The 215942-nt window shown below is 23.6% G+C and carries 193 protein-coding genes, 20 tRNA genes, 2 rRNA genes, 1 other RNA gene and 5 pseudogenes (1 of these 221 running past the window's edge); 98 read left to right on the top strand and 123 right to left on the bottom strand.

Annotated elements, in window-relative coordinates; translation table 11 throughout:
• Positions 1 to 344, bottom strand: partial view of a transcription-repair coupling factor gene (gene mfd, locus BUCIPSTX3056_RS00965; protein WP_075474678.1) — the start only. The gene continues 1768 nt to the left of window position 1, outside the view; 344 of the gene's 2112 nt are visible here — the first part of the coding sequence; it begins with the start codon at positions 342 to 344; its stop codon lies off the left edge, out of view.
• A gap of 671 nt (positions 345 to 1015) precedes the next feature.
• Here mfd and gap point away from each other — a divergent pair.
• Complete coding sequence (gene gap, locus BUCIPSTX3056_RS00970) at positions 1016 to 2014, top strand: type I glyceraldehyde-3-phosphate dehydrogenase (protein ID WP_075474681.1); 999 nt, start codon at positions 1016 to 1018, stop codon at positions 2012 to 2014.
• 208 nt (positions 2015 to 2222) lie between these two features.
• On the opposite strand, the gene BUCIPSTX3056_RS00975 is transcribed toward gap, so the two are convergent.
• On the bottom strand, positions 2223 to 2744 hold the full coding sequence (locus tag BUCIPSTX3056_RS00975) for a flavodoxin (protein ID WP_075474684.1): 522 nt from the start codon (positions 2742 to 2744) through the stop codon (positions 2223 to 2225).
• Between the two features lie 1462 nt (positions 2745 to 4206).
• Here BUCIPSTX3056_RS00975 and BUCIPSTX3056_RS00980 point away from each other — a divergent pair.
• From BUCIPSTX3056_RS00980 to BUCIPSTX3056_RS01000, 5 genes are all read left to right on the top strand, one after another.
• Positions 4207 to 4956, top strand: coding sequence for a Nif3-like dinuclear metal center hexameric protein (locus tag BUCIPSTX3056_RS00980; protein ID WP_075474686.1), 750 nt, complete (start codon positions 4207 to 4209; stop codon positions 4954 to 4956).
• Between the two features lie 64 nt (positions 4957 to 5020).
• Entirely contained in the window at positions 5021 to 7861 is a 2841-nt protein-coding gene (locus BUCIPSTX3056_RS00985) for a 2-oxoglutarate dehydrogenase E1 component (RefSeq protein WP_075474688.1), read from the top strand.
• Between the two features lie 6 nt (positions 7862 to 7867).
• Positions 7868 to 9079: a dihydrolipoyllysine-residue succinyltransferase gene (gene sucB, locus BUCIPSTX3056_RS00990; protein WP_075474690.1), complete on the top strand. Its 1212-nt coding sequence runs from the start codon at positions 7868 to 7870 to the stop codon at positions 9077 to 9079.
• A 401-nt stretch (positions 9080 to 9480) separates the two neighbouring features.
• A complete protein-coding gene (gene gpmA / locus BUCIPSTX3056_RS00995) occupies positions 9481 to 10173 on the top strand; it encodes a 2,3-diphosphoglycerate-dependent phosphoglycerate mutase (protein ID WP_075474692.1) in 693 nt (230 codons plus the stop codon).
• A gap of 215 nt (positions 10174 to 10388) precedes the next feature.
• Positions 10389 to 11354 (top strand): ATP-dependent 6-phosphofructokinase, encoded by a 966-nt coding sequence (locus BUCIPSTX3056_RS01000; RefSeq protein ID WP_075474694.1) that lies wholly within the window; start codon positions 10389 to 10391, stop codon positions 11352 to 11354.
• A gap of 261 nt (positions 11355 to 11615) precedes the next feature.
• Here BUCIPSTX3056_RS01000 and tpiA read toward each other — a convergent pair whose 3' ends face one another.
• From tpiA to serS, 5 genes are all read right to left on the bottom strand, one after another.
• The gene (gene tpiA / locus BUCIPSTX3056_RS01005; RefSeq protein ID WP_075474696.1) at positions 11616 to 12380 is read right to left on the bottom strand and encodes a triose-phosphate isomerase; all 765 of its coding nucleotides are present in this window, start codon (positions 12378 to 12380) and stop codon (positions 11616 to 11618) included.
• A 441-nt stretch (positions 12381 to 12821) separates the two neighbouring features.
• Positions 12822 to 14492 (bottom strand): 30S ribosomal protein S1, encoded by a 1671-nt coding sequence (gene rpsA / locus BUCIPSTX3056_RS01010; protein ID WP_075474698.1) that lies wholly within the window; start codon positions 14490 to 14492, stop codon positions 12822 to 12824.
• 379 nt (positions 14493 to 14871) lie between these two features.
• A complete protein-coding gene (aroA, locus tag BUCIPSTX3056_RS01015) occupies positions 14872 to 16158 on the bottom strand; it encodes a 3-phosphoshikimate 1-carboxyvinyltransferase (protein WP_075474700.1) in 1287 nt (428 codons plus the stop codon).
• A 57-nt stretch (positions 16159 to 16215) separates the two neighbouring features.
• The gene (gene serC, locus BUCIPSTX3056_RS01020) at positions 16216 to 17304 is read right to left on the bottom strand and encodes a 3-phosphoserine/phosphohydroxythreonine transaminase (protein ID WP_075474702.1); all 1089 of its coding nucleotides are present in this window, start codon (positions 17302 to 17304) and stop codon (positions 16216 to 16218) included.
• A 104-nt stretch (positions 17305 to 17408) separates the two neighbouring features.
• Entirely contained in the window at positions 17409 to 18713 is a 1305-nt protein-coding gene (serS, locus tag BUCIPSTX3056_RS01025) for a serine--tRNA ligase (RefSeq protein WP_075474704.1), read from the bottom strand.
• Positions 18714 to 19043: 330 nt separating this feature from the next.
• On the opposite strand from serS, the gene trxB reads away from it, so the two are divergent.
• From trxB to BUCIPSTX3056_RS01045, 4 genes are all read left to right on the top strand, one after another.
• The gene (gene trxB / locus BUCIPSTX3056_RS01030) at positions 19044 to 20015 is read left to right on the top strand and encodes a thioredoxin-disulfide reductase (protein ID WP_075474706.1); all 972 of its coding nucleotides are present in this window, start codon (positions 19044 to 19046) and stop codon (positions 20013 to 20015) included.
• Between the two features lie 31 nt (positions 20016 to 20046).
• Positions 20047 to 20262 carry a translation initiation factor IF-1 gene (gene infA / locus BUCIPSTX3056_RS01035; protein WP_075474709.1) on the top strand — a complete coding sequence of 72 codons (216 nt, stop codon included), beginning with the start codon at positions 20047 to 20049 and terminating at the stop codon, positions 20260 to 20262.
• A 135-nt stretch (positions 20263 to 20397) separates the two neighbouring features.
• The gene (gene aspS / locus BUCIPSTX3056_RS01040; protein ID WP_075474711.1) at positions 20398 to 22113 is read left to right on the top strand and encodes an aspartate--tRNA ligase; all 1716 of its coding nucleotides are present in this window, start codon (positions 20398 to 20400) and stop codon (positions 22111 to 22113) included.
• A gap of 110 nt (positions 22114 to 22223) precedes the next feature.
• Entirely contained in the window at positions 22224 to 22946 is a 723-nt protein-coding gene (locus BUCIPSTX3056_RS01045; protein ID WP_075474713.1) for a YebC/PmpR family DNA-binding transcriptional regulator, read from the top strand.
• A gap of 429 nt (positions 22947 to 23375) precedes the next feature.
• On the opposite strand, the gene pyk is transcribed toward BUCIPSTX3056_RS01045, so the two are convergent.
• On the bottom strand, positions 23376 to 24818 hold the full coding sequence (gene pyk / locus BUCIPSTX3056_RS01050) for a pyruvate kinase (RefSeq protein ID WP_075474715.1): 1443 nt from the start codon (positions 24816 to 24818) through the stop codon (positions 23376 to 23378).
• 410 nt (positions 24819 to 25228) lie between these two features.
• Between pyk and zwf the strand changes: the two genes are divergently transcribed.
• The 3 genes from zwf (at position 25229) to tsaB (ending at position 30235) form a co-directional block, all read left to right on the top strand.
• Positions 25229 to 26692, top strand: coding sequence for a glucose-6-phosphate dehydrogenase (gene zwf, locus BUCIPSTX3056_RS01055; protein ID WP_075474717.1), 1464 nt, complete (start codon positions 25229 to 25231; stop codon positions 26690 to 26692).
• 1226 nt (positions 26693 to 27918) lie between these two features.
• Positions 27919 to 29487, top strand: coding sequence for a TerC family protein (locus BUCIPSTX3056_RS01060; RefSeq protein ID WP_075474719.1), 1569 nt, complete (start codon positions 27919 to 27921; stop codon positions 29485 to 29487).
• A gap of 73 nt (positions 29488 to 29560) precedes the next feature.
• Positions 29561 to 30235 carry a tRNA (adenosine(37)-N6)-threonylcarbamoyltransferase complex dimerization subunit type 1 TsaB gene (gene tsaB / locus BUCIPSTX3056_RS01065; RefSeq protein ID WP_075474721.1) on the top strand — a complete coding sequence of 225 codons (675 nt, stop codon included), beginning with the start codon at positions 29561 to 29563 and terminating at the stop codon, positions 30233 to 30235.
• 26 nt (positions 30236 to 30261) lie between these two features.
• Here the strand turns inward: tsaB and minE are convergent, their stop codons facing one another.
• From minE to minC, 3 genes are read right to left on the bottom strand one after another with little or no spacing between them, the layout of a single operon-like run.
• A complete protein-coding gene (gene minE, locus BUCIPSTX3056_RS01070) occupies positions 30262 to 30507 on the bottom strand; it encodes a cell division topological specificity factor MinE (RefSeq protein ID WP_075474724.1) in 246 nt (81 codons plus the stop codon).
• Between the two features lie 2 nt (positions 30508 to 30509).
• Positions 30510 to 31322 carry a septum site-determining protein MinD gene (gene minD, locus BUCIPSTX3056_RS01075; RefSeq protein WP_075474726.1) on the bottom strand — a complete coding sequence of 271 codons (813 nt, stop codon included), beginning with the start codon at positions 31320 to 31322 and terminating at the stop codon, positions 30510 to 30512.
• 38 nt (positions 31323 to 31360) lie between these two features.
• A complete protein-coding gene (gene minC, locus BUCIPSTX3056_RS01080) occupies positions 31361 to 32086 on the bottom strand; it encodes a septum site-determining protein MinC (protein WP_075474728.1) in 726 nt (241 codons plus the stop codon).
• A gap of 250 nt (positions 32087 to 32336) precedes the next feature.
• On the opposite strand from minC, the gene BUCIPSTX3056_RS01085 reads away from it, so the two are divergent.
• Positions 32337 to 33383 (top strand): methyltransferase, encoded by a 1047-nt coding sequence (locus BUCIPSTX3056_RS01085; RefSeq protein ID WP_075474730.1) that lies wholly within the window; start codon positions 32337 to 32339, stop codon positions 33381 to 33383.
• Between the two features lie 5 nt (positions 33384 to 33388).
• Here BUCIPSTX3056_RS01085 and BUCIPSTX3056_RS01090 read toward each other — a convergent pair.
• From BUCIPSTX3056_RS01090 to BUCIPSTX3056_RS01105, 4 genes are all read right to left on the bottom strand, one after another.
• Positions 33389 to 33473 (bottom strand) — tRNA-Leu (locus BUCIPSTX3056_RS01090).
• A gap of 31 nt (positions 33474 to 33504) precedes the next feature.
• Positions 33505 to 33575: transfer RNA gene (locus BUCIPSTX3056_RS01095), tRNA-Cys, on the bottom strand.
• A gap of 42 nt (positions 33576 to 33617) precedes the next feature.
• Positions 33618 to 33702, bottom strand: a tRNA-Ser gene (locus BUCIPSTX3056_RS01100).
• 182 nt (positions 33703 to 33884) lie between these two features.
• Complete coding sequence (locus BUCIPSTX3056_RS01105) at positions 33885 to 34943, bottom strand: hypothetical protein (protein WP_075474732.1); 1059 nt, start codon at positions 34941 to 34943, stop codon at positions 33885 to 33887.
• 2286 nt (positions 34944 to 37229) lie between these two features.
• Here BUCIPSTX3056_RS01105 and BUCIPSTX3056_RS01110 point away from each other — a divergent pair.
• The 11 genes and pseudogenes from BUCIPSTX3056_RS01110 (at position 37230) to BUCIPSTX3056_RS01160 (ending at position 45452) form a co-directional block, all read left to right on the top strand.
• The gene (locus tag BUCIPSTX3056_RS01110) at positions 37230 to 37946 is read left to right on the top strand and encodes a hypothetical protein (protein ID WP_075474735.1); all 717 of its coding nucleotides are present in this window, start codon (positions 37230 to 37232) and stop codon (positions 37944 to 37946) included.
• Positions 37947 to 38271: 325 nt separating this feature from the next.
• Positions 38272 to 38892, top strand: a complete 621-nt coding sequence (locus BUCIPSTX3056_RS01115) for a flagellar basal body L-ring protein FlgH (protein ID WP_172598449.1) — start codon at positions 38272 to 38274, stop codon at positions 38890 to 38892.
• A gap of 54 nt (positions 38893 to 38946) precedes the next feature.
• On the top strand, positions 38947 to 39720 hold the full coding sequence (locus BUCIPSTX3056_RS01120) for a flagellar basal body P-ring protein FlgI (RefSeq protein WP_075474740.1): 774 nt from the start codon (positions 38947 to 38949) through the stop codon (positions 39718 to 39720).
• Positions 39721 to 40083: 363 nt separating this feature from the next.
• On the top strand, positions 40084 to 40329 hold the full coding sequence (locus tag BUCIPSTX3056_RS02095) for a S4 domain-containing protein (RefSeq protein ID WP_231938280.1): 246 nt from the start codon (positions 40084 to 40086) through the stop codon (positions 40327 to 40329).
• 80 nt (positions 40330 to 40409) lie between these two features.
• A complete protein-coding gene (locus BUCIPSTX3056_RS01125) occupies positions 40410 to 41039 on the top strand; it encodes an RluA family pseudouridine synthase (protein ID WP_231938288.1) in 630 nt (209 codons plus the stop codon).
• Between the two features lie 108 nt (positions 41040 to 41147).
• Entirely contained in the window at positions 41148 to 41345 is a 198-nt protein-coding gene (gene rpmF, locus BUCIPSTX3056_RS01130) for a 50S ribosomal protein L32 (protein WP_075474742.1), read from the top strand.
• A gap of 278 nt (positions 41346 to 41623) precedes the next feature.
• Entirely contained in the window at positions 41624 to 42562 is a 939-nt protein-coding gene (locus BUCIPSTX3056_RS01135) for an ACP S-malonyltransferase (protein WP_075474745.1), read from the top strand.
• The gene (gene fabG, locus BUCIPSTX3056_RS01140) at positions 42559 to 43296 is read left to right on the top strand and encodes a 3-oxoacyl-ACP reductase FabG (RefSeq protein WP_075474748.1); all 738 of its coding nucleotides are present in this window, start codon (positions 42559 to 42561) and stop codon (positions 43294 to 43296) included. Before BUCIPSTX3056_RS01135 ends, fabG begins: the two co-directional genes overlap by 4 nt.
• Positions 43297 to 43372: 76 nt before the next feature.
• Entirely contained in the window at positions 43373 to 43618 is a 246-nt protein-coding gene (gene acpP, locus BUCIPSTX3056_RS01145; RefSeq protein WP_075474750.1) for an acyl carrier protein, read from the top strand.
• Positions 43619 to 43629: 11 nt separating this feature from the next.
• Positions 43630 to 44613 (top strand): DNA polymerase III subunit delta' C-terminal domain-containing protein, encoded by a 984-nt coding sequence (locus BUCIPSTX3056_RS01150; protein WP_075474752.1) that lies wholly within the window; start codon positions 43630 to 43632, stop codon positions 44611 to 44613.
• Between the two features lie 33 nt (positions 44614 to 44646).
• Positions 44647 to 45452 (top strand): annotated as a pseudogene (locus tag BUCIPSTX3056_RS01160) (TatD family hydrolase).
• Between the two features lie 530 nt (positions 45453 to 45982).
• Here BUCIPSTX3056_RS01160 and asnS read toward each other — a convergent pair.
• The 3 genes from asnS to BUCIPSTX3056_RS01175 all read right to left on the bottom strand — a co-directional run bounded on the left by asnS (position 45983) and on the right by BUCIPSTX3056_RS01175 (position 51935).
• Entirely contained in the window at positions 45983 to 47380 is a 1398-nt protein-coding gene (gene asnS, locus BUCIPSTX3056_RS01165) for an asparagine--tRNA ligase (RefSeq protein ID WP_075474754.1), read from the bottom strand.
• A gap of 636 nt (positions 47381 to 48016) precedes the next feature.
• A complete protein-coding gene (locus BUCIPSTX3056_RS01170) occupies positions 48017 to 48970 on the bottom strand; it encodes a rhodanese-related sulfurtransferase (RefSeq protein ID WP_082253727.1) in 954 nt (317 codons plus the stop codon).
• A gap of 97 nt (positions 48971 to 49067) precedes the next feature.
• Positions 49068 to 51935 (bottom strand): valine--tRNA ligase, encoded by a 2868-nt coding sequence (locus tag BUCIPSTX3056_RS01175; RefSeq protein WP_075474756.1) that lies wholly within the window; start codon positions 51933 to 51935, stop codon positions 49068 to 49070.
• Positions 51936 to 52902: 967 nt separating this feature from the next.
• On the opposite strand from BUCIPSTX3056_RS01175, the gene argF reads away from it, so the two are divergent.
• Both argF and BUCIPSTX3056_RS01185 read left to right on the top strand, forming a co-directional pair.
• On the top strand, positions 52903 to 53928 hold the full coding sequence (gene argF, locus BUCIPSTX3056_RS01180) for an ornithine carbamoyltransferase (protein ID WP_075474758.1): 1026 nt from the start codon (positions 52903 to 52905) through the stop codon (positions 53926 to 53928).
• Between the two features lie 82 nt (positions 53929 to 54010).
• Entirely contained in the window at positions 54011 to 54391 is a 381-nt protein-coding gene (locus BUCIPSTX3056_RS01185) for a RidA family protein (RefSeq protein WP_075474760.1), read from the top strand.
• Positions 54392 to 54468: 77 nt separating this feature from the next.
• Here BUCIPSTX3056_RS01185 and BUCIPSTX3056_RS01190 read toward each other — a convergent pair whose 3' ends face one another.
• The 12 genes and pseudogenes from BUCIPSTX3056_RS01190 to greA form a co-directional block, all read right to left on the bottom strand.
• The gene (locus BUCIPSTX3056_RS01190) at positions 54469 to 56214 is read right to left on the bottom strand and encodes a DEAD/DEAH box helicase (RefSeq protein ID WP_075474762.1); all 1746 of its coding nucleotides are present in this window, start codon (positions 56212 to 56214) and stop codon (positions 54469 to 54471) included.
• Positions 56215 to 56481: 267 nt separating this feature from the next.
• Complete coding sequence (gene pnp / locus BUCIPSTX3056_RS01195; RefSeq protein ID WP_075474764.1) at positions 56482 to 58584, bottom strand: polyribonucleotide nucleotidyltransferase; 2103 nt, start codon at positions 58582 to 58584, stop codon at positions 56482 to 56484.
• A 203-nt stretch (positions 58585 to 58787) separates the two neighbouring features.
• Complete coding sequence (gene rpsO, locus BUCIPSTX3056_RS01200; RefSeq protein ID WP_075474766.1) at positions 58788 to 59057, bottom strand: 30S ribosomal protein S15; 270 nt, start codon at positions 59055 to 59057, stop codon at positions 58788 to 58790.
• A 71-nt stretch (positions 59058 to 59128) separates the two neighbouring features.
• On the bottom strand, positions 59129 to 60064 hold the full coding sequence (gene truB / locus BUCIPSTX3056_RS01205) for a tRNA pseudouridine(55) synthase TruB (protein ID WP_075474768.1): 936 nt from the start codon (positions 60062 to 60064) through the stop codon (positions 59129 to 59131).
• A gap of 41 nt (positions 60065 to 60105) precedes the next feature.
• Positions 60106 to 60465, bottom strand: a complete 360-nt coding sequence (gene rbfA / locus BUCIPSTX3056_RS01210) for a 30S ribosome-binding factor RbfA (protein ID WP_075474770.1) — start codon at positions 60463 to 60465, stop codon at positions 60106 to 60108.
• A gap of 77 nt (positions 60466 to 60542) precedes the next feature.
• On the bottom strand, positions 60543 to 62753 hold the full coding sequence (infB, locus tag BUCIPSTX3056_RS01215; protein ID WP_075474772.1) for a translation initiation factor IF-2: 2211 nt from the start codon (positions 62751 to 62753) through the stop codon (positions 60543 to 60545).
• 332 nt (positions 62754 to 63085) lie between these two features.
• Positions 63086 to 64573: a transcription termination factor NusA gene (nusA, locus tag BUCIPSTX3056_RS01220; protein WP_075474774.1), complete on the bottom strand. Its 1488-nt coding sequence runs from the start codon at positions 64571 to 64573 to the stop codon at positions 63086 to 63088.
• A gap of 286 nt (positions 64574 to 64859) precedes the next feature.
• Positions 64860 to 64949: transfer RNA gene (locus tag BUCIPSTX3056_RS01225), tRNA-Leu, on the bottom strand.
• Between the two features lie 151 nt (positions 64950 to 65100).
• Positions 65101 to 65349: a preprotein translocase subunit SecG gene (gene secG, locus BUCIPSTX3056_RS01230; RefSeq protein WP_075474776.1), complete on the bottom strand. Its 249-nt coding sequence runs from the start codon at positions 65347 to 65349 to the stop codon at positions 65101 to 65103.
• Positions 65350 to 66294: 945 nt separating this feature from the next.
• A pseudogene (ftsH, locus tag BUCIPSTX3056_RS01235) lies at positions 66295 to 68018 on the bottom strand (ATP-dependent zinc metalloprotease FtsH); the annotation flags it as partial.
• Positions 68019 to 68165: 147 nt separating this feature from the next.
• Complete coding sequence (locus BUCIPSTX3056_RS01240; RefSeq protein ID WP_075474781.1) at positions 68166 to 68795, bottom strand: RlmE family RNA methyltransferase; 630 nt, start codon at positions 68793 to 68795, stop codon at positions 68166 to 68168.
• Positions 68796 to 69083: 288 nt separating this feature from the next.
• A complete protein-coding gene (greA, locus tag BUCIPSTX3056_RS01245) occupies positions 69084 to 69563 on the bottom strand; it encodes a transcription elongation factor GreA (protein ID WP_154021617.1) in 480 nt (159 codons plus the stop codon).
• Positions 69564 to 70031: 468 nt separating this feature from the next.
• Here greA and BUCIPSTX3056_RS01250 point away from each other — a divergent pair, with 468 nt between their 5' ends.
• From BUCIPSTX3056_RS01250 to cgtA, 4 genes are all read left to right on the top strand, one after another.
• A complete protein-coding gene (locus tag BUCIPSTX3056_RS01250; RefSeq protein ID WP_075474785.1) occupies positions 70032 to 70283 on the top strand; it encodes a BolA/IbaG family iron-sulfur metabolism protein in 252 nt (83 codons plus the stop codon).
• A gap of 636 nt (positions 70284 to 70919) precedes the next feature.
• Complete coding sequence (rplU, locus tag BUCIPSTX3056_RS01255; protein WP_075474787.1) at positions 70920 to 71246, top strand: 50S ribosomal protein L21; 327 nt, start codon at positions 70920 to 70922, stop codon at positions 71244 to 71246.
• Between the two features lie 9 nt (positions 71247 to 71255).
• The gene (gene rpmA / locus BUCIPSTX3056_RS01260) at positions 71256 to 71513 is read left to right on the top strand and encodes a 50S ribosomal protein L27 (RefSeq protein ID WP_075474789.1); all 258 of its coding nucleotides are present in this window, start codon (positions 71256 to 71258) and stop codon (positions 71511 to 71513) included.
• Positions 71514 to 71589: 76 nt separating this feature from the next.
• Positions 71590 to 72600, top strand: coding sequence for an Obg family GTPase CgtA (gene cgtA / locus BUCIPSTX3056_RS01265; RefSeq protein ID WP_075474791.1), 1011 nt, complete (start codon positions 71590 to 71592; stop codon positions 72598 to 72600).
• 151 nt (positions 72601 to 72751) lie between these two features.
• Here cgtA and rpsI read toward each other — a convergent pair whose 3' ends face one another.
• Together rpsI and rplM are read right to left on the bottom strand one after the other, a co-directional pair.
• A complete protein-coding gene (gene rpsI / locus BUCIPSTX3056_RS01270; protein ID WP_075474794.1) occupies positions 72752 to 73144 on the bottom strand; it encodes a 30S ribosomal protein S9 in 393 nt (130 codons plus the stop codon).
• 27 nt (positions 73145 to 73171) lie between these two features.
• The gene (gene rplM, locus BUCIPSTX3056_RS01275; protein ID WP_075474796.1) at positions 73172 to 73600 is read right to left on the bottom strand and encodes a 50S ribosomal protein L13; all 429 of its coding nucleotides are present in this window, start codon (positions 73598 to 73600) and stop codon (positions 73172 to 73174) included.
• A gap of 154 nt (positions 73601 to 73754) precedes the next feature.
• Between rplM and BUCIPSTX3056_RS01280 the strand changes: the two genes are divergently transcribed.
• The 6 genes from BUCIPSTX3056_RS01280 (at position 73755) to rplS (ending at position 78324) form a co-directional block, all read left to right on the top strand.
• On the top strand, positions 73755 to 74897 hold the full coding sequence (locus BUCIPSTX3056_RS01280; protein WP_075474798.1) for a prephenate dehydratase domain-containing protein: 1143 nt from the start codon (positions 73755 to 73757) through the stop codon (positions 74895 to 74897).
• 100 nt (positions 74898 to 74997) lie between these two features.
• Positions 74998 to 76344, top strand: a complete 1347-nt coding sequence (locus BUCIPSTX3056_RS01285; protein ID WP_075474800.1) for a signal recognition particle protein — start codon at positions 74998 to 75000, stop codon at positions 76342 to 76344.
• 76 nt (positions 76345 to 76420) lie between these two features.
• Positions 76421 to 76678 carry a 30S ribosomal protein S16 gene (rpsP, locus tag BUCIPSTX3056_RS01290; protein ID WP_075474802.1) on the top strand — a complete coding sequence of 86 codons (258 nt, stop codon included), beginning with the start codon at positions 76421 to 76423 and terminating at the stop codon, positions 76676 to 76678.
• A 14-nt stretch (positions 76679 to 76692) separates the two neighbouring features.
• Positions 76693 to 77196: a ribosome maturation factor RimM gene (gene rimM / locus BUCIPSTX3056_RS01295; protein ID WP_075474804.1), complete on the top strand. Its 504-nt coding sequence runs from the start codon at positions 76693 to 76695 to the stop codon at positions 77194 to 77196.
• A gap of 26 nt (positions 77197 to 77222) precedes the next feature.
• Positions 77223 to 77906 (top strand): tRNA (guanosine(37)-N1)-methyltransferase TrmD, encoded by a 684-nt coding sequence (gene trmD, locus BUCIPSTX3056_RS01300; RefSeq protein WP_075474806.1) that lies wholly within the window; start codon positions 77223 to 77225, stop codon positions 77904 to 77906.
• A 70-nt stretch (positions 77907 to 77976) separates the two neighbouring features.
• Positions 77977 to 78324, top strand: a complete 348-nt coding sequence (gene rplS, locus BUCIPSTX3056_RS01305) for a 50S ribosomal protein L19 (RefSeq protein ID WP_075474808.1) — start codon at positions 77977 to 77979, stop codon at positions 78322 to 78324.
• 120 nt (positions 78325 to 78444) lie between these two features.
• Here the strand turns inward: rplS and tldD are convergent, their stop codons facing one another.
• On the bottom strand, positions 78445 to 79881 hold the full coding sequence (gene tldD / locus BUCIPSTX3056_RS01310) for a metalloprotease TldD (protein ID WP_075474810.1): 1437 nt from the start codon (positions 79879 to 79881) through the stop codon (positions 78445 to 78447).
• 210 nt (positions 79882 to 80091) lie between these two features.
• On the opposite strand from tldD, the gene aroQ reads away from it, so the two are divergent.
• Positions 80092 to 80577, top strand: a complete 486-nt coding sequence (gene aroQ / locus BUCIPSTX3056_RS01315; RefSeq protein ID WP_075474812.1) for a type II 3-dehydroquinate dehydratase — start codon at positions 80092 to 80094, stop codon at positions 80575 to 80577.
• 14 nt (positions 80578 to 80591) lie between these two features.
• Here the strand turns inward: aroQ and BUCIPSTX3056_RS01320 are convergent, their stop codons facing one another.
• From BUCIPSTX3056_RS01320 to BUCIPSTX3056_RS02100, 3 genes are all read right to left on the bottom strand, one after another.
• Entirely contained in the window at positions 80592 to 80900 is a 309-nt protein-coding gene (locus BUCIPSTX3056_RS01320) for a helix-turn-helix domain-containing protein (RefSeq protein WP_075474814.1), read from the bottom strand.
• A 161-nt stretch (positions 80901 to 81061) separates the two neighbouring features.
• Positions 81062 to 81826, bottom strand: a complete 765-nt coding sequence (locus BUCIPSTX3056_RS01325; RefSeq protein WP_231938281.1) for an RluA family pseudouridine synthase — start codon at positions 81824 to 81826, stop codon at positions 81062 to 81064.
• Positions 81827 to 81831: 5 nt separating this feature from the next.
• The gene (locus tag BUCIPSTX3056_RS02100) at positions 81832 to 82026 is read right to left on the bottom strand and encodes a S4 domain-containing protein (RefSeq protein ID WP_231938282.1); all 195 of its coding nucleotides are present in this window, start codon (positions 82024 to 82026) and stop codon (positions 81832 to 81834) included.
• A gap of 274 nt (positions 82027 to 82300) precedes the next feature.
• Between BUCIPSTX3056_RS02100 and alaS the strand changes: the two genes are divergently transcribed.
• The 5 genes from alaS (at position 82301) to BUCIPSTX3056_RS01350 (ending at position 86462) form a co-directional block, all read left to right on the top strand.
• Entirely contained in the window at positions 82301 to 84946 is a 2646-nt protein-coding gene (alaS, locus tag BUCIPSTX3056_RS01330; protein ID WP_075474816.1) for an alanine--tRNA ligase, read from the top strand.
• A 112-nt stretch (positions 84947 to 85058) separates the two neighbouring features.
• Positions 85059 to 85244 carry a carbon storage regulator CsrA gene (csrA, locus tag BUCIPSTX3056_RS01335; protein ID WP_075475019.1) on the top strand — a complete coding sequence of 62 codons (186 nt, stop codon included), beginning with the start codon at positions 85059 to 85061 and terminating at the stop codon, positions 85242 to 85244.
• 241 nt (positions 85245 to 85485) lie between these two features.
• A tRNA-Ser gene (locus BUCIPSTX3056_RS01340) sits at positions 85486 to 85572 on the top strand.
• Between the two features lie 16 nt (positions 85573 to 85588).
• A tRNA-Arg gene (locus tag BUCIPSTX3056_RS01345) sits at positions 85589 to 85662 on the top strand.
• A gap of 83 nt (positions 85663 to 85745) precedes the next feature.
• A complete protein-coding gene (locus tag BUCIPSTX3056_RS01350) occupies positions 85746 to 86462 on the top strand; it encodes a 16S rRNA (uracil(1498)-N(3))-methyltransferase (RefSeq protein ID WP_075474817.1) in 717 nt (238 codons plus the stop codon).
• Positions 86463 to 86514: 52 nt separating this feature from the next.
• On the opposite strand, the gene zapA is transcribed toward BUCIPSTX3056_RS01350, so the two are convergent.
• The 5 genes from zapA to BUCIPSTX3056_RS01375 form a co-directional block, all read right to left on the bottom strand.
• Positions 86515 to 86808 (bottom strand): cell division protein ZapA, encoded by a 294-nt coding sequence (gene zapA, locus BUCIPSTX3056_RS01355; protein WP_075474818.1) that lies wholly within the window; start codon positions 86806 to 86808, stop codon positions 86515 to 86517.
• Positions 86809 to 86904: 96 nt separating this feature from the next.
• Positions 86905 to 87561, bottom strand: coding sequence for a ribose-5-phosphate isomerase RpiA (rpiA, locus tag BUCIPSTX3056_RS01360; RefSeq protein WP_075474819.1), 657 nt, complete (start codon positions 87559 to 87561; stop codon positions 86905 to 86907).
• A gap of 203 nt (positions 87562 to 87764) precedes the next feature.
• A tRNA-Gln gene (locus BUCIPSTX3056_RS01365) sits at positions 87765 to 87836 on the bottom strand.
• A gap of 42 nt (positions 87837 to 87878) precedes the next feature.
• Positions 87879 to 87960: transfer RNA gene (locus BUCIPSTX3056_RS01370), tRNA-Leu, on the bottom strand.
• 20 nt (positions 87961 to 87980) lie between these two features.
• Positions 87981 to 88054: transfer RNA gene (locus BUCIPSTX3056_RS01375), tRNA-Met, on the bottom strand.
• A 192-nt stretch (positions 88055 to 88246) separates the two neighbouring features.
• On the opposite strand from BUCIPSTX3056_RS01375, the gene BUCIPSTX3056_RS01380 reads away from it, so the two are divergent.
• The 3 genes from BUCIPSTX3056_RS01380 to polA all read left to right on the top strand — a co-directional run bounded on the left by BUCIPSTX3056_RS01380 (position 88247) and on the right by polA (position 94646).
• The gene (locus tag BUCIPSTX3056_RS01380) at positions 88247 to 89908 is read left to right on the top strand and encodes a glutamine--tRNA ligase/YqeY domain fusion protein (RefSeq protein ID WP_075474820.1); all 1662 of its coding nucleotides are present in this window, start codon (positions 88247 to 88249) and stop codon (positions 89906 to 89908) included.
• 329 nt (positions 89909 to 90237) lie between these two features.
• Positions 90238 to 91545 (top strand): phosphopyruvate hydratase, encoded by a 1308-nt coding sequence (gene eno / locus BUCIPSTX3056_RS01385; RefSeq protein ID WP_075474821.1) that lies wholly within the window; start codon positions 90238 to 90240, stop codon positions 91543 to 91545.
• A gap of 410 nt (positions 91546 to 91955) precedes the next feature.
• Entirely contained in the window at positions 91956 to 94646 is a 2691-nt protein-coding gene (gene polA / locus BUCIPSTX3056_RS01390; protein WP_075474823.1) for a DNA polymerase I, read from the top strand.
• Here polA and yihA read toward each other — a convergent pair.
• Positions 94629 to 95240 carry a ribosome biogenesis GTP-binding protein YihA/YsxC gene (gene yihA / locus BUCIPSTX3056_RS01395; protein WP_075474824.1) on the bottom strand — a complete coding sequence of 204 codons (612 nt, stop codon included), beginning with the start codon at positions 95238 to 95240 and terminating at the stop codon, positions 94629 to 94631. The two genes, polA and yihA, sit on opposite strands and share 18 nt — an antisense overlap.
• A gap of 354 nt (positions 95241 to 95594) precedes the next feature.
• Here yihA and typA point away from each other — a divergent pair, with 354 nt between their 5' ends.
• Complete coding sequence (typA, locus tag BUCIPSTX3056_RS01400; RefSeq protein ID WP_075474825.1) at positions 95595 to 97406, top strand: translational GTPase TypA; 1812 nt, start codon at positions 95595 to 95597, stop codon at positions 97404 to 97406.
• 358 nt (positions 97407 to 97764) lie between these two features.
• Here typA and BUCIPSTX3056_RS01405 read toward each other — a convergent pair whose 3' ends face one another.
• Positions 97765 to 98730, bottom strand: coding sequence for a hypothetical protein (locus tag BUCIPSTX3056_RS01405; RefSeq protein WP_075474826.1), 966 nt, complete (start codon positions 98728 to 98730; stop codon positions 97765 to 97767).
• A 208-nt stretch (positions 98731 to 98938) separates the two neighbouring features.
• On the opposite strand from BUCIPSTX3056_RS01405, the gene prfB reads away from it, so the two are divergent.
• From prfB to tusA, 8 genes and pseudogenes are all read left to right on the top strand, one after another.
• A protein-coding gene (gene prfB / locus BUCIPSTX3056_RS01410) for a peptide chain release factor 2 (protein ID WP_231938283.1) occupies positions 98939 to 100046 on the top strand; the annotation gives its coding sequence in 2 pieces (ribosomal slippage) (positions 98939 to 99022 and positions 99024 to 100046; 1107 coding nt in all).
• Between the two features lie 9 nt (positions 100047 to 100055).
• Positions 100056 to 101573, top strand: coding sequence for a lysine--tRNA ligase (gene lysS / locus BUCIPSTX3056_RS01415; RefSeq protein ID WP_075474828.1), 1518 nt, complete (start codon positions 100056 to 100058; stop codon positions 101571 to 101573).
• A 157-nt stretch (positions 101574 to 101730) separates the two neighbouring features.
• Entirely contained in the window at positions 101731 to 102984 is a 1254-nt protein-coding gene (gene lysA, locus BUCIPSTX3056_RS01420) for a diaminopimelate decarboxylase (protein WP_075474829.1), read from the top strand.
• 139 nt (positions 102985 to 103123) lie between these two features.
• Positions 103124 to 104470 carry a tRNA (N6-isopentenyl adenosine(37)-C2)-methylthiotransferase MiaB gene (gene miaB / locus BUCIPSTX3056_RS01425; RefSeq protein ID WP_075474830.1) on the top strand — a complete coding sequence of 449 codons (1347 nt, stop codon included), beginning with the start codon at positions 103124 to 103126 and terminating at the stop codon, positions 104468 to 104470.
• Between the two features lie 124 nt (positions 104471 to 104594).
• Positions 104595 to 104987 (top strand): annotated as a pseudogene (gene ybeY, locus BUCIPSTX3056_RS01430) (rRNA maturation RNase YbeY); the annotation flags it as partial.
• 287 nt (positions 104988 to 105274) lie between these two features.
• On the top strand, positions 105275 to 107845 hold the full coding sequence (gene leuS / locus BUCIPSTX3056_RS01435) for a leucine--tRNA ligase (protein ID WP_075474831.1): 2571 nt from the start codon (positions 105275 to 105277) through the stop codon (positions 107843 to 107845).
• A gap of 4 nt (positions 107846 to 107849) precedes the next feature.
• The gene (locus BUCIPSTX3056_RS01440) at positions 107850 to 108845 is read left to right on the top strand and encodes a hypothetical protein (RefSeq protein WP_154021613.1); all 996 of its coding nucleotides are present in this window, start codon (positions 107850 to 107852) and stop codon (positions 108843 to 108845) included.
• A 131-nt stretch (positions 108846 to 108976) separates the two neighbouring features.
• Entirely contained in the window at positions 108977 to 109204 is a 228-nt protein-coding gene (gene tusA / locus BUCIPSTX3056_RS01445) for a sulfurtransferase TusA (RefSeq protein WP_075474833.1), read from the top strand.
• Between the two features lie 33 nt (positions 109205 to 109237).
• Here the strand turns inward: tusA and asd are convergent, their stop codons facing one another.
• Entirely contained in the window at positions 109238 to 110353 is a 1116-nt protein-coding gene (gene asd, locus BUCIPSTX3056_RS01450) for an aspartate-semialdehyde dehydrogenase (protein WP_075474834.1), read from the bottom strand.
• A gap of 768 nt (positions 110354 to 111121) precedes the next feature.
• Here asd and BUCIPSTX3056_RS01455 point away from each other — a divergent pair.
• The 7 genes and pseudogenes from BUCIPSTX3056_RS01455 to recD all read left to right on the top strand — a co-directional run bounded on the left by BUCIPSTX3056_RS01455 (position 111122) and on the right by recD (position 123098).
• Positions 111122 to 112270 (top strand): phosphoglycerate kinase, encoded by a 1149-nt coding sequence (locus tag BUCIPSTX3056_RS01455; protein WP_075474835.1) that lies wholly within the window; start codon positions 111122 to 111124, stop codon positions 112268 to 112270.
• A gap of 67 nt (positions 112271 to 112337) precedes the next feature.
• Entirely contained in the window at positions 112338 to 113417 is a 1080-nt protein-coding gene (gene fbaA / locus BUCIPSTX3056_RS01460; protein ID WP_075474836.1) for a class II fructose-bisphosphate aldolase, read from the top strand.
• Between the two features lie 252 nt (positions 113418 to 113669).
• A complete protein-coding gene (mscS, locus tag BUCIPSTX3056_RS01465; RefSeq protein ID WP_082253745.1) occupies positions 113670 to 114581 on the top strand; it encodes a small-conductance mechanosensitive channel MscS in 912 nt (303 codons plus the stop codon).
• Positions 114582 to 114743: 162 nt separating this feature from the next.
• Positions 114744 to 115406 (top strand): annotated as a pseudogene (locus BUCIPSTX3056_RS02115) (exodeoxyribonuclease V subunit gamma); the annotation flags it as partial.
• 1179 nt (positions 115407 to 116585) lie between these two features.
• On the top strand, positions 116586 to 117770 hold the full coding sequence (locus tag BUCIPSTX3056_RS02105) for a hypothetical protein (protein WP_331712099.1): 1185 nt from the start codon (positions 116586 to 116588) through the stop codon (positions 117768 to 117770).
• 37 nt (positions 117771 to 117807) lie between these two features.
• On the top strand, positions 117808 to 121296 hold the full coding sequence (gene recB, locus BUCIPSTX3056_RS01475) for an exodeoxyribonuclease V subunit beta (RefSeq protein ID WP_075474839.1): 3489 nt from the start codon (positions 117808 to 117810) through the stop codon (positions 121294 to 121296).
• Positions 121293 to 123098, top strand: coding sequence for an exodeoxyribonuclease V subunit alpha (gene recD / locus BUCIPSTX3056_RS01480; RefSeq protein ID WP_075474840.1), 1806 nt, complete (start codon positions 121293 to 121295; stop codon positions 123096 to 123098). The genes recB and recD overlap by 4 nt, the downstream gene beginning before the upstream one ends.
• 38 nt (positions 123099 to 123136) lie before the next feature.
• On the opposite strand, the gene BUCIPSTX3056_RS01485 is transcribed toward recD, so the two are convergent.
• Positions 123137 to 123213: transfer RNA gene (locus BUCIPSTX3056_RS01485), tRNA-Met, on the bottom strand.
• Positions 123214 to 123404: 191 nt separating this feature from the next.
• Here BUCIPSTX3056_RS01485 and nusB point away from each other — a divergent pair.
• Both nusB and BUCIPSTX3056_RS01495 read left to right on the top strand, forming a co-directional pair.
• A complete protein-coding gene (gene nusB / locus BUCIPSTX3056_RS01490; RefSeq protein ID WP_075474841.1) occupies positions 123405 to 123830 on the top strand; it encodes a transcription antitermination factor NusB in 426 nt (141 codons plus the stop codon).
• 272 nt (positions 123831 to 124102) lie between these two features.
• The gene (locus tag BUCIPSTX3056_RS01495) at positions 124103 to 124369 is read left to right on the top strand and encodes a TusE/DsrC/DsvC family sulfur relay protein (protein ID WP_075474842.1); all 267 of its coding nucleotides are present in this window, start codon (positions 124103 to 124105) and stop codon (positions 124367 to 124369) included.
• On the opposite strand, the gene BUCIPSTX3056_RS01500 is transcribed toward BUCIPSTX3056_RS01495, so the two are convergent.
• The 5 genes from BUCIPSTX3056_RS01500 to cyoA form a co-directional block, all read right to left on the bottom strand.
• Entirely contained in the window at positions 124343 to 125299 is a 957-nt protein-coding gene (locus tag BUCIPSTX3056_RS01500; RefSeq protein ID WP_075474843.1) for a protoheme IX farnesyltransferase, read from the bottom strand. The genes BUCIPSTX3056_RS01495 and BUCIPSTX3056_RS01500 overlap by 27 nt on opposite strands.
• On the bottom strand, positions 125272 to 125595 hold the full coding sequence (locus tag BUCIPSTX3056_RS01505; RefSeq protein WP_075474844.1) for a hypothetical protein: 324 nt from the start codon (positions 125593 to 125595) through the stop codon (positions 125272 to 125274). Before BUCIPSTX3056_RS01505 ends, BUCIPSTX3056_RS01500 begins: the two co-directional genes overlap by 28 nt.
• A gap of 37 nt (positions 125596 to 125632) precedes the next feature.
• Positions 125633 to 126217, bottom strand: a complete 585-nt coding sequence (locus BUCIPSTX3056_RS01510) for a cytochrome c oxidase subunit 3 (RefSeq protein WP_082253734.1) — start codon at positions 126215 to 126217, stop codon at positions 125633 to 125635.
• Positions 126218 to 126274: 57 nt separating this feature from the next.
• Complete coding sequence (cyoB, locus tag BUCIPSTX3056_RS01515; protein ID WP_075474845.1) at positions 126275 to 128230, bottom strand: cytochrome o ubiquinol oxidase subunit I; 1956 nt, start codon at positions 128228 to 128230, stop codon at positions 126275 to 126277.
• A gap of 70 nt (positions 128231 to 128300) precedes the next feature.
• Positions 128301 to 129176, bottom strand: coding sequence for a ubiquinol oxidase subunit II (gene cyoA / locus BUCIPSTX3056_RS01520; protein WP_075474846.1), 876 nt, complete (start codon positions 129174 to 129176; stop codon positions 128301 to 128303).
• A gap of 451 nt (positions 129177 to 129627) precedes the next feature.
• On the opposite strand from cyoA, the gene BUCIPSTX3056_RS01525 reads away from it, so the two are divergent.
• The 7 genes from BUCIPSTX3056_RS01525 (at position 129628) to BUCIPSTX3056_RS01555 (ending at position 140433) form a co-directional block, all read left to right on the top strand.
• Positions 129628 to 129939 (top strand): BolA/IbaG family iron-sulfur metabolism protein, encoded by a 312-nt coding sequence (locus BUCIPSTX3056_RS01525; protein ID WP_075474847.1) that lies wholly within the window; start codon positions 129628 to 129630, stop codon positions 129937 to 129939.
• 445 nt (positions 129940 to 130384) lie between these two features.
• Complete coding sequence (locus BUCIPSTX3056_RS01530) at positions 130385 to 131008, top strand: ATP-dependent Clp protease proteolytic subunit (RefSeq protein ID WP_075474848.1); 624 nt, start codon at positions 130385 to 130387, stop codon at positions 131006 to 131008.
• Positions 131009 to 131050: 42 nt separating this feature from the next.
• A complete protein-coding gene (gene clpX / locus BUCIPSTX3056_RS01535) occupies positions 131051 to 132307 on the top strand; it encodes an ATP-dependent Clp protease ATP-binding subunit ClpX (RefSeq protein ID WP_075474849.1) in 1257 nt (418 codons plus the stop codon).
• 128 nt (positions 132308 to 132435) lie between these two features.
• A complete protein-coding gene (lon, locus tag BUCIPSTX3056_RS01540; RefSeq protein ID WP_075474850.1) occupies positions 132436 to 134775 on the top strand; it encodes an endopeptidase La in 2340 nt (779 codons plus the stop codon).
• A gap of 137 nt (positions 134776 to 134912) precedes the next feature.
• Positions 134913 to 136763: a SurA N-terminal domain-containing protein gene (locus BUCIPSTX3056_RS01545; protein ID WP_075474851.1), complete on the top strand. Its 1851-nt coding sequence runs from the start codon at positions 134913 to 134915 to the stop codon at positions 136761 to 136763.
• 137 nt (positions 136764 to 136900) lie between these two features.
• Positions 136901 to 138637: an ABC transporter transmembrane domain-containing protein gene (locus BUCIPSTX3056_RS01550; protein ID WP_075474852.1), complete on the top strand. Its 1737-nt coding sequence runs from the start codon at positions 136901 to 136903 to the stop codon at positions 138635 to 138637.
• A 44-nt stretch (positions 138638 to 138681) separates the two neighbouring features.
• The gene (locus tag BUCIPSTX3056_RS01555; RefSeq protein WP_075474854.1) at positions 138682 to 140433 is read left to right on the top strand and encodes an ABC transporter transmembrane domain-containing protein; all 1752 of its coding nucleotides are present in this window, start codon (positions 138682 to 138684) and stop codon (positions 140431 to 140433) included.
• A 36-nt stretch (positions 140434 to 140469) separates the two neighbouring features.
• On the opposite strand, the gene ffs is transcribed toward BUCIPSTX3056_RS01555, so the two are convergent.
• Positions 140470 to 140553: signal recognition particle sRNA small type (ffs, locus tag BUCIPSTX3056_RS01560), an RNA gene on the bottom strand.
• A 140-nt stretch (positions 140554 to 140693) separates the two neighbouring features.
• Between ffs and dnaX the strand changes: the two genes are divergently transcribed.
• From dnaX to BUCIPSTX3056_RS01580, 4 genes are all read left to right on the top strand, one after another.
• Positions 140694 to 141809: a DNA polymerase III subunit gamma/tau gene (gene dnaX / locus BUCIPSTX3056_RS01565; protein WP_075475023.1), complete on the top strand. Its 1116-nt coding sequence runs from the start codon at positions 140694 to 140696 to the stop codon at positions 141807 to 141809.
• Positions 141810 to 141921: 112 nt separating this feature from the next.
• Positions 141922 to 142248, top strand: coding sequence for a YbaB/EbfC family nucleoid-associated protein (locus BUCIPSTX3056_RS01570; RefSeq protein WP_075474855.1), 327 nt, complete (start codon positions 141922 to 141924; stop codon positions 142246 to 142248).
• A 90-nt stretch (positions 142249 to 142338) separates the two neighbouring features.
• The gene (gene htpG, locus BUCIPSTX3056_RS01575) at positions 142339 to 144219 is read left to right on the top strand and encodes a molecular chaperone HtpG (RefSeq protein WP_075474856.1); all 1881 of its coding nucleotides are present in this window, start codon (positions 142339 to 142341) and stop codon (positions 144217 to 144219) included.
• 72 nt (positions 144220 to 144291) lie between these two features.
• A complete protein-coding gene (locus BUCIPSTX3056_RS01580) occupies positions 144292 to 144948 on the top strand; it encodes an adenylate kinase family protein (RefSeq protein WP_075474857.1) in 657 nt (218 codons plus the stop codon).
• Positions 144949 to 144957: 9 nt separating this feature from the next.
• Here the strand turns inward: BUCIPSTX3056_RS01580 and BUCIPSTX3056_RS01585 are convergent.
• Both BUCIPSTX3056_RS01585 and cysS read right to left on the bottom strand, forming a co-directional pair.
• Positions 144958 to 145032: transfer RNA gene (locus BUCIPSTX3056_RS01585), tRNA-Arg, on the bottom strand.
• A 332-nt stretch (positions 145033 to 145364) separates the two neighbouring features.
• A complete protein-coding gene (cysS, locus tag BUCIPSTX3056_RS01590) occupies positions 145365 to 146783 on the bottom strand; it encodes a cysteine--tRNA ligase (protein ID WP_075474858.1) in 1419 nt (472 codons plus the stop codon).
• 196 nt (positions 146784 to 146979) lie between these two features.
• Here cysS and ybeD point away from each other — a divergent pair, with 196 nt between their 5' ends.
• Complete coding sequence (gene ybeD, locus BUCIPSTX3056_RS01595) at positions 146980 to 147243, top strand: DUF493 family protein YbeD (protein ID WP_075474859.1); 264 nt, start codon at positions 146980 to 146982, stop codon at positions 147241 to 147243.
• 88 nt (positions 147244 to 147331) lie between these two features.
• Here ybeD and cspE read toward each other — a convergent pair whose 3' ends face one another.
• The 5 genes from cspE to aroE all read right to left on the bottom strand — a co-directional run bounded on the left by cspE (position 147332) and on the right by aroE (position 152057).
• Positions 147332 to 147541, bottom strand: a complete 210-nt coding sequence (cspE, locus tag BUCIPSTX3056_RS01600) for a transcription antiterminator/RNA stability regulator CspE (protein WP_025369112.1) — start codon at positions 147539 to 147541, stop codon at positions 147332 to 147334.
• Positions 147542 to 147765: 224 nt separating this feature from the next.
• Positions 147766 to 147881: ribosomal RNA gene (gene rrf, locus BUCIPSTX3056_RS01605) — 5S ribosomal RNA — on the bottom strand.
• Between the two features lie 33 nt (positions 147882 to 147914).
• Positions 147915 to 150839 (bottom strand): 23S ribosomal RNA (locus tag BUCIPSTX3056_RS01610).
• A 133-nt stretch (positions 150840 to 150972) separates the two neighbouring features.
• Positions 150973 to 151044, bottom strand: a tRNA-Glu gene (locus BUCIPSTX3056_RS01615).
• 164 nt (positions 151045 to 151208) lie between these two features.
• Positions 151209 to 152057, bottom strand: a complete 849-nt coding sequence (gene aroE, locus BUCIPSTX3056_RS01620) for a shikimate dehydrogenase (protein WP_075474860.1) — start codon at positions 152055 to 152057, stop codon at positions 151209 to 151211.
• 84 nt (positions 152058 to 152141) lie between these two features.
• Here aroE and def point away from each other — a divergent pair, with 84 nt between their 5' ends.
• Positions 152142 to 152591, top strand: coding sequence for a peptide deformylase (def, locus tag BUCIPSTX3056_RS01625; protein ID WP_075475025.1), 450 nt, complete (start codon positions 152142 to 152144; stop codon positions 152589 to 152591).
• A 41-nt stretch (positions 152592 to 152632) separates the two neighbouring features.
• On the top strand, positions 152633 to 153589 hold the full coding sequence (gene fmt, locus BUCIPSTX3056_RS01630) for a methionyl-tRNA formyltransferase (RefSeq protein WP_075475027.1): 957 nt from the start codon (positions 152633 to 152635) through the stop codon (positions 153587 to 153589).
• A 106-nt stretch (positions 153590 to 153695) separates the two neighbouring features.
• Here the strand turns inward: fmt and rplQ are convergent, their stop codons facing one another.
• The 39 genes from rplQ to aroK form a co-directional block, all read right to left on the bottom strand.
• Positions 153696 to 154058 (bottom strand): 50S ribosomal protein L17, encoded by a 363-nt coding sequence (rplQ, locus tag BUCIPSTX3056_RS01635; protein ID WP_075474862.1) that lies wholly within the window; start codon positions 154056 to 154058, stop codon positions 153696 to 153698.
• A 75-nt stretch (positions 154059 to 154133) separates the two neighbouring features.
• Positions 154134 to 155126 (bottom strand): DNA-directed RNA polymerase subunit alpha, encoded by a 993-nt coding sequence (locus tag BUCIPSTX3056_RS01640; RefSeq protein WP_075474863.1) that lies wholly within the window; start codon positions 155124 to 155126, stop codon positions 154134 to 154136.
• A gap of 30 nt (positions 155127 to 155156) precedes the next feature.
• Entirely contained in the window at positions 155157 to 155777 is a 621-nt protein-coding gene (rpsD, locus tag BUCIPSTX3056_RS01645) for a 30S ribosomal protein S4 (protein ID WP_075474864.1), read from the bottom strand.
• 36 nt (positions 155778 to 155813) lie between these two features.
• Complete coding sequence (gene rpsK / locus BUCIPSTX3056_RS01650; RefSeq protein ID WP_075474865.1) at positions 155814 to 156206, bottom strand: 30S ribosomal protein S11; 393 nt, start codon at positions 156204 to 156206, stop codon at positions 155814 to 155816.
• Positions 156207 to 156225: 19 nt separating this feature from the next.
• The gene (rpsM, locus tag BUCIPSTX3056_RS01655; RefSeq protein WP_075474866.1) at positions 156226 to 156585 is read right to left on the bottom strand and encodes a 30S ribosomal protein S13; all 360 of its coding nucleotides are present in this window, start codon (positions 156583 to 156585) and stop codon (positions 156226 to 156228) included.
• A 110-nt stretch (positions 156586 to 156695) separates the two neighbouring features.
• Positions 156696 to 156812, bottom strand: coding sequence for a 50S ribosomal protein L36 (gene rpmJ, locus BUCIPSTX3056_RS01660; RefSeq protein ID WP_075474868.1), 117 nt, complete (start codon positions 156810 to 156812; stop codon positions 156696 to 156698).
• A gap of 35 nt (positions 156813 to 156847) precedes the next feature.
• Positions 156848 to 158143: a preprotein translocase subunit SecY gene (gene secY, locus BUCIPSTX3056_RS01665; RefSeq protein WP_075474870.1), complete on the bottom strand. Its 1296-nt coding sequence runs from the start codon at positions 158141 to 158143 to the stop codon at positions 156848 to 156850.
• A gap of 44 nt (positions 158144 to 158187) precedes the next feature.
• On the bottom strand, positions 158188 to 158625 hold the full coding sequence (rplO, locus tag BUCIPSTX3056_RS01670) for a 50S ribosomal protein L15 (protein ID WP_075474872.1): 438 nt from the start codon (positions 158623 to 158625) through the stop codon (positions 158188 to 158190).
• Entirely contained in the window at positions 158616 to 158810 is a 195-nt protein-coding gene (gene rpmD / locus BUCIPSTX3056_RS01675; protein ID WP_075474874.1) for a 50S ribosomal protein L30, read from the bottom strand. Before rpmD ends, rplO begins: the two co-directional genes overlap by 10 nt.
• A gap of 21 nt (positions 158811 to 158831) precedes the next feature.
• Entirely contained in the window at positions 158832 to 159326 is a 495-nt protein-coding gene (gene rpsE / locus BUCIPSTX3056_RS01680) for a 30S ribosomal protein S5 (RefSeq protein WP_075474876.1), read from the bottom strand.
• A 22-nt stretch (positions 159327 to 159348) separates the two neighbouring features.
• Positions 159349 to 159717, bottom strand: a complete 369-nt coding sequence (gene rplR / locus BUCIPSTX3056_RS01685; protein ID WP_154021614.1) for a 50S ribosomal protein L18 — start codon at positions 159715 to 159717, stop codon at positions 159349 to 159351.
• 1 nt (position 159718) lies between these two features.
• Entirely contained in the window at positions 159719 to 160258 is a 540-nt protein-coding gene (gene rplF, locus BUCIPSTX3056_RS01690) for a 50S ribosomal protein L6 (protein WP_075474878.1), read from the bottom strand.
• A gap of 35 nt (positions 160259 to 160293) precedes the next feature.
• The gene (gene rpsH / locus BUCIPSTX3056_RS01695; RefSeq protein WP_075474880.1) at positions 160294 to 160686 is read right to left on the bottom strand and encodes a 30S ribosomal protein S8; all 393 of its coding nucleotides are present in this window, start codon (positions 160684 to 160686) and stop codon (positions 160294 to 160296) included.
• A gap of 51 nt (positions 160687 to 160737) precedes the next feature.
• Complete coding sequence (rpsN, locus tag BUCIPSTX3056_RS01700) at positions 160738 to 161043, bottom strand: 30S ribosomal protein S14 (RefSeq protein WP_075474882.1); 306 nt, start codon at positions 161041 to 161043, stop codon at positions 160738 to 160740.
• Positions 161044 to 161062: 19 nt separating this feature from the next.
• Entirely contained in the window at positions 161063 to 161602 is a 540-nt protein-coding gene (rplE, locus tag BUCIPSTX3056_RS01705; protein WP_075474884.1) for a 50S ribosomal protein L5, read from the bottom strand.
• A gap of 17 nt (positions 161603 to 161619) precedes the next feature.
• On the bottom strand, positions 161620 to 161937 hold the full coding sequence (gene rplX, locus BUCIPSTX3056_RS01710) for a 50S ribosomal protein L24 (protein WP_075474886.1): 318 nt from the start codon (positions 161935 to 161937) through the stop codon (positions 161620 to 161622).
• Between the two features lie 15 nt (positions 161938 to 161952).
• Positions 161953 to 162324 carry a 50S ribosomal protein L14 gene (rplN, locus tag BUCIPSTX3056_RS01715; RefSeq protein ID WP_075474889.1) on the bottom strand — a complete coding sequence of 124 codons (372 nt, stop codon included), beginning with the start codon at positions 162322 to 162324 and terminating at the stop codon, positions 161953 to 161955.
• A gap of 131 nt (positions 162325 to 162455) precedes the next feature.
• Positions 162456 to 162710: a 30S ribosomal protein S17 gene (gene rpsQ, locus BUCIPSTX3056_RS01720; protein ID WP_075474891.1), complete on the bottom strand. Its 255-nt coding sequence runs from the start codon at positions 162708 to 162710 to the stop codon at positions 162456 to 162458.
• A complete protein-coding gene (rpmC, locus tag BUCIPSTX3056_RS01725) occupies positions 162707 to 162904 on the bottom strand; it encodes a 50S ribosomal protein L29 (RefSeq protein WP_075474893.1) in 198 nt (65 codons plus the stop codon). The genes rpsQ and rpmC overlap by 4 nt, the downstream gene beginning before the upstream one ends.
• A gap of 2 nt (positions 162905 to 162906) precedes the next feature.
• Complete coding sequence (rplP, locus tag BUCIPSTX3056_RS01730) at positions 162907 to 163317, bottom strand: 50S ribosomal protein L16 (RefSeq protein ID WP_075474894.1); 411 nt, start codon at positions 163315 to 163317, stop codon at positions 162907 to 162909.
• Between the two features lie 18 nt (positions 163318 to 163335).
• A complete protein-coding gene (gene rpsC, locus BUCIPSTX3056_RS01735; RefSeq protein ID WP_075474897.1) occupies positions 163336 to 164040 on the bottom strand; it encodes a 30S ribosomal protein S3 in 705 nt (234 codons plus the stop codon).
• Complete coding sequence (gene rplV, locus BUCIPSTX3056_RS01740) at positions 164040 to 164390, bottom strand: 50S ribosomal protein L22 (RefSeq protein ID WP_075474899.1); 351 nt, start codon at positions 164388 to 164390, stop codon at positions 164040 to 164042. Before rplV ends, rpsC begins: the two co-directional genes overlap by 1 nt.
• A 12-nt stretch (positions 164391 to 164402) precedes the next feature.
• A complete protein-coding gene (rpsS, locus tag BUCIPSTX3056_RS01745; RefSeq protein ID WP_075474901.1) occupies positions 164403 to 164687 on the bottom strand; it encodes a 30S ribosomal protein S19 in 285 nt (94 codons plus the stop codon).
• 18 nt (positions 164688 to 164705) lie between these two features.
• Positions 164706 to 165527: a 50S ribosomal protein L2 gene (gene rplB, locus BUCIPSTX3056_RS01750; protein ID WP_075474903.1), complete on the bottom strand. Its 822-nt coding sequence runs from the start codon at positions 165525 to 165527 to the stop codon at positions 164706 to 164708.
• Positions 165528 to 165545: 18 nt separating this feature from the next.
• Positions 165546 to 165848 (bottom strand): 50S ribosomal protein L23, encoded by a 303-nt coding sequence (gene rplW, locus BUCIPSTX3056_RS01755; RefSeq protein WP_075474905.1) that lies wholly within the window; start codon positions 165846 to 165848, stop codon positions 165546 to 165548.
• Positions 165845 to 166450 (bottom strand): 50S ribosomal protein L4, encoded by a 606-nt coding sequence (gene rplD, locus BUCIPSTX3056_RS01760; protein WP_075474907.1) that lies wholly within the window; start codon positions 166448 to 166450, stop codon positions 165845 to 165847. The genes rplW and rplD overlap by 4 nt, the downstream gene beginning before the upstream one ends.
• 13 nt (positions 166451 to 166463) lie before the next feature.
• Positions 166464 to 167096 carry a 50S ribosomal protein L3 gene (gene rplC, locus BUCIPSTX3056_RS01765; RefSeq protein WP_075474909.1) on the bottom strand — a complete coding sequence of 211 codons (633 nt, stop codon included), beginning with the start codon at positions 167094 to 167096 and terminating at the stop codon, positions 166464 to 166466.
• Between the two features lie 52 nt (positions 167097 to 167148).
• Positions 167149 to 167460, bottom strand: a complete 312-nt coding sequence (gene rpsJ, locus BUCIPSTX3056_RS01770; protein ID WP_075474911.1) for a 30S ribosomal protein S10 — start codon at positions 167458 to 167460, stop codon at positions 167149 to 167151.
• Between the two features lie 247 nt (positions 167461 to 167707).
• Positions 167708 to 168892, bottom strand: coding sequence for an elongation factor Tu (gene tuf, locus BUCIPSTX3056_RS01775; protein WP_075474913.1), 1185 nt, complete (start codon positions 168890 to 168892; stop codon positions 167708 to 167710).
• Between the two features lie 78 nt (positions 168893 to 168970).
• Positions 168971 to 171079, bottom strand: a complete 2109-nt coding sequence (fusA, locus tag BUCIPSTX3056_RS01780) for an elongation factor G (protein WP_075474915.1) — start codon at positions 171077 to 171079, stop codon at positions 168971 to 168973.
• Between the two features lie 80 nt (positions 171080 to 171159).
• Positions 171160 to 171630: a 30S ribosomal protein S7 gene (gene rpsG / locus BUCIPSTX3056_RS01785; RefSeq protein WP_075474917.1), complete on the bottom strand. Its 471-nt coding sequence runs from the start codon at positions 171628 to 171630 to the stop codon at positions 171160 to 171162.
• 21 nt (positions 171631 to 171651) lie between these two features.
• Positions 171652 to 172026 carry a 30S ribosomal protein S12 gene (gene rpsL, locus BUCIPSTX3056_RS01790; RefSeq protein ID WP_075474919.1) on the bottom strand — a complete coding sequence of 125 codons (375 nt, stop codon included), beginning with the start codon at positions 172024 to 172026 and terminating at the stop codon, positions 171652 to 171654.
• Positions 172027 to 172144: 118 nt separating this feature from the next.
• The gene (tusB, locus tag BUCIPSTX3056_RS01795; RefSeq protein WP_075474921.1) at positions 172145 to 172435 is read right to left on the bottom strand and encodes a sulfurtransferase complex subunit TusB; all 291 of its coding nucleotides are present in this window, start codon (positions 172433 to 172435) and stop codon (positions 172145 to 172147) included.
• A gap of 12 nt (positions 172436 to 172447) precedes the next feature.
• A complete protein-coding gene (gene tusC, locus BUCIPSTX3056_RS01800; RefSeq protein WP_075475031.1) occupies positions 172448 to 172807 on the bottom strand; it encodes a sulfurtransferase complex subunit TusC in 360 nt (119 codons plus the stop codon).
• A gap of 22 nt (positions 172808 to 172829) precedes the next feature.
• Entirely contained in the window at positions 172830 to 173216 is a 387-nt protein-coding gene (gene tusD, locus BUCIPSTX3056_RS01805) for a sulfurtransferase complex subunit TusD (protein WP_075474923.1), read from the bottom strand.
• A gap of 260 nt (positions 173217 to 173476) precedes the next feature.
• Complete coding sequence (gene trpS / locus BUCIPSTX3056_RS01810) at positions 173477 to 174511, bottom strand: tryptophan--tRNA ligase (RefSeq protein WP_075474925.1); 1035 nt, start codon at positions 174509 to 174511, stop codon at positions 173477 to 173479.
• Positions 174512 to 174572: 61 nt separating this feature from the next.
• A complete protein-coding gene (rpe, locus tag BUCIPSTX3056_RS01815; RefSeq protein ID WP_075474927.1) occupies positions 174573 to 175241 on the bottom strand; it encodes a ribulose-phosphate 3-epimerase in 669 nt (222 codons plus the stop codon).
• Positions 175242 to 175365: 124 nt separating this feature from the next.
• The gene (gene aroB, locus BUCIPSTX3056_RS01820; protein WP_154021615.1) at positions 175366 to 176463 is read right to left on the bottom strand and encodes a 3-dehydroquinate synthase; all 1098 of its coding nucleotides are present in this window, start codon (positions 176461 to 176463) and stop codon (positions 175366 to 175368) included.
• Positions 176464 to 176504: 41 nt separating this feature from the next.
• Positions 176505 to 177047: a shikimate kinase AroK gene (aroK, locus tag BUCIPSTX3056_RS01825; protein WP_075474932.1), complete on the bottom strand. Its 543-nt coding sequence runs from the start codon at positions 177045 to 177047 to the stop codon at positions 176505 to 176507.
• A 218-nt stretch (positions 177048 to 177265) separates the two neighbouring features.
• Between aroK and BUCIPSTX3056_RS01830 the strand changes: the two genes are divergently transcribed.
• Positions 177266 to 177352, top strand: a tRNA-Ser gene (locus BUCIPSTX3056_RS01830).
• A gap of 61 nt (positions 177353 to 177413) precedes the next feature.
• Here the strand turns inward: BUCIPSTX3056_RS01830 and BUCIPSTX3056_RS01835 are convergent.
• A complete protein-coding gene (locus BUCIPSTX3056_RS01835) occupies positions 177414 to 177995 on the bottom strand; it encodes an NfuA family Fe-S biogenesis protein (protein WP_075474934.1) in 582 nt (193 codons plus the stop codon).
• A gap of 141 nt (positions 177996 to 178136) precedes the next feature.
• Here BUCIPSTX3056_RS01835 and BUCIPSTX3056_RS01840 point away from each other — a divergent pair, with 141 nt between their 5' ends.
• Positions 178137 to 178925: an alpha/beta fold hydrolase gene (locus BUCIPSTX3056_RS01840; protein ID WP_082253736.1), complete on the top strand. Its 789-nt coding sequence runs from the start codon at positions 178137 to 178139 to the stop codon at positions 178923 to 178925.
• 59 nt (positions 178926 to 178984) lie between these two features.
• On the opposite strand, the gene ssb is transcribed toward BUCIPSTX3056_RS01840, so the two are convergent.
• A complete protein-coding gene (gene ssb, locus BUCIPSTX3056_RS01845) occupies positions 178985 to 179515 on the bottom strand; it encodes a single-stranded DNA-binding protein (protein ID WP_075474936.1) in 531 nt (176 codons plus the stop codon).
• Between the two features lie 274 nt (positions 179516 to 179789).
• Between ssb and dusA the strand changes: the two genes are divergently transcribed.
• The 4 genes from dusA to hemW all read left to right on the top strand — a co-directional run bounded on the left by dusA (position 179790) and on the right by hemW (position 184434).
• Positions 179790 to 180788 carry a tRNA dihydrouridine(20/20a) synthase DusA gene (gene dusA, locus BUCIPSTX3056_RS01850; RefSeq protein WP_075474938.1) on the top strand — a complete coding sequence of 333 codons (999 nt, stop codon included), beginning with the start codon at positions 179790 to 179792 and terminating at the stop codon, positions 180786 to 180788.
• 243 nt (positions 180789 to 181031) lie between these two features.
• The gene (gene dnaB, locus BUCIPSTX3056_RS01855; RefSeq protein WP_075474940.1) at positions 181032 to 182405 is read left to right on the top strand and encodes a replicative DNA helicase; all 1374 of its coding nucleotides are present in this window, start codon (positions 181032 to 181034) and stop codon (positions 182403 to 182405) included.
• 390 nt (positions 182406 to 182795) lie between these two features.
• Positions 182796 to 183191, top strand: coding sequence for a Holliday junction resolvase RuvX (ruvX, locus tag BUCIPSTX3056_RS01860; RefSeq protein WP_075474942.1), 396 nt, complete (start codon positions 182796 to 182798; stop codon positions 183189 to 183191).
• 91 nt (positions 183192 to 183282) lie between these two features.
• Positions 183283 to 184434 (top strand): radical SAM family heme chaperone HemW, encoded by a 1152-nt coding sequence (gene hemW / locus BUCIPSTX3056_RS01865; RefSeq protein ID WP_075474945.1) that lies wholly within the window; start codon positions 183283 to 183285, stop codon positions 184432 to 184434.
• Between the two features lie 22 nt (positions 184435 to 184456).
• On the opposite strand, the gene trmB is transcribed toward hemW, so the two are convergent.
• Positions 184457 to 185200 carry a tRNA (guanosine(46)-N7)-methyltransferase TrmB gene (gene trmB / locus BUCIPSTX3056_RS01870; protein ID WP_082253737.1) on the bottom strand — a complete coding sequence of 248 codons (744 nt, stop codon included), beginning with the start codon at positions 185198 to 185200 and terminating at the stop codon, positions 184457 to 184459.
• A 136-nt stretch (positions 185201 to 185336) separates the two neighbouring features.
• On the opposite strand from trmB, the gene BUCIPSTX3056_RS01875 reads away from it, so the two are divergent.
• Positions 185337 to 186611 (top strand): oxidative damage protection protein, encoded by a 1275-nt coding sequence (locus tag BUCIPSTX3056_RS01875; RefSeq protein WP_075474947.1) that lies wholly within the window; start codon positions 185337 to 185339, stop codon positions 186609 to 186611.
• A 57-nt stretch (positions 186612 to 186668) separates the two neighbouring features.
• Here the strand turns inward: BUCIPSTX3056_RS01875 and sbcB are convergent, their stop codons facing one another.
• Complete coding sequence (gene sbcB, locus BUCIPSTX3056_RS01880; RefSeq protein WP_075474949.1) at positions 186669 to 188111, bottom strand: exodeoxyribonuclease I; 1443 nt, start codon at positions 188109 to 188111, stop codon at positions 186669 to 186671.
• Between the two features lie 92 nt (positions 188112 to 188203).
• Positions 188204 to 188276 (bottom strand) — tRNA-Asn (locus BUCIPSTX3056_RS01885).
• A gap of 182 nt (positions 188277 to 188458) precedes the next feature.
• Between BUCIPSTX3056_RS01885 and BUCIPSTX3056_RS01890 the strand changes: the two genes are divergently transcribed.
• A tRNA-Ile gene (locus BUCIPSTX3056_RS01890) sits at positions 188459 to 188531 on the top strand.
• A gap of 73 nt (positions 188532 to 188604) precedes the next feature.
• Here BUCIPSTX3056_RS01890 and BUCIPSTX3056_RS01895 read toward each other — a convergent pair.
• The 6 genes from BUCIPSTX3056_RS01895 to pgi all read right to left on the bottom strand — a co-directional run bounded on the left by BUCIPSTX3056_RS01895 (position 188605) and on the right by pgi (position 193447).
• Positions 188605 to 188988 (bottom strand): dUTP diphosphatase, encoded by a 384-nt coding sequence (locus BUCIPSTX3056_RS01895; RefSeq protein ID WP_172598450.1) that lies wholly within the window; start codon positions 188986 to 188988, stop codon positions 188605 to 188607.
• Between the two features lie 52 nt (positions 188989 to 189040).
• On the bottom strand, positions 189041 to 189490 hold the full coding sequence (gene rplI, locus BUCIPSTX3056_RS01900) for a 50S ribosomal protein L9 (RefSeq protein WP_075474955.1): 450 nt from the start codon (positions 189488 to 189490) through the stop codon (positions 189041 to 189043).
• 62 nt (positions 189491 to 189552) lie between these two features.
• Positions 189553 to 189780, bottom strand: coding sequence for a 30S ribosomal protein S18 (gene rpsR / locus BUCIPSTX3056_RS01905; protein WP_075474957.1), 228 nt, complete (start codon positions 189778 to 189780; stop codon positions 189553 to 189555).
• A gap of 69 nt (positions 189781 to 189849) precedes the next feature.
• The gene (gene rpsF, locus BUCIPSTX3056_RS01910; RefSeq protein WP_075474960.1) at positions 189850 to 190242 is read right to left on the bottom strand and encodes a 30S ribosomal protein S6; all 393 of its coding nucleotides are present in this window, start codon (positions 190240 to 190242) and stop codon (positions 189850 to 189852) included.
• Between the two features lie 456 nt (positions 190243 to 190698).
• On the bottom strand, positions 190699 to 191613 hold the full coding sequence (miaA, locus tag BUCIPSTX3056_RS01915; RefSeq protein ID WP_331712101.1) for a tRNA (adenosine(37)-N6)-dimethylallyltransferase MiaA: 915 nt from the start codon (positions 191611 to 191613) through the stop codon (positions 190699 to 190701).
• Positions 191614 to 191812: 199 nt separating this feature from the next.
• Positions 191813 to 193447 (bottom strand): glucose-6-phosphate isomerase, encoded by a 1635-nt coding sequence (gene pgi / locus BUCIPSTX3056_RS01920; protein ID WP_075474962.1) that lies wholly within the window; start codon positions 193445 to 193447, stop codon positions 191813 to 191815.
• A gap of 162 nt (positions 193448 to 193609) precedes the next feature.
• Between pgi and orn the strand changes: the two genes are divergently transcribed.
• Both orn and BUCIPSTX3056_RS01930 read left to right on the top strand, forming a co-directional pair.
• Positions 193610 to 194161: an oligoribonuclease gene (orn, locus tag BUCIPSTX3056_RS01925; protein ID WP_075474964.1), complete on the top strand. Its 552-nt coding sequence runs from the start codon at positions 193610 to 193612 to the stop codon at positions 194159 to 194161.
• A 96-nt stretch (positions 194162 to 194257) separates the two neighbouring features.
• A tRNA-Gly gene (locus BUCIPSTX3056_RS01930) sits at positions 194258 to 194330 on the top strand.
• A 175-nt stretch (positions 194331 to 194505) separates the two neighbouring features.
• Here BUCIPSTX3056_RS01930 and rpmE read toward each other — a convergent pair.
• Positions 194506 to 194715, bottom strand: a complete 210-nt coding sequence (gene rpmE / locus BUCIPSTX3056_RS01935) for a 50S ribosomal protein L31 (protein ID WP_075474966.1) — start codon at positions 194713 to 194715, stop codon at positions 194506 to 194508.
• Positions 194716 to 194951: 236 nt separating this feature from the next.
• Here rpmE and hslV point away from each other — a divergent pair, with 236 nt between their 5' ends.
• Together hslV and hslU are read left to right on the top strand one after the other, a co-directional pair.
• The gene (gene hslV / locus BUCIPSTX3056_RS01940; RefSeq protein ID WP_075475039.1) at positions 194952 to 195482 is read left to right on the top strand and encodes an ATP-dependent protease subunit HslV; all 531 of its coding nucleotides are present in this window, start codon (positions 194952 to 194954) and stop codon (positions 195480 to 195482) included.
• 13 nt (positions 195483 to 195495) lie between these two features.
• Positions 195496 to 196833: an HslU--HslV peptidase ATPase subunit gene (gene hslU / locus BUCIPSTX3056_RS01945; protein WP_075474968.1), complete on the top strand. Its 1338-nt coding sequence runs from the start codon at positions 195496 to 195498 to the stop codon at positions 196831 to 196833.
• A 178-nt stretch (positions 196834 to 197011) separates the two neighbouring features.
• Here the strand turns inward: hslU and zapB are convergent, their stop codons facing one another.
• Positions 197012 to 197254, bottom strand: coding sequence for a cell division protein ZapB (gene zapB, locus BUCIPSTX3056_RS01950; protein WP_075474969.1), 243 nt, complete (start codon positions 197252 to 197254; stop codon positions 197012 to 197014).
• Between the two features lie 345 nt (positions 197255 to 197599).
• Here zapB and BUCIPSTX3056_RS01955 point away from each other — a divergent pair, with 345 nt between their 5' ends.
• Positions 197600 to 198346: a ferredoxin--NADP(+) reductase gene (locus BUCIPSTX3056_RS01955; protein WP_075474970.1), complete on the top strand. Its 747-nt coding sequence runs from the start codon at positions 197600 to 197602 to the stop codon at positions 198344 to 198346.
• 140 nt (positions 198347 to 198486) lie between these two features.
• Here BUCIPSTX3056_RS01955 and BUCIPSTX3056_RS01960 read toward each other — a convergent pair whose 3' ends face one another.
• A complete protein-coding gene (locus BUCIPSTX3056_RS01960) occupies positions 198487 to 199386 on the bottom strand; it encodes a hypothetical protein (RefSeq protein WP_075474972.1) in 900 nt (299 codons plus the stop codon).
• A gap of 431 nt (positions 199387 to 199817) precedes the next feature.
• Positions 199818 to 200674: pseudogene (gene dapF, locus BUCIPSTX3056_RS01965) on the bottom strand (diaminopimelate epimerase).
• Between the two features lie 75 nt (positions 200675 to 200749).
• Here dapF and cyaY point away from each other — a divergent pair.
• Positions 200750 to 201085, top strand: coding sequence for an iron donor protein CyaY (gene cyaY / locus BUCIPSTX3056_RS01970; protein ID WP_075474974.1), 336 nt, complete (start codon positions 200750 to 200752; stop codon positions 201083 to 201085).
• Positions 201086 to 201105: 20 nt separating this feature from the next.
• Here the strand turns inward: cyaY and BUCIPSTX3056_RS01975 are convergent.
• The 9 genes from BUCIPSTX3056_RS01975 to BUCIPSTX3056_RS02015 all read right to left on the bottom strand — a co-directional run bounded on the left by BUCIPSTX3056_RS01975 (position 201106) and on the right by BUCIPSTX3056_RS02015 (position 209404).
• A tRNA-Pro gene (locus BUCIPSTX3056_RS01975) sits at positions 201106 to 201179 on the bottom strand.
• Between the two features lie 82 nt (positions 201180 to 201261).
• Positions 201262 to 201337, bottom strand: a tRNA-His gene (locus tag BUCIPSTX3056_RS01980).
• Positions 201338 to 201374: 37 nt separating this feature from the next.
• A tRNA-Arg gene (locus tag BUCIPSTX3056_RS01985) sits at positions 201375 to 201449 on the bottom strand.
• A gap of 208 nt (positions 201450 to 201657) precedes the next feature.
• The gene (gene rho / locus BUCIPSTX3056_RS01990) at positions 201658 to 202920 is read right to left on the bottom strand and encodes a transcription termination factor Rho (RefSeq protein ID WP_075474976.1); all 1263 of its coding nucleotides are present in this window, start codon (positions 202918 to 202920) and stop codon (positions 201658 to 201660) included.
• 197 nt (positions 202921 to 203117) lie between these two features.
• On the bottom strand, positions 203118 to 203453 hold the full coding sequence (trxA, locus tag BUCIPSTX3056_RS01995) for a thioredoxin (protein ID WP_075474978.1): 336 nt from the start codon (positions 203451 to 203453) through the stop codon (positions 203118 to 203120).
• A gap of 105 nt (positions 203454 to 203558) precedes the next feature.
• A complete protein-coding gene (locus BUCIPSTX3056_RS02000) occupies positions 203559 to 205541 on the bottom strand; it encodes a UvrD-helicase domain-containing protein (RefSeq protein ID WP_231938284.1) in 1983 nt (660 codons plus the stop codon).
• A 114-nt stretch (positions 205542 to 205655) separates the two neighbouring features.
• On the bottom strand, positions 205656 to 207131 hold the full coding sequence (ilvC, locus tag BUCIPSTX3056_RS02005) for a ketol-acid reductoisomerase (RefSeq protein ID WP_075474982.1): 1476 nt from the start codon (positions 207129 to 207131) through the stop codon (positions 205656 to 205658).
• A 123-nt stretch (positions 207132 to 207254) separates the two neighbouring features.
• The gene (gene ilvD, locus BUCIPSTX3056_RS02010; RefSeq protein ID WP_075474984.1) at positions 207255 to 209102 is read right to left on the bottom strand and encodes a dihydroxy-acid dehydratase; all 1848 of its coding nucleotides are present in this window, start codon (positions 209100 to 209102) and stop codon (positions 207255 to 207257) included.
• A 228-nt stretch (positions 209103 to 209330) separates the two neighbouring features.
• A tRNA-Trp gene (locus BUCIPSTX3056_RS02015) sits at positions 209331 to 209404 on the bottom strand.
• A 262-nt stretch (positions 209405 to 209666) separates the two neighbouring features.
• Between BUCIPSTX3056_RS02015 and BUCIPSTX3056_RS02020 the strand changes: the two genes are divergently transcribed.
• From BUCIPSTX3056_RS02020 to fdx, 6 genes are all read left to right on the top strand, one after another.
• Positions 209667 to 210875, top strand: coding sequence for an IscS subfamily cysteine desulfurase (locus BUCIPSTX3056_RS02020; protein ID WP_075474986.1), 1209 nt, complete (start codon positions 209667 to 209669; stop codon positions 210873 to 210875).
• 27 nt (positions 210876 to 210902) lie between these two features.
• Positions 210903 to 211298: a Fe-S cluster assembly scaffold IscU gene (iscU, locus tag BUCIPSTX3056_RS02025; RefSeq protein ID WP_075474988.1), complete on the top strand. Its 396-nt coding sequence runs from the start codon at positions 210903 to 210905 to the stop codon at positions 211296 to 211298.
• 137 nt (positions 211299 to 211435) lie between these two features.
• Positions 211436 to 211969 (top strand): Fe-S protein assembly co-chaperone HscB, encoded by a 534-nt coding sequence (hscB, locus tag BUCIPSTX3056_RS02030; protein WP_075474990.1) that lies wholly within the window; start codon positions 211436 to 211438, stop codon positions 211967 to 211969.
• Positions 211966 to 212226, top strand: a complete 261-nt coding sequence (locus tag BUCIPSTX3056_RS02110; protein WP_269456656.1) for an Hsp70 family protein — start codon at positions 211966 to 211968, stop codon at positions 212224 to 212226. The genes hscB and BUCIPSTX3056_RS02110 overlap by 4 nt, the downstream gene beginning before the upstream one ends.
• Positions 212227 to 212240: 14 nt before the next feature.
• The gene (locus BUCIPSTX3056_RS02035; RefSeq protein WP_269456659.1) at positions 212241 to 213464 is read left to right on the top strand and encodes an Hsp70 family protein; all 1224 of its coding nucleotides are present in this window, start codon (positions 212241 to 212243) and stop codon (positions 213462 to 213464) included.
• Between the two features lie 105 nt (positions 213465 to 213569).
• Positions 213570 to 213902 carry an ISC system 2Fe-2S type ferredoxin gene (gene fdx / locus BUCIPSTX3056_RS02040; protein WP_075474992.1) on the top strand — a complete coding sequence of 111 codons (333 nt, stop codon included), beginning with the start codon at positions 213570 to 213572 and terminating at the stop codon, positions 213900 to 213902.
• A 7-nt stretch (positions 213903 to 213909) separates the two neighbouring features.
• On the opposite strand, the gene der is transcribed toward fdx, so the two are convergent.
• Together der and BUCIPSTX3056_RS02050 are read right to left on the bottom strand one after the other, a co-directional pair.
• The gene (der, locus tag BUCIPSTX3056_RS02045; RefSeq protein WP_082253738.1) at positions 213910 to 215349 is read right to left on the bottom strand and encodes a ribosome biogenesis GTPase Der; all 1440 of its coding nucleotides are present in this window, start codon (positions 215347 to 215349) and stop codon (positions 213910 to 213912) included.
• Entirely contained in the window at positions 215289 to 215783 is a 495-nt protein-coding gene (locus BUCIPSTX3056_RS02050; protein ID WP_075474995.1) for a tetratricopeptide repeat protein, read from the bottom strand. Before BUCIPSTX3056_RS02050 ends, der begins: the two co-directional genes overlap by 61 nt.
• Between the last annotated feature and the right edge of the window lie 159 nt (positions 215784 to 215942).

The raw sequence follows: 215942 nt of genomic DNA on the forward strand, positions 1-215942 counted from the left end.
AATTGAATAGCTACATCGAAGATTTTTTTTTTTATTTTTTTACAGTCCAAGGACCATTTTTTATTCCCTAAAGTATGTAAGGGTATTTCCGAAAATGTTGTAAAACCATATGATTTAATTAATTCAATAGAGGTTATTGGAACATATAATTTAGCTTGATTTGCATACATAATAACACAATATTCTGCTACTATACCTTTAGTATTTAAAGTACATAGACCAATATATCGACCAATACCATATTTAACGTGAACAACTAACTGATCTTTTTTAAATGGTTGTTTTTTTAAAATAAATTCAGAAAAATTTTTTTTTATTATTTTTGTTTTTACATTTTGTGTCATATAATAAAAATATTCCAATATAAGATTAATAAAAAAAAACAATAACATTTTTTATATATGATTTTTATTAAAAAAATATATAAATATATTTTTATAATAAATTTTTATATTCATATTATATCAATATAGATATTGTTATATAGTAATATAATATTGTTAAAAGTAAAAATTTTAAAACATGTATATTAACATTTTTAAAATATTATATACATATTGTGTATAATTTTTTAATTATATCAAATAATATTCATAGATACTATTAATCATATTTTTTAATAATGTTAATATATAAATTTTATTAGTATTAAATATGTATATAAAAATTATATCAAATATTTATACTTTTAAAAATCGAATGATATAGAAAACAATATTCGATCATATTAAAGTGATATTTGAAAAATTAAGTATTCTATGTCATGATATTGAAAATAATCAATAAATCATTTAAAATATATTTAAATTTATTTAAATATAAATAATTCATATATTATGTTATTTTTATCATAAATATTGTAATTGTATACATTATTACTAAAATATTTTTATTTAGGTAAAATTTAATTATTTTAAAAAATAAAAATTTTTATTACACTCACGCTAAATATGTATTGCTTATAAAAAAAAATTAATATTTAACATACATATTTAATTTATTGGTATCTATTTAAATGAATATTAAAATTGCTATAAATGGATTCGGTCGAATTGGACGCATGATATTTCGATTAGCTCAAACAAGACCAAATATAGAAGTAGTTGCAATCAATGATTTATTAAATCCAAAATATATTGCGTATATGTTAAAATATGATTCAACACATGGTTTGTTTAAAGGATCGATTCAAGAAAAAAATAATTATTTACTTATAAATAATAAAAAAGTACATATTTTTTCTGAAAAAAAACCTAAAAATATTGATTGGAAATCTCTTGATATTGATATTGTTATGGAATCTACTGGAATTTTTTTAACTACTGAATCTGCTTCACAACATATACAGGCAGGAGCAAAAAAAGTTATTTTAACAGGACCATCAAAAGATGATACTCCTATGTTTGTAAAAGGTGTTAACTTTAGTAATTATAATAATCAAAAAATTGTTTCTAATGCATCTTGTACAACAAACTGTTTAGCTCCATTAGCAAAAGTAATAAATGATGAATTTGAAATCATTGAAGGTTTAATGACTACAGTACATGCAACGACAGCTACTCAGAAAACAGTAGATGGGGTTTCTTTCAAAGATTGGAGAGGCGGAAGAAGTGCATTACAAAATATAATACCTGCTTCTACTGGAGCTGCACAAGCTGTAGGAAAAATTCTTCCAGAATTAAACAAAAAAATCACTGGTATTGCATTTAGAGTGCCTGTAGCTAATGTATCAGTAGTAGATTTTACAGTTCGATTAAATAAAAAAACCAGTTATTTAAACATTTGTTCTGCAATAAAATTAGCATCAAAAACATATATGAAAGGTGTTATTGGGTATACAAATGAAGAATTAGTGTCAAGTGATTTTAATGGATCACATTTAACATCAATTTTTGATGAAAAAGCTGGTTTGGCATTAAATGAAAATTTTATAAAATTAATATCATGGTATGATAATGAAATTGGTTATTCCAGTAAAGCACTAGACCTAGCTGAGTGGATTGCATTAAAATAATTTTATATATTTAATAAATATACAAATATTATATTTATATATATTCTGACAGTATTCAGTAAAATTAATTTTAATACTGTCAAATATATATTTTTGACATAAAAAACAATTTTAAAACTTTTCAATAAGTATTGATTTATATAAAAATTTTAATTTGTAATAATTATTGTATATATCATATAATTTAAAAAATTGTAATACTTAAAAATTAATTATGTAAATTATTAATTTCTAAATGAATTAATTGTAACCAGTCGGTAACACGTTTACTAGTTAAGTGTGATTGATTATCTTCATCAATTGGTAGCCCAAAAAAATGTGTTTTATTTTTTTGCGCACGAGAAGCTTCAAAAAAATAATTTTTAATTGGCCAAGAACCTACAAATCTAACATTTTTTTTTTTTAAAAAATGATACATTATTCCAATTGAATCACAGAAATATTCTGAATAATCTTCTTGATCACCACATCCAAATAATGCTACTATTTTTTTATTTAAATTCATTTTTTTTAAAACATGCAAGGATTCTTCCCAATCACATTGTAATTCTCCGTAATACCATGTGGAAATACCTAAAAACAAAATATCAAAATTTTCCATTTTTTTTAATGGAGAAACAGCAATATCAAATATTGCAGATTTGTTAATATTTAAATTTTTTTGTATCATATAAGAAATTTTTTCTGTATTTCCAGTATCACTACCATAAAAAATACCTGTTTTTTTCATTTTTTATCCATATAAAAAATATTAACACATATTAATATTATCAATACATAAAATATACACTATGATTAGTAATCGTATAATTTTGTTATTTTTAATAAAATCATTAAACAAGAACTATTATTTATATATGTAAATAACATATATATATCAGTATGATATATAAAATTTTAAAATAGTTGTATAAATATTTTATTTATATATTATATAATGTAGTATATTATTTATAATAGTATATTTAAATACTTATTAAAAAAATGAATATTAAAATATATTAAAAAAAATATTAACATGCAATATATTTACTTTAAAATAATGTATAAATTTTTATAAAAATTAAACAAATTAAATTATATTTGTATGCGTGAAATTTTTGAAAAAAAATTCAAACACGAAAAATACTATAGTGTAGTCCACATAAAAAAATATAAAAATATCCATTCTTTCTATTTTTATATTAATATCTTTTAAATGGAAATATAATAATTCATTATCTCAATAAAATTTTTACATATAAAAATTTCACTGTTTATAAAATTAATCAAACTAAATTTATTTATTTATATAAAAATAAATTATATTTTTAATTTAATTTTTAAAATTATATTAAAATCATAAATATCATTTCTATTAAAAAAAAGAAAAATTCATTAACAATATTTTTATAAAATTGATATTACTATTAGTAAATTGTATAACTACAAATAAACATTATTAATATATCAATAATAATTACAAAAATATTTATAAAAATTTGATTATTTTTAAAAATCATCAAAAAATATATTTAAATAAATTACTTGTTATATAATAAAAAGCTAAATTTTCAAAAAAAAAAAAAATATAATTTTTATATTTATATACATTAAAATTCAATTTATTAATTTTTTTATAATAAAAAATAAAATTGATATTCCGAGCAAAAAGTTATATAAATTATATATTCTACTAAATATAGTTATAAAATAAATAATTTCATTAAAATTATCAATTTTAATTATCTATTATAAATATAAAAACTACATTAATGTAATTATATTCATTAAATATATTAAAAAAATTAGTCTAAATTATTAATTAAAAATTATAAATGAAAACATCTGTAATAAAAATTTTTAATTTACGTATAAAAAAAATTCTATGTTTCAAACTAAATAAAGCAAAAAAATTAATGAAATTATTAATAGTAAATTTTTTTAATTAAAAATAAAAATAGTATCTTACTAAAAAGTACTGAATGCTGTTTTTTTTATCTAAAATAAAAAATTATTTTTATATCTTTATAAAATAAATGAACTAAAAATTAATAATATTTTAAAAATCTATTACTTCTCGCAATTCATAAAAAATATTCAAATATAAATAAAAATCTATTTTTAAAAATTAAAATATATAAATTTTATTTATAATTTACTAAAAAATTTTTTAAAATATATAAATATATACAACAATAGAGTTCTCTGACATGAATAATTTTATTCTCGAAAAAATCATCAATAAAAAATTAAATAGCCATAAATACCCAAAAGATTACGCACCTAATGGTTTACAGGTAGAAGGAAAAAATAAAATAAAAAAAGTAATTACAGGAGTAACCGCTTGTCAAAATCTTTTAAAAATTGCTTTGCAAAAAAATGCAGATGCAATTATTGTTCATCATGGTTATTTTTGGAAAAACCAAGAAAAAAAAATTTTGGGTATGCAAAGACATCGTTTAAAAATATTATTATCAAATAATATCAATTTATATAGTTGGCATTTACCACTAGATTTACACCCTGAATTCGGTAATAATATTCAATTAGGAAAATTATTAAACATTACTACCTATGGTTATGCTTTTCCGTACGTCCTTACAGGAAAATTCAAAAAAAAACACACTGTAACATCATTAATTCATACCATATCAAAAAAATTAGATAGAGTTCCATTTCACTATGGCCGAACAGGACCTAAATATATTAAATATGTCGCTTGGTGTACTGGAAAAGGACAAAATTTTTTTAATAAGTCTATAAACTTAAAAATTGATGCATATTTAACCGGAGAAGTTTCAGAAGAAACGATTCATATAGCTGAAGAAAACAAGGTTCATTTTTTTTCTTTAGGACATCATGCTACAGAAAAATCAGGAATTTTTTTGTTGGGAAAATGGTTATCTCAAAAAGATAAAAATTTAAATGTTACCTTTATTGATATACATAATCCAATTTAATAAAATATACCATTTATTAAATTTTTAATTCATAATTAACTATGATTACTATATAAAAATATACATGAAAAATAAAAAAAAAACATTTTCATTACGAGATATAGGGTGGTTATACTCAAATAATCAGTTATTTTTAGAAAATATTTATAAAAAATTTTTATCTAATTCTAAAAAAATAGATTCATCTTGGAAAAAAATATTTAAAAAAATATCTTATAATAAATGTATAACAAGTAACAATAATATTTTTACTACAATTAAATCTCAAGCACAAGAACATAAATCTCATTCTTGTTTTAATATTGCATCGAAAAATTTAATAAACGAGTATAGTCATGAATTATTAAAAGAAAAATTTTTAAATTTAATAAATTCTTATCGAATATACGGACATTACATATCAAACTTAAATCCGTTAGCACGCTTAAAAAAGATAAAAAATGTTCCTGAATTATCTTGTCTGTTTCATCGTATTACCCCAAAGGAACTTAACAATAAAATAAATTTTAATTTTTTATGTTTTAAAAAAAATGTTAATTCTTTTAATGAAATATATTTATTTTTCAAGAAAAAATATTGTAGTTATATTGGATTTGAATATATGCATTTAAATGATATCAAACAAAAAAAATGGTTGCAAAATTATATTGAAACTAAAAACATTAAACATTCACTGTCTAGTAGTGAAAAAAAAGAAGTACTAAAAGATTTAATTCAATCCACTACTTTTGAAAAATTTATTCATACTAAATTTCCAGGAAACAAACGTTTTTCTTTAGAGGGATGTGATATTTTAATTCCAGTATTAAAAAAAATTATAATGTTTTGTATTAAAAAAAAAACCAAGAAAATATTTTTGGGTATGGCTCACAGAGGTCGACTAAACGTAATGTATAATGTTTTACATCACAATGTATTAAAAATGTTTAATAATAAAACTCGTTCCTATAAAAACAGGAATGGTACGGGAGATGTAAAATACCATATAGGATTAAAAAAAATTATTCAAAAAAATAACAAAAACATTGAAATCAATTTATTAGATAACCCTTCACATTTAGAAATTATAACTCCTATTGTTATTGGTTGCTGTAAATTTTTTGTAGAACAAAAATCTTCTCAATATAATCCTTTACCTATTATTATACACGGAGATGCTGCATTTATTGGGCAAGGTGTAATACAAGAAACTTTAAATATGTCTCAAGTTCCTGCATATAATGTTTTAGGTAGTGTACACATTATTATTAACAATCAAATTGCTTTTACTACATCTAAAAAAAAATATTTAAGAACTAGTTTTTATTGTACAGATATCGCAAAGATGATTAATGCACCTATTTTTCATGTTAATGCCGATCAACCCGAATCCGTTATGTTTATAATTAAACTGGCTTTAAAATTTAGATATTTATTTAAAAAAGATGTTTTTATTGAATTAGTATGTTATCGAAGATTAGGACATAATGAAGTTGACGATCCTTATATAACCCAACCAAAAATGTATAATATAATAAAAAATCATAAAAGAATTTGTGTCTTATATTCTAAAAAAATAAAAAATACGTTAAAGGAAACAGATACTTCATACAAAAAACTGTATATACATTTTATGCAACAATTATACAAAAAAATACAAGAACACAATTTAAAAACAAATAATCTAAAAAAATCGTATCGCCATAAACATTCTAAAAAATATTTAATTAAACAAATTTATAATAATGTAGATGTTTTAAATAAAATCGCAACTGAGTTGTTTACTTTACCTAAACATCTAACTATACATAATCAAGTAAAAAAAATTTTTTTTAATCGTATAAAAATGGTGAATAATAAACTTCCATTGGATTGGGGAGCTGCAGAAAATTTAGTTTACGCTGTCTTAATGTACTACGGAATTACATGTAGATTAACTGGAGAAGATGTAAGAAGAGGAACTTTTTGTCACAGACACGCGTCTATTATTTGTCAAAAAAAAAATACTACGTATATTCCATTACAAAATCTATCTTTTACGAGTGGATTATTTTATATTTGGGACTCAGTTTTATCAGAAGAATCTACTTTAGCTTTTGAATATGGTTATTCAAAAGTATCTCATGCTACTTTAAATGTATGGGAAGCCCAATTCGGTGATTTTTCTAATGGAGCTCAAGTTGTTATAGATCAATTTATAACATCTAGTCTGCAAAAATGGGGGTATTCTTCACCTCTAGTAATCCTACTTCCGCATGGTTATGAAGGTCAAGGTCCAGAACATTCATCTGGTCGATTAGAACGATATTTACAACTATGCGCGCAAAATAATATTAAAATTTACATACCTACTACAGTATCTCAAATGTATCATATTTTATTAAAACAAGGATGTAGTACATCTAAAATTCCTATAATTATATTTACTCCTAAATCATTATTGAGAAATCCAGAAACATTTATATTCATGAAAGAATTATTAATAGAAAAATTTCATACAATTTTATTAACACAATCAAGCTGTACATATAATTTAATATCTTGTATTATTTTTTGTTCAGGAAAAATTTATTATGAATTACTTGATTTTTATCAAAAAAATAACATTATTGATACCGTAATAATACGTATTGAACAACTATATCCTTTTCCATATTCAAAAATAAATAAAACTATTAGTAAATTTAGTCAAGTAAAAAATTTTATATGGTGTCAAGAAGAACCGATAAATCAAGGTAGTTGGAAATACATATATTTTTATTTTAAAAAATATATTTTAATAAATTATAAATTAATATCTTTAAAATACGTTGGTCGACCAAAGTTTTCTTCTACAGCAGAAGGGAATTTCATAAGTCATAATATACAACAAAAAAAAATCATTAAATCAGCATTTTCTATGTCAATAAAAATAAAAAACAAGTGAAAAAAAATGAATAAAAAAATTAAGATTTTAGCTCCTGATTTACCTGAATCAATTAATAGCGCAATACTATTAAAGTGGCATAAAAAAATAGGAGATGTTGTTCGAGAAGATGAATTAATAGTTGAAATTGAAACAGATAAAATTGTATTAGAAGTATCATCTCCTGTTTCTGGTATTTTATATACACAAAACATATCTGTAGGTCAGGATTTACAATCAAAATCTATATTAGGATATATTAAACCCGTTAAAAAAAAATCAAATATGTTTAGTATAGAACACAGTTCAAGAAAAAAAAATAATGAAAGAGATTTTTTTACACCAAAAATACGTAGATTAATTACAAATAATGAAATTAATAAAGTAACTATTAAGGGAATAAAAATAAATAAAAAAATTACTAAAGATAATTTTATTTTTAAAAAATCATGTATGTTAAATAAAAAAAAAAAAAATGAAAAAAAAAATATATACATCTTGCCAGAAAAAATTGTAAATGATAATACACAATCTAAAACAAGATCTGTTAATCAAGTTGCAATGAATCCATTGAGAAAAAAAATCTCAGAAAGATTATTGTCAACGATTCAAAACACAGCTATGTTAACTACTTTTAACGAAGTTAACATGAAACCAATTATGTTATTAAGAAATAAGTATGATAAATGTTTTCAAGAAAAATATAATATGAAATTAGGATATATGTCTTTTTATGTAAAAGCAGTAATACATGCATTGAAAAAATTTCCAGATATGAACGCTTCTATAGAAGATACTAATATTGTATATCATGATTATTATGATATAAATATCGCTGTATCTACTCCTCGAGGATTAATAACTCCTATTTTAAAAAATGCTAATCATTTATCTATGTTCGAAATTGAAAAAAAAATAAAATCTTTTTCTATTTTAGGTCAATCTGGAAAACTACAGTTAAAAGATTTAGAATCCGGTACTTTTACTATTACTAACGGAGGAGTTTTTGGTTCACTATTTTCTACTCCAATTATTAACCCTCCGCAAGTAGCTATCTTAGGTATGCACCATATTAAAAATAGACCAGTAGTTATACGTGATAAAATATCAATACTACCTATGATGTATTTAGCTATATCTTACGATCATCAATTAATTGATGGAAAACAAGCAATACAATTTTTAAATTGCATAAAAGATGCTATAGAAGATTTTTCTAGAATTATAATAGATATATAATATTAAAATATCTTATACATCAGATTTGGTAATAATTATTACAATCTAATAAACTAAACTTGTAATTTAGTGTTCTTTTAATACCATATTATATAATAATTGTTTATTTTATCATAATCCATTTATTAAATACAAATCAATTATATAAAATGTTAAATTTATACGTTTAGTTTAAAAATTGATTAATTATTTATTCTAATACACTAAGTATAGTATGTATATACTACATTGGTTTATTTCAAGAAAATAAAAAGTACATTTTTAATGTAATTAATTTTTAACATAAAAACTAATTAATTTACATATTTTAACAAAAATAATACAATATTTATTGTTGTAAAAAAATATACGTATCAAGTATATATTATGCGACATATGTAAAAAAAAATTCTAGGTGAATAATGAAAAATAAAAGAATAGTACTCATGCGACACGGAGAAAGTCAATGGAACCAGCTAAATAAATTTACTGGATGGAAAGATATTTCGTTGTCTGGAAAAGGAAAACAAGAAGCTCAGTACGCTGCTGAAGCGTTAAAAAAAAATAAATTTATATTTGATATTGCATATACATCAGTACTTAAAAGAGCCATCCATACTTTATGGATAATATTAAAAAAATTAGATTATGCATGGATACCCGTATATAAATCATGGAAACTAAATGAAAGAAATTATGGATCTTTAGAAGGTTTAAATAAAGATGAAGTCGTTAGTATGTATGGATACAAACAAGTTCAGTTATGGAGAAGAAGTTTTCTTGGTTTACCTCCAAAAAATAATGATTCAAACATTATCGACTTAAGGAATGATAAAAAATATAAACATCTAAAAAAGAAAAATATTCCTAGTTCTGAAAATTTAAAAATGACATACAATCGAGTAATTCATTTTTGGAAATCTAATATTTTACCTCAAATAAAAAACAACAAAAACATAATTATAGTAGCACATGGCAATTCTTTACGTGCATTAATAAAATACTTAAGTAACATTGATGATATTGAAATTGAAAAATTAGATATTTCTACTGGTTCTCCTATTATATATGAATTTTCTCATGATATTAAACCCTTAAGATATTATTATTTATAATATATCTTTTATTGAAATTAAATTTTAAATAGCTTAATAAAAATATTATTGTGAATTATTAAGTTACAAATATTTATTAATTTCAGTCTTCAATAAAAAATATTCTATTTAGATAATCTTAACTTTTCAAATTAATGCATTATTTTTATCAAAATTATATTAAAAGATTTTATATTATTTAAATAAATATTAAACATTAAGGTTACATCATTATAATGATTAAAAAAATAGGAGTTTTAACGAGCGGTGGCGATGCTCCAGGAATGAACGCAATTATACAATCTATAGTATATACAGCTAGTAATAATAATTTAGAAGTAATTGGTATTAAAAATGGTTTTTTAGGCTTATACAATGATACAACTATTCCCTTATATCGCGATAGTGTATCTAATTTGATGAATATAGGCGGAACATTTTTAGGATCTTCTAGGTTTTTAGAATTTAAATTACTGGAAATACGAAAAACTGCTGTTAGCAACATATTAAAAAGAAAGATTGATGCTTTAATTATAATTGGTGGTGATGGATCATACATAGGAGCTAAATGTTTAACTGATATGGGTATTCCATGTATAGGAATTCCTGGTACAATTGATAATGATGTTTCTGGAACCGACTACAGTGTAGGGTATTTTACCGCCCTAGAAACAATAGTTAACGCTATTGATAAATTAAGAGATACTATTTCTTCACATCAAAGAATCTCTATTATTGAAATTATGGGTCGTTATTGTGGAGATTTAACACTATCAGCAGCTATTGCTGGAGGATGTGAATTTATTGTTATTCCGGAAGTAATTTATAAAAAAGAATTATTGTTACTAGAAATACAAAAAAGTATTAAAAAAGGTACTAGTCATGCTATTGTAGCTGTTACTGAACATATATGTGATATTAATAAATTAGCTAAATATATTCAACAAAAAACTAATAAAGAAACACGAGCTACTATATTAGGACACATTCAAAGAGGTGGAATTCCAGTAGCATATGATAGAATATTAGCATCTCGTATGGGTATATATGCTATACAGTTACTTATAAATGGACAAAGAGGAAAATGTGTTGGTGTAATTAATAATCAAATAGTTCATCATAATATTGATTATGCGTTAAAAAACATGAAACAATTATTTAAAAAAGATCTATTACATGTAATAAAACATCGTATTTTTTAAATAAATATTTTAATTTTTTAAACTACCTTTTGTAATATAATAAGTGCCGGTAATCCGGCGCTTAAATATAAGTTGTTATTTTAAAATTAAAAACATGTTTTTTATAAACATATATAAAATTAAATTTTATAATAAAAATTTATATTATGTCATTTTGAATAAATATGTAATAAGAATTATTTGTATAAAAAAATTATCTGTGTTTTTACAAAAATTTATATTATATAAATATAAAATAGTACATGATATATAAAATATAAATTAAATATTTATTAATTCTAGAATTTTGATAAATTCTGTTATCTTCAAAGAAGCTTTACCGATTAGAAAACCATCAATATCTTTTTGAGACATTAATTCTAATATATTATTCTTTGTTACTGAACCACCGTACTGAATAAAAAAATTTTTTATTTTATAGTTTAATTTACTATTTATATATTGACGGATAAATTGAGCAACAAATTGTGCTTTTAAAGGATTAGCAGAGTTATGTGATCCAATTGCCCAAATAGGTTCATAGGCAATAATAGAATTATCAAATGCGTGTATTCCACACATATTAAATATAGTATCTATTTGTTTAACACAAATTTCTTTGATTTTATTATCTTTTTTTTCTTGTTCTGTTTCTCCAATACATAAAATCGGAATTAAATTTTCTTTTTTTAATAAACGAAATTTATTTGCAACTATATAATTAGTTTCTTGATGATTAAATCGTCTTTCAGAGTGACCAATAATTACATATTTAATCATCATATCATATAACATATTAGGAGAAATTTCTCCAGTAAAAGATCCTAAAGTATGATTATCAACATTTTGAGCACTCAAAAAAATCTTTTTTTTTTTAAAAATTGATAAATTTTTAATTATATAACTGTATATAACAGGTAAGGAAATTGCAATGGTTCCTTTGAAATTATGTTGTGTTAAAAATAAACTTAACAATTTTGAAAATTTTTTGATTCTTTTCTTAGTACCATTTAATTTCCAATTTCCTACAATTATGGGTTTAATCATTTTATAATACCTATGGAAGCAATTATGAGAGTGTAGTAGCATACTCAAATAATTGCTAAATTATAAAAAAATCATTTACTGAAAAAATATTAAAGTTTAATTTTTAAGATTAAGTAATAAATTTAACTATTCTTGTATATATAATTTATATAATTTTTTAGTTTTTTTAACTTAAAATAAGATATTTTTTTTAAAAAAAATATTTTTCAATTATTCTAAAAGTTTTACTTATCTTAATGTATCAAAATATAAAAAATCACTAAAATCTTCTTATTTTAATTTATTATTATTCTCTTAAAAATATCATATATTCTAAAATATTTTTTACTAAAAATTTAACAATTTTTTTAGAATATAAATTTTTAATAACCAGTTAAACAATTTTAATTTTATCATATATTTTTCGAATACAGATATCAAAAAATATTTTTTTTAATTATATTAATTTTTTGCATCTTCAAATGCTTGTGTCATAGTATTATCATTTTTTTTAAAATCAACTAAATTTTCTTCTAATGACATATTTTGTACATTCTTTAGATGTAATTCTTCTGTAATTGATACATATACAATTCTGTTTTTTTTATCAAATCCTTGAATTTGAACTGATAAAGTATTTTTAATAGATAGATTAGATATATATTTTTGACGATATGTAGGTGGTATATTTGCTAACTTTAAACATCCCGAAATACCTGTATCTATGTTTAATAGTATAGCTTTTTCTTCAATTGATGTAACTGTACCAAAAATAACTGTATTTTTTTGATTATTTAAAATATATTTATAAAATGGATCTTCTTGTAATTGTTTAATTCCTAAAGAAATCCGTTCTCTTAAAGGATCTACCTGTAGGACAATTGCTTCTATATTTTGACCTTTTTTGTATTTTTTTACTTCTTTATCTCCTGAAACAAACCAAGATAAATCAGATAAATGAACTAAACCATCAATACCACCATCTAAACCTATAAAGATTCCAAAATCAGTAATAGATTTAATCTTACCACATACCTTAGATCCTTTTTTGTTTTTTTCAGCAAACACATTCCACGGATTAATTTTACATTGTTTTATTCCTAATGAAATACGTCTTCTAGATTCATCGATGTTCAAAATAGATACATTAATTTTTTCTCTAGATTTTACAACTTTAGAGGGATGAATATTTTTATTAGTCCAATCCATTTCTGAAACATGAACTAATCCTTCTACACCTTCTTCAATTTCTACGAAACAACCATAATCAGTTAAATTAGTAACATATCCCGTGTGCTTACTACCCTCCGGATAACGTCGTACAAGATTAGTCCAAGGATCCACTCCTAACTGTTTTAAACCTAATGATACTCGTGTTTTTTGTTCATCAAATTTTAATACTTTAACTTGAATTGTATCACCGATTTTAACTATTTCACTAGGGTGCTGGACTCTTTTCCAGGCCATATCAGTAATATGTAACAACCCATCTACTCCTCCTAAATCAATAAAAGCGCCATAATCTGTTAAGTTTTTAACTATTCCATTAACGATAGAACCTTCTTGTAAGTTTTTTAATAATTGATCACGCTCAGCATTATTTTCTAATTCAATAACCGCTTTACGCGAAACAACAACATTATTTCTCTTTTGATCCAATTTAATAACTTTAAAGTCTAGATTTTTTCCTTCTAAATGTAGAGTATCTCGAATAGGGCGAATATCTACTAAAGATCCGGGTAAAAAAGCTCGTATGTCGTTTAATTCAACAGTAAAACCACCTTTTACTTTCCCGTTAATTATACCGCTGACATTACGTGATTCTTTATGAGCTTTTTCTAAATTAATCCAAGATTCATGTCGTTTAGCTTTTTCTCTCGATAAAATGGTTTCACCAAAACCATCTTCCATTGCATCTAAAGAAACGTCAATCGTATCTCCTATTTTTACTTCTAAATTACCGTTTGAATTTTTAAATTGTTCTATTGGAATAAAGGATTCTGATTTTAATCCTGCATCCACTATAACCATATCATTATCTATTGATACTATTGAACCTTTAATAATGGATCCTGGACGGGTTTCTATTTTTTTTAGCGACTTTTCGAATAGTTTTGCAAAAGATGTTGTCATATAAAATATTTTATTTGTATGATGTTATGAAAGTTTAAAAATTTTAAAAATAAATTAAACTACCATAAAAAGTTAGTCAAAAACCATTTATTTTTCAAATGGAATGTAATAAAAAAAAATATATAAATATTGATGCTTCTATCACCTAAAAAAAAACAATTAATATTTAATTGTTATGATACTAATAAAAAAATAATAATTTTATAATTATAACATTGTAAATTATTAAAGTTATAATCTCAATATTTTCAAACATTAACTTTTTCAATAAAATTATTATATATTAAATAATATTTTTCTATTTAAAAAATAATTTAATAAAAATTAATTGATTAATATTTATTTTATATTCTAAATAAATTTACTATGTATAATTTTCTTAAAAATGACAAATAGAATAAAATTTTTCAAAAAAAGATGGAAATGTTTTGTTAACACACTTTGGATTCAATAACGTTACTGATGTTCCAGATAAAGCAATTAAAGAAAAACACATTGCTATACGATGATCATTGTATGTATTAATAGTAGCATGTAAAAATTTTTTTACCGGATAAACAATAATAAAATCACGTCCTTCTTGCACTCGAGCGCCAATTTTTTTTAATTCAGTTGTCATAGCGTATAAACGATCTGTTTCTTTAACTCTCCAATTGTATATATTTTTAATGTAAACAAAATCATCTGCAAATAAACCTAACATAGCAATTGTCATAGCTGCATCTGGAATATGATTACAGTCAATAGTAATACCAGATAAATTATTTTTAATACAAATTAATGAATTTTTTTTCCAAAAAATAGATACTCCCATTTTTTTTAATACATCAACAAATTTTATATCTCCTTGTATACTATTTTTTTTTATTCCATTGATTTTTATAGATTTTCCTTTTATAGCTGCAGCTGCTAAAAAATAGGTAGCAGAAGACATATCGCTTTCTACTAAATATTTTTTAGGAGAAATGTACATTTGATTTCCTTCAACATAAAAATACTTATAATTATCTATAATATTTACTGAAATACCAAATGTTTTCATTAAATTAATAGTTAAATCAATATATGGTTTAGATACTAATACACCTTTAACAACAATTGTTGTGTCTAATTTTGCTAAAGGAGCAATCATTAATAAAGAACTTAAAAACTGACTTGATATTGTGCCATCAACAAAAATTTTTCCACCTGTAAATCCTCCTCGTACATATATAGGAGGATATTCCAAGTTATTTAAATAAATAATATCAGCTCCTCCTATTCGTAATGATTCTACTAGGTGGTGAATCGGTCTTTCTTGCATTCTTTCGTCACCTGTTAAAAGTACTTTATTGTTTCCAATAGATAATGCTGCTAGTAGTGGACGCATAGCAGTCCCCGCGTTACCTAAATATAAAGTAATTTTTTTTTCTATGCAAAAAGAACCGGAAAGCCCTTCAATTATACATTCTGATTTATTAGAATCCCAATAACAGGATACGCCTAATTGAGATAATGCTTTTAACATATATTTAACATCATCACTATATAATAAATTTTTTATAACTGTATTACCTTTAGATATAGCTGATAACAATAATACTCGATTTGAAATACTTTTTGATCCTGGTAAATTTAATTCACCTTCAATATATTTAATAGGTGATAAAGTCAAACTTTTTTGCATAATAAATAAATTCCTGTAAATAAATAGTAGTAATTATAAAAATGTTTGTGTATTATTTTAACGGAATTTTTCTTCAAAATATTTCATAAAATTAATTAAACAATAAATTCCTTTAATAGGCATAGCATTATAAATAGAAGCTCGAATTCCTCCTACTAAAGAGTGTCCTTTTAATCCTAATAATTTATATTTTTCGGCAGTATCAACAAATAAATTTGTTAATTCATTTTTTGTTAAATGAAATGTAACATTCATACGTGATTGATGAGAAGATATAACATAATTTTTATAAAAATCAGTGGAACTTAAATATTGATACAACAATTTTGCTTTTTTTTTATTATTTTTTTCTATAACCGATAAACCACCTAAATTTTTAATCCATTTAAAAACTAATCCAGCTACGTACCATGAAAATACACTTGGAGTATTGAACATAGAATTTGATTTCATTAATAATTGATAATTTAATATAGAAGGAGACTGTATATTTGGTTGCATTAATAAATCATCACGAACAATTACTACTGTAATACCTGCTGGGCCAATATTTTTTTGAGAACATGCATAAATAATACCATATTTTTCTACATTAATTTTTCGTGATAAAATAGTAGAAGAAAAATCACCAACTATAATTTTATTATCAAATATAGGTTCTTCAAAAATTTCTATTCCTTCAATGGTTTCATTTGGACAATAATGTAAATATGTATAGTTAGTAGATATATTCCATTTTTTTACTGGCTCAATAAATATTGTTTTATCTTGTAATACTTTTCGTACCGACACATACGTAGGAACACAGTATTTTTTTGCCTCTTGAAAAGCACATAATGACCAATACCCACTATGAATATAGTCTGGTTGTGTAAACTTACGCTTTAAATTTAACGGAATAGCAGAAAATTGACCTCTTGCTCCACCATGACAAAATAAAACATGATAATTTTTCGGTATATTTAATATAGAACGTAAATCTTGTTCAACTTGAAAAGTATATTCTATAAACTTTTGACTACGGTGACTTATCTCAAGAATTGAAGATTGAGAATTATTCCAATTAAAAAAATTTTTTTTTATTTCAGATAAAACTACTTTAGGAAGAATAGATGGACCAGGATTAAAATTATACACGATAGCCATATTTATCACCAATATCATTGTTATATTTTAGGCGCTCTAGGACAGAGAAGTTGATTTTTTTTTTTTTTTTTTATTTAAAATACACACCAAAATTTTTTATTAAATTAAATTAAAAATTTCATACCGTTCATGTAAGGCTGTTGTAATACTTTTGGAATAGAAATTTTTCCATTAGAACACTGAAAATTTTCTAAAATAGCAGCTAAAGTTCTTCCGACAGCTAACCCTGAACCATTTAGAGTGTGTAAAAAAAAATTTTTTTTATTATCGTTATCTTTATAACGAGCATTAATCCTTCTAGCTTGAAAATCACCAATCATTGAACATGAAGATACTTCTCGATATGTTTTTTGAGCAGGAAACCATACTTCTAAATCATATGTTTTTTGAGATGAAAAACCTAGTTCGCCTGTACATAACAATATTTTTCTATATGGTAATCGTAATAATTGCAATATTTTTTCTGCATGCTGTGTTAAGATTTCAAGCGTATTTTCAGATTTTTGCGGATGTACAATTTGTATAATTTCAACTTTATCGAACTGACGATTCCTAATTAATCCCTTAACATTCTTTCCATAAGTATTTTTTTCAGCACGAAAACAAGAACTAAGAGCAACAAATTTTAATGGTAATTCTTTAGATAAAATAATTTTATTTTGAACCAAATTAACCAAAGGCACTTCAGATGTTGGTATTAAAAATAATTTATCATATTCATTCTTTTGGCAATTACCATGCAATGTGTATGTATGAAATAAATCTGATTTAAATTTTGGTAATTGACCTGTACCAAACATACAAGAATCTTTCACGATATAAGGTATATATACTTCTTTATATCCATGTATTTGAGTATGTATATCTAGCATGAATTGTCCTAATGCACGATGTAGTCGCGCAATTGAACCTTTCATGATTACATAACCAGAACCAGAAATAACAGAAGATGTCTTCCAATCGAATCCTTGTAATTTATTTCCAATTTCTATATGATCCATGATAGAAAAATTGTATTTATTTTTTTTTCCCCATGAATAAATTTTCTTATTTTTTTTCTCTCCAATACCTATTGGTACATCATGATGCGGTGTATTAGGAATAACAATAAGCATGTCATGTATTTTTTTTTTTATTTTTTCTAATTTTTTTTTTAGACTGTTAATAATCAAACGAGAGGTAATAATTTTATTTTTAAAAATGTCACATTCATGAAAAAATTTTTTTCTATAAACTAAATGTTTTGACATTCGCTTGTGTTCTGATATTTTCTTTTCACTGCAAATCTGTAGTTTTTTACGTTTTTTTTCTAATTTTTCAAATTTATTTATATTTAGAACATAATTTTTTTTCTTTAATTGATCTTGATAAAAAGAATAATTATTTTTAATTGTATTAAAATTTAACATAGTATTTATAATTTTCCAGTATACAAATTTTTAATAAATCTATAATATGTATAAAATATATAATTTATTATATACATAATGCTTAATAAAATTAATTCATAAATACTGCATATTTCTTATATTATTAAAATTTTTTATAATTTTATTATTACAATCTATACTTTATATAAATAAATATTTTAATTATCAAAAGAATATAAAAAATGAACAAAATTATATTAAAAAAATAATAATTCTATTATTATACACAAAATCTTACTTTTATTATATTAACTATTTTTTTTATTTGAAAATTTCAAAATAAAAATTATTTTAATAAGGAACATTAATATGGCTGAAATAAAAAAACAATACGCGCAATTAATCATTATTGGATCAGGACCAGCGGGATATACGGCAGCAATTTATTCTGCTCGATCTAACATTGATACTATATTAATAACTGGATCTCAGCCAGGTGGACAGTTAGTGCAAACAAATGAAATAGAAAACTGGCCAGGAGACTATAATCATATTAGCGGAATGACATTAATGGATCGTATGTTATGCCATGTAAAAAAATTTTCTGTTAATGTTATTCGTGATGTAATTAAATCTGTAAACTTTAAAAAAAATCCTTTTAATTTAATTGGGGAAGAACGTACATACTCCAGTCAAGCAATTATTATAGCAACCGGATCCTATGCAAAATTGTTAAATATTACTTCAGAAAATTTATATATGGGAAAAGGAATATCTACCTGCGCTGTTTGTGATGGATTTTTTTATAAAAATCAAATTGTAGCTGTAGTAGGAGGAGGAAACTCTGCTTTAGAAGAAGTTATATACTTATCTAATATAGCTAAAACAGTATACTTGATTCATCGCCGCGATCAATTCCGAGCAGATAAACTATTAATTGATCGATTATATGAAAAAATAAAAATAAAAAATAATATCATTATTTACTTTAATTCTATTATTATAGATATATTGGGAAATAAAAAATCAGTAAATAAAATTAAAGTTTTTTCTAACGTAGATAATACAATTAAGTATTTAAATGTATCAGGATTATTTATTGCAATCGGACATATTCCAAATTCTCAAATATTTTCTAAATATATTGACATTCACAATAATTATGTAAAAATTAATAATAATAAAAATTATATGAAAACACAAACTAATATACCAGGAATATTTGCTGCAGGAGATGTATCTGATTCAGTCTATAAACAAGCTATAACAGCTGCAGCGAGCGGGTGCATGGCTGCTATAGACGCTGAAAAGTATTTAAATAGTAGTTTTAAATTAAAATAAAAACTACATAAAACTATTAAGGATTTATTTTATGAAAGAGAAAAGTATAGAAATGCAAGGTATAGTAATAGATACTCTTCCAAACACCATGTTTAAAGTGGAATTAGAAAATAAACATATAATCATAGCTCATATATCTGGAAAAATGAGAAAAAATTATATAAGAATTTTAACAGGAGATAAAGTTACGTTAGAATTAACACCTTATGATCTTAGCAAAGGAAGAATTATTTTTAGAAGTAGATAAATTTTTTAATAACTATTGTATTTATAACAAATAAATTAACTATCTTACAAAAAGTTATAATTATACAATAAAATTTATAATAATCAATATTATCTATTTTATGGTTTTTATAAAATTAAAAGTATTAGGATAAATATGCGTACAAGATATTGCGGAGAAATTACACTAATTGATATCAATACAATAATTACTATATGTGGTTGGATAAATAAAATACGAATTTTAAAAAAAATAATTTTTATTGAAGTACAAGACACTACAGGAACTATACAAGTTTTTTTTAATAAAGAAAACAATACATATCTTTCTTCAATACTACATTTACGTCATGGTTTTTGTGTACAAATACAAGGTTTAGTTACTATAAAAAAATCATGTAATTTACTAAAAAATACTTCAAAAAAAAAAATAATAGAAATTATAGGGTTTTCATGTTTTATATTCAATAAAACACTACCCATTCCGTTAGATTATACAAAAAAAAATAAAGAAGATATTAGATTTAAATTTCGTTATTTAGATTTACGTCGTAATATAATGTTTCAAAATATTAAAAAACGCAGTGAAATAACTACTATAATTAGACAGTTCTTTATAAAAAACAAATTCCTAGAGATTGAAACTCCTATTTTAACTAAATCTACTCCAGAAGGAGCATCAGATTATTTAGTTAATAGTCGATTATATCCAGGTAAATATTATGCATTACCTCAATCTCCGCAATTATTTAAACAACTATTAATGATTTCTGGAATAGATAGATATTATCAAATTGCTAAATGTTTTAGAGATGAAGACTTACGATCTGATCGACAACCAGAATTTACACAAATAGATATAGAAATAGCTTTTTTAAGAAAACATCATATACAAAAATTAATAAATAATTTAATACAAAAATTATGGTTATCCATTAAAAAAACAAAATTGAAAAAAATAAAAAAAATGAGTTATTGTGATAGTTTATCAATATATGGAACAGATAAACCGGATTTAAGAAATCCTATTAAATTTATTAGTTTAGATTATTTTTTTAAAGATAATTTAAAATACTTTTTTCCTTGGTTATTAAAAAATAATTCTAATCGTATAATTTCCATTAGAGTTCCCAACGGGACAAACCTCATTTCAGAAAAAAAAATAAAAATTTATAAGAAATTTTTTAAAAAAAAAAAATTACATCAATTTATGTATACAAAAATTATTAATAAAGAAAGTTATAATATACATATGGATTCATATTTAAAAAAAAAAATCAGTAATACACAAATATATAATATATTTTCTCAAAATATTATCCATAACGGAGATATATTTTTTATAGTAGCAGAAGAAACAAATTTAGCTAATAAAATATTAAGTGAATTAAGATTAAAAATTGGAATTGATTTCAAAATAACAGATTTAAAAAAAGTATGTCCTATCTGGATTACAAATTTTCCCTTATTTAAAAAAGATAAAAATGAAAATTTAAAATCTATGCATCATCCATTTACTTCTCCAAAAAATGATGCGCGAAATATAACTTTTACTGACCCATGTAAAATCTTATCCAGTGCATTTGATTTAGTAATAAATGGTTGTGAAATAGGGGGGGGATCTCGGAGAATTCATAGTTACGAACTGCAAACAAAAATTTTTGACATACTCCAAATTGATAAAATTAAACAAAAAAAAGAGTTTGGTTTTTTTTTAAATGCTTTACAATATGGTGCACCTCCTCATGTAGGGTTAGCATTAGGTTTAGATCGCTTAGCTATGCTATTAACAGATAGTAAGACTATTTCTGACGTAATTGCGTTTCCAAAAACTACTTCGGCAACTTGTTTAATGACAGGAGCTCCATGTTAATAACTAGTCTTATAATTCATATTATATAATTTTATTTATATTAAAATAAATGATAACAAATTATATCATAAATATTTTAAAAAAATATTTCGTAATATAAACGAGGAACTATGGCGGGACACAGCAAGTGGGCAAACACAAAACATAGGAAAAATGCTCAAGATATAAAACGTAGTAAAATATTTACAAAAATAATTAAAGAAATTTCTACTTCTAGCGCAAAGTATGGTTCAGACATAAGTCAAAACTTTCAATTGAGAAATCTTTTAGAAAAAGCTCATACACATAATTTAAAAAAAACATCAATCAACAAAGCAATACAGCGCAGTACTCAAAATAACAAACAAGATATTTTTAATGCTATGAAATATGCAGGATACAGTTCATCTGGAGTTGCTATTGTTATTTATTGTAATACTGATAATAGTAATAGAACTGTATCTAGTATAAGAAGTATTTTTTCTAAGTTCAATGCTCGTTTGATAAAATTTAATAATGTTAAATATTTATTTGATTGTTTTTATACAATACATATTAATCTTAAAGATTATGATGAAAAAAACCTATTAAATATAGTTAATAACAGCCCTTTAATTATCACAAAAAAAATAAATAAAAATTTTTTAAAAATTAAAATTTTTGCAAAATATTTCAAAATAGTAAAAAAACATTTTTTATTTTATTCTGTTTTTTTTACAAACGTTACTATAAAAATTATTCCTAAAATTATACAAAATATAAATATAGATGATTACAATAAATTAAAAAATATGATTTTTTTATTAGAAAAATTAAAAGAAACAACATACATTATCCATAACGGAAAAAATTAAATTAACTAAAATAGTAATATTTAAATATCATTATAATCAATACAATTCAAAAAAATTATTATATGAAATATAATACGTATATTATATTTAATACTTAAGTTATAAAAATTATATATTTTTTATGTTAAATAATATACGTGTATTTATGCTACTGTAAAAACACATTAATTTTCTGAATTGACTATATATGATAAACAATTAAACATTATACTTATATATACATAATAATTACGCATTATTTTTTAAAATGATATTTTAGAAAAAATAACTATTTATAATAAATCATATTATTGAAATACAATAAAAATTTTTAAAAATTTATTTGTATATAATTACATATATTTTTATATATAATATATTCTATATGTTTACTCATATTAGTCAAGACAGAGTATTTCTGTTTATAAACAACAATTTAAAAAAATACTTCTACAGTACGGGTACAATCTGTACCGTATTAACAATACTTGTGTTATTTGTTTTACAAGACTTTACTAACACTACATTTGTATTTATAGACAGTGAATATTTTTTTTTTAACAACGAAAGAACTGAATTAATAGAATTGCTATCAGTAAAACTATTCTTTGAATACACTGGAACAACACCCTTATATAAAGAACATATTCTAAGTTTTTTAACATAATTAGATACATAAAAAATTGGTAATCCAGATGTAATTCTTGATGTTAATAAAGCAATTTTATTAGACGTAAACATAATGACGATTGCAGAAACATTTTTTAAATGATTGGCAGCATACATAGCAGACATCGAAATTGTTTCAGAAATACTATTAAATTTTTCATTAATTCTATGTTTAGAAATATTTGCTCTAGGTAATTTTTCTGCACCTAAACATATTTTTGACATAGTCTGTACAGTAATATTAGGAAAATGCCCAGAAGCAGTTTCTGCTGACAACATCACTGCATCTGTTCCGTCCAGAACAGAATTAGCAACATCCATAACTTCTGCTCGTGTAGGAAAAGGATTTATAATCATAGATTCCATCATTTGCGTAGCAGTAATCACTACTCGATTCAGTTGTCTTGCAATTTTTATTAATCTTTTTTGTATTCCTATTAGTTTATAATCACCAATTTCAACACCTAAATCTCCTCTAGCAATCATAATTACATCTGATGCCAATACAATTTCTTTTATTATTTTTTCGGATGATATAGCTTCTGCTCGTTCAATTTTAGCAATAATTTTTGCTTTACTACCAGATTTTTGCATTAACAACCGAGCTTTTTGTAAGTCTTTTGGGGATCTAGGAAAGGATACTGCTAGGTAGTCTACGTCAATTGAAGCTGCTAACTTTATATCATTTTCATCCTTTTGGGTTAAAGCGGATGCAGATAAACCTCCTCCTAATTTATTTAAACCTTTATTGTCTGATAAATGTCCACCGACAATCACTTTAGTAAAAATTTTTGTGTGATTTTTTTTTATAACTTGTAATTGTATTTTTCCATCATCTAAGAGAAGTATGTCGTTACAAGATACTTCATTCGGTAAATTGGTATAATTAATTCCTACAGAATGTATATTTCCTTCATGTTCTAAAACTTCTAAATCTAATATAAAATTATCTCCTTTTTTTAAAAAAATATTATTTTTTTTAAAACTAGAAATACGTATTTTTGGTCCTTGCAAATCACCAATCAAAGCTACAAAACAATTTAACTCTTTTTCTATTGATCTAATTTTTTTAACTCGATTAATATGATCCTTTGCTGTACCATGAGAAAAATTTAATCTTAATACATTAGCTCCTGATTGTATTATTTTTTTTAAAATTTTTTTATCATCTGTTGCCGGTCCTAATGTAGAAACAATTTTTGTTCTTCTTAGAGAATTTTTCATACAATAATTCCTTGAATATACATTTAAATATATAAAATAGTTAACCATAAAAAATAATTTTTCATTCAAAATATTAATCTATACTATTTAATTTATTAAACTTTTAACTACATTAGTATAATATTTATAAATAATTTATCTTGTATAAAAATATAATCATTAATATTTTTATATATACTAAATACTATATTATACATATTGTTGTATAACATTCATTACATATATAAACAATTTTTAATTTTAAAATTGATTATTAATTAATAATAGACAAAAATTTAAATATATTTCTATACTTTAAAAAATTAATGTTTATTATTAAATAATATTAGTCATTATCATTATTTTAAACAAGATAAGTGATAATATCTATTATCATAAATATTAATAATATTAATTAATAAGGTATAATAATGTTACTTAAAAAAAATTATGATTTAATTATTTTTGGAACCACAGGTGATTTAGCTCAAAGAAAATTATTTCCAGCTTTATATCAATTAGAAAAACAAAAATATCTTGTAAGCGATATGAAAATTATCGGAATAAGCAGAACTATTTATACCAAAGAAGAATATCTTCAAATTATTTATAATTCTTTAAAAAAATTTTTAAATGAAAATATAAAACTGTCCGTATGGAAATCATTTAAAAAACGTTTTACGTCTGTTACTATGGATATCAATAAAATTCAAGATTTTATAAAATTAACACCTTATTTTAAAAAAAAAAATTCAACTTTAATTAATTATTTAGCTGTATCGTCAGATATGTTCGAAAAAATTTTTAAAGGATTATCGTCAATTAAATTTAATAAATCAAATTCTAAAATTGTAGTCGAAAAACCAATTGGTAAATCTTTAAGTACATTTTTAATTATTGAGAAATCTATTAAAAAATATTTTTCTAAAAAAAAAATATTTCGCATTGATCACTACTTAGGAAAAAAAACAATACTTAATTTAATTGAACTAAAATTCTTTAACCCTATATTCAATAGCTACCTAAATAAACACTATATTGATCATGTACAAATTACATTATCTGAAAGTATTGGGATAGAAAATAGATGGGACTACTTTGATAATACCGGACAAATAATAGACATGGTTCAAAACCATATGCTACAAATTATTTCGATTTTTGCTATGAAAACACCAGAATCATTTAATCAAAAAAACATTTGTGATGAAAAAATCAAAATTTTAAAATCATTACGAAAAATCAATAAAAACAATATCCATAATTACGTATCACTTGGACAATATTCTTCAAATAACATTAATAATCATATTGTAAAAGCGTATATCAACGAAAAAAAAGCAAAAAAAAACAGTTCTACTGAAACATTTGTAGCTATGAAATTATATATAGATACTAAACAATGGAGAAATGTTCCTTTTTATATTCGAACAGGAAAAAGATTATTTAAAAAATCTTCTAAAATTGTTGTCTTTTTTAAAAAAAAACACAACATTTTATTTAAAAATAAATATATACATTCTACATTAAACCGCATGACAATTAATTTACAACCTATATTTAAGAAAAATCCCAAAAAAAAAATTAAAATATCACAATTTAATTCAAATAAAACTTTTAAAAAAAATAAATTCTATAGTAATGAAAAACTATTTTTTTTAAAAAATAAAATTTTAGAAGAGTATGAAAGATTATTTATAGAAATAATACAAGACCGTCAATTCTTATTTGTTCAACAAAAAGAAATTATTTATGCATGGAAGTGGATTGATCCAATAATACAAGCATATAAAAGTCATCCTATGTTATTACAATACTATAATTCTGGTACATGGGGTCCTCAATCAGCTTTTAATTTGATACAAAAAGATAAAAAAAAATGGGATAACAACTAGCCTCTGTGCTGATGTAACATGCAAAAAAACCATTACTAAAAGAACTTATAAAAATTTTTAAAATAAATTATTTTTATTAAATATAAAATAAAAATATATTCAAAATATTAAATTACCAGATATTATTAATATCTTTACAAATATTTAATCTAAACAAGTTATCGTTTTATTTGTAGAAATAATAAGAAAAATTAAAAATAAATACAGAATATTTATATATAAACACAAACAAAATAATTATAAACATTTAACAAAAGATAATTCCAGAAAATTAATTACAAAATATTTATAAACATTTATATAATAAAAAATCTTTAAAGTATTATTAGTTTTTAAACTAAAAAATTAATATCTTTTAATTATTATTTTGATTTTTCAAAGAAAAATAATGTATATTATATATAATTATACTATTGATAATTATATATTAAATATATTTTAATTTAAAATACAATTAAGCGTGTAATGATATTATTACATTATATAAATTCTTTAATGTTTTAAAAACTTTGCATATACAAAATATATGTATATTACATCTTTATATATATTAAATGTATAGTATCTAAAAAATCTAATTCTGTTTAAGAAGAATTCATAAAAATATTTTACTAAAAGTAATATTCAATAACAAAAATTTTCTATAGATTTTTATCTACATAAAAAATAATAATATTAAAAAATTAATATATATTTTTTAAAAATAAATAAAATAAATAATTAAGTAATGAATAATACTTAACGATAGATACTTATTATAATGTAATATACAATCATTTTAATTTTGATATACTAGTATCTTATATATATTAATAATAATTACATCACATATAAACAAATTAATATGTGTATTTACATATAGAAAATATATTTATATGATAAATATTAAAATAAGATATATATTTAAATATATAGTTAAGTAATGTAAAAATAAATTTATTTATATAAAATCTATTTTTTTATATTTAATATATTGAAATATTATTTATTACTATAATCTAAAAAATTTATTTACTAAATATCATAGTTATAAAATTTTCTATTATAATAATATATTCTACAAAAATATTATTATATAGAAATGCATACTTAATATGGTTTTAAACCATATAATGTAAAAATTTACATTATAAATAAAATAATTATCAAAAAAAATATCTAGCATTAAGTACGATATTCTTTTAATTCATTTAAAATCAAATATTTTTATTAGGAGTAATTTTTTTATGCATGCTTTTTTAGATCCATCTGCCTGGGCGGGTCTCTTTATATTAATATTTTTAGAAACAATTTTAAGTATTGACAATATAATATTTATTGCTATTTTATCTAAACAATTACCATATCATCAACGTAACCGAGCAAGATATACCGGTTTAATATTAGCCTTATTAATGCGTTTTGGGTTATTAGTTATTGCTTCTAGTTTAGTAAATCTAACTAAACCTATTATAATAAATAAATTTTTTATTTTTTCTACAAAAGAAATCATATTGTTAATTGGAGGATTGTTTTTATTTTTTAAAACAACATTTGAATTATATAACCATATAATAAATATCACTCATCAATCTCAAAAAAAAAATAAACAATCAAGTTTTTGGTATGTAGTAATTCAAATTGTAATATTAGATGCAATATTTTCACTTGATTCTATTATGACTGCTATAGGAACAGTACAAAATATAGTAATCACAATATCTGCAGTAACAATATCAACCATTATTATGATATTTATATCTAAAGTGTTCATTGACTTTATTAATTCACAAAAAACAACAATAATTTTATGTTTAAGTTTATTGTTAATGATTAGCATAAATCTAATTATAGAATCACTAGGTTTTTGTTTTCCAAAAGAATATTTATATATATCTATTGGATTTGCTTTATTTGTTGAGATTATGAATCAAATCAGAATAAGAAACATAATTTCAAAAAAATCTATACAACCATTTAGAACTATGATTCTTTGTTCTGTAAAAAAAATAGTCAAAAAGGCTGTGGAAGACAGAGCAAACAGCGTTGGAAAGACAGAAAGATCGTGTTTAATTCATGACTCTAATTACAATTATTTAATTAATAATATTTCTTCCGAAACAATACAACAAAAAGAAATTAATATTATCAATAATGCATTAAAAATAGGTGATAAATCTATTAATGATATTATGGTTCATAAAGATAAAATTATGTGGATTGATATTACTAATAATTATAAAACAATTGAAAAAATAATATTAAACACTGAATATAATGTATTACCGGTATGTTATAAAAATTTAAATGAAATAATTGGCGTAGTACCTAAACATAAACTTCTTCGTATAATAAATAAAAATAAAGATATTTATAATTTAGCAATACAATATCCGCCCATTATAATTCCTAATACAATCAATACAATTAACACATTACATTTTTTACGTTATTCAAAAAATAATATAATTATGATCAGTGATAATTTAGGTTCAATTCAAGGCATGATAAAATCTTCTAATGTATTTAACATATTTGTAGGAAAATTTTTAAATTCAAAAAAAATGCCTAAAATAATAATTAATAATGATAACTGGATTGTACAAGGATCAGTATCTTTAAATAATCTAAAAAAATTATTAAATATAAAAATTATCAAATCCAATAATAATTGTTATTCAATTTCTGATTTTTTACTTAGTAAATACAAAAAAATCCCTGGGGTAGGAAGAATCCTTTCTGTTGGACCCTACTCTTTTTCTGTATTACAGTCTAGCTTATATAAAATACATTTAGTTAAAATTATCAAAAATTAAAAAAATAAATTTCATAAATAAAGTCTGTAATAAAATTAATATACATAGTATATGCAAAGGAATAATTTTACACATGACAGTTATAAAAACTATTTTAGCTTTAGATACAACGTTGTTTTCTTGTTCTGTATCTTTGTTGTATAAAGGTATAATATATAGTCTATTTAAACAATGCTCTAAAACACATGAAAAAAATATTCTTTCTATGATTAATAAACTTTTAAATCATGTAAATATTACTTTTACAGATATTGATTTAATTGCCTGTACTATAGGACCCGGGAGTTTCACGGGAATTAGAATATCTATAGGAGTATCACGTACTATTTCAGTAGTCTACAGAATTCCTGTTATTGGTTTTTCTACATTACAAATTTTATCAGAACAGAGCTGGAATATTAATAAAATTAATCGTGTATTACTCACTATTCAAATATCAAAAAATCAAATTTTATGGGCGAAATATATAAAAAAAAAAACGGGTTTATGGATAGGAAACCATACAGAAAAATTCTTTCAAAATATCCATAAAATAAAAAAAATAACAAAAAATTACTCAGGAAAATGGTCTACAGTAGGATTAAATATGCGTATGAGTAATTTTAAAAAATCCATTAAATTATTTTATACACACATTACTACTCCACATTCTAAATATATTATTATGTGTACTATTACATACTTAAAATATAATTTAAAATATAACACAACACAACTACATCCAAGATATTTACACACAATCCATTAATAATTAACTCATGAATTATTTTTAAACTACACCGGAATATTAAATTCCAGCTTAAAAACATTATTTTTATTTCTTTCTATTTGAATAAATATTTCATTCGGTGAAACATTTATATATTTCGCAATTACTAATAATAAATCATTTTTTAATTGCGGAAAATAATCTAGATTATAGATATTTTTTTTTTTTTTTTTAATAATAATTTGTAATCTTTTTTTAGCTAAATTAGCGGTATAATTTTTTTTTGATAAAAACAAATCTAATAAAATCATACTTATCTCCTAAGCAACCACTGTAAAAAACTTTTTTTTTCTTCTAATAAAAATCGTAATGGTTTATTATTTCCAAGCAACCGCTGCGCTGTATCAGAATACGCTTGTCCAGCAATAGATACAGTATCTAATACAACTGGTATTCCTTGGTTTGAGGACTTCAAAACGGAAGAGTCTTCTGGAATCACGCCAATTAAAGAAATTTGAAGTATATCTATTACATCTTCTACACTTAACATATCTCCTAATTGTACTTTTCCGGGATTATATCGTGTTAAAAGTAAATGCTCTTTAATTGGTATATCATTATTTTCGGCTCTTCTCGATTTAGATGATATAATCCCTAAAATTCGATCAGAATCTCGAATAGATGCAATTTCTGGATTTGTTACTACAATTACTTCATCAGAAAAATAAAAAGAAAGAATTGCTCCGTTTTCTATTCCTGCTGGAGAATCACAAATGATAAAATCAAAATCCATTTTTAAAAGAATTTGTAAAATTTTTTCTACACCCGGTTTTGTTAAAGAATCTTTGTCTCTAGTTTGAGAAGCAGGCAATAAAAATAAATTTTTTATACGTCTATCACGTATAAGAGCTTGATTAATAGTAGCTTCTTGGTTAATGACATTTATAAAATCATAGACGACTCTACGTTCACAACCCATGATTAAATCTAAATTTCTTAATCCTATATCAAAATCAATAACCACAGTTTTTTTTCCATATAAAGCTAAACCAGTAGCAATAGAAGCGCTAGAAGTTGTTTTTCCAACACCCCCTTTACCAGAAGTAATGGTTATAATTCGAGACATACATTGATACCTTTCGTGTTATTTTATATACAAAAAAATTATTTTAAATATTTTATATATAAAATTCGATTTATCAAACTAATTTCTACACTTTTACCTAAAAATTTAACAGGTATTTGTTCAATAGTTAAATATTCCCCGGCAATTGATATTAATTCTGCAAATAAATATGTACAAAAAATTTTTCTAGTAATGTCTCCATTCATACCAGCTAAAACTCTGCCTCGCATATTTCCATATATATGTATATTACCTCCTGAAATTAGTTCAGCTCCAGAACTAACATTATTAGTAATAATCAAATCATTATATGGAGAATAAATTCTTTGACCGGAACGTATTAAACTATCAATAATATTACTTTTATAACTTGTAGAAGAAGACAAATATGATTTTGTAAGTATTTTATTATTATGATAACAATTAATATTATTATTATATTCCTTTAATATAGTAGAATATTGATTAGATAAAATTGGTAAACCCGAATGTAAAATTTTTTTTTTTAAATACTTGTCTTTACAATCCATGATTCCAATTAAAAACAAACCAACTGATAAAATAAATTTTTTAATGTTAATCCAATCAAATTTATGTGATATATTTTCTACATTTAATACAATTAATTTATTTTTAAAAAAGGAAGGAGATTCTTGAATTTTTTTACGCAAAAAACTTTCAAAATAATCAGGTTGTGTATTTTTTAAATAAATAACTAAGATAGTAAAATTTTTATTTTTAAAAGTCACAAATTGATTTTTCATATATATTAACCTAATATACTATAATTATTATAATTATAACAATTATTATATATAAAATAAATTTTATATATAAAATAAAACCTAATATTTTAAACGAAATAAAATATTTTTCAAAAAAAAAGAAAAAATAAATACTTATTTAAAATAAATTATTTTATAATATTTTTATTTAAAATAAATAATTTAAATAAAATTATTATAAATATAATTTTAAATATAACTAATATTTTTATCATGATATGTTTAAAAAATGAATAATAAATATACCAGATTGTCAAAAATATCTAAAGAATATCAAATATTGAAAAAAAATTTTCAAATATTTATAAAAAAAAACACTATTTTATCAGGAATTATACCAGAAGATTTATGTTATAAAAATTTTTTTGAAAAATCTATTATGTATATTCAATATTATAATTTGTACAAAATAGCCTCTAAAAAAAAAAATAATAACACTATTATTTTTAATCATTTTTATGCTCCACATCAATTTTATTTATCCAAACAATTGATTTATTTTTGTACCAAAAATAAAAAAGAAGTACAATTACAATTGACATATTTACTATCGTGTGTATTAAAAAATTGTATTATTTATATTATTGGAAAAAAAAATAGTGGTATTAACAGTATAATCAACATATTTAGTAAATATATTTTATTTAATAAAATAGATTATGCAAGAAATTGTTGTTTATATAAAGGATGTATACAAAAAAAACCAGTATTTTATTTTCAAAATTTTATAAAAACATATGTATGGAATAATACCATTATTGATAGTTTACCTGGAGTATTCGGGTATAATAAAATAGATCCAGGAAGTAAATTACTGATATCGACTTTTACAAAAAATATAACAGGAAAAGTATTAGATTTAGGTTCTGGAACAGGAATCGTAGGTATTTCTATAGCAAAAAAAAATCCTTCAATCAATTTAACACTGACAGATATTTATGATTCAGCAATTTGGTGTAGCGCAAATAATTTAAAAAAAAATAGTATTATTGGAAAAGTATTATTTAGTAATATTTATTCTAAAATAAAAGAAAAGTACGATTTAATTGTCTCAAATCCTCCCTTTCATAATAATTTACACATTGAATCAAATTTAATATATAAAATCATAATAAATTCAAATAAATATCTAAATAAAAAAGGAGAATTAAGAATCATTCTTAGTTCTTTTATATCCTACAAAAAAATCTTTAAAAATAAAAACATCAATTATAGTATTGTTTTAAAAACAAATCGTTATATAGTATTTAGAATAATTAAATCATTACATACATAATTATATACCCGGAGCGGGACTTGAACCCGCAAAGCCATAACAGCCGAGGGATTTTAAGTCCCTTGTGTCTACCGATTTCACCATCCGGGCATGAAATTTCTTAATTTTTAATAAATTATTAAGGCGCGTCCTGGAATTGAACCAGGTTGCACGGATTTGCAATCCGCTACATTACCAATCTGCCAACGCGCCGCGTAATAATATATATGGACCTATGATACGTCTAATAAAAATTGGAGGAAGAGGGATTCGAACTCTCGGATAATTTCTCATCGACGGTTTTCAAGACCGCTGCCTTAAACCACTCAGCCATTCCTCCTAATATAGATATATTAAATCTATTATAATAAAAAACAAAACAAAAGTAAAGTACTTCAAAAAAAACGCTTTTAACCATTAAATATATGTAATTTATAAATAAAATATATTTTTATGAAAAAACATCAAAATTGATTAAATAATTATTATTTATTAAAAATAAATTTTACTTAAGTAAAATTTCTATGCTACATGTTTAAAAAAATCTTTTAATGAAAAAAACTTTTTATTTAAAAAATCGTAAATATGATTATTTTTTTTCAAAATAGTAGAATTAATTACTTGAACAAAAGCATTTTTTTTCAATAAACCATTTTTAACAAAAAAATTAGACACCTCTAATGAACGTTTAAGAGGAATTTTTGAATTTTTATTATTAATTTCTATAAAATCTTTACAACTAGAAACGACCAAAAAAACATTTTTTTTACCTATATGCAATATTCTATTTTTTAAATTATTTAAGATACCATATGCTGAAGGAGTTAATTTAGAACTATTACAAAAAAAAGAAACATTTTTATGTGCATATATAACATTTTTAATATATTTGGCATTCATCTCATTTTGTAAAAATAAATTTCCTTTGATTTTTTTAAAAATATCATATTTTAAATTAATTTTAGGATACATATTACAATGTATTCCTATATGCACGATATTTAATAGACTGAGTAAATTGTTTAAATTTATTTGATAAAACGATTTGTTTAAATCAATATTCATATTACAATTTAAGTATTGACTTAACAAATATTCTAATCCAATAGAAAAAACAGGTTTGATTTGTTTTTTTTTTTGTAATATTAAAGTATCATCAAATTTATCATTATTAATGGCAGCGGTTAATGTTGTGCCCAATTTAGTGTAAAAATTGATATTTTTTTTGATTGAATAATTAACACGAGCAGCGTATTCTACGGTAGATAAGTATGTGCTGAATGCATTATTTTTAATATCTTTAGTTATATGTTCCAATATATTAGATTTTACTTCTAAATGAAAACGAGAATTAAATTGATATTTTGAGAAAATACCTGGATGTAATGCAAAAATACCTCTTATTATATCATGATAATTTCCATAATATAGGCTCTTATATTGTTTAAATATTTTCATTGGATGTAAAGTATTACTTTGAATTCCAAAATTCCACTTTCTTATGTGAGATGTAGATTTCGCATGTGCTGTTGGAAAAAAACTAGATACAAATAAAATACACATAATAGTAATTTGGTTCATATACATTCCATTTATTAACGTTTAGAACATGAAAATGTTATCTTATTTAAGAATTTTTTTAAAAATTATCAAATAAAAATCGTATATTTTAAATAAAAAAAAATATTTTTCACTGAAATTATTTTTAATTTATTGTAAAATATATCAAGATATATAACAAGATTTAATAAAAATTACATTAATACTATATTTAATAAAAAATTATATATTAATGTTTTATCATAATAAATATTATTAATTTTTAAATACATATTGTTTAAATTTATTATTTAATTTTCAAATTAACTTGTTTTACAAAATTAAGATTAACAAATTAATGATACAATTTGTTCAATATAATATCAAGTCACTATATTAATTTTATATTAATAAAAAATCTTTAAAATACACTTTTTCATACAAAAAAAATTTTTATATAAAATAATATAACAATATTATTTTGTGTACAAACACCAAGAAAAAAATTTTATGCAGTTATTAATTAAAAATTAATATCAAGGATAACAATAAAGAAAATCAAATAATAAAAATATTAATATTTTTTAAAAAATACTTAATCAAGTGGATAAACAATATTTTATTTTAGCAATTACTTAAAAATACATAAAATATCAAATTATTATTTTCATATATTTAAAATATTCATACTAAATTATGTTACATAAATTAATGTGCATCAATAATTTTTTTTAAAAAAATTATTTTATAAAAAAAACAAATCAAAATATAAATAAAAAAATTCTGTTCATGACAGTAAATTCTACAAATCTATATATATAAACAAACAGTGTATACAGACTATTTATCTTAATAAAAAATATGTAAATTTATACATGCGACTAACATAAAAATCTACAACATTGTTGTTATAGATAATAATAATTATTACTGTAATTTTTTATACATATCTATATAAAAAAAACATTTTTAATGTTATTAGGTTATAATTAATACTACATTTATACACATTTACTATTATTTTTATATTTTAATAATTGCATTAATAAAAAACAATTAAGGGTTATTCACACAAAGTGTTGTATGTTTCATCAAAAAATTACAATTGTATAAATTTATATAATAAATTTAATAATCATTAAATAATATATTTACATATTTTAATATAATTAAAATTTTTACAATAAAATCATAGTAAAAATTTATATAAAATATAACTAATAAAATATAAATATCTAAAATTTTAAAAAATAAATCCCTTTATGTATACATAAAATTTTATATTATTTATTTTTAAATAAATAAAAATTAACTCTTAACGTAACCAATCAAAAAAAAAGAGGTATAGTCAGCATAACTAAAAATTAAAAAATTTTTATATAATAAAATATATTTTTATGATTAATACTTCAATATTTACATAAAAAATAATATATATTAAAATATTTATTAATTTTTAATAATTCAATATATTTATATTTTAATCGTATTTATACACATATACTACAAAAATTTTAATAAATATAATTTATGTAATAATTAAATATTATATATAATTTTTTATATCAAAAAAATTGATTTATGAAATTATTAATATATTTATATATTGAGTTAACTATCAAAAATATTAAATATAAAATATAGATATATTTGTTTTATTGTTAATAAATTTTATATCTTTTATAAAGATATTATATATCAACAATATTAATATTATTTATAAATATAAAAAAAATACGAAAATATATTTTAAATAATTTAATAACATTTAAACATGTAAAATATATATTTGTATCAATAAATATATTGAATAATCATTATTACTATCTTTATTATACAAATAGGTATATACAACTATGTTTTTAATGATATAAAAATTATCTACAATAATAGCAACGTGTATAACAATATGGTCAAATTACATTATTTTATATATTAAAAATAAATTACTATTTGTAAAAAATAATTTTGTCATGTATGATATGCAAAATAAAATTTCTTAATTTTTATTATAAAATTATTCTGAAAATAGAAATTTTATATTAAAAAATTAGAATTTATAGTTATAAGACAAAAAAATTATTTTTTTATTAACAAAAATTTTTATACATGATATAATTAATTATTATATATATAGAATAGATATTGGAAAATATATTTATATTATAAATATTATATTTTCTGTAAAAAATAAAAAATTAAAATATTAATTAATGTTAATTAAAAATACTATTTTGAGTATACACATGCTAATATATTTATTTATAAATTTTTAAACTATTAAGTATAATTAAAAATTTTTAACATTTAATAAAAACGGAGACATACATGAATAACACAATATACTCAACAATTATTTTAGATGATAGAAATACAACAAACAATGATGCTATTAATAATAAAAAAATTGAAAATGTAGATACTGATTTTCAAAAAAAATATATATATAATATAAAAATTACTTCTGACAGTAGAAAAATAATAAACAAAAAAAACATAGAATCAGATGATATTCATGTAAAAATACCAGATAATTCTGATATATCTTCTAAAAACTCCAATGATACAGAAATTGGATGGTTTTCTGTTTTAGACGATAAAGGTTATGAAAGATTTATACGTGATGGGCATGTCACAATAAACGAAAAAAGGGAAGTAGCTATGGATAATTACACTGCACTAGATAACAATGATAGACCTATAGTAGTTCCTGTAGGAATAAAAATTCTAATAAAAAACGCTGGAATAATTGTAATTAAAGAAGATAATCATCAAAAAGGTCAAGCACCGATTTTTTTAGGACAATTAAAATCTACTTTATTAAATGACAACGATGTTGTAGCTCAAAAAAACAGCAAAATGTATGATTTAAACAGTTCAGGATTAGAAAAATACAAAAAAAATGATTTAAAGCTTAAATCTAAATTAATGTCAAAAGAAACAATGATGCAAAATTATGAGAAAGAAACGATAAATTTGATGAACACATTAAAATTAGTTCGATTGATTGAATCTGATATGACTGCACAACAAGAAGATCATTAATCTTAAAAAAAATCAAAAAAATACAATTTATTTAATATAAAAAAACAAAAATAAATTGTATTTTTATACAATAACAGACACTAGATTCTTACTAACTGTTAGTTATACATTCTGCATTATTATTATGCATCATATTTATAAAAAAATATAAATTTATTTTTTATATATATACAACATAAAAAAAATATCTTTAATAATATAAATTTTAAAAATATCTACTAATTTTTATAAAAATATAATACAGATACAAAACTATAGTTATTACAGGATATAATATGAAATAATGAAGTATTTTTTTTTAATTTATAAACACATATTATGTTATATGTTATTAATATGTAACATACATAATACATCAATATCGTACTATACTATTAACAATCAATCTTACATTTTACAATCATCTCCATTAGTAGTTACTTATATTACAAAAAAAAAATCAACAACAAGCAATTTATCATGGTTTACTGCATATAAAAATTATAAAATTGGTGATATTATCACTATAATATGTAACGAGAATGATACTATCAGCACTACTGTTGAAAATACCTATAATTACAAATTATATCATAAATTATATTCCTATTTATTTTTAATAAAAAAACAAATTTCATATTTCTCTGAATCAGAAAAAACCAAAAAACCATTTACTTTAAAAAAAATATATTTAAATAATATAATACATTTACGATTTTCTGTTAAAATAGTTTCTATTCTTAAAAATAAAAATTTAAATGTATTTGGAGAAAAAAAAATATTAATCAATAATCATCATCAAATAATACAATTTCACGGAGTAATTAATCCAAAAAAAATCAATTTAAGTGATTCTATCCAATCTTATAAAATATCTAATTTTGTTATAAAATATATATATAAAAATAATAAAAAAAGTATGTTATTTTATTGTAAAAAATTTTTATATAATTTTTTGAAAATTTAATAAAAATTTTTAATTAAAAATATATATTATGTATTGAATAAATAATTTAATTACATGAAAAAAATATCAATATTAAAAAATATAATAATCATGTTTGTCTTGCTAATCAATATATCAAGTGTATCAGCAAAAAAAATTCATAATTTAATAACTATTTCTGGTATCAAAAATATCCAACTTATAGGATATGGATTAGTAGCGGGATTACCTGGAACTGGAGACGATACATTACAAATTCCATTTACATGTCAATCTTTAAATAATATGTTAATAAAATTAGGAATATATAAAAAATATAACAATAATATACAGACAAAAAATGTAGCAGCTGTAATAGTAACAGCTATAATTTCTCCTTGGAATCACATTGGAAAAAAAATTGACGTTACAGTATCTTCTATTGGAAATGCTAGTAGTTTAAACGGAGGAACATTATTAATGACTCCTTTACAAGATAAAGATAAAAAAATTTATGCTGTTGCTCAAGGTAACATATCTATGAATTGGAGAAATATAAAACTAAATCATATAAAAAAAAATTCTATAGATAATCCGACTCAAAAAAAAATAATTCACGGAGCAATTATAGAAAAATCTATGTCTGATGTCCTTAGTAAACATCAAAATGGAATTATTTTTTTAAAAATAAAACATAAAAATTGGCAATTGTTGCAAAAAATTTATAATACAATTAATATGCATTATTTCGATATAGCTACTATTATAGATCGTAGTACCATAGAAATTATAGTGCCTAAAAATAGAAAATTACAAAATCAAGTTTTAATGAATATTATGAATATAAATATATCTATAAAAAATTTATAAATAAAAATTCATTAAGTATAGAAAATAAGTTATTATTTCATTATTCAATGTATATCAAAATATATATTTTAAGATATATATTAATATATATCTCAAAATATATATTAAAAATAAACTACATTAGTATATAAACATATACAATATTACATATAATTTATTATCTAAATAAAAAATTTATATAATACTAGTATTTTATTATAAATTAAAAATATGTTAACTATAATTATAAAAAATATAATTAATGTCTAAATTAATATTAAAATATAAAAATATTGATATATTGTAAAGATTGTTATATTTAAAATAACTAATACACAATAAGATACATGTCTTTAATAAACCTTAATTTTATAAAAGTAACCTATGAATACTGTTCATTCTACACCAATTTCTATTATCATTACACAACATATGTCAGAGCAAAGAATTGATAATTTTTTATTTAAAACTTTTAAAACATTACCTAAAAGGATGATATATCGTAGTATAAGAGTAGGAAAAATAAAAATTAACAAAAAAAAAGTACAGCCATATTATAAGTTAAAAATACATGATTTTCTTACCATGCACTCAATAAAAATTGAGATAAAAAAAAAAACATTCATTTAACACCATCAATAATTCATATTTTTTTAAAAAATATATTATTTGAAGATAAATATTTAATTATTTTTAATAAACCACACGGAATCGCAGTACATGGAGGAAGTGGTATAAATTATGGCGTGATAGAAGTATTTAGAAAAATTCGTCAAGAATTAGAATTTCTAGAATTAGTTCATCGGATTGATAAAGAAACATCTGGGATATTAATAATTGCAAAAAAACGTTCTATTTTAAAAAAAATGCATGAAAACCTGAGAAAAAAACTAATACATAAAGAATATTTGGCATTACTACATGGTCACTGGTCTAAAAAAAATACTGTTGTTAATCTTCCCTTACTTAAAAAAAAAAATGATCATCAAAAAAAAAAAGTATGTGTGCATAAAAACGGAAAACCGTCTACCACTCGTTTTAAAATTTTTCAATACTTCTATAATACTACCCTTATGTCTATAATTCCAGTAACAGGACGTACACATCAAATTCGAGTACACGCTTCACAATTTGGACATCCGGTTGTTTTTGACCAAAAATATGGAAACGTCAAAAAAGAAAAAAACATCATTGATAAAAAAGACAGAAGGTTGCTATTACACGCTTATAAAATTTTTTTTTATCATCCATTAAACAACGAAAAAATTTTTATAACTGCTAAATTAGATAAAAAATTTAAAAAGTTATTAAAAATATTTTCAAAAAAAAAATATATTTAATCATTTTTAAATTGATATATTTACCATGATCTTTAAAAATATTAATATATATAAAATATTTAAATTAAAAATTAATAAAATAATTTTTAATTATAGTAAGGAAAAAAAATGGCTGTACAAAAAAGTAAACCTAGTCGTTCAAAAAGAGGGATGAGACGATCTCACGACCATGTATTAGAGAGAAAAGTATCTATAGATGCTGCTTCTAAAGAAATTCATATTCGTCATCATATTACTGAAAAAGGCTATTATAAAGGAAAGAAAACATTTTTATTTCATAAAAAATCTCAAAAAATAATCAAATAAATATCAATAATTTTGTATAATTTAAAAATATACAGTAATAATAATATAATTATATCTATATAAAATATAAAATCTAATAATTCTTTTCAAAGAAATAAATTTCTATATTTTATTAAGTAATTTGATTTAATATATATTAATAATTTTACTAAAAAAAATCAACATATAATCTTTACTATCAATAATTATTGTAAATAACATTTATATCATATTTATATAACAAAATATTTTTCTATATACTATATAATAGTATATAGAACCACCAGGTACTTCAACTTATGAAGAAAATTTCATTAATTTTTCCAGGATATGGATTATCTAATATAGACTGTTTAAAATTATTTTTTAAAAAATACACTATAATTAGAAAAACATTTGAAGAAGCCTCTGATATATTACATGAAAATATATATAATAACTGTTTAAAAAATAAAAATAATTCTTTGTATTTAAGAAAAAAAATACACTTATTAATATTTATATCATCCGTTGCAATATATAAATTATTAAATCAACACACACACATGAAACCATCTATTCTTGCAGGACACAGTTTAGGTCAATATTCGGCATTAGTATGTAATAATAATATCTTATTTCAAGAAGCTTTAAAAATTATACAAATACGTCATAAAATAATGTTGTTGGCTATAAAAGATACTCGAATCTTAACATTGGTTATAATTGGATTAAATTATACTTTAATTAAAGAAATTTGTTCGTTAATCTCAAATAAAAAAAAAGTATTTGTTTCTATTATTAATTCTAATACACAAGTAGTAATAACAGGACATTATTCAGCAGTATATACGGCTGGTCAAATATTCAAAAAACAATTATATGTAAAAGTAATACAATTGCCTATACCAATTGCATCACATTGTATTCTTATGAAGAATTATACAAAAAAATTCTCTAGCTCTTTAAAAAAAATAAAAATATTTAAAGGAAAATATCCTATCATTGATACTTATCATGCTACGATTTTAACTTCTGAAGAAGATATATATGTTTCATTACTAAAACAAATATATAAAATAGTACACTGGAAACAATGTATTGCTAAAATAATTTCCATGAATATTGATATTTTTATTGAAATAGGTTTGGGTCAAGTTTTAACAAATTTAAATAAAGAATATCGTAAAGTTTCATCGTATTCGACTAATAATAACCAAAAATTATTATCTATAATCAATATATTAAAAAAATTATGAAAAAAAAAATAGCATTAGTAACAGGAGCTAATAAAGGTATTGGAAAAACAATTTCGACAGAATTAATAAATTCGGGAATATATGTAATAGGTACTTCAACAACTCTACAAGGAATAAGTACGATAAAAAAAACATTTAAAAAAAACGGAATTGGTATTTTAATAAATTTTTTAAAAATCATAGAAGCAAAAAAAAAAATTCAACAATTAATTAAAAAATTTAAAATAATCGATATATTTGTACATAACGCAGGTATCATACAAGACAGTATCCTACTTAAGATGCATGATTCCTATTGGAATGATGTAATTGATATTAATTTATCTGCAATATTTCATGCTACAAAAATAATTTTGCCTCCTATGGTTAAGCAAAGATATGGAAGAATAATAGTACTTAGTTCAGTATCAAGTTATATAGGGCAAATTGGACAAACTAATTATACGGCTTCTAAATCTGGTCTAATCGGATTTTCGAAATCCTTAGCTTTAGAAGTAGCATCAAAAGGAATCACTGTTAATACAGTTTCTCCTGGATATATATGTACGGATATGACAAAAAAAATACTATCTTCAAAAAAAGAAGAAATTTTAAAAAAAATACCTGTGGGTCGTTTTGGGAATACTCAAGATGTTGCTTACGTTGTATCTTTTTTATCGTCAAAAAAATCTTCATATATAACTGGTCAAAACATTCATGTAAATGGAGGTATGTTTATTGATTTTATTATATAAATTATCATTTACATAAATTTAAATTTTATTTAAAGAATTTGTTTTAACAATTATTAAACACACAGGAAAATATTATATGAGAAATATCTGTGATAGAATAATAAAAATTATTAAAAAACAATTCCGGATAAACAATAAAAATATTTCTTTATCTAGTGATCTTAAAAAAGATTTGCAAGCAGATTCACTAGATTTTATTGAATTAATCATGTTATTAGAAGAAGAGTTTAATATTGAATTATTTGATATGAATCCAGAAGAAATAAAATCTATACAAAATCTCGTTACATATATTAGTAATGAACTAAAAAAAAACAAATAAAATATATACACATGAATAAATATCCTTGGTTAATCGCTCAATATTTAAATTTTGTCAAAAAATATCATAAAAATTCATTACATCCAATAAATTTAATTCAAGCACCTACTGGTATAGGAATTTCAAAATTAATCTTTAATGTTTCTAAATGGATTTTATGTTTACATAAAAATAAATTTATCAATTGTAAAAAATGCACATCATGTTTTTTAATAAAAAAAAAAAATCATCCTGATTTTTATAATGTTAATCATATTTCTCAGTATAAAAATATTGGAATTAATATAATTCGAGATATAATTAAAAATTTATATCAAACATCACAACATGGTGGATGTAAAATAGTCTATTTTTCAAATATTAATTCTTGTACTCTAGAAGCTAAAAACGCTTTGTTAAAAACTTTAGAAGAACCTCCCAAAAATACTATATTTTTTTTACATACAAGAAACATTACACAAGTTATTAATACTATAAAAAGTAGATCAACTATATATTATATAAACGCACCACTAGAAAATAGTGCTATTTCATGGTTAAAAAAAAAAAATAAAAAATTTAATTTTATACAATTATTAACAGCATTGCGAATAAATAATAATACTCCTATATCTACTCAAAAATTTTTAACAAGTAACGCCTTTAAACAAAGAAACATGTTGATGCATGCAATACATAAATATATTGATAAAAAAAACGATAATGATTTATGGAACGTAGTATTAAACTATGATGAAAAAATTATTACAACTTTAATTTGTTATCTATTATTAGATACTATAAAATATAACACGTGTCATAAAAATACAATTAAAAATTTAGATCAATTTAAATTAATCAAAAAAATTGCAGATATAAATAACTTTAATGTACTAAAAAATAATTTAATATCTTGGATTAACTTCCAACAAATATTATCTACTTCCCATAAACTAGATAAAAAATTAATATTAATAGAACAAATTTTGTCATGGATGAAAATATTACATAAATAAAATTTTAATTAAAAAAATATAGGAATTTTTAAAATGTTTTTAATAGATACTCATTGTCATATTAATCGTATAGATAATACCAATAAACCTAACAAATTAAATTATATCCTAAAAAAAGCATACAAAAATAATATAAAATTATTTTTATCTGTATCTACTTCCATTGCAGATTTTTATAATTTATATAAATATACGTACACTTACAAAAATATTTTATTAGCATGCGGTTTACATCCTAATGATCAACATACGAATAATGATTTAAAAAAAATGCAGTCACTGTCCAAAAAAAAAAAGTTATTGCAATTGGAGAAACAGGATTAGATTTTTATCGATCTATAGAAAATAAAAATCAGCAAATTGAATTATTCAAATATCATTTATATATATCTAATAAAACTAAAAAACCTCTAATTATTCATAATAGATGCGCCGATCATGAAATATTTCAATCATTAAATTCAAATAAAAATCAATCATATTCTGGAATAATACATTCTTTTACAGGAACAATAGATACAGCAAGAAAATTTTTAGATGCCGGATTCTATATATCATTTTCCGGAATTATTACATTTAAAAAATCCAATGATTTAAGAAAAGTATTACAATTTATACCTTTAGATAGATTATGCATAGAAACAGATGCACCGTATTTATCTCCGGAGCCCCACAGAGGAGTAACTAATCAGCCATCCTTTTTATATTATATCGCAAAAACTATTCAAAAATATTTAAAAATTGATTTTACAAAATTTACTAATACTTTAAACAATAATTTTTTTAAATTGTTTAATATTAAAAAAAAATATATAACTAAAATTATTGATTTAATATAAAAAAAACTATAAAAAATATTATATAAAATCAACATTATTAAAGTTATTAATTACATTGACAATATTAATTTAAAAAATGATTAAATAAAAATATTTAATGTTAACTACGTATGTGCTTTATAGCGCTATATGTATTAAATCTTTTTACAAAAAGTCAGTCAAAATGTTTATTAATAAACAAAAACCTTAATTTTTATAAATATATTTATATATTTTATCTATACAATAAATATTAAATAATTACAAAACATTCAATTAAATTAAATATTTTATTTTTTATAAAAAATCAATGATTAAAAATATATTTTATAAATTTTTATTAAAAATATATATTAACATACAACTATGTTACACATATATAAACATATCATTTTTTATAAAAATATATTAAATAAAACAATGCACACAACTGTACTGATGTATATAAATACATATATTTTATTATATAGGTTTAATCATATATAAATAAAATTAATGTGCATTTACATAAAAAAAATAAAATTGTATATATATTTTATCTTTAAAAAAATTTAGAAATCCGCATGCCCCACTGTTCTAGGAAAAGGAATAACTTCTCTAATATTATTAATACCAGTAATAAATAATATTAATCTTTCTAATCCTAAACCAAAACCAGCGTGCGGAACTGTTCCGTATCTTCTTAAATCTTTATACCAATCATAATTTTTATTATTTAATCCTATTTCTTGCATTCTATTATCTAAATAATCAATTCTATCTTCTCTTTCAGAACCTCCTATAATTTCACCTACTCGCGGAATTATTATATCAAAAGCAGAAACTGTACTCTTGTCATCGTTTACTCGCATATAAAAAGCTTTTAATTTCTTTGGATAATTTCGTATTATTACTGAAGATTTAAAATAATCATTTACTAAATATTTTTCTTGACTAGAAGATAAATCTTTTCCCCAAAATATATCTTCATCAAAAATATTTTTATTTTTTAATAAAATATCAATAACATCAGTGTATTCCACTTGGATAAAATCAATTTCCAAAAATTTATTTAATCGATTAATTATGGTTTTATCAACTTTTTTTTGCAAAAAAAGCAATTCTGAAACACAATTATTTAATACATCTGCAATAGAATTTTTCAATAAACATTCAGAAAAAGCTGAAATATCATTAATATCTGAAAAAGACTTCTCCACTTCTAACATCCAAAATTCAGTTAAATGTTTTTTTGTATTAGAATTTTCTGCTCTAAAAGTAGGACCAAAAGAATATACTTTAGATAATGCACAAGCATAAGATTCTAGAGTTAACTGACCAGAAACAGTTAAAAAAACCTTTTTTTTAAAAAACTCATTTTCTTTTCTTATATAATTAATTTGATTATTAGAATTATTCTCATCTAACATAGACACTTTAAACATAGATCCAGCCCCTTCAGCATCAATACTAGTAATAATCGGAGTAGATACCCATAAATAACCAAAATTATTTAAAAACTGATTTAACGACTGAAATACTACATTTCTGATTCTAGAAATTACTCCAATTAAATTAGTTCGTGGACGTAAATGACAATAATTTCTAATATGTTCGATACTATGTTTTTTTGCAGACATAGGATACTTCTCTGGATGATCTATCCATCCCAAAACTTTTATATGACAAGCATGAATCTCATATGCTTGTAAATTTCCTTTAGACAATTTTAAATAACCAGAAATTATAACTGAACAACCAACAGTTAATTTAATAATTTCTGTAAAATAATTATATAGAATTTTTTTTACTATTACTTGTATTGTGGACGTAGAAGATCCGTCATATACAGTTAGAAAAGATATTCCGATTTTAGAATATCTATTATTACGTATCCAACCATTAATAGTAATTAATTTATTTAAATGATTATTTTGATTGTAAATGTCTAATATAGAGATTTTTTTCATAATCACTTCCTATTTTATAACATATATATTTTAATAACACGTATATAATTTTCTGTAATTATTCAACACAAATTTTTTATATGTATTAATATTAATTATACTTTGACTGATCTAATATACTTATCGCTAAGTGGTGCGGTTTTATCAAATCAACTTAATAATACTAAAAATCTATCCGTATATTTAAGGTTTAAAAAAAAATTCATACTTATATGTTACAAGTAACACTTTTTTTAATTAATATATATTTACCTAAATTATCATTAATTTAATTTATAATTTTTTTAATTTATTACTATTCATATATAACATATATAAATTATTTAATGAATAAAATGTAAATAATATCTATTATACTTGTTTTATTACATATCTTTTTTTCACTTACAAAACCAAATTAAGTGATATGTTAAAAAATTTTTAATAATTATTAAAAAACTACATTAATATTTTCTTGTATAAAAGACCTATTGTATTTATATAAATTATATATATTTACAATCGTAAATCAATCATCATATACAAAAATAACTTTTATTAATATGAGTGATATTAGTATATATTTTATGTAATAATACAAAATCATATAGATCATTGTGATTTTTAAAAATGTATTAAAAAATCACTTTCAGAATATCAAGTATCTTTATGTAATTGATTTTTACAGTCTAAACAACAACATGAGTTTAACTGAACTGAACATTGTATACATTGAATAAATAAACGATGACAAGAATTATTAAAACAATTGATATGAATACGATCAGTGTCTTGTTGACAATTTATACAAACAGAAAAAACATCATCAGTAATTTTTTTCGACAAACGTTCATCAAAAACAAAGATTTTTCCTTTAAAATAATTAGGTAAATTATATTTTTGAACTTGCTTAATATAACTTAAAATTCCTCCATATATATGATAAACATAAGAAAAGCCATGATGCCTTAATAAAGCAGTAGATTTTTCGCAACGTACACCCCCTGTACAATACATTACTATTTTTTTATTTCTATATGGCTCTAAGAACTTTGGTAATTGTTGTAATTGATCACGAAAAGTTTTTGATGGTATAGTTACTGCATTACTAAAATGCCCAATTTCATATTCATAATCATTACGCATATCAAAAAAAATACAATCCTTACTAACAAAGTATTGATTAACTAAAAATGCATTTAAATATATCCCTTTATTACCTTTAAAAAAACAAAAATTTTTAACGTTACTGGAAATAATTTGTTTTTTAATTTTTATTCTTAAATCCCAAAAAGCCATTTGTTTATTTTCAAAGGTATAATTTATATACATTTTTTTTGTTTTTGTATCAATTTTTTTAAAAAATCGTGTAATATATTTATATTTTGAAAAAGGAATACTAATCGTAGCATTTATTCCTTCTTTAGAAATATAAATTCTACCTAAAACATTTTTATCTACTAAATTTGATTTTAGAAAAAAAAACAATTTTAAAGGATTAACGATACAAAAATATTTATAAAAAGATAAAATAACACGTCTACTATCAATAGAATGTAAATAAACATTTTTCAAATTCATATTTGAAGAAATTTTTTTAATTTTGTGCACAATGACAACCAATTTGTTTTAAAAAATCTAATTAGTATTATATACGTATAAAATAAACTATTAATCCATATAATATATACATATCAAAAAAAAATATTCATGTTGATTGTTTCTGTAATAAAATTTTTTTTTGATTATTAATTTTATACAAAGAACTTTGAAGAGTCTCTAACAAGTGTTTTTTTTCTAAAATAAAAGATGTAGGTGCTTTTTTTAAAAATTTTTTATTTATTAATAAATTTTTAATCACATTAATTTTAATTTTAATAGATTTGATTTTTTTATTCAATCTATTTATCTCTACATGTATATTTAGTTTAGAATCTAATATAACAAATATCTCTACATTATCAATAATCCGTATTATAGAAGGAGGTAATTTACCAGTTACTTTAATCTCCGTTAAGCAATCTAAATAAGCAATTTTTTTTAACATAAAATTATGTTCTAATAAAAAAATTCTTTTTCTTAAAGAAACATTTTTAAAATATACTGTTAACAAAGTTGTATATTTAACTTTTGTATCTATTCGAATAAACCTTAATACAGAAATAATTTTTTTAAACCAAGACATAAATTTAATAACAGTTCTATTATTTAGTAAAATCCTATATTGAGGAATTGGATTTAAAAGAATAGATGAATCAAAAATTGTATTTATCTTGTCTAAAATATTCCAAATATATACCGTAATAAATGGCATAATAGGATGTATTAATAGAATCAAAGAACTTAAAATTTGAAATAAAGTATTTTTAATTAACTTTTTTTCATATTCTGAACCATTATATATAATAGGTTTAATCATCTCTAAATATTGATCACAAAATATACGCCATACAAATTTATATAATAATGATGATAAACGATCAAATCGAAATAATTCTAAAAAAAAATGATATTTTTTAACAACATTATTAAATTTAGCATAAATCCATTGATCTAATAATAGAGTAGAAAAATTTTTTTTTATAAATACATTATTTTTAATATTTTTAATAACAAAACGACTAGCGTTCCAAAGTTTATTGCAGAAATTTTGATAACCTTTTAATCGATTCATATCCCAATGAATGTTTCTACTTGTAGATGCTAAGGATAAAAAAGTATATCGAACAGCATCAATGCTATGCGCAGAAATACCTTGTGGAAAGTTTTTTATAGTATTTTTTTTAATAAAATCAATTGTTTTTGAATGAATTAAATTATTTGTTCTTTTTTTTATTAATTTTTTTAAACTAATTCCATCAATAATATCCAAAGGATCTAAAACATTACCGTAAGATTTAGACATTTTTCTACCATGTTCATCTCTTATTAATCCAGTTATATATACTTTTTTAAAAGGAATTTGAGATTTTCCGTACTTATCTTTGATAACATGCATAGTTAACATAATCATACGAGCAATCCAGAAAAAAATGATGTCAAAACCACAAACTAAAACGTCAGTCGGATGAAACATTTTTAATTTTTTATCATCTTTCGGCCAACCTAAACCAGCAAATGTCCACAAACTAGAGGAAAACCAAGTGTCTAGTACGTCTGGATCTTGTGTTAGCACTATATTTTTATCTAAAGAATATTTTTTTCTAACAGATTTTTCATTTTTACCTACATAAATGTTGTTTTTTGCATCATACCATACTGGAATTCTATGTCCCCACCATAACTGACGTGAAATACACCAATCTTGAATATTATTCATCCAAGATAAAAACATATTTTTATACTGTTTTGGTATAAAGATAATTTTTTTTTCTTTTACAGACCTAATAGCTTCCCGAGATAATACTTTAGTACTCAAATACCATTGATTCGTTAATCTAGGTTCTAGAATTACTTCACTTCTATCTCCATATGGTATGGTGCCTGTACATATATTAGATTTTTTCAATACATTTAATTTTTTTAATGTAAATAAAATTTTTTCTCGCGCAATAAAACGGTCTAAATTTTGCAAATTTTTAGGAATAGAATTATCAATTCTGCTAATATGTTTTCCTTTATAGTCAAAAATATTTAGTTTTTTTAATATTCTTCCATTTTTTGTAAAAATATCAATCATAGGTAACTTATTACGTATACCAATTTCATAATCATTAAAATCATGAGCAGGTGTTACTTTCATACACCCGGTACCTTTAGTCATATCGATTGAATCATCACTAATTATTGGAATAATACGATTTACTATAGGAACTATAACCTGACAACCAATGTATTTTTTATATCTTATATCTTTTGAATGAACAGCTACAGCTGTATCTCCTAATAATGTTTCTGGTCGTGTAGTTGCAATAACCAGGCTAGTTTTACTAGATGAATCCGTGTCTCTACTTTCAGATTTTAAAAAATATTTAATATACCACATTGTATTATTACTAATACGATTTTCAACTTCTAAATCAGAAACTACTGTTTTAAATTTTGGATCCCAATATACTAATTTTTTATGCTTATAAATTAATCCTTCTTTATATAAAATAACAAAAACTTTGTTAATTGCTTTTGAAAAATTTGAATCTAATGTAAAACACACGGTATTCCAATTAATTAAATAACCTAATCTTTTTATTTGGTTAAACATCATTGATTCTGATTTTTTTTTCCAAATATAAACTTTATTTATAAATTCTTCTCTAGAATATGCATTCTTGTCTTTTCCTTCTTGAACTAATAAATTCTTTTCTACTACCATTTGTGTTGCTATACCAGCGTGATCTGTTCCTAATTGTAGTAATGTATTTTTTCCAGACATATGTTGATATCGTGTTATTACATCCATAATAGTTTGCTGGAACGCATGACCCATATGTAAATAACCAGTTATATTTGGAGGAGGAACCATAATACAAAAATTTTTATCTTTTATATTATTATTAATATAATCAATAAACTGATTTTTTTTCCAGTACTTCTGTATTTTTTCTTCTACTAATTTGAAATTATAGTTTTTATCCATAGTTCTGCTATATCTATTTAGTTATTTTAAATTAAATAATATTATTGTATTAAAGTTAAATATCAAAAATACATATTCTTTAATATAAAAGTAACATGTTAAAAAAAACAATTTAATAAATATCAATAAAAAATTTTTAAAAATAATTATTTATATAACTGTATATTTATGAAAAAAAGTAAATATTATTAATATTTAAAAATTCATATTTAATAGCTATCTTACGTTAAAAAAATAATTTAATTAATATTTCATATTAAATCTAATTATAGTTATTATATAGATTTTATCTGATATTAGAAATATCAATTAATACTTAATTATAAAAATTTACATTTACAAAATGATTTAATTAAAAAATTATATTATTTATGTGAACAACATAAACAAAAGTGCTGTATAATAATTTTAAAATATGATTTTTATATTATTAAGTTATAAGGCTAATTTGTATATATAAAATTATTACATTAATAAAATATAAATCTTTATAAAAAAAGTCATAATTTCTATATATATAATTATATTTATAATACTTATTGCTACATAAAAATATATTGTAAAACATAATAATGTTATTATCAATGAAATAACAATATAGTTATATAAAAAAAATATTTAAATTTTAAAAATATTTTGAGTTATAAATGATAAAAAGAACTTATATTCATAAGAATATATCAAAAATATTTTATATACTACATATATACAAAATATGCAAATAAAAATCTTTTAAAAAACAATATTTTTACTATAGAAATAGTGTTAACACATTCTAAATTATAATCTTTTTTTTTACAAAAATATCAAAATTAATTTAAATTTTAAAAATTTTTATACACAAAAACCAACACATAAATTAAGAATTCATGTTTTCTGAATACATAAAAAACCATTATTTATAAAAAACGTAGGATGTAATCTATTCTTTTATTAATGAAAAAATTTTATATATACGAGGTCTATAATGAAAACACTGTATCAAAAAAGTTTTTTAAAATTTTCAGATTTTACATACGAAGAGATTTTATATTTAATAAAATTATCTAAACTGGTAAAACGTCAAAAACATAATAATACGGAACAAAAACACTTAAAAGGAAAAAAAATAGTATTAATTTTTGAAAAACAATCTACTAGAACTAGATGTGCTTTTGAGATCGCTGCTAATGACCAAGGAGCTTATACTACATATATTGGTCCTAATGATACCCACATTGGATACAAAGAATCTATTCAAGATTCCGCTAAAATACTAGGTCAAATGTACGACGGAATTCAGTATCGAGGTTATTATGATAATATTCTTCAAAATTTAAAAAAATATTCAAATAAACCAGTTTGGAATGGTTTAACCAATACTTTTCACCCTACTCAAATTTTAGCGGATTTGTTTACTATGATAGAAGCTTGTCCCAATAAAAAATTACAAGACATTCGATGCGCATACGTAGGAGATGCTCAAAACAATATAGCAAATACACTATTAGATGCAGCTACTTTTATGAAATTAAAAATAAATATTATATCTCCTAAGATATATCAACCTAAAAAAATTTTTTTATTAAAATCAAACAAAAAAAAAATAAATAACACTAACATATCATTTACTAATGATGTTAAAAAAGGCGTAGAAAATGTTGATTTTATTTATACCGATGTATGGGTTTCTATGGGAGAAAATAAAGATGTTTGGAAAAAAAAAATAAACGCTCTATATCCTTACCAAGTGAATCAAAACATGTTAGATATGACTAAAAATTCTAACGTTAAAGTGTTACACTGTTTACCAGCATTACACGATAAACAATCTTCTTTAGGATTAGAAATCCATAATCAATTTAATATTAATAATGGATTAGAAATTAGTAATGAAGTTTTTAATTCTCCTGTTAATATCAGTTTTCAACAATCAGAAAATCGATTACATACAATTAAAGCTTTATTAATATCATGTTTATCAAAAAAAATTTTTTTTAAAAATAAAAACTAAAAAAAACTATACTTCTATAACCTATTTATACAATATTATTATTATAATATAAATAAACAAATAAAATGAAACGGAAACATATATGCTAAAGACAAAAAATATTTTAAATACTGTATTTGGACCATATTCTTCTATAAGACAAGCGAACAATTTACTTTTTATTTCAGGTCAAATTCCAATAAATAAAAATACAAAAATTATACCTAAATGCATATCAGAACAAACTACCTTAGCATTAAAAAAAATAAATTTATTATTACTTGAAAATCAATTAAGTGTAAAAAATATCATTAAAATTACTATTTTTACAACTAAAATGGATAAATTAAAAGAAATTAATTTATCCTATCAAAATTTTTTCAATAAATATACTAACCGATATCCAGCACGATCATGTGTAGGAGTCTCCGAACTACCCGAAAAAGTATGTATAGAAATTGAAGCAATAGCATCTATCTTTTAGAATAAATAAATATGCCACTACGTGGCATAAAATTAATATACTAATTAGTTTTACATTCACTTATATCGTATAAAAAGCTAGAAAGTACGCTTTGTATTACTTTTTCGATGTCTAAAAGTTAAAGATTTTTTATTTTCCCGTAACGATGAATACGTTATAGGTTTAATATTAATAGGTTTATTTAAAATACGTGTACGTAATAAACAAGCAAGTAATCGTCTAGAATGATTTTTAGGCAATTCAATAGTAGAATAGGTTGTAAATAATCTAATAGCTCCTATTAATCGACTACTAATATCTCCTTCATTTGCAACAGCTCCAACAATATGACGTACCTCTATACCATCATTTTTACCTACTTCAATACGATACAATGTCATATTTTCAAGCTTCTTTCGTTCGTGTACAAAACGAGAATTTGGATTTATCTTTTTATTATTGAACTTACGTACATTATGTATACCTGTTGAATAATTATGATTAAAAGATAAAGGTGAATAACGTTTATCAGGAGGAATAATCAAAGGTCGTTCACCTTGAACTAATTTTAGCAATGCTGCTGATAAATTTTCAAAATTCCAACCATCTTTTAAATTTAATTTTGATACAAGTAATTTATATAATTTTAAATCTGAACTATTTAATTGCTGTTGTATTTTCTCTGAAATAATTTGTAATCTACGTTGTACAACAAGCTCAGATTTTGGTAATTCTGTTTCTTTAATAGAATGTTTAATAGTTCTTTCAATATTGTTTAATAATCTTCGTTCACGATATTCTACGAATAATAAAGCTCTTCCTGCTCTTCCTGCACGACCAGTACGACCAATACGATGAACATATGATTCGGAATCCATAGGTATATCATAGTTAATAACAAAACTAATACGATCCACATCTAAACCACGTGCAGCAACATCCGTAGCAATTAATATATCTAATTTACCCGTTTTTAATCTGTCTAACGTTTGTTCTCGTAACGATTGATTCATATCGCCATTTAATGCAGCGCTATTATATCCATGTTTTTCTAGTGCTTCTGATACTTCCAAAGTAGCATTTTTAGTTCGAACAAAAATGATAGTAGCAGAAAAATCTTCAACTTCTAAAAATCTAATTAAAGCATCAGTTTTTTTTCCACGTACAATCCAATAACTTTGTTGTATATCTGGACGTGTGATACCAGTAGACTGTATTTTAATTTCTTTTGGATTATCCATAAACCGTTTAGATATTCTACGAATTATATTAGGCATAGTAGCAGAAAATAAAGCTGTTTGATGTTTTTTTGGAATTTTTGACATAATATTTTCTACATCTTCTATAAAACCCATTCGTAACATTTCATCAGCTTCATCTAAAACTAAACTTTTTAAATGTACTAAATTTAATGTTCCGCGCTTTAAATGATCCAATAAACGACCGGGTGTACCTACAATAATTTGCGGTCCTTGTCTAAGAATTTGTAATTGAATATCATATCTTTGACCACCATACAAAGCTAATACTTTAACACCAAAAAGATATTTAGAAAAATCAGAAAAAGCTTTTGCCACCTGTATAGCAAGTTCTCTTGTAGGTACTAAGACTAATATTTGAGGATATTTTAAAGAAAAATTAATGTTATTGAGTAATGGTAGTGCAAAAGCAGCTGTTTTACCGCTACCTGTTTGAGCCATTCCAAGTACATCGTTTCCCATTAGGAGGTAAGGAATACAGGCAGATTGAATAGGTGAAGGTTTTACATATCCTAATTGTTCTAAAGATTTTAATAAATAAGAATTTAGCCCAAAAATAGAAAAAGAATGATGAATTTGAGTCATGCAGAGTATAAGCCTCTTTATGTTACAATCACGACCAGTATACTACATCACTCATGATGAAAATTATTATATATTTTCATTAAAAATGTATGAACCGGTTAAATTGAACGTATATAAATTTTTAAAAAAAATAAACATATTCAATAAAATTAAAATATAAAAATACTGAATATTTATAAATAAACTAATAAGATTCATTATACAATAAATATTAGTAATAAGATAGTCTGTCTATCTGATAAAATATGTAATACATATTACATAAATTTATATTTTATTTGATATATCAGTATTTTTCATACTTAAACGAATTCTTCCTTGTCGATCTATTTCTAAAACTCTTACTGAAACAATTTGATCTATTTTTAAATAATCAGATACTTTATCTATTCTTTTATGTGAAATCTGTGAAATATGTATTAATCCTTCTTTTCCAAAACCAACAGAAACAAATGCTCCAAAATCTAAAATACGTGTTACCTTACCTGAATAAACTTTTCCAATTATAATATCTTCCGTAATTTCTTTAATTCTACGAATAGCATGCTTAGCTTTTTCACCTACAGTAGCTGATATTTTTACTATTCCGTCATCTTTAATTTCAATAACAGTACCGGTTTCTTCAGTAAGCATTCTAATAGTGGATCCTCCTTTCCCGATAACATTTTTAATTTTTTCTGGATTAATTTTCATCGTATATATTCTGGGTGCAAATTTTGAAATATCACTTCTAGGTATTTCTAAAGTAGCTTCCATAATATCTAATATTTTTAACCTAGCAAATTTTGCTTGATATAAAGCATCTTTAATAATATCACTTGTAATACCAGAAATTTTTATATCCATCTGCAATGCAGTAATTCCGATTCTACTTCCAGCTACTTTAAAATCCATATCACCTAAGTAATCTTCATCTCCCAAAATATCTGATAAAATAACATAAGTATTTTTTTCTTTTATTAAACCCATAGCAATTCCTGCTATAGCTGATTTAATGGGAACTCCTGCATCCATTAAAGCTAAAGATGCACCACATACAGAAGCCATAGAAGATGATCCATTAGATTCTGTAATCTCAGAAACCAAACGGATTGTGTATGGAAATTCTTCAATATTTGGCATAACTGCTACAAAACTACGCTTAGCTAATTTTCCGTGACCTATTTCTCTTCTTTTCGGCGACCCTACTATTCCTATTTCTCCTACAGAGTAAGGAGGAAAATTGTAATGAAATATAAAATTATCAGTCCTATCTCCTAAAAGATCGTCTAAGTTTTGCGCGTCTCTAGACGTTCCTAGGGTTGCTGAAACCAACGCTTGTGTTTCTCCTCTGGTGAATAAAGCAGATCCATGAACGCGGGGAAGAACGCCTGTTCTGACATCAATTGGTCTAATTATATCATTCATACGACTATCAATTCTTACATTGTCTTTTAAAATACGCTGACGAACTATATTACGTTCTAGAGCATAAATATTTTCTTCAATTTTTAAATTCGTTAAAGAATTGTCTTCGCTCAATAAATCTATAATTATTTTTTGCTTAATATCATTTAATTTACTTAACCGATCTTGTTTTATAAAAACACGATATGCTGATTCAATATCTTTACTAAATTTTTTAGCTATTAAATTATACAAAGTTCTGTCAGATGCATTTTCAGTAAAATTAACGTTAGGAAATTTATTAGCTTTTTTAGAAAACGTAAAAATGTTATCGATTAACAATTTTTGTTTTTCATGACCAAATAAAATAGCTTGCAAAATATTTTCTTCAGACAATATATTAGCTTCTGCTTCAACCATTAAAATAGTTTTTTTTGTTCCCGAAACTATCAAATCTAAACAACTATTTTTAATAATTTCCACTGATGGATTTAAAATATATTCATTATCGATTAACCCAACACGAGCTGCTCCTATAGGACCTGAGAACGGTAGGCCGGATATACATAAAGCAGCAGATACTCCAATAATAGAAATTATATCTGGATTAATTTGAGGGTTTACTGAAATAACTGTTACAATAATTTGCACTTCATTTAAAAATTCTTTAGGAAACAAAGGACGAATAGGTCTGTCAATTAATCTAGAAATTAAAATTTCATTTTCACTCGGTCTTCCTTCTCGACGAAAAAATCCACCAGGAATTCTACCAGCAGCATATGTACGTTCTTGATAATTTACAATCAATGGAAAAAATTTTTGTCCAGATAAAACTGGAGTTGTACTACTTACTACAGTAATCAGAGCGGTAGTATCATCCATACTAGCTAAAACCGAAGCAGTAGCTTGTCGAGCTATCATTCCAGTTTCCAAACTAACAGAATGTTTACCGTATTTAAATGTATGTACAATTGGTTTTAACAAAATCTACATCCTTAAATAAAGATAAATTAATTTAAAAGACATTAAAAAATATAAAAATTATATTTTATGATAAAAAAACAAAATTACAGTTTTAACAACATTTATATACGTAAAGAAAAGAGCTGAAACAGCTCTTTTCTTTACGTAAATTATACTCTATTTTTAATAAATTTTAATATTATAAATAATTGTTTTATAATACGTTAATAACGTAAACCAAGATCTTTAATCAAAAAAAGATAACTGGAGTGTTTTTTTAATTTTATATAATCTAATAATTTTCTACGCAGAGAAACCATTTTTAATAAACCTCTACGACCACAATGATCTTCTTTGTGTTTAGTAAAATGTTTTTGCAAATAATTTATCTTTCTTGTTAATAAAGCAATTTGTACTGATGAATGACCACTATTATTATACAAATTACCATATTTTAAAATTAAATTTTTTATTTCTAATGTATTTTTTACCATATATAAACTCCACAAAAAAATTTATCCTAAACAACAATTAAATAAATTTTTTAATTACTCATAATAAATATCTAACTTATTAAAACACATTTTGGGATCAATATCCCTAATTTAGTTATTATACCAATCCCCAAAAATATACTATTTATTCCTGTAATTACTCGTACCAAGCCTGTCTTATACATCTTCAATAAAGGTATGCTTGTATTTTTTTGAAAATTTTTTATATCTTCATGAAACAATTTTATTACAGGATATTTTAAAAACATAGAACTTACGGGTAATAAAAATGTACGCAACATACCAGACAAATAAAAACGATATATTTGATTTATATTTTTATTTTCTACAAAATATAAATTAGATAATTCTACTAATTGAGATGAATGATAAGGCCCTACTTTTATTCGGCGCAAAAAAACAACATGTGCACCACATTTTAATCGTCTACCAATATCTTGAACTAAACTACGCACATATGTTCCCTTAGAACAAGATACCGTAAACTCCAAAAAGTTATTTATATATTTAATAAAATTTAATTTATAAATTATTACCTCTCTCTTTTTAAGAGGAAGTACTATGCCTAATCGGGCATATTTATACAACGGAACTCCATAGTATTTAATAGCTGAAAACATAGGTGGAATTTGTTCTATTGTTCCAACAAAACTTTTTAAAATAGAGCTAATATGAAGATCAGTTGTATGTACTGATCGATTCTGCAAGATGGATCCAGACAAATCTCCGGTAGTAGTCATTACTCCTAATTGTGCTATTACATGATATTTTTTTATCGAATTTGTCAAATATTTAGAAAATTTTGTTGCTGGACCAAATAAAATCGGTAAAATTCCAGTAGCTAAAGGATCCAAAGAACCTGTATATCCTACTTTTTTAGCACAAAAAATTTTTTTAACATGCTGTAGCGTACAGTTAGATGAAATACCTTTTGGTTTATCTAGCAATAATATTCCAGAATTATTTTTATTACTTTGATAATCCATATTTTTAACCTACATACATATCAAGTTAATATTTTTATAAATTAACGTATCTTACTATTTTTAATAAGCTGAGAAATCAGTGTTCCGTTAGAAAAAGAAACATCGTGAATAAAACATAAATTAGGAACAATGCGTAAATATATGTTTCTATTTATAAGCGAACGAATAAAACCTGTAGCTTTTTGCAATATACATAAAATTAACTGTATTCTATGTTTATCCTGATCATGTAAACACGTAAAAAATATTTTAGCATGACTTAAATCAGCAGATAATTTTACTTCTAGTATTGTTATTAAAGAATTTAATCGAGGATCTCTTATTTTTTTTTGAATAATTATAGCAATTTCTTTATGTAAACTACGTTCTAATCTCATAGATCGACTAAAGTCTTTTAACATATTATTTCCTATAAAAAATAAATATATTTATATAAAATTATAAATATAATATATAATTTGATATAAAAAGATATTAATTATTTTTTAACCACTTGAAAAACTTCAATAATATCACCTATACGAACATCATTATAATTTTTAACTCCTATACCACATTCAATTCCATGTCGCACCTCTAAAACATCTTCTTTAAATCGACGTAAAGATTCCAATTCCCCTTCATATATAACAATATTATTACGTAATACTCGTATAGGATTAGTTTTTTTGATGATTCCTTCTTTTACCATGCATCCAGCTATTAATCCAAATTTAGGTGCTTTAAATATACTTCTAACTTCTGCTAATCCAATTACTATTTGTTTGTTAGCAGGTACTGATAATCCTGACATAACTGCTTTAATATCATTAATTAAATCATATATTATTGAATAATATTTAACATTTAAGTTTTCTAATTCTATAATCTTTTTTGCTGAAATATCAGCTCGAACATTAAATCCTACTAAAATAGATGTTGTTGTTAAGCTTAAATATGCATCAGTTTCCGTAATTGCTCCTATTCCAGATGCAATAATATTAACTTTAACAATATTATTATTAGATATTGCTTTTAAAGAATCTAATATCGCTTCTAAAGAACCGTGAGTATCTGTTTTTAAGACAATATTTAAATCTAAATTTTTTTTTGTACTAATTCGATTAAATAAATTATCTACGTCAATTTTTTTTTGATGTAAAAACTTAATTTCTCTAGATTTTAATTTACGCCACAATGACAATTCTCTAGCTTTTTTTTCATTACGAACCACAAAAAGTGTATCTCCCGTTTTTGGTACTCCTGATAAACCAAAAATTTCTACTGGAATAGATGGTCCAGCAGACAATATAGTTCTATGAAATTCATTTTTAAGTAATTTAATTTTTCCATATTCTAAACCACAAATAACTATATCGTGTACTTTTAAAACACCTGTATGCACTAATAGTGTAGCTACTGGTCCACGTTTAGAATCTAGATAAGATTCAATGACTACTCCTTTAGCCATTCCAGAATGTACAGCTTTTAATTCTAACATTTCTGCTTGTAATAAAATCGCAGATAACAAATTATCGATACCTAGTCCAGTTTTAGCCGATACTAAAACAAATATATTATCCCCTCCTAATTCTTCGGAAATAATTGAATATTTCATTAATTCTTTTTTAATTTTATCTATATTAGATAGCGTTTTATCAATTTTATTAATAGCAACTATTATTGGTACTTGCGCAATCTTTGCGTGTTGAATAGCTTCAATTGTTTGAGGCATAACTCCATCATCTGCAGCAACTACTAGAACGACTATATCTGTAACTCTAGTACCTCTTACTCGCATAGCAGTAAAAGCAGAATGACCAGGGGTATCTAAAAATGTAATAATACCTTGAGGTGTTTTAACATGATACGCTCCAATATACTGCGTAATTCCACCTTCCTCTCCCAAAGCAATTTTAGTAGATCGAATATAATCTAGCAAAGAAGTTTTTCCATGATCTACATGCCCAATTATAGTTACTATAGGCGGACGAGTCTTTTTTTGAGTATCTCCTAGATCACGATCTCCCATTACAAAATTTTCTAAAGCATTTTCTTGGTACATGCGTACTTTATAACCCATTTCTTCTGCAATTAATTGAGCTGTATCTTGATCTAAAATTTCATTTATAGTTGATGAAATTCCTATTTTCAGCAACATTTTTATTAAAAAAGAATGTTTTACTGCCATTTTATTAGACAATTCTAATATAGAAATAGAATTTCTAATGACTATTTTTTTATTAACAACACCTAATGGTTTATTAAATTTTTGTTGTAAAATAGAGTTCTTAATTGGATATAGTTTACTTTTTTTTGAATAATTTAAAAAACGTCTTTCAGATCCTTTTAATACAGAAATATTATTTTTTTTATTATTTTTTCGAGTATTAGCAATTGGAATAAATCTTTTTTTATCAATAAAATTATTTTTTTTATGTACGTTAATTGTAAGAATAGAATCAATTTTTTTTCTTTTCAGTACATTCTTTTTATTAAAAAGATTATGGTCTGATATTTTTTTACTTGTAAATTTTTTAAATAAATTATTATTATTACTTTTTTTTCGTGATTTAGAAGAAAGATTCGACTTAACAGATTTTGAGTTTATTTTCTGTATAAGTTTTTTTTTTGAATTTATTGATAATTTTTTTTGATCTTTCTTTAATAATTTATTATCATGATTATCTCTTAATTTTTTTAATTTCACCGGTACAATTATCTCTTTATTTAAAAGTAAATTTAACTCATAATTAATATTATAAAAATTTTATTAAAACTAATATTTTAATAAACATCCATATAAAACTATACATATAAAATTATTTAATACACAAGAATTATTTTTAACAATAAAATTTTTTTAAAATTATTTTTTATAAAAAAAAATATTAGTATTTTCATATAAAATTGTTTAACTATAACAATAATTGTTGTATTTAATTACTAAAAAACATTAAATAAATGTTTTATAAAAAATAATGTTTTTTTTTAAAAATTCATAATTATATTTGCAATAATTTATATTATTTAAAATCCATATTATTTATGTTCATTAAACCAACAAATATTACGAGCTTCCATAATTAATTTTCCAGCTTGAGTAGAAGTTAATACTGCAATATCATTCAAATCATCAATACTCTGTTCAGCCAAATGTTCTAAAGTATATATTTTTTTTTCTATTAATTTTTTAATTACGCGCTTGTCAACATTTTTTAAACGTAGTAATTGTGAATTTAAAAAATCTTTTTTAAGTTTATTTGCAGATTCTTCTTGATTTTTTTTCAAGATAAATATTGCTGTTTTTTTTAGTCTTAGAATAACTTCACTCTTTATTCCTGTAATAGACAATAATACATGTGTAGAAGCATTAGCAATATCTTGTATTGAGGAAAATCCTGAACGTAATAATAGTAAAACATCATTCTTATTTAAATTTAATTGATTTTTAAAAATACGAAAAAAATCTTGTTGCTCTAATTCATTCTGTTCACGCAAATCACTAGAAGTCATTATATTTAACTCCCATCCCGTTAACTGTGAAGCTAACCGAACATTTTGTCCGTTTCTTCCTATGGCTTGTGCCAAATTACATGCTTTAACAGATACATTAATAGTATGAGTATAATCATCTAAAATAATCGATGAAACATCGGCAGGTGACATAGAATTAATAACAAATTTTTCTGGATTTTTATCCCATAAAATTATATCGATCCTTTCTCCGCATAATTCATTAGATATTGCTTGTACTCTAGCTCCTCTTATACCAACACAAGCACCTACTGGATCAATCCTATTGTCACAAGTAGCGACAGCTATCTTGGATCTTGAACCCGGATCACGAGCAATAGCTTTAATTTTTATTAATTTATCTCCAATTTCTGGAACTTCGATTTTAAATAACTCAACTAACATATCTGATTTAGATCGACTAATAAGTAAATACGTTCCCTTTAATCTATGTGAAATATCATACAATACACCACGAACTCTGTCGTTAATTCTAAAATTTTCTCTAGGTAGCATATCTTCGCGCATAACAATGCCTTCAATATTATTACCAACATCTAAAATAATATAATCTCTATTAATTTTTTTAACTACTCCTACAATGATTCGACCTTTTTTTTTATAAAACTCACTCACCAGAATTTCGCGTTCTGCTTCTCTAACTTTTTGTATGATAACTTGTTTAGCTATTTGAGTGGCGATACGATCAAAAGTTATAGAATTAATACAATCTTCAATATAATCATGTAACTGCACAGTTTGATTTCCAAGACGTGCTGCATCTAATGTAATTTCTTTAGTTGGATTAGATACTATATTTACCACTAACCATCTTCGATATGTATTATAACTACCATCGTTACGATTTATATACACTCTAATATTAATATCTTGACCATATTTTTTTTTAGTAGCAATTGCTAAAGCACTTTCTAAAGCTTCAAAAATTTTTTCTCTTGGAATAGATTTTTCGTGTGAAACAGCATCTACTACAGATAATATTTCTTTATTCATATCCTTTCCTTTATTCTTAAATTAAAGCGGATGTATTCAACCAAATAAAAATTCAAAGAAAAAGAACTTTTGTCCACTTAAATAGATAGTAGCATTTATTATGAAAATTCAATATACACTAAATATAATAAGTTTTATAATCAATAGTACTAATAAACATTTTATCATACAAAAATTGTAATAAAAAAACCCGTTTTTTCGGGGTTAAAATATTAAATAACTGTTATAATATATATATACTTATATTATAAAATTAAGAAAGAAAGAAAAAAGAAACACCAATTAATACCGAAGGTGGGAATTGAACCCACACACTTATTTAAAATTAAGTACTATCCCCTCAAGATAGCGTGTCTACCAATTTCACCACTTCGGTTAAAATATTTGATACTAGCAATACACATAAACTATATAATTAACTAACAGTAATAATTTAAAAAAAAAATTATTTTTAATATATAAATAATTACTGTTCAAAAATACTAAAATAATGTAAATTAATATAATGTGAAGAATTTATACAAAAATTATATTTTTAAATGATTAATCGTCCATATACTATATCTACACAATAATAAATTAATTATAAAAAATAGTGTCAATAAAATTAAAACTATGTATGTCATGACATAACTTTTTGAATTCTCAGTAAATAATTGAGAGGAATAATCACTTGTATTAGTAGATAAATTATTTCCAGAACCAAATTGAAACATAATAATTGAAATTAAAAAAAAAGAAACAAAAATAAATACAGTCAATAAAAAAATATGCATAGAAAATACCATGTATATGTTATTTAATAATTTTATTATTATATTTTTATTATAAAAGAATTAATTAACTTTGTCATGTATACATTTAAAAAACAAATAAATATAGTTCTTTTATTTATATATATTATACAATTATATATATAAATAAAAGAACTATATGAAATATTTTTATACATATTATCATTAAATGTAGTATGTTTTTATAAGTTAAATATGTATCTTACATAGTAATTCTTACTTTATTACTAAAATTAAAAAATATATGCTTTGTATCAACTCTTAAAACATTTTATTTAAAAATAAACCCGACAAACAAAATACCTACAGTAAATACAATGTATAAAAAAATATACATACAAATTTTAAAAACAAAATATATATATAAAATATTTTATAGACATATTTCTAAATATATTAAAAATATAATTAAAAATTATTTTTTATATAAAAAATAATTATATTGTTATTTATAAAAATATTTAAGATATAAATGAAGTTTTTATTAAAATATTTTAATTAAAAAATCTATTTTAGATAATAAATACTATAACACTTATACAAGTAATTATTAACTATTTGTAAAAATACAGTATATTAAAATACTATAAAAACACATGTTTTAATATGTATATATTTATAAAAAAAGCACCCTTGTAAAAAAAAATAATTCACTTTAATAAAATATTAATATTGATTATTTATCATTAAAGTTTTTATAATATAAAATACTACTAAACACATTTTAAAATATTTAATAAATAGTATTTATTAAATAAATATATAAAATATAGTATACATATGTATTTTTTATATAAATCATCAATGATATCTATTCAAAAAAATAGATATCATTGTATTATTATGACAATAATTACCAATACTTAAAAAATATATATATACAATAATAATTTCTATATAAATATCTAAATCAGATAAAACAAAAGTTTAACGTAAGTTCCAATCATCAGGTTCACGAACTAATTTTCTAGACATCAAATCATCAATTTGTAAAGAATTAATGGTTTCATATTTCATTAAAGCATCTTTCATAGCATGTAAAATATCTATATTTTCATGCAAAATTTTTTTTGCACGTTGATAATTATCTTTAATTAAAAATTTTATTTCTTTATCAATAATTTGAATTGTTTTATCAGAAAAACATTTTAATTTAGATGCAGAATTATTTAAAGAAGATTCCTGATCTTCTTCTGTATATAAAACAGGTCCTAATTTGTCTGAAAAACCCCATTTAGTAACCATTTTTCGCGCTAAATCAGTAGCTACTTCAATATCATTAGATGCTCCAGTAGAAATTTTATTAGATCCATAAATAATTTCTTCTGCTGCTCTTCCTCCGTATAAAGTAGATATCTTGCTTTCTAATACTTGACGGGTTACACTAAACACATCGCCTTTTGGCAAAAATATAGTTAATCCTAAAGATCTTCCTCGTGGAATAATAGTAACTTTATGTACAGGATCGTGACCGGGAACCAATCTACCTACAATAGCATGTCCAGATTCATGATATGCAGTAGATTCTTTATGACTTTCAGTCATAACCGTTGATCTTCTTTCAGAACCCATTATTATTTTATCTTTGGATTTTTCAAGATCTATCATAGAAATCATAGTCTTATTACAACGCGCTGCTAATAAGGCTGATTCATTTACTAAATTAGCTAAATCAGCTCCAGAAAAACCAGGAGTACCTCTAGCAATTACCATTGGAATAACATCATTCGCAACAGCTACTTTACGCATATGAATTTTTAAAATTTCTTCTCGACCAATCACATCAGGTAAAGGAACTGCAATTTGGCGATCAAACCTACCCGGTCTTAATAAGGCTGGGTCTAGGACGTCTTGTCTATTGGTAGCAGCAATTATAATGACTCCTATGTTACTTTTAAAACCATCCATTTCTACTAATATTTGATTTAATGTTTGATCACGTTCATCATTGCCTCCGCTAACACCCATTCCTCTTTTTCTTCCCACAGCATCAATTTCGTCTATAAAAATTATACAAGGAGAATGTTTTCTAGCATTTTTAAACATATCTCTTACTCGAGCAGCTCCTACACCAACAAACATTTCTACAAAATCAGAGCCTGAAATCGTAAAAAAAGGAACATTTGCTTCTCCGGCAACTGCTTTAGCTAACAATGTTTTTCCAGTACCTGGAGGGCCAAAAAGAAGTGTTCCTTTAGGAATTTTACCTCCTAATTTTTTAAATTTTTGAGGTTCTCTTAAGTATTCTACTAACTCCGAAATATCTTCTTTTGCTTCATTACAACCTGCTACATCTAAAAAAGTAATTTTAATAGTATTTTTAGATAACATCTTAGCTTTACTTTTACTAAAAAATAAAGAACTCATTTTACCGCTAATTTGTAAACATATTACCAAGAAAAATAATAATGTTATTAATAAAAAAAAAGGAAGCCAGGATAAAAAAATAGATACTAAAAAACTTTGTTTAACTGGAACTACATCACTAATAATAATTTCTGTTTTAAATAACGTATCTAATGGCTTGATATTATAAACCAGCATGTTTATGATATTTTGAGTCATATCTTTTCTCGTAACTACAATTTTTATTCATTAATTTGTATATTAAAGATTTTATTTGTACTTATTTCAATTAAAAAAATTAAATAACTAAATTATGTTCTGCCTATAATATATACATATAAATTTTAAAATAACGACATTCATACCACCAAAAAAAATCAAGAAAACTAAATTGTAATTTTATTAATTAAACTATAAATTGTTTCATCTTAATATTAAAAAAAAATTAAAAATTATTTTTTAAATCCACGAGCTACAATAAATACTTCTCGAGAATTAAAACGAGAAGAACGTGGTTTATAAATTTTTACTAATTTAAAAATATCAAAAATTTTTTGTATATGCATGTTAAAACCACAACCCTGAAATAACTTCATTATTAAACATCCATTTTTTAATAATGCATGCATAGAAATTTTTAAAGCAACATCATTTAATTTAAATATATTAGCATTATCTACAATAGAAAAACCACTAGTATTAGGAGACATATCAGACATAACAACATTCCAAGAATTTTTTTTTAAACTAAAAAAAATTTTTTTTTGAACATAAATATCAGTAACATCTTCACAAAAAAAAGTAACTTGTTTTAACGGACGCATTGGTAAAATATCATATGCAAAAATAATTCCTGAATTTCCAATTTTTTGAAGAGCATATTCTGACCAACCACCTGGATTAGATCCTAAATCTATAACTTTCATGCCAATATTAAAAATTTTTTCTGATTCGTTAATTTCCTTTAATTTAAACCATGATCTAGATCTTAAATTTTTTTTATTTCTTTCTCGTACATACGGATCCGCAAAATGTTTTCTCAACCAATTATTAGATTTATTTAATTTTTTTTTTGCAATCATAGTATTGATAATACCAAATAATATTAAATATATAAAAAAATTACATATAATAATTTAATTTAAAGTTTTAAAACAATCTATAAATATATTTTATACATAAATTTTATTAAAAACATCAAAATATATATTATTTATGAAAATCCTTTTACAACGCATATATATATCATATAAAACTATATTTATATGAAAAAATCATTTAAATTATTTAAATACTTTTTATTTTAAAAACAAAATATTCTACAAAATTAATAGCAATTTGTGCCTTTGAAATTGACAATCAATGATATTTTATATATATTCAATTTTTTTAATTAGATATTCTACTGAACCTGTAGGAGTATTTACCGTCACTATATCATTTTTCTTTCTTCCAATTAATGCTCGAGACATAGGTGAGTAAACAGAAATTGAACATTCTTTACAATTTGCTTCATCATCACCAACAATAGTATATATAAAAATATTATTAGTACATATTTGCAAAACCGTTACTGTAGATCCAAAAATAACGATACCCCGAAAAGGTATCTTTGTAACATCAATAATTTCTGCGCATAATAACTTATTTTCAATTTCACCAATTTTGTTTTCACAAAAACTTTGTTCTTCGCGAGCTGCATGATACTCTGCATTTTCTTTCAAATCACCTAATTGACGAGCATTAGCAATTGCTTCTACAATCGATGGTCGCGTAATATATTTTAACTTATTTAATTCAGATTTAAGTCTATTAAAACCTCGTAATGTCATTGGAACTTTTTTAAACAAGCCCATCACTCCTTTACATTAACATAAAAAATAAAATGTAATTTATATACATAATTTGTGTATTATGATGTCATTGTAAAAATAAACCATATAAAAATATTATAAATCATATCTAGTATATGATACTATGTAAATATTATATTATATATAACATAATTATATATGTTTTTTTTTTTTAAAAAAAACTATTTAATAAAAATTTTTCATAAAAAATATAAAGAAAAGTGACTGCAGGTAAATAATTTATTATTAAGTAATAAAATAAACAAGAATTTGAAATATATTATTAAAATAATTTTTTTAAAAACAAAATTACCAATAAAAATATTTTTTATAAAAATTATATAAACACAATTTATTTTATAAATATGATTAAATTTGTAATATAATTACATGCATACACAAAGATAGTAAAATCTAATAAAAATTAATTTTTATATCAACCAATATTTAATTATAGAGTAAAAAATGCAGTTAGATAAAATCCAAAATACCATTAAAAATCAATTAAATCTAAAAAAAGTATTAATATCAAACCATAACAATCATTTTTTAATTACTGCTATAGGAAATTCTTTTATAGGAATGAATTCATTAAAACGGCAAAAATCTATATACAAAATATTAATGCCATACTTTTTAACTAAAGAAATTCATGCAGTACAAATTCAAGCGTATACTGTATCTGAGTGGGATCAAAAAAAATTTAATGAAAAATAAATCACGCTTATAAATAAAATTTATAAAAAAATCAATTAAAAATGCAAAATGTGTACAGATTACAAATAATCATTCATAATAAAATTAAATATTAACATAAAATATCTTATAAAATTTTATATTATTATTTATTTAACATATAAAAAATATTTTTAATAAAATATTTTTTTTGTTCAAAAAAATTTTTATAAAAAATTATATTTATATTTTTAATACTTAAACTATACATTTTATAATTTTATTTTAAAAATAATCAATATTTTGTTATATGATGATATCAATCATATGTTTATATACATGTATATATTATATATATCTTTAAAAAAACAAATTTAAAATTTTACAAATGAATTTTTATATTAAAAAATATTAAATATAAAAATTTTACTAAAATAATTTCTGCATACAAAATAAGTTTATTTTCTTTTATACGTATACAATTAATTCTGATAATAAAAATTTTTATAAAAGTAAATATAATTTTTGTATAATTATAGTATCATTTAATTTTTAAAAAATACATTTTAATTTTTGATTTTTATAAAAAATTAAATATCAAAAATATTAAAAATTTAGATATATATCTTCACAAAAAAAATTTTATTATTAACCTATAATATTTTTAGAGAAAAAATTATGTATGTTATATTTTTAGACCGTGATACACAATATAAAGCAAAATGTGGTGACATAATTAGATTAGATAAAATTAATATAAATATTGGAAAAACAATAGTGTTTAAAAAAATAATATTATTATCCGATAATAAAAAAATATCTATTGGACAACCTATACTACATAACATTTATGTAGAGGGATTAATACATAAACACGGAAGAAATAAAAAAATAAAAATTATAAAATTTAATCGTCGTAAACATTATAAAAAAAATCAAGGACATAGACAGCATTACACAGATATTAAGATAAACAACATAAAATATAAAAATCCTACACTATAAGGTATAAACATGGCTCATAAAAAAGCAGGTGGTTCTTCTCGGAACGGCAGAGATTCTCATTCAAAAAGACTAGGTATTAAAAAATTTGGAGGTGAACGTGTATATCCAGGAAACATTCTTCTTAAACAAAGAGGAACTAAATTCCATCCAGGATATAATGTAAAATGCGGCAAAGATCACACATTATTTTCTATAATAAACGGACTAGTTAAGTTTGAAAAAAAAGGTTTTCCGAAAAAAACATACGTAAATGTAATAAAAGAATAACACGAAATATTTACTTAAATAAAATCAACAAAAGCGTTTTATATTAACACAATATTCTGTCAAAGAGAGATATAATATGAAATTTGTTGATTCAGTTATAATTCATGTATCTGCTGGAAATGGAGGGCATGGATGTACGAGCTTTAGAAGAGAAAAATTCATTCCTAAAGGAGGACCTGACGGAGGTGATGGAGGTGACGGAGGAAACGTTTGGATAATATCTGATTTAAATATGAATTCATTAACTGATTATCGCATTAAAAAAACATTTTGTGCAGAGAATGGAAAAAATGGATTTAGCACAAAAAGTTCTGGAAAAAAAGGAAAGGACACACTCATTCGCGTCCCTTTAGGGACAAGAGTTATAGATTTTGAAACTAAGGAGACAATAGTAGACATACAGAATAAAAATCAAAAAATTCTTATTGCTAAAGGTGGTTGGCACGGTTTAGGGAATACTCGTTTCAAATCATCTACTAACCAAGCTCCTAGAAAACATACAAAAGGTTCGTCAGGAGAATATAAAATTATTATACTGGAGTTGTTATTAATTGCGGATATTGGAACATTAGGTTTTCCAAATTCTGGAAAATCTACTCTAACCAGCACAATATCTAATGCTAAAACAAAAATAGATAATTATCCGTTTACAACCTTACATCCAATATTAGGAACAGTAGAAATAAAAAAAAAAAAATTTATCATTGCCGATATACCAGGTATTATACAAGGAGCATCTTCAGGAATAGGTTTAGGAATAAAATTCTTAAAACACTTATCTCGTTGTAAATTACTATTACATATTATCGATATCACTACCATTAAAAAAAATAACTTTAACAAGATTAGATACGTTATCTTACAAGAACTTAAAAATTTTAATAAATCACTATTTCAAATACCTCGATGGTTAATCTTTAATAAAATTGATATTTTAACAGAAAAAAAAATAAGTAAGATTAAAAGTCTTATAAACAAAAAAATACATCATCGTCAAAAATGTTATTTTATTTCAGCTAAAAATAATATTGGAATTAAACATCTCTCTAAAAATATTATTCGGTATTTATATAAACACAATATATAAATTTTATTTTATATTTTTAAAAAAATCTATTTCTATAAAAAAGACTGTGAAATCGGAAGTAAACAAAAAAACATATTTTATATACATTTCAATTTTAATTATAAAGAAACCCGGATTAAATATACCGGGATTTCTTTACTAGAAAAAATCACTATCTTTTAGAAAACTGAGTTTTTTTTCTAGATTTACGAAAACCATATTTTTTACGTTCCACTTGCCTTGAATCACGTGTTACAAAACCTTCTTTACGTAACACTCCTCGTAATGTATTATCGTATTGTATTAAAGCACGAGTAATACCTTGACGAATCGCTCCCGCTTGACCAGATATTCCGCCGCCTTTAACAGTAATATAAAAATCAAATATATTTAACATATTTACTAAATTTAGAGGTTGTTCAACAATCATACAAGCTGTTTTTCTACCAAAATATTCTTTCAAAGAACATTTATTAATAAAAATTTTTCCTTTTCCTTTACGTAAAAAAACGCGCGCAGAAGAAGACTTACGACGACCTGTACCATAATTTATATACTCAGACATAATATAATATCCTAATATTTATGTATATTAAATACTTAAAAAAACTGGTTTTTGTGCACTTAAATTATGTTTATGCAAAGGAAATACTTTTAATTTTTTAAACATTGATCTACCAAGAGAACCTTTTGGAAGCATTCCTTTAACAGCTCTTTCAAGTATTCTTTCAGGATGATGTAAAAGCATATATTGAAAAGTATATTTCCTTATTCCACCTACATATCCTGTGTGATGATAATAAAATTTATTAATTGATTTTTTTCCCGTAACAATTATTTTCGATGCATTTATAACTATGATATAATCACCTGTATCTATATGGGGGGTGTACTCGGGTTTATGTTTACCTCGTAAAAGTGTAGATATTTTAGTTGCAAAACGACCTAAAATTTTATTCGTTCCATCAACATAATACCAAGATTTTATAATTTTATCTGATTTAGCTGAAAAACTTTTCATAATAAATTTACCTTAATGTATGATCGGAAAATTAAAAAATCTATTTATTTAATATATAAAAATCAATATAAATATTATGTATATATGAAATTAATATTTATAAAATTTTATTTATAACTAAATCTTTTAAACCAATTAAATTAGAGTTAATACCATGAATAAAAAAAAAACATTGTCCTTGTTAAGAACAAGTATTAATAATATTGATTATAAAATAATTAAATTATTATCATCTCGAGAATCTTTATCTATAAATATTTTACAGAATAAAATATATAATAAGCTTGATATTCGAGACAAAAATCGTGAAATAGAATTATTTCATAATTTACATCAATTAAGTCAAAAAAACAAAGTAAATCCGGAATTCGTACAAAAAATATTTAAAATAATTGTTAATAACTCAATTCTCATTCAAAAAAAATACAAAAAAAAAATAAAAAAAAATCCTAAAAAACTTTTTTGTGCTTATTTGGGTCCAATTGGTTCATATTCATCAGAAGTTTTTAATAATTTCTCTAAAAATAACAAAAATTTTTTTCTTCCATATGCACATACTGATTTTAATTCCATTATCGAATCTTTAAATAATCATCGTTGTCACGCAGCACTATTACCTTTTGAAAATAGAATATCAGGAATCATTCCAGAAGTATACGAGATACTCAAAAAACAAAATGAAATATATATAATAAAAGAAATTTATGCAACAATTCAACATCATTTATTTACAATAAAAAATTGTTTTTTTTATAATATTAAAAAAGTATATAGTCATATACAACCATTTAAACAATGTAGTATATTTTTAGGAAAATTTCCAGAATGGAAAAAAAAGTACTTTAACAGCACTTCTGAAGGTATGAAAAAACTTTCTCAAGAAAACAAAAAAACCGTTGCTGTTATTGGAAGTTCTGCAGGTGGTTCTTATTACAACTTACAAAAAATAGCTATTAATATTTCTAATATAAACAATAATGTGACTAGATTTATATTAATTTCTAAAAAAAAACAAAAAATAAAAAAAACAATTCCAGTTAAAACTACCATTCTTATGACATTATATAATACTCAAGAAAATATTATTAAAATAAGAAAAACATTCAAAAAAAAAAAAATCAAGATAACCAAAACAGTTTTAGAACAAAAAACAGCTGACAAATTAACAACGACATATCTCCTAGAAATAACAGAAAACATATATTCTGATATCGTACAAGAAACTTTATACACTATAAAAAAATATACAAAAAATATAAAAATTTTAGGTTGTTACCCTATTGGAAAAAAAATATAACTAAACTAATTTGATTAATTTTAATATTTAATTTTTATAACTAAAAATTTTTATTTTATTGCATCAAGATATTACTAATACAAGGATATTTATTATAATTATGTTTAATAATCTAACAAAAAAAATAACTAATATTTTTGAAAATATTTCGCATCAAAGTCACTTAAAAGAAAAAAAAATTAAAGAAACCTTACGAAAAATAAAAACAGCTTTATTAGATGCAGATGTATCATTAAAAACTGTAAACTTATTTCTAAATAAAATAAAATCAAAAATATCAGAAGCATACATAAATAAAAATTTTAGCCCTAGTCAAAATTTAATAAAAATAGTTTTATGTGAATTAACTGAGATCATGGGAAGGAAAAGTTATTTTTTTAATTTTTTATCAAATCAATTAACTATTTGTACTATTATTGGACAACCAGGATCCGGTAAAACAACTAGTACTGCTAAATTAGCTCATTTGTTATCAAAAAAATATAAAAAAAAAATACTAGTAGTATCTATTGATATATATAGACCCGCGGCTATTTTACAATTAAAAAGATTGATACAAAAAACTAAAGCTAATTTTTTTCAATCAAACCGTAATCAAAAAATCATAAAAATAATTAAATCAGCAATTGTTATAGCAAAAAAAAAAAAATACGACGTTTTATTAATAGATACAGCTGGACAAATACATACTAATCATTCCAAAATAAAAGAAATAGAAGAAATACAAAATTATATCAAACCACATGAGACATTGTTTGTTATAGATTCTATGACTGGACAAGATTCTGTTAATGCAATTAAAAAATTTAGTAAAATATTTACATTATCAGGAATAATATTAACGAAATTAGATAGTGATACACGAGGCGGAGTAGCATTATCAGTTCGGTCTTTAACAAACATTCCAATTAAATACATTGGTATTGGAGAAAAAATTTATGATTTACAAATTTTTCATCCCGAAAGAATTGCTAAAAGAATTTTAGGTATGGGAGATGTATTATCTTTAATAGATGATATTCAAAATAAAATCAAAACTAAAGAACTAAACTTAATAAAAAAAACTACTAACAAAGGAGATACTTTTAATCTAAATGACTTCTTAATACAAATAAAACAAATTAAAAAAATAGGAAGCATTGAATCATTAATACATAAATTACCTATTAATATTATTAATAATAACTCTATGTTAAATAATATTGATGAAAAATCTTTTATACAAATTGAAGCTATGATTCAATCTATGACGGAACAAGAAAAAAAAACACCTTCCATTATAAAATATTCTAGAAAAAAAAGAATTTCTAAAGGATCTGGGATTACAATACAAGAAATTAATATTTATTTAAAAAAGTTCGAAAACATGAAAAACATCATGAAAAAAATCAAAAACAATAAAAATAACAAAATATTTGAAAAAATTAAAAATTATCTGATAAAATAATATAAATTATATTTGTTATACTATAAAAATAAATTAAATATCTAAAATAGATTTTTTTAATATAAGAGAAAATTGTATGATAAAGATTAGACTAGCAAGACACGGAGCCAAAAAAAAACCATTTTATCAAATTGTAGTATCTAATATAAGATCTTCTCGAAATGGAAAATTTATTGAGCGTATCGGATATTTTAATCCCTTTTCTAAAAAAAATGAAAAAAAAATAAATTTATCTATTGATAGAGTTGACTTTTGGATAAAAAAAGGAGCTCAAAAATCATTACGGTTTAAAAAATTATTAATAGAATATGTAAAAAATATATCTAATAAATAGAATTATTATAAATTATGATTATTATTGGAAAAATAGGAAATCCATATGGAATTTTAGGATGGATACATATCCATTCATTTACAGAAAAAAAAGAAAATATTTTTCGTTATTTGCCATGGAAATTAGAAAAATCAAATATATATGTATATGAAAAAGATATTATTAGATATAAAAAACATAAAAATAACTTTTTAGTAAAATTAGATCATTTGCATGATAGAACACAAGCTTATTTGATGGCTAAACAAAATATACTAATAAAATCTATACAGTTACCTAAACTACAAAAAAATGAATATTATTGGAATAATATTTTATTATGTAAAATCTTTAATGAAAAAAAAGAACTAATAGGTTCAGTAAAACAAATATTAGATAATAAGATTTATAATATCTTAAACATATTTAATTCTAAGAAAAATAAAAACATATATGTTCCGTTTATACAGCCTAAAATTATCAAAAAAATAGATATAAAAAAAAAAATAATTATTGTTAATTGGAGTCTGTGTAAATAGATGTAGATTTATTTAAGAAGATAAAAATGATGCAATTCAGTATTGTTACAATTTTTCCAAAAATGTTTAATAATATATTTAAATATGGAGTTATTAATCGCGCTATTACAAATAAAATAATTAACATTAACATTTTTAATCTAAGAAACTTTAGTACAAACAAAAGAAAGAAAGTAGACGATAAAATCTACGGTGGGGGTTCTGGAATGTTATTCATGTTTTTACCATTGTTTAATGCGGTTACAAAAATAAAAAAAATGTACAAAAAAAACAGTGTTGTAATTTACTTGTCTCCACAAGGAAAATTATTGAATTATAAAAATATTCAATATTTTCTTAAAGTAGAACATTTAATATTTATTTGTGGTCGTTACCGTGGTATTGATGAACGATTTATACGTACTCAAGTCGATGAAGAGTGGTCTATAGGCAATTATATCCTGACTGGGGGAGAATTACCAGCTATGATATTTATTGATTCTATTACACGATTACTGCCGGGAGTATTAAATAATAAAAATTCTTTATTAAATGAAACTTTTTCTAAAAATCTATTAGATTGTCCGCATTATACGCGGCCAAAAAAAATAAATAATATTGTTGTACCTAAAATTCTATTATCAGGAAATCACAAAAAAATAAAAAAATGGAGATTACAGCAGTCATTAAAAAATACTTTAATAAAAAAACCAAATTTTTTAGAAAAGTAAATACATTAAAATGTTAATATAATCAAAAAAATTACATTAGTACGCATTAATTATATGAGATATGTAAAATATGAACAATTATATTCATGCTTTAGAAAATAAATATAAAAAAAAAAATATTCCATCTTTTAATTCAGGTGATTCAGTTATTGTTAAACTATGGATATTAGAGGGTAACAAAAAACGCCTGCAATCTTTTGGAGGAATTGTAATTGCAAAAAGAAACAGAAATCTCAATTCTTCATTTACGGTTCGAAAAATATCTAACGGTGAAGGCGTAGAAAGAAAATTTTTAGTGCATTCACCCAATGTATATGAAATAAGTGTTATAAAAAAAGGATTAGTAAAAAAATCAAAATTATATTACTTACGATATCGAACTGGAAAATCTGCACGAATCAAAGAACGTTTAAACTAAAAAAAACAATTCTAAATGCATACACATACTACAAATTACATAAACAATAATTTATCTTTTATCAATCATGCAGTCAGAATACAAAAAATTGACTGCACAACGTATATATATACTATATATTTAACATGTTCCGCCAATTGTTAACTGATCTATTTTAATAGTTGGTTGACCAACACTTACTGGGATATTCTGTCCGTTTTTTACACAATTTCCTACTCCTTCATCCATATGTAAATTATCTCCCACCATAGATATAGATTGCATTACTTCTGTACCTAATCCAATTAATGTAGCTCCTTTAATAGGATGAACAATTTTACCCTTTTTAATTAGATATGCTTCAGAAGTAGAAAATACAAAATTTCCTGATGTAATATCTACTTGACCTCCACTAAAATTAACAGCATAAATACCATACTCAACACTATTGATAATATCAGAATGAGTATCCTTACCAGCTAATAAATATGTATTAGTCATACGAGGCATAGGTAAATGTGCATATGACTCTCTTCGACCATTACCTGTACTTTTTTTATTCATGATATGTGCGTTTAATTTATCCTGTAAAAAAGATTTTAAAATTCCGTTTTTAATTAAAATATTATATTGACCAGGAACTCCTTCATCATCAATATTAATGGAACCTCGTTTACTATATAATGTTCCATTATCTACAACTGTGCATAGAGTAGAAGCAACCTTAAGTCCCAGTTTTTTAGAAAATACAGAAGTTTTTTTACGAATAAAATCTCCTTCTAATCCATGTCCTACTGCTTCGTGAAATAAAATTCCTGGCCAACCAGGACCTAAAATTACAGGAAATGAACCAGATGGTGATAATTTTGCAAATAGAGCAACAATTGCTATACGGACTGCTTCTTTAATCCAAATATCTATTAATATCCCTTTATTAGTATTTTTTTTAAAAAATTCATCAATTTTAAATCTACCTCCTCCTCCACTTGTTCCTTTTTCTCTATTATTGTTTTGCTCTACTATTACTTGAATAGTAATGTGAATCAACGGACGAATATCACTTGATAATAATCGATTATCAGTCGATCCTACTATAATTTCTTCATATTCACAGGTTAACACAGCATAAACATCAGTGACCCGATTGTCTTGTTGTCTAGCTAATTGATCAATATAATTTAAAATATAAATTTTTTTTTCAATATAATCATTATTAATAGGATTACATTGCGGATATATATTAGTAGAATTTGAATATAATTGTTTTTTTATAACATTATTTTTAGTGTGAACAACCATATTGCAAACTGTGTCAGTAAAACTAATTAAATTTTTTAATGTAATTAAATTAGTATGAGAAAAACTAGTAGAAATATTTTTTACTGCTCGTATTCCAACACCATTATCATAAAAATAAGATCCTTGTTTAATAATTTTATTGTCTAAAACCCATACCTCTTGTTCCTTTAGTTGAAAATATATATCTCCGAAATCAACTTTATTTTCTAGCATATTATCTAACAAAAAAAAAACATTATTTTTATTAAGATTATATTTATTTAATAATCTATTTATCATTATCAGAAATCTCTTAATATTTATATCAGTTTAAATATCATAAAAATATTTTTATAACAATCTTGTAATACATTTATAAACATATTATTTATATTTTTCAAAATATGATAACAATTATTATAAATAATTACATAATATTATTATTAAATGTTATTATATTATAAATATTATTGTTATTTTTACTAAAATTTATACAAAATGAGGTTATATATGAATCAAAAATTTAAAATATTATTAATTAACGGACCTAATTTAAATTTATTAGGAACTCGAGAACCAACAATTTACGGTTCAGATACATTATCTGAGATTATAAAAAAAACAAAAAATATAGCTCAAATATTAAATGTTGAATTATACGATTTCCAATCTAACGCAGAACACAAAATAGTAGAAAAAATACATGAGAGCAAGTTACTAAAAATACAATTTATTTTAATTAATCCAGGTGCTTTTGCTCACACCAGCATATCTATTCGAGACGCTTTATTAGCAATACAAATTCCATTTTTCGAAATTCATATTTCCAATATTTTTTCTAGAGAAAATTTTCGCTCACATTCCTGGATATCAGATATATCATACGGAATTATATCGGGCTTTGGAACTGAAGGATACATATGTGCATTAAATACATCTGTAAAAATTTTATTACACAATAAAAATGTAAAAAAGAAAAAACAATTGTGCAATTAAGAAGATGGAAAGTATTATCTGTTAAATTTTTTATTTTTATAATACAAGTTAAGTTTTTTTCTTAATGTTCCACGATTAATTCCTAAAATTAAAGCAGCTTGCGTCTGATTACCTCTAGTATATTGCATTATACTGTCAAATAATGGTTTTTCTATTTCAGATAAAAACCGTTGATATAAATTATTATCATTTTTTTTAATAACTAGTGAAAAATAATTTTTTAAAGCAATTGAAATATAATTAATTAAAGGAGTATGTAATACCTCTTTGTTAATAATATTTGATACAAAAAAATAACTAGAATTTTTTTTATTATTCAACATATATTTACTTAATTACTTGTATAAAAAACATTCTTAATATAGTCAAATATTGAGAATATTAACATTAAATTGTTTAATTTATCGATAAAAATATTTTTATAGCACATAAAACGGGTTTCTATAAATTCTATTTATAGAATTATATAAAAAATATATATTAATTATACCATATCTTCACAGTATAATAATGTTAGTAAATGTACCATATCTAAAGGAGGACTAGCTGTCCAGGTTTGTAATTCATTGGTTATAGGATGTATAAAACGTAACATTCTAGAATGTAAAGATGGTCTAGAAAATTTACATAAAAATTTACGTGTTTTCTCAGAATATCCTAGTAAATTATATTTTATACCTTTAGAATATGTACTATCTCCAAATATTGGATGCGATATAGAAGAAAAATGTACTCTGATTTGATGCATTCTACCTGTTTTTATTTGTACACGAACATATGTATAATTTCTAAATCTAGTAATAACTGTATAGTTAGTAATTGCTTTTTTTCCTCCACTACCAATCATCATAATAGTTCGACGATAAATATTCCTTTTAATTGGATAATTAATACTTCCACTTTGTTTAATTCTCCCAATCACAATAACATCATACTCTTTAATAATTTCACGTTTTTTAAACAAATTAACTAGATAATTATATGTAAAAATTGTTTTGGCTACAACCAATAAACCTGAGGTATTTTTATCTAATCTGTGAACTATACCTGCTCTAGGTAAACTAGAATTATTTTTAAAATGAAAAATTAAAGCATTCAATAATGTCCCAGACATATTTCCGTATCCCAAATGAACAACAAAATTAGATGGTTTATTAATTATCAATATCTCAGAATCTTCAAAAATAATATTTAATGATATATTTTCTTTTTTTATTTCAACAAATTTAAAATTTTTATTAACACACACAAAAATTACATCATTAAAAAAAATTTTTTTTTTGGAATAGTCACAACAACATTATTTACGGATATACATCCTGATAAAATCCATTTTTTTATACATGAACGAGATACTGAAGAAATCTTTTGAACTAAAATTTTGTCCAATCTATAAGACTTTAATTTTGATAAAGTAGATATAAATTTTAATTTGAATGTTTTAGGCATAATACGCTCGCTAAATTTTGTATTTTTAAAAAATAAAAAATAACTATTATATTTTAACATAAAAATATATTAAAATTAGATATTTTTATATTCACAAAAAAATCAAAAAAATCATCTCTATATATAAAATATAATTTATTATAGTAAAAAAATTCAAATATCAGATTGAAAGAAAAAATGACGTATAAAATACATCTTTGACAATATTAAATATTTTTATTTATATAAAAAAATCATATTCTTTTCTTTAATTATATTTTTAGGTAGAAACTATATGAAAACTGATAAAATACGATCTTTATTTTTACAATTTTTTAAAGAAAAAAACCATATTATTGTTAAAAGCGGTTCTTTAATACCTAAAAATGATAATACTTTATTATTTACAAATGCTGGAATGAACCAATTCAAAGAAATATATTTAGGATACAAAAAAAACCACACCTCATCTTATACTAGCTCTCAATATTGTATTCGAACAGGAGGAAAACATAACGATTTTAATAAAGTAGGATATGAACCATATCATCATACTTTATTTGAAATGCTCGGAAATTTCAGTTTTGGAGAATATTTCAAAGAAACATCTATTGTGTATGCATGGGAATTTTTGACTCACAAAAATTGGTTAAATATGTCAAAAAAAAAAATATGGATTACGTATTACTATAATGATATTGAAACAAAAAATATTTGGTTAAATAAAATTAAAATTAAACCTAATCATTTAATTACAATATATGATAAAAATAATATAGAATATCATTCTAATAATTTTTGGAAAATGGGAAATTCAGGTCCGTGCGGTCCATGTACTGAAATTTTTTACGATACAAGAAAAAAAAACAACACAATCAAAAATCATGACGAACTAAAAAAATATTGTGTAGAAATTTGGAATTTAGTTTTTATGCAATTCAATCAAACTAAATCTAATAAACTAATTGAATTACCGATTCCTTCAGTAGATACAGGTATGGGTTTAGAACGTATATCAGCAGTTTTACAAAATGTTTCTTCAAGTTATGAAACAGATAATTTTATTAAATTAATACAATTTATTAAAAAAAATATAAAAATCAAGTCATATAACTATATTTCGTTAAGAATTATTGCAGATCATATACGAACAGCAACTTGTCTAATTTCAGAAAAAGTAATTCCTGGAAATGAAGGAAGAAGTTATGTATTAAGAAGAATTATTAGACGGGTATTAAGTCATGGATATTTTATAGGCTTACATAAACCTTTTTTTTATAAATTATCTGAATTTATAATTAATAGCATGAAACAAATGGATTTAGACTTCAATATTTCTTCCAACATTAATTTTATAAAAAAAACATTATTGTCTGAAGAACAACAATTTTATCGCATATTAAAAATAGGAATGCATAAATTAAAAAAAGAAATTATTGTTAATCAAAATAAAAAATTATGTGAAAAAAAAATATTTCATTTATACGAAACATTTGGACTACCAATAGAAATTACACAAGATATTTGTAAAGAAAAAAAAATATCTATTAATTTTCAAAAACTTAATCAAATTATAGAATCAAATAAAAAAAAGCAAAAAAAAAAAAACATAAAAAAAATCCAAAATAATTCATGTTTAATATACGTTACCAAAAAATCTATTTTTGATGGATATTACGAATATGTAAAAAAATCTAAAATCACTCAAATTATTTATAAAAATCAATCTGTTTTATGTTTATCTGAAAAATGCATAGGAACACTAGTATTAGACATAACACCTTTTTATGGTGAATCTAGCGGACAAATAGGAGATTCAGGAACAATAACCAATGAAAAAGGAAAGTTTATAGTTCATGATACACAAAAAAACGGAAATTTTATTGCACACCAAGGATATCTTGAAAAAGGTATATTACATGTAGGAAAAAATGTAGTTGCAAAAATAGATGTCAATAAAAGAAAAAAAATACAATCTAACCACACCGCTTTACACTTATTACATGCTGCATTAATTAAAAAATTTGGATTAAATGTAATTCAAAAAGGATCATATATCAATAATGAATATTTTCGATTCGATTTTATTTGTAATAATAACATTACAGAAAAAGATATTCAGAAATTAGAAATCATAATAAACAAAAAAATTCAAAAGAACATCAAAATAAATGCTATTATTACATCATTTTCTCGAGCAAAAAAATATAAAGCCGTATATTTATCATCTAAAAAATATAAAAATACCGTTCGTATGATCTGTATTAATAATTTTTCTATTGAATTATGTAGCGGTACTCATCATAAATCTACTGGAAAAATTGGATGTTTTAAAATTATTAAAAATAAAAATATTGGAAATTCAATAAAACGTATTACTGCAATTACAGGTATAAATGTAATACTTTATATTCAAAAAAAAACACAAAAAGAAAAAAAAATAAAAAAATTATTAAACAATAACTCAAATGATACATACAAATCAATAAAAAATTTAGTAAAAAAAATTCATTGCATAGAAAAGGAAAAAAAAGACCTAACAAATCAAAATATTTTGCAAATATCTAAAAATCTAATGTCAAAAGCATATATCATTAATAATATATCAATAATTGTTTCATATATATCTCATTTAAAATATACCATGCTTACAAATATATCTGATATTATTAAACAAAAAAAAGAATCCGTTATTATGATATTAATTAACAAAAATACCTCAATAACAAGATTTTTAATTAGTGTTACTAACAACATAATTCAATATATAAATGCAGTAGATATTATGAATATAATGCTGTCCTTATTATCCGGAACAGGAGGAGGAAATAAAAATATTGTCAAAGGAAAACTAAACAACAAAAACATCACACCTACAGAAATAAAAAAAATCAAAAAAAAAATCATAAAACATGTATATAAAAATAATGTATACAAATAATATTTATGTTATAAAGAACAAGTTTATAAATAATATATATATTATTTTATTTATTTTAATATACTTAAAAAAAACAAAATATATATTTTGTTTCTCGAAAGGAATGAGAAAAATGCTTATTTTAACTCGTCGAATTGGCGAAACACTAATGATCGGCGATGAAATAACTGTAACAATTTTAGGAATTAAAGGAAATCAAATTCGTGTAGGAATTAATGCTCCTAAAAAAATATCTGTACATAGAGAAGAAATATATAAAAAAATTCAGATAGAAAAAAAAATCGTGCGAAAAAAATAAAAAATAAACGTTACTGTATTTTGTAAATACTCAAAATACAGTAAAATATTTTTTTATTTTAAAAAACATTAAAATTTAATAGTATTTTTTAAATAAAAATAAGTTGCTATATGTAAGCGATATTATATGATCAAAACATCAAAAAGATGATAATTATTAAGCATACTACTAAAATTTCATTTGACTTATTTTATAAAAAAAGTAATATAGTTATATATATTTTTTATATATTTAATATATTGGTGAGATGGCCGAGCGGTTTAAGGCGCTCCCCTGCTAAAGGAGTATGTATTAATCTGCATCGAGGGTTCAAATCCCTCTCTCACCATAATAACAGTGCATATGCATCCGTAGCTTAGTTGGATAGAGCACTCGGCTACGAACCGAGAGGTTGGAGGTTCAAATCCTTCCGGATGCATAAATAATATTTTTTTATGTACATAAAAAAATCAATTAGTGTTTTAAACAACATAATTTTTATAAAAAATAGGATTTTATCTTTTGTATATTCCTAGAATATATTTCAATAAATCAATAAAAATTAATACAGTTATTAAATTAAAAAAAAATATGATACATTTTTGTATAAATGTTATTAGATTACGTATAGGTGATATAATACATGTATTTAATAATACAAATTATATATTTATATCTAAAATATTAGAAGTAAAAAAAAAAAATATTTTATTGAAAATAGTTAAAAAAAAAATAGACGATAAAGAATCTCCAATAAAAATTCATTTAGGACAATGTGTATCTAAAAGAATGAGTGTGACAATTGAAAAATCGGTAGAACTAGGCATTCATACTATTACACCGATAATATCTAAAAAAAAAAAATCTGAAAAAAAAACATTCAAAAAAATACATCATTGGAAAAAAATAATTATTTCTGCATGCACTCAATCTTTAAGAAATATTGTACCAAAATTAAATACACCCACTACAATATATCAATGGTGTGACAGTATAAATTCGACATCCACTAAAATTATTTTTGATCCAAAAGCTACAAATAAAATTTCTAATATTCCTAATAAATATAAAAACGTTTTTATATTAATAGGTTCAGAAAAAGGATTTGATGAATATGAAAAAAAATATGCACAAGAAAAAAACTTTTTAAAAGTATCTTTAGGGCCTAGAATATTACGAACAGAAACAGCTAGTATTGCTGCAATAACTGCATTACAAGTACACTTAGGAGACATATAATATATCTAAGTATTATTTATACTAGTAAATTAAATAACAACATTTAAAATATTTATTTAGAATTTAAAGCCGAATCAATCATTTCGTTTAAAACCAACATTCGCGATTTTATATGTTTAATACAATGAACAGACTTATGTTTTTCTACTTCTAGCTCATAACATATATTTAAAGCGGTGATAAAAATCAATTGTTCTATATTAGAAACTCCTGTTTTTTCTTTTAAATCTTCTAATCTTTTATTTAAAATATTTGCTAAATAATATAAATCTGAAGAATTTTTATCAGGACAATTAACACGTATGAACCGTCCAAAAACTTCTATATCAATAGATTTTGATGACATAAATGATTCTCTATGAATAATCAGTTTTAAAAAAATGTATAATATTATCTGGTAATCTATTTTGAATAGATAAAGTCAATATATCTATTATCTATCTCATAAAGATATTTTATCTACTTTATTAACGTAGCTAACTAATAATAAATCTGCCTTCCTTATACAGAATAATCCTACAGATACAACACCAGGTATGTTATTTATATGTTTTTCTAAAAAAACAGAGTTGTTAATACATAAATTATGCATATCAATAATGTAATTACCATTATCTGTAATAAAATTTTTTCTATATTCAGGTATTCCTCCTAATTTCACTACTTCCCTAGAGACACTATTAAGTGATATAGGGATAACTTCGACAGGAACAGGAAAATTATCAAATTTTTTTACATATTTTGATTGATCTACTATACATAAAAATGTTTTTGAAACAGAAGCTATAATTTTTTCTCTAGTTAGAGCGCCTCCACCACCTTTTATCATTTCCATAGAGTAATTTATTTGATCTGCACTATCAATATAAATATCAAGTGATGTAAGTGTGTTTAAATCAACAATCGGAATATTAAATTTTTTTAATAAAGCTTCCGATACAGAAGAACTAGGTACAGCTCCTTGAATAGAATGAGAAATAAATGATAGCTCTTTAATAAAAAAATTTACTGTAGAACCTGATCCAATTCCAATAATAGAATTTTTTGGTATATAATTTATAGCAGATATAGCTACAGATTTTTTTAACGTATCAAACATATATTCTCCAACAATACATTAAAAATTATTTATTACAAATAATATTTTTTCATTTTTTTTAGATAAATTAATTATAATTATACAAATTATGCAATTTAACTATCTAATTTATAATTATTAAAATAAAACAAGATATTCATATAATATACCAATAATTATTAAAAAGTATTTTTATATAAACCATAGTACACATAATGTTTTATCTGGGGTACCTGGATTCGAACCAGGGATGCCGGTATCAAAAACCGGTGCCGTAACCTCTTGGCTATACCCCAAATTTACATCAAAATAAATTTTTCAATATTATTATATAACTATGCGGAAGGCGAGATTTGAACTCGCAAACTTTTCAGCGCCAGAACCTAAATCTGGTGCGTCTACCATTTTCGCCACTTCCGCTTAACATATATGTAATTTTATGGCTATAACGAGAATCGAACTCGTGACCTCAGCGTTATGAGTGCTGTGCTCTAACCAACTGAGCTACATAGCCAAATTATCAATAAAAATACTATTTAAATATTAATTTTACACAAATAAAACATTTTTTACAATAAAAATTTTATAAATAAATTATTTTTTATTTTAAAAAATCATTTTTTAAAAAATATGATGTTTAATAAAACATTCAAGTAAAATAAAATAAACATCATTTTGCATACAATGCATTAGGGATAAATTGATAATGAAACCAAAAAATAATAATAATTTTATTAACAAAATTGTAAAACATTCAATATTGAAAAATCCTAATAGAGTAATAAAAACACGATTTCCACCAGAGCCTAATGGTTACTTACACATAGGGCATGCAAAATCTATATGTTTAAATAACAATATTGCTAATAGATACAAAGGTATATGTAATCTTAGGTTTGACGATACAAATCCTAGAAATGAAAGCACAAAATACACTCTAGCAATTAAAAAAGATATAAAATGGTTAGGTTTCAATTGGTATAAACAACCTACATATACTTCAAATTACTTTGATCAATTATATCAATATGCGATTCAGTTAATAAAAAATAAAATAGCATATGTAGATGAATTAAACGCCAATGACATAAAAAAACACAGAGGAACATTTAAAAGGCCTGGAAAAAACAGCCCTTTTCGAAACCGAACTGTTGAAGAAAACTTAGTATTATTTAAAAAAATGAAAAATGGAATATTTCCAGAAGGATCTATGTGCTTACGAGCAAAAATAGATATGGCATCACCATATATTATATTACGCGATCCTGTTTTATATAGAATTATCTATTCTAAACATCATCATACAAAAAATAAATGGTGTATTTATCCTATGTACGATTTTGCACACTGCATTGTAGATGCTTTAGAGGGAATTACACATTCTTTATGCACATTAGAATTTTTAGATAATCGTAAATTATATGAATGGATACTAAAAAAATTAAATCTTAAAAAAACACCTCCAAAACAATACGAGTTTTCTAAATTAAATTTAGAATATACAATTTTGTCTAAAAGAAAAATACAAAAATTAATAGACCATAAACTAGTGAGCGGGTGGAACGATCCAAGATTACATACATTATCCGGTTTAAGAAAAAAAGGATATACTAAAAATTCTATTAAAACATTTTGTAAGAAAATAGGAATTACAAAACAACAAAATTTAATAGAATTATCTTTATTAGAATCTTGTATACGTAAAGACCTTAACGATTCTTCTCCTAGAAGAATGGCTATCATTAACCCTATTAAGTTAATTATTACAAATATCGATCATAATTATATTGAACACTTGGATGTTCCAAATCATCCTTGCAAAAAAGATATGGGTCGCAGAAAAATTCTATTTTCTAAAGAAATATATATTGAAAGAGAAGATTTTTGTAAAAAACCTATTACCGGATATAAAGGATTAATATTAGGAAAAAAAGTTCGACTAAAATATGCTTATACTATACGAGCAAATAAAATCATAAAAAATAAAAATAATGATATTTTATGCATTTTGTGTACTTGTTACTTAAATACAAAAAAAAAAAATATACCGTTAAAAAATACATATAATATAATTCACTGGTTATCTAAAAAAAATTCTACTAAAACTCAATTCAAATTGTTTGATGTTCTGTTTACTTCTAAAAATCCAGAAAAAGAAAAAAATATTATTCAATTATATAATCCTAATTCATGTATAATTAAAATAGGATATACTGAATCTGTAGTAGCAAAAGAGGAAACTCAATATATCTATCAATTTGAAAGAGTAGGATATTTTTTAAAATTAAAAAAAAAAAATAGACATAACATCTTAGTATTTCATAGAATTGTATCGTTAAAAAACAAGCACAGAAAACCGATACAATAAATTTAATATTATTTAATATTCATTTGTTTTTTTAAAAATTTATAATGTTAATACATTAATTTTATTTAATAAAAATCATTTTATTTTTTTGATAAAATTAATAATTACAATATATATCAATATTAATAATAAATTAATTATTAATATTGATATAAAAAAACACTATGTTTGTATAATACAATATATAAAACATTATTTATCATGTAAAAAATTTTTTAAAATTAAATAATAATAATTATCTAATAATTTTATTTACATATAAATATATTAATTGAATAATAATTAATATTATGTTTTATAAAAACTTTAAGTGCACGGAATAAAACAACATGTCAAAAATTAAAAAAGTATTTGCCCGCGAAATATTAGATTCACGTGGATACCCAACTATTGAAACTGAAGTTCATTTAACTAGCGGACATATTGGATTAGCTTCTGCTCCATCCGGAGCATCTACTGGATCTAAAGAAGCTCTAGAATTAAGAGATGGAGATATCAAACGTTTTTTTGGTAAAGGAGTACAAAAAGCAGTAAACTATGTCAACGTAGAAATAGCAAAAGCTTTATTAGATAAACAAGCGGATGAACAAGAGAAAATAGATAATTATCTAATACATTTAGATGGTACCCCTAATAAATCAAAATTTGGCGCAAATGCAATTTTATCAGTATCATTAGCGCTCGCAAAATCTGTTGCTATGGAAAATAGAATTCCATTCTATTCTTATATTGCTCAGCTTAATAAATCGAGTGGTGAATTTTCTCTGCCATTACCCATGATTAACATCATTAACGGGGGAATGCATGCTGACAATAATATTGATCTTCAAGAATTTATGATACAGCCAATAGGAGCTGTCAACATCAAACAAGCTATTCGTATGGGTTCAGAAATATTTCATACATTAGGCACATTACTAAAAAACAAAGGATATACCACTTGCGTTGGAGATGAAGGAGGTTATGCTCCTAACTTACAATCTAATGAAGAAGCGTTGTCTATAATGAGTCTGGCTGTAGAACAAGCAAATTATAAATTAGGAGAAGATGTAGTTTTTGCCATAGATTGTGCTGCGTCAGAATTATTTGATAAAAAAACAAAAAAATATAAGTTAATGAACGAAAATAAAACCTTTAGTTCACAAGAATTTACACATTACCTGCAAAAATTAATCAAAAAATATCCTATTTTATCAATAGAAGATGGGTTACATGAAAGTGATTGGAAAGGATTTATATATCAAACACAAGTTTTAGGAAAAAGCATACAATTAGTAGGAGACGATTTATTTGTTACAAATAAAAAAATTTTAAATTATGGTATAAAAAATAAAGTTGCAAATGCAATTTTAATAAAATTAAATCAAATAGGAACATTAACAGAAACTTTAGAAACTATTAGTTTAGCTAAAAAAAATAAGTACTCGGTTATTATATCTCATCGATCTGGGGAAACAGAAGATACTAGTATTGCTGATTTATCTGTTGGCACATCTGCAGGACAAATAAAAACAGGTTCAATGTGTAGATCAGATAGAACAGCAAAATATAACCGATTAATTAGAATAGAAGAATCTTTGATTCTAGACAATCAACTATCAAAAATTCAGTTAAATACGTTAAATCCATATAAATAAAACTACATATAACTGAAAAATATAATAAGTATTATTGCTCGCAAAAATAGGGGAAAAAAACCCCTATTAAAAATAGCTATTAAAATGTATAAAAATACATTTAATATTTTAAAAATTATTAATTTAATACTGTTAAATGTCAAAACTATATAATATAACTAAATTTTATTTATTTTATATTTTATATATAAATAAATTATCGATTAAATTAATAAAAAAAAAATCTAAAACAAACACTTTGCAAACTCAATACTTTTTAAAAAAAAATAAAAATCGATACAAAAAATCATTACAAATTTTGTTATCTTTAATATAAAAATATAATAATCATATTTAAAAAATTCTTAATACTACATATATAAATATTCTTTATTAATAATTTGTATAACTATCAATATAGTGGAGAATACATGAAAAAAAAAAAAATAATATTAATTGATGGAAACTATTGTTTATATCAAACATATTTTTCTTATTTAAAATTAAAAAACAAAAAAGGAAATTCAACTGGAATATTATACGGATGTATTAAAATATTTAATAAATTAATAGAAAAATTTAATCCTAAAAATATTTTAATTGTTTTTGATACTCCCACACCAACATTTCGACATCAATTATATAATAAATATAAACTCAACAGAAATCCTATGCCTGGCAATTTAAAAAAACAAATAAAACCTCTAAAAAAAATCATTCAATTACTAGGAATACCAATAATTAGTATAAAAAATGTTGAAGCTGATGATGTTATTAGTAGTTTATCCAAAAAATTTATAAAAAAAAATTTTTATATATTTATATATAGTGCAGATAAAGACTTAACACAATTAGTTAATAAAAAAATTTCTATTATTCCAGGAAATTTTAATACAGACATATTAAACAAAAAAAATGTATACAAAAAATATGGAGTACATGCAAAATTTATGGCGGATTTTTTAGGATTAACCGGTGATTCTTCTGATAATATTCCAGGTGTTCCCGGAATAGGTAAAAAAACAGCTGCTATACTTTTACAAAATTTCTCATCTATTTCGGATATATATAAAAACATAAATCATGTCATTGATTTACCTATAAGAAACATAAAAAACATTACAAATAGCTTAAAAAAAAACAAAAAAACAGCTTTTTTATCGTACCAACTTACTAAATTAAATCAAAATATTTATATAGAAAATATATCATCGCATTTAAAAAAAAATAAAATAGATATACCTTTATTATTAAAAAATTTTCAAAATCATCAGTTTAATAAATATATCAAACAAATATACGCAAACCAATTTCCTATTCTTAATAAATATCATAAAAAAAAAAATAAAAATATACATATTGAAATTATAAACACTGATATTATCTCAAAAATGATAAATATAATTGTCCAAAAAAAAATATTTTCTATTGCAATAGACTTTCATACAAACAAAGAAAAAAAAGTTTTTTTTTATATCTCTATATCTGTTAAAAACTACACAACATGGTGGTATATTTATAATCAAAAAAAAAAAAAAAAAAATATAGTCACTCCAACCATTATTATAAAAAAAATAAAACCTATTTTAGAAAATGAAAAATATCATAAAATAGGTACAGATTTAAAAAAAGTTTTTCATATTTTAAAAAAATTTAATGTTACATTAACAGGTATATATTTTGATACATTAATTGCTTTATATTACTATCAATTAAGTAGCAAAAAAAAAGAATACAAAAAAAACACTCCAAAAAACTATGAGAAAAAAAATGATATTTTTAATTCAAAAAAAATAATTTCTTATATTATTCAAAAATCCTTATATCCGTTACAAAAATACTTTCAAGATATAAAATATTTAACTATTAACTCCAAAAAATCATTTAGATCCATTGACATGCCTTTAGTACAAGTACTGTCTATTATGGAAAATACAGGTGTGTTGATAAAAAAAAAAATTCTTAAAAACCAAAAAAAAAAAATCAACTGTACATTATCAAAACTTAAGAAAAAAATATATTTCATAACTCAAGAAAAATTTAATATTAATTCTCCTAAACAATTACAAAAAATTTTATTTAAAAAATATAATTTTCCATCTTTTAAAAAAACAAAAACCGGTAATATTTCTACTGATGAAACAGTTCTTACTAAATTATCTAAAATTCATAAATTACCCAAGATTATTTTGCAATATAGAATACTAAAAAAATTAAAAAATACATATTTAAAAAAATTAATTCAATCAGTAAATACAAAAAAAAATAGAATTCATACTACATACCATCAAAACGCAACATCAACTGGTCGATTATCTTCTAGCAATCCTAATTTACAAAACATTCCCATTAAAACCAAAATAGGACGAAAACTTCGAATAGCCTTTATTGCAAAAAAAAAATGGTTATTATTAACAGCAGATTATTCTCATATAGAATTAAGAATTATGGCGCATTATTCCAATGACAAAAAAATGATAGAAGACTTATCACATCCTCAAGATATACATTATAATTCTGCTAAACATATATTCAACATACATAAAAATGAAATAAAACCTTATCATAGAAATATTGCTAAAATTGTAAATTTTTCAATATTATACGGAATTAGTTCTTTTGGATTATCTCAAAAATTAAACATTTCTGTCTGTAGAGCTAAAGAGCTTATAAAAAACTATTTTTTAAATTATAAAACAATTAAAAAATATATGAAAAATACGTATAATTATGCTAAAAAAAAAAAGTATGTCAAAACATTATTTGGAAGAAAAATATATATTCCTAACATTAATTCGAAAAATCAAACATTAAAAAATAACGCAAAACGTTTTTGCATTAATGTTATTATACAAAATACTGCTTCAGACATAATTAAAACTTCCATGATAAAACTACAACACATATTTCAAAAAAAATATTCAAATGATGCAAAAATAATTATGCAAATACACGATGAACTAATATTTGAAGTAAAAGAAAAAAAAATATCTAAATTTATTCATTTAATTAAACACCATATGGAAAATAACATTAAATTAATAGTTCCGCTGTATGTATCCATTAAAACAGGAAAAAATTGGAAAGAAATGAAATCTCACATATTATCTATTCCCAAATAAATTATACCACAAAGATAAATGATGTCGAATAACTAAAACATCTAACTTACTAAATTTAGAAAAACCTAAAACAGTGATATCCATATTTAAAAAAGATATTTTTTTACAAATTTTTGAAATTTGAATCATTTTTTTTTGTTTAGAAACTTTATCAGTTTTAGTTAAAATAAATAAAATTGAAATCACTCTTTTTTGCAAAATTTTTAAAATCTTTAAATCTAATAATTTTAAAGAACAACGAACATCAGATAACATTACAACACCATGTAAACATAATCTATGTTGTAAATAAAAAAATAAACTTTTATTAAGTAATTTTTGTGTTGATAAATTTATTGTAGAATATCCATATCCTGGAAAATCTATCATTCTAAAATTTGATGTAACATTAAAAATATTTATCGTTCTTGTTCTACCGGGTAATTTACTTACTCGAGCTAATTTTTTATTATTAGTCAATAAATTTAGTAAACTGGATTTTCCAGAATTAGAATAACCCAACATTACAATTTCCATTCCGGGAAAATTTTCTAATTCACGAGTATTAATGATACTTTTTAAAAAAAATGTTTTATCGAATTTTATGTTATTCACAAAAAATATTATCCTTGTTAATATACAATAATCAAGATATAAAAATTAGTTTAAAAAAAAATAATCTATGTACTAAAAATATTGTAAAATAAAAATATAATTATACACTATAAATATTACAACTAAAAATATACCATAATATTTATTCAATACAGCATACAAAATCAGTATTTTATTAAAAATAATGTTTTATATTATATAATCTATAAATAATATTTCTATTACTATCCTAAAAAAATATAAATTATACAAATTATAATTTTAGAAAATTATATTAATAATAAAAATAATATTTTTTTACATCGAATTCTAACTTATATGTTTCTTTAAAATTAATAAAAAATTGGTATTCATATGAACAAAATGATTAGAAATATTGCTATTATTGCTCACGTCGATCATGGAAAAACAACACTATTAGATCAGTTATTACAGCAATCTGGTACATTTCAACAACACGAAGAAAAAATCGATAGAGTTATGGACTCTAATGAATTAGAAAAAGAAAGAGGTATAACAATACTATCTAAACATACGTCAGTAGCGTGGAAAAATTATCATATAAATATTATTGATACTCCAGGACATGCCGATTTTGGAGGAGAAGTAGAAAGAATATTGTCTATGGTAGATTCTGTTCTATTAGTTGTAGATGCTTTTGAGGGTCCTATGCCTCAAACACGTTATGTAACTAAAAAATCATTTTTATACAAAATAAAACCAATTGTAGTTATTAATAAAATGGATAGACCTACCATTCGACCAGATTGGGTAATTAATCAAATATTTGATTTATTTGTTAATTTATCTGCTAACGATGAGCAATTGGATTTTCCTATAATATATACTTCAGCGTTATTAGGTCAATCTGGATATGATCCTGACAATATACAAAAAAATATGGTCCCTTTATTAGATTCTATTATAAAATATACCCCAAAACCAAATATATCAAAAAAAAATTTTTTTCAAATGCAACTATCACAATTAGATTTTAATAATTATTTTGGAATGATTGGGATTGGAAAAATACAACAAGGAAAGATAAAAAATAATCAGACAGTTTCAGTATTAAGAAACAAAAAAAAAATTTATACAGGAAAAATTCAAAACATATTAAAATTCTATGGATTAAAAAAAAAAAACATAGATATAGCGTATGCTGGTGATATAGTTGCAATCACAGGACTAAATAATATTAAAATATCAGACACTATTTGTGATCCAGAATTTTTATATCCTTTACCTAATCTAAAAATTGATGAACCTACTGTAAAAATGTTATTTTGTGTCAATCAATCACCTTTTTGTGGAAGAGAAGGAAAATATATAACATCTCGTCAAATTTTAGAGCGATTAAAAAAAGAAACTATTCATAATATTTCTTTAACTGTACAGGAAACTAAAAACTCAAACATCTTTTCCGTTTCTGGAAGAGGAGAATTACATTTATCTATTTTATTAGAACAACTACGCAGAGAAAATTTTGAAATAGAAGTTTCTAGACCTACAGTGATTTTTAAAAACAAAAACAATGTAGTAACTGAACCTTTTGAAATAACATTATTAGACATTGAAAAAAAACATCAAGGACCATTAATACAAAAATTAGGTGAATTAAGAGGCGAAATACAGAATATAATAACTAATGAATATGGTAGAATTCAAATTGAATGCATATTATCTAGTAGATCTTTAATTGGATTTAGATCTGAATTCATGAATCTTACATCAGGAAGCGGTACTTTTTTTTCATCCATTAGTCATTACGGTCCGTTGCAACAAAAAAAATTTGGACAAAGAAAAAATGGAGTTCTTATTTCTAAAAAAACCGGAACCGCTGTATCTTTTTCTATTCATAATCTTCAAAATAGAGGCAAGATGTTTATTCGTCACGGGGAAGAAGTATATGAAGGACAAATTGTAGGAATACATAATCGATCTAATGATTTAACCGTAAATTGTTTAACAGGAAAAAAATTAACCAACATGCGCGCTTCTGGAACTGACGAAGCTATAAATTTAGTAAAACCAATTAATATTACATTAGAGTATGCTTTAAATTTTGTAACCGATGAAGAATTAATAGAAGTAACTCCTAAATCAATACGATTAAGAAAAATGTTGCTAAAAGAAAGTGATAGAAAACAAGCAAAAAAAAAATAATGTCTAATGTTTTTATTAATAAAAAATAACAAAATGAATTATATATAATTAATTTTTCCAAAAATTACTAAAAAGAATCTTTATATGTTGAAAGATTCTTTTTATGAAAGATACACTATAAAATATATATAAATAATTTTTAAAATTACGTAATTTTAAAAATTTTGTCAAAAAAAATTTTTTATACTTTATTTAAGTTGATTCAATATTTTTAAAATAGATATAATACAAATTTTATATAAATTTTTTTTCTAAAATTTATTATCCTAGTATGTTATATAAATTATTTAAATATCATTCTTTAACGATTTATTTAAATTTACTAATTTTTTTAAAAAACAATCATTACAAAAATTTACTATCTAGTAAATAGAGTAAACTTAACAAATGGATTTGACTGTATAAAAAAAACATTTTTTTTTTTTAAAAAATTTTTTTTTATACGAATTTGTAGTAATATTCTTTTAGAATATATATATACCCACGATAAAACTATACCAACATGGTATTTATCACCTGATTCATTATCTAAATATTCAACAGATTCACCTATATTAGGATTAAATAAAGAATCATTACTGATTAAGGAACAAACTGTAAATGTATTAATCCTTTTATTTTCATATTTACATAATACTTCTTGTCCATAATAACAACCTTTATTAAAATCAATAGCATTCCATTTTTTTAAATCCAAAGATTGTAATATAAAACGACCTGATATTTTTTTATCAATTATAGGAAAACATGCTTCAATATCTAAGGCTAACCATTGTGTACTAGTACTCAGTGCTGCAGCATATTTCATAACTGTTAAAAATTTTTTTACTTGATTTTCATGTACTATAATTAAAAATCTGTTAATAGGTTGATTAATTTTTAAAAAAATAAAATAATCTCTTTTTATTACTGAAATACATTTATTAAAACTTATAGAAAAAAAATTTTTTAATATAATGTCTAAATTTCTACCACATAAGCCAAATAAATGAAAATTGTTATCTTCAAAAATGTCTACTTTAGAAAACAAAGAATATTTTTTTAATTCATATAAATGCTTTTTACAAATTGAAGAACGTACAATATATAAATAACAATCATTATATTTAACTATAAAAAATGAAGTCCATACTTTTCCATTAATATTACAATGAGCTCCAATTTTATAGTCATGCTTATCAATTAAATTCATATCTATTGTAAATTGATTATTTAAATATTTTTTTTTGTCTAATCCTTTTACGCAAATTACGGACCAACCATGTAACCTCATATACATATTAGGTAACTTGTTACTTAAATAAATATTTGAATTATTTTGCATAAATTACTCTTTAAGAAAGCCCCCTGAATATGTTGTATAGTACATATCATATGATATGATACATTTATTAACACTTGTATAAATCATTGTATGATAAAAAATATCACATATATATGTGAATGTAATGTACTATTATAAAAAATAAAAAAAACATATATATATTAAAAATAAAATTTTATAAATAAAACTTTTAAAAAAAAACATAAAAATGAAAAAAAAATTAAATTTATCTTCTTTAATAAAAAAAATACAATTATTTAAAAAAAAAATAATATCATTAAAGAGGAATCTTTGACTGCGTTAACGAAAAAAAAAAAATTCAATCTATTGATAATAAACTAAAAAATTTAAAATTTTATAAAAATTCTAAATTAATATCACAATTATATAAAAAAAAATACATTTTATCTAAAAATAAGAAAAACGTTATGCAAATTACTAATATTCTACAAGATACAGAATATTGGATAAAAATATTTACTAAAGAACCTGATGTAACTATTGAAAAAGAAATCAATATACAGTACCAAAAACTAAAAAAAAAAATAAATAAACTAGAAATATGTACCATGTTTAATAAAGAACACGACTACAATAATTGTTATATAGATATACAATCAGGATCAGGGGGGGTGGAATCACAAGATTGGACAAAAATGTTATTAAAAATGTATTTAAAATATTCATTTAGTAAAAAATTTAAAAGTAGCATTATATCTCAATCAATAGGAGAAACCGGAGGTATAAAATCTATTACATTAAAAATCAAAGGTAAATATGCATTTGGTTGGTTTAGAACTGAAGCAGGTATACATAGATTAGTACGAAAAAGTCCTTTTGATATAAACAACAAAAGACACACTTCATTTAGTTCTGTATTTGTATATCCTGAACTAAATCATGATATTCATATTGATATTCAACCAAAAGATTTAAGAATAGATGTCTATAGATCTTCAGGAGCCGGAGGACAGCACGTTAATAAAACAGAATCTGCTGTACGTATTACACATATACCTACAGGTATCGTAACGCAATGTCAAAACGAAAGGTCACAGCATAAGAATAAGCATACTGCTCTAAAGCAATTAACATCTAAATTATACCGAATAGAGACAGAAAAAAAAAACACGGAAAAAAAACAAATAAATGTAAAAAAACCTAGTATTCGATGGGGAAACCAAATTCGTTCATATATATTAGATGATTCTAGAATAAAAGATATTCGAACTAAAATAGAAAGAAACGATATATATCAAGTTTTAAATGGTGATTTACATCAATTTATTGAAACTAGTTTAAAAATAGGATTATAAAAATAAAACATGTTAAAAGAAATTCAAAAAATAAAAAACAAAAAACTATTAAAAAATGAATTCAACACAAGAAAAAAAAAATTATTTCAATTACGTCAATTAGGTTTTAATTTTCCTAATACTTTTAATTGTACAAACAACATCAAAGATGTATTAAATACATATCAAAAAAAAACAAAAAGTGATTTACATAAATTATGTTTTGTCATTAAAATTGCTGGAAGAATCATAAAAAAAAGAATTTTAGGAAAAGCCGCTTTTCTAGTGATATATGATAATAATCATACGATTCAAATATACATAAAAAGTAATTTATTTGCACAAGATTATTATAAAAATTATATTCTAGAATTAGATTTAGGAGATATAATAGGAATAAAAGGAACATTATTTAAAACCAATACATTAGAATTATCTATTTATTGCAAAAAAATATATTTATTAACAAAATCTTTAAGACCGTTACCAAACAAATATCAAGGATTAAAACAACAAGAATTAAAATATAGAAAAAGATACTTAGATCTTATCTCTAATCTCCAAACTGCAAGAATTTTTAAACAAAGATCTTCTATTATTTCAAATATTCGTACATTTATGATACAAGAAAAATTTTTAGAAGTTGAAACACCAATGATGCATCCTATTCCTGGAGGAGCTAACGCAAAACCATTTATTACTTATCATAACTCTTTAAGCAAAAAAATGTATTTACGAGTATCCCCTGAACTATATTTAAAAAGGTTAATTATCGGTGGTTTTAATAAAATTTTTGAAATAAATAGAAATTTTAGAAATGAAGGGTTATCAACACAGCATAATCCCGAATTTACTATGATGGAAATTTACTTATCCTATAGCCAATATACTGATATGATGATTCTTTTAGAAAAATTATGTATTTTTTTAATAAAAAAAATTTTTAATTCATATATTTTTACATATGATAAATACCAGTTAAATTTTAAAAAACCATTTAAAAAAATGACTATGATACAAGCAATATTAAAATTTAACAAAAACATTAATATATCTGATTTAAAAACACTAGAAAAAGCTAAAAAATTAGCACTAAAATTACACTTAAATGTAAATACGCACGCGTCACTAGGAGAAATAATTTATTTAATTTTTGAAAAAAAAACAGAAAAAAAAATAATTACACCAACGTTTATTACTGAATATCCCGTTGAAGTTTCTCCTTTAGCTAAAACTAATAATGTAAATAAAAATATCACAGATAGATTTGAATTTTTTGTAGCAGGACATGAAATAGCTAACGGTTTTTCTGAGCTTAATGATCCAGAAGAACAAAAAAGACGTTTTAAATCACAAAAATTACAAAAAAAAAATGTAGAAAATTTAAAAAATTTTTATTACGATAAAGATTATATTACTGCTTTAGAACATGGGTTACCACCTACATCTGGTTTAGGAATAGGCATTGATAGATTAATCATGATTTTAACTAATCAAAAAAATATTAAAGATGTTATACTGTTTCCAATTTTAAAAAATAAAAAATAACAATAAATTAGATAATTAATTTAAATAAACTTAATTACCTATAAAAAATGATTATTTCAATTAAAAGATAAATAAAATTTAACTTTATATAATAAGAGATATTATTAATAAATTAAACATTACTAATATTTATTCAAACAAGATCTATGGGAAAAAAATGCAAGAAAAATTAAATATTTCAAATAAAATATTAACAAGAAAAAATCTTATTTATTTAATAAAAAAATATAAAACACCGTTATGGGTATATAATGCAAATATTATTATTAAACAAATAAAAAAATTAAAACAATTTGATATCATTCGTTTTGCACAAAAATCTTGTTCTAATATACATATATTGAGAATAATGAAAGATTACAATGTAAAAATAGATGCAGTTTCTTTAGGGGAAATAAAAAGAGCCTTAATTGCAGGATTTAAACCATACAATAACAATATTGTATTTACATCAGATATTTTAGAAAAAAATGTACTAAAAGAAGTAGTCAAAAAAAACATTCCAGTTAATGCTGGATCCATTGAGATGTTACATCAATTAGGAAAAATGTCTCCAGGACATCCTGTATGGATTAGAATTAATCCTAGATTTGGCGGAGGACATCATATTAAAACAAACACAGGAGGAGATCAAAGTAAACATGGAATTTGGGATTTTATGCAAGCTGTATCAATAATTGAAAAATATCATTTAAATCTCATTGGACTACATATACACATAGGATCAGGAGTCAACATAAAGAATTTATACCGAGTATGTGAATCTATGAAAAATCATGCTATTCAATTAAATAAAAAAATACAATTTATATCCGCTGGAGGAGGATTAAGTATACCATATAAACCACAAGATAAAGAAATTCATGTAAACGATTATTTTAAAAAATGGAATAATGTAAAAAAAAAACTCATATCTACTTTAAATTGTCCTATCAAATTAGAAATCGAACCAGGTCGTTTTTTAGTAGGTCAATCTGGAATATTGATAGCAAAAGTACATTCTGTAAAAAAAACTCAAACAAATATTTTTATACTAATTAATGCAGGATTTAATGATTTAATGAGACCCGTTTTATACGGTAGCTACCATGAAATAACAGTATTACATAAAAATATTACAGATATCAAAAAAATACCTATCATTAGAGGTATAGTAGCCGGACCTCTATGTGAATCCGGAGATATTTTTACGATACAAGAAACGGGAATAATTCTACCCCGAAATATTCCTGAAGTACAACCAGGAGACTATATAATTATCCATAATACCGGTGCTTATGGATCATCTATGTCATCTAACTATAACAGCCGACCCTTCATTCCAGAAGTGTTATATGAAAAAAAAACCTTTAGATTAATAAGAAGACGTCAAACAATAGAAGAAATGCTGTCATTAGAATTACCTATATAAAAATCATATATGATATATATCATCATGTTAAAATATATGATATCTTATAGATCATAAAAAACAATTGTATATTTCAATAAAAAAAATAATACTTATACAATAATATCATTAATAGTTATTTTATGTGTACATATGAATTATGAATAAAAAGATAATCAAAAAAAAAATATATATCAAAACATGGGGTTGTCAGATGAACGAACACGACTCTTCCATAATTGAGAATATACTAACAAAAACAAATAATTATGTTATTACTAAAAATCCAGAAAAATCAGATATTTTAATTTTAAATACTTGTTCAATAAGAGAAAAAGCTCAGGAAAAATTATTTCATCAGCTAGGTCGTTGGAAAAATTTTCAAAAAAAAAATTCTAATATCCGTATAGCTGTTGGTGGATGTGTAGCTACTCAGGAAGGAAAAAAAATCTACAAACGAGCTAGATTTGTTAATATAATTTTTGGACCTCAAACATTACACAAACTACCTGAGTTAATACATCAATCTTATCATACTACAAATTTAATTATTGACGTTACAACATCATCTTTAAAAAAATTTGAAAGTTCAATTAACACTCGTGTTAATAAAAAATTCACTTCGTTTGTTACTATTATGGAAGGATGTAACAAATATTGTTCTTTTTGCATCGTACCTTATTCTAGAGGAAAAGAAGTTAGTAGACAGCACAAGCATATACTATCTGAAATTAAAAAACTTTCTACACTGGGTGTGCGAGAAGTGGTTCTGTTAGGTCAGAATGTAAATGCATATAAAACATATGATTATATTAATAAAATAAAATATAATTTTTCAGATTTATTGTATTCAATCTCAAGAATCCCAAAAATCAATAGAATTAGATATATAACTAGTCATCCTATGGAATTTGGTGAAGATATCATAACAGCCTACAAATATATTCCCCAGTTAACAAACTTTCTGCACTTACCTGTACAGAGTGGATCAAATAAAATCTTAAGATTAATGAAAAGAGGTTATACAATAGAAGAATATGAAGACTTAATTAATAAACTAAAATTCATTCGACCAAATATAAGTATCAGTTCTGATTTTATTGTTGGTTTTCCTGGAGAAACACATCAGGATTTTCAGAAAACATTACAATTTATTTCAAAAATCAATTTTGATACAAGTTATAGTTTTATTTATTCTCCTAGACCGGGAACAAGAGCTGCGAAATTAGCTGATTGTACTACTATAGAAGAAAAAAAAAATAGATTATCCTTATTACAAAAAAAAATAACTCAACAATCCTTCCAATGGAGAAGAAGAATGTTAGGTACTGTACAATCAGTACTAGTTGAAGGTTCTTCTAAAAATAATACTCAAGAATTGTACGGAAGAACAGAAAATAATAGAATTATTTATTTTTTTGGAAAATCAGAACTAATTGGAAACTTTGTACAATTAAAAGTTATAGATATTAATTATAACACATATTTAAAAGGAGTAATTAATTAAAAAAAATAAATAAATAACACTTTTTTTTAATCTTTAAAATAATTATGTTAATAAATACTATGAAAATATATATACAAATTGCATGTAAAAAAAAAATTTTTTTCCCAAGAAAAAATTTTTTTTATCTTGTTTGAAAAAAATTTTTAAAAAAAAAAAAGTAGAGATTACTATTAGAGTAGTAGATCTTATAGAAATCCAATTTCTTAATAAAAAATACCGCAATAAAAATACACCTACAAACGTACTATCATTTCCAGCTACCAATAATGTGCATATAAAACATAAATTTAAATATTATATCGGAGACATTATACTCTGCGCGCGTTATATCAATAAAGAGGCTTTATCATTAAAAAAAAATATATTAGAACATTGGGCGCATATGATAATTCATTCTACTTTACATTTATTACATTATACACATAATACTTCTCAATCTAAAAAAAAAATGCAAATCGTAGAAAATATAATTATGAAAAAATTAGGATTTCTTAAACTACATAATTTAAATGAATGATTCAAAATAAAAAAATCAAAAAAATCATTTTATTTATAAATAAAAGAAATTTTTATTTTTACAAAATTTATTTTTTATAAATAAAATTTATTTACATCAAATACTAATAAATAATATCTAGATTTTTAAAACAAACTATATAAATAAATCTAATAAAAAAATAAATTCTTTAATTTAATTTCAATCATTAAAATAATTATATATATAAATAAAAAAGATACAACAATTTTAAAAATTATAGCAAAAATTTTTAAAAAATTATTATAAACTTTATATACGGGGAAGTTATGAAACAAAATAAATACGTTCCAAAAGAAATAGAGTTATTTGTACAAAAATATTGGATAAAAAATAAAATATTTTCTGTAACAGAAGACAAAAAAAAAGAAAAATTTTATTGTTTACCTATGATGCCTTATCCATCAGGAAAATTACATATGGGTCATGTTCGTAATTATACCATTAGTGATGTAATAGCACGTTACCAAAGAATGCTTGGAAAAAATGTGTTACAGCCAATTGGATGGGATGCATTTGGTCTACCAGCAGAAGAAACAGCCATAAAAAACAAAATTTCACCATATAAATGGACTTATCAGAATATATCTGTTATGAAGCAACAGTTGCAATCTCTAGGATTTAGTTATGATTGGAGTAGAGAACTAACTACTTGTAAGCCAGAATACTACAAATGGGAACAGTCTTTTTTTATAAAACTATTTCATAAAAATCTTGTTTATAAAAAAAAAACTATAGTAAATTGGTGTCCTATTGATAAAACAGTTCTTGCTAATGAACAATCTCAGAACGGTAAATGCTGGAGATGTGGGTCTAAAATTACATTTAAAAAAATATCGCAATGGTTTATAAAAATCACTGCATATGCTGGTGAATTATTAAAAGATTTAAAATTTTTAAAAAAATGGCCTAAAGAAGTTGTTTCTATGCAAAAAAATTGGATTGGAAAATCCAAAGGTATACAAATAAAATGTAAAATATATCATTTAAATTATTTTTTGAAAATATATACAACACAACCAGAAACTATAATGGGTGTAACGTTTTTTGCAATATCTGTATATCATCCAATAATTTCTAGCATTTTAAAAAAAAATACTCAAATCAAACAATTACTAAAAAATAACTCTAAAATATATGATGAATATCAAAAAAACAACAATCTAATAGGCATTAATACAAATTTATTTGTATTACATCCTATTACTCAAAAAAAATTACCTTTATGGATTACAAATTATGTTAAGCATGATTACGCTACTGGCGCAATTATGGCTGTACCAGGAAATAGCAAAATAGACTGTTCTTTTGCAAAATTATATAATATTCCTATTAAATTCATATTTTCGAAGAATATTAAGCATTCTAAAAAAAAAGATAAAATCTTAATAAATTCTCATCCATTTAATAATTTAACTATAAATAAAGCTCGAAAAATTCTTTCTGATGTTCTTATTAATAAACAAATAGCAAAAAAACGTATTTTTTATAAAATAAAAGATTGGTGTATTTCTCGACAAAGATATTGGGGCGCTCCCATTCCTATGTATATAAATAAAAAAAATCAAATATTACCAGTTCCAGAAAAAAAATTACCAGTAGTCTTACCAGACTATATACATAAAAAAAAATACACTAAATCATTAAAAGCATATACTAGTTGGCTAAAAACCAAAATGTCTGGAAAAGATGTAATTAGAGAAAGTGATACATTTGATACATTTATGGAATCTTCTTGGTACTATGCAAGATACACAAATCCTAATTTTAATACAGACATTTTAGATATTAAATCAACAAAATACTGGTTACCTGTAGATCGATATATAGGAGGAATTGAACACGCGGTTATGCATTTAATATATTTTCGATTTTATCATAAATTATTACGTGACTTTGGATATGTTCATTCTCAAGAACCTGTTGAGCAATTAATCTGTCAAGGCATGGTTATAGCTGAATCATTTTATATGTATAATAGTGATGGAAGTAAAACATGGTTGTCATCAGATAATTTGAATATTATTCGTAATAAGAGCGGAAATATTATCGATGTTTCTCAAAAAAACACCTCTAACAACATTATTTACGCTGGAAAAATAAAAATGTCCAAATCAAAAAATAATGGAATAGAACCTAGTTGTATTATTAATCAATATGGAGCCGATACTTTGCGGTTATTTTTGATGTTTGCAGCTCCGGTAAATAAATCTTTAGAATGGAATTCTCACAGCATTATAGGTATGCATAGATTTTTAAAAAAAATATGGAATTTTGTTCATTCCATAGACATAGATAACTACAAAAATATCAATAATATCAATCTTTGCAAACAAAAAAAAATATATAATCAATTAAATATTACTATTGTTAAAGTAACCCATGATATACACAAAAAAAATTCATATAATACAGCTATTGCACATATAATGAAATTTTTTAACTTTATAATAAAGTTAGATAAAAAAAAAAAAATTAATTCACAAAACTTACTTAAATCTATAAAAATTATAATAAAAATGTTATATCCGTTTACACCACACATTTGTTTTATATTATGGAACAAAATTAATAAACAGAAAAACTGTATTGATATGGAAAAATGGCCTAAACCAAAATCATGTTTAATACCTGAAAAAAAATCAATAATAATAGTTCAAATTAATGGAAAAAAAAGAAATATTATTAAAGTATATAATACTATCTTAAAAAAAGAAGTTATTAAATTAATTACTAAACATAATAAAACTAAAAAATATTTTTATAATGTAAAAATTCATAAAATAATTTATATACCACTAAAAGTTATTAACTTTGTATTATTAGAAAAAAAAAAATAAAACCATGCTTACAAATACTATGAATTTAAAAAAAACTATTAATAAAAAAAAAACAAAAACATATATTATTTTGGAATCTAAATATATTTTTATTAAAGAAACTCAAGATATTATATATAAGTATATCAATAAAAAAAAAAAATATAAAAAAACTAATATAATAATTAATCATCATACTGATTGGGAACATATTTGTAATCAAATAAAACAACAAGATTTATTTTTTACTACACATATTTTTAATATAACTATTTATGATTCTAATATATCTACAATTTTAAAAATTAATATGAATAAAATAGAAAACTTATCTAATAATAAAGTTATTAAAATTTTTTGTTTTCCTAAACTAAAATATAATTTTTTATGTAATAATTTTTTTCATAATTATACAGATAATTATATTATATTGATTAATAACTCTTTTTCTTATATTAACAATATTAATCACTGGATAAAAAAAAAAATAAAAAGAAACAACACTGAAATTAGTTTGTCTGCAAAAAATTTTTTATTAAAAAAATTCTACATCAATATAAATTTTTTTGCAAACTTACTAGAAAATATGCTTTTACTATATCCAAATATAAAAATCACATATAAAAAATTATATAATTATTACAAAAAAACACAAAAACTTAGATACTATGATTGGATGAAGTCCATTGTAAATTTTAAACAAAATCAAGCCATTAAAAAATTACATATATTAAAAAAACAAAAATACGATATTACTATCTTAATTAATTCTTTTAAAACATTAGTATATATACTTTTGTTTCAAAAAAATAAAATTTTTATGAAAAAAAACTATATTTTTTTTTCATTGTATAAAAAAAAAATAATGAAATTACCTATATATTCCATAATGAAAACAACTACACTTAAAAAAATCTCATTAGCATTGAAATTACTAAAAAAAATAGAACTATGTTTACAACATAATCATAAAAAAATAATATGGATGCATTTAAAAACATTATCTATAATTTTAATTTAAAACAATATATTTATAAATATCATAATTAATGCATCTAAATTATCTTATATATAAAAAATACAATTAAAAATAAGAAATTTTTATTAAAATATATTTTCTAAGTAAAACCTGAATATTAAAAGGTATAAGTCATGCCAATTATAGTAGATTTATTGAAATTACGATGTCCAGAAGTAATAATGATGTTAAGAAAAAAGATAAGAACTTTAAAAAAAGGTCAGAAAATTCTAGTACTAACAGATGATAAATTTAGTAATACAGATATTATTTTATTTTGTAGATTCATGAAACACAAGTTGTTATCGATTTCATTCAATAAAATTCCATATACATATTTAATCAAAGTTCATACCAAATAAAAAATATATTAATATTTAATATTATAGATTTATTTATAATGATTTTATCAAAATATTTAATATACGACGTAAAGGTTCAGCGGCTCCCCATAATAATTGATCACCAACCGAAAAAGCAGAAAAATATTTTTTTCCAATATTTAATTTTTTAATTCTTCCCACAGGGATGTCTAATGTGCCTGAAACTCGTAAGGGGTTTAGTTGGTCAACGGTAGAATCAAAATTATTATCAATTACTTTTACCCATGGATTATGAGATGAAATCAACAATTCAAATTCTCGAACTGAAATATCACGATTCAATTTAACTGTAAAAGATTGACTATGACAGCGTAGAACTGGTACTCGAACACATGTACCATCAATTAAAATATTTTTTTTAGAATTTAATATCTTATTAGTTTCCGCAGATCCCTTCCATTCTTCTTTAGTTTGTCCGTTGTTCATTAGTATATCAATCCATGGAATTAAATTTCCTAATAATGGAGTTTTTAGATTATCTTTAGAAAGATACATATCGTTTAAGGATTCAGTAAATATTTTTTCTATACTCAAAATTGATTTTGATAAAGGAAGGTGTGGAGAAATATTCTTATATACATATTCTATTTGTTTGATCAAATCCAACATACCTCTTGAACCACTACCAGATACTGATTGATAGGTAGATACAGAAATCCAATCAATAAGATGACTTTTAAACAAACCACCAAGAGCCATCAACATCAGACTCACTGTACAGTTTCCGCCTACAAATGTTTTAATTCCTTTTTCTATGCCTAACTGAATGGATTTTAAATTAACTGGATCTAAAACAATGATAGAGTCTTGATGCATTCTTAAACAAGAAGATGCATCAATCCAATACCCTTTCCAACCAATCGTTCTTAATTTTGAATAAATTTGAGTTGTATATTTTTCACCTTGACATGAGATAATGATATCCAAAGTTATTAAACATTCAATGTTATATGCATCTTCTAGACGCTCCGAAGTGTTATTTGTAACTTGTGGAGGAATTCCATAAAATTGTGATGTTGTAAAAAATACTGAATGAAATCCAACAAAATCATTATTTTTTTGTAAACTATCTAATAAAACTGAACCAACCATTCCTCTCCAACCAACAAAACCAACCAATTTTTTCATAATTATTGTTCTCAATTATGCAAATTTATGTAATAAACAACAAAAATTTTATACCCATATAGCTATATTATTATATATATCTTATTAAATATAATTAATATGTTATTATTTATTTAATATAATTAAATTATTATAAAAATTACATTAAATTAACTAATAAATAACAAGCTCATTACTTTGTTAAGATTAATAATTTTATTATACTATAAAAATTAATAATTTAATAAAATACTTATAGTAATTATTACTAATATGAACTACATTATAAAATAAAGTATTTTCTAAAAAAATGTAAAAACTATATTTCTAAACGAATAAATTATTAAAATTCACTAAAAAATAAAATTATGCATATATCTTTAATATTATATAAAATAAATATTTTATATAAACCTTATATGTGTAATACTAACCATGTTGTAAATTTTTAAAACATGTTAATTAACTAAAAATTATTTATTATTTTTATTTTCAAAAAAAATAAAAATAACAATTAAATACATATAATTTTCAAAAAAAAACAACACTACATTAGTAATTACTTAAATATAATTTATATTTTTAAAGTGTCTATTAAACATGTTTATCACCTAAATAAATAATTTTTATATATATAAGAAGATTATATTAAAAACTATATTTATTTAATACAATCAAAACAACAAATAAAAAAAATCAAAAAATCATATGTACTAAATAAATAAATAATTACAAATATCAATATTTATATAATCAAAAAATACATAAATAAACAAATGGAAAAATAATATGTTACATATGCAAGATGTTGATTTAAAAAATAAAAGAGTATTCATTAGATTAGATTTAAATGTTCCTTTACACGAAGGAAAAATTACTTCTAGCGAAAGAATTGATCGAGCAATTCCAACAATAAACTTAGCATTAAAAAAAAATGCTAAAATAATAATAGCTTCCCATTTAGGTAGACCAAAAGAAGGTCAATGCACTAAAAATTTTTCTTTGTTTCCTGTTTTTAAATATTTACAAAAAAAATTATCTGGAATAAACATGATTTTTTTACAAAATTATTTACAAGGAATATCGTTAAAATCTAATCAAATTACAGTACTAGAAAATGTTCGATTTAATCAAGGAGAAACACAAAACAACGAGGAATTATCTCAAAAATATGCTAATTTATGTGATGTTTTTATAATGGATGCTTTTGCTACTGCTCATAGAATAGAATCTTCTACATATGGAATTTGTGATTTCGTAAAAAAATCGTGCATTGGTCCATTATTATATTCAGAAATAACAACATTAAAACGCATATTCGATAAATCAAAACACCCTATAACTACAGTAATCGGTGGAGCTAAAGTATCTACAAAATTTAAATTATTAAGCTCATTACTAAAAATTACAGACAATATGTTAGTAGGAGGAGGAATAGCCAATACATTTATCTCTACATTTTATTCAGTAGGAAAATCGTTATATGAAAAAGATTTTCAAGAAAAAGCAAAACAACTATATAAAACAAAAAAAATATTTTTACCAATAGATTCTTTAGTTAGTACATCATATTCAATAACTTCAAAAGCGCAAAAAAAATCAGTCTCTAACATTATGCCTTATGAAGAAATCTTAGATATAGGCGAAAAAACTATTCAAAATTATATAAAAACAATTCAACAAGCTAAAACAATAATTTGGAATGGTCCTATGGGAGTATTTGAATTTCCAAACTTTAGAAAAGGAACTCAAAAAATTGCACAATCTATTGCAAATAGTAATGCTTTTTCTATTGCCGGAGGAGGAGATACTATTGCGGTTATTGATTTATTTAACTTAAAAAACAAAATTTCTTATATTTCTACAGGAGGAGGTGCTTTTTTAGAATTTATAGAAAATAAAACTTTACCTATTTTAGAAAAACTAAAAAACCAATAAACTACAAAGTTGATAGTATTTTTAATAAAGCATATTAATGATAATATTGTATTAAATAGGAAAAATTATGTGTAAAATTTTAGACTACATCAAACCAGGCGTACTAAATTCCAAAGAAACACAAATTATTTTTTCATTAGCTAAAAAACATAAATTTGCTATACCGGCTGTAAATTGTATTAGTACTGATTCAATGAATAGTGTATTAGAATCTGCTGCAAAAACGCAATCTCCAATAATTATTCAGTTTTCGTATGGAGGAGCTTCTTTTATCAGTGGATTGGGATTAAATAATAATAAAAATCACTCCAATGCTATAATTGGCGCTATTTCAGGAGCACAGCATATTCATTTATTAGCTAAATATTATAAAATACCAGTTATATTACACACTGATCACTGTGATATTAATAATCTTGCATGGATTAACGGTTTAATTAGAGAAGGAGAAAAGTTTTTTAAAAAAAATAAACGTCCATTATTTTCTTCACATATGATTGATTTATCTAAAGAATCAATAAAAAAAAATATAACTATTTCATCTCAATATTTAAGAAAAATAACTAAACTTGATATGATGTTAGAAATAGAATTGGGTTGTACTGGAGGAGAAGAAGATGGTGTAAATAATCTTCATATAAATAAAAAACTATTATATACTGATACTAAAGATATTTATTATACTTTTAATAAATTAACTAAAATTAGTAATAATTTTATTATTGCTGCAGCATTTGGAAATGTACACGGAGTATATCAACCTGGCAATATATTATTAAAACCTTCTATTTTAAAAAAAGCACAAACATACGTCAGCAAAAAAAAAAAATTACCGTATAATCCGTTAAATTTTGTTTTTCATGGAGGATCTGGAACAAAAATCAATAACATTAAAAAGTCTATTGATTATGGAGTTGTAAAATTTAATATTGATACAGATATACAATGGAATTATTGGAAAGGTGTTTTAGATTTTTATTGTACTAATAAACAATATTTACATAGTCAATTAGGAAACTCCTTTGGAGCTGATAAACCAAACAAAAAATATTACGATCCTAGAGTATGGCTAAGAAAAGCACAAAATAATTTAAACAAATATTTAGAAAAAATGTTTAAACTACTAAATTCTTTTGAAAAATTATAAATGACAATAAATATATATTCTTATTGTTAAAATCTAAAATCATGATATGATGATATATAATTTTTATCATTTAAAATAAATATATAGTATTGTTGAATATTTTTTAAAACAATATATTATAAAATCAATAATTTTAAATTAATAAGATATATAAGTTAATTATCATTTTTTAATATTCAACAAAAATATTTATTTTTAATACTCTCTAGTACAATAAAAATGCGCAAAAAAATTTTTGCTATAAAAAAAATAATAGAAGCATTCCATGTAATAAATCACATAAATAACATTGGTTTATGTTTTTTATTAAATAAACAAATGTTTGTATCTTATATAACAAATTTATTTTTTGCAATTATTATAATGATTATTGGTTTTTTTTTTAGTCAATTTCTTGCCAACGGAGCTCTCAAATTATTTTCTGCGCGTCATATAGATAACACTGTTTCTGGTTTTTTATCTACTTTAGCACGTTATATAGTTATTACTTTTACAGGCATCATTGCTTTAGGTCAGATCGGTGTGCAAACAAAATCTATAATTGCTATAATAGGAGCATCGGGTATGGCTGTAGGATTAGCCCTACAGGGATCTCTATCAAATTTTGCTGCTGGTGTCTTGTTAATTCTTTTAAGACCTCTCAGAACCAGTGAATATGTGAGTTTAGGGAATGCTTCTGGAACAGTATTACATGTACATGTTTTTTATACAACTTTAAAAACACTTGATGGAAAAATTATAATTATACCTAACGGAAAAATTGTTGCTGGTAATATTATCAATTATTCTCGTGAACCAATACGAAGAAATCAATTTGTAATAAACGTTGCTTATGATTCAGATGCAGATCTAGTAATTTCAGTATTACAAGCAGTTATCGATAAAGAAGAACGTGTTTTAAAGCATCCAGGTAATTTTGTTGGATTGAACGAATTTTCACCTTCTTCATTAAAATTTGTAGTAAAATGCTGGTGTCATACAAAAGAATTAAATTCTGTATATTCTGATTTAATGCTAAATTTTAAAAAAGCTTTAGATGAACATAACATCACTATTCCATACCCAAAAATGGATATTTATTTATATAAAAAAATAAATAAAATATTAAAAATCAGTGATACAAATATCGTAGAAAGAAAAAAAAGTAATACACATAAAATTTAAAATAACATAGCGTAGAACAACATATTTCTACGCTACAAAAATCATATTACTAAGAATATTATAAATTACTATGTTAAAAATATATCAATCCAATCAAATGAATTTTTTAGTAAAAAAACTATGTAAAAAAGTACAATCTGAGAAAAAAATCTTAAAAAAAAAACTATTTTAATTAATAATACTTATATACAAAAATGGCTGGAAGTACAAGTATCTAAAAAATTAACAGTTTGTATGAACACACAATATATAGAAATTTCTAAATTTTTTGTTAATTTAATAAAAAAATCAGATTATAACTTTAAAAAAAAAATACCTAACATATTTGAAGCAAAATATTTAAAATGGATTTTAATGTCTATTGTTAGCAAAAAAGAAGATTGCATCTTTTTAAAAGAAAACAGTGTTCAATACTGTAATTATGAATTTTGTTCATATATGGCTAATATTTTTATTGAATATATTTTTTTTCAACCAGATTTAATTTATACTTGGGAAAAAGAAATAAAAAATAATATTTGGAAAAAAAAAAACACATGGCAAAAAAAATTATGGGGTGTTGTAATACAACAAGCAAAAATTTTAGGAATAAACAGTTTTACTGAAAGTATAAAAAAATTTAAAAGTAATATGAATAAATCCTATTTTTTAAAATTGATACCGAAAAAAATATTTATATTTTCAAATACATCCATTAATCCGTTTATTAAGATAATTTTATATGTCATTCAAAATGTCACTTCAATATATTTATTACAGTACTCACTTAAAAAAAAAAGATACACAAATCTATCAACCAATTTTTTAAATAAAAAAATTGTTTCATCAAAAAAAAAAAAAAATAAAAAATTCTTATATTATAAAAAAAATTTTTTTTATCAAAAAATATATAAAAATAATATTTTATATACATTACAATACGATATATTTAATAATTCAATAGAAACTAATTTACCAAGAACAATATACCATAAAAATCATCATTATCTTTCTATAAATCAATGTAATTCATATTTACAAGAAATTCAAGAATTATACAAATATATAATATATATATTAAATATTGACAAAAAAATAACACTAAATAACATTTTAATTACAGCAGATAATATAAAATCCTACATTTTTTATATTAAAAATATATTTAATTCTACAAAAAAGAATAATTCTCTAATTCATAATACCTCGAAAAAAAACAAAACAAAAAAAAAAATAATTTTAACTATAAAAAATTTATTTAAAATTAAAAATAACCGTTTTAAGTGTTCATGGGTTTTATCTCTTCTAAATACAAAATATTTAAGAAAAAAGTTTTTTATTAAGTCTTGCGATATTAAAACTCTATACACAATTACATCTAATTTAAATATTCGTTTTGGATTTAATAAACATCAATTCAACAACATGTCCATTCCTGAAATTAATACATATTCATGGGAATATGCAATTAATAGAATAACAACAGGATATGGAGTACAAAAAAATCATTCAATATGGAATAATGTTTCTGTGTATAGTGTATCCTGTAGTAAAAGTAATATACTATTAGGTAATTTTATTAATTTAGTCATTAAGTTAAATCAACTAAGAAAAAAATTATCACGTAAAAAAGTATTAAAAAATTGGTTTCATATTTTAAAAAAAATAATAAATGATTTTTTTTCTGTACCCCTTGAATACAAAAAATTCTTTTTTATTCTAGAAAAAAAATGGAAAAATATCATCTCTGAAGGAATTGTTATGAATTACTCAAAAAAAATATCTATTGACATTTTAACAGATATTTTTTTTAAAAATAATTATTTATTATTTAAATATAATGCGTTTTTTACTGGAAAAATCAACGTTGTAAATCTAAAAGATATAAGAACTATTCCGTTTAAAATGATTTGTGTTCTAGGGTGCGTACAGGGAAGCACTCCTCCTCTAAAAAAAACAGATTTATTAAACCTTTCTAAAAAAAAAATACTTGAGAATAATAAAAATATTTTTTTTGAAACCATCATGTCTACTCAAAAATATTTTTTTTGTAGTTTTGTTAAAATAACAACTGCAGAAAAAATATCTTATGCATCAAAATATATCTTGGATATCATATTTTATCTAAAAAGATTTTTTTACATAAACAAGAAAGTATGTACTAAAAAAAAAAAAAAATATATTAATAAAGTTTATATCAAACATAAACACACAATAAATAATGTATATTTTGCAAACCAAAAAAAAAAATATTTTTTACACAAAAAATTTTTTTTCAATAACTATAAAAAAATAAAAATCATCACCAAAAAAACTATTTCAATTAAAAAATTAATAAATTTTTGGAAAAACCCAATTCAATATTATTTCAAAAAAACATTAAAAATACCAAAAATAAACAACACTATACAAATACTACCAGAAGATGAATTGTTTTCTATCAATCCTTTAAATAAATATTTTATTAATAAAAAAATTTTAAAAAAAAAAATTCTAAAGCAAAAAACTAATTTTTTATATAAAAAACTAAAATTACAAAATAAAATTCCACATGGACGCGTTGGAAAATTTTTGTGGAAAAAACAAGAAAAAAAAATAAATATCTTGGCAAAAAAAATTAATGCTTTAAGAAAATCCCCTATCAAAATAAACATCAGTATAAAAATAAAAAAATATAAGTTATCAGGAATTATAAAAGAAATTAATACATCCGGTCTAATTAAATGGTCTGCTAACAAAATTAATTATAAAACTATAATTGCAACATGGATAGAACACATAATTTATTGTACATCATATTCATGTAAAAAAAGCGTATTATTAGGATTAAATAATTCAAGTATAAATTTTTTACCCTTAAAAAAGAATAAAGCTAAAAAATACTTAAAAAAATATATTCAGGGATACTTAGATGGCATCAAAAAACCTATTTTAATATTAAACTCTGGAATTACATGGTTACAATCATTATACATTCCAAAAGATCGTTTGTTAGCTACTGATGTCGGTGTTTATGATGTTGCCAAAAAAAATTTTTTAAAAACATGGAATGGAAATTCATTCTTTTTAGGTGAAAAAAAAAACACTTATATCCAAAAATTAATTCCATACCTAAATATTACGATAATGAAAAAAATCTGTAATACATGTAAATATTGGTTGTTCCCTCTATTTAAAAATTCTAATATTAAAAAATATCATTTAAAATAAAAGTATTATATTAATATAAACTTATTAACTAAAAAAAATGAAATATACTTCTTTAGACATGAAAAAAATACCTAATTACGGTATTACTTTAATAGAAGCATCTGCAGGAACCGGAAAAACATCTTCTATTATTATTCTATATCTACGTTTACTTTTAAATATTGGCATAAAAAAAACGTACAACAGACCGTTATCTATTTATGAAATATTAGTAGTTACATTCACGGAAGCATCAAAAAATGATTTAAAAAAAAGATTATACAAAAAAATTTGTCAATTACATTTTTATTGTATTAACGGTAGCAAAAAAAAACATGAATTAATCGATATCATTAAAGATATTCAAGACATAAAAAAAACTACTCAATTATTAAAATATGCAAAAAAAAATATTAATTCGATCATGATATATACATTACATAGTTTTTTTTTAAATACATTACATGAGCAAAAATTTTTATGTAATCAAAAAATACCTAAAAAGATACTTGAAAACATAGAAAAAATACAATTAGAAGCTACAGAAGATTTTTGGAGAAATTATGTATACGGAGAAAACAAAAATATCGCTGACTTCGTGATAAACAATTGGGCCACTCCGAAAAAATTATTTGACTGTATAAATATTTTTCTTAATCAAAAAAACATAAAAAATCATCATAATTTTTCAAAAAAAACCAATTTAAATAAAAAATTTAATGATATTATAAATAAAACTAATAAAACTAAAAATTTTTGGAAAAAAAATAAAAAAAAAATACAAAATTCGATAATGAATATCGAACAAAACAAAACAACAAACAAACAAAAAAAACTTAAAAAATGGTTTTATCAAATCAATAAATGGTCTATAAAAAGCACAAATCGTCATAAAATTCCAAAAATATTAAAAAATATTCAATTTCATAAAATACTATCAAATCAATTACTAAAAAAAAATTCTCCATATATTTTCTTTAAAAAAATAGAAAAAATTTTTATAAATTATAATTTATTTTTTAAATACTTTATTTTTATAGCCCTAAAAACAATACCTAAAATAATTCAAAAAAAAAAAAAAGAAAAAAAAGGATTAGAATTCGATGATTTAAATAAAATCATGTTAAAACAAATTACACTAAAATCATCTATAATAAAAAAAAACATCATCAAAAAAAATACAATTACTATAATTGATGAATGTCAAGATATAGATAACACTCAATTTAATATATTTTACAAACTATATAATAACGTACATAATAAATCACTGATTTTATTTGGAGATCCTAAACAATCTATATATGGTTTCCGTGGAGCAAATATATTTTTGTATTTAAAAATCAAAAAAAAAATAAATAAACATTTTATTTTAAAAAAAAATTTTCGTTCATCTACAAACATAGTAACTGGAATTAATAATTTATTTTCTCGTGTAAAAAAACCATTTATATGGAAAAATATTGATTTTCATAATTCATCATCATATTCAAAAAATAAAAAAATTTATTTTTCAGTTAATAAAATCAAACAACCAGCGTTTAATTTTATTGTAAAATATGATGTTGAAATAACAACTAATGAATATTATTCGTGGATTTCAAAAGAATGCGCTAACTCCATTTATAATTGGTTATCAGATAAATTTAATAAAACGTCACTGATCAAACTAAAAAATCAAAAAAAACGCCGTATTCAACCTAACGATATAGCTGTTTTAGTAAAAAATAAATATGAAGCTAATTTAATTAAAAAAGAACTGCACAAAAAAAAAATTAGTTCTATTTATACTTCTCGTAAAAAAAACATTTTTCATACTACAGAAGCACGAGAATTAATGTTAATTATGGATGCAATAATTAATTTATCTGATACATTGAAATTTAAAAAATTATTAATGACAAAAATATTTAATATAAGTATACCTAATATTCAGTTAATTAATAATCAAAAATCTATATATTTTCTTTTGCTACAAAAATTAAAAAAATATTACTTAATATGGAATACTATAAATATTTCAAAAATGATTGCAAAAATAATAATTGATTTTAATTTATTAGAAAGAAATATGTATATATGTAAAAATAATATTAACATACAAAATATTACTACTATATGTAAAATTCTAGAAGACAAAAACCAAGATATCACAAATAAATTTTTATTAGTTGAATGGTTAAAAAAAAAAATTTCGCAGAAGAGTGTGGAAAACAGTGAAATTATTTATACTGAAACAACAAATAGAGCAAATTATGCGGAATCTGTTAAAATAATCACAATATATAAATCAAAAGGATTAGAATATCCGGTAATATGGATTCCTTTTTTTAGCAAGTTACAGACACTAAAAAACAATTCTGTATCCTTAAAAAACACATTATCTGAAGATCTCCGTTTATTATATGTAGCTATAACCAGAAGCATAGTACATTGTACTATAGGTATAGCAGTAATTTCTAGAAAAAAAAAAATTAACATCAATCATAAAAACTATACAAATTTCCATAATAGTAGTATAGGTTTTTTAATACAAAAAGGAAAAAAAACCAATTTAGATGAGCTAAAAAAAGAATTGTATAGTATACAAGATCCTGAAATTTTTCAAATAAAATATACATGTAAAATAAAAGGAACGGTTTATAAAAAAAAAGTCATACAAAAAAATGATATTGTATACTTAAAATTATTTAAAAATGCAATCAATTCTTGGAATAAAATTAGTTTTTCTAAAATCATAAACAAAAATTTACTTAACAGTAGTCATCGCATTTTACCTGTTTTTCAAAAAAAAACGTCTTTATTAAAAAACAATCAATATATATCTTGTAAAAATAACATTCATAAATTTCCTAGAGGAAAAGAATATGGATCTTACCTACATAATATTTTTAAAAAAATAAATTTTACCAAAAAAAAAACCATAAAAAAAACTCTTAACCGATTAAATTATTTATTATTGTCTGAAACATGGATTAATAAATTATATACTTGGATATGTAACTTTATATCAAAACCATTATACAAAAATTATTTAATTTTAAATCAGTTAAAAACTACAGAATATCAAAAAGAAGTTCGTTTCACCTTACCGATAAAAAAAAACATTGATATAGAAAAATTAAATTATATTATTAAAAATTTTGATCCATTATCAAAAAAATGTACAAATATTAAATTTGAAAATATCTCGGGTATACTTACTGGAATCATAGATTTTATTTTTTTATGGAATAAAAAATACTATATTATTGATTATAAATCCAATTGGTTAGGACCTAATCATGCTTATTATACTCATAAAAATTTTCAAAATGAAATAATTAAATATCGTTATGATATACAATATCAGTTATATAGTTTAGCAATGCATCGTTATTTAAAATTAACAATCAAAGATTACAACTATAAAATCCATTTTGGAGGAATGTTCTATTTATTTTTAAGAGCTTTTGATGAAAAAAACGATTCTAAAGTTTATTTTATCAAACCTAATTATCCATTAATACATAACTTAGATAAATTATTACACGGAAATTTTATATGATATCTCAAAATAAAAAGAAATTTTTTAGAATAATCAATAAAGCAAAAATTAACAATAAAATTTTTTGTATAAACTTTTATTTTTGTTTTCATGAAAACTTTTTAAATACTGCACCAGAAGTGATATTAGTACTGTTATTTTTAAGTCAATCACTACATTCTGGGCATACATGTATACCAATAAAGATATTCCAAAAAAATAAATCATTTTCAAAAAAAAACGATTTATTTTTTAAATTATTTCAATTGGTAATTGAAGACAATCAGAACTGGTTTGATATTGTTATTGATAGTAACTTATGTAGTAACGGAGTGCGCAAAACCCCTTTAGTTTTAGAAAGAAAATATTTATATATATATAAATATTGGTATTCTAAAACCAAAATATTTGAATTTATTTATCATCAAAGTTTAAAATTTAATACTACAAATCTAAAAAAATACATAAAACTAATAAAAAAAATCTGTCCAAAAAAAATTGATGACAGTCAAGTTATAGCGATTCAAACAGCATTATTAAACAAGATATGTTTTATTATTGGAGGACCAGGAACAGGAAAAACCAGTATATTAGCATATTTAGTTTTAATTTTAATTAAAAGTACCAAAAAAAAAATTAATATTCAGTTATCAGCATCAACAGGAAAAGCTGCTGCTAGATTAACTCAATCAATATATTATATTTTAAATAAAAAAAACATGAATAAATGTGAAAAATTATCATATCCTAAAATAGGAGTAACTATTCATAGTTTATTTAATGTTCAAAAAGAAACTAATCAGTGCAATCATAATTATATAAAACCTTATAAAAAATTAGATGTATTGATTATAGATGAATGCTCTATGATAGATTTAAACATGATGGATATTATCATTACTAATATAAAAAAAAAAACAAAAATAATATTTGTAGGAGATATTAATCAATTACCTCCCGTAGAAAACGGATTTGTTTTAAAAGAAATATGTAATACTGAACATCAAAAATCTTTTAAAAATGTACAGTTGAATAAATTTAATAATATAAATAATCAAGTAAAAAAAAAACAATATATTGCTATTTTAACAAAAAAATATAGATTTATTAAAAATTCAAAACTCGCCGCTCTTATTCACTTGTTAGAAAAAAAAAAATATTATAGTATATTAAATTTCTATAATAAAAAATATTCAGATATTATATGGAAATCATTAAAAAAACCATCCGAATATTTTAATATGCTATATAAAATAAAAAAATATTATGAAAAATATATACAATTTCTTAAAAAAAATTCTGATCCTAAAAAAATAATTCAAAAATTTAATAAATATCAAATCCTATGTGCAATAAAAAAAGGAATTTATGGGACAAAAAAAATAAATGAATATCTAGACAAATGTTTTTTTTATGAAAAACAAAAAAAAAATCAAAAAAAAAATTTTTTTTATCATGGAAAACCATTATTAATCAAAAAAAATAATATTTCTCTAGGATTAATGAATGGAAATATTGGAATATGTTTGTTCATAAAAAAAAAAATAAAAGTATATTTTATTCTTCCAAATCAAAAAATTCATATAATTGATCCATATATACTTTTAGATTATGATACTGCATGGTGCATCACTATACATAAGTCTCAAGGATCAGAGTATTCTTCTGTTCAAATTATTATTCCTAATAATTTTTATTCAATATTATCAAAAGAATTATTTTATACCGCTATTACCCGAGCAAAAAAAAAAGTTACTCTATACGCTAATATACGTACGATAAAATTTATGATAAGAAATCAAAAAAAATATATTACAGATTAAATAAAAATTTTTATAATTAAATTTATAATTAAAAATTATGGTTGCGGGAATTGGATTTGAACCAACGACCTTCGGGTTATGAGCCCGACGAGCTACCTGACTGCTCCACCCCGCTATCAATTTTTAATATTATAACATAAAAAGAATTATATACAACCTTTTTATAGAAATATTTAATTTAAAATAAAATTATAAAATTAATGATCTCTATTATAGAATACAAATATACAAAATATAATATTAATTATTTTTATATTTACAAAAATAATCAAAAAAAATATTTAAAAAATTACAGAGAAATTCATTATGATTCCTTTAAAAAGAAGAAAAGCAAGAGAATTAGCAATTCAAGCGATTTACGCCTGGCAAATTTCTAAAAATACGGTTATATCAGAAATCATAAAATATGTCATTCATCAAAATAAAAATTGTTTGTTAGATACACAGTATTGTAGTGAAGTAGTTTTTGGAGTTATTAGAAATGTTCATGATTTAGATAATGTTATTAAATTACATATATCTCAAAAAAACATCAGAGTAGATCCTATTGAACAGTCTATATTGAGATTATCTGCTCATGAAATTATACAAAGAACAGATATCCCATACAAGGTAATTATTAATGAAGGAATAGAATTAGCAAAAATATTTGGATCAAGTAAAAGTCATAAATTTATCAACGGTGTTTTAGATAAAATTATCAATGAAAAAAATAACATCAAATATACCTAAAAATATAAAAATAAAAAAAGTTAAAAACAATAAAAATTTATATATTAAATTTTAGATTCACTAGTTACAAAAATTTTCTATGTATTATAAAAATTTAACTATTATCAATTTTTATAAATAAAAATTTTCAAAAAAAAATTTCAATAAATAATCATAACCATATAGAACGTATGTCTTAATATAAATCACTAAAAAATCTTATAGTATTATTCATACCTATTCTAAATATATTAATTAAATTAAATGCTTTATTTATTATGTGAGAAACTAAAATGAAAAAATGGAATAAAAAATTTGCACAATCTATTGCAAATAAATTAAAAATCAATTTAAATACAAATCACTGGAATATTATTTTTTGTATGCGAGATTTTTATAAAAAATATAATATTACACCTTCAACTAGAATGTTGTTAACATATATGAAAAAAAAAAACATATTTTTGACTAGTCAAGATTTATTTATCCTTTTTCCAAAAGGATTCATGAAATATGCTAGTCAAATATCTGGATTACCAGCCAACAGCAACTGTTTTTGAAAAATATCCATTAACAAAATTTAAAGATAAAACAATACTAATAAAAAAAATTATAAAAATAGATAAAAAAAACATAATTCGAGACCATTTTTTATGAGAAAAAAAATAATTCTCGTTCATAAAAGAAAATAATAACCAACAAAAAACGCATATGTTTATATGTAAACAACTTGAAAAAAATATATAATCAAAATAATACAACAATAAATTTAATAAAAAAACACTCGTAATACAAACAGATATACATAATTTCGTATATTTAATACCATATATCTTTGGAATAGTAGGAATATTTGCATTTGTATAATCTTTATATCGGTATAATAAAATAGAACAAGCATGAGCTATTTGCCAAAAAACAAACATAAAAAATAAAATCATACAACATCTGTCAAATGTATTACTTACAGATACATAACCTATAATTGGTGGCAAGGAACCGGATATACTACCTATCAATACAGAATAACATGATTTTTTTTTTAACCATAAAGAATAAAGAATTACATAAAAAAATATTCCTACTATTGATATAATCGTACATAAAAAACTTATATATTTAAAAAATATATATAAACCAAGACAACACAAAAACAGAGCTAGCATGAATAAAATAAACAACAGTTCATTACTAGCATGAATACATAAAATCCGGTTTTTTGTGCGATTCATTTTTTTATCTAGCTTTCTATCAATAATATTATTAAAAATACACGATGAAGAAATTATACAAATCATTCCTAATATTACTTTTAAAAATAATATTTTTAATAATTCTCCACGAGAAGCTAAAAAAAAACCACCCGACAAACTAATTATATTACCTAAAATAATCCCCGGTTTTATTAATTCAAATATTTGTGTTATCTTGTATTTTTTTATAAAAAAAAAAAATTTTAATATTAATGATTTAAATGATCGAAAATCCATAAAGATCCTATAGTAATAATACTAATAATTATACTCATAAATATTAGAGATGATATAATAAAAATATTTTTTTTTAAAAAACGCATACCTAAAAAATATCTAAAATAAAAAAAAACTTGTGCGCTAACCAACAAAAAACAAAAATGTTTGTAATGATAATAAGAAGAAAAAAATTTAGTTAAAACAAAACAATATATCCCTGCAAAAAAAGAAGACAATAAAAAACCAAAAAAAAATTTTTTTTTTATAAAAAACATGATTTTTTTCATAAAATTATCTTTCGTTTTTGTAAACATTATTAATACCTTGTTAATATCAAATATCTTTGATTTATTATTTTAAATATACACACGCAATTAATATTGTCCATATAATATCTAAAAAATGCCAAAACAAACAAAAACAAATTACCGAAGTATTTACAAAACTAGAAAAACCAAAAACAAAAATTTGACTAATCAAAACTAATATCCATAACAATCCTAATATAATATGTAAACTATGTGCCCCCAAAACAACAAAAAAAGAAGATAAATAACCATTAGAAATAGGATAAAAACCTTTTTCTAGAATCTGCAAAAACTCTAAAACTTCCAAACCTAAAAAAATACTTCCTAAAACTAGAGTAGATAACAAAGAAATCACAACATATTTTTTTGAACATTTTTTCAAAAAATGTTTTGTTAAACTACAAAAAAAAGAACTACATAATAAAACAAATGTTTCTAAAAAAATCATAGGTCTAGAAAATAAATTATTTTCTTTTAAAAAATCATTGTATCCGTGTCGCGACATTATGATATGTACAATAAATAATATTGAAAAAATAATACAATCACTCATTAAATAAATCCACATACCAAAAATATTTTTATTTTCTAATGAAAAATATGAAATATTTCTTTTTTTTTTGTTCACTTGTAATCCCTATATAAAATTCATGTTTTTTCTATATAAAAGTCACTAATTAAAAACTTATTTTTCTACATCAAGAAGCATATTTTTTGAAATAATATATCCTTTATCTATTTTAAAAGACATATAAAAAATGCTAAAAAAAACACTAATCAATGAAAACAACACTAACCACCAAATATGCCATACCATAGAAAAACCTAATATTGTAGTAAACATGCTAATAACTATACCCATATAGGTATTATTCGGCATATGAATAGATTTAGAAACATTTTTTTTAATACAACTTTTGTTTTCATATTTTTCGTACCAAAAGTTATCTATTTTTTTAATAATAGGTATACTAGAAAAATTATATACAGGAGGAGGAGATGGAATAGACCACTCTAATGTTCTTCCATTCCAAGGATCTCCATTAATATCTTTATACTCACAAGAATGTCGATTCTTAATAGATACAAACAGTTGAATTAACTGACACACAACACCTAATAAAATTATAAACGCACCTATAGTTGAAATTGTTAACAAAAAATGATATTCATTATCAATATTTTGACTCAATCTACGCGTCATACCCATACATCCTAATATATATAAAGGAATAAATGCTACAAAAAAACCAACAATCCAAAAAACAAAAGAAACTTTACCCCAATATTCATTTAATTTAAAACCAAAAATTTTAGGAAACCAATAAGTTATACCGGCAAAACAACCAAAAACAACACCCCCTATAATAACATTATGAAAGTGAGCTACTAAGAACAAACTATTATGAAATACAAAATCTATTGATGGTATTGACAACAATACTCCTGCCATACCTCCAATGGTAAAACTAATTAAAAATCCTATTGTCCACAGCATAGAAGAATGAAATTGAATCCGGCCACGATACATAGTAAATAACCAGTTAAATATTTTTACTCCAGTAGGAACAGCAATGATCATAGTAGTAATACTAAAAAAAGAATTTACATCAGCTCCTGAACCCATAGTAAAAAAATGATGCAACCATACTAAAAAAGATAAAATCGTAATAACAATAGTAGCCCATATTAAAGAAACATAACCAAACAAAGATTTTCTAGAAAATGTAGATACAATTTCTGAAAAAACACCAAATATTGGTAATATCAATATATAAACTTCTGGATGTCCCCATATCCATATTAAATTAACATACATCATCATATTTCCACCCATATCATTAGTAAAAAAGTGAAAACCAGCATATCGATCTAATGATAAAAATGTCAACGTAATAAATAAAACTGGAAAAGATATCAGTATAAGAATATTAGTACATAGTGCTGTCCAAGTAAAAACTGGTAATTTAAACATTGTCATTCCCGGAGCACGAAAATTAATAATTGTTACTATAAAATTAATCGCTGTTAAAATAGTACCAAGACCTGAAATTTGTAAAATCCAAATCCAGTAATCTACACCTACTCCTGGACTATATTCAATTCCTGATAAAGGAGGATAACCTAACCAACCGGTCTTAGCAAATTCACCAATTCCTAAAGATAACATCATTAAAATCACTGAACTAGCTGTTAACCAAAAACTTAGATTATTTAAAAAAGGAAAAGCTAAATCTCTTGCACCGATTTGCAAAGGAACAACAAAATTCATTAATCCAATAACTAATGGCATAGCGACAAAAAAAATCATAATTACACCATGAGCTGTAAATATTTGATCATAATGATTAGCAGGAAAAATACTTACATGATTTGGTAAAGAAGAAAAAAATTGTTGTAGACGCATCATTATAGCATCCGAAAAACCCCTAAAAAACATAATAAAAGCTAATACAAAATACATAACAGCAATTTTTTTATGATCAACTGAAGTAAACCATTGATTCCATAAATAACTCCACTTTTTTAAATATGTAATATACATACATATAGTTACCAAAAACAAAACAATTGCAATACATGTAATCATAATAATTGGTTCATGAATAGGTATAGCATGAATAGTTAATTTTCCAAACATTATTATTTACCTTCAAATATAAAATATATACAACATCAATTATTTTTATTAATAAAAACCTTAACAATCACTACTTATGTAATTGATTAAAGATATTTTTTATTTTATAAAATAAAAAAGGATCTACATACGAAAAATACTGCGTATAGTTTTTCATATTATTACGCGATAAGCATAAAAATTGTTCTTTAAAAAAAAACATACGGTGATGTGATCGTACTTTTTTGATCCATGCATTAAAATCCTGAATATTATTTTGTACATAAACTTTAAATTTCATATCAGAAAAACCAAACCCACTATAATTAGATGAAATACCTTTATATACACCACTAGCATTAGCTATTAGATATAAATCTGTTTGCATTCCTGCCATAGTATAAATTTGACTACCTAAATGAGGGATAAAAAAAGAGTTCATAATAGACTGTGAAGTCATTTTAAAATGTATGGGAAAATTTTTAGGAAAAGATATTTCATTAAAAGTAGCTATTTTATAATATGGGTAAATAAATAACCAACGCCAATTAAAGGAAATTACTTCAATAGTGATAGGTTTATTAAAATTTACTCTCAAAGGTTTACTAGGATCTAATTTATGTGTAGTTAACCAAGATAAATTTGCTAAGAAAAGTATAATAGCAATTGGAACTAACCAGCATACAGTTTCAAATAAATACGAATGAGACCAATCAGGTGTATAATCCGAAAAAATATTAGATTGACGATAGTAAAAAGCAATTATTATAATCAAAAAAATCACAGGAACCACAATAATCAACATAACCCTAAAAACCAATAATGCTAACTGTAATTCATTTTTTAAAATATATCCAGAAGCACAAACATGTATATTTTTACTTAAATAAAATAACAATAAAGATAAAAAACCAATAAAAAACATGGTTAAAATTTTAAAGATATTATATTTATTAAATATTTTCATAATTTTAAACCTATATAATACGATACATTTATTTATTATCATTGCAATACAAACTAAAAAGTAAATAAAACAAAAAAAATATATATTATAAAAATTTTTAATACTTCAGTTAAAGTAAGTAATAATAAAAAAGTTTAATAATTCTAAATTGACAGCCATTACAATTATATTGTATATTAAAAATAAAATGTATTTTTCTATATATAATACTTTTATGAACATCAAATATTGATAGTATCAATATACTAATATAAAACATATAAATACATTTATTTATTTAATATGAAAATTTTTAATATTTATAAACATTGTATCTATAAAATAAAATCTACTTTTACAAAACTAATAAATATCAAAATAGTATGTTCAATAAATACTAAAAAATTTAGTTAAAAAAACAATTAAAATTATAATTTTACTATAACATAGTAATCCAATAAAATAGATCATCATGAAAAAAATCATTGAAAAAAAAATAAAATCTAAATTACATATTGTCTATTTAAAAATAAAAAATATTAGCAATATACATAAAACTAATCAAAAAAATTTAAAACATTTTTTTATTACTGTATCTGCTTATGAATTCAATGAATTATCTTTATATTATCAACATAAAACTATATACAACCTACTTTTTAAGTATATTCCGCAAAAAATCTATGCAATACAATTAAATACCTATAAAACTTATCAATGGAAAAAAAAAAAAAACCTAACATTGTCGTTAATACCATGCATATACAATATAAAAAATAATTGATTAAATTCAATTTATTATATAAATATATGTAATGTACTATATACAGTATTTTTAAAAAAAAATCATATCGTGTTTTTTCAAAAATTACTAATATATTAATTTAAAGAAAATAAAATACATAATAATCATTATTGTTTTAATTCATATATTCAAATATATTATTATAGTGTTATATATAATTCTTTAATCAATAATATTGTAATTTACATTAAAATTATGAATAATTATATATTTATATTTTGTATATATAAATATATAAATTTATAAATATTTCATTATTATTCAATAATATAAAAATTTTTAATCATTGTTTTCAAATAAACAAATAATTATATATATTTAATAATTAATTATTTATATACGCTCATACATCTATTTTTATATTAATAAAAAAAAAATAACATTTATACAAAAATATAACTATTTCCTAAAATAAGGATTACATATGAAATTTAATGAAAAAAATAAAAAAAAACATCATGATATATCTTTAATACCTTTTGTTATTGATAAAAGTTATCAAGGAGAACGCTCATATGATATTTTTTCACGATTACTAAAAGATAGAATTATTTTCATAACTGGAGCTATAAATGATAGTTTAGCTAGTATTGTTATATCCCAAATATTATTTTTGGAATCAGAAAACAAAAAAAAAGATATTTTTTTATATATTAATTCTCCAGGAGGAATAATAACATCTGGTTTATCTATTTATGATACTATGCAATTTGTTAAACCAGATATTAATACAATTTGCTTAGGACAAGCATGTTCTATGGCAGCAATATTATTATGTGCTGGAAAAAAAGGAAAAAGATTTTGTTTACCGAACGCTAGAATTATGTTACATCAACCTCTTGGTGGATTCCAAGGCCAAGCATCAGACATTATAATCCACGCTCGAGAAATAAAAAAAATAAAAAAAACAATAAATTGTTTATTATCTTATCATACACAACAATCTATTGAAAAAATAACACAAGACATAGAACGTGATTATTTTTTTTCTCCAAAAGAAGCAATTAAATATGGTCTTATTGACTTAATTTTAAAAAAAAAAAAATAAAATTTACGTAAAATCATATAATAACTGACAATAAAGAAAAATATGAATAATACAATTAATAATCAAAATTATATATTTTGTTCATTTTGTAAAAAAAAAGAACAAGAAACAGAAAAGATGATAAGCGGTCTATCTGGACACATTTGTAATCAATGTGTTGTATTATGTTATGATATTTTAAATACAAAAAAATCACAAAAAAAAAACAAAACAATTCCATTACCTAAACCCAGTGATATAAAAAAATATTTAGATCAATTTATTATCGGACAAAAAAAAGCTAAAAAAATAATTTCAGTAGCGGTATATAATCATTATAAAAAATTAAACTATATACTCAATAATGATAACAATATAATTAAATTAGAAAAAAGTAATGTTTTATTAATCGGACCTACTGGTACAGGAAAAACACTAATCGCTGAAACATTAGCAAAATATCTAAATATACCATTTGCTATTGCAGATGCTACTTCACTGACAGAAGCGGGATATGTAGGAGAAGACGTCGAAAATATTTTAAGAAAATTAATTGAAAATAGTAATTACGAAATACATGAAGCAGAAAAAGGAATCATATATATTGATGAAATTGATAAAATCACCAAAAAATCAGAAAATATTTCTATAACCCGCGATGTATCTGGAGAAGGTGTTCAACAAGCCTTGCTAAAAATAATAGAAGGAACAATTGCTTCTGTTCCTGTAAAAGGAACACGAAAACACCCGCAACAAGAAACTTGGAAAATTGATACTTCAAAAATTTTATTTATTTGCGGAGGATCCTTTTTCGGACTAAAAAAAATTATATATAATCGCATTGATAGTACATCTACTATTGGATTTAAAAAAAAAATAAAAAAAATTATTTCTAATAAAAATAAACCTAAAATATCAACACAACCGAAAGATCTTATTAAATATGGATTAATACCTGAATTTATTGGAAGATTACCCATTATAGTAGAACTTGATAGCTTAACCGAAAAAGATTTAATAAAAGTTCTTTGCAAACCTAAAAATGCATTAATAAAACAATATAAAAAATTATTTTCTTTAGATAATATTGAACTTAAATTTGATAATTCTGCTTTAAAAGAAATTGCAAAACAATCCATAAAAAAAAAAACAGGAGCAAGAGGTTTGCGCTCAATTTTAGAATCTCTTTTATTAAATGTAATGTATCAAGCACCAAAAATAAAAAATATAAAAGGTATATATATTGATGCATCAGTTGTTAAAGGAAAAAACACTCCTAAATTATCTTTTTTAGAAAAAAAATTAAATAAAATCAAATAACATGGTAGTCTACTGTCAGTAGAAAAGTATTTATATTAAAAATACATTCTATTTACTAATATCCCAAATAAAATATACAATTTATAAATTTTGTATGTATTTAAAATACTGAAAGAGAGAATATATATATGAATTCTGAGTTTTCTGAAAATATTAGTATTCCAATACTTCCTTTGCGAGATATTGTAATCTATCCGTATATGGTTACTCCTTTATTTATAGGTCGAAAAAAATCAATAAAATGCATAAATTTTTCCATGCAGAATGACAAAAAAATACTATTGATAACACAAAAAGACTCTTCTGTTGAAAATCCCAAAAAAAATGATTTATTTAACGTTGGAACTGTAGCAAAAATTTTACAAATTCTCAATTTACCAGATGGAACTATTAAAATAATCATTAAAGGTAAAAAAAGAGCTAAGATAAAAAAAATAGAAAAATACGATACTTATCAAGTAGCAAATATAAAATATATTAAACCAATTCAAATAAAAGAAAAGGACAAAAAAGTATTAATTAAAACTACAATTAATCAATTCAAAAAATATATACAATTTAATAAAAAAATATCACCAGAAACACTGGATTTATTAAAAAAAATAAATAACATAGAAAAATTAAGTGATATGTTAGCATATTATATTCCTTTAAAAATACAAGATAAACAATCACTGTTAGAAACATTCCATACTAATAAACGTTTAGAATTTTTAATCGGTATGATGGAATCAGAAATTGATTTATTGAAAATAGAAAAACGTATTCAAAATAGAATTAAAAAACAAACAGAAAAAAATCAAAGAGAATATTTTTTAACAGAACAAATGAAAGCAATTCAAAAAGAATTAGGTCATTCCGATTCATATATTGATGAAAATGAAAAACTAAACAAAAAAATTAATTTAGCTAAAATGCCAAAAGAAGCAGATAAAAAAACACGATCAGAATTTAAAAAATTAAAAACAATGTCATCCATGTCAGCAGAGGCTACAGTAGTAAGAAATTATGTAGAATGGATGATACAAATTCCATGGAATAAAAAGAGTAAATTAAAAAAAAATCTTAATACTGCTCACAAAATTTTAAATATTGATCATTTTGGGTTAAATGACGTAAAAGAAAATATTTTAGAATATTTAGCGGTACAAAATCGAACTAGAAAGATTAAAGGACCAATTCTATGTTTTGTAGGTCCTCCAGGTATTGGAAAAACGTCCTTAGGTAAATCTATTGCTAGAGCAACAGGAAGAAAATATATTCGAATGGCTTTAGGAGGAATAAGAGACGAAGCAGAAATAAGAGGACATAGACGAACATACATAGGATCTATGCCTGGAAAATTAATGCAAAAAATAACTAAATCAGGAGTTAAAAATCCCTTATTTTTATTAGATGAAATAGATAAAATGGCTTTCGATATACGAATAGATCCTGCTGCTGCTTTATTAGAAGTTTTAGATCCCGAACAAAATATTTCATTTAATGATCATTATTTAGAAATAGATTACGATTTATCGGAGGTTATGTTTATTGCTACTGCTAATTCAATGAATATACCTACTCCTTTATTAGATCGAATGGAAATAATAAGGTTATCAGGATATACTGAAGAAGAAAAAACACACATTGCTAAAAAATATTTACAACCTAAACAAATGAAAGCAAACGCCTTAAAAAAAACAGAATTATCTATTCAAGATCCAGCTTTAATAAATATAATCAGATATTATACTAGAGAATCAGGAGTAAGATCTCTAGAAAGGGCGATCTCGAAAATTTGTAGAAAATCTGTAAAAAAAATTTTATTAAATAAAAATTGCGTTTCTGTTATTATTAATAAAAAAAATTTAAAAAATTATTTAGGTATTAAAAAATATACATATGGAAAAATCAACAAAACAAATCAAATTGGACAAGTAATTGGTTTAGCGTGGACAGAAATGGGTGGTGATTTATTAACTATTGAATGTACTAGTATACCAGGTAAAGGAAAACTCATACATACGGGTTCTCTTGGAAAAGTCATGCAAGAATCTATACAAACAGCTCTAACAGTGGTTCGATCACAAGCTCAAAAACTAAATATACAAAAAAATTTTTATATTAAAAAAGATATTCATATACATGTACCTGAAGGAGCTACTCCTAAAGACGGACCAAGCGCCGGTATTACTATGTGTACAGCAATAGTATCGTGTTTAACTAACAATCCTGTAAAATCAAATATTGCAATGACAGGAGAAATAACTTTACAAGGAAGAGTATTAAACATAGGTGGATTAAAAGAAAAATTAATAGCTGCTCATCGAGGAGGTGTTAAAACAGTATTAATACCTTATGGAAATAAAAGAGAGTTGTCTAAAATACCCAAGAATATTCTTTCCGACTTATATATACATTCAATAAAAAAAATAGAGGACATTTTAATACTTGCATTAGAAAAAAATCCTTATATTAATACATAAATAAACAAAAAAGTGAAAAAAAAATTAAAGAAAATTTTACTTTATATAACATAGCTAGCAAACATTATATTCTTGCTAGTTATGAATCTATAAAACAAACATCTTAAATAACGACATTAGTAATCTAAAAGGTCCTTATGACTATATCAGCACTAAAAAATTTTTATAAAAAAAATATTTTAATAATTATTACTACAATAATTATATTATCTATTGTATTAAGTAATATATCAAATTTTTTTGTATACAATAACCCTCTACCTTTAATAACTATTAATCAAGAAAAAATTTATCCACCAATATTACAATTAAACTATCAAATTATTAAAAAAAATGAACAAAAAACCATAAAAAACATGTTGTCCACTTCAATACAAAAAAAAGAATACGTTCAGTATATTTTTCAAAGAATCATTACCAAAACAATAAATGAATCACTATTAAAACAATATGTAGATAAGATACATTTAAAAATGTTAAATAAGTATGCAAAAAAAATAATCTTATCGTCAAAATATTTTCAAGTTAATGGCTCTTTCAATTATGAAAAATACTTCAAGTTTATTAATTTTATTATGTATTCACATAAACAGTATCTTTATGCTTTACAAAAAAAAATAGCAGTAAAATATTTAATAAAAATTTTATTAAAATCAATTATTGTGCTCAAACATGATATACAAAAAAAATTTAAAAAAATCATAAATAAAAAAAATATAAGTATCACTAATTTTAAAATTTCTACAAAAAATTTAATTAATAAAAATAACACTTCTAAAATGCTAAAAAACTTATATTTAAATAAAGATACTCTTCAAAAATATCAATCATACATAGTAAAAACTATACATTTAAAAAAAAAATCGTCAACTAAAAAAAATATACAGCACAACATAAATTTATATTTACATAAAATAAAAAAAAAAATAACAAAAAAAAAATACAATTATCATTGTATACAAACGAATAATTTAAAAAAAGCATATATACTTAAAAAAAACATCAAAAATGAAATATTATCAAAAAAAATTTTGAATGTTTCGTTCAAGCACAATAAAAATGATTTCACTGATATTAATTTAGGATGGACAAAAAAAAAAAATGTACCTGCTTTAATTAAAAATTGTCAATTAAAAAAAATAGGTGATAGCTCAAAAATAATATTTTATAAAAATAATTTTTTTATTTTTACCTTACATTCTATCAAAAAAACAAATACAAAAAATGCAAATAAACTGAATCAGTACATCAAGAAAAAAATTCAATATAATAATTTATTTTTTAAAAAAATGATTTTAAACAACAAACTAAACAAATTATTAAAAAAAAAGGGAATTCAGTTAGACAAATTATTACCGAAAAATTATGCAAAAACACGTATTCAAAAATTTTTAAATTATCATGATTTAATTAAATATGTTACTACTAAAACTATATATCCATCTTTAAAAGATTTTACTAAATTGAAAAAACAATCTAGTATTCAAAAATCTACAAAAATCTACAAAAATGCAAAAAATCATATTTATTTATTACAAACAAAATTATGCAAAAAGAAAACAAAACAAAAAAAAAAACAATTCTTTAAAGAATTTATAGTAAAACATAAAAATAAAATTAATTATTTACATATAAAAAATTTTTTATTAACTGATTACAATAAAAAAAAAATTTTTTTAAAAAAAAATCCAATATACAGCAGCAATACTCAAACTATCTCTTATAAAAAAAATATAGAAATAATGAATATTATAAAAAATATTCCTAATTTACAAACAAATAAATCTATATACTTTTTATTAAAAAATTCCAATAAAAAATATATGTTAATAATACTAAAAAAACAATTTTTTAAAAAAATTAATGCTACAGACAAAAAACATGTTATTCAACAAATTAAACAATATATGAAAATGAAAATTATTACAGCTATTTTACAGAATTTATATAAAAAATCTAAAATAACATATAATTTTAATATTAAATAATCTTTTTAATTAAAAATTCAATCAAAAACTTAAAAAATCAATCAAAATCAAGAAAAATATTAATATAGTTTATAACTATATACAAAATGTTATTTTTAATATCATACATACTTAATATTTTAAAATAAGGCATATATGTGGAATTATTAAAAGAATTAAAATGGTTTTTTTTTCAGGAATGGAAAAAATATATCGGAACGTTTCTTATACTTACTATAATTACTTTATTACAATTACTTCCTTCTAAAATAACAGGATCTACCATTGATCTAATTTTAAATCATCAATCATCCACTTCACAAATATTATTAAATATATCAAAAATTATTTCAATATCTATTATTATTTACATATTAAAATATTTTTGGAGAATTTTATTATTTAGCGCATCAAATCAATTAACTTCTCAATTACGAATAAAATTTTGTTCTTCTTTATTAAAACAAGATGCAACATTTTATTCAAAACATAGAATTGGTGATTTAATATCCAGAGCAACTAGTGATATTGATAGAATCGTGTTTTCAACAGGAGAAGGTATTTTGACAATCGTCGATTCTGTTATTTCAGGATGTTCAATAATTGTTATGATGTGTGCACAAACAAATTGGAAATTATCTTTATTTGCTTTAATACCTATGCCTATAATGGCGGTTATGATGCAAAGATATGGAAAATTATTATACAAAAACTTTCAAAAATCACAAAAATATTTTTCTTTTTTAAATAATCAAACACAAGATAGTCTAAGTAATATACACATGATACGAAATTTTGGGCTAGAAAAACTAGAAACAAAAAAATTTTCTTCTTTAGCATTTAAAGTAGGACAAAAAAATCTCCAAGTATCAAAAATAGATGCACAATTTGATCCTATTATTCATCTTTCAATTGCTCTATCCAATTTATTTGCAATATTAGGAGGAAGTTTTTTAATTACCCAAAAACAATTAACATTCGGACAATTAACAAGTTTTATATTATATTTAGGATCTATGATTTGGCCAATACTTGCCTTTGCATGGATGTTTAATATTTTGGAGCGCAGTAAGGTTTCGTGGCAAAGAATAAAAAAAATAATTAATTACACAAACAAAAAAAATACACCTATCGGTAGTATTAATATTAATGATCCACTTAATTTATATATAAATATAAAAAAATTCTCTTTTCCTTTTAGAAAAAATAACTCTTTATATAATATAAAATTCATAATATCTAATAACACAACTTTAGGGATTTGCGGTCCAACAGGATCCGGAAAAACTACTTTAATCCGATTAATACAAAAACATTTTTTCATATCCAAAGGACAAATAAAATGTTGTCAGCATGATATTAATCATATAAAGTTAAAACAATGGCGTTCTATTGTATCAGTAGTAAATCAAACACCTTTTTTATTTTCTACTAATGTATTAAATAATATCGCTTTCGGAAAACCAGATGCTACTTTTCAAGAAATTAAACATGTAGCTAAATTAGCGTGCATACACGAAGATATAAAAAAATTACCACAAGGATATTACACTCAAATTGGAGAAAAGGGAATCAAATTATCAGGAGGTCAAAAACAAAGAATTACAATTGCTAGAGCTTTTTTAATATCATCCAAAATTTTTATTTTAGATGATCCATTATCTGCTGTAGACCATGATACAGAAAAAAAAATAATTAAAAATATCCACAAATATACTAAAAAAAACAATATAACAACTATAGTTGTAACACATCGATTATCAATATTAGAAAAATTCAATAATATTATTGTCTTAAAAAACGGTACTGTTCTACAACAAGGATCACATGCGCAATTATTACTTCAAAAAAATTGGTATTCTAGAATGTATAATTATCAAAAATTTAAACAATAATAATCATACATGAATATACCATTCAATTTATATAGGAAAAAATAATGGAAGAAAATAAGTACTCTTCATGGAAGATAATAAAAAGATTATTATCTTATTACTCAGAAAAAAAATTTTCACTAATATTTTCATGTATGTTAATTGTATTATCTACAATTACAGAAATTTCTAGTCCAATTATATTAAGTAATTTCATTAATAATATTATTAATAATAATACATTTAAAAAAAAATCTATAATATTACTAATAATTTATTTTACAATATTGCAAATATTATCATCATTATTTAATTATTTATATAATATTTATTTCAGTAAACTTTCTACCGACATAATTACTGAATTAAGAGTTAACATGATGAAAATCGCACTACAACAACCAATGAAAATATTTGACAAAAAACCAATAAGCTCAGTAGTTACAAAAATAGTAAATGATACAGAATCAGTAAAAGAATTCTATGAAGTAATTGTATCATCTTTCTTAAAGAATTTCACATTATTTACTATAATTCTTACAGCTATGTTTATATTAGAATGGAGAATGGCGTTAATTAGCTCTATAATTACTCCAATAATAATAATTATTATTACAATCCATCAATATTATAGCAAACCAATAATTAAAAAAATAAAAAATTCATCATCAAAATTTAACAATACTATTAGCGAAATAATTAAAGGAATTACAATAATTCAACAATTTAATCAAGAAAAAAATTTTATTAAACAAATAAATATTATTAATCAAAGTAATTACATCAATAAAATGAATATATTAAAAATCGATGGATTATTGTTAAGACCATTATTAAATTTAATATCTTCTATAATTTTATCTTCTATTATTTTAATATTACATTTATTTCCTACATTAATAATAAAAATCAGTATTTTACACACTTTTATAAATTATTTAAGAAATCTTAACGAACCTATAATAACAATCGCTAATCAACAAACCATACTACAGCAAGCTATTGTATCTTCAGAAAGAATCTTTAAATTTATAGATTCTCCTATACAAATCTATGGAAATGATACTTCACTATTGAATAGCGGTCAAATTAAATTACATAACGTATTTTTTAAATATCCAAAAACAAAAAAAAACATTTTAAAAAATATAAACATCAATATACCTGATAAAAGTTGTATAGCATTAGTTGGAAAAACCGGAAGCGGGAAAACAACCTTATCAAATTTAATTTTAGGACATTATACTGTAACTCAAGGTATAATATATATAGACAAAAAACCAATAAATTCCCTTTCACATAAGACATTACGTCAAAGTATTGCTATTGTTCAACAAGAACCTACTATTTTATATAGAAATTTAATTAAAAATATTTCATTAGACAGAAAAATAGAAAAAAAAAAAATCATTAGTGCACTAAAAAAAAGTCAGTTAAAAGAATTAATTAATAATTTACCAGATGGTTACATGTCTATATTAGGTCAGCAAGGCAATAATCTTTCGCAAGGAGAAAAACAACTCATTGGTATCGCTAGAATATTAGTATCCAATCCTAAAATACTAATTTTTGATGAAGCCACCGCTAATATAGATTCAGAATCTGAACAAAAGATACAAAAAATATTATCATCTATTCGAAAGAAATCTACAGTAATAATTATAGCCCATAGATTATCTACTATAATAGACGCTGATATGATCATTGTTTTAGATAAAGGAAAAGTAGTAGAAAGAGGGTCGCATGAAAAATTAATCAAGAAAAAAGGATTGTATTATTTAATGTATTCTTATCAAGAAAATAAAAAATCGCTTTAATCTAAAATTTATAAAAAAATTTTATAAATCTGTTAGAGGTTTTTTTAACACCTATAAAATTTAATTTGGCTGCTTCTTTCCAGATCTGACCAGATATTTAAATATATAGCGTTAAAGTAAGATCCTCTAACAGAAAAAATCAAAAATACATACTAATTAATTTAATATTATTATTATTAGATAGTAATATCTTAAAAAAGTCAAGAAAAAAACATCAATTCAATAAAAATATTTACATTAACATTGAAAAAAGGAGAAAAATGGAATATCAAATATTATCTAATAAATGGCGACCACAAGATTTTAATCAAATTGTAGGACATAAATATATAATTCGTATCATAAAAAATAGTCTTGATTTAAAACGAATCCATCAATCTTGGTTATTTTCAGGAATACATGGAGTAGGAAAAACTACTATAGCAAGAATATTGGCTAAAAGCCTAAACTGTAATCAAGGAATTACCTCTAAACCCTGTCGAAAATGTAATAATTGTATTTCAATAGAAAAAGGTAAATTTTTAGATTTTATAGAACTCGATGCAGCTTCCAGAACCAGAATAGAAGATATTAAAGCTATTTTAGATTCAACAAAATATCCTCCAATCCAAGGAAGATTCAAAATTTATTTAATTGATGAAATACATATGTTATCAAAAAATAGTTTTAATGCATTATTAAAAATATTAGAAGAACCTCCAAAATATATAAAATTTATTCTGGCAACTACATATTTAAAAAAAATACCTAATACTATTATTTCTCGTTGTCTTCACATATATTTACCACGCATAACTTCAAAAGTTATATCAGATTATTTAAATGAAAAATTAAAAAAAGAAAAAATTTATGTAAACAAAGAAACATTAAACATTATTGCATGGCATGCTCGTGGAAGTATTAGAAACGCAATAAATACTCTTGAATTAATAATCTGTTCTACAAAAGATAAAACTGTAGACATAAAAACTATCAATAATTTAATAGGAATATTTGATAAAAAAAATACGCTGCAATTAGCTGAAAGTATCATTAGTAATAATATTAATAAAACATTAAATATATTAGACTATGCAGAACAAACCAGTATACAATATAGTAATATCCTAAAATCACTGATAACCTTTTTTCATAATTTATCTATAGTGAAAATTAATTCATTAAAAAAAGAGTACAAAATAAATAAATTTTCACAATACGATATAAAAATCTATAATTTATCTAAAAAAATTTTATTTAAAGATATACAAAATTATTGTAAAATTCTTATTCAAGGATCCAAATATTTAAAATATGCTCCCGATCCTAGAATAGGTATTGAAATAATATTTTTTCAAATCTATCAGTATATACAAGAAAAAAATAATATCTTATAATAAGAATCATAAAGAATAGTATTTTAAAAATTTTAAATATTTATTTAAAAAAATCATTCAAAAAATCTAAAATATTTATATATATAATTCCACTTACCAGAAAGAAAACAAAATGTATACTAATGAAAAAATTAATGAAATCTTAAAACAAGCTAAAAACATGCAAAAAAAAATAGAAAAAATACAACAAGATATAAATATGGTTAATGTTACAGGAAAATCAGGTATTGATTTAGTTTCTATTATTATGAACGGAAACTATGCTTGTAAATCAGTAAATATTAGTGAAGAATTGTGGAATGAAAATAACAAAAAATTATTACAAGATTTGATTACTGCAGCGATTAATGATGCTGTTAAAAAAATCACAAAAATACAACAAAAAAAAATACTATTAAATTCTGAGTTCATTAATCCAAACAATAAATCCAATAAATAATCTTTTTATATGATAAAAATCAGTTATAATATATAAATATAGAATATTAATAATCAATTCATTTAATACTAAAAACTATAGGATTTACATATGAAAGATAAAAACAAAAAAATACATGTTTTTAAATCAGAAGTAAAAGAACTACTACATCTCATGATTCATTCATTGTATTCAAATAAGGAAATTTTTTTAAGAGAATTAATTTCTAACGCTTCTGATGCAATAGAAAAACTAAGATTTGAAAAATTATATAATCCAGAAAAATATACAAAAAATACATATATACCTAAAATACAAATTTCAGTAAAAAAAACAGAAAATGAAATCATTATTTCAGATAATGGAATAGGTATGACTGAAAAAGAAGTAATAAATAATTTAGGTACTATAGCAAAATCTGGAACAAAATCTTTTTTAAATCAAATGAAAAATATTAAAAATCAAGAAAAAAATGAATTTATAGGCCAATTTGGAGTAGGTTTTTATTCTTCTTTTATAGTATCTGAAAAAGTTTCAGTATATACAAAACACGCGTCTGCAAAAAAAACTGAAAGTGGAATATTATGGATTTCTGAAGGAAAAGGAGAATACTCAATAGAGAAATTTTCTACAAAAGAACACGGAACAAAAATTGTTTTATCTTTGAAACCCTCAGAACAAGAATTTTTAGACAATTGGAAAGTTAAACAAATAATAAAAAAATATTCTGACCATATTTCAATACCTATTGAAATTGATAATTATGACAAAAAAACAAAAATAATTTCTTGGGAAAAAATTAACGAAGCACAAGCTCTATGGACACAAAATAAAAATAACATCAAAAAAAAAGATTATCAAGAATTTTATAAATACATAACACACGATTCTGAAAAACCATTAACTTGGAGTCATAATACAGTTGAAGGTAATCAAGAATACATCAGTTTATTGTATATTCCAAAAAAAGCAACTTGGGATATGTGGCACCGTGAAAATAAACATGGTTTAAAATTATATGTGAAACATGTGTTTATTATGGATGAAGCTACGCAATTCCTTCCAAATTATTTGCGTTTCGTTAAAGGAATTATAGATTCACAAGATCTTCCTTTAAATATTTCTAGAGAAATATTACAAGATAGCAGTATTACTAATATTTTACGAAAAACGCTTACCAAACGTATTTTAAAAATATTACACACATTATCGTTAGATAACGATAAGAAATATCAAAAATTTTGGAATATATTTGGATTAGTAATTAAAGAAGGTTTAGCAGAAGATTCTGAAAATCAAAAAATTATTGCTAATTTATTAAGATTTTCTTCAATACAAGTAGGTTCGGAAGAACAAACATTGTCTCTAAAAAGATATATTGATAATATGGTAAAAGGACAAAATAAAATATATTTTTTAACTTCTGATAGCTATAAATCAGCTTTAAATAGTCCTCATTTAGAAATTTTTAAAGAAAAAAAAATTGATGTTTTATTACTATCAGATAGAATTGACGAATGGATGATGAATTATTTAACTGATTATAATAATATTAAATTTCAATCAGTTAGTAAAGCTGATGATTCTTTAAAAGAATTAATATCTAATCAGAATAACAATAATGATGATAAAAAAATATTTGATAACTTTATTGAAAAAATAAAAAAAATACTAAAAAACAAAGTTAAAGATGTACGTATAACATATCGATTAAACAACACTCCTGCTATAGTTTTAACAGATACGAATGATATGAGTACTCAGATGGCTAAAATATTTAGCGCTGCAGGACAACCTATTCCTAAAATAAAATATATATTAGAAATTAACCCAACACATCCGTTAGTTAAAAAAATACAAAAAATAGACAATGAATTAGAATTTTCTAATTGGATAAAAATATTGTTCGAACAATCTGTTTTAGCAGAAAAAGGAACTCTAGAAAATCCTCATATTTTTATTAATAGACTTAATACTTTACTATTACAATAAAAAATATATTACAAATATATATATAAATGTTATTTATATAAAAGAAATTATTCTAAGGACAATTGTATTATTATGCGTATCATTATGCTTGGAGCCCCTGGAAGCGGAAAAGGCACACAAACACAGTTGTTATCAAAATATTTTTATATACCTTTTATTTCTGCCGGAGAAATATTACGCCAAGAAAGCAAAAAGAATGAAAAAACAAAAAGTTATATAGAAAACAAAATAAATCAAGGGAAATTAGTAAACAATTCTTTTATTATAAATTTAATCAAAAAAAAAATTAAAAAAAAAAATTGTTTTAATAAATTTATATTAGATGGTTTTCCAAGAACTATTAAACAAGCTGAATCATTAAAAAAGCATATAAAAATGCAATTTGTTATACATTTAAAAATCAGTACTCATAACATTCTTAATAGAATTACTGGAAGACTAATACATACTTCATCAGGAAGAACTTACCATAAAACGTTTAATCCTCCTAAAAGAAAAAATAAAGATGATTTAACTGGTGAATTATTAAGTAAGAGAAAAGATGATGACAAAAAAATCATTATCACTAGATTAGAGGAGTATAGGAAATTGACTACTCCACTTATAGATTGGTTTAAAAAAGAGGATTTAAAACAAAATGTTAAATATATAGAAATAAATGCAAATAAATCTATTCATGAAATAAACAAAAAAATTATTTTATATATAAATAAAAATAATAAAAAATAATTAAATTTTTGCGCTCTACAGGAATTGAACCTGTAACCTACAGCTTAGAAGGCTGTTGCTCTATCCAAATTGAGCTAAGAGCGCGAAAAATATTTCAATGTAATTATACGTAAAAACTAATAAAATATCAATAATTTTAAATATATAAAGAATTATATATCCAATAAATAAACAAAATTAATCATATATTGTTTATAAGATACATTATAAAAATTTTTTATAGGCAGGTTTACGAATAGTATATGAGATACAAAATCTAATTAATTTAATTAATAGAAAAAAGTAATAAAAATAACTTTAAATAAACAACTAAAAATATATAGTCAAGAAAACTACAAAATACAAAAAGTTCTTTAACAATCAAATTAATGTCTTAAATATTATTTTTTACAAAATGTGGTATTTATGTAAATTTATTAATTTTTATAAATAAATTTATATGTTGAACGTTCATTACCATCTTTTATAGTGACCCCTAATTTTAATAACTTTTTTCGAATCATATCCGCTAAATTCCATTTTTTATTATTACGGTAAGAATCTCGCATACGTACTAATTTTTCTACTATATTAATCTGACTTCTAGACATTTTATTGGTAAAAGAACGTAAAAAATTTTTAGGATCGTGATTTAACAATCCTAAAACATTTCCAAAAAAAATCAAATCTTTAGATAAAGAATTGTATAAAAGTATATCTCTAGATTTTTTAATCTTATTAATATACTGCGATAACTTTTGCAATATCAAACATGCTTTAGGAGTATTAAAGTCATCATTCATAGCAGAAAAAAATTTTTCTTTAAACGTATTTCGTAATTTTTTCTGATCATTAGTATGTGTACATTGAATATTGTGATATAGCAAAGAAACATATATTTTTTTTAAAATATTCTGAGAAGCGTTTAAATTTTTTTCTCGAAAAACTAAGGGGTGCCTATAGTGAGTAGAGAGGATGTAGAACCTTATTACTTCAGGATCATATTTATGTAATAAATCACGTATAAATACAGTATTAGACAATGATTTTGACATTTTATGGTTATTTATAATCACCATACCAACATGTATCCAAAATTTAATAGAAAAAGAACTTTTTATACTTTTTAATTGAGCTAATTCATTTTCATGATGAGGAAACAATAAATCAATTCCTCCTCCATGAATATTAACTCCATTTTTAAAAAATTTATTTATAATAGCAGAACATTCAATATGCCATCCAGGTCTTCCCGGACCCCAAGGAGATATCCAGTGTGGATCAGATTTATTTATACTATGTTTCCATAAAACAAAATCATTAGATTCATTATAGATAGAATCGTCATACGATACAGTGTCGTGTAAACAACACAGTTTTTTTCTACGTGATAAAATTCCATAACTATTATATTGTTTGATAGAAAACAAAATATCTTTATTATCAGCAATATAAGCAAAATTTTTTTTTAGTAAAATCTCTATAAATGAAATTATATCTTGCATGCATCTAGTAACTTTAGGTTCATAATCAGGATCTTGCAAATTTAAACATAAAAAATCTTTATGCATATGTTTAATCATACGTTTAACAAGAACGTCAATAGATTCATTGTTTCGATTAGCAGTATAAATAATCTTATCATCTATATCAGTAATATTTCGTACGTAACAAGTTTTATACCCTAAATACTCTAAATAGCGTTTAATTATATCAAAAACAAGAAAAGTACGCGCATGACCAATATGACATAAATCATATACAGTAACACCGCATACATAAATATTGATTATTTTAGAATAAGAAAATTGAACTTTCTCTTTTTTTTTCGTTAAAGTGTTAAAAATTTTTAACATATTCATGCTCTTAATACACATAAAATAAAAAATACAGAAAATATATGATAAAATATCAGTATATATTTTTATAAAATTAAATTTCTACTTTTTAATACAAAAAATATTATTTTATTTAATTATAAACAAAATATAATGTATAAAATTAAATCTATTTAACTAATAAATAAAATATTGATTAATTAAGAGTATAAAAATGAATAATAAACTAGAAAAAATGCTGAAATTTCCATGTAACTTTACCTATAAAGTAATAGGGTTAGCTCAACCAGAACTGACCAACAATATAATTAAAATTGTGCAAACACACATCCCAGGGGATTATGCGCCAGATATAAAATCTAGCAATAAAGGAACATATTTATCTATCTCAATCACTATTTGTGCAAAAAATTTTATACAAATAAAAAACTTATATAAAGAATTGAGTAAAATTCATTTAGTAAGAATGGTACTATAAAAGATTTTGCGATGCGGTATTTTTAAATCCGCATCGCAAAAGCACTACTATATATGTAGTTTGTGTATAAAAATTTTTAATAATTTTCTTACAAACTAACTACGTTAGCAGCTGACGGGCCTTTTGCGCCTTCGGTAATTTCAAATTCAACACTTTGACCTTCTGCCAAAGTTTTAAATCCGTTGCTTTGAATAGCAGAGAAATGAACAAAAACATCTTTGCTTCCATCTTCCGGTGTAATGAAACCAAAACCTTTAGATTCATTAAACCATTTTACATTACCTTTAATCTTGGACATCTATATATTACCTTAGAATGAAAAATGTAAGCTAAAACTTATACCTATAGTAAATACATTATTTATAAATAATAAATCTAATATATATTCGTAATATCTTATATACAATATAAATATTTCATGTAAAAAATATGTACATTAAATTAAAAAATTAAAAAAACAATAGATATAAATAAGAATATAAAAATTTAAAATATGATAAAAATTAAATAAAAAAAAATAATACCTGGCAATGTCCTACTCTCACACAAGGAGACCTTGTACTACCATTGGCGTTGAAATGTTTCACTTCTGAGTTCGAAATGGATTCAGGTGGTACCATAACACTATTGTTGCCAGGTTTTATTTTTTAGAAAAACACCTCTGGTGTTGTAAGGTTAAGCCTCTCGGGTCATTAGTACTAGTTAGCTGAACATATCACTATGCTTACACACCTAGCCTATCTACGTCGTAGTCTACAACGTCCCTTCAGTAAATATATTTTATATATTTCAGGGAAAACTAATCTTGAGGCGAGTTTCGTGTTTAGATGCTTTCAGCACTTATCTCTTCCGTATTTAGCTACCGGGCAATGCCATTGGCATGACAACCCGAACACCAGGGATACGTCCACTTCGGTCCTCTCGTACTAGAAGCAGCCCCTCTCAATTTTCCTACGCCCACGGCAGATAGGGACCGAACTGTCTCACGACGTTCTAAACCCAGCTCGCGTACCACTTTAAATGGCGAACAGCCATACCCTTGGGACCTGCTTCAGCCCCAGGATGTGATGAGCCGACATCGAGGTGCCAAACACCGCCGTCGATATGAACTCTTGGGCGGTATAAGCCTGTTATCCCCGGAGTACCTTTTATTTGTTGAGCGATGGCCTTTCCATACAGAAACCACCGGATCACTAAGACCTGCTTTCGCATCTGCTCGCATTATCATGCTTGCAGTTAAACTGGCTTATGCCTTTACACTAACCTTACGATGTCCGACCGTAATTAGCCAATCTTTGTGCTCCTCCGTTACTCTTTGGGAGGAGACCGCCCCAGTCAAACTACCCACCAGACACTGTCTCTGTACCGGATTACGATACTAGATTAGAAAAACAATTTTTATAGGGTGGTATTTCAAGGTTGACTCCAATGATACTTGCGTATCAAATTCTCCGTCTCCCACCTATCCTACACAACAAAAATCAATTTTCAATGTCAAGCTATAGTAAAGGTTCACGGGGTCTTTCCGTCTTGCCGCGGGTACACTGCATCTTCACAGCAAATTCAATTTCACTGAGTCCTGGATGGAGACAGCCTGGCCATCATTACGCCATTCGTGCAGGTCGGAACTTACCCGACAAGGAATTTCGCTACCTTAGGACCGTTATAGTTACGGCCGCCGTTTACCGGGGCTTCAGTCAAAAGCTTTAGGTTTCCCTTAACTTCATCGATTAACCTTCCGGCACCGGGCAGGCGTCACACCGTATACGTCCACTTTCGTGTTTGCACAGTGCTGTGTTTTTAATAAACAGTTGCAGCCAGCTGGTATCTGCGACTAACTTAAGCTTCAAAAGTAAATTTTTACACTTATATGTTAGCGTGCCTTCTCCCGAAGTTACGGCACTATTTTGCCTAGTTCCTTCATCCAGGTTCTCTCAAGCGCCTTAGTATACTCTACTTAACCACCTGTGTCGGTTTCGGGTACGATTTACAATTCACCTATATGCTTAGAGGATTTTCTTGGAAGCGTGGTATTAGTTACTTTGTTATTTACATAACTAGTATTCGTATCTTAGACTTATACAGAAAATCGGATTTTCCTAATTTTCCATCCTACATACTTAAACCGAGACTACCAACCCCCGGATAACCTAACCTTCTCCGTTTCCCCATCGCAGTAAAAAATAAGTACTAGAATATTAACTAGTTTCCCATCGACTACGCCTGTCGGCCTCACCTTAGGGGTCGACTTACCCTGCCCCGATTAACGTTGGACAGGAAACCTTGGTTTTTCGGCGAGTAGGTTTTTCACCTACTTTATCGTTACTCATGTCAGCATTCGCACTTCTGATACCTCCAATGTTCTTTTCAGAACATCTTCACAGGCTTACAGAACGCTCCCCTACCCAATAAAAAATATATTTATTGCCGTAGCTTCGGTACATAATTTAGCCCCGTTATATCTTCCGCGCAAGCCGACTAAACCAGTGAGCTATTACGCTTTCTTTAAATGATGGCTGCTTCTAAGCCAACATCCTGGCTGTTTATGCCTTCTCACATCGTTTCCCACTTAACTATGATTTAGGGACCTTAGCTGACGGTCTGGGTTGTTTCCCTTTCCACAACGAACGTTAGCACCCGCTGTGTGTCTCCCGTGATAGCATTCTTCGGTATTCGGAGTTTGCGTTGATTTGGTAGGCCGGGATGGCCCCCTAGTCAAAACAGTGCTCTACCCCCGAAGATGAATTCACGAGGCGCTACCTAAATAGCTTTCGGGGAGAACCAGCTATCTCCCGGTTTGATTGGCCTTTCACCCCTAACCACAAGTCATCCGCTGATTTTTCAACATCAGTCGGTTCGGTCCTCCAGTTGGTTTTACCCAACCTTCAACCTGCTCATGGCTAGATCACCGGGTTTCGGGTCTGTATCTTGCAACTCTAAAAAATCGCCCATTTAAGACTCGGTTTCCCTACGGCTCCCTTATTAGTTAACCTTGCTACAAAATACAAGTCGCTGACCCATTATACAAAAGGTACGCAGTCACTTTTAAAAATTACAAGCTCCTACTGATTGTACGTATTTGGTTTCAGGATCTATTTCACTCCCCTAACCGGGGTTCTTTTCGCCTTTCCCTTACGGTACTAGTTCACTATCGGTCATTCAGGAGTATTTAGCCTTAGAGGATGGTCCCCCTGTCTTCAAACAAGATTTCTCGTGTCCCGTTCTACTTTCTGAATCCTAGAAAAAAAATACTTCACATACAGGACTATCACCTTGTATCGTTAGTTTTTCCACACTATTCTGCTATATTTTTAGTCCTTTTTGATTCTGGGCTGCTCCCTTTTCGCTCGCCACTACTAAGGGAATCTCAATTGATTTTTTTTCCTCAAGGTACTTAGATGTTTCAGTTCCCTTGGTTTGCTTTATTAACCTATTTATTCAGTTAATAATGTTGTTTTAACAACGGGTTTCCCCATTCGGAAATCATCGGATAATAACGCTTCATATCAGCTCACCGATGCTTATCGCAGATTAGCACGTCCTTCATCGCCTCTGAATGCCTAGGCATCCACCAAATACGCTTATTATGCTTAACCTTACAACCCACAGGTGTTTTTCTAAATTTTTATCATATCCAAATTTTTAAAGAACTAAAATACCAACCTATTTAATTCGTGAAGTGATTATATCATATATTTTTTTTTTAGTATACAAAATATTTTTAATTTTTGTCCTCTAGGGGATTTGAACCCCTGTTGCCGCCGTGAAAGGGCAGTGTCCTAACCGCTAGACGAAGAGGACTAAAAAAAAATAATAATATAACTACTAATTTTTAATGTTACATAAGGAATAAAAAGTGTCAAGTGTTTTTTCGTATATTTTATAAAATATTTATTTTTATCACTACAAATACACTTTATAAACAACTAGTTAATTTAAACATATTAACAATTAATTAGCAATTTTTATACTGTATTATTTAAATTTTTTATAATATTAATATTTTTTTCAATATTAGGTAATATTTTAAACCAAGAATAACATGAATACGCTGCTTGGGCAACTAGCATTCCTAAACCATCAGAAATATATCGACTACCTAAAATTTTACATAAATATAAAAATGGAGTCAATGTATTTGTAGTAGAGTATGAAATATCATAACATTTGGTTCTAGAACCTACTAAATTTTTGGGAAAAACGGGAGATGTATTATATATACTGCATGAAGTCGCATTAATTATTAAATCAAAACTATAATTTTTCATATCATCAGAAAAAATAAAAATATCACCAAAGTGTTTAAATGTATCTACTAAGTTAGATGCACAACTAATAGTTCTATTTAATATACAAACAGAACATTTTTTTTTTAATAAATGATATACAACAGAATAAGCAACACCTCCAGATCCTAATAGTAGTACTGTGCAATTTTTTTTAATATAACCTAAACGTTTTAAATCATATATTAAACCAATACCGTCAGTATTATCACCTATAATATTATTATTTGATATTTTAGTTAAAACATTAATAGAACCAGAAATTTTTACTATTTTAGTATGTTGATGAGGAATATCAAACGATATTCTTTTAAAAGGAACCGTGATATTGCATCCTAAACCACCTGTATTAAAAAATTTTTTAACTGTAGAAAAAAAATTTGATTTTTTACATAAAAAAGAGTTATAATGATAATTAATCTTTATTTCTTTAGAAAAATTTTTATGTATTGCTGGAGATAAAGAATGACTAACGGGATTACCAAATAAAGCAATAATTTTTTTATTTTTAACATTTTTAAAATACATATTTACTCCTCAAAGATAAAAAAAATAGCTTGATTGATTTTACATAAAAAAATTAATACATTAACTAAATATATAAAAAAATTTATGTCAGTACATAAAATTCTACAATTTCCTGATCATCGTTTACGAGTAAAATCTAAACCTATTAAAAAAATAAACCAAAAAATAATTAGTATTATAAATGATATGTTTGATACTATGTATGCTAATAATGGTATCGGACTTGCAGCACCGCAGATTAATATACCAAAACAGATCATTACAATTAGTTCTATTACACCACATCAATCAGAATTAATTTTAATTAATCCTATCATTTTAAAAAAAAACAAAAAATATATATGTACACAAGAAGGTTGTTTATCAATTCCTAAAAAAACAGCTAAAATTAATCGATCTAGTTACATAAAAATACAAGCATTTAATCCTTTTGGAAAATTATTTATACTTGAAGCTAGATCTTTGTTATCTATTTGCATTCAACACGAAATAGATCATTTAACCGGAAAATTGTTTATAGATTATATAAATTAACAATATACTTTTCTATTAAACAAATTATTATCTTAATTAATATGTTAAAAAAAATATCAAAAATTATCTTTGCGGGTAGTAATAATTTTTCTTTGGAACACTTACGTGCACTATTTTATTCTAAGTACACCGTTACTGCTGTACTAATTAAATTAGACAATCCTTTTTGCAAAAACAAGAATGAACAATTTTCTCCAATAAAAAAATTTGCTATAAGACATAATATTCAAATATTACAAACAAACAAACTTAATGAAAAAAAATTTTTTATAAAAATATCAAAAATTCAGGCTGATATTTTAATCGTATCATCATATGGATTAATAATACCATCTAATATTTTACAATTATTTTATTTTGGGGGGATTAATATACATGCTTCCTTATTACCTAGATGGAAGGGAGCAGCTCCAATTCAATGGGCAATCTTATCCGGGGATAGTTATACAGGAATCAGTGTAATACAAATGAATTCTAAAGTAGATTCTGGAAAAATAATTTATCAATTAACTTGTCCTATTAGTAGTAATGATAACACGAAAACTTTATCTGCAAAACTAATACCAATTTCATTACAGTGTATGTATCAATCATTAAATATGATTATATATCCAAAAAAAATAATTCAAAACTTAAAAAAAAATATAATTCCGACTATCGCTCCAAAAATAAAAAAAAAAGATGCAAAAATATGTTGGTCATTACCAGTAATTTATATAGATCGATTAATTAGAGCATTTAATCCGTGGCCTTGTTGTTATTTTCTTCTTAACAAAGATCATGTAAAAGTCAAAAAATTTTCCATTGCATCTTTTAATCAAAAAAAATTTAAAAATGGAGAAATTATTAGTATTAGTAAAAAAGGAGTAAAAATAAATACAAAATACGGAGTACTGCGAATTGAAAAAATAAAAATGCCTGGAAAAAAAACATTACATATAAAAGATATCTTGAATTCAAATAAACAATTATTCATTAAAAATAAAATATTGCCATAAATTAAAATGTATATTTTTAATAAAATTAAAAATACAAAAATAACGGCACAAAAATGCCGTTTTTATTAAAATTAAATATAAAAATTTCAACTTTGTTAAACAATTTTTATAAATTTCGACCTACTAATTCTACGTAGGCCATAGTAGCATTGTCACCTTTCCTAAAACCACATTTTAATATACGTAGATATCCACCGGGACGAGAATAAAAATATGGACCTAATTCATTAAATAATTTTTTAACAGTAAAAATATCACGAATTCGAGAAAAAACTACTCGACGATTAGCAATCGTATCATACTTTGATCTAGTAATAAGAGGCTCTACAAAACATCTTAATTCCTTAGCTTTTGGTAAAGTTGTTTTAATATATTCATATTGAATTAATGAACAAATCATATTTTTAAACATAGCTTTAACATGACTACGTTTTCTATTTAATAATCGTCCTTTTTTTTTATGTCTCATAATTCATATATCCTTTAACTTTATTTAAAAATTTCAAAATTATATATCTATAATAATCATTATTAACTCAAATATTTATTCATCTATCAAATTTTTTGGTGGCCAATTACTTAACTTCATTCCTAATGATAATCCTTTAGCAGATAAAATATCTTTAATTTCTGTCAATGATTTTTTACCTAAATTAGGTGTTTTTAACAACTCTACTTCAGTTTTTTGAACTAAATCGCCAATATAATGAATACTTTCAGCTTTTAAACAATTTGCAGAACGCACGGTCAACTCTAAATCATCTACTGGACGTAATAAGCTAGGATCGAACTCTGGTTTTTCTTCTTTAACTTCTGTTTCATGAATACCTCTTAAATCAACAAAAGATTCTAATTGTTCTGCTAATATAGTCGCGGCTTTTCTAATGGCTTCTTCTGGATCAATTGTACCATTAGTTTCCATTTCTATTATTAACTTATCTAAATCAGTTCTTTGTTCTACTCTGGCAGCTTCAACGTTATATATTATACGTTCTATAGGACTATATGATACGTCTAAAAATAATTTTCCAATAACACGATTATCTTCCTGTAATAAATCTTTTTGGGATTTAGCAGTTATATATCCTCTGCCGCGCATTACTTTCATGCGAATATCAATAGAAACATTGGGGCAAGTGATATTACAGATAACATGTTTTAAATTTATAATTTCTATAGAAGAATCATGGTTAATGTCTGCGGCAATAACAGGTCCAATACCGCTCTTTTTTAAAGATAAAATTACCTCGTTTTTACCAAATAATTTTATTGATAAACCTTTTAAATTCAATAAAATATCCAATATATCTTCTTTTATACCTTCTTTATACATATATTCATGTAATATTCCCTTTATTTCAACTTCAGTAACCGCGCAACCAGACATAGAAGACAACAAAATTCTTCTTAAAGCACTGCCTAGTGTATGTCCAAAACCACGCTCTAATGGTTCTAATGTAACTTTAACGTGTGTTGCGCTGATTTGTTCAATATTAACTAGTCTAGGTTTTAAAAAATCTTCTACAAAATCCTGCATACTACCTTTCTCCAACAATAGTCATATTTATTACTTCGAATATAATTCAACTATCAAATGTTCATTAATATCAGAAGATAAATCATGACGCTCTATCGGACGTAAAAATGTACCTTCCATTGTTTTATAATTTACATCTAACCAACTAGATGGTTCACGTTGTTTTGTAATTTCTATAGCAGCCTGAATTCTCATTTGTTTTTTAGAATGTTCACAAACAGAAATTTTATCTGTAGCAGAAACCTGATAAGAAGGAATATTCACAATTTTGTTATTTACACAAATAGACTTATGACTAATTAATTGACGTGATTCTGCTCTGGTAGAACCAAAACCCATACGATATACGACATTATCTAATCTATTTTCTAATAAAAATAACAAATTTTGACCTGTATTACCTTTTAATCTAGAAGCTTTTTTATAATAATTATGAAACTGTCGTTCTAATATTCCATATAAACGTCTTACTTTTTGTTTTTCTCTTAACTGCATACCATAACCTGATAGACGCAACTTTCTTAATCCATGTTGACCTGGAGATTGATCAATTTTACACTTAGATTCAATAGAACGTACACCTGATTTTAGAAATAAATCCAATCCTTCTCGTCGACTCAATTTTAACTTGGGACCCAAATATTTTGCCATATCTCTCTTCTCTTATTGTATACATAAATATAATCATTAAACTCTACGTTTTTTAGAGGGCCGACATCCGTTATGGGGAATAGGAGTAACATCTGTAATATTAGTAATACGAAATCCTGAAGCATTTAAAGCTCTAATTGTAGATTCACGACCCGGTCCAGGCCCTTTTACCATAATTTCTAAATTTTTTATACCGTAATCTTTAACTCGATCAGCACATTTTTCGGCTGCTACTTGAGCAGCAAATGGAGTGGATTTTCTTGAACCCCGAAAACCGGAACCCCCAGAAGTAGCCCACCCTAAAGTATTTCCTTGACGATCAGTAATAGTAACAATGGTATTATTAAATGATGCATGAATATGCGCAATACCATCTAAAACTTGTTTTTTTATACGTTTTTTAGGGATATTTACTGTTTTTTTTAACATAATCAATTATTTTTCCAAATTATCTACTTTTTATTAACTTTCTAGGACCTTTGCATGTACGAGCATTTGTTTTAGTTCTTTGTCCACGTACTGGCAAATGTTTGCGATGACGTAACCCTCTATAACAACCGATATCCATTAATCTTTTTATGTTGGTGGTTCTTTCTCTACGTAAGTCCCCTTCAATTAAAAAAGTAGATATAAGCTTACGTAATTTATCAATTTGTTGTTCATTTAATGCATTAATTTTAATATCATGTCTAAGATTTATAGCTTTACAAATTTTTTTAGACAATGATAAACCAATTCCATAAATTCCAGTTAAAGCTATTAATAAATGCTTATGATCAGGAATATTTATTCCGGCAATTCTGGTCACAAAAGTTTCCTCTATTTATATATATTGCATAGTACATCTATGTATAACTTTGAAAAAAATTTACTAAATTAGTACAAATATTTTTTACAATCAAAACATATACATTAAAACTAACCTTGTCTTTGTTTATGTTTAGGATCATTCTTACAAACAACACGGATTACGTTTTTCCGACGAATAATTTTACAACTACGACATAATTTTTTTACTGATGCACGAACTTTCATTGATACTCCAAAATAAATATTATACTGATATTATTTTAATTCTTTAAATATAAATTTGCTTTTTTTAATATCTTTTTATATTGAGTAGACATCATTAATGTTTGTATTTGTACAATAAACTCCATAAGTACTACTACTACAATTAATAAAGAAGTACCTCCAAAATAAAAAGGAACTTTCAACCAAGAATGCATAACGTCAGGTACTAGACATATAAATACAGTATATATAGAACCAATTGTTGTTAACTTTAAAACAATTTTTTTAATATATTGTTCAGTTTGTAATCCCGGTCTAATTCCAGGTACAAATGCACCTGACTTTTTTAAATTAACAGCAGTATCTTTAGAATTAAACATTACACTAGTATAAAAAAAACAAAAAAATATTATCAATATTACATTTGTTAACATATAAACATTGTGATTAAATTTAAAAAAATCAAAAATTTTTACTAAAAATATTTTGTTGTTAAAAACATGACGACAATATGTCAATATAATTGACGGAAAAAGAATCAGACTAGAAGAAAAAATAACAGGTACTACCCCAGCCATATTAACTTTTAAAGGTAAATAACTGTGATGTGACGCATACATGCTTCTTCCTTGATGACGACGAGCATAGCATACAACAATATTGCGTTGACTTTTTTCAAAAAACACTACTGTAAAAATTACAGCAAACATAACTAATAATATTAGTAATAAATATAAATTATTAAAGTGGTAAATACGCATTACAGAAAATGTCTTTTGAATAGAAGCAGGCAAAGAAGATATTATTCCAAAAAAAATTATTAACGAGATACCGTTACCTATACCTTTATCAGTAATGAATTCTCCCAACCACATCAAAAAAATAGTTCCGGTTACCATACTAATAATTGAAATTATATAAAAATAAAAATCTGTAAACACAAAAATATTTTTCATACCAGGTATAAAAGGAAGTCCGATTACCACACTGATTGACTGAATTATAGATAATAATAAAGTTAAATATTTAGTATATTGATTAATTTTTTTTGTTCCTTCCTCTCCTTCTTTTTTTAAATTACGTAAATGCGAACAAATTAATGTTAATAATTGAATTAAAATAGAAGAAGAAATATATGGCATTACACCCAACGTAAATATTGAAACACGATTTAATGATCCTCCAGAAAAAATATTAAACATGGTAAACAAAGAACTGTTTGTATGAGTAAAAAATTGTTCTAATACTTTCATATTAATACCTGGAATCGGTATAAAAGAACCAATACGAAATATTATTATAGCAATAAAAACTAACCACATTCTTTTTTTTAAATTATATAATATAGACATAATATACTTTCTGTTAGTAGTAAAATTATTTAAGTAAAAAATATTTATTTTGTAATCGTTCCTCCGATTGATTCAATGTATATTCGTACTCCTTTAGTAACAGATAGTCCAGAAATTACTATTGGTTTTTTTATTACTCCAACTTTAATAATCTTAACATATCTAATATTTTTTTTAATTAAATTTGTTTTTTTTAAAACAGATAGATTTATTATCTTAAAATGAGAAATTCTATTTAATTCAAATAACCTAATTTCATCTATAAACATTTTTTTTCTAGATATAAAACCAAATTTAGGAATTCTTCTATATAAAGGTGTTTGTCCTCCTTCAAAACTTTTTCTAACATTTCCTCCTGATCTAGATTTTTGACCTTTATGTCCTCTTCCACCTGTTTTTCCTAAACCTGAACCAATTCCTCTACATATACGCTTTCTTTTTTTTTTTATACATATAGAGCTTGACAATACATTTAAATACATAATTTTTTCCTTTCATTAACAGAAACCATATAAAAAACTTTCTTAATCATACCACGAATAGAAGGAGTATCTTCTCGTTGTACGGTGTCACCAATATGACGTAAACCTAATCCTTTAACTGTAGCTATATGTTTTGGTAAACGACCAATATGACTTTTTGTTTGAGTAATAAAAATTCTTTTCATAAATAAAATACACCATTTATTTTAAATATTAATAATAGATTTTCCAAGTTTTTTCGTTATCATTTCTGGCGATCGAATTTTTTTTAAACCATTAATAGTAGCTTTAACTACATTGATAGGATTAGTAGATCCATATATTTTAGCTAAAATATTTTGAATTCCTATAACTTCTAAAACAGCCCGCATAGCACCACCAGCAATAATTCCTGTACCATCCGATGCAGGTTTCATAAATATCTTAGATCCTGTATGAGAACCATATACAGAATGTTGTATGGTATTTTGATTTAATGGAATAACAATCATATTTTTTTTAGCTTTTTCCATAGATTTTTGAATCGCAGAAGGAACTTCTCGAGCCTTACCATAACCAACACCTATTTTTCCTTTACCGTTACCTACAACTGTCAATGCAGTAAATGAAAAAATTCTTCCTCCTTTTACTGTTTTTGATACACGGTTAACTATAATCAATTTTTCTTGTAAATCTAGAGATAATTTTTTATCAAAATTCATATACATCATCCTTTTTTTTTATTTAAAAAACCAAACCAGATATACGAGCAGATTCAGCTAATTCTTTAACTCGACCATGATATTTAAAACCAGAACGATCAAAGAAAACAACTTTTATTCCTTTTTTTAATGCTCGTTCGGCAATTAATTGTCCAATTATTTTAGCAGAATGTTTATTTCCAGTATAGGTATGATTAATGTTTAGCTTTTTAAATTCTACAGTAGAAGCACTTGCAGAAATAGTGGATTTTTTGGAAACCACAATTTGAGCATATATATGTCTAGAAGTACGATGTACTACCAAACGAAATAATCGATTAGAATGTTTATTCTTACGTATTTTAGTACATCGACGAATTCGTGAATATTTTTTATTAATTTTTCCTTTCATGCTACTTTTTTTTAGCCTCCTTGATTCGTACAATTTCATTAAAGTAACGAATACCTTTTCCTTTATAGGGTTCGGGAGTACGATATAATCGTATATTTGCCGCTACCTGTCCAACTAATTGTTTATCTATACTTTTCAAAACAATTTCAGTTTGAGATACTATTATAGCTGTTACCATATGTGGAATTTTATAAATTACTGGATGCGAAAAACCTAAATATAATTTTAGAACGTTTTTATTTTCTAGTATAACACGATACCCAACGCCAAATAAATTTAATTGTTTTTTAAAACCTTCTGTAACGCCTAAAACCATGGTGTGGACTAAAGAACGACAAGTACCAGCTTGCATCCAACCATATGATTCAGATAAATGATTATGTGAAAAAAATAAAGAATCATCCTTTTTAAGAATTTTTACGCATACATGCATTATACGCGTTAATGAACCCAAAGGTCCGTTTACTGTAATTTTACAATCAGATAAATTAACGGTTACATTATTTGGAACAATAATGGATGATTTTGCAACACGAGACATTTTTAGGTTCCTCTATTTAAATAAAATCAATAAAATTAACTTACATAACATATAATTTCTCCACCTAATCCTTTTTTCCGTGCCGCTTTATCAGTCATCATACCCCTAGAAGTAGAAAGAATAGCAATGCCTAGATTATTCATTACAACAGGTATTTTACGTTTTGTACAATACTTACGTAAACTTGGACGACTTACTCGAGAAATATATTCAATAACTGATTTTCCATCATAATATTTTAAAAAAATTTTTAATTGAGAAATTTGGATATTTTGTATTTTATAATTACAAATATATCCTTCATACTTTAAAACTTTAACAATATTTTCTTTAATTTTAGAAAAAGGAACAATCACAAAGATTTTATTGGAGCGTTGACCATTACGAATAGATGTCAACATATCTGCTATAGGGTCTTGCATACTCATAAAATGTACCTTATATCATATAATTTAGTTAATTTACAATTCTAACAAGAATTACCAACTTGCTTTTGTTAAACCTGGTATTTCCCCTTTCATGGCAGCTTCACGTAATTTCATACGACTCAATCCAAACTTACGAAGAAAAGCATGTGGGCGTCCAGTTTGTCGACAACGATTGCGTTGTCGTGATGGACTAGAATCTCTGGGAAGAGTTTGTAGTTTTAGCATAGCGTTCCAACGATCTTTATCAGATGATAATTTCGATTTTATAATTTTTTTTAATTGAGTGCGTACTGAATAATATTTTATTGCTAATTTAGATCTTTTAATTTCTCTAAATTTCATAGATTGTTTAGCCATTATATTTACCGTTATAATTTTATTTTTGAAATGGAAAATTAAACGCAGAAAGCAACTGTTCACATTCTTCGTTAGAATTAGCGTTAGTAGTAATTGTGATATCCATACCCCTAATAGAATCAATTTTTTCATAATTAATTTCAGGAAAAATAATTTGTTCACGAATCCCTAAACTGTAATTACCTGTACCATCAAATGATTTACGCGATAAACCTCTAAAATCACGTATACGAGGTATAGCAATAGTTATTAACTTATCAAAAAAATCCCATTGTCTTGTACCTCTTAAAGTAACCTTACATCCTATTGGATAACCTTTACGAATTTTAAAAGTTGCAATAGATTTTTTAGCAACAGTTATAACCGGTTTTTGACCAGAAATTCTCATTAAATCATTCATAGCGTGTTCTAATACTTTTTTATCTGTTACAGATTTTCCTACACCCATATTTAAAGTAATTTTTTTAATTTGAGGAACAGCCATAACAGTAGAATAATTTAATTCTTTCATTAATTTAGGAATAACATAATTCACATAATGAACATGCAGTCTTGCCATATCTTAATTTCCTCCTTTTATGTCAACGATTTTTTAGTAGATTTATATCTACGTGTTTTTTTACCATTGATCCAAAAAAATTCTATTTTATCTGGTTTATTTGTTTCTTTATTAAAAATAGAAACATTAGATATATGAATAGGTGATTCTTTTGAAATAATCCCAGCTACTTGTTGTTTTTCTGGAATTGCTTTTTGATGTTTTTTAACTAAATTAACACCTTGCACTATAACTGTATTATTGCCATGATAAATCTTCTGTACTATACCTATCTTACCTTTATCTCTTCCTGTTAATACTATTACTACATCATGAAAACGTATTTTTGCAGCCATTATTTAGTTTCCTTATCATAATACTTCTGGAGCTAAAGAAATAATTTTCATAAAAGATTCCGTTCTTAATTCTCTTGTAACCGGACCAAATATACGAGTCCCAACAGGTTGCCCGGTTGTATCGTTTAACATAACACATGCATTATTATCAAAACAAATCATTGATCCATCCGGTCTCCTAATCCCTTTTTTAGTACGAACAATAACTGCTTTCATAACATCACCTTTTTTAACTTTACTACGAGGAATCGCTTCTTTAATTGCTACCTTAATTATATCACCAATACCTGCATAACGTCGACGAGAACCACCTAATACCTTTATACACATAACTAACCGAGCTCCAGAATTATCAGCTACATGTAAAACTGTTTGTACTTGAATCATATATATAATCCTATATTTTATATTTAAAAATGTAAAATTTTAAAAATAATATAATTATTAAATATAACAACAGAAGACATGAAACTATTTATTCATAATTCTCATGCCTCCGTGTATAAAAATAAAAAATTTTAAGTAAAAGACTTTTCTAAAACACGCAAAAGAGTCCAAGATTTAGTCTTAGAGATTGGTCGGCATTCATAAATTTCAACTATATCACCAATTTTGCAAACATCCTGTTCATCATGTACACATAACTTCGTTCTTTTTTTTACATATTTTCCATAAATAGAATGTTTTATTTTACGATCTATATTCACAATTATAGATTTTTGCATTTTATTACTAACAACACAACCTTTCAAAATATTTTTTTTATCATTCATGATATATCATTTATCCGATCTGTTAAAACAGTTTTAATGCGCGCAATATCCTTTCTAATTTTTTTTATTACATGCGTTTTTTTTAACTTTCCGGACGCTAATTGTAAACGCATATTCAATTGTTCTTGTAATAATCCTAACAATTTTTTTTTCAAGTCTTGTTTACTAATATCATTTTGTATAACATTATGCATAATTAGAATACCGTTTTATAAACAAAAATAGTTTTAATAGGTAGCTTGGATGAGGCTAGTTTAAACGCGGAGCGTGATTCTTGCTCGGAAATACCCTCGATTTCATATAATATTTTTCCAGGTTGAACTAAAGCAACCCAGTATTCTACGTTTCCTTTACCTTTTCCCATACGTACTTCTAAAGGTTTTTGCGTAATAGGTTTATCGGGAAATACACGAATCCACATTTTTCCTTGACGTTTAACCGATCTAGTAATTGTTTTACGAGCTGATTCAATTTGTCTAGCTGTCAATCTACCCCTGTTAACAGCTTTTAAACCGTATGTTCCAAAACTTATTTTATTATCAACAGAAAAACCTCTATTTTTTCCTTTATGCATTTTACGAAACTTAGTACGTTTTGGTTGTAACATACACACATCTCCGTAATTTTATCTACGATTTTTTCGAGAAAATTTTTTCATAGAACCAAATTTTTTTTTATCTTGTTGTTTTTCTAAAACCATTCCACCTAATATTTCTCCCTTAAAAATCCATACTTTAACACCAATAATTCCATATGTAGTATGTGCTTCTGATACACTATATTCAATATTAGCTCTTAAAGTATGTAAAGGAACTCGACCCTCCCTATACCATTCCCTTCGTGCAATTTCTACTCCACCCAAACGTCCGCTTACTTCAATTTTTATACCTTTTGCACCTTGACGAATAGCATTTTGTACAGAACGTTTCATAGCTCTGCGAAACATTATTCTTCTTTCTAACTGAGAAGCAATGTTATCAGCTACTAATTTAGCATCTAATTCTGGGTTTCGAATTTCAGAAATATTAATTTGAGTCGGAACACATGTTAACTTAGAGATTTGAACCCGTAATTTTTCAACATCTTCACCTTTTTTACCAATCACAATACCAGGCCTAGCTGTATAAATAGTTAATTTAATACTTTTTGACAAACGTTCAATAATTATTTTTGAAATAGAAGCAGTAGCCAATTTCTTCATTATAAATCTACGTACTTGAAAATCACTATCTATATAATTTGAAAATTCTTTTTTACTAGCAAACCAAACAGAATTCCATGATTTAATAATACCTAATCGCATACCATTAGGATGTACTTTTTGACCCATTATAATCCTCCACAATGTTTTATATCCGATAAAACAATTGTTGCATGACTTGTTCTTTTTAAAATTCTATCCGCTCTACCTTTTGCTCTAGGCATCATACGTTTCATACTACTTCCTCCGTTAACAAAAATCTGTGAAATAATTAATATTTTTAAATCAACTCCATAATTATGCTCAGCATTAGCCAAAGCTGATTGCAATAATTTTTTCATTAAAAGTGCTGATTTTTTATTCACACTAGATAGAATGCGTAATGCTAACAATGCTTTTTTACCGCGAATAATATTAGCTATTAAACGAATTTTTTGAGCAGAGGAACGAATTTGATTATATTTCGCTGATATATTCATTTTTTTTATAGTTTATTTTAAGGTTTTTTTAATTTTTTTATCTGCAACATGTCCTCGATACGTTCTTGTCATAGAAAATTCTCCTAACTTATGACCAACCATTTCTTCTGTAATAAATACTGGAATATGTTGACGACCATTATGCACAGATATAGTTAAACCAATCATATTAGGAAAAATAGTAGAACGTCTAGACCATGTACGAACTGGATTTTTTTTTTCTTCTCTTAATGTCTTCTGAATTTTTTTTAATAAATGACCATCAATAAAAGGACCTTTTCGGAGAGAGCGAGGCATATGCAATATATCCTATAGTTATTTTTTTCTATGACGAACAATAAACGATTCAGTTCGTTTATTTTTACGAGTTTTTTTACCTTTTGTATTTACACCCCAAGGACTAACTGGATGTTTACCAAAATTCCTTCCTTCACCACCACCATGCGGGTGATCAATAGGATTCATAGCTGTACCACGTACTGTCGGTCGAATACCTCGACGACGAGTAGCTCCTGCTTTACCTAACATACGTAGCATATGTTCTGAATTGCCTACTTCACCTATTGTAGCTCGACATTCTATATGAATTTTCCTTAACTCTCCCGAACGCAAACGAACAACAGAATATGTGTCTTCTTTAGAAATTAATTGTACATAACTACCAGCAGATCTTGCTATTTGTCCTCCCTTACCAATTTTTATTTCAACATTATGTAACACTGTTCCTACAGGAATATTTTTAATAGGTAAAGCATTTCCAATTTTAATTGATACAGAAGAACCTGATTCAATAACATCACCTATTTTAATACCTTTTGGTTCTAAGATATAATACCTACTACCGTCCTGATATAGTATAAGAACAATATTAGATGATCTATTAGGATCATATTCAATTCTTTGTACAACTGCTTTGATATTATCCTTACATCGTTTAAAATCAATACAACGATATAATTTTTTATGTCCTCCACCGATATGTCGAGTAGTAATACGACCGTAATTATTTCTTCCGCCAGTTTTAACTTTATTTTGCAATAAAGGTGAATAAGGTTTTCCTTTGTACAAACCAGGATGAGTTACTTTAATTACATGACGTCTACCAGGAGATGTAGGTTTACATTTTATAATTGTCACATAAACTCCTTATCGTATTTATTTAGAATGCCCTAAAAATTCTAAGTTTTGACCTGACTGTAAAATTACATACGCTTTTTTCCAATCCATACGCTTACATACTTTATTTTTTTGACGTTTTCTCTTTCCTTTGATAATTAAAGTATTTATTTTATATACTCGAACCTGAAAAATTTTTTCAATCGCTAATTTAATTTCTAGTTTAGTAACATATTTTCCTACTTTAACTACTACAGTATTATACTGTTGCATAGAATTAGATGTTTTTTCAGAAACATGTGGAGACGATAATACTTTTAATAACTTTTCTGTAAGAATCATTGAAACATAGCCTCAATTTTTTTAATTGCTGATATTGTAACTAATACGGTATCGTATGATATTAAACTAACAGGATTAATAGCATTAACACTTAAAACGCATACACAATATAAATTTCTAGAAGCATAGAATAAATTTTGACTTACAGGATCTGTAATAATCAAAACACGTTTTAAATTCATTAATTGTAACTTTTTAAACAACATTTTTGTTTTAGGAGATTTCAAAAAAAAATCTGCAAATAAAAATAAACGATTTTGTCTAATTAATTCTGAAAAAATACTTTTCAGAGCACCTTGATACATCTTTTTATTTATTTTTAAAATATATTTTTTAGATTTAGCTGCAAAGGTTACACCACCTGATCTCCAAATAGGACTTCTCAAAGATCCTGCTCGCGCTTTACCAGTACCTTTTTGTCTCCATGGTTTTTTCCCTGAACCAGATACTTCTGAACGACTTTTTTGAGCCTTACTACCTTGTCTTTTTCGAGCTAGATAAGTAACTATAGTCTGATGAATTAACGGTTCGTTAAACGACACATTAAAAACCTTCTCAGATAATATATATGTTTCATTAGTATCCTGTAATATTAATTCCATATTTCATACTCCTTTATTTTTCTTTAACAGAAGGTTTTAATATTATGTCGCTTCCAACATAACCAGGAATAGATCCTTTAATCAATATTATTTTTTTAATATCATCTATCTCTATAACTTGCAAATTTTGCATGGTAACACGCGTGTTACCTAAATGACCCGACATTTTTTTACCTTTAAAAACATGCCCAGGTGTTTGATTTTGACCAATCGAACCTGGAACACGATGAGATAAAGAATTTCCATGAGTAGCATCTTGCATCCTAAAATTCCACCGTTTAACTGTACCAGAAAAACCTTTTCCCTTTGAAAAACCAGTTACATCTACCTTTTTAACATTACTAAATGAATTAACAGTTATTCTCTGACCACACTTAAATTGTAATGATTTTTTACATCTAAATTCCCATAAACCTCTACCTACAGGAGCAAGGTGTTTTAAAAAATGACCTTTTTCTGGTTTTAAAATACTAATTTTTTTTTTTATTCCTGTAGTTACTTGAATAGATTCATAATTATCTGTTTTAAATGATTTAATCTGTACAACAAAGTTGTCAAGAACTTCTACAATAGTCACGGGAATAGATAAACTATCTTCTGTAAAAATACGCGTAATTCCTAATTTTTTTCCTACTAAACCTATCATTTCCAACTTACCTTTTATTAATTAATAAATAACATTTAATAGTAAATTACTCCTAATCTAAACTAATTTGTACATCTACTCCCGCAGCCAGATCTAATCGCATTAAAGCATCTACAGTTTTTTCAGTTGGTTGTATAATATCAATTAATCGTTTATGAGTTCTAATTTCATATTGATCACGAGCATCTTTATTAACATGTGGTGATATCAAAATAGTAAATCGTTCCTTTTTTGTAGGTAAAGGAATCGGACCTAAAACTTTAGCTCCTGTACGTTTTGCTGTATCTACAATTTCTATAGTAGATTGATCAATTAAACGATAATCAAAAGCCTTTAAACGAATACGAATTCTTTGATTCTGCATAAATACAGAACTCCTTATTTAAATAAAACTTATTTCTATAAACTTCACTTAAAAAAATAATACATTTATAAATAAATATAATTCATAGAAACAACAGATCAAAAAAAATTTGACACACCATATAAAATTTTTAACAGTTATTAAAATTAAATTTTTATTTATATTTTTAATATGTCAAGAAAAGAGATGAAGCTCTATTCTTGACAAAACATAAAAATATTGATATATAATAAAATTTATATTAATATTATGCAATAACTTTTATAACTACACCTGCTCCAACTGTTCTACCTCCTTCTCGAATTGCAAAGCGTAATCCTTCAGACATAGCAATAGGATGTATCAAAGTTACTATCATTTTTATATTATCACCCGGCATAACCATTTCTACGTTTTCGGGTAATTCAATTGATCCTGTAACATCCGTAGTACGAAAATAAAATTGAGGACGATATCCTTTAAAAAAAGGAGTATGTCTTCCGCCTTCTTCTTTAGATAATACATAGACTTCAGATTCAAATTTTAAATGAGGATGAATAGTGCCTGGTTTAGATAACACTTGTCCGCGTTCAATATCATCACGTTTTGTTCCTCTTAATAAAATACCAACATTTTCTCCAGCCCGACCTTCATCTAATAATTTTCGAAACATTTCTACTCCGGTACATATTGTTTTAACTGTAGGTTTAATTCCTACAATTTCAATTTCTTCACCGACTTTTACGATACCTCGCTCAATACGTCCGGTTACCACTGTGCCTCTACCTGAAATAGAAAATACATCTTCTATTGGTAATAAAAAAGGAGCGTCAATTGCTCTAATTGGAACAGGAATATATGTATCTAAATAATTAGATAATTCAATAATTTTATCTTCCCAAATTTTATCACCTTCTAAAGCCTTTAAAGCCGATCCTCTGACAATTGGAATATCATCACCAGGAAAATCATATTGCGTTAATAAATCACGCACTTCCATTTCTACTAATTCTAATAATTCTTCATCATCTACCATATCACATTTATTTAAAAAAACGATAATATGTGGAACGCCTACTTGTCTGCCTAATAAAATATGTTCACGAGTTTGCGGCATAGGTCCATCAGTAGCAGCTACCACTAGAATTGCACCATCCATTTGAGCAGCTCCAGTAATCATATTTTTTATATAATCTGCATGTCCAGGACAATCTACGTGAGCATAATGACGAAGTTCTGTATCATATTCAACATGTGAGGTATTAATAGTAATTCCTCTAGCTTTCTCTTCTGGAGCATTGTCAATTTGCTCAAAAGCACAAGCAGTACCGCCAAATCGTTTAGATAAAACAGTTGTAATTGCTGCTGTTAAAGTAGTTTTTCCATGATCTACATGCCCAATAGTTCCTACATTAATATGTGGTTTAGAGCGATTAAATTTTTCTTTTGACATTGTTTATTCCTGTAGTTATTTGATGTATTTTTTTAACATAATAAATCAAAATCATTATATTTTTTATAAACACTAAAATTATCGATTAGAGATGATATCTTCACATATTATTTTTGGCGCTTCAGTATATCTTATAAATTCCATAGAATATGATGCTCTACCTTGCGTTTGAGAACGCAAATCAGTTGCATATCCAAACATTTCAGATAAAGGAATATACGCTTTAATGTTTTTTCCTCCTAAAGAATCATCAGTCATTCCTTCAATGATACCTCGACGTCGATTAATATCTCCAATTACATCCCCCATATAATCTCCAGGGGTTTCTACTTCTACTTGCATAATAGGTTCTAACAAAATCGGTTGTGCTTGTTTAAACGCTGATTTAAAAGCATAAGAAGCAGCTAACTTAAAAGCTAATTCTGAAGAATCTACATCATGAAAAGAACCATCATGCAAACGAACACCAACACCAACTACCGGATACCCTGCTAAAGGACCAGATTTTAACTGTTCTTGAATACCTTTATCAATAGAAGAAATATACTCTCCAGGAATTACACCACCTTTAATGTCATTAATAAAAGAGTATCCAGAACTATCAGTAGTTTTTAAAGGAAAAATATCGATTACAACATGTCCATACTGACCGCGACCACCAGACTGTTTAATATGTTTACCTTCTACATTCACAACTTTAGTTAAAATAGTTTCACGATAAGCAACTTGTGGTTTTCCGACATTTGCATCTACATTAAATTCACGCTTCATACGATCAATTATTATTTCTAAGTGTAATTCTCCCATACCTGCAACAATAGTTTGATTAGATTCATAATCTGTCCATACCTTAAAAGAAGGATCTTCCTTAGCTAGTCTATTCAAAGCCAATCCCATTTTTTCTTGATCAACTTTAGTTTTAGGTTCTACAGCAATTGAAATTACTGGTTCCGGAAAATCCATTTTTTCTAATATAACTGGATGCTTTACATCACATAACGTATCGCCTGTAGTAACATTCTTCAAACCAATAGCTGCAGCAATATCACCAGAATAGACTTCTTTAATTTCTTCACGTTTATTAGCATGCATTTGTACTATTCGACCAAATCTTTCAGTATGATTTTTTACAGAATTTAAAACTACATCACCTGATCGAACAATACCAGAATAAACACGAAAAAAAGTCAAATTTCCCACAAAAGAATCAGAAGCAATTTTAAAAGCAAGAGCAGAAAAAGGTTGTTTATCATTTAATTTGCAATCAAAAGAAGATGTATTCTTATCATGCACAAAATTTTTCATATTATGAATATCAGCTGGTGATGGTAAATATTCAATAATTGCATCTAATAAAGCCTGTACACCTTTATTTTTAAATGCTGAACCACATGTTATTAAAGTAATTTCATTATTTAAAGCTCTATTCCTTAATCCTAATTTAATATCATTTTCACTCAATTCTTCAGTCTGTAAATATTTTTCCATTAATTGATCATTTGCTTCAGCAGCAATTTCAACTAAATTCATATGCCATTTTTTTGAAATAGATAATAATTCTTTTGGAATCTCATAATATTTAAAAGTTACACCTTGATCTTTCTCAAACCATTGAATAGCTTTCATTTTTATTAAATCAACTACACCTTTAAAATTTTCTTCTGAACCAATAGCTAACTGAATAGGTACTGCTACAGTATGTAGCCGAGTATGAATTTGATCTACTACTTTAAAAAAATCAGCACCTACTCGATCCATTTTATTTATAAAGGCGATCCGAGGAACTTTGTATTTATTTGCTTGTCTCCATACAGTTTCTGATTGTGGTTGTACCCCTCCTACCGCACAATAAATCATTACTACTCCATCTAATATTCTCATAGATCGTTCTACTTCAATTGTAAAATCAACATGACCTGGAGTGTCAATAATATTTATTCTATGCGATAAAAATTGTTTAGCCATACCTGACCAAAAAGTAGTAGTTGCAGCAGAGGTAATTGTAATACCGCGTTCTTGTTCTTGAGCCATCCAATCCATTGTAGCTGCACCATCATGTACTTCACCGATTTTATGATTAATTCCGGTATAAAATAATATACGTTCTGTTGTAGTGGTTTTACCTGCATCAATATGTGCACTAATACCAATATTCCGATATTGATTAATCGGTGTTGTACGCGCCATAAAAATCCTCTTGTAAATCTGTTTTTTATAAAAATATAAAATATATCGTTAATTAATATAATTTTTTGATATAGACATATTTACCAACGATAGTGAGCGAAGGCTTTATTTGCTTCCGCCATCTTATGAACTTCTTCACGTTTTCGAACAGCTGAACCTTTATTTCCTATAGCATCTAATAACTCATTAGTCAATCGAATCGACATAGATTTATCTGTGCGTTTACGAGCCGCAGCTACAATCCATCGCATAGCTAAAGCATTTTTTCTTGTTGGTCGAACTTCGACTGGAACTTGATACGTCGACCCTCCTACACGACGAGATTTTACTTCTACTGATGGTTTAACATTATCTAAAGCTAAAATAAAAATGCCTAACTCCTCCTTTTTTATTTTTTTAGATGCAGCCGATAAAGCAGAATAAACAATATTTTCTGCAATAGATTTTTTACCATCAATCATTAATATATTAATAAATTTAGCTAATAAATCTGAAGAAAATTTTGGATCAGGTAAAATTTTACGTTGTCCTACTATGCGACGGCGAGGCATTTTAATACTCCTTAATAATATTTATACTTTTAACTTTTTAACACCATATTTAGATCGACTTTTTTTTCTATCTTTAACACCAGAGCAGTCTAAAGAACCCCTTACCACGTGATACCGAACACCGGGTAGATCTTTTACTCGACCACCCCTAATTAAAATTACTGAATGTTCTTGTAGATTATGTCCTTCACCTCCAATATATGCTGTAACTTCATAACCATTTGTTAATCTAACACGACATACTTTTCGTAATGCGGAATTAGGTTTTTTTGGAGTTGTTGTATATACTCGTGTGCATACACCTCTTCTTTGAGGACATCCAGATAAAGCAGGAACATTAGTTTTAATTATTTTCCGAATTCTAGGAGCGCGAACCAATTGATTAATTGTAGACATTTTGTATCTCCAAAATACTCTATTTTTAAAATTTAACAGCAGATATCTTTAACCGAAATAGCCAATAATTAGATTAAAGTTATAACATCCATTTATATATAATAGTTTATTAAAATAATCACCAAGTCATATTAGAGGCGTGACTTTGTGTTAAACGAACAAAATTTTTGTAGTTTAATACATTTAAATTATTTGTTTTACTTATTTTTAATAATCCTCTAGCAGACAAATCATTTTCTAAAAAGTAAATTAAATTAAAATTTTTATATATTTTTTTAAAATAAGAATCATTAATCACGCTTAATATTACACCATCTTGAATACAAATTAAATCATCAAAAATCGAGCTAAACGACAATAAAGAAGATACAGATATTCGATATGGAGAATTTAGTAAAATATGTAACATATCATGTAATAATCACCATTTTAAAACAAAATCAAATTGATCTATTTTATTCTTAATACAAGATTTATTTAAAAATTCTACTGGTAATAAAAAATCGTTATTTTTTTTAAAACCACGCTGATAAGCTGATCTTTTGCAAAAAAAAAATTTTTTTATTCCATACAACAACAAAACTTTAAACGAAAGAGAATAATTATGCAATTTAACTAATTCTGGTTTTTGACATAATTTTAATTGAAATATACCATCATCAATAAAAAAAAGAGCAATTTTATTACAGGTTAATGAACAAGAAATAATAAAATCAAGTCCTTCTCTACCTAGATAGTCTCCGTACGGAGCATTAGAAAAAATAAAAGCCATTGATTTCATAAAAAATAAACATATTTTTAAATTAGAATTGTACAATGCGATCACAGGTATGTATTGAATACGATAATTCCGTCAACGTCATACACCTAAAAAAAGAAGAAAAAATTTTTTGATGTTTTTTAATCTTTTTAGAAGATTCATTTGATAAAATCCCTCTCCTGTAAGCCGAGCCAGGACAAATACATAACCGAATGTTATAATTTTTTTTTAAACTAATCCATCCATTCAAAACATTAAATTCATTATCTGGAAGATTAATCATACAATTAGCATTGTATACTCCAGAAGCATAAAAAAAAATTTTACTAATATTAAAATTCAGCTTGAGAACAGATTTTGAAAATAAAAAAGCAGTTATAGCATTTTGAGTACCATAAGGAGGACCGGTAACAATTATCATGTAATTCATATCATGACCATATCATAACTATACCAATAAACTTTTTCTTTATTTGTGATCAATGTAAATTACATTGTTAACATACAAATATCATCAAGAAAAAACTAATAAAATTTTTAATATTTGATAATAATAATTATTATATAAACATTTAATAATACCGTTGAAATTACTTAATTTATAGAACATATTAAAGTAGTAATAATATTATTATACGTTAAAAAAAATTAAATATTGTAATTATTTTATATAAAACTAAATATTTTACTTTATAAATTTAAAATCTGAAAAACATCATCCAGTTTGTTTATACTGTATTTTAAAGCATTTTTTTCACCATGAATTAAAACATCAATTAAATAATCTTCATCTTGTCTAAGTTTAAAATATATAGCTTGTATTTCAGAAATTGTATCACATACAACATCGGATAATTTTTTTTTAAAAATAGAATATTGACAATTTTTAAATTCATCTTCAAGTATTGAAATTTTTTTGTTTGTCATACAAGAAAAAATAGATAATAGGTTAGATACCCCTGGTTTATTTAAAATATCGTAACGAATACAAGAAGAAGAACAGTCAGAATCTGTTAACGAACGTTGTAATTTTAAATATATAGAATGAATATTCTCTAGCAAAAATATCGTGTTATTAGTATTTTTATCCGATTTTGACATTTTTTTTGTTGGATCCTGCAAAGCCATTATTTTATTACCTACAGGTAGGATTAAAATATCTGGAACAATAAAAATATTTCCATATATAGAATTAAAACGATGAGCAATTTTTTGAACTAATTCTAGATGTTGTTTTTGATCTGAACCTACTAAAACATAATTGGTATGATATAGTAAAATATCTGCAGCCATTAAAACAGGATAGCAAAACAAAGATAGGTTAATGGGAGTATTTACTGTTAGTGATAATTTTTGTTTAAACTGTGTCATACGAGATAATTCACCAAAATAAACAAAATTACTTAATATCCAATATAATTGACTATGCGTATATACATGCGATTGTACAAAAATTGTACTCCTATTAGGATCTACACCACATGACAAATATAATGCTGCTATATCCAATATAGCAGTAGAAAAATTATTTTTTATGCTGTTTTTATTACTTCCACTTCTCGAAAAAGTAGTTAAAGCATGTAAATCAGCAATACAAAAAAAACATTCGTATTTTTTTTGTATATCTTTCCAATTACACATAGTTCCGCAGTAATTACCTAAAGTAAGTAAACCTGTAGGTTGAATCCCTGTAAACATAATATCTTTTTTTTTGATATTTAACATATAAAAAAAACCTTAAAAATTTTTTAAAATAAATAATATTTATTACTATTTAAATTAAAAATCAATTATCTATAATAATACCTGTCAACTTTCTTATTGTTTTTAAATAATCATTTGAATGAAAAATAGCAGAACCAACTACCACATAATCAGCACCCGATCGTATCACACTCACAACATTAGACAAATTAATTCCCCCGTCTACTGACAATAAAATATTTTTCTGACTATTATCGATTAAAGATCGTACTTGTTGAATTTTTTTTAAAACATATTTTAAAAATTTTTGACCTCCAAAACCAGGATTCACAGCCATTACTAAAATTAAATCTAATTCATCAATTACATAATCTAAAAAATGTAAAGAAGTAGACGGATTTAAAGCTAAACCAACACCACAGTCCATTTTTTTAATCAATTGTATAGTTCGATCTAAATGATTAGTAGATTCGGGATGAATTGTAATGAACTGTACATTTAAATCTTTAAATGAAGAAATTAACGAATCAACTGGAGAAGCCATTAAATGAACATCAAAAAATACCTTCATTCCACTTTCTTTTATTGATTTTAATATCATAGAACCCATTGTTAAATTAGAAACATAATGATTATCCATAACATCAAAATGAATTAAATTACATCCTGCTTCAAGAACAGCCTGTATTTCTTTTCCTAATCGACAAAAATTTGCAGATAAAATAGACGGAACAACTACAACGCGTTTCATGAATATCCTTAATCATTATTATTATAATATTTAAATAAAAATATTATTTTCTGAATAAAAATAAAATTTATTTACATTAATTGCAAAAACACTTATATCGCGTACATAATATTAGCTATTAAAATTAATACTTCCTTTCCTGAAATTGTTTTACAACCTGTAATATCTTATTATTATCAATAGAAGAAATTAATTCTACTTGTCCAATAGAAATTGGCAAAATTAGTCGTATCCTTCCAGACAATACTTTTTTATCTCGTAACATACATTTAAGATAATCTTGTGGCAACATATTTTTAGGACCTACAACAGGTAAACCTATTTTATATAAAATAGTTTTTATTCTATATAAATAATCTTTATGTAATATATTTAACTGAACAGATAAATATGCTGACATTACAAGACCTACGGAAACAGCTTCACCGTGTAACCACGCACCATAACCAGTATGTGTTTCAATAGCATGTGCAAAACTGTGTCCTAAATTTAAAAAAAATCGTAAACCGCTTTCTTTTTCGTCAGATTCAACCACCTTAACTTTTAATTCACAACATTTTTTTATACAAAATAATAATGTTTCTTTTTGCAATTGTAATATTTTAAAATAATTTTTTTCTAACCATACAAAAAATTTATAGTCAAAAATAATGGCATATTTAACAATTTCAGCCATTCCAGCAATTAAGTGTTCTTTAGGTAATGTTGATAAAAAATCAATATCAATTAAAACTCCTTTAGGTTGCCAAAAAGAACCGATCATATTTTTACCTAATACATGATTAACTCCTGTTTTTCCTCCAATAGAAGCGTCTACTTGCGCTAATAAAGTAGTAGGTATTTGAAAAAAATTAACTCCTCTTTGATATATTGAAGCAACAAAACCGGTAATATCCCCTACTACTCCGCCTCCTATTGCTATTAATGTTACATCTCTTCCGTATGGTTTTTTTAGTAAAAAAGATATAATATTTTCAACTTCTTTTAAATTTTTATAAGACTCACCATCCGGAATACTAAATAAAGGTATATTTTTTGTATTTTCATTAACACTGTAATATTTATTTTTAATAATTATGTTTTTAATAGTATGATTTGTAATAATAATATTATTTGTATTCTTTAATAAAACAGTTGATATAAAAAAATTTTTTAATATATTAAAACCAATACTTATATCATAACTACCGATATTTAAATTAACATGTATTTTGTGTACCATACTCACCTAACTTATAATTTACATAAGAATAAAATAAAAATTTAATTAATTTTACTAAAACGATAAAAATATCGTATAATATTTGAAGCGATAAATGGTACGTCATGATTAACGGTATCAACAATAAAATCAGACGTTTTTTTATATATTGGATCACGAATAACTGATAATGATTTTAATATCTGTTTATTTTTATTACTATTTAAAGATAACAAAGGTCTTTTTTTATCCAATTTAGTTCGCATTAATTGTTCTTTTACTGAAGCACGTAAATACACAACAACACCTCTAGATTGCAATAAATACCTAGATTTTAATGAAAGTATTGATCCACCTCCTGTAGATAATATTATACCTGTTTTATCAGTTAATTCATTAATAATTTTTTCTTCTCGTATACGAAATTCAGATTCTCCTTCTACTTCAAATACCCAGTCTATATCCACACCAGTTCTTTTTTCAATTTCAGAATCAGAATCATAAAAACACATATTTAAAGCTTGAGATAAGTAACGGCCTACAGTACTTTTGCCAGCTCCCATAGGTCCGATCAAAAAAATATTTTTTTTTTTACCTCTATTCATAATTATTCCTTCCAATAATAAACGTTATTTAAAAAAAATAACTTGTACTAAATATATATTTTTAATATCAAAATACTACATTATATTAAAAACTAACATCATTAAAATATATATGATAGTTACTATATAACGCGCAGGAATATAACAAAAAAACTTGATTTTAAAGATATTTTTTAATATTATTGTAATACTATAAACAATAGTTTATACACTTTTAAGGTGAGATGTCCGAGAGGTTTAAGGAGCACGCTTGGAAAGCGTGTATATAGTAAAATGTATCAAGGGTTCGAATCCCTTTCTCACCATGTATATATGTATATATAATTAACATATTTAAAATAATCAAAAAACACAAAAAAAGTAATATTAGTAATATGAATGTTGACCGTAAACATGATTTGTTACATCTTCTACTTTAGAAATTTCAGAAAAATGTTTCATTAATTGTTTTTCTATCCCTAATTTTAATGTAGTATTTATCATAGAACAACCATTACATCCTCCTGAAAACTGCAAAAAAACCACTCCGTTACTATTAATCTTGATTAAAGTCACAGAACCACCATGTAATAGCAATGTAGGATTAACTTTAACAGACAAAAAATTTTGAATATCACTTTCCAATTGAGAACTATGATGAGATTTTTTTATTAATTTTGCATACGGAGCTTTTAAAGTAATTTGTGATCCTAATTCATTTTTAATAAGATCTATACTAGAATTTTTTAAAAACGGAATTATAGATGTATGAATGTAAATATCAAATTCATTAAAAGAAAATTTTTTATCATTTATTAAATCAATATCTTGAAGATCACAGTACGACATACCACATTCAGCATGAATTGTTCCAGGAGAATTAACAAAAATCCTAATATTTGTTCCAACTGATTTTTTGGATAATAAACTAATTATATATTGTTTAGCTGAATCAGAGATTGTAATCATAGAATTATTCTGCATAATATGTTATTGTATATGAAATAAAAAAATAAATATGTATAAAATTCTATTACATATAAATACGTCAAATTTATACCCTAAATTTTTTATCCATATTATCTAATACAAAAAATAGTTACTAAATATATGAATACAACAAAAAAAACCATGCATTGGTCTGTTTTTGGGACAGGAAAAATCAACCTAGTATTCTTACACGGATGGGGATTACATTCTGTAGCATGGAATACAATTATTCCAATATTAAAACCACATTTTACATTACATACATTTGATTTACCAGGTTTTGGAGAAAACATAGATTTTCCTATAATGACGTTTAAAAAAATCTCCAAATATTTATCAAAACAAATAAACACCAAAGTAATATGGATAGGATGGTCTATGAGTGGATTAATTGTACATCATTTAAGTTTACAGTATCCACATAATACGCTAGCAACTATTTATGTAAATTCATCACCATGTTTTATACAAAGAAAAAATTGGCCAGGAATACCTAAAAGGTTATTATACTCCATAAAAGAGAGTATGTTACCATATTATAGTAATTTTTTAAAAAAATTTTTTTTACTGCATGTTATTGATGTACACAAATATAAACTCTCTAGACTTAAGATAAAAGAAAAATTATTCAAGAAATATCCTAGTCCAAAAAAAGAAGCTATTGAAATAGGATATAAATGGTTAACTAAAATTGATCATAGAAATACTATAATATACTCCAATGTTCCAACATTAAGAATATATGGAGAACTAGATCATCTAATATCTAAAAAAGCACGTGAAAAAACAGACAATTTATATCAAAAAAAAAATTCTATACTTATAAAAGGAGCTAAACATGCACCATTTTTATCCCATCCTAAAACTTTTTGTAAAATTATATATAATTTCATTAAAAAAACAATTTAATAAAAGTACGTTACTTTGTAAAACGATATATATAAAATACCATTTATCTCTAAAATTTTTTAAAAAGGAATGTCTTCGTCATCAAAATCAATTTTAGAAGTTGTATCTACTAAATGCGATTTATTTTTATATTCAGAAGAAATGTCTCCGGAAATTTTATCTATATTATTTGATACAGATAAACTATTTTCTCGCGATACATCTTGTATCGTGTTAACGGGTGATGAAGAATTATTTATGTTTCGTGAACCTAACATTTGCATAGCACCAGTAACACTCACTATTATTTCTGTAGTGTAGCGATCTAATCCGTTTTGATCTTGCCATTTACGGGTTTGTAACGATCCTTCAATGTAAACTTGTGATCCTTTTTTTAAATATTGACCAGCAATTTCAGCAATTTTACCAAATAAAACAACTCTGTGCCATTCAGTTTTTTCTTTTGTTTCACCGGTATTTTTGTCTTTCCATATATCCGAAGTAGCAATAGTAATATTAACTACAGTACCCCCGTTAGGCATATACCGTACATCTGGATGTTGTCCTAAATAACCAATTAAAATAACTTTATTTACGCCTCTACTCGCCATACATTTAACCTACATATGATTTATATCAATATATAATTATCTAAAATTATACCATAAAAAAAATAATTTTATTATACTAAATACTTTTATTAAATAAAACCTATATATGAAAATATTTTATTTTAAAAAAACAATTAATATATTTAAAACTATATTTTCAAAATTTAATCTTGTTAAATTTATGTAAATATATTTTTATATTAAAATAATCATATTTTTATTAAAAATAACATAATACAAAATCTAATACCATATAAAAAATATAACATATAATATGCAAAAAAATAATTTACATAAATTTTCTGTCGCACCTATGTTGAAATATACTGACAGACATTGTCTTTTTTTTTATAGACAACTAACAAAACACGCTTTTTTATATACTGAAATGATTACAACCCATGAATTAATAAATAAAAAAAACTTATTTTTAAAAAAGCAAGTAATAAGTAATACTCCTATAGCAATTCAATTAGCTGGAAATAATTGTACACATTTTAAAAAATGTGCAAAAATAGCATACTTTATGGGATTTAATGAAATAAATTTAAATATTGGTTGTCCTTCACAACATGCTCAATCAGGAAAATTTGGAGTATATTTAATGAATACTCCTGATATAGTGTATCATTGTATAAAAACTATATATTTAACTGTACCTATACCTATTAGCGTAAAAATAAGAATAGGAACTAATAAAAATAATGACTACCAATTTCTAAAAAATTTTATTCAAACAGTATCAAAAAATAAATACTGTATTAAATTTATTATACATGCAAGAATTGCTGATTTACAACTAAAAAGTCCCAAAAAAAACAGAAATATACCTGTATTAAACTATCAATATGTTTATCAGATAAAAAAAGATTTTCCTCATCTAAAAATCATTTTAAACGGAGGAATAAAATCTATTATAGAAATACAAAAACATTTAAAATATGTAGACGGAATTATGATGGGTCGAGAAATTTACAAAAATCCATTGTTATTGTGTAAAATAGATAAAGAAATTTTCTCTTGTAAAAAGAAATTTAAATTTAAAAAATTTTTAAAAAATATGTTTAAATATACTAAAGAAGAAGTAAAAAAAAATACAAAAACTCTTCATATAATAAAACACATGTTAAATATTTTTCATAATCAACCACATGCAAAGAAATGGAAAATGCATATTTTAAATCATATTCATCGTAAAAAACATACACGCAAATTATTTACAAAAATATACAAAATATTTAATAAAAAATTACAATGCAATTTTGATTTATAATTATAAATAAAAATATTTCATTTAACAAATATCAAATTTCAAAAAAAAAGATCGTCAAAAATCTTTTTATTTTATATGTTCTATATATTCTTTTATTTTAAACTTTTAACAAAATTAAATATTTAAAATAGATAATTATTATCTAAATATTAAAAAATTTTTTAAAAAAATTAATAAAAAATATCATTGGAACAATAAGTTAAAACATATATTTAAAAATTTATATAAGAGAATAAATTATTTATGATAGGGTTAATAAACAAAAAAAATGAATTTAAAACACCTCCACATTCATTAGAAGCAGAACAATCTGTATTAGGAGGATTAATGCTAGATAATCAACAGTGGGATATAGTTTCTGAGTATATCGTTACTGAAGATTTCTACAGCCAACAACATAAGTTAATTTTTTGCGAAATGAAATTTCTAGTAGAAAAAGGATCTCCTATTGATTTGATTACACTATCCGAATCATTAGAACAAAAAGGCGAACTAAATAATGTGGGACGCTTTTCTTACTTAGCAGAAATTTCAAAAAATACACCTAGTATTACTAATATCATTTCTTATGCAGAAATAATACGAGAAAGAGCAATAATACGTGAAATTGTTTCCACTGCACATAATATTGCATATGCAGGATATCATCCTAAAGGACGCACAAGTCTTGAGCTATTAGATTATGCTGAATCCAGTGTATTTAAAATTTCTGAAATGCGTTCTACTAGTAAAGAAGGTCCTAAAAATATAGAAAAAATTTTAGATACTACCATTCAATCCATTGAAAAATTGCTAAAAAAACCAAATGATGGAATAACTGGATTAAATACTGGATATCATGATTTAAATAAAAAAACATTTGGATTACAACAATCAGATCTTATTATTATTGCTGCTCGACCATCTATGGGTAAAACTACATTTGCCATGAATTTATGTGAAAATACAGCAATGCTATATGAAAAACCAATTTTAATATTTAGTTTAGAAATGCCCGGAGAACAAATTATGATTCGCATGTTAGCTTCTCTATCGCGAGTCAATCAATCTAAAATTCGAACTGGACAATTAAACGATGAAGAATGGAGTAGAATATCCAGTACTATAAATATTTTATTAAAAAAGAAAAACATTTACATAGATGATTCATCTGGATTAACCCCTAATGAAGTACGATCTCGTTCAAGAAAAATATATCGAGAAAATAACGGATTAAGTTTAATAATGATAGACTATCTTCAGTTAATTAAAATACCAGCATTGTCTGGTAATAGAACATTAGAAATAGCTGAAATTTCAAGAACATTAAAATCTTTAGCAAAAGAATTAAATATTCCTATTATTGCTTTATCACAATTAAACAGATCACTTGAACAAAGATCTGACAAAAGACCAGTTAACTCAGATCTGAGAGAATCCGGTTCTTTAGAACAAGATGCTGATCTAATCCTTTTTATTTATAGAGATGAACTTTATCATGAAAACAGCGAATTTAAAGGTATTGCTGAAATTATTATAGGTAAACAAAGAAATGGTCCTACCGGAACTATACGATTAACATTCAACGGACAATGGTCACGTTTTGACAATTACACTAATCAGAAATATCATATTTAAATTTCAAAATAAAAAAAATAATATTTATAAAAAATTTTGTTAAAAATCATTATAAATAATAATTAGTATTTTTATGTAACACAAAAATCCAAAAAATCAACCATTAAATATAAAAAAAATAAAAAAATAATAATTTTTATAATCAATCATTATTGTATAAATATATTTTTATATATTAAAAATATTATATATAATAAACATATCTATTAATAATGCATGACAATTATTAATTATATTAATAATAATTATCATATAAATACCTTATATTTTATAAAAAAAAATTTTTTATAGAAAAAATCAGATAAATATGTTATACATAATATTTACTATATTAATTTAACTATATGTATATAAAAAAAACATTTTAACTAAATTTTTCTAATAAAATATATGATCGTAATATGTTTTGATTATGGAATAAAAACTATTGGTGTAGCTATATCTGAAACAAAAATAAAATACGCTACTCCTATAAAATCTATAGTCAATAAAAAAAAAACATTATGGAAAAATATTGATTCTATCATCCAATATTGGAAACCTAAATATATAATAATTGGATATCCATATTACATAAAAAAAAAAATTAACAAAAAAATAAAAAAATTCAGTCATTTTTTTGAAAAAAAATTTAATAAAAATGTCATTTTATATAATGAAAACTATTCATCAATAGAAGCTAAAACATTTTTAAAAAAAAGAAAAAAAAGAAATTTTCCTTGTATACATTCAATTTCAGCTAAAATAATTTTAGATAGTTGGTTACGTGAAAATTATATTTTTTAATTAAAAAAATTATATATTGATAATAATACACATTTATATTAATAATTAAAAAAAATTTTTAAAAAACATCATTTTAACCACATTAGATATTATGCATAAAAATAAAAAACATATATTACCATCAATTAGTTTATATATTCATATACCTTGGTGTATCAAAAAATGTCCATATTGTGATTTTCATTCGTATCCACAATCAAAAAAAATTTCAGAAAAAAAATACATAAAACATGTTCTTTGCGATTTAAAAAATGACAAAAAAATAATTTCAAAAAGGAGTATTCAATCAATTTTTATTGGCGGGGGAACACCTAGTTTATTAAAAAGTTCTTCGATATCATATCTTCTATCTGAAGTAAAAAAATTAATGTCTGTTTCCAAAAATTTAGAAATTTCCATAGAAATTAATCCCGACATAGATAAAACAAAAAAAATATTAGAGTATTACTATGCTGGTATTAATAGATTTTCTTTAGGAATTCAAACATTTAATAAATCTTTATTAAAAAAAATAAATAGAAAATATGAAAAAAAAAAAATAATGAAATTAATTGATTCCACTAAACATTTATCTCATAGAAATTTAAACATAGATTTAATGTACGGTCTTCCCGAACAAACGATTCAAAACGCTTTAGACGACTTATACCAAGCCATTCTTATAAAACCTGAACACATATCGTGGTATCAGCTTAACATCGAACCAAATACTAAATTTTACACACAAAATATATCACTACCATCACTTCATAACGTTAAGATTATGGAAATAAAAGGAAAGAAATTACTTAAAAAGTATGGATATATACAATACGAAATATCTTCTTATGCAAAAAAAATTAAATATCAATGCAAACATAATCTTAACTATTGGAATTTTGGTGATTACATTGGTGTTGGATGCGGAGCACACGGAAAAATAACTCAATTTAACCAAAAAATCATTCGAACTGTAAAAACTAAAAATGATATTGTATATATGGTCGGAAATTATCTTAAAGAAAAATATATTGTTCCAAAAAAAGATATTCCATTGGAATTTTTTCTAAATAAATTTAGACTCTTAAAACCTATCCTATATCAAGATTTCGAAAATAAAACTGATATCAAAATAATTAAAATTAAAAAAAAAATAATTTTTGCAAAAAAAAAAGGATTTCTTAAAGAGAATAAAAGTTCGTGGATAATTACGCCAAAAGGAAGAAGTCAATTAAATTCTTTATTATCAATATTCTTAGAATAATTTATATATTACTTAATAATTCTTAACTTTGTAATTTATATTTATAATCAAAAATACTATTATTTAATAATCTAGCTCTTTTTTCAAATTTTGTCTGCAAATACATGCTAAAAAAAGGAAATATAATGTTATTCTCTGATAAAAATTTAAAATTAGAATTATTTGACATTAAAGAAAATATTTTAGTAGAATAAAGTAAACAATCTGTAACAATATGCACAAATCCATTAAAAACAATTTTTTTTTCTATTAATGTAATAAAAAAATCATTGATTAATCTTCTTTTATGATGTTTATTTTTAAACCACGGATCAGGAAAAAAAATTTGTATCATGCTGATAGTCCGATTTGGAATCATATAAAACAATACTTCTACAATATCATGAAATATAATACGTATATTAGATACTTGAAATATATTAGCGTATTGTATAGCTGTAAAAATACTTTTCGGATAAACTTCTACTCCAATAAAATTTATATGTGGATAATTCATAGCTTTTTCTACTAATAACTTACCATCACCAAAACCAACATCTATTACATATGGTTGATCATTAGAAAAAAAAGAAGAGTAGTCTAAAATAGTAGATTTATTAAAATCAATACCATATATTTTCCAATACTTAAGTATATACTCTTTTTTTTTTTGACCAATACATCTACCTCGTACGACATAACTTTTAATTAAAAATATATCATTCTTTTTTTTATTTTGGTTTTTTTGATTATTTTTATAAAATTTATCATTTGTTACAAAAGTCATTTTGTCTCCAGTGAAATCAAAAATAAATAAAATTTATAGTGTATGTATTCACATAATGCTATTTTAAACAAAAAAAATCATTTTAAGATGTATATATAAATTATTCATTATATTTAAAAATTCAATTAGGAATAGCATGTTTTTTACACAAAAAATATTAAATTGGTTCCATATTTATGGAAGAAAAAGTTTACCTTGGCATAATAAAAACATTTATCAAATCTGGATATCCGAAATTATGCTACAACAAACTCAAGTTAAAACTGTAATCCCTTACTTTAATAAATTTATAAAAAATTTTCCTACTATAGAATCTTTAGCTAATTCTAGTATAGATAAAATATTATATTTATGGAGTGGTTTAGGATATTATCAAAGAGCCTTTCGTATACACAAAACAGCTATAATAATTTGCAAAAATTATAACGGGATCTTTCCTGATAATATTTATGAAATACAAAAATTACCCGGAATTGGAAAATCTACAGCAGGAGCGATATTGTCTTTTGCATATAATTTTGGATACGCTGTTTTGGATAGTAATGTAAAACGTATATTAATACGATTTCATGCAATTAATACAAATAATATTAAGAACAACGAATTAAATAAAAAATTATGGAATCTAATTTATCAATATCTTCCAATTCATCAATCTAATAAATTTAATCAAGCAATGATGGATATTGGATCATTTATTTGTACTAGCAAAAAACCTAATTGTTCAATATGCCCTTTATACTATTCGTGTCAATATCATACGTATGATATTTGTTTAAAAAAAAAAAAAAAAAATCAAATAGGAATTTTATTTTCAATAATACAATACAAAAATTTATATTTTTTAATTCAACAAAAAAATATGTCTATATGGAAAAAACTTTTTTATTTTCCTTCAACATCCTTTCTAATATCAAAAAAAAATTGGGAAAAAGCAAAGAAAAATTCAAAAATAACAATTCATCCATTTATACATTATATTAGTAATATAAAATTATATATTTTTTCGCAAATAATAAAAATCAAAAAAAAAAATATATATAATAATATAATACAAAAAAAAATATGGTATAATATATTCAATCCTCAAAAAATTGGTACTCCTTCTCCAATAAAAAAAATATTAATTTCATTAAAAAAAGTAGTAATAAAAAACATGAAAAAAAAACATATGCGTATAATTTTTTGTTCTTTTTTGAAAATAGAATCAGAAGGATTAGAATATCAATTTTTTCCAGGAAAAACAGGAAAAAAAATTTATCAAGAAATTTCTAAAAAAGCATGGTCTTTGTGGTTGATTCAGCAAACAAAAATCATAAATGAAAAAAAATTAAACATGTTTTTAGAAAGAGATAGAATTTATATAAAAAAAAAAATGAAAGAATTCTTTTTTAGAAAAAATAAAAATTAAATTTTAATATATACATAAATATTAAATTTTGTATAATTACAAGAAATAATATTAATTTTAAATTATATGATTAATTTCATATTCAATTTTTTTTGTATATAAAATTAGTTTTTTTAATACAAATAAATTTTCTTCTTTAGCTTGTTGCAATTGCAATTTTTTAATATTATCAAGATATGTATTAATGAAATTAGAATTAATTTTATTTTTACAATGTTTTTTCCAAGATTTTTTTTCTCTGTTGTTTAATAAATATAAAAAGTTACGTGCTTTTATACGAAAAAAAATTTCTCTAATTCTATTATCAATAAATTTAGGATACCAATTTATCCATTTTAATGGACATCTTTTATGCAATAAAACAAACAAAGATTTGTCTTTTGACGAAAAAAAATTTTTATATAACATTAAATCTACATCCAGTACTATTTTTTTAGGGACAGTACATGTAAAAAAAGATATAATCCAATTTTTAATATGTATATTATTTTGTAATAAAAAAAAGTTTTTTTGACATAAAGTATAGTTAATCTGAACTCTATTGCAATCATATTGAGAAAGAGAACTATAAGAAAACAAAAGCGGCGATTTATTTAAATAAATAATTTTAATTCCACAATCAAATAAATTTTTTATAGTAATTTTATGATATTCTATACTAGAATATAAGTAGAATATTTTTTTTAAACATACTGATAAATCAATCACAATAAAGGTATTTTTATAATTTGGATGAGATCCTATAATCATAACACAACCTAAGTTTCTATTTTTAGAACCAAAATAACTAGATAAATAAAAAAATGGTTTATTATGATTTTTATAAATAAATGATAATATATATTTTTTATGAGATATTTTATATAAAAACAAAAAAAAACATTTATTTTTTTCATACAAATATTTTGCTACTAAAAATGTTGCTAAAACGTCTGAATACGCATCATGAGTATTAAAATGTTTAATTTTATTAATTTTTGTAATATCAAACAATTTAAAACTAACTATTCCGTTAACATCACTAGGCCAAATCATAGTGTTTGGGTGAAAAATATAAAAAGCACGTAATATATTTATTATATCCCAAGTAAAATTACCGTTTTTCCAACTCCATTCATAAGGATCAAATAAATTTCTATAAAAAAGATTACGGGTGATCAAATTATCAAAATTAATATTATTGTATCCTACAATACATATATTCTTTTGAGAAAAAATTTTATAAATTTTTTTGGCAAAAAAATATTCGTTAATTCCATATTTATGAGTATATTGAGGTAATATTTTAGTTATTAAAATAGATTCAGGATCAGGCAAATAATCAATGGGTGGATAACAAAAAAAAATTTTCTTTTTACTAAATTTTTTAAATTCACTATCTACTTCTATACTACAAAACTGAGCAATTCTATCTACAGATACATTTTTTCCAAAAGTTTCATAATCGTAAAAAATAAAATTTTTTTCAAAAATACAATCATTACTATTTTTTTTATACATAAAATTTATATTTTAAAAAATAATTTATATATATATTAAATATATATCATAAATTCTATTTATATTGATTTTTCATAATAAACTCATAACTTCTCCCCTGACTGGACTCGAACCAGTGACATACGGATTAACAGTCCGCCGTTCTACCAACTGAACTACAGAGGAATATATATAATATATATCATATGAAAAATTATATGTCAATTAATAATATTATTATTTTTTATATATCAATCTTAAAAAACATAAAAAATAAGTAATTTAAAAAAAAATATAGATTAGTGCCCTGAATTGTTTTATAATACATTATTAAAATTAATTTTTATAAAACATATATAATTTTTAAAGGCCCTTTAGCTCAGTGGTTAGAGCACACGACTCATAATCGTTAGGTCGCTGGTTCAAATCCAGCAAGGGCCACACATTTAAAAATTTATATTTAAAATAAATAGTTTTTAAAACATTAAAATTTTGTACATCTATATTAATGATATTATATGTATATAAATTTAATTTTTTTATTCGGAACAATTGATAATTTAGCAATTTTATCACCAGGATTAATATAAAAATTTTTTTTACTACAATTCCATAAAGATATTTTTAATTCATAAAAATTACAATAATCAATAATACTAAATGGATTTCCTATTATTAAACAATATTTATGTTTAATTATAGAAATAGGTTTAATGACAACACGAACCGTTTTGTCTGAAAAATGTATTAAAAGTCCTGTTGAAACTAATGTTGTTTTTTTAGAAAAAAGACATATTTTATTTTTAATATAAGCCCTTAAAAAAAAACCCGATAAACCACCTTGTAAATATTCAGGAAAATCAAAATCTTTTTTGATATTTGAACTTATAAATTTCACATTTATAATTAACGTATTTATACACATGAAAAACCTATAATTTAAAAAATTTTTATTTCGATAAAATTGATACTTGAATTTCAGTAGAAATATTTTTATATGGAGTAAAAACAATTGTATGAATACCTAAATATCGTAACAATCCGTTTGGTAATTTAATTTCATTTTTAGATACTAAAAAACCTATTTCCGATAAATTTTCTATAATATCTTTTACACCAACAGAACCAAAAATTTTATTTTTTTTACTGGATTTCACAAAGAACACAATAGAACCTATTAACTTAACAGCATTAATTCTTTTAACTGCTTGATTAATTTTTTTAGACTCTTCTTTTTCAGCATGTATTCTGTTTTTTTCAAAAATCTTAATATTTTTAGAAGTAGCTAACAATGCTTGCGAAGTAGGTATTAAATAATTTCTAGCGTATCCCTTTTTTACAGAAATTAGTTGACCTTTTTTTCCTAAGTTATCGATAGTATTTAATAAAATAATTTTCATGTAGTATAAACACCTTAAAAGTATTATTTAAAATCATTATAAAAGAATACTATTCTTATATTTTAATGATGTTGATCAGTATACGGAATTAACGCAATGAATCGAGCTCTTTTAATTGCACGAGCTAACTGCCTTTGATATTTTGCTTTTGTTCCTGTAATACGACTTGGAACTATTTTTCCGTTTTCAGTAATATAGTTTTTTAAAATTGCTATATCTTTATAATCTATATATTTAACTCCTTCTGCAGTAAAACGACAGAATTTTCTACGACGAAAATAACGCACCATAATTTATACCCTCTAAAATCTATGTATGAACAGCATAACTTTTTTCTTTTGATCTTATATTTTTAAAAATCAAATTTGATTATTTTTAATAAAATATTTTTTATGATTATTGTTAGTAACTACTATTTCTTTTTTATTGTTTTCTTGATTTCGTAAAATAGGAGACATATCTGTATGTGCTTTATTACATACAAGAATTAAATTACGAATAATATTAGAATTAAACTTAAAATGATTTTCCAACTCTTTCATACATTCAACAGATACTTCAATATTCATCAAAACATAATTTGCTTTTTGTAATTTATTTATAGAATATGATAAAATACGCTGTCCCCAATTTTCTGAACGATGTATAACTCCAGATTTAGATAATATCATCTTGGAATAAAAATCAATAATATGTAAAATTTTTTCATTTTTATCTGGATTAATCATCAAAATAATTTCATAGTGACGCACAAATAAAACTCCTTTAAAATATAAAAAATAAATATTTTAAATATTTTTTAAAAAAATAAAAAATAAATTATTTTAAAATATCTTTTTTATATAAAAAATAAAATATATAAATATTATATGTTGATTTTATTAAAAATGTCTTGTTATATTAACATAATTATATTCATGAAAAACATAGTTTTTTAAAAAAATTTATTTTTAATATTCATTAACTCTATAATAATATTATTTTTATTATAATAGACAATGATATTCTTAATTTTATTAAATATACGAGTAATGATTTTAAAAACATCTAATGAGACATTATATTAAAACATTTTAAATAATTATAAATTATAACATCATTATCTTTTTTATCATAAATACAGCTCTGTATTCTTGTATTTAAATAAAATTTAATCATACATTAAACTTATACAATTTAGTATTTATAAAAATAGTATTGTTGTACTATTATTTACTTAAATTATATCGTACTATATTCTGAATTTTTTTCATTAAAATATCTATTTTGTTATCTGGTATTAATGTAATATCTGTCCAATTATTTAACCACGTTAATTGACGTTTAACTAATTGATAAGTAGATTTAATAGTACTATCAATCATTTCTTGATAAGAATACTTATTTTGTATATAAAGCCACATCTGTCTGTAGCCGATACTATTAATAGACGGAAGAGAAATATTTAAACTTTTATTTTTATATAAATTACGTACTTCCTGTTCAAAACCACACTCCAGCATGTAATAAAAACGTTTTACTATTCTAGTATATAAAATATCCTTTTTAAAAGGAACGAGTCCAAATTGAAAAATTTTATAAGGCAACTTATTAGGAATAGATTTAATTAATTTACTTTTAGAAAGACCTCCAGAGACAAAAAATATCTCGACAGCACGTAAAACTCGCTGAACATCGTTTATATGGATTCGTTCGCTAGAAATTTTATCAACTTTTTTTAAAATATCAAACAATTTTTGCTTCTCTCCCGAACAAATTTTGTTAAAAATATAATTTCTAATAACAGAATTAGATGGTGGTAAATCAGAAAATCCGTTAAGTAATGTTTTAAAATAAAACATTGTTCCTCCAACTAACAAAGGAATTTTTCCTAGCTTTAAAATATCTTCTATTTCTCTGACAGCATCTCTATAAAAATCAGCGGATGAGTAGATTTCTTGAGGTTTTAAGATATTAACTAGTCGATATATATTACTTTGTAAATCTCGTTGCAATGGTTTATCAGTCCCAATATCTAATCCTTTATATATCGATTTAGAATCTACACTTAATAACTCTATTATAGAAAAATTTTTTTTTATTTGACGAGCTACCGCGCTCTTACCTATAGCTGTTGGACCCATCAAAAACAATATTATCGGTTTATTATTCATTTTTATTATTAAATATAAAAATATATACAATTTTAGTTTATAGTATGAATACAAAAAAATCTTAATACACATTATGTATATAATATATATTATCATATATATAATTATGTTTATATATCGATACTATACAATATAAATGAAACTTTTAATATTAATCTAATAATTAAATTCACATCCATTGTTTATAAGAATTTAATAATCCTCGAGTAGAACTATCATATTGATTACTAAATTTTTCTTTAGATAAATCGCCCAATATATCATTAGTTACTAATTTTCCTAATTCAACACCCCATTGATCAAAACTAAAAATATTTAAAATAACTCCTTGCACAAATATTTTGTGTTCATATAAAGAAATCAAAGATCCTAAAACACATGGAGTCAATTTTTTTAACATAATTGAATTAGTTGGTTTATTTCCAGGACAATATTTATACGATACACGTGAACTACAATTTAAACTATTTGAATTCATATTATTATTTATTATTTTTTCATTACCAAAAGCTAATGCTCTAGTTTGTGCTAAAAAATTCGATAATAATTTTTCATGATGATCATTAATAGGATTATGGCTTATTGCTGGAAAAATAAAATCACACGGAATAAGTGTTGTGCCTTGATGTAATAATTGAAAAAAAGAATGTTGACTATTAGTACCGCACTGCCCCCAAATAATCGGACTAGTCTTCCATGTAACCAAATTACCATTACGGTCTATTGATTTTCCGTTAGACTCCATATAACTTTGCTGTAAATATTCAGGAAATGCATGCATATATTCATCATAAGGAAGTATAGCTTCTGTTTCCGTTCCGAAAAAGCTCGTATACCATAAACTAATTAGAGCTAAAATAACTGGAATATTTTGTGATAATTCTTGATTTAAAAAATGCTGATCCATCATGCGTGCCCCACACAATAATAATTCAAAATTTTTAAACCCAATAGACAAAACAATAGATAGACCAGCAGAAGACCATATAGAGTAACGACCACCTACCCAATCCCAAAATTTAAAAATATTTCTACTAACAATACCAAAATTTAATGCTGCAGTTACATTTTCACATAAAGCAAAAAAATGAAGATCAAGATATTTTGCATAATTAGTATGAAAAAGACACCAATTTTTTAAATAATTAGCATTACTAATAGTTTCATCTGTAGAAAAAGATTTTGAAGCAATCAAAAAAATAGTGGTTTCTAGATTAACTTTTTTTAATATTTCAGTAACATTAGTACCATCAATATTAGAAACAAAATGAATTTTTAAATGATTTTTATATGCTTTTAACGACTCAGTTACCATATAAGGACCAAGGTATGAGCCACCAATTCCAACATTAACTACATCAGAAATACTTTTTCCAGTATATCCCTTCCAACTACCTTGAATAACAGAATCAGAAAAATTTTTTATTTTTTTCAATTCTTTTTGTATATTTATCATAATATTTACATTATCTACAAATATACTATTATTTAATTGGTTGCGTAAAGCAACGTGTAATACTGATCTATTTTCTGTTTTATTAATTTTGTGTCCTAAAAACATACTTTGTATAGCATCACTAACAAAGCATTCTTTAGCTAACATTAATAGTAACTGTAAAGTTTGATTAGTTATACGATTTTTAGAAAAATCTACTAAAATATTATCTTGAAATAAAATAGAATAATTATGAAATCTATTTTGATCTATATTAAATAAATCATTCATACAAATATTCTTGACATCATAAAAGTGATCGGTTAATTGTTTCCAAGAAAATGTTTTAGTTGGATTGATATTTTTCATGTCATCCCTTATAGTATTTAAATTACTTACCTATCAATATAGTATACACATGTATATATATTGTTTGTTAAACTACAGAAAAATGAAGATCGTGTATGTCTGTACTATCGATAAAAATATAAAACTATTAATCAATAAAACTAAAAATTTTAAAAAACAAACATGAAAAAAGAAAAAAAAAATGAAAAATTAATCTGGATTGATTTAGAAATGACAGGATTAAATCCTAAAATTCATAAAATTATTGAAATTTCTACTATTATTACAGACAAATATTTAAATATTTTGGAAATCGGACCTAATATTGTAATTTTTCAGAAACAAAAAACACTAAAAAAAATGCACAATGAAATATTTAATATTCATCAAAATAATGAGTTAATCAAAAATATAGAAGTTAGTCAAGAAAACGAAGCCAGCGCTGAAAAAAAAACTTTATTATTTTTAAAAAAATGGATTAAAAAAAAAATTTCTCCTATGTGTGGAAATACTATATCGACAGATAGAGCTTTTCTATTACATCATATGCCAAAATTAGAATCATATTTTCATTATAGAAATTTAGATGTTAGTTCAATTAATGAATTAGCACAACGCTGGAAGCCAAAAATTTTAAAAAAAATAAAAAAAAAAAATACTCACCGTGCACAAGAAGATCTAATTGAGTCTATAATAGAATTAAAAGTATATAAAAAAAACCTATTTTTCATATAAAAATATGATGTATAAACCATTACATATTCTTTTTTTTTATTCAAATAATTCTTGCAAAAAAAAATAATGTTTTATATAATTAAAATATAATACATTGCGGGAATAGCTCAGACGGTAGAGCACAACCTTGCCAAGGTTGGGGTCACGAGTTCAAATCTCGTTTCCCGCTTAAAAAATAAATAAAATATAAAATTTTCAAAAATTTTAAAAAACGTAAAAAATACATCATTTATTTATAAAATAAAACAAATTACTTTTATATAAATAAATATTTAAAATAGCTAAAAAATCAAAATTTCTTCTAAAAATCACACATTTTCATTAAAATTAAAAATCCTTTAATTTTAAATTTCTGATAAATTAAAACGTTTCTGAAATCTTTGTATTCTACCTCTTGTATTCATGTTTCTTTGTTTTCCTGTATAAAAAGGATGACATTGTGAACACAAATCAAGTAACATATCTTTCTTTTTAGTAGAAAATACTGGAATGGTATAACCACACGAACAAATAGCAAAAATTTTTTTATATTCAGGATGAATATTTTTTTTCATCACATATTCTCCAAAGAAAAATGTAGTATACTATCTAAAGATACATTTGATACATAAAAATATATTATATATAACATCAAAAATATTAAAAGTTAATTATTCTAAATATTACATATATTATATGTAATATTTTTTAAAATCAATATTAATTGCATTAAATATTTATAAACTTCACAATAACAACATTATAAATACAAAATATATATAACTATATTTAATAAGAGATTATGTTATTTATGACTACAATACTAAGTGTTCGTGTACATGGAAAAGTAGTAATTGGTGGTGACGGACAAGCTACTTTTGGACATACTATCATGAAAAGTAATGTAAAAAAAGTTCGTTCGATTTACAAAGATCAAGTAATTGCAGGTTTTGCTGGAGGCACAGCAGATGCTTTTACATTATTCGAATTATTTGAAAAAAAATTAGAAAAATACCAAGGACAGCTACAAAGATCTGCTATAGAATTAGCTAAAGATTGGAGAACTGATAGATTACTAAGAAAATTAGAAGCATTATTAGCTGTAGCTGATAAAAAAAATTCTCTTATCATTACCGGAACAGGAGACGTAATACAGCCAGAAAATGATGTCATGGCAATCGGTTCAGGTGGAGCATTTGCGCAAGCAGCTGCATATGCTTTAATTAAAAATACAAACTTAAGTGCATCTGTTATAGTAAAAAAAGCCTTAAAAATTGCTGCAAATATTTGTATATATACTAATCAATCATTTACTATACACGAAATATCCTCAGAAATATAATAAGGAAATATACATGTCAGCAATGACTCCTCGCGAAACTGTACGAGAATTAAATAAATATATAATTGGACAAGAGAACGCTAAGCGCGCTGTTGCTATTGCATTAAGGAATCGTTGGAGAAGAATGCAATTAAATTCAGAATTACGCCATGAAATAACACCAAAAAACATCCTAATGATCGGACCTACGGGAGTAGGTAAAACAGAAATTGCTCGCAGACTTGCAAAACTAGCTAATGCTCCTTTTATTAAAGTAGAAGCTACTAAATTTACTGAAGTCGGTTATGTGGGGAAAGAAGTAGATTCAATAATCCGAGATTTAACAGAATTAGCAATTAAAATGATTCGGACTCAAAATATAAAAAAAAACAAAAAAAACGCAAAAAAACGAGCCGAAGAAAAAATTTTAAAAATTTTAGTACCTATGCCGAATAATAATAAATGGAACGATGAAAATTCCACAGAACAACCTAAAGATACAATTAAAGTATTTAAAAAAAAGTTACGTAAAGGAGAATTAGATAACAAAGAAATAGAAATACAAGTCGCTTCTGTTCCCTTGGGAATAGAAATTATGTCTCCTCCAGGAATGGAAGAATTAACCAATCAACTACAATCCTTATTCCAAAACTTAAGCGGCAAGAAAAAAAATTTACGTAAACTTAAAATAAAAGATGCAATGAAATTAATTGTTGAAGAAGAAGCGGCTAAATTAATTAATTTAGAAGAATTAAAAGAACAAGCTATATATTCTGTAGAACAAAACAGTATTGTGTTTATTGATGAAATTGACAAAATCTGCAAACACCGCTCTTCTACATCTAATTCAGACGTATCAAGAGAAGGTGTTCAAAGAGACCTTTTGCCGTTAATTGAAGGATGTACTGTATCTACAAAACACGGCTTTGTAAAAACGGATCATATTCTTTTCATAGCGTCTGGAGCTTTTCAAACATCCACTCCTTCTGATTTAATTCCAGAATTACAAGGTAGATTACCAATTCGTGTAGAACTAAATGCATTAACAATAGATGATTTTGAAAGAATTCTAACTGAACCAAATGCATCTATTACTGCTCAATATATTGCTCTAATAAAAACTGAAGGAGTGGATATTGTTTTTACAAAACAAGGTATACGAAAAATTGCTGAAGCATCGTGGAAAATTAATGAATCAATGGAAAATATTGGAGCTCGTCGATTATACACCGTCTTAGAAAAATTAATAGAAGACATTTCATTTCATTCTAACGAACAATTTGGAAAAAAAATTTATATTGATGAAAACTATGTTAGTCTACATTTAGATAAATTAATGGAAAATCAAGATTTAAGCAAATTTATTTTATAAAAATATTTTAAAAAAATATTATCAAAAATATTTATTAATAATTTTTTTATATTTCAAAAGAATTGCCTATCTAAAATATTTATGATAGGCAATCATAAAATATTACGTATAGTACGATGATACATTTTAATGTTATAAAAAAAAATACAATAATTAAATATATTGAATTAAATTACAGTTAATCTAAATCATTTATTTTTTCTAAAAGAGATCTTAAGTTATTTTTCCATTTAATCCTTTCTTCTTGAATTAAAATAATTTTTTCTTCCATACGTTGTTTTATAGAATAAAGATTTTTTAATTTTTCTTTTAAATGTTTATTTTTTAATTTTAAATTTTTAATTTCTGTTCGTAAAGATAAAATACAATCTACTGATTTCTGTACTTTTGTTTCTAAATTAGAGAATGTTTCTAAAACCATGATGATACCATTTAAATACAAAATATTTATTAATTTTATAAAAAAATATACAGTATGTATTAATACAATAAAATTTATAAAATATAGATATATATTATAATATATATAATAATTTCAAAGAAAACAATTTTTAATATTTATATTTCAAAAAATATCATTAATAATGATATACAAAATAATTATTTTATTTAATAAATTTTAATAATTATTCTATATAATTATTAAATTAAATTAATAATTATTATAAAAAATTTATAAAATAAAATAGTTATTTTTCACTCCTAAAAACTTAATATAATATAATAAATTAATTATTATAAAAAATATATAATGAAATATTCTAATATGAATAAATGGCTAAACGTTAAAATTATAAAACTAAAAAAATGGAAAAACAACTTATTTTCACTTATTGTACGCGCTCCTATTAATTCGTTCAAAGCAGGACAATTTACAAAATTGTCATATATTAATACTAAAAAAAAAAGAATCCAGAGAGCGTATTCTTTTGTAAATCCACCTAATAATAAAAATTTAGAATTCTATATTTTATTAATTAATCAAGGAAAGTTAACACCATATTTGTATGATATATATAATTATGAAATTTTCATAGCAAAAAACTCATTTGGTTTTTTTACTATGGAAGAATTACCTAAAAAAGAAAATATTTGGATGATAGCTACTGGAACAGCATTAGGTCCATATTGTTCAATATTACAACAGGATAATGTATTAAAAAAATTCAAAAAAATTATTTTAATATACGCTATAAAGTATAGTATAGATTTAAATTATCTTAATATACTTAATAAAATCCAAAAAAAATACAATAAAAAAATTGTTATACAAATAATACTAAGTCGAGAAAAAAATAAAAAATATCTATTTGGACATATACCTGATTTAATTTATTCAGGAAAATTAGAAAAGATTGTTCAAGAACCATTAAATAAAAAAACATCTCACGTAATGTTATGTGGTAACCCAAACATGATAAAAGATACACAAAAAGTACTATTTTCTTTAAAAAAAATGAGAAAACACTTTCGAAGAAATCCAGGACATATTACAAGCGAGAACTATTGGTAAAATGTGTTTTTTTATAATAAAAATATAAATAATAAAATTATTTTTCGGAATTGATTCCTGTTAAAATAGGAATCAATTCCAAATACATGCAATAATATATACAATATTTTTAATTAATATTAACTAAAATATTTATATAATTAACGCACAAAAAATGAATATCTTATTTCTGGATCAGAATTTTTACTAATAATCATAGCAGCACGAACACCATACTGATTAATTTCATCAATATTTTCTGAATAAGAAGATTGTAAATCTGCTGTTTTAGTAACTGCCACTTTATACGTATCAGGACCAATTTTATCAATTTCATACGCAAAACGTACATTATCAGATGCTCGATATTCAACTTCAGGATAACGAGAAATCAAATTATTCCATGCAGCCTCTAATACTTCAGGATGTACATAAGTAGAAATTAATTGTTGTTCTTCATAATCTGTAACAGAAGTTTGAAATATATTCATTATATCTGGAGCTTGATTAGAAGGAATTCTACTACCATTCAAGAAAACAGTTTTATCATGTATATTATCTAAAAATTTTTGCTCTAATCTACCAGTTTTAGTTAATTCTTTAAAAGATTGTTGTAATTTTTGTGAAAATAATTCAGTTTTAGCAGAAAAATTAACAGAATTCAATACATTCCAATTTATATCGGGATTATTAAAAATTTCAGGAACGAAATCTTTAACACCATCATCTAAACGGTAATATTGTGGTGTATTATAAAAATTAGAGTCACTTATTGAATTATCAACATATTCTTCTTTAGATACAGCATTAGGACAATTAAAAATACTATTATCATATTCCATTGATGCATAATCAGAGTTTTCATCAGAAGATATAATATTTTCTTGATTATACTGACTATTTGGAGAAATATGCGCTATATACTCTTGATTAGCGTTATTAATAATTGTAACATCAACATTTTTAAAATCTTGATTTTTTAACACACTGTTATTATTAACTTGTTTTATAAGTTCTAAATTAAGATTTATATTAGATCTTATTGAAGAAACTGATGACATAGCATTTCTATCCTTTTATATTTATTAAATATAACATATCAATAAAATTTAATTTATAAAAATGTTTTTTAAAAACCAAAAAATCACAAAAATAAAGTAAGATACATTAAATTCTTGTTATAAAAACAATAATATAAAAAAATATATTTAAATATATGTTTAAAAAACATATAAAAATATTTGTATATATGTTTAATATTTTATAAAAAATACAATGTAAAATATTTAATTATATATAAATTATACTTTATATATAAAAATCAATACAAATTTTTATATATAAAAATTTTTATATATAATCTTGTATTTCTTATATACTGCACAATACAATAAAAGTCAAACAATAAATGCTTTTTACACAAAAAAATTTTTATCCTTTAAATTACATATAAAAATTTCATGCAAAGAATCAATCATAATGTTAAATTTAATTAATGTGTAATTACACCATCATATACATGAACAGCTTCTCCTGACATATATAAAGAGCTTCCTGGTAAACCATTCCATGAAATTGTTAACTTACCATGCAAGAGTACAACAGTAACATTGTTAGATAACATCTTGTTAAGTATACCAACAGAAACAGCAGCACACGCTCCACTACCACAAGCATATGTTTCGCCAACATGTCGCTCATACACTCGTAATAAAATTTTTTTTTTGGATAATATTTGCATAAAACCAACATTAACGCCTTCCGGAAAAGAACTATGTACAGATAAAGCTCTACCGATTTTTTCAACATTTATGCTTTTTATATCATCAACTTGAATGACGCAATGAGGATTACCGATAGTAACCACATAAATCAAATAATTTATTCCATGAATCATTATAGTATAATTTAATTGTTCGGAAATACACAAAAATGGAATATTTTTTGGAGTAAAAACAGGTTCACCCATATCTATTTTAAAAATATTATCTCTTATATGTTCTAAAAATAAATATCTATTTTTTGTACGAACACAAATTTTTTTTTTACTGATTTTTTTCTTTAAAAACAAATAATATGCAACACATCTAGCTCCATTACCGCATTGTTCAACTTCTAAGCCATTCGAATTAAAAATTCTATAAAAAAAGCTCGCTTGTACACAATTGGAACGCTGTAAAACTAAAAATTGATCAAAACCAATACCTAAATACCTGTTAGACCATTTCTTTATTAATTGCGGTGAAAAAAAAAATCATGTTGTGTAGAATCAATTAAAACAAAATCATTTCCTAAACCATGCATTTTAGAAAAAAAAACAACATTTTTTTTTAAAAACATGTTAAACATTCCTCATTCAAAAAATAAATGTTATAATTAAATTTTAAAATTTATTCATTAAAAATAACTTATATTAGGTGTAATATGCATGATATTATGTTTCATAAAAAAATAAAAAAAACATTATCAACAATAGAAGAAGTATTGAATAACAATAATAAAAACATAGATTTTGATTATTTGTTACTAGATAATATGTTAGAAATTACATTCTCTAATAATAAAAAAATAATTCTTACATCACAAATTTTTTTAAAACAATTATGGATTGCTACATCAAATCAAGGATATCATTTATTATATAAAAAAAGAACTTGGATATGTATTCGTTCAAAAAAAACAATAAAAAAAATATTAAAAAAAGAATTTTTTATACAAACTAATTATTTATTTAAATTGAACTTATTAAATAATATTTAAAAAATTTTTCTAGTTAATTATCGGCGAAAGAGGATTTGAACCTCTGACCCACTGGTCCCAAACCAGTTGCGCTACCAAACTGCGCTATTCGCCGAATTTTTAAAAAAACAAACCACTAATACATCAAATATTTATAAAATTAAAATTATATATAAAAAATAAACCATATATACACATGGGGTGGTCAATGGGATTTGAACCCATGACCGCTGGAATCACAATCCAGAGCTCTACCAACTAAGCTATGACCACCAAAAAAAATACGTATAAATATTTTATACACATAAATTGCGTCCGACAGGATTTGAACCTGAGACCTTTACTTTCGGAAAGTAATGCTCTATCCAAATTGAGCTACGGACGCAAAAATTTTTATAAAAACACAATGTATATACATAATATGTATTATTAAAATAAATTTTTATTATCTAATAAATATTATATATACACTAAACAAAAAAATCTAGTACTTTGTGTCTATTTTTATAATAAAAACCATTAATTGCACAAATATAACAAGAATTGTTTTTTAAAATTATACAAAAAATTAAAAAAAATCATGATAAAGAATATCATTTAGATCTTTTCATCATATCAAAGAATTCATTATTAGTTTTAGTCATAGACAATTTATTAATTAAAAATTCCATAGCATCTATTTCACCCATAGGATGAATAATTTTCCGTAAAATCCACATTTTTTGTAGTTCTTCTGGAACAGTTAACAATTCTTCTCTTCGTGTTCCAGAACGATTATAATCAATTGCAGGAAATACTCTTTTTTCTGCTATTTTTCTAGATAAAGGTAATTCCATATTACCAGTACCTTTAAATTCTTCATAAATTACTTCATCCATTTTAGATCCAGTATCAACTAGAGCCGTAGCGATAATCGTTAAACTACCTCCTTCCTTTACATTCCGAGCTGCTCCAAAAAATCTTTTAGGTCTATGTAAAGCATTAGCGTCTACTCCTCCTGTTAATACTTTTCCAGAAGCTGGAACAACAGTATTATATGCCCTAGCTAATCGAGTAATTGAATCTAATAAGATTATAACATCTTTTTTATGTTCTACTAATCTTTTTGCTCGTTCAATTACCATTTCAGCTACTTGAACATGTCTAGATGAAGGTTCATCAAAAGTAGAGGCTACTACTTCTCCTTTGACTAGTCTTTGCATTTCAGTTACTTCTTCTGGTCTTTCATCTATCAAAAGAACCATTAACACACAATCTGGATGATTATAAGCAATACTTTGAGCAATATTTTGCAATAATATAGTTTTTCCAGCTTTCGGAGGAGCTACAATTAAACCCCTTTGCCCACGACCAATAGGAGACGATAAATCTAATACTCTGGCAGTTAAATCTTCTTTAGAACCATTACCTCGTTCCATTTTTAACCTAGAGTTAGCATGTAACGGAGTTAAGTTTTCAAATAAAATTTTACTACGTGCATTTTCCGGTTTATCATAATTTATCATATTAACTTTTAATAAAGCAAAATAACGTTCGCCTTCTTTAGGAGGTCTAATTTTACCAGAAATTGTATCTCCTGTTCTTAAATTAAAACGACGAATTTGACTAGGAGATACGTAAATATCGTCAGGTCCAGCTAAATAAGAACTATCTGCAGATCTCAAAAAACCAAAACCATCCTGTAAAATTTCTAAAACACCATCTCCAAATATATCTTCTCCACTTTTTGAATGTTGTTTCAGTATAGAAAAAATTATATCTTGTTTACGTATACGTGCTAAATTTTCAAGACCTATCCTTTCACCTAAAATAATAAGTTTTGATACTGATGTATTTTTTAATTTGGTAAGATTCATAATAGGGAGTTTTTTAATCCATTTAAAAAAAAATATAAAATATTTAATGTACAATAATAAATTTATATAAATATATATACAGTAAAGTATGTGTAAATTTGGTGTTTTTAAAAAAAATAAATATATAGTTCATCACAAATAATTATATTATTTGTTTTGCTATACCGGATAATTGAAAACAAATAAAAAAAAAGATTTTAATGTAACAATTTTTTATCTAAAAAATTTTTCAATTCCATTTTTGATACAACACCTATTTTAGTTCCTACAATTTGATTTTTATTAAATAATAATAAAGTCGGAATACCTTTAATAGAATATTTTATTGGTATTTTTTTATTCATATCAATGTTAATTTTTCCTACAATCATTCGTTCAAAATATTCATTAGCAATATCTTCTAATATAGGTGATAAGATTTTACATGGTCCGCACCAATCTGCCCAAAAATCTACTAAAACATATTTCTTTGAAGAAAATACTTCTTTTTTAAAATTTTTATCCGTTAATTCAATAATTTTAGTTATTTTCATAAATATCCTAATACATATTATATTAAATAATATAACCAATATTTTCATTATTATTGATAATATTTCTTAAAAAATAGTTTTTAACATAAAAACTATTATTCAAAACTAGATATTGTATACTTTTTTATTAAAAATTTTTTCATTATGGTTTATATGATATTTAACCCAGTATGTTTCTTTTCGTGGTAATTCAAACAAAAAACGACTGGGTTGTAAACTAACAAATACACCAAATTTCCTTTTATTTTTACAAAAACTAAGCAATAATTGTGTTTTTGCACGAGTCATTCCAACATACATCAAACGACGTTCTTCTGTAATATTATTATCTATAATACTTTTTTGGTGTGGAAAAGTTCCTTCTTCCATACCAATAATACAAACTACTGAAAATTCTAACCCTTTAGAAGCATGTATAGTCATTAAATGCAGTTTATCAAATTTTGAATTAGTATGATCAGAATCTAGATTTTCAAAATCACCGCACATAAAGCGTATCAGGATATCCTCTAATTTTAAAGGTACAGTGATACTATTACCTACTAGTGTTTTATACAACCATTTAGAAAAAAACAATATATCCTGTATACGTCTTTCAGACAAAACTGTATTGTTGTAATAATTAGTAACCCAATCAAAATAATTAATATCATTAATTATATAATCTAAAATAGATTCTGGTTTATTTAATAAATATGAAGATAATTGTAAAATCCATACTACAAAATCATTCAACTGTGATACAACACTTTTGTTTAGTTGAATAATCATACGTTTATCCGTACTTGCAACAAACAAACTTATTTGATTTTTCGTAGCAAAAATTTTTAACTTAGATAAAGTAATTAATCCTATTCTTCGACGCGGAATATTAATAATACGTAAAAATGCTAAGTCATCTTCATGATTAACTATTAATCTTAAATATGCTAATAAATCTTTAATCTCTAAAGAACTAAAAAAAGATTGTCCTGCATGAACAACATATGGAATGTTTCGATATATTAATTCTGATTCCACTACTTTTACTTGATAATTACTTCGATATAAAATTGCATAATCGCTATACTGATTGTTATGACGACATTTATGTTTTTGAATATGTTGAATTATTTGTTGTGCTTCATGAATTTCGTTGATAGACATAAAAACAAAAATCTTATTTCCGTAGTCTAAAGTAGAAAACAATTTCTTATTAAAGAAGTTAATGTTGTTCGAAATTAATATATTTGCCGCGTGTAATATACAACCAGAAGAGCGATAATTTTGTTCTAACTTAATTATATCTAAAGAAGGAAAGTCTTGCTTTAATAAATAAAAAATTTTTTGTTGAGCTCCTCTCCATGAATAAATAGATTGATCATTATCACCGACAACTGTTAAATTAGAATTATAACCACACAATAATTTCATTAATTGATATTGACTAATATTAATGTCTTGATATTCATCTACTAACAAATATTGAACTTTTTTTTGCCAACAAAATCTTATATAAATATTATTCTTTAACAAAACAGTAGGTAAAAAAATCAAATCATTAAAATCTAATATATTATGTTGTTTTAAAAAAAAATCATATTTTTCATATAAAAAAACATATTTTTTTTCTACAAAAGAATGAATTTGTTTGCGAACTAATTGAGGGGTCAATAATTTATTCTTCCAATTAGAAATTTGATAAAGTAATTTTTTTAAGAACAAAACATCATTTTTTGTATGAATATCAGCTAAACTTTTTAAAAGACGTAACTGTTCATCTTCGTCAAATAATGTAAAATTTTTTTTTAAACCTAAAGTTTTATATTCACTACGAATAATTTTTAAGCCTAGAGCATGAAATGTAGATACTGTAATATCTTGAATTTGTTTAATAGTTAATTTTTTACATAAACGATATTTAATTTCTTTAGCAGCTTTGTTAGTGAATGTTACTGCAAAAATTTTTTTAGGATCATACCGATATATAGTAATTAATGTTATAACTTTATTAATGATAACACTAGTTTTTCCTGATCCCGCTCCAGCTAAAATTAAACATGGATTATCAATTATATGAATAGCTTTTTTTTGAAATTTGTTTAACATCATAAAAATAATATCTTAAAAATAAGATTTTAAAATTCATCTTTTTTATTCAAACAAAATTAAATTTATATATCTCGTTAAAATATTAAATACTAATATTTCACATTTAAAAATTTATTTTACTATTATAGACTTCATAACATTCATATATAAACGCAATCTTCTTCCAATTTTTTCAATGGCATGATTGCTAACCATATCATTTACATATTGTAATTCTTGATTACTAACAGAACAATTCTTAATAGATTCTCCTAAATCATCACTATGAATAGTGCGCATAAATTTATTCAACAAAGGAAGCGCTCGTTCAGAAAACAAATGACTACCATATTCTGCTGTATCCGATATAACTAAATTCATTTCATATAATCTTTTTCTAGAAATTGTATTAGTAATTAACGGTAATTCATGTAAAGATTCATAATATGCAGAAGCTGGAGTAATACCTGTTTCTACCATAATTTCAAATGATAACTCTACACCTGCTTTTAGCATAGCAACCATTAAGGTACATTTATCAAAATATTCGTAATCTAAAATTTTTCTTCCTGAATATATATCAGCATTCTCGAAACAAGATTTTTTTAAACTTTTTCTCCAACGAATTAATTGTTTATCTCCATCTTTCCAATCTAAAATCATATTCTCCGAAAAATTACCAGAAATAATATTGTCCATATGTAAACAAAATAGAGGTTTAAGTATGTTTTTTAGTTGCAAAGATAGTTGATATGCACGAATTTTGGCTGGATTAGACAAGCGATCTAATAATAATTTTATTCCACCTTCTTTCATACATTCTGCTAATTTTTCCCATCCGAATTGTAATAAAGTAGCAGAATAATCAGAACTATACCCTTTTTCTACAAGATGTTCGTAACAAGCAAGAGAACATGCTTGTAGCATTCCGCATAGAATAGTTTGTTCTCCCATTAAGTCAGACTTTACTTCAGCAATAAAAGAGGATCGTAGTACTCCAGCACGATGCGAACCTAAACCAGCAGCCCATGCTTTTGCAATATTTAAACCTTGTTTTTGTAAATCATTATTTTTATGTACAGCAATTAATGTAGGAACACCAAATCCTCTTAAAAACTCTTGTCGTACTTCAGTGCCTGGACATTTAGGAGCCACCATAATAACAGTAATATCTGAACGAATTTTTTCTCCTTCTTCAACAATATTAAATCCATGAGAATATCCTAAAGTAGAATTTTTTTTCATTAAAGATTGTAATTTTTTAACAACTTGAGAATGTTGTTTATCAGGCGTTAAATTAATTACTAGATCAGCATTAGGAATTAATTTTTTATATGTATTTACACAAAAATTTTCTTTAATAGCATTTTTCCAAGAATCAGATTTATTTAATATAGAAGTTTTTCTCAGAGCAAAAGAAACATTGAATCCAGAATCTCGTAAATTAAGTCCTTGATTTAATCCTTGCGCACCACATCCAATTATAACAATATTTTTATTCTGTAATACTTTTTTTATCTTTAAAAATTCATTTTTACCCATTAAAAAACCAGTATGTAAATTTATTAATTTTTCTCTAAATGAAAGAGAATTAAAGAAATTTTTCATATATATTCCCTTTTAAAAAAAAATAAAAAACCATAATTGTTAAAATTTATTATACATATACTGTATATATATTATATATATATATCATTATTTTATATAAAAATATAATTCTGATAATTAGAATCAACGTATTTTTTTCAAATTTCTTACTGCTCCAGTATCAGCGCTAGTAGCAAACATACTATATATTTTTAATGCATCTGAAATATTTCGTATACGATTTTTAGGCGTATAAGATTTTTTTCCTCTCTTTTCTTCTTGAATTCTTCGACGTTCTATTTCTTGAAAAGAAACCTGTAAAGTAATACTACGTTGTAAAATATTGATACTAATTATATCTCCATTACATACTAAAGCAATTAATCCCTTCATAGCTGCTTCGGGAGAAATATGACCTATAGAAATTCCAGATGTTCCTCCAGAAAATCGACCATCAGTAATTAATGCGCACTTTTTATCTAATCCTACAGATTTTAAGTATGTGGTAGGATAAAGCATTTCTTGCATACCTGGTCCTCCACAAGGTCCTTCATATCGAACAACTATCACATCACCAGAAAAAATTTTATGGTCTAAGATAGCATTAACAGCTTCATCTTGACTTTCATATACTTTAGCTGGTCCTGAAAATATCATATTTTTTTTATTAATTGCAGCTGTTTTAACTATACAACCACGTGTTGCTAAATTACCCTGTAATACAGCTAATCCTCCGTCTTGACTATATGCATATTTTTTAGATCGAATACAACCATGAACACGATCTACATCTAATGTAGGCCATCTAAATGATTGTGAAAAAGGAATCACTGTTTTTATGCCTTGAGGACCAGATGAATAAAAATGAAACTTATCTTTATTTAATATATTCATTATATCATATTGTTTAATAATTTTTTTTAATGTTAACCCTAATATATTTAAAACCGATGTTTTCAATAAATTAATTTTGTTTAATTCAGACAAAATACCAATCACTCCTCCAGCACGATGTAAATCTTCCATATGATATCTAGTAGTGCTAGGAGAAAGTTTACATAAATGGGGGACTATTCTAGATAAGTGATCAATATCTTTCATAGAAAAATTGATTTTTGCTTCGTGAGCCATAGCTAATAAATGTAATACAGTATTAGTAGATCCACCCATAGCAATATCTAAAATCATAGCATTCTTCAGTGTAGAGCGGTTGACTAAACTTCTAGGCAATAAGCTTATATTGTTATTTTTGTAATAATCTTGTGTATTTTTAACAATAACTTCACCAGCTTTCAAAAACAAATCTTTTCTATCAGTATGAGTAGCTAAAATCGTTCCGTTTCCAGGAAAAGACAACCCAATAGCTTCAGTTAAACAGTTCATAGAATTAGCGGTAAACATTCCAGAACATGAACCACACGTTGGACAAGCAGAATGCTCTATTTCAGATAAAGTTTTTTGTGAAGTATTTTGATTAGCTCCGTGAGTAATAGCGTCGACTAAATCAATTTTAATGGTATGGTCATCAATTATTACTTTTCCTGACTCCATAGGTCCTCCAGAAACAAAGACGGAAGGAATGTTTAGTCGTAAAGAAGCCAGTAGCATGCCTGGAGTAATCTTATCACAATTAGATATGCATACCATAGCATCAACACAATGAGCATTAATCATATATTCAATAGAATCTGCTATTAACTCTCTTGAAGGTAATGAATATAACATACCAGAATGTCCCATAGCGATTCCATCATCAATAGCAATTGTATTAAATTCTTTAGGAATTCCTCCATACTTAGAAATTTGATCAGAAACTAATTTACCTAATTTGCGTAAATGTATATGACCGGGTACAAATTCAGTGAATGAATTAACTACCGCAATAATTGGTTTACCAAAATCTTTATCTTGTACGCCGGTCGCACGCCATAATGCTCTTGCTCCGGCCATATTTCTACCGTTAATAGTTGTTGAAGAACGATATATTGGCATGGAATAAACTCTTTTTTACATAAAATTTTAAAAAATACAATATTTTTATTTACAAAATATCTGTATAAACATATATTTTATATATTAAATACTAGTTGTTAAAAATTGTGTTTAATTATTACAAAATTTGTTTACTTATGATAGGTAAATTTTGGTAAGATAAACATATGAAAAATGACTAAAAAAATAATTAACATTAATTTATTTTATAAAAATTTAATTTATTTACAGGGACGGAGGGATTCGAACCCACAACTTTTGGTTTTGGAGACCAACGCTCTACCGTATTGAACTACGTCCCTAATATAAATTTTTAAAAAATATAAAAATTTTATTTTCAAATATTATACCTGAGAGATTAAAAAAACACAACTACGCAAAATAGTTAATGTATTTTAAAAAAATTATTAATTAATTATTTTAAATATTTAATATTTAATTAATCGCTTACATTTTATAATTTACACGTTATATATAAAATGATTAAATAAAAAAAAGTCAATATTTAATGTATTAAATTATTTTATACATGCTATATACATAATTATCAAGTGAGGTTTAAAAATGAAATTTCCTATTTATTTAGATTATGCAGCTACTACTCCCGTAGATCCTTTAGTAAAAAAACAAATGAATAAATATTATTCTTTGAATGATATTTTTGGAAATCCAGCCTCTAGATCACATAAGTTTGGATGGAAAGCAGAAGAAGCAGTTGATATAGCTAGAAATGAAATTGCTAACTTAATTCATGCAGACGCTAGAGAAATAATTTTTACTTCCGGAGCCACAGAATCAAATAATTTAGCTATTAAAGGAATTTATGAGTTCCACAAAAAAAAACAAACACATATTATTACCAGTCAAATAGAACATAAATCAGTGTTAGATTGTTGCCGATATTTAGAATATCAAGGATGTGAAGTAACGTATTTAAAACCAAACAAATACGGTATTATCGATATTTCTCAAATTCAAGAAGTTATTAACCATAACACTTTATTAATTTCTATTATGCATATAAACAATGAAATTGGATCAATTCAAAACATCAAAGAAATAGGTCAATTTTGTAGATATAAAAATATCTTTTTTCATGTAGATGCTACACAAAGCATTGGAAAAATAAACATAAATACTCAAAAAATACCAGTTGATTTATTATCGTTTTCTGCTCATAAAATATATGGACCAAAAGGAATAGGAGCATTGTATATCTGCAGACAACCAAGAATTAGATTATCTCCTCAAATACATGGAGGTGGACATGAAAGAGGATTTCGTTCAGGAACACTGCCTGTTCATCAAATTGTAGGTTTTGGAAAAGCATGTAAAATTTTAAAAAAAAGAATGAAAAAAGATATGTCGCATGCAAAACATCTACGTAATATGTTATGGAATGGTTTATCTGATATTCAAGAAATTTATTTAAACAGTAATTTTTCTTATGTTACTTACAATATAATTAATATTAGTTTTAACTTTATTGAAGGTGAATCACTATTAATGGCTTTAAAAAATTTAGCAGTATCTTCTGGATCTGCTTGTACATCAGCAAGTCTAGAACCATCATACGTTTTACGTGCTATAGGAATAAAAGATGAGTTAGCACATAGCTCTATTAGATTTTCTATAGGACGCTTTACAACATCAGAAGAAATTAAATATGCTATAATAGCAATTCGAAATGCCGTTGATAAATTAAGAAGACTATCTCCTCTTTGGGAAATGTTTCAATCAGGTATTAATATGAAAAAAATTATTTGGAATTAATACTTTCATATAGGAAAATTTAAAATTATGGCTTACAGCAAAAAAGTATTAGATCATTATGAAAATCCAAGAAATGTTGGATCATTTCCAGAAAAAGAAAAAAACATTGGAACCAGTTTAGTCGGAGCTCCTGCTTGTGGAGATGTAATGAAATTACAAATAAAAGTAAATCAAAAAAATGTAATAGAAGATGCTTGTTTTAAAACATATGGGTGTGGATCTGCTATTGCTGCTAGTTCATTAATGACTGAATGGGTTAAAGGAAAAACATTAAAAGAAGCTAATAAAATAAAAAATACCGATATAGCCAAAGAACTGGATTTACCTCCAGTTAAAATTCATTGTTCAATTTTAGCAGAAGATGCAATCAAAGGAGCTATTGCTAATTACCATAAAAATCATAAAAAAAAAATATCTAACTAATTAAAATACATTAGTGCTGAAAATAAATATGCTATGTTCAGCACTAGAACATATATTAAATAATATAAAATAAAAATTTATATATTTATATATACTTATTTTTTTTTAAAAATGATAATTTATTTTATAGGTCACTAATGAATTACTTTAACTTATTTAAACTTACACAAAAATTTAATATTGATAAAAAAAAATTAACAAAAAATTTTTATTTGCTTCAAAAAAAACATCATCCGGATATAACAAAAGAAAAAAAAAAAAGAAAAATGAATCAATTATCAATGTCTATTAAGATAAATCAAGGATTTAACATTTTAAAAAAAAAATTTACTCGAGCTAAATATTTGTTAGATATAAACAAAAAAAAAAATATTTATTTGGAAAATAATAATTTGTATCAAAAAAAAATATTAATAGAACAATTTAAATTAAATGAAAAAATACAAAAAATATATAAAAAGTTAAATGCATATTCTAATATAAATAATTTTATAAAAAAAGAAAAAATCAAATTAAAATTATATTTTTCACAGTTCAATAAAGCAATTGAAGAAAAAAAAATAGATTATGCAGATCAAATTTTTTATCGTATATCATTTACACGTAAAATTATTAAAAAAGCTCAATATTTTAAAAGTAAATCAATTAATAAAAAAGAGATAAAATTATGAAAAAAAAAAAAATTATCATAGGAATAGATTTTGGAACTACATATTGTTTAGTATCTACTGTAATAAACAATAAAACAGTTATTTTAAAAGCATTTAATAAAAAAAAATTTTTTCCTACAATAATACATTTTAAAAAAAATCACACTATTATAGGTTGGAAAGCTCAAAAATTTTTACATACAGATGTTGAAAACACCATCACATCTATAAAAAGATTTATTGGAATTTCATATTCTGAATTAAAAAAAAAAAAATAAATATTCCGTATAAAATATCTTGTAACAAAAATAACGAACTAACCTTTCATACAAATGCAGGAGAAATAACTGTTTCTGATATCATTCAAAAAATTTTTACTTATATTAAAAATAAAATAGAAAAAAAATTCCAAACATCTATTTGTGGAGTCATTATAACAGTTCCGGCATACTTTAATAATATACAAAAAAAAATAATCAGAAAATCTGCAAAATTAAGCAAAATAAAGCTATTAAGACTATTAAATGAACCAACTGCAGCAGCTGTTGCTTATGGTTTAGAAAAAAAAAGAAAAGGATTTATTTGTATATATGATATAGGGGGAGGTACATTTGACATATCTATTTTAAAGATATCAGAAGGAATTTTTGAGGTTCTTTCAACTAATGGTGATTGTCAATTAGGAGGAGATGATTTCGATAATCTATTAGCTTGTTTTTTATATTCTAAAATGAAGAAAAAACCATTTTTTACTCAAAAATTATTTAAAACATTACTTATTATTGCTGAAAAAATCAAAATTCAATTAAGCAAAAAATCATTTGTTACAATGAAATTTTTAAACTCACAAATAAACTGTTCAGTTTTAGAATTCAATAAATTAATTTATCCGTATGTTCAAAAAACATTAAGCATATTGAAGCAAGCATTACAAGATGCTAAAATAAAAAAAAAGCAAGTTAAAGATATAATTTTAGTTGGCGGATCTACTTACATTCCTTTAATTCGTAAAAAAATTCATGATTTTTTTAAAAAAAAACCTTCACAGTTAATTAATCCGATAGAAGTAGTCGCTTGTGGAGCAGGATTACAAGCAAATTTTTTACATTATAAAAGAAACCAAAATATACAATCAATATTATTATTAGACATAATACCCATTTCTATTGGAATCGAATTACTAGGCGGGATTATGGAAAAAATGATAGTAAAAGGATCAAAAATACCTACTGAAGTAGTAAAAATATTTACTACATTTAAGGATAATCAAACAGGATTTTGTATAAACATTTTTCAAGGAGAAAATAAATACGTAAAAAATTGCAAACTACTAAAAAAATTTAAAATCAAAAAATTACCACCTAAAAAAGCAGGAGAAATAAAGATAATTATTATATTTCATATAGACGTAGATGGTTTATTGTCTGTAATAGTACAAGAAAAAATATCTAAAATTAAACATAGAGTCAAAATGGATACTGTATATCATTACAAAAATAATGACAAAAAAAAATAATGTATATTACATTATCAAAAAAATTTAAAAAAGATATGAAAATATCAATGGATGTTTTCTTATAAAAAATATTATTATAAATTATTTAAAATATGGAAATGAATTATGCCAAATATAATCTTTTATCCTCATAAATTTATATTACCAAAAGGATTATCTGTACAAGGAAAAACAGGAGAAACAATTCTTGACATAGCTTTATCTAATAAAATAAAAATGGAACATGCATGTGAAAAATCATGTGCATGTTGTACATGCCATTGCATTATTAGAAAAGGTTTTTCTTCTTTGTCTCCTTGCTACGAAAAAGAAGAAGATTTACTAGACAAAGCGTGGGGTTTAGAGAAGCATAGTCGATTAGGGTGTCAGGCTCGTTTAGGAACGGAAGACATAGAGGTGGAAATACCTTTATACCATGTAAACCATACTAATGAATAAATTAAATTTATTTTCTGTTTTTTTTATGAATATATGGATTAATATTATTTTTAAAAAATAACTTAATGGGTGTATTCTGGATTTGTAGTTCTTTTTGAAAAAAATGCATTAAATATTTTTTATATGTTAATGGTATATGTTGTATTTGAGTACCATGGATGATAATAAATATTGGATTTTTCTGTCCAAGATGTGCATATTTTAATCGTATTACTTTTCCAGTTACACCCGAAGGTAAAGGGTGTTGTAATATCGCTTGATTTAAAATATTTGTCAAATATGAAGTGCTAAAAGTTTTCAAAGACTCTTTATAAATAATATTTATTTGATTTATAATTTTAGACATTCCTGTTTTATATAATGCAGTCATATAAATAACAGTGATGTTTTTAATAAATCGTAAACGATTTTTAATAAAATTTTTAATTTTTGTTTTTTTAGTCAATGAAATTAAATCCCACTTGTTTAAGACAATAAAAAAAGATTTTCCAGATTTTATAGTAGTATGAATTATAGATAAATCTTGCGCACATACTCCTACAAAAGCATCTATAACAATAACTACAACTTGATTACGTTGAATTATATTAATAGAATTTTTTTCAGATATATGCTCTAAAAAAGTACTCCTTTTGTTTCTTTTTTTTATTCCTGCAGTATCTGTAAAAATATATTCAATATTTTTATAATACAAAGAATCTTTAATAATATCTCTTGTAGTGCCTGGAATAGGACTAGTAATCATTCTATTTTTATTTAATAAACTATTAATTAAAGTAGATTTTCCTGAATTCGGTTTTCCTAAAAAACAAACATTTATACAAATTTCAGATTTAAATGAATTATAAAAAATATCTTTATTATATTTTTTTTCAAATATTTCTTTATAAAAAATCCATATTTTTTCAAAAAAATCAGATATCCCGGAACGATGAAGTATGGAAATTTTACAAATTTTTTCAATCCCAAAATTATAAAAATCAACCACATGACTATTTAAGTTAATTTTATCAATTTTATTTATCAATAAAAAAATCGGTTTATTAGTTTTTCTTATTTTTTTTAATATAAAAAAATCTAAATGTGTTACTCCTGTGTATGCATCAACTACAAAAATCAAAAAATTCGATTCATACATTGCTATTCTAGTTTGCTTATATGAATCTATTTGTAAACTTTCTTTTCCTTCTAGTTTTTCTATATATTCAATACCTGCGGTATCAATGACACAAAATTTATGATTTTTAATAAAAAAAAAACCATAATTTCTATCACGTGTAGTCTGTTTTGTACTACTAACAAGAGAAGAATTATTTTGAGTTAAAAAATTAAATATACTAGATTTTCCTACATTTGATCTACCTACTAAAGTAATTTTTAGGATCATTATATTGATCTCTTTCTTAAATAAATATATTTTCTGTATTCCTGAAATAACGGTTTCCATACACGATCATTAACACAGTTAATAATCTCTAGGGCAGAGGAAAAGTCTTTTTTTTTAACGTATATTTTTACTAAATTTAGTTTTATATAAAAAATTAAATTTTCTTCTTGAGTAATGAGTAAAATTTTTTTTAATACATCAGCAGCTTGTGTATATTTTTTTTTTTGAAATAATTGTTTAGATAAATTAACTCCAATTAATACAGAATATATATTGCGATTTTTTTTTAAAAAATTCTGTTTATGGCTGACTAGATCAGTTTTTTTTTTTAAATTATCCACTATGTCTTTAAATTCTTCAATATTTTTTTTGCTACTATTTAATTCATGATTTTTTCTCATTACAATTGTACAGATTGATAATGAAAAAAAAACTAAAAAAAACAAAAAGTAAGAGTATTTTTTTAAAAATCCTATAAAATTATTTCTTTTCATATGTTTTCAACACTGATATTTTCAAGAATGAATTTTTTTTTCTTAAATTATTAAAAATAATAACATATTTATTTCTTTTTTCCAAATTTTTTTAAAAATACTGAACATGCAGTCTATCCTTTCTCTTTTTAGACAACTAATTTTTTAGTTTTTTTGTTT

It is taken from the genome of Buchnera aphidicola (Cinara pseudotaxifoliae), assembly GCF_900128595.1.
GTDB classification, from domain to species: Bacteria; Pseudomonadota; Gammaproteobacteria; order Enterobacterales; family Enterobacteriaceae; genus Buchnera_F; species Buchnera_F aphidicola_J.

What these genes read in the sequence shown, in the direction of transcription:
- lysS (WP_075474828.1), top strand. Translation starts at nt 100,056, where the DNA reads ATGTTAAAAGAAATTCAAAAAATAAAAAACAAAAAACTATTAAAAAAT.
- rpiA (WP_075474819.1), bottom strand. Translation starts at nt 87,561, where the DNA reads ATGTTTGATACGTTAAAAAAATCTGTAGCTATATCTGCTATAAATTAT.
- BUCIPSTX3056_RS01505 (WP_075474844.1), bottom strand. Translation starts at nt 125,595, where the DNA reads ATGTTTACAAAAACGAAAGATAATTTTATGAAAAAAATCATGTTTTTT.
- hemW (WP_075474945.1), top strand. Translation starts at nt 183,283, where the DNA reads ATGCATAAAAATAAAAAACATATATTACCATCAATTAGTTTATATATT.
- BUCIPSTX3056_RS01405 (WP_075474826.1), bottom strand. Translation starts at nt 98,730, where the DNA reads ATGCAAAATAATTCAAATATTTATTTAAGTAACAAGTTACCTAATATG.
- clpX (WP_075474849.1), top strand. Translation starts at nt 131,051, where the DNA reads ATGAATAATACAATTAATAATCAAAATTATATATTTTGTTCATTTTGT.
- BUCIPSTX3056_RS01960 (WP_075474972.1), bottom strand. Translation starts at nt 199,386, where the DNA reads ATGTCATCAGTTTCTTCAATAAGATCTAATATAAATCTTAATTTAGAA.
- cyoB (WP_075474845.1), bottom strand. Translation starts at nt 128,230, where the DNA reads ATGTTTGGAAAATTAACTATTCATGCTATACCTATTCATGAACCAATT.
- asd (WP_075474834.1), bottom strand. Translation starts at nt 110,353, where the DNA reads ATGAAAAAATTGGTTGGTTTTGTTGGTTGGAGAGGAATGGTTGGTTCA.
- rplF (WP_075474878.1), bottom strand. Translation starts at nt 160,258, where the DNA reads ATGTCTCGTGTTGCAAAATCATCCATTATTGTTCCAAATAATGTAACC.
- rbfA (WP_075474770.1), bottom strand. Translation starts at nt 60,465, where the DNA reads ATGTTAAAAGACTTTAGTCGATCTATGAGATTAGAACGTAGTTTACAT.
- asnS (WP_075474754.1), bottom strand. Translation starts at nt 47,380, where the DNA reads ATGAAAAAAATCTCTATATTAGACATTTACAATCAAAATAATCATTTA.
- infA (WP_075474709.1), top strand. Translation starts at nt 20,047, where the DNA reads ATGAAAGAGAAAAGTATAGAAATGCAAGGTATAGTAATAGATACTCTT.
- orn (WP_075474964.1), top strand. Translation starts at nt 193,610, where the DNA reads ATGAAAAAAGAAAAAAAAAATGAAAAATTAATCTGGATTGATTTAGAA.
- BUCIPSTX3056_RS02095 (WP_231938280.1), top strand. Translation starts at nt 40,084, where the DNA reads ATGAATACTGTTCATTCTACACCAATTTCTATTATCATTACACAACAT.
- serC (WP_075474702.1), bottom strand. Translation starts at nt 17,304, where the DNA reads ATGGCTATCGTGTATAATTTTAATCCTGGTCCATCTATTCTTCCTAAA.
- ybeD (WP_075474859.1), top strand. Translation starts at nt 146,980, where the DNA reads ATGAATAATAAACTAGAAAAAATGCTGAAATTTCCATGTAACTTTACC.
- rpsA (WP_075474698.1), bottom strand. Translation starts at nt 14,492, where the DNA reads ATGACAACATCTTTTGCAAAACTATTCGAAAAGTCGCTAAAAAAAATA.
- BUCIPSTX3056_RS00975 (WP_075474684.1), bottom strand. Translation starts at nt 2,744, where the DNA reads ATGAAAAAAACAGGTATTTTTTATGGTAGTGATACTGGAAATACAGAA.
- aroK (WP_075474932.1), bottom strand. Translation starts at nt 177,047, where the DNA reads ATGAATAGAGGTAAAAAAAAAAATATTTTTTTGATCGGACCTATGGGA.
- tuf (WP_075474913.1), bottom strand. Translation starts at nt 168,892, where the DNA reads ATGTCAAAAGAAAAATTTAATCGCTCTAAACCACATATTAATGTAGGA.
- aroB (WP_154021615.1), bottom strand. Translation starts at nt 176,463, where the DNA reads ATGGTACACAAAATACATGTTAATTTAAATATCGGTAGTTATGATATA.
- BUCIPSTX3056_RS02100 (WP_231938282.1), bottom strand. Translation starts at nt 82,026, where the DNA reads ATGCCTAAAACATTCAAATTAAAATTTATATCTACTTTATCAAAATTA.
- BUCIPSTX3056_RS01085 (WP_075474730.1), top strand. Translation starts at nt 32,337, where the DNA reads ATGAATAATAAATATACCAGATTGTCAAAAATATCTAAAGAATATCAA.
- BUCIPSTX3056_RS01525 (WP_075474847.1), top strand. Translation starts at nt 129,628, where the DNA reads ATGAAAAAAATCATTGAAAAAAAAATAAAATCTAAATTACATATTGTC.
- BUCIPSTX3056_RS01570 (WP_075474855.1), top strand. Translation starts at nt 141,922, where the DNA reads ATGTATACTAATGAAAAAATTAATGAAATCTTAAAACAAGCTAAAAAC.
- rpsI (WP_075474794.1), bottom strand. Translation starts at nt 73,144, where the DNA reads ATGTCTGAGTATATAAATTATGGTACAGGTCGTCGTAAGTCTTCTTCT.
- cyaY (WP_075474974.1), top strand. Translation starts at nt 200,750, where the DNA reads ATGCATGATATTATGTTTCATAAAAAAATAAAAAAAACATTATCAACA.
- BUCIPSTX3056_RS01115 (WP_172598449.1), top strand. Translation starts at nt 38,272, where the DNA reads ATGTTATTAATATGTAACATACATAATACATCAATATCGTACTATACT.
- fbaA (WP_075474836.1), top strand. Translation starts at nt 112,338, where the DNA reads ATGTGTAAAATTTTAGACTACATCAAACCAGGCGTACTAAATTCCAAA.
- rpsL (WP_075474919.1), bottom strand. Translation starts at nt 172,026, where the DNA reads ATGTCTACAATTAATCAATTGGTTCGCGCTCCTAGAATTCGGAAAATA.
- gap (WP_075474681.1), top strand. Translation starts at nt 1,016, where the DNA reads ATGAATATTAAAATTGCTATAAATGGATTCGGTCGAATTGGACGCATG.
- zapB (WP_075474969.1), bottom strand. Translation starts at nt 197,254, where the DNA reads ATGGTTTTAGAAACATTCTCTAATTTAGAAACAAAAGTACAGAAATCA.
- rpsN (WP_075474882.1), bottom strand. Translation starts at nt 161,043, where the DNA reads ATGGCTAAACAATCTATGAAATTTAGAGAAATTAAAAGATCTAAATTA.
- recB (WP_075474839.1), top strand. Translation starts at nt 117,808, where the DNA reads ATGAAATATACTTCTTTAGACATGAAAAAAATACCTAATTACGGTATT.
- ilvC (WP_075474982.1), bottom strand. Translation starts at nt 207,131, where the DNA reads ATGAAAAATTTCTTTAATTCTCTTTCATTTAGAGAAAAATTAATAAAT.
- aspS (WP_075474711.1), top strand. Translation starts at nt 20,398, where the DNA reads ATGCGTACAAGATATTGCGGAGAAATTACACTAATTGATATCAATACA.
- tpiA (WP_075474696.1), bottom strand. Translation starts at nt 12,380, where the DNA reads ATGATTAAACCCATAATTGTAGGAAATTGGAAATTAAATGGTACTAAG.
- rplE (WP_075474884.1), bottom strand. Translation starts at nt 161,602, where the DNA reads ATGGCAAGACTGCATGTTCATTATGTGAATTATGTTATTCCTAAATTA.
- BUCIPSTX3056_RS01240 (WP_075474781.1), bottom strand. Translation starts at nt 68,795, where the DNA reads ATGATTGCAAAAAAAAAATTAAATAAATCTAATAATTGGTTGAGAAAA.
- fdx (WP_075474992.1), top strand. Translation starts at nt 213,570, where the DNA reads ATGCCAAATATAATCTTTTATCCTCATAAATTTATATTACCAAAAGGA.
- BUCIPSTX3056_RS00980 (WP_075474686.1), top strand. Translation starts at nt 4,207, where the DNA reads ATGAATAATTTTATTCTCGAAAAAATCATCAATAAAAAATTAAATAGC.
- rplX (WP_075474886.1), bottom strand. Translation starts at nt 161,937, where the DNA reads ATGGCTGCAAAAATACGTTTTCATGATGTAGTAATAGTATTAACAGGA.
- BUCIPSTX3056_RS02020 (WP_075474986.1), top strand. Translation starts at nt 209,667, where the DNA reads ATGAAATTTCCTATTTATTTAGATTATGCAGCTACTACTCCCGTAGAT.
- tldD (WP_075474810.1), bottom strand. Translation starts at nt 79,881, where the DNA reads ATGATAAATAGATTATTAAATAAATATAATCTTAATAAAAATAATGTT.
- cspE (WP_025369112.1), bottom strand. Translation starts at nt 147,541, where the DNA reads ATGTCCAAGATTAAAGGTAATGTAAAATGGTTTAATGAATCTAAAGGT.
- htpG (WP_075474856.1), top strand. Translation starts at nt 142,339, where the DNA reads ATGAAAGATAAAAACAAAAAAATACATGTTTTTAAATCAGAAGTAAAA.
- trmD (WP_075474806.1), top strand. Translation starts at nt 77,223, where the DNA reads ATGATGCAATTCAGTATTGTTACAATTTTTCCAAAAATGTTTAATAAT.
- aroA (WP_075474700.1), bottom strand. Translation starts at nt 16,158, where the DNA reads ATGCAAAAAAGTTTGACTTTATCACCTATTAAATATATTGAAGGTGAA.
- iscU (WP_075474988.1), top strand. Translation starts at nt 210,903, where the DNA reads ATGGCTTACAGCAAAAAAGTATTAGATCATTATGAAAATCCAAGAAAT.
- pyk (WP_075474715.1), bottom strand. Translation starts at nt 24,818, where the DNA reads ATGAAAAATTCTCTAAGAAGAACAAAAATTGTTTCTACATTAGGACCG.
- BUCIPSTX3056_RS01250 (WP_075474785.1), top strand. Translation starts at nt 70,032, where the DNA reads ATGCAGTTAGATAAAATCCAAAATACCATTAAAAATCAATTAAATCTA.
- BUCIPSTX3056_RS01545 (WP_075474851.1), top strand. Translation starts at nt 134,913, where the DNA reads ATGACTATATCAGCACTAAAAAATTTTTATAAAAAAAATATTTTAATA.
- rpmA (WP_075474789.1), top strand. Translation starts at nt 71,256, where the DNA reads ATGGCTCATAAAAAAGCAGGTGGTTCTTCTCGGAACGGCAGAGATTCT.
- rpsG (WP_075474917.1), bottom strand. Translation starts at nt 171,630, where the DNA reads ATGCCTCGCCGTCGCATAGTAGGACAACGTAAAATTTTACCTGATCCA.
- lysA (WP_075474829.1), top strand. Translation starts at nt 101,731, where the DNA reads ATGCAAGAAAAATTAAATATTTCAAATAAAATATTAACAAGAAAAAAT.
- rpmC (WP_075474893.1), bottom strand. Translation starts at nt 162,904, where the DNA reads ATGCATAATGTTATACAAAATGATATTAGTAAACAAGACTTGAAAAAA.
- fusA (WP_075474915.1), bottom strand. Translation starts at nt 171,079, where the DNA reads ATGGCGCGTACAACACCGATTAATCAATATCGGAATATTGGTATTAGT.
- hslV (WP_075475039.1), top strand. Translation starts at nt 194,952, where the DNA reads ATGACTACAATACTAAGTGTTCGTGTACATGGAAAAGTAGTAATTGGT.
- sbcB (WP_075474949.1), bottom strand. Translation starts at nt 188,111, where the DNA reads ATGTATAAAAAAAATAGTAATGATTGTATTTTTGAAAAAAATTTTATT.
- BUCIPSTX3056_RS01045 (WP_075474713.1), top strand. Translation starts at nt 22,224, where the DNA reads ATGGCGGGACACAGCAAGTGGGCAAACACAAAACATAGGAAAAATGCT.
- cyoA (WP_075474846.1), bottom strand. Translation starts at nt 129,176, where the DNA reads ATGAAAATATTTAATAAATATAATATCTTTAAAATTTTAACCATGTTT.
- rplW (WP_075474905.1), bottom strand. Translation starts at nt 165,848, where the DNA reads ATGATTCTTACAGAAAAGTTATTAAAAGTATTATCGTCTCCACATGTT.
- polA (WP_075474823.1), top strand. Translation starts at nt 91,956, where the DNA reads ATGAAAAAAAAAAAAATAATATTAATTGATGGAAACTATTGTTTATAT.
- rplQ (WP_075474862.1), bottom strand. Translation starts at nt 154,058, where the DNA reads ATGAGACATAAAAAAAAAGGACGATTATTAAATAGAAAACGTAGTCAT.
- rplU (WP_075474787.1), top strand. Translation starts at nt 70,920, where the DNA reads ATGTATGTTATATTTTTAGACCGTGATACACAATATAAAGCAAAATGT.
- BUCIPSTX3056_RS01500 (WP_075474843.1), bottom strand. Translation starts at nt 125,299, where the DNA reads ATGGATTTTCGATCATTTAAATCATTAATATTAAAATTTTTTTTTTTT.
- rplO (WP_075474872.1), bottom strand. Translation starts at nt 158,625, where the DNA reads ATGTATTTAAATGTATTGTCAAGCTCTATATGTATAAAAAAAAAAAGA.
- cgtA (WP_075474791.1), top strand. Translation starts at nt 71,590, where the DNA reads ATGAAATTTGTTGATTCAGTTATAATTCATGTATCTGCTGGAAATGGA.
- ilvD (WP_075474984.1), bottom strand. Translation starts at nt 209,102, where the DNA reads ATGCCAATATATCGTTCTTCAACAACTATTAACGGTAGAAATATGGCC.
- rpmJ (WP_075474868.1), bottom strand. Translation starts at nt 156,812, where the DNA reads ATGAAAGTTCGTGCATCAGTAAAAAAATTATGTCGTAGTTGTAAAATT.
- rplD (WP_075474907.1), bottom strand. Translation starts at nt 166,450, where the DNA reads ATGGAATTAATATTACAGGATACTAATGAAACATATATATTATCTGAG.
- tsaB (WP_075474721.1), top strand. Translation starts at nt 29,561, where the DNA reads ATGACAGTTATAAAAACTATTTTAGCTTTAGATACAACGTTGTTTTCT.
- BUCIPSTX3056_RS01060 (WP_075474719.1), top strand. Translation starts at nt 27,919, where the DNA reads ATGCATGCTTTTTTAGATCCATCTGCCTGGGCGGGTCTCTTTATATTA.
- rpsO (WP_075474766.1), bottom strand. Translation starts at nt 59,057, where the DNA reads ATGGTAAAAAATACATTAGAAATAAAAAATTTAATTTTAAAATATGGT.
- zwf (WP_075474717.1), top strand. Translation starts at nt 25,229, where the DNA reads ATGTTACTTAAAAAAAATTATGATTTAATTATTTTTGGAACCACAGGT.
- alaS (WP_075474816.1), top strand. Translation starts at nt 82,301, where the DNA reads ATGAAAACTGATAAAATACGATCTTTATTTTTACAATTTTTTAAAGAA.
- sucB (WP_075474690.1), top strand. Translation starts at nt 7,868, where the DNA reads ATGAATAAAAAAATTAAGATTTTAGCTCCTGATTTACCTGAATCAATT.
- BUCIPSTX3056_RS01285 (WP_075474800.1), top strand. Translation starts at nt 74,998, where the DNA reads ATGTTTAATAATCTAACAAAAAAAATAACTAATATTTTTGAAAATATT.
- rpe (WP_075474927.1), bottom strand. Translation starts at nt 175,241, where the DNA reads ATGAAACGCGTTGTAGTTGTTCCGTCTATTTTATCTGCAAATTTTTGT.
- BUCIPSTX3056_RS01175 (WP_075474756.1), bottom strand. Translation starts at nt 51,935, where the DNA reads ATGGATAAAAACTATAATTTCAAATTAGTAGAAGAAAAAATACAGAAG.
- rplM (WP_075474796.1), bottom strand. Translation starts at nt 73,600, where the DNA reads ATGAAAAGTTTTTCAGCTAAATCAGATAAAATTATAAAATCTTGGTAT.
- rho (WP_075474976.1), bottom strand. Translation starts at nt 202,920, where the DNA reads ATGAATCTTACCAAATTAAAAAATACATCAGTATCAAAACTTATTATT.
- BUCIPSTX3056_RS01875 (WP_075474947.1), top strand. Translation starts at nt 185,337, where the DNA reads ATGTTTTTTACACAAAAAATATTAAATTGGTTCCATATTTATGGAAGA.
- rpsC (WP_075474897.1), bottom strand. Translation starts at nt 164,040, where the DNA reads ATGGGTCAAAAAGTACATCCTAATGGTATGCGATTAGGTATTATTAAA.
- acpP (WP_075474750.1), top strand. Translation starts at nt 43,373, where the DNA reads ATGAGAAATATCTGTGATAGAATAATAAAAATTATTAAAAAACAATTC.
- rplN (WP_075474889.1), bottom strand. Translation starts at nt 162,324, where the DNA reads ATGATTCAAGTACAAACAGTTTTACATGTAGCTGATAATTCTGGAGCT.
- zapA (WP_075474818.1), bottom strand. Translation starts at nt 86,808, where the DNA reads ATGTCATCAAAATCTATTGATATAGAAGTTTTTGGACGGTTCATACGT.
- BUCIPSTX3056_RS02050 (WP_075474995.1), bottom strand. Translation starts at nt 215,783, where the DNA reads ATGAAAAGAAATAATTTTATAGGATTTTTAAAAAAATACTCTTACTTT.
- argF (WP_075474758.1), top strand. Translation starts at nt 52,903, where the DNA reads ATGAAAACACTGTATCAAAAAAGTTTTTTAAAATTTTCAGATTTTACA.
- ruvX (WP_075474942.1), top strand. Translation starts at nt 182,796, where the DNA reads ATGATCGTAATATGTTTTGATTATGGAATAAAAACTATTGGTGTAGCT.
- csrA (WP_075475019.1), top strand. Translation starts at nt 85,059, where the DNA reads ATGCTTATTTTAACTCGTCGAATTGGCGAAACACTAATGATCGGCGAT.
- BUCIPSTX3056_RS01380 (WP_075474820.1), top strand. Translation starts at nt 88,247, where the DNA reads ATGAAACCAAAAAATAATAATAATTTTATTAACAAAATTGTAAAACAT.
- rpsQ (WP_075474891.1), bottom strand. Translation starts at nt 162,710, where the DNA reads ATGAATGATAAAAAAAATATTTTGAAAGGTTGTGTTGTTAGTAATAAA.
- BUCIPSTX3056_RS01105 (WP_075474732.1), bottom strand. Translation starts at nt 34,943, where the DNA reads ATGAACCAAATTACTATTATGTGTATTTTATTTGTATCTAGTTTTTTT.
- BUCIPSTX3056_RS02110 (WP_269456656.1), top strand. Translation starts at nt 211,966, where the DNA reads ATGAAAAAAAAAAAAATTATCATAGGAATAGATTTTGGAACTACATAT.
- hslU (WP_075474968.1), top strand. Translation starts at nt 195,496, where the DNA reads ATGTCAGCAATGACTCCTCGCGAAACTGTACGAGAATTAAATAAATAT.
- fmt (WP_075475027.1), top strand. Translation starts at nt 152,633, where the DNA reads ATGTTAAAAAAAATATCAAAAATTATCTTTGCGGGTAGTAATAATTTT.
- rpsR (WP_075474957.1), bottom strand. Translation starts at nt 189,780, where the DNA reads ATGGTGCGTTATTTTCGTCGTAGAAAATTCTGTCGTTTTACTGCAGAA.
- rpmF (WP_075474742.1), top strand. Translation starts at nt 41,148, where the DNA reads ATGGCTGTACAAAAAAGTAAACCTAGTCGTTCAAAAAGAGGGATGAGA.
- rpsJ (WP_075474911.1), bottom strand. Translation starts at nt 167,460, where the DNA reads ATGCAGAATCAAAGAATTCGTATTCGTTTAAAGGCTTTTGATTATCGT.
- nusA (WP_075474774.1), bottom strand. Translation starts at nt 64,573, where the DNA reads ATGAATAAAGAAATATTATCTGTAGTAGATGCTGTTTCACACGAAAAA.
- rplS (WP_075474808.1), top strand. Translation starts at nt 77,977, where the DNA reads ATGAACAATTATATTCATGCTTTAGAAAATAAATATAAAAAAAAAAAT.
- minE (WP_075474724.1), bottom strand. Translation starts at nt 30,507, where the DNA reads ATGATTTTATTAGATTTGTTTTTATCAAAAAAAAATTATACCGCTAAT.
- minC (WP_075474728.1), bottom strand. Translation starts at nt 32,086, where the DNA reads ATGAAAAATCAATTTGTGACTTTTAAAAATAAAAATTTTACTATCTTA.
- dusA (WP_075474938.1), top strand. Translation starts at nt 179,790, where the DNA reads ATGCAAAAAAATAATTTACATAAATTTTCTGTCGCACCTATGTTGAAA.
- BUCIPSTX3056_RS01440 (WP_154021613.1), top strand. Translation starts at nt 107,850, where the DNA reads ATGCTTACAAATACTATGAATTTAAAAAAAACTATTAATAAAAAAAAA.
- minD (WP_075474726.1), bottom strand. Translation starts at nt 31,322, where the DNA reads ATGTCTCGAATTATAACCATTACTTCTGGTAAAGGGGGTGTTGGAAAA.
- BUCIPSTX3056_RS01530 (WP_075474848.1), top strand. Translation starts at nt 130,385, where the DNA reads ATGAAATTTAATGAAAAAAATAAAAAAAAACATCATGATATATCTTTA.
- BUCIPSTX3056_RS01190 (WP_075474762.1), bottom strand. Translation starts at nt 56,214, where the DNA reads ATGACTCAAATTCATCATTCTTTTTCTATTTTTGGGCTAAATTCTTAT.
- trpS (WP_075474925.1), bottom strand. Translation starts at nt 174,511, where the DNA reads ATGTTAAATATCAAAAAAAAAGATATTATGTTTACAGGGATTCAACCT.
- rpsD (WP_075474864.1), bottom strand. Translation starts at nt 155,777, where the DNA reads ATGGCAAAATATTTGGGTCCCAAGTTAAAATTGAGTCGACGAGAAGGA.
- aroQ (WP_075474812.1), top strand. Translation starts at nt 80,092, where the DNA reads ATGAATCAAAAATTTAAAATATTATTAATTAACGGACCTAATTTAAAT.
- tusD (WP_075474923.1), bottom strand. Translation starts at nt 173,216, where the DNA reads ATGAATTACATGATAATTGTTACCGGTCCTCCTTATGGTACTCAAAAT.
- pgi (WP_075474962.1), bottom strand. Translation starts at nt 193,447, where the DNA reads ATGAAAAATATCAATCCAACTAAAACATTTTCTTGGAAACAATTAACC.
- BUCIPSTX3056_RS01835 (WP_075474934.1), bottom strand. Translation starts at nt 177,995, where the DNA reads ATGATTACAATCTCTGATTCAGCTAAACAATATATAATTAGTTTATTA.
- rplC (WP_075474909.1), bottom strand. Translation starts at nt 167,096, where the DNA reads ATGATAGGTTTAGTAGGAAAAAAATTAGGAATTACGCGTATTTTTACA.
- BUCIPSTX3056_RS01000 (WP_075474694.1), top strand. Translation starts at nt 10,389, where the DNA reads ATGATTAAAAAAATAGGAGTTTTAACGAGCGGTGGCGATGCTCCAGGA.
- rpsH (WP_075474880.1), bottom strand. Translation starts at nt 160,686, where the DNA reads ATGAGTATGCAAGACCCTATAGCAGATATGTTGACATCTATTCGTAAT.
- rplP (WP_075474894.1), bottom strand. Translation starts at nt 163,317, where the DNA reads ATGTTACAACCAAAACGTACTAAGTTTCGTAAAATGCATAAAGGAAAA.
- miaB (WP_075474830.1), top strand. Translation starts at nt 103,124, where the DNA reads ATGAATAAAAAGATAATCAAAAAAAAAATATATATCAAAACATGGGGT.
- der (WP_082253738.1), bottom strand. Translation starts at nt 215,349, where the DNA reads ATGGAAACCGTTATTTCAGGAATACAGAAAATATATTTATTTAAGAAA.
- tusC (WP_075475031.1), bottom strand. Translation starts at nt 172,807, where the DNA reads ATGAAATCAATGGCTTTTATTTTTTCTAATGCTCCGTACGGAGACTAT.
- BUCIPSTX3056_RS01495 (WP_075474842.1), top strand. Translation starts at nt 124,103, where the DNA reads ATGAAAAAATGGAATAAAAAATTTGCACAATCTATTGCAAATAAATTA.
- def (WP_075475025.1), top strand. Translation starts at nt 152,142, where the DNA reads ATGTCAGTACATAAAATTCTACAATTTCCTGATCATCGTTTACGAGTA.
- trxA (WP_075474978.1), bottom strand. Translation starts at nt 203,453, where the DNA reads ATGAAAATAACTAAAATTATTGAATTAACGGATAAAAATTTTAAAAAA.
- rplR (WP_154021614.1), bottom strand. Translation starts at nt 159,717, where the DNA reads ATGAAAGGAAAAATTAATAAAAAATATTCACGAATTCGTCGATGTACT.
- rplV (WP_075474899.1), bottom strand. Translation starts at nt 164,390, where the DNA reads ATGAATATATCAGCGAAATATAATCAAATTCGTTCCTCTGCTCAAAAA.
- trmB (WP_082253737.1), bottom strand. Translation starts at nt 185,200, where the DNA reads ATGACTTTTGTAACAAATGATAAATTTTATAAAAATAATCAAAAAAAC.
- BUCIPSTX3056_RS01135 (WP_075474745.1), top strand. Translation starts at nt 41,624, where the DNA reads ATGAAGAAAATTTCATTAATTTTTCCAGGATATGGATTATCTAATATA.
- BUCIPSTX3056_RS01580 (WP_075474857.1), top strand. Translation starts at nt 144,292, where the DNA reads ATGCGTATCATTATGCTTGGAGCCCCTGGAAGCGGAAAAGGCACACAA.
- serS (WP_075474704.1), bottom strand. Translation starts at nt 18,713, where the DNA reads ATGTTAAATTTTAATACAATTAAAAATAATTATTCTTTTTATCAAGAT.
- rpsP (WP_075474802.1), top strand. Translation starts at nt 76,421, where the DNA reads ATGATAAAGATTAGACTAGCAAGACACGGAGCCAAAAAAAAACCATTT.
- BUCIPSTX3056_RS01280 (WP_075474798.1), top strand. Translation starts at nt 73,755, where the DNA reads ATGAATAAAAAAAAAACATTGTCCTTGTTAAGAACAAGTATTAATAAT.
- tusB (WP_075474921.1), bottom strand. Translation starts at nt 172,435, where the DNA reads ATGTTACATATTTTACTAAATTCTCCATATCGAATATCTGTATCTTCT.
- rpmD (WP_075474874.1), bottom strand. Translation starts at nt 158,810, where the DNA reads ATGAAAAGAATTTTTATTACTCAAACAAAAAGTCATATTGGTCGTTTA.
- hscB (WP_075474990.1), top strand. Translation starts at nt 211,436, where the DNA reads ATGAATTACTTTAACTTATTTAAACTTACACAAAAATTTAATATTGAT.
- fabG (WP_075474748.1), top strand. Translation starts at nt 42,559, where the DNA reads ATGAAAAAAAAAATAGCATTAGTAACAGGAGCTAATAAAGGTATTGGA.
- cysS (WP_075474858.1), bottom strand. Translation starts at nt 146,783, where the DNA reads ATGTTAAAAATTTTTAACACTTTAACGAAAAAAAAAGAGAAAGTTCAA.
- BUCIPSTX3056_RS01840 (WP_082253736.1), top strand. Translation starts at nt 178,137, where the DNA reads ATGAATACAACAAAAAAAACCATGCATTGGTCTGTTTTTGGGACAGGA.
- truB (WP_075474768.1), bottom strand. Translation starts at nt 60,064, where the DNA reads ATGGATTATCAAAGTAATAAAAATAATTCTGGAATATTATTGCTAGAT.
- BUCIPSTX3056_RS02000 (WP_231938284.1), bottom strand. Translation starts at nt 205,541, where the DNA reads ATGTTAAACAAATTTCAAAAAAAAGCTATTCATATAATTGATAATCCA.
- BUCIPSTX3056_RS01555 (WP_075474854.1), top strand. Translation starts at nt 138,682, where the DNA reads ATGGAAGAAAATAAGTACTCTTCATGGAAGATAATAAAAAGATTATTA.
- leuS (WP_075474831.1), top strand. Translation starts at nt 105,275, where the DNA reads ATGAAACAAAATAAATACGTTCCAAAAGAAATAGAGTTATTTGTACAA.
- rpsK (WP_075474865.1), bottom strand. Translation starts at nt 156,206, where the DNA reads ATGTTAAAAAAAACAGTAAATATCCCTAAAAAACGTATAAAAAAACAA.
- secY (WP_075474870.1), bottom strand. Translation starts at nt 158,143, where the DNA reads ATGTCTATATTATATAATTTAAAAAAAAGAATGTGGTTAGTTTTTATT.
- secG (WP_075474776.1), bottom strand. Translation starts at nt 65,349, where the DNA reads ATGCATATTTTTTTATTGACTGTATTTATTTTTGTTTCTTTTTTTTTA.
- dnaX (WP_075475023.1), top strand. Translation starts at nt 140,694, where the DNA reads ATGGAATATCAAATATTATCTAATAAATGGCGACCACAAGATTTTAAT.
- BUCIPSTX3056_RS01110 (WP_075474735.1), top strand. Translation starts at nt 37,230, where the DNA reads ATGAATAACACAATATACTCAACAATTATTTTAGATGATAGAAATACA.
- aroE (WP_075474860.1), bottom strand. Translation starts at nt 152,057, where the DNA reads ATGTATTTTAAAAATGTTAAAAATAAAAAAATTATTGCTTTATTTGGT.
- rpsS (WP_075474901.1), bottom strand. Translation starts at nt 164,687, where the DNA reads ATGCCTCGCTCTCTCCGAAAAGGTCCTTTTATTGATGGTCATTTATTA.
- miaA (WP_331712101.1), bottom strand. Translation starts at nt 191,613, where the DNA reads ATGGGTCCAACAGCTATAGGTAAGAGCGCGGTAGCTCGTCAAATAAAA.
- trxB (WP_075474706.1), top strand. Translation starts at nt 19,044, where the DNA reads ATGGCTGAAATAAAAAAACAATACGCGCAATTAATCATTATTGGATCA.
- recD (WP_075474840.1), top strand. Translation starts at nt 121,293, where the DNA reads ATGATATCTCAAAATAAAAAGAAATTTTTTAGAATAATCAATAAAGCA.
- tusA (WP_075474833.1), top strand. Translation starts at nt 108,977, where the DNA reads ATGCCAATTATAGTAGATTTATTGAAATTACGATGTCCAGAAGTAATA.
- BUCIPSTX3056_RS01640 (WP_075474863.1), bottom strand. Translation starts at nt 155,126, where the DNA reads ATGCAGGATTTTGTAGAAGATTTTTTAAAACCTAGACTAGTTAATATT.
- rpmE (WP_075474966.1), bottom strand. Translation starts at nt 194,715, where the DNA reads ATGAAAAAAAATATTCATCCTGAATATAAAAAAATTTTTGCTATTTGT.
- eno (WP_075474821.1), top strand. Translation starts at nt 90,238, where the DNA reads ATGTCAAAAATTAAAAAAGTATTTGCCCGCGAAATATTAGATTCACGT.
- BUCIPSTX3056_RS01120 (WP_075474740.1), top strand. Translation starts at nt 38,947, where the DNA reads ATGAAAAAAATATCAATATTAAAAAATATAATAATCATGTTTGTCTTG.
- typA (WP_075474825.1), top strand. Translation starts at nt 95,595, where the DNA reads ATGAACAAAATGATTAGAAATATTGCTATTATTGCTCACGTCGATCAT.
- BUCIPSTX3056_RS01150 (WP_075474752.1), top strand. Translation starts at nt 43,630, where the DNA reads ATGAATAAATATCCTTGGTTAATCGCTCAATATTTAAATTTTGTCAAA.
- BUCIPSTX3056_RS01455 (WP_075474835.1), top strand. Translation starts at nt 111,122, where the DNA reads ATGTTACATATGCAAGATGTTGATTTAAAAAATAAAAGAGTATTCATT.
- lon (WP_075474850.1), top strand. Translation starts at nt 132,436, where the DNA reads ATGAATTCTGAGTTTTCTGAAAATATTAGTATTCCAATACTTCCTTTG.
- BUCIPSTX3056_RS01185 (WP_075474760.1), top strand. Translation starts at nt 54,011, where the DNA reads ATGCTAAAGACAAAAAATATTTTAAATACTGTATTTGGACCATATTCT.
- rplI (WP_075474955.1), bottom strand. Translation starts at nt 189,490, where the DNA reads ATGAAAATTATTTTATTAAATACTATCGATAACTTAGGAAAAAAAGGT.
- BUCIPSTX3056_RS01955 (WP_075474970.1), top strand. Translation starts at nt 197,600, where the DNA reads ATGAATAAATGGCTAAACGTTAAAATTATAAAACTAAAAAAATGGAAA.
- rpsE (WP_075474876.1), bottom strand. Translation starts at nt 159,326, where the DNA reads ATGAATTTTGATAAAAAATTATCTCTAGATTTACAAGAAAAATTGATT.
- BUCIPSTX3056_RS00985 (WP_075474688.1), top strand. Translation starts at nt 5,021, where the DNA reads ATGAAAAATAAAAAAAAAACATTTTCATTACGAGATATAGGGTGGTTA.
- BUCIPSTX3056_RS02105 (WP_331712099.1), top strand. Translation starts at nt 116,586, where the DNA reads ATGTCTACTCAAAAATATTTTTTTTGTAGTTTTGTTAAAATAACAACT.
- ssb (WP_075474936.1), bottom strand. Translation starts at nt 179,515, where the DNA reads ATGGCGAGTAGAGGCGTAAATAAAGTTATTTTAATTGGTTATTTAGGA.
- BUCIPSTX3056_RS01320 (WP_075474814.1), bottom strand. Translation starts at nt 80,900, where the DNA reads ATGTTGAATAATAAAAAAAATTCTAGTTATTTTTTTGTATCAAATATT.
- nusB (WP_075474841.1), top strand. Translation starts at nt 123,405, where the DNA reads ATGATTCCTTTAAAAAGAAGAAAAGCAAGAGAATTAGCAATTCAAGCG.
- dnaB (WP_075474940.1), top strand. Translation starts at nt 181,032, where the DNA reads ATGATAGGGTTAATAAACAAAAAAAATGAATTTAAAACACCTCCACAT.
- gpmA (WP_075474692.1), top strand. Translation starts at nt 9,481, where the DNA reads ATGAAAAATAAAAGAATAGTACTCATGCGACACGGAGAAAGTCAATGG.
- rimM (WP_075474804.1), top strand. Translation starts at nt 76,693, where the DNA reads ATGATTATTATTGGAAAAATAGGAAATCCATATGGAATTTTAGGATGG.